Genomic DNA, 223,981 nt, shown 5'->3' on the forward strand with positions numbered 1-223,981 from the left:
GCCACTGAAGCCGGCGAGATCCTGATCCGCCACGCGCGCATCGTGATCGACCAGCTCTCGATCGCGCGCCACGAGATCAAGGGGCAGGAAGCGGAGCCGTCCGGCGAGGTGCGGCTCGGGCTGCCCGGCACGATCAGCCAGATCCTGTCGGTGCCGCTGATCATCGAGGTGCGCAAGCGCTTTCCCAAGATCAAGCTGTGCGTCGCCGAGGCGATGAGCGGCTTCGTCACCGAGTGGATCCGCGAGGGCCGCATCGATCTCGCGGTGCTGTATCAGCCCGTCAGCGACAACGCGCTGAACTCATCGGAGGTGATCAGCGAGGAGCTCTGGCTGCTTGGTCCAACGACGCCCTTGGCCGGCGTCAAGCCGCCCGCATCCGGCGCCGTCGCCTACGCCAATGTCACCCAGCTTCCGCTGATCCTGCCGAGCGCGGATCATGGCCTGCGCTTGCTGCTGGAGCGCGAAGCAGCCGCGCGCGGCCTGTCGCTGGATCCGGTGATCGAGGTCGACTCCTATGCGAACATCAAGGGACTGGTCGAGGAGGGGATCGGCTATTCGATCCTGCCCTATAACGCGATCGCGCGCGACGTGCAGAGCGAGCGCCTGCTGGCATGGCCGATCAAGCAGCCGGAGATCAAGCGTTCGGTGCACCTCGCCCATCCGGTCGACCGGCCGCTCAGCCACGCCGTCTCGAGTGTCCACGCGCTCTGCCGCGCGACGCTGCTCACGCTCGTCGCGACCGGCAAGTGGAACGGCGCGCGTGCCTCGAATGGTGGAGCAGCGGCCGATGAAGCAGCAGGCCGGTCCACGGCCAGGAAGCGATGACCACGCGCTGCAATGATGTCAGCCCGTCGGAATGATCCTCGTCAGCCTTACGATCTGAGCTCGGATGTTGCTCGTCTTCGGCAACGATCGAGAGATGATCCAGGGCAGACGAATGGCGGTTGGTTTCGGAGCGTCTTTTGAGCTTGCGTTGCAGGTCCGTTCCCATTACCTGCCGCTGCGGGACCGACCCCGTCCCGGTCCAGTGCAGCGGAATGGGCGATCTAAGTGTCTGAGAAAACGCTGGAATATGGGAAGCCCGGAGCCGGCCGCTTCTCCGTGGCGCCGATGATGGATTGGACCGACCGGTATTGCCGGGTGTTCCATCGGCTGCTGTCGCGGCGGGCGCTGCTCTATACCGAGATGGTGACGACCGGGGCCGTCATTCACGGCGACCGGCAGCGGCTGCTCGGCTTCGATGCCAGCGAGCATCCCCTGGCGCTGCAGCTCGGCGGCTCGGATCCGGCTGATCTCGCGACCTCGGCAAAGATTGGCGAGGACTTCGGCTACGACGAAATCAACCTGAATGTCGGCTGCCCGTCGGACCGGGTGAAGGATGGCCGCTTCGGCGCGTGCCTGATGGCGGAGCCTGCGCTCGTTGCGGCCTGTGTTGCCGCGATGAAGCGCGCGGTGGGCATTCCCGTCACCGTCAAATGCCGCATCGGCATCGATGACCAGGATCCGGAGATCGCACTCGATGCGCTGGCGGATGCGGTCGTCGACAGTGGCGCCGACGCGCTGATCGTGCATGCGCGCAAGGCTTGGCTGAATGGGCTGTCGCCGAAAGAGAACCGCGATATCCCGCCGCTCGACTACACCAGGGTGTATCGGCTGAAGGCGCGGCTGCCGCAGGTGCCCGTCATCATCAATGGCGGCATCACCAGCATCGAAGCGGCGCAAGGTCATCTCGCTCATGTCGATGGCGTGATGCTCGGACGTGCCGCTTATCAGGAGCCGTGGCGATTGCTCGACGTCGATCCCGTGCTGTTCGGCGAGGCCGCGCCGCATGCGAGCATGAAGGATGCGCTGGCGGCGCTGGAGCCCTATATCGAACGCCAGCTCGGGCAGGGGACGCGGCTGCACGCGATCACGCGGCATCTCGTCGGCGCCTATCATGCGGTACCCGGCGCGCGCGCCTTTCGCCGCCACCTCTCGGAGCGCGGCGTCAAGCCGGACGCTGGGATCGAGGTGTTGCGCGAGGCGGTGGCGATGATCGAGCAAAGTGCGCCGGTGGCAGCGCTCGCCTGAGCTATCCGGTGACCGGCAGCAGCTCGGCGACGGCCTGCCGCGCGATCGCGTTTTCTTCCGGCAGTCCGATCGAGATGCGCAGCCATGTCGCAAAACCCGGCTGCGCGCGGCCGATGATGATGCCGCGGGCGGCGAGCGCCGCGGCCGCTTCCGCATGCGGCCGGCCGCAATCGAAGAATACGAAGTTGGCCTGCGAGGCGCTGAAGCGGCGGCCGCGATCGCGCAGCAGCGCATGCCAAGTCTCGCGCTCGGCCGCGACCTTGATGCGGATATCCTCGACGTAGTTGCGGTCACCAAGGCTCGCCAACGCAGCCACGAGACTGAGCCGGCTCAACCCGAAGAAGGCTCCGATGCCCATCTGCTTCAGCCCTGTGGCCAGCGGCTTCGGCGCCAGGGTGTAGCCGATGGCAAGACTTGCGAGGCCGTAGATCTTGGAGAACGTCCTGAACACCGCGACATTGCAGCCCTCGCGCAGCAGCGGCGTGACGGTACGGGCGGCGAAGTCCGGCAGGAATTCGAGATAGGCCTCGTCGACGATCACGAGCGTGCGTGACGACAAGGCGCGAATGGCGTCGATGAACTTCGTGGCGTCGCTCACCGTGCCGGAGGGATTGTGCGGATTGACCAGATAGACTGCGCGCGTCGTGCCATCCACGGCGGCCGCGATGGCCGGCAGATCGTTCTCCAGCGCCGCATTCAGCGGCACGCCGACGACGCGGCCGCCGGCCGGCGCCACCGCGTCGACGAGAGCCGTGTAGCCCGGCTCGGAGTAGACGAAGGTGCCGCGGGGGCCGCCGTGAGCGGCAAGGTAAAGCCCGAGCACGTTGAGGTTCTCACCGAGTACGATCTGGTCGGCTGCGATATTTTCGCGCGCGGCGATCGCGCCTGTGAGATCATCGACCTCCCGGCCTGTGTAGCGGGGGAGGCCGGCGAGATCGGCTGTGATGGCGTCGAGGGCGGCGGGCGAGGGTCCGAACGGAGTTTCGTTCAGGGCAAGCTTGATCTGCGGGGTATCGGCCATGGCGCGAGCGTAGGCCGGGTTCTGCCGCGCGTGCAAGGCAACGTTCGCCGCGGCCCCGGCTTCAGCTGCGCTCGGGATAGCCGTGCAGCATCAGCCGGTCGGAGCGGACCTCGAAGCGTTCGAGCCGGTCGAGAAAGCTCATGCCGAGCAGGTTGGTCTTCATCTGGCCGTGCGGCACGACCAGCGCGGGGACCGAGCGCTCCACCAGCTTGCCGATCGCCAGTCGATCGAGCGTCAGCCGCGCCGCCTTGGTGTGGCCGCCCGCGGTCTCGACGTCGACGTCATAGTTCAAGAGCTCCAGCGGCAGGCCCGCGGCCTTGGCGGTCTCCCAGGTCAGCACCACCGAGGTGGCGCCGGTGTCGACGACCATCGGCGCGGTGACCCCGTTGATCTTGGCGCGCAGCGCGAACTCGCCGCCCCGCGTGCGCTCGATCTCGACGGCGTTGGTCGGCGGGGTCGCCTTCGCCCTGAACGCCCGGCTGCGGAGCATCTCCGAGACGGTGTCGCTGGCGAGCGCGGCCTGCTCGGGATCCTTGTAGACGATCACGGCGCTCGCGGTGACCACCATGGTGACCAGTACCAGTACAATCTTGTTCATGCCCGGCCTCCGACGAGGGCGGCGCCGCTCAGTCGCGCTTGCGCGCCATCGCGGGCCGGATGGCGGGCAATCCGGCGTCGTGCATGCGCGTGGGCAGCCCGTCCATCACCGACAGCCGCTCGTCGCGCGACATCCGGCCCCAGCGCGCGATCTCCGGCAGCGTGCGGCCGCAGCCGAAGCACAGCTTGGTCTTCGGATCGATCATGCAGACGGCAATGCAGGGGGTATCCTGGCTCATGCTGCGAGTTGAAGAGGTTCTGGTCTGGCTTTGCAAGTGCCATCATCTCACAGTCCCGTTCCGGCATTCATGATCGGTTTGCGCAGCAGGCGCCGCTTCTCCTGAGCGGGTGCTGTGGCAGGATCCGGTTGCAGCGGCGGCGCCTCGTCCGAGAGCGGGGCGAGCGCCGACATCACCCGCTCCGGCGGGAAGGTGACGATCACCTCGGTGCCGATGCGGACCTTCGATTTCAGCGTGAACGTACCGCCATGCATCTCGATCAGGTTCTTGGCGATCGGCAGGCCCAGGCCCGCGCCCTGTTCCGCAGACTTGATCGAGTTCGAGCCCTGGCCGAATGAGGCGAGCACGATCGGAATCTCGTTCTCGGGAATCCCGGAGCCGGTGTCCTTGACGCTGAGATATTGTCCGCCCGATGCCGTCCAGCCCGCCTTCAGCCAGATCTCGCCGCCCTGCGGCGTGAACTTGATGGCGTTGGAGAGCAGGTTGAGCACCACTTGGCGGATCGCACGCTCGTCCGCCCACAGACGCGGCATGTTCTGCTCGAACACCTCGTGAATGGTGATGCCGCGGCTCGAGGCGCGCAGCTTCAACAGGTGGTGGCAGTCGGCGATCACATGGACCAGCGCCACCGCTTCCTCATTGAGCTCGTACCGGCCGGCCTCGATGCGCGAGAGGTCGAGGATCTCGTTGATCAGGTTGAGCAGGTGGACGCCGGAATTGTGGATGTCGGCGGAATATTCCTTGTAGACCGGCACCGCATGCGCACCGAAAATCTCGCTCTTCATCACCTCGGAGAAGCCGAGGATGGCGTTCAGCGGCGTGCGCAGCTCGTGGCTCATCTGCGCCAGGAAGCGCGACTTCGCGACGTTGGCGGCCTCGGCGCGGTAGCGCGCCTCGTCGGAAATCGCCTTGGCCTGCTCGAGCTCGCCGATCAGGGCGTCCTTCTCGGCGCGCGCTTCCAGGGTCGCCAGCGTGGTCGCGTGCAGCTGATGCGCGAGCAGCACGAAATAGCCCTCGGCGGCGATCGCAAATCCCGCGAGCAGATAATTGTCGAAAGTGCCTGACAGCGCCAGGCTCAGCGTGATCGCAACCGTCACCGGCGCGGTGACCGCGACCGCTGCGATCGGCAGGTTCGCCGCCAGCATGCTGGAGACGGCGATCACCAGCAGCATCAGGAACATCATCAGCGTGCCCGACACCTCGGCGAGCGCCGGGTGGATCAGGATCGCCATCCAGCAGACGCCGTAGAGCAGGTCGAGCAGCACGAAGCGCGTGCGCCAGCGCCGCGTGGCCGCCAGCGACGGCTGGTCGTTCAGGAAGTTCGAGCAGTTGCGGACGATGGCGACATGGATGCAAAGCACGCCGAGCGTCCAGGCGCCGGCGGCGATGGCATGCAGCCAGACGCTGAGCATGAGGCCCGTCGCCACGACCAGCAGGATGACGATGTAGGAGGCGGAGATGCGCGTCTGCGCATATTGACGCAGCAGCTCGCGATCGAAGGCGGGCCGCGTTCCCGATGTCGACGTTAACCGGTCGCGCGCCTCGCGCACCCGTTGCTGCGCGGCGCGGCGCTGGCTTGCCGGAGCGAGCGCCGGCGCATCGGCCGGAAGCTCGACGATCTCGGGCTTTTCCGCGGGTTTACTCATCAACAACACAAATCCTGCCCGGGGCCGCGCGGGCTGCTTTCTGCATCCTCTATAACTGGCTCGAAATCCTTAAGACGGATTATAGACAACGAAAAATTTGCGTTAACCGCGCGTTAAAATTAACCATTGCGGCGCGCAGCGGCGCCAAGCACACGCAGCCGTCGCCAGCCGATGACGAGGCCCGTGAGGCTGAAGGCAAAGCCTGCCCCGCACAGGCCTAGGATGAGAGCAGTGCGCAACGTCGCGTGTGCAAGCAGCGTCGGGAAGTCGAGCGTGTGCAGCGCCTGATAGACCCAGCGATAGGCACGCCGCGACGGGTCGAGCTTCTCGAGCACCGCGCCCGAGGCGGAATCGACGTGATACCAGGTGTCTCCGCAGATCACGCGGTGGACCGGCGCCCCCGGCACGTCGGATGAGAACGGATAGTCGTCGCCGGGCTCGACCTCGGCTGATCGCGCACAGCCGGGACGCAGGCCGGCGCTGACGGCATTGATCTCCGCCGGCTGCAGGAAACGGCCGACGATGTGCCAAGCGGAGCCATCGAGCACCGAGATCTGCTGCTGGCTCACCGCGCGGCGCATGCGCTGATGCAGGCGGCCGCCGAAGGCGAACCATTCGATTTCGCGGACCTCGCCGCTGCCCGCTGCCGACGGGGCGGCAGAGAGCTGCATCCAATCGGGCGCGCCGGTGATAATGGCGTTCTCGGACGGCGTGAGATGGCCGGTCGCAAACAGCCGGCCATGGTCCATCGACAGCCAGCCGCTGACGATCCAGGTCAGCAGGAATTGCATGCAGACGAGGCCTGCCCAGTGATGCCACAGGTGCCAGCCGCGATAGCGCGAGCCGAGCCGCGCCTTGCGCAGACGCAGCCTGAGAGGGCCGAGCAGGGCGCCCGTCACGGCAGCGATGACGGCCGCGAACGACAGCCACCATACCGTCACGTTCCAGGCCGACCAGTCCTTGCGCAGCACAGTCGGATAGACCCAGTGGATGACGCTGCCGAGATAATTCCAGCGGCGTTCGAAGCCGGTCGTGTCCAGCACCACGTCGCCAGTCCGGGAGGAGACGTAGAGCTCGGTCTCATCGGTGTCGTTCAGCGCGATCCGGTAGAGCGGGCGATGCACATCGAACCGGTTCGGCACGGTCCATTGGTCGTAGTCGTCGCGCGCGGCGACCGCGATGCCATTGGCTCCGAACCCACGCTGCTGCGCCGTCGCGCGGGCAACGGACAGCGCGAGATCTGGGGCGGTCACATCGGCCGCTGCCAGCTTATCGGCATGAATGGCTACGCTCCGGTCGGCGGCGGAGATGACATAGATGGGGCCATCTGTGCGCTGCCACAGGCGGATGCGGCTGGGGCGATCGATGCCGCTTGCGACGAGGGCCTCCGCAGGGCTGCGCAGACCAGCGGTGAGGTCGAGCGGCAGGAGCCCGGCAAAACGCTCGCTCTCGGTCTGCGCCGGAAACGGCACGAAGTGCATCACGATGCCGGTGGCAAACCACAGCGCGAACAGCGGACCAAGGGGGATGCTGAGCCAGCGATGCGTGAGGATCAGCGCCCGGATCATGGAGCTTAGAACTTGAACGAGGCTTCGACCTCGTAGGTGCGGGGCGCGCCAAGGAAGATCTGGTCGGGATAGAAGGGATCGCTCCAGGCCGCGTAGCGCTTGTCGGTGACGTTGCGGACGCGAAAGGCGAGGCGCGTGCTGGTGGCGGTTGCAAACATCGGCACCTTCGGCAGGTCGATGAAGGCGAACAGGTCGGCGGTGGTGTAGGCCAGCAGCTTCACCGTGTTGGCGTCGGTGCTCCAGCGATCGCCGACATGGCGCACGGAGAAGCCGAGTTCGACCGGCCACCAGCCCGGATTGAGGAAGCGGTAGGAGCCGCCGCCGTTGACGATCACGGCCGGAATGTTGGGCGGCGTGTTGCCGGAGAACGAGCCGCCGCCGGCGAGATCATAGTCGGCGTAGCGGGCGCGGACATAGGCGACATTGCCCCACAGCTTGGTCTCGGGCGTCGGCCGCACCGCGGCGGCGAGCTCGATGCCCTGCGACTTCACCTTGCCGGCAAGGTTGAGCCGCTGGCCAGCCTGGGCGCTGTAGACATTGTTGCGCTCGATGTCGAAGGCCGAGAAGGTCCATTCGGCGCGGCCGTTCCAGGTGAGCTGCTTGACGCCGGCCTCGTAGCTGCGGGAGTCCGACAGCGTGAGATTTTGCGTGGGACTCAGGATGAAGATGCTGTCGGCCGAGATGTCGGTGGCGGTCGCATATTGGCTGTAGAAGGTGGTGCCGGGCAGGGCCCACCAGGTGGTGCCGATGCGGCCGGTGAGCGGCTGCCAGCTCTTCGAATAGGGGAAGCCGCTCCTCACCACGCCGTCCTTGTCGATCGAGTTACGGTCGAGCGTGAACGGATTGTAGCGCAGTCCGCCGACCAGGGCGAACGTGTCGGTCAGCTTCAGCCGGTCCTCCAGGTTGAGAGCGACGCTGTCGATGGTGGCCGTCTGCATCTGTGTTGTCAGACTGCCGAAGACGCCTTGATCGAACCCAACCAGCGGCACCGTGTCGTGGAAGAAGTTCGCCGCACCGGGGCGCGAGAAGTCGGTATGCGAGCTCTCGACCGAGCCGACAAGGCGGTTGGCCAGACCGAAGATGCTTCCGTTCCACGTCACGTCGGTGACGTTGCCGACGATGTTGTGGTTGTGGTGGACGAAGAAGCGCTCGCGATCGATTGGCCTACCGTCTTTCGCATCGGCGTTGAAGGCCGACACCTCGTTATTGTACCAATCGCGGCTGGCGTTGTAGTTGTAGATCTGGCTTCGCAGCGTGACGGCGTTGTTCAGGTCCCATTCGAACCCGCTGCGGACCCAGGATTCCTTGATCGTCTTATGGCCGTCGACGACGTTGTAGTTGGTCGACAGCGTGCAGCGGTCAATGGTCACGGCGCCCAGATTGCTGCCGTTGTAGTCGGAGATCTTGGTACCGGACACGATGCCGCTGGTCGCATTGGCGCCACTGAAGCTGACCGGAACCAGCGGCGTGCCCTCGTACGGCTTGGCGTTGTAATCCTTGAACTCGGCGGCCACGAAGGTCCTGAAGCTGTCCGACGGGCGATAGTTCAGTTGGCCCGAGACATGGACGTTCTTGAACTCCGTCTCGTCGATGAAGCCGACCTCCTTGGTTCGGCTGATGTCGAAACGATAGTCGAGGCCCTTGACGGTCGTGCTGCCGCCGGAGCCGAAGCCGCTGCGGAAGCTGCCGCGCTGGTCGAAGCCGATGAAGGCCTCGTTCTGCACTGGCCCGGTGTACGGCCTCTTCGTGACGAAGTTGATGGTGCCACCGACCGCACCCTGGCCTGAGCTCAGCGAAGAGGGGCCCTTGAGAAACTCGACGCGATCGAGATTGAAGGTCTCCATCGTCAGCGCGGTGAAGCCGGTCGGGCCGATATTGATGCCGTTGTAGAGGACGTTGACCTGGTTGCCCTGGAAGCCGCGCATCGCGTAGCCGACATCGTTCGGCGCATCGCCGGCGCTGACGCCGGTCGCGCCTTTCACCGCGTCGACGGTCGTGTGGTAGCCCTGCTCGCGCAGCGTCTCGGCGCCGATCACTTCGATAGTCGCCGGCACCTCGCGCGCCGTGAGGCCGAGGCGGCTGCCCGTAGCGGGGGTGGCGTTGCCGTTGAGCGGCGTCCCGGCCGAAGCAGAGGAGGGGGCCGTCGGACCCGCTGCCTGGGATGGCGCGGTCTGGGGGCGCGTCGTCCGCGCCGTTGGCCGGACAGCCTGCGTTGACGAGGGCGTCCGGCGGGCGGCTGGCCGCTGACGCGGGGCGTCGACCGTCACGTCCGGCAGTAGCGTGTCGCTCGCTGCCCGCTTGTCCTGCGCGCCGGCGGTGGTCATGGCTGAACAGCCCGCCACCACCAGCCCCGCCAACGATACTGAACCCCAAAAATTCCGCGCGCTCATTTCGATTCCCCCCGCGGAGACCGGCCAGCCGGCCTCCGCGCCCCCTTACGTTCCTGATCACCGGGACGAGAGTTAGCCGATGTGCCAAGGAATGTAATGTTATAACATTACATGAATTGCACTCTGCTGCGGCGTGTCTCGATCCGGCAACACATGCGAACGATTAGCGATTGCAACGGGTATCAGCGAGTCGCAGGGCGCGCAATGGAACGTCCGAGGCTATCCCAACGTCCGGCGCCAATGCTGCGGGAGGGGCGGGCGAGTCTCCTCGTCGGAACCCAACGCAAAACGGCCGCCCCTCGAATCGAGCGGCGGCCGTTTGATGGGGTCGACGTGTCCTGGACTACTTCTCCAGACGGGCCAAGAGGCTCGAGGTATCCCAGCGCTTGCCGCCGAGCTTCTCGACCTCGGAGTAGAATTGGTCGACCAGCGCGGTCACCGGCAGATGGGCGCCATTGCGGCGTGCCTCGGACAGGCAGATCGACAGGTCCTTGCGCATCCATTCCACCGCAAAACCAAAGTCATACTTGCCGTCGTTCATGGTCTTGTAGCGGTTCTCCATCTGCCACGACTGCGCGGCGCCCTTGGAGATCGTCTCGATCACGGCGGGAACGTCGAGGCCCGACTTCTTGGCGAAGTGGATGCCCTCCGAGAGGCCTTGCACGAGGCCGGCGATGCAGATCTGGTTGACCATCTTGGTCAGCTGGCCGGAGCCCGCGGGACCGAGCAGCTTGCACATCCGGGCATAGGCCGCGATGACAGGCTCGGCCCCGGCATAGGCGTCGGCGGTGCCGCCACACATCACCGTCAGCACGCCGTTCTCGGCGCCGGCCTGGCCGCCCGACACCGGCGCGTCGATGAATTTGAAACCGGCCTTGGTGGCTGCGGCGTCGAGCTCACGTGCCACTTCAGCCGACGCCGTGGTGTGGTCGACGAACGTCGCGCCCTTGGTCATGCCGGCGAAGGCGCCGTCTGCGCCGATCGTCACCGAGCGCAGGTCGTTGTCGTTGCCGACACAGCACATCACGAAGTCCTGGCCCTCGGCGGCCTGCTTCGGCGTCGCGGCGGTCTTGCCGCCGAACTTGTCGGCCCATTCCTTCGCCTTGGCCGCGGTGCGGTTGTAGACCGTGACCTCGTGACCACCCTTCTTCACGAGGTGTCCTGCCATGGGGAAACCCATGACGCCGAGACCGATGAAAGCGACTTTAGCCATATGAGTGACCTTGCCCTTGGGTTCTCTGGGGTTCTGCCGACGGCCTTGGGAATGGCCGGGCGGTTCTTGAAGGAAAACATCAGCAGCCGGCCCGTTCCGGCGGTCCGCTGGACGCCGCACCATAACGGCTTGCGACGCCGGGGCAACGCCTTCGTGACGGATGCGAAAGCGCGCCGTCGTGCTAAAGAGGCATCATCAGGACCGCTTGCAAACCGGTCATCCGGCAACGAAATCCGAAGATATCAACGAACCAGCCAGGGAGTGTCTCGCATGGGTGTCAGCGTCGGCGTGCTCGATCATTTCAACATCCGGACTCGCAACCTCGCGGAGACCGTGCGCTTCTATGAGGACGTGCTCGGGCTCGAGAATGGCGACCGGCCGAACTTCGCCTTCCCCGGCGCCTGGATGTACAGCGAGGGCCGACCGGTGGTGCATCTCGTCGACATCTCCCCGACGTCGGAGGCACAAAAGCCCGACTCCGGCGTCGTCCACCACGTCGCCTTCGTCAGCCGCGGCTTCGCCGGCATGAAGGCGCGGCTCACCGAGAAGGGCATGCCGTTCGATGCGCGGCAGGTGCCGGGCGGCGAGCTGTGGCAGATCTTCGTGCGCGATCCCAACGGCGTGATGATCGAGCTCAATTACGAGGCAGCCAAGGAGCAGGCCGGGGATGGACCGGACGAGAACGCCGGCGACATCGGAACCATGGTGGCGTTTTGAGCCGACCGGGCTTATGAAGCAGCGCAACAGAGGGCTCGCGCGATCCTTTCGGCAGTGGCAGAAGATCGCGTCCGGCCAACAGGATAGGGCGCGACGATGTGGCGCGTTCTGAAGCACTTCAGGAGACGCGCGGTGAGCGTGACGCAGCAGCAGGTCATCGAGGCACTCAAGCGGGTCCGCTCGCCACGCGGCGTGGCGCTGCCGGACGCCGGCGTGCTGTCGCCGATCACGGCCAATGATGGCAAGGTGTTTGTCTCGATCAATGTCGAAGCCAGCGAGGCCCGCGCCTGGGAAACCACCCGCGCGGAGGCCGAGGCGGCCGTGCGCGCCATTCCGGGCGTGACCATGGCGATGATCGCGCTGACCGCCGAGCGCAAGGCCGGCGCAGCACCGGCCCCGGCGCCGCGGCAGGGCGGCGTACAGCCGGTCTCGGCGCATCGCCCGCATCAGCACCAGACCCCGGCCGATTCGCCGATGTCCCGGCAGGCGCCGATCCCCGGCATCGCCGCCGTCATCGCGGTCGCGTCGGGCAAGGGCGGCGTCGGCAAGTCGACCACCGCGATCAATCTGGCGCTGGGTTTGCGCGATCTCGGCCTCAAGGTCGGTCTGCTCGATGCCGACATCTACGGCCCCTCGGTGCCGCGCCTGACGGGTCTGCAGGAGAAGCCGCAGCTCACGCCCGAGAAGAAGATGATCCCGCTGTCGCGCTTCGGCCTGTCGATCATGTCGATCGGCTTCTTGGTCGAGGAGGACTCCGCGCTGGTGTGGCGGGGGCCGATGGTGATGTCGGCGATCAACCAGATGCTGCGCGACGTCGCCTGGGGCACGCTCGATGTGCTCGTCGTCGACATGCCGCCCGGCACCGGCGACGCCCAGCTGACGCTGGCGCAGAACGTACCGCTGAAGGGGGCGGTGATCGTCTCGACGCCGCAGGACCTGTCGCTGATCGACGCCCGCCGCGGGCTTGCGATGTTCCGCAAGGTCAACGTGCCCGTGCTCGGCATCATCGAGAACATGAGCTACTTCCAGTGCCCGGAGTGCGGCACGCGCTCCGACATCTTCGGCCATGGCGGTGCCCGTCACGAGGCCGAGCGACTCGGCGTGCCCTTCCTCGGCGAAATCCCGCTGCACATGGATATCCGCTCGACCTCCGACGCCGGCAAGCCGGTGGTCGAGAGCGAGCCCAGCGGACCGCATGCGGCGATCTACCGGACCATTGCCTCCGCCGTCCGCGATCAGCTCAAGGATGCCATCGCCGCGACTTGATGCGGCGCAGCAAAGTCCGTGCGACCATTGGACTGTTTGTCATCCCAACGTCGCGTTTTCGCTTAACCGGTTCCGTGCTAAAGCCCGGCCCGGATCGCCTTCGACCGTACGCGGCCAATCGCGTCGGCGGATAATGTTTTCACGGGAAACGCCCCCAACAAGGAGATGCCTTAATATGAAGCGTCGTGATTTTCTGAAGGTTTCGGCCGCCGGTGCCGCGGCGACGGCTGCGGTGGCGTCGCCGGCGATCGCGCAGTCGATGCCGGAAATCAAGTGGCGGTTGACCTCGAGCTTCCCGAAGTCGCTCGACACGATCTATGGCGGCGCCGAATACATGGCGAAGCAGGTCGCCGAGATGACCGACAACAAGTTCCAGATCCAGGTCTTCCAGGCTGGTGAGCTGGTCCCGGGCTTGCAGGCGCTCGACGCCACCTCGAAGAACACCGTCGAGATGTGCCACACAGTGTCTTACTACTACGTCGGCAAGGATCCGACCTTCGCGATCTTCGCCTCCGTGCCGTTCGGCCTCAATGCCCGGCAGCAGAACTCCTGGCTGTACCAGGGCGGCGGCAACGAGCTGGCCAACGAGTTCTTCAAGAAGTCCAACGTCATCGGCTTCCCCTGCGGCAACACCGGCACCCAGATGGGCGGCTGGTTCCGCAAGGAGATCAAGACCGTCGCCGATCTCTCGGGCCTGAAATTCCGCATCGGCGGCATCGCCGGCCAGGTGTTGCAGAAGCTCGGCGTCGTGCCGCAGCAGCTCGCGGGTGGCGACATCTATCCGTCGCTGGAGAAGGGTACCATCGACGCGGCCGAGTGGGTCGGTCCTTATGACGACGAGAAGCTCGGCTTCCAGAAGGTCGCCAAGTACTACTACTATCCGGGCTTCTGGGAGGGCGGTCCGACCGTCCACGCCTTCGCCAATCTCGACAAGTGGAACGAGCTGCCGAAGAACTATCAGAACATCCTGGCCAACGCGACGGTCAACGCCAACACCTGGATGGCCGCGCGCTACGACCAAGTGAATCCGGCGGCGCTGAAGCGGCTCGTTGCCGGCGGTACGCAACTGCGTCCGTTCACCAACGAAGTGCTCGAGGCCTGCCTCAAGGCGACCAACGAGCTGTGGGGCGAGATCTCGGCCAAGAACGCCGACTTCAAGAAGGTGATCGACGCCATGCAGGCCTACCGCTCGGATGAGTATCTGTGGTGGCAGGTCGCCGAGTACACCTACGACAGCTTCATGATCCGCTCGCGCACCCGCGGCTGATCGCAAACTAACCAAGATCGGCGGATCGACATCAGGCCCGGCCTCGCAAGAGGCCGGGCTTTTTGCGTTGCGTTGCGACAACGTTTCGCAATGGCACTCCGACGCACTTTGATCCACACTGGAACTTGAAGCCTCACAAAGAAGGCTGCCCAGGAAACGAACACGATCACCCGAGGGAGGGGAAGAACCATGAAGCGAAGAGACTTCATCAAGGTCACGGGTCTCGGCGCAGCCGGAGCGGCTGCGATCGCGGCGCCGGCCATCGCGCAATCGATGCCCGAGCTGAAGTGGCGCATGCCGACGAGCTGGCCGAAATCGCTCGACACGCTGTATGGCGGCGCCGAGATGATGGCCAAGATGGTCGCTGAGGCCACCGACAACAAATTCCAGATCCAGCCGTTCGCCGCCGGCGAGATCGTGCCCGGTCTGCAGGTCGTCGATGCCGTGCAGAACGGCACCGTCGAGATCGGCCACACCGCGTCCTACTACTATTTCGGCAAGGACCCGACCTTCACCTTCGGCTCGTCGGTGCCGTTCGGTCCGAACATGCGCATCAACCAGGCCTGGTACATGCTGGGCGGCGGCCGCGAGATCCTCAACGAGTTCTACGCCAAGTACAATGTGGTCTCGCTGCTCGCCGGCAACACCGGCTGTCAGATGGGCGGCTGGTTCCGCAAGGAGCTCACCAGCGTCAACGATCTCAAGGGGCTCAAATTCCGCGTCGGCGGCTTCGCCGGTCGCGTGCTGCAGAAGCTCGGCGCGGTGCCGCAGCAGATCGCCGGCGGCGATATCTACCCGGCGCTGGAGAAGGGCACCATCGATGCGGCCGAGTGGGTCGGCCCCTATGACGACGAGAAGCTCGGCTTCGTCAAGGTCGCGCCGCATTACTACTATCCGGGCTGGTGGGAGGGCGGGCCAATGCTGCTCGCCTTCGTCAACCAGGACCGCTGGAATGCGCTGCCGAAGCACTACCAGAAAATCCTGGAGCAGGCCGGCCACTTCGCCAACAACTGGATGATGGCGAAGTACGACCAGAGCAATCCGGCGGCGCTTCGCCGGCTGCTCGCCGCAGGCGCCAAGCTGCACGGCTTCTCGCCGGAAATCATGCAGGCCTGCATCAAGGCGGCGCGCGAGCTGCACGGCGAGGTCGCGGCCACCAACCCCGACTTCAAGAAGACGCTGGAGTCGCTGACGGCCTTTGCCGGCAACGGCTACTCCTGGTTCCAGGTCGCCGAGATCGGCTACGACGCCTTCATGGCGCGCAATCCGCTGGCCTGAGGCGGGCGCGTTCTTAACGTCGAACAACAAGACAAAACCCCGGCGCATGCGCCGGGGTTTTTCATTGTCCTAACCGACTGAAGCGCCGCGGCTCACTGCTTCGGCGGATCGATCTGCGGCGGGCCGAAGTCGAGCGGCGGGGCATCGATCTGCGGGATGTCGATCTTGATCGAGTTCGGATCGACGGTCGATGCGGTGCCCTTGTAGTGCATGACCATCGACGGGAAGATGATCACCAGCATCACCATGATGAGCTGGATCACCACGAACGGCACCGCGCCCCAGTAGATCTGCCCCGTGGTGACCGGCTCCATCCGCTTGCCGGTGACGCGATCGAGATAGGACTCCTTCGGCGCGACCGAGCGCAGGTAGAACAGCGCGAAGCCGAACGGCGGATGCATGAACGAGGTCTGCATGTTGACGCCGAGGATGACGCCGAACCAGATCAGATCGATGCCGAGCTTTTCGGCCGCAGGTCCGAGCAGCGGGATGATGATGAAGGCCAGCTCGAAGAAGTCGAGGAAGAAGGCCAGCACGAACACGAAGGCGTTGACGAAGATCAGGAAGCCGACCTGGCCACCGGGCAGGGAGGTCAAGAGGTGCTCGACCCAGACGTGGCCGTTGACGCCGTAGAAGGTCAGCGAGAACACGCGCGCGCCGACCAGGATGAAGACCACGAAGGCCGATAGTTTTGCGGTGGACTCGACGGCCTGTCGAACCAGGTCGAAGCTGAGCCGGCGCTTGATCGCGCCGAGGATGATCGCGCCGGCCGCGCCCATCGCGCCGCCTTCGGTCGGGGTCGCCAGGCCGATGAAGATCGTGCCCAGCACGAGGAAGATCAGGAACAGCGGCGGCACCATCACGAAGGTGGTCTGCTGCGCCATGCGCGACAGGAAGCGGTATCCCGTGAGGCGCTCCAGCACCCAGTTCACGACCGCGACGGCGAAGGCGAACACGATGCCGGAGAACATGCAGAGCACGACGAAATCCGCGCCGTGATACTCGGAGCCGCGCATCACGTACCAGCCGAACACGCAGGATGCCAGGAACAGCATGCCCAGCGAAGTCAGGCCGCGGCTGCCGGAATCCTCGCGGAAGCCGATCGCTTCAGGCGGCAGGCCGGGCGCCGCTTTCGGGAAGATCATGCTGACGAGGAAGGCATAGCCGGCGTAGAGCGCCGACAGCACGAGGCCGGGGATGAAGGCGCCTTCGTACATGTCGCCGACCGACTTGCCGAGCTGGTCGGCCATCACGATCAGCACCAGCGACGGCGGGATGATCTGCGCCAGCGTGCCGGAGGCGGCGATCACGCCCGAGGCGAGGCGCCGGTCATAGCCGTAGCGCAGCATGATCGGCAGCGAGATCAGGCCCATCGAGATGACGGAGGCCGCGACGACACCGGTGGTGGCGGCGAGCAGCGCGCCGACGAAGATGACCGCATAGGCCAAGCCGCCGCGGATGGTGCCGAACAGCTGGCCGATGGTGTCGAGCAGATCCTCGGCCATGCCTGATCGTTCGAGCACCAGGCCCATGAAGGTGAAGAACGGAATCGCCAGCAGCGTATCGTTGTTCATCACGCCGTAGACGCGTTCGGGCAGTGCCTGCAGGAAGTCCGGCCGGAATTCACCGAGCTCGATGCCGATGAGGGCATAGAACAGGCCGACGGCGCCAAGCGAGAATGCTGCCGGATAGCCGAGCAGCAACATGACGACCAGCGAGCCGAACATGATCGGCGCCATATTGGCGATCAGAAACGAAGTCATTGAAGAATCCCCCAGCCCGCCGCTTATTTCTTTTCGATCGCTTCGACGAGGTGCTCGACCTCGGCTTCGATCCCGTGGGACTTCGCAGCGTGAGGATCAGGAATGAGCCCGCGCATCACGGCGATGCGCTTGATCAGCTCGGAGATGCCCTGCACCAGCAGGAAAACGAAGCCGATCATGATCAGGGATTTCGCCGGCCATTGCGGCAGGCCGCCAGCATTGCTGGACTGCTCGTTGATCTCGAAGGAGCGCAGGAAGAACGGCACGCTGGTGATGATCATGACGATGCAGAGCGGCATCAGGAACAGCAGGTGACCGACGACATCGATGGTATCACGTAGCCATTTCGGCAACATCGCGTTGATGATGTCGATGCGGATGTGCTCGTTGTCGAGCAGGGTCCAGGGCGAGCACAGCAGGAACACTGCCGCGAACAGCACCCATTGCAGCTCCAGCCAGGAGTTCGACGAGGTATCGAGCGTCTTGCGGATGATGGCGTTGATGGTCGAGATGATGACGGCCAGCAGGATCAGCCACGCCAGCCGCTTGCCGGTCCAGGCGGTAAACCCATCGATCCCACGGCTCAATTTCAGCAACGCTTGCAACGCCGATCCTCCCCCAATGTCCTACGACCGCCAGTGTCGCGCGGTCGCCCATGGCCTGTTCTTGGCTGCGCGGAATGCGGCGCAGCGGCCTATCCGGCCCGGCAGGCTCTCAAAAACCGGGGCACCATTTCAGCGCCCCGTGTTGCCGTCAATCGGAAAAATGGGCGAAAATGAGCGTTGCCGCAACATGTTGCAGTCTTGGCGACACCCCGTCCGGGCTGTCGCATGCCGCAGTTGCGGCCATGCCGTCGCGCGCAGACGGCGCTGCATCAGTGGGCGACGGGAGCCTTCAGGGAGGCGACGAGCGGACGTCGCGCGAAGCTTATGCCCCTGGAGGCTCATGCTCATGTCACGGCGACCCAATCACAGCACAACCACCCCGGAGTGCTTGGCCTTGTTTTCCGGCTCGACGTGGATGGTGATCCAGCTGTGCTCGTCGTCCTCGCGCAGGGCGGCTTCGATGCGGTCGCAGATCTCGTGCGCCGCGTTGACCGACATCTCGCCGGGAACGACCAGGTGAAACTCGATGAAGGTGAGCTTGCCGGCATGGCGGGTGCGGACGTCATGCGCCTCGAGCGCGCCCTCGGCATGCTCGCCGATGATCTGGCGGATGCGCGCGAGCGTGGCGTCGGAGACGGCTTCGTCCATCAGCCCGCCGGTCGATTCCTTCAGCACCTGCCATCCGGACCACAGGATGTTGACGGCGACGAGCAAGGCCAGGGCAGGGTCGAGAATCGGCAGCTTCAGCACCACCGCGAGGCCGAGCCCGATCACGACGCCGCCCGAGGAGATGACGTCGGTCAGGAGATGCCGGCCGTCCGCGACCAGCGCTGGCGAGCGCAGCCGCTTGCCCCGCGTGATCAGCAGCCAGCACCAGGCGGCATTGACGACGCTGGCGAAGCCGTTCACGGCGAGGCCCTCGACCGGGGCCGAGAACGGATGCGGGTCGCGGAAATTGCCGTAGGCCTCGTGAATGATCAGCAGCGCCGCGACGACGATCATGACGCCTTCGATCACTGCGCTGAAGTACTCGACCTTGTGGTGACCGAAAGGGTGGTTCGCGTCAGGCGGCTTGGCGGCAATGCGCACCGCGAGCAGCGCGACCACGGCGGTGACGACGTTGACGATGCTCTCGACGGCGTCGGAGTAGAGCGCAACCGAGCCGGTCAGCCAATAGGCGAGAAATTTCAGCCCGAGCACGACCGTCCCGACCACGAGGCTGCCGATGGCGAGCTTGATTGAATGCGAAAGCATGATGTCCTGATCCGGCCGAGAGTTGCGACGTACTCAAGGCGGCCATGGAACGCAACCTCTGTTGCTGCGACCGGCTTGCAGGAAGGGAGCTCCACGCATGATCCGGGGCAGACCGCGCTAGGCGACGCGTAGCACGGTCCCTACGTGCCCCTCGGAAGCAGAAAGGCCGCGCCCATGGCGATGGGCACGACCTTTCACATCCTCGCGGAATTTCAGGAACGCCGCTGCCGACTACTTCTCCTTGATGATCGTGGTGGTGCTGCTGCTGCTGCCGACGGTGCCTTCGTCTTCGCAGACCTTGGTCTGCTTGATGCGATCCTCGGCCTCCACGCGGCTGGTGAACGCCATCGGCCCGATCTGCGTCACGACCTCGCGGTCGGCGGGGCGGGTGGTGGTGATGGTGCAGCGGTGGCTCGGGCCCTGCACGACGTAATATTCATCAGCGAGTGCCGGGGCCAGGGATCCGATGATCAGTGCGCCAGCGAGAAGAAGGGGTGCTTTCATTGTCGCCTCTCTGTTCGAGTGCTGCCGGATGGAGCGGGAACGGGATGAACAGCGGTGCTGCTCATTCCAATTCGTCTCCGTGGTCCAGCAACTCGCCCGGGCGGCTGCGGTTCCGGCCCTGGCCGCACGGTAGCCGAGAGCAGGACGATAGCCCTCGTAGATGCGCTGGCGTGTCAGGGATCGGCGACAATGGCTGTTGCGGATACATACCGCATGAGCGAACCGATCGTCTGCCAGTGGGGCGCCCGGACCGTAGATATCCGAGCGCCACGTTCACCAGAACAGATGACGACATGGGCTCCCTCGAGCAGGACTCAACAGCGCCGCTCGGGAATAGGACTCTGGAAGGTCAAGCCGTGTGGGCTGGCCTTCTTAGTCCCAGCTGAATCCCTTGTTCTTCATGTAGATGTTCTTGACGCCTTTACACCAGTCGATCTTGAAGTCTTCGGCGCCGTAGTCATCCCAACTCACGCGGAAAGGCACCACGCAATTGCCCTGGTTGCTATTCCAGTCCATGCCGATCGATGCCCCCGGGGGCACCTTGGTGGTGTCGAGCCAGTTCTGGCTCCATTGCCCGTCCTGAAAGGTATAAAAGCCGTTGATGGTATAACCGTCCGCCTTGTTGTGCAGACGAAATGCATAGTCGCTGGCAATCGAGGGGGATACGCTTGTGAGCAAGGCGGCGATCGCAAGCGCAAAGTACTTCTTGGGCATTGATGCTCCATTGTTGCGGCCCATTCCGCAAGCGAAGTTGTTAGAAACTGTCCCGGTCTGCGTCAATCCGATCCGGTGCGCCTGCGCGCGGCGCTGCATCCATTTTTGGGTGCATTTTGCGGGTCGTGAGCACCGCTGAGGATCGCGAGCCGGAGAGGCGGCCGTCGTCGACCTCGCTGTCCAGCCTGCGTCAAGTCGGGCGTGCGGCCGGCCCCGCTTTGCCCGAGACAACGAATGTCTCGATCAAATGCGGTGCCAGCGGAGCCGCTGGGACGAAGCGGGGCTGCTGCGGCTGGCCTTCCCGGTATTGCGAGTTATCCCGCCACTCGTGACGCTCAGGCACGCGATCGAGACCGATGGCGTGGACCTTGACGTCGTCGCCTTCGATGCGCAGCCGGAGGAAGTTGTTGTAGTGGCCGATGCGCAGCGCGCTGAAGGCGTCGTTGCGGTTCATGCGCAGCCACCGGCAGGTGATGAGCATGTTGAGTCCGAAATAGCTGCTGCCGAGCACGAAGCCGACCGGGCCCATTTCAAGTGCGAGCAGGCCGAGCCACGTCCAGACGCTGTACCAGGGATGGCCGGCCGGGAAGGGATCTCCGTTGATCCCGCTGAAGAAGATCGCGGCCGCCAGCGCGGTGACGATGTGGGCGCCTGCGTGGAGCACGCTCGTGCCGATGACGACCAGCGCCTTCTTGAACTGGATCGGCACGTTTTCCCGGTCGATCTCGTCGAACTCCGTCTTGATGTGACGGCGCTTCCATTTGTTGAAGATGTCGGCGAGCGAGACATGCTCCTGCCGCGTGGTGTAGCCGATGATGCCCGCGCCGAACGCCAGCGCCACGAGGACATAGATGTCGATCTCGTTGCGCAGCCCGACCAGGACGCCGACGACGAAATACACCAGGGCCATGAAAATCGAGAAATCCCAGTTCGTCAGCGCGAACCATAAATTGCGCCAGAGCAGCTCACGGCTGGCGTGCATCGACGGGTAGACTGCCGGGTCCTTGCTGTTCTCCTTGTCGGCGAGGGTCAGCGGCACCTTCGTGCCGGTCCAGCGCACGCTGACGTTCTTCTCGAGCTGGTGGGTCGGATGCAGGAAGGCGCCGCCGCCACCCGAGGTCACGAACTGCGTGCCGTCTTCTGCGATGTAGCGGCTGTAGTGATGGGTGTCGCCGGACAGCAGCAGCGGGATCGTCAGCGCCTTGTCCGCCTTCTTGGCGATGCCGAGCACGTAGTCGACGATCTCCCATGATCTCAGATTGGTGTCGGTGTAGAGCCAGCCCGGCTCCGCCGTGCAGAGGATGATCTTCGATCCCGGCTTGAGCTGGTCCGACTGGGCGATCAGCTTGAAGTAGTCCGCCTGCGGCTGGTCCATGTTCTCCGCGAGCTGGATGTCCATTCCCCAAAGCCACCAGCTCTCCGTGAGCTGAATCGCGAAATAGCTGCGCTTCTGCTGCGTCCGCCAGGAGCCGAAGTGCGTCGGGGTCGGCCGGGTGAAATAGGCCAGGAACTGCACCAGCCCGTCATACCAATCATGGTTGCCGGGGATCGCGAACAAGGGAACGCCCTCGTCGTCGGTCTTGTCGTGGTCGGGCGAGGCCCATTGATACGGCTTGCGCAACTGATTGCGGTAGGTCTGGGCATTGGCGAGCGGATAGACCTCGTCGCCGCCCATGATCAGCATCTCGCCGCGCGGCAGAGTTTCGCCGCCAAGCTCCAGTGTCTGGCGGCCGAGCAGGCACGCGACTGCATAGGTGCTGTCGAAGCCGTCGCCGAGATCGGCGACGAAGTCGATCCAGACCGGGCCCTTCGTCGTCGGGCTGAGGCTCCGCGCGAACGCGGTCGCGCGCCTCATGTGTTCGTCGGGCGTCACCGTGTCGAGCGCGGCGACCATCAGGCGGCGGTCGGCGTATTGGCCGAACATTGCTGACGTGACGACGTTGTTGAGCAGCTTGATGAGCAGCAGCGGATTGAACCAGCGCGTCATCCGCGGATAGGACTTGGTGTCCTTCAAAAGATCGACCGTCATGCCAATGAGCCTCGTGGAGAAGGCGAGTCGAAAACAGCTGAAATGAAACGTCGCGAGCTTAACAGGCGACGGTGAGAACTCAACTGCGGCGTGTGGAGGCGCGATTACGCCGGCCGCGTTGCAATCCAGATCACGTGACGGGCGCCGCCGCCACCGCGGCCGGTGGCGCGGATCTTGATCTCCTCGGCGGTGAAGCCGGCCTTGCGCAAGCGCGGGGCGAAGCGGTCGTCGGGATGTGACGACCACACTGCGAGCAAGCCGCCGGGACGCAGGGCCGTGAAGGCCGTGCGGAGCCCTGCGGGATCATACAGCGCGTCGTTGGATTCTCGCGTCAGGCCCTGCGGGCCATTGTCGACGTCGAGTAGGATCGCATCATAGCTGCCGCGCGCGGCCGCGATCAGCTTCACCACATCGCCCTCGCGGATGTCGACGCGCGGATCGGCGAGGCTGTCGCCGGAGAGTTCGGCCATCGGTCCGCGCGCCCAGGCGATCACCGCCGGCACCAGCTCGGCGACGGTGACGCGCGCCTGCGGGCCCAGCACCTTCAGCGCGGCGCGCAGAGTGAAGCCCATGCCGAGGCCGCCGATCAGCAGGTGTGGAGCAGGGCGGTCCTTGAGGCGCGCGCAGCTCAACGTCGCCAGCGCTTCTTCCGAGCCGTAGAGCCGGCTGCTCATCAGCTCGTTCGAGCCGAGCTTGATGGTGAAGTCCCGGCCGCGCTGCATCAGCCGCAGCGGCTCGCCGCCGCCGGGCACGTCAGCGGTGTCGATCAGCTTCCAGGGGAGCATCGATCAGCCGCCGGTCACGCTCATGTGCCGGCTGACGCTCGGGCGGTTGTGGCGGCGGTCGATGATGAAGTCGTGGCCCTTCGGCTTGAGGCCGATGGCGCGGTCGATCGCGTCGCTCAATTGCTCGTCGCTGGCCGAGGCGCGCAGCGGCTTGCGCAGGTCGGAGGCGTCCTCGTGGCCGAGGCAGGTGTGCAGGGTGCCGGTGCATGTGACGCGGACACGGTTGCAGCTCTCGCAGAAATTATGCGTCATCGGCGTGATGAAGCCGATCGTGCCGCCGGTCTCGGCGACGCGGACATAGCGGGCAGGGCCGCCGGTGGTCTCATCGAGATCGGTCATCGTGTATTTCTGGGCGAGGCGGCTGCGCAGCAGCGACAGCGGCAGATACTGGTCGATGCGGCCTTCGCCGATCTCGCCCATCGGCATCACCTCGATGAGCGTGAGCGCCATGCCCTTGCCGTGCGCCCAGTCGATCAGTGAGGGGATCTCGTCCTCGTTCATGTTCTTCAGCGCAACCGCGTTGATCTTCACCGCGATGCCGGCCGTCTGCGCGGCCTCGATGCCGGCGAGCACGCGGTCGAGATCGCCCCAGCGGGTGATGGTGCGGAACTTGTCGGCATCGAGCGTGTCGAGCGAGACGTTGATGCGGCGGACGCCGCAATCGGCGAGCTCAGATGCGTATTTGGCGAGCTGGGTCGCATTGGTGGTCATCGTCAGCTCGTTGAGCGCGCCGCTCTTGAGATGCCGCGACAGCGACCGCACCAGACCCATGACATTGCGCCGGACCAGCGGCTCGCCGCCGGTCAGCCGGAGCTTCTTCACGCCCTTGTGGATGAAGGCCGAGCACAGCCGGTCGAGCTCCTCCAGCGTCAGCAGGTCGGCCTTCGGCAGGAAGGTCATGTCCTCGGACATGCAGTAGAAGCAGCGCAGGTCGCAGCGGTCGGTCACCGAGACGCGCAGATAGCTGATGCGACGGCCGAACGGGTCGGTCATCGGGCGCGTCAGGGCGGTGTCGTCAGACGTCTCAACGGTCATGGAAGGCCTTGCACAAGGATCGGCGGCAAGTGGCGGCGATGCCACGCGGCGACCGCGTGGAGCACGCGGCCGGATCTCAGTTACAAGGCAATCTAATCATGATCCGCGCGGCTCACAATCGCGGAGGCCACGCCGTCGTTGCTGCGCTGCACGCAGGGCAGGGAGATTATTGGCGGGCCGCGCCGGGAATGGGGGCGGGGAACGCAGACCCGGTCGTCGCGGGTGCGGCGGCGGCCGGCGCTGCCGCGGATTTCTGCGGCTTCGGCTTCTTCGGCCGCATGTGCTTGACGGCCTTCGGCGGCGCGCCCGGCGCCGGCTGCAGCTCGGCCACGACCGGGTTTGGATCCATCACCACCGGCGGCGACGAGTTGAAATCGCCGGAGTTGCGGATCACCTGCACCGGGACGGTCGCCGGCAGGTACTTGTCCATCGTGAAGGTGACGCTGAAGCCCGCATCGGGCGCCGGCACCTGGACCGTGCAGGGAGTGCGGCAGGTCTGCCCGAGCGAGGTCTTGGCTTCGGCTCCCGGCGGCACGGATTCGAGCTGCACGGGAACCTCCGGCGCCGCCATCTTGAAGCTGTCCATGGAGAAGGACGAGCAACCGGCCAAGCCGGCTCCCGCAACCGCAATTGCGATGACACGCCGCATCATGATGTCCGCCCCACAACCCTGCGGCCATCGGCCGCAATCCCAAGGCGACCATAGGAGCGTCAGAACAGCGGCGCAACTGCGGTCAACCCTATTCTCAACAGAACGTTGAGATTCCGGGGCGTGTGTCTTTTTGTTGCTGGGACAGGTGGTTAGAGCGGGATGCGGCTGTGGAATCCGAAGCTGTGCGGCGCGGCTCTCGATCGGCGGAGGCCGATCGCGACCTCGCCGTCCCGGCTGCGCTCCGCTCAGCCGATCTTGAGCGATGGTCCGAGAGCCGCGACCGCAGCCGGCAACTCGCGCATGTGATCGATCAGGTGGTCCGGGTTGAGCTCCGCGATCGGCACGTCCGTATAGCCGAAGGTGCAGCCGATCACCGGGACGCCGGCCCGGCGCGCAGCGCCGACATCGGTTCCGGCATCGCCGACCATGATCGCGGCGCCGATCTCGCCGCCGGCTTGCGCGATGGTCTGGCGCAAGATCGTAGGATCCGGCTTGGCGACGCCGAAGGTGTCTGCGCCGCAGATCGCGGCGAAGCGGGAGGTGAGGCCAAGCTGGTCGAGTAACCGCTTGGACAGCCACTCCAGCTTGTTGGTGCAGACCGCGAACTGGCAACCGCGGCCGGCGAGCTCGTCGAGCGCCGCTTCCAGCCCCTCGAACGGACGCGATTCGATCGCGATGTTCTCGGCGTAGAATGCGATGAAATCGGCCGTGAGGCGGTTCATGTCCTCTGTGCTGGCGAAGCGGCCCTCGGCTTCGAGGCCGCGCTCGAGCAGCTTGCGTGCGCCATGCCCGATCATCTTGCGGGCGGAGGCCAGCGGAAGCGGCCGCAGCCCTTCGCGCTGCAGGATATGATTCAACGCGTTGATGAGGTCCGGCGCCGTGTCGACCAGGGTGCCGTCGAGATCGAAGACGATGGTGCTCGCGATGCGCATCGGTATCCGCTACCGGTCGTCCCGCGCCCTTGCAAGGGCTCGAACCAGCTTTTTGTCCGATTTCGTGACCGCCGAGAGCTAGGCCCCGCGGCAAAACATCGCTAGATATGCGCCGGTTTTCGGCCCCCGCCTGGGGGGCCCATCCGAGGGGCGGGTGTTTTGGTCGATATGGACGCATTGAAACGGCAGGCGGCGGCGCGTGCGCTGGAGGAGGTCGAGAGCGGCATGCGGCTCGGCCTCGGCACCGGCTCGACCGCCAAGCATTTCGTCGACCTGCTCGGCGAGAAGGTCCGTGCCGGCCTCAAAGTGGTGGGCGTGCCGACCTCGGAGGCCACGCGGGCGCAGGCCGAGGCCTGTGGCGTGCCGCTGACCACGCTCGACGAGATCGACCGGCTCGACATCACCATCGACGGCGCCGACGAGATCAATCCGGCGCTCGACCTGATCAAGGGCGGCGGCGGCGCGCTGTTGCGCGAGAAGATCGTCGCCAGCGCCTCCGGTCGCATGATCGTGATCGCTGACGAGAGCAAATGGGTGCCCCGGCTCGGCCGTTTCCCGCTGCCGATCGAGGTGATCCCGTTCGGCCTCGCCGCAACGCAGCGCGAGATCAGCGAGGCCTTCGCCAAGGCCGGCGTGTCCGGGCCAATGAGCTTGCGCAAGTCCGCAGATGGCCACGTTTTCGTCACCGATGGCGGCCACTGGATTGTCGACGTTCGCCTGGGGGAGATCGAGGATCCCCCGCGTCTGGCGGGCCTTTTGAGCGCAATTCCGGGCGTGGTGGAGCACGGGCTGTTCATCGGCCTCGGCAGCACGGCGATCCTGGCAGGCGCACAGGGAATTCGCGTTATCCAGCGGCCTTGAGCGCAGCACGACCTGCGCTTTGGGCGGCAATCTCACAGGAGACTTGGAATGAAGAGCGTGTTCAGAATCCTGCCGGCTGCCGGCGTCGTGCTGGCCCTGGCCTCGGCCAGCCCGGCTGCCGCGCAGGCGCAGGCCCAGGCACCGGCGTTGAAGCCGGCCTCGGCCGCCTGCATGGCCGGCGCGCGCGAGATTCTGGCGATGAAGAATGCGGCTGCGATGTATGCCAATGCCGTTCCGGGCATCGTGCAGCAGACCAAGCAGGCGTTGCTGCAGTCCAATCTCAACTACCAGAAGGACCTCGACGAGGTCGCGGTGATGGTCGCGCAGACCTATGCCGGCAAGGAGAAGGAGATCGGCGAGAAGATGGCGCAGATCTACTGCAACGAGTTCACCGATGCCGAGATCGCCAACCTCGTCACCTTCTACAAGTCGCCGATCGGCCAGAAGCTGCTTGCGGCCGAGCCCAAGGCGATCCAGATGAGCATGCAGTCGATGAACCAGTGGGCTGCGGAGTTCTCCGATACGGTGACCGCGCAGTTCCGCGCCGAGATGCGCAAGCGCAACAAGCCGATCTGAGGCTGGTTGCAAGGGACAGGTCGGGGGAGAGATGGCTGAATTCGACGTCGACCTGTTCGTGATCGGTGGTGGCTCGGGGGGCGTGCGCGCCGCCCGCATCGCGGCCGGCTATGGTGCCCGCGTGATGATCGCCGAGGAATACCGCATGGGCGGCACCTGCGTGATCCGCGGCTGCGTGCCCAAGAAGCTGTTCGTGATCGGCTCGCATGTCCGCCAGGAGATCGCCGACGCCGCCGGCTTCGGCTGGACCATCCCATCAGCGACGTTCGACTGGAAGACGCTGATCGCCAACAAGGACAAGGAGATCGCGCGGCTCGAGGCGGCCTACACCGCCAATGTCGAGAAGTCCGGCGCCAAGGTCGTCAAGACCCGAGCGACGATCGAGGATGCGCACACGGTGCGTCTCGGCACCGGCGAGACGGTCACCGCGAAATACATCCTGATCGCGACCGGCGGCGCGCCCAATCACGGCACGCCGATCCCCGGCATCGAGCACGTCATCTCCTCCAACGAGGCGTTTCATTTGGAGGAGCTGCCGCGGCGGATCGTGATCCAGGGCGGCGGCTACATCGCGCTCGAATTCGCCTGCATCTTCGCCAATTTCGGCTCCGACGTCACCGTCGTCTATCGCGGCGACAACATCCTGCGCGGCTTCGACGAGGATGTCCGCAAGCATGTCCGCTCGGAGATGGAGAAGGAAGGCATCACCATCCTGACCGGCTGCACGGTCAAGAGCGTCGATCAGCACGGCAAGGACTACACCACGCATCTGTCGAACGGCTCCAGCATCGCCTCCGACAAGGTGATGTTTGCGATCGGCCGCCATCCGGCGGTGGCCAATCTCGGCCTCGAGAAGGCCGGCGTTGCGATCAATCCCCGCAATGGCGGCATCGCGGTCGACGCGTTCTCGCAGAGCTCGGTGCCGAGCATCTATGCGATCGGCGACGTCACCCATCGCTTCAACCTGACGCCGGTGGCGATCCGCGAGGGTCATGCCTTCGCCGATACGGTGTTCGGCGGCAAGACCGTTCGCGTCGATCACGCGGACATTCCAACGGCTGTTTTCAGCCAGCCTGAGGTCGGCACCGTCGGTCTGACCGAGACCCAGGCGCGCGAGCTCTACGATCGCGTCGATATCTACAAGACGAGCTTTCGCCCGATCAAGGCGACGATGTCCGGCCGCGATACGCGCGTGCTGATGAAGCTCGTCGTCGACGGCGCAACTGACCGCGTGCTCGGCTGCCACATCGTCGGCGACATGGCCGCCGAGATCACGCAAGCCGTCGCCATCGCCATCAAGATGAAGGCGACCAAGGCCGATTTCGACGCCACCGTCGCCCTGCATCCCTCCGCTGCCGAGGAACTCGTCACGATGCGCACGGTGACCGAGCGGCATGTCCGACAGGCGGCCGAGTAGGACACTCGGACTATCATCTGATTAGGAACAGAGGTCCGCCGCGATCAGAGGTTCGTCTCTGTTGCTCTCGTGTGCGGGTCTTGCTCGATCGACTCGGTGGCGGGCGGCTCCGCCTCGCTCAGAAGCAGGCGCGCGACAAGCAAGAAGCTATCCAAGGCACCGTTCGCGCAGGGCGCTTCGATCCCCGAACTTTCAAGCGGTCGCGATGAGTTCTTTGCGGGTTTAGCAGCCCGGCCGTGCCGACTGCATGCATATGAGGACGCGGAACCGCTTTCCCTCTGGCGGCAGCGCCAGTTCCGTGGCGTGCAACGGCGCGGCTAAACGCAACTACTGAGAAAAAGTTCCAAAAATTTCGCAGCCGTGCGGCAGTTCCTTCGGCTTGTTCCCGTGGGCACCCGGCGATAGAGGTTGATTTCGGGGTCAATCGTGCGCGCGGGTCAGAGTTTTTCAAACTGGATTGTTCGACGCAGACCGTGGTCGCCAACCACGTTTCTGCTGACGATTCTTGCCGTCGCTGTGTCCGCCGCCTCCCGCGTCGGCTTGGACATCGCGGGGTCGACCCTGGCCTATGCTCCATTCTTTCCGGCCGTGTTGTTCGCAACCTTGCTCGGCGGGCTGCCGGCGGCCGTTTTTGCCGCCTGGCTGTCGGCCGCCGTCGTGCTGATCGGCTTCACCGATCGACCGGGTCATGAGGAGGTTGTCAACCTCGTCGCGTTCCTCGCGGCGTCCGCGCTCGTGATCTGGCTTGCCAATCTCTGCCGCGCGGCGCTGGTCGAGCTCAAGCGCAACGAGCATGCGCGCGAGCTGTTGCTGGGCGAGCTCAGACACCGCGTCAACAATCAGCTCGCGGTGTTTCAATCGATCGTGCGATCGAGCCTGTCGGGCGAGGATCACCAGAAAGGCGAGGCGATCGCGCTCAGGCTCGACGCCGTCGCACGCGCCAACACGCTCGCCTGGTCCAACCAGCGCGTGATGACATTGCGCATGCTGCTCGAGGCCGAGCTACAGCCCTATCGCGCATCCGGCGCGGTCACGGTGGAAGGGACGGACATCCCGCTGGGTCCGGAGGCCGTGCGGAATCTCGCGCTGGTGTTTCATGAGCTCGCGACCAACGCGGTCAAATATGGCGCGTTGCGCGGTGATGGTGGACGGCTCGAGGTGCAGCTCGCGCAGGACGGCGGCCGCAGCCTCGTGACCTGGCGCGAGCTGTCGGGCCACGCCGTCGCCCAGCCGGTCGGGGAGGGGTTCGGCACCCGCATGATCAGGGCGAGTCTGGCCGCGATCGGTGGCAGCATCGAGCAGGAGTATCGCGACAGCGGCTTGCTCTGCCGGATCAGGTTCGAGACGGACGTGTAAGGCGTAATCCGCGGACGAGCCGATCAGCTCTGCCTGATGTCGCGGATCTTGAATGTGAGCAGCGCGATCACGAGACTAAGCCCGAGCAGATTGGCGACGATCACGACGATGTCGCGCCGTATCAGCCCATAGGCGACCCAGAGCGCGAGGCCCCCGCCGAGCGCAACCAGCGTCTTGACGGAGAGATCGCCGGTCGCGCCTTTCGGATAGGCCTTTCGAACCTGCGGAATGTAGGACAGCGATGTCAGCGCCGCGGCAATCAGGCCGATGCCATAGCCAAGCTGTTCCATGCGCGACGCGGTCGTCCTCTCGGCATCCACTCAGCGGTTTGAACGTGTATTGAGCTGCGCCGTTCCTCAGGATGCTGTCGGTTCCATAGGCGAGACAACGGCGCGTCGCAGGCAGCATGAAACGTGTGGTTCGCCGCGACGTATGTCATCAATGGACCGACGCGACATGATGCTGATGGCTGCCCTGCTGATGATTTCGATCGTCATCACTTTGGTAGGAACGGAGTACGTCCTCGATCATGTCGTGATGCCCCTGATCGACGACGTCGGACTGCCGAGTCCAGACTTGCCTGCCCGCTAGGGGCGCTGCCGCGTCCCCGCCTTTGTCCGCCATGCGGAACGAGGCGCGGCTTGATCATCGCTGCGAAACCCTCCACGATCGGTTGGCATTGCGCGAAGCAAGGGCGCGGGCTTGGGGGCAGGAGACATTCCGATGCGATGCTATGAGCTGCAGGGGCCGGGCGGGATCGATGCGCTGGCGCTGGTCGACAAGCCGGTGCCGCAGCCGGCGCGCGGCGAGGTGCTGGTGCGGATCAATGCGGCGAGCATCAACTATCGCGATCTTCTCACCGTCAGAGGTGGATACGGCTCCAAGCAGAAGTTTCCGCTGGTGCCGTTGTCGGACGGAGCCGGCGTCGTCGCGGCGGTCGGCGACGGTGTGGCTTCGTTCGCGCCGGGCGACCGCGTCATCGGCAGCTTCTTCGAGGGCTGGACCGGCGGCGAGCCGAGCGAAGCCAAGATGCGCGCGGCGCTCGGCGGCGCCGTGGACGGTACGCTGACGGAGTATCGGGTCTTCCCCGCGCAGGCGCTGGTCAGGACGCCAACCTATCTCAGCGACATCGAAGCGGCGGCCCTGCCATGTGCCGGCGTCACCGCCTGGAGCGCTGTCGTCAAGCTCGGCGGCATTCGGCCGGGGCAGACGGTGCTGACGCAGGGCACCGGCGGCGTCTCGATCTTCGCGCTGCAGATCGCGAAGATGGCCGGCGCCCGCGTGATCGCGACGTCGTCGAGCGAAGCGAAGATCGCGCGGCTGAAGGAACTCGGCGCCGACGTGACGCTGAACTACAAGACGACGCCTGACTGGGGTAAGCAGGCGCGCGAGATCACCAGGCACGGCGTCGATCTCGTGGTCGAGGTCGGCGGCGTTGGTACGCTGAACGAGTCGATCCGCGCGACGAGGATCGGCGGCACCATCGCCTTCATCGGCGTGCTCGCCGGCGCGCCGGCGTCCGAGCTGCGGTTGCCCTTGATGGTGATGCAGCAACAGCGTCTGCAGGGCGTCACCGTCGGCTCGGTGGACGATCTCCAGGCTCTGACGAACGCGCTCGCGTTGCATCAGGTGAAGCCGGTGGTCGATCGCGTCTTCCCCTTCACCGAGGCGCGCGAGGCGTTCCACTACATGTCGAGCGGCGCGCATTTCGGCAAGGTGGCGATCGCGCTGGGCTGAGGCTAGCGGCGCGGCTGGACGCGATGCTGCTTCGGCAACTTGAGTTGCCAGCGACCGTTGATGCGTTCGACCGCCGCGGGGAACGGCTTCATGTCCCCGCCGACCTTGAAGGTTGCGACGAGCTTGACGCGGTCGTCGCCGTCCCAGCCGTCGAACTCGTAGAAGGTGTAGTCGTCGTCAGGCGTGAGATAGGACCAGCCGCCCTGCTTGAGGTCGAACGGTGCGGCGACGATGTCCATGCCGTTGCCGCAGCCGGACGGGCCGTCGCTGGAGCAGACGGAAAACAGCCAGCGATGGCTCGGTGAATAATGCGGCGGCGAGTGGATCTTGGTCTCGATGCCGCGATTGAGCCGCAGCAGCATCCATTGCACCCCCTCCCAATAGCCGATTTCGATCAGCAGGAGCTCGTGTTCCGGGAAATAGCCGACGAGCTTGTACTCGACCGAATCGTCCTCATGGCCTGGCAGATCGTCCGGCAGCCGCGTCACGTAACTTCGGGTGAAGCCGTCCTTGAACGTGATCTCCAGCGCCTTTCCGTTGCGCTTGACGACGTCCTTGAGCTGATCGAGGCATGCCTGCTCGTCGCGATCGAGATCGGCCTTGCCGGTATCGCCCTCGCAGCGGCCATCCTGCGACGGGTGCTCGGACATCGCATAGGGGATGTTTGCCGAGGCGGTGAGGCTCCCGGCTGTGAGCAGGAGCCCGAGCGGAAGCGCGAACCGGACCGGCTTCATAGGAGCAATCCAACCTGGCATCCGGCAGACGCCGTTGATGGTGGGGACGCGGCCGCCTTTCGGCTGCCGCGTGCCACCCGACATTTTCATCAGCCGATCAGTTCGCCGGCATGCTCTTTTCGACGAGCTTCACCCAATAGGAGGCGCCGGCGCTGAGGATGTTGTCGTTGAAGCGGTAGGCTGGGTGATGGCACTCGTTGCCGGGACCCATGCCGATGAACACGAACGCGCCGGGGCGCGCTTCCAGCATGAACGCGAAGTCCTCGCCGCCCATCAGCGGGATCGCGCGGTCGTTGACGCGCTCGCTGCCTGCGACGTCGCGGGCGACGTCGGCGGCGAACGCCGCCTGGGCCGGATGGTTCATCGTGACCGGATATTTGCGCTCATAGATCGCCTCCGCCGTGCCGCCATAGGCGCGTGCGGTGGCCTCGGCGACCTCCACGATGCGCTTCTCGACGAGGTCGCGGATCTCCGGATCGAGCGTGCGGACCGTGCCGAGCATCTCGACGGTCTCGGGGATCACGTTGAAGGTGGTGCCGCCATGGATCGAGCAGATCGAGATCACCGCCGACTTCAGCGGATCGACGTTGCGCGCGACGATCGACTGCAGCGCGTTGACGATCTGCGAGGCGATCAGGATGCTGTCGATGGCCCGGTGCGGGCCGGCGCCGCCATGGCCACCCTTGCCGGTGACCTTGATGTGGATCGCATCCGCCGAGGCCAGCATCGCGCCGGGCGAGATCTCGAAATGGCCCTCCGGCACGCCCGGCATGTTGTGCATGCCGTAGACCTCCTGGATGCCCCAGCGCGTCATCAGGCCGTCGTCGACCATCGCCTTGCCGCCAGCGCCGCCTTCTTCCGCGGGCTGGAAGATCACGATCGCGGTGCCATCGAAATTGCGCGTCTCCGCGAGATGCTTCGCTGCGCCGAGCAGCATGGCGGTGTGGCCGTCATGGCCGCAGGCATGCATCAGGCCGGGCGTCTTCGACGCGTAGGGGACGCCCGAGGTTTCCTCGATCGGCAGCGCGTCCATGTCTGCGCGCAGGCCGATGGTCTTGCCGGAGGCTGATTTGCGGCCACGGATCACGCCGACCACGCCGGTGCGGCCGATCCCGGTGACGACCTCGTCGCAGCCGAAGGCGCGCAGCTTGTCGGCGACGATGCCGGCGGTGCGATGCACTTCGTAAAGCAGCTCGGGATTTTCATGGAAGTCGTGGCGCCAGGCCGCCATTTCGTCGGACAAGGCGGCGATGCTGTTGATGATGGGCATGAGGAGGGGATGACTCGCTGAGGTGGATCGGGGACGCTGCAGTGGATGCGGCAGATCGGCCGCCAGCACCGCGCGATGACGGACTATGACCCGGTCAAAAAAGCGAGGCAAGTTGCGGCCCGCGATGGCGCCATGCACGATGCGCGGTCATTCGTCGTGGAGTCTGCGGAACGTTCCGGATTTCGGAACGGGAGAGTCAGACGAGCGGGGCGGGCGCCGGCACGCGGGGGTATTTGTGCTCGGGCGGCACCACCAGACGGAAGGCCCGCAGCTTCGGCTCACTCCATGCGGCCAGCGGCGTCCCGCAGATGCCGCAATCGACCCGACCGGGGGCGCCCACGGCGGAGGTCGATTCCGCGATCTCATAGGCGGCGTGACAATGGGGGCACGTCAGGCTGGATATCTTCATGGCTTCACTCTGACACACATCGCGAAGGCGCGTTTTGAACCAGATCAATGCGACACATCGACGACCGCATCGAACAACGCGTCACACCTCCTCGGGTTGCCAGGGTGTCGGCGTTTTCGTGAATCCACGCCACGCGTCGCGCAGCGGATCTTCGACGCCGGCCATCGCATGCGCATGCCAGCCGGTGATCGCGGCGGCGGCGATCGCCGCGTCCGTCGAGGTCGTGCCGAGCGTGTCGATAACGCCGGCCGTGACGGCCATGTCGTTGTAGTGACCGAGCTGCTCCTGCAGGTCGGCGAGCGACCTCGCATATCTCTTCGTCGGCTTGCTCGGGCCATAGAGCGGCAGCAGGAAATCGATGCTGTAGCGCAGCTTCTTCAGCGCGAGCCGCAGCCTGTGGCGGCGCTCGGCCGGTAACTTCTTGAAACGACGGCCGCGCTTGAGCACTTTCTGATGCCGCTCCGACAGGACGTGGCCGGCGAAATCGACCGCCGGGCCGGCGAGGCGTCCGAGCTCATCCGGCGAGACGTCGTTGCGCCAGCCGCGGGTCGCGATCCACGCGCCCAGTCCGAGTACGAACGAGGTGCAGCGGCGGTCGGCGAGCGCAATGCGCAGCTTGCGATAGGCGAGGTCGCGTTGCCGCTCCGCGAGATCCCGCAACGTATTAAAGCCGGCGACGCCACTGCAAGCGTCGGCGATCTCAGGCAGCGTCTTAGTGAGAAAGACGTCGAGGTCGCGCGCGGCCGAGAGGTTCTGCGCCAGCCAGCGCGCATCCGCCTCGAGGCCATCGAGCACAGCCGAGGTGCCGAGCGGGCGCATGATGTGGAGCGCGGCGCGCAGGCGGCGCAGCGCGACGCGTAATTGATGCACGCCTTCGGGATCGCGGCCGTCCTCGGCGGCGGGCAGGGCCTGCAACAAATGATGCAGGCTGCCGCGCAGGACGATGGCGAAGGCTTCGTCCAGCGACACCGCCGGATCGAAGCCGGGGCGACGCGGCTTATCTGCACCCGGAGCACGGCCGGCGGCGAGATCGAAGCCGCGTGCCGACTTGCTGCGGATCGATGGCCTGACATCGCCGTGCTCGGTCAGCCGGAGCGCGATTTCGTAGATCGCCGCGGGATTGCCGCTCTTCAGTTCCAGCTCGATCTCGCTCACGATCTCGCTGTGTTCGCCGGCCTTGATGACGCCGCTGTCGAAGGCGATCTCGATGACGGCGCCGGGGACATCGAGCAGTCGCGCGTGACGATGCACGTCGGAGGTGAACACCGGCTGCAGCGGTGCATTCGTGAGGGTGTCACGCAGTTCTTCGGGCAACAGCGCTGCGGCGAGAGACACGTCCGGCTCGAGCGAGGCGATGCTGGCCTCCCATTCGCCGCGCTTGAGCGGGTCGTCGCTGTGTTGCGCCTTCACGGTCTGGACGAAGCGCGCGCCGGTCTGGCGGACCCGCAAGGTGAAGCCGTTCTTCCACAGCGCGTGCTTGGGTGTATCGTAGTAGACGGATTTGAGATGCTTGCGCGTGCCCTTGTTGCGCGCATGCGCGGCGACGATCGCCGCGGTATTGAAGCTGGCGAGCTGCGTGGGATCGACGAGCAGCTTGAGCTCGATCTCATGGCCGGTGCCGGCCTCCGGATCGGGAAGGGACGGCGCGGCGGCCTCGCTGTCTGCAGCTCCATCAGCAGGCTTCGGGACGGTCTGCTCACCGGGCTGCGACGCCGCGTCGACGGCATGGCTCTGGTGGCTGCTCGCGGATTCGCCGGCGTCCGGCGCACCGAGTGCACGGTCACTGCCGTGCATCGACGCGGTTGCGTTGGAATCGGGCATTTGTCGATTCTGTAACCGTTTGATGACCGTCATTCTGATATAGCCGCAGCACGCCACGCGGAACAGTGGCAATTCTTGCAGGTCTCCGCCCCGTCAGGCGCGCAAGCATCTCTTTACTCGCATGTTTTATTGCGAGTTCCATGACAAGCGCTGAGCGCCGCGACCGACGGCGCTCACCAAACCATGTCCGCTCCCCGGAACCTCAGATCCATCCGGTCAACATCAGCCGCGTTGCGATGAGGATCGCCGCGGCTGCGGTCGCGAGGCTCGCCGCCGCGACCGGGCCGCGGCTACGGCGGGCGATCGCGCGTGAGCGCTCGCGCGGGTCCAGTGCGAAATCGACAGACGCGCGCCGGCCGCGCCCGTGGCGGATCGTCTGAATCCAGAAGGCGAGAGCAGTGAGGCCGGCTGCGAGCGCAAACACGGTCGACACACCGGCTGCGAAGTCGAGATCGACGCCGACGCTCGCCAGCATCGTCCGCAACTCGACGGCCAGACGCGCCAGCAGCGTGGCGGCATAGTCCGCCGCGGCCGCGCCGGTGTAGAGCAGCACGGCAGTCCAGACCACGGCGGCCGCAGCAATCAGCATCGACAGCAGCACCGCCAGTCCGTCGCCGGCCATGAAGCCGATCGAAGCGGCGATCAGCGCCAGCGCCGGCATGACATTGCCCATCGGAATCGGAAGAATGATCGTGACCGCCATCAGCAGCAGCGGCAGGGCCAGGACCATCCGCGCGGTGCGGCCGGTCAGCCAGACCAGCCGGTCCTCGCGCAGGCCGCGCTCGGCATAGCCGGCCCAGTCGAGGCCGGCGCGGATGATCTTGCGCAGCAGCCGCTGCGGCACCGGACGCTGTCGCAGCGTTTGCGGCAGCCACAGCCGCTCGGCGCCGAACAGGATCTGCAGCGCGACCAACGCGACGAAGGTGCCGAATACCATGCCGAACGGCCCCGGCAGCGGAATCAGCGCCGGGATCGTCAGCAGCAGCAGTGTCAGGCCGAGTCCTTCGGACTCCAGCCGGTCGAACAGCTCGCCAACCGACGGCTCCTCCGACCGCACGGTGCGCGCGATCGCAAGCAGCCGCCGGCTGATCGGGCCGTTGTGACGGCGCGGCAGGGACGCGACCTCATCGTCGGATGCGGCATCGTTCATGGACACGCCGTGACCTCTTGTTGCTCACTTCACCTGCTCGACCGCGGGACGGGTCTTCCACAGCGAGTAGGCGATACCCGCGCCGAGCAGGCCGAAGGTGATGCCGAGCGACAGCGCCGGCGGGAATTTCTCCAGCCCGAGCAGGTCGGCCAGGAAGATCTTCGAGCCGATGAAGATCAGCACCGCGGCCAGCGCCAGCTTGAGGTACTGGAAGCGGTCGACCATGGCGGCCAGCGCGAAGTACAGCGCACGCAGGCCGAGGATCGCGAAGATGTTCGAGGTGTAGACCACGAACGGATCGGTCGAGATCGCGAAGATCGCGGGCACCGAGTCGACGGCGAAGATGACATCGGCGAACTCGATCAGGATCAGCGCCAGGAACAGCGGCGTCATGAACCAGGTCATCTTGCCACTGGCGTTGGGCTGACGCACGAAGAAGCGCTCGTCGTGCAGGCGGTCGGTGACGTCGAAGCGGCGGCGCATCCAGTTCAGCGCCGGGTTGGCGCCGACGTCGTGCGGCTTGTCCTTGAACACCAGCATCTTGATGCCGGTCGCGACCAGGAACAGCGCGAACACGTAGAGCACCCAGCTGGCCTGCGCGACGATCGCAGCGCCCAAGCCGATCATGATGGCGCGCAGCACGATGACGCCGACGATGCCCCAGAACAGCACGCGGTGCTGATAGGCGCGCGGGATCGCGAAATAGCTGAAGATCATGGCGATGACGAAGACGTTGTCCATCGCCAGGGCCTTCTCGATCGTGAATGCGGTGAGATAGGCGGTGCCGGCCTCGGAGCCGAGCTGCCACCACACCCAGGCGCCGAACACCAGCGCGAGCATGATGTAGACGGCGCTCATGACGAGGCTCTCGCGCACCGAGATCTCCCGCGTCTTGCGATGAACGATGCCGAGATCGAAAACGAGAAGGGCGAGCACGATTGCGAGGAAGGCGAGCCACATCCAGACAGGCTTGCCGGCAAACGCGATGAACAGGAAATCCACTTGGGTCCTCTTATCAGGCCGGTGAAATTGATGTCGTCAGGTCCGACATCGTGAGCACCGGCAGCTTCACCAGAGGGGCCCGGACCAGGGGTATGCCCGATGACGTATGTGCCTTCGGGCCGGTTTTCAAGAGCCGGTCGTCTGCATCGGCGTTCAGCAACATGAACGACGCAGCAGTGCAGGCGGAGGTGCGACAGAGTGTCTGCCGGCTTGCAGGCGCAGGCCTGCGAACTAATTCCAGAGGGCCGGAGATCCGGGCCCCTCTGATAGTCGCCAGACTATGATGTCGGACTCTCTATTGTAACAAATACCGCTGGCGGTATTGCGCGCGCCGCGCGTTGCTTGGAGTTTGACGAGATGCGGCCACACGCGTCGCTTGTGACTATCAACCTTTGCGGCCCTTGCCCCACACACCACGAGTCCGACCGGCGCAAAATCGCTCGCTCGGCCATGAACCCTGCGCTCAACGAGTGCGATCGTGATGGAACCGGAATGGCGGCTGATCATTCTGTATGGAACCTGCGCGGCGACGCGCCTTGGCATTTTGTGGACGGGAGACGATCGTGACCACGGGGGCTGACCAGATGTCGATCGCGAAGGCGCCGCCGTCGCGACCGAATGTCGCAACGCGCCGGCTCCTGGTGATCATCAACCGCGGCAGCCGCTCCGGCGGCGAGGCCGCCGGCGTCGCCGTGTCGCGGCTGGGCGCGGCCGGCTATGATCTCGTGATCTCGGCGCCGCACAGCCCGCGCGAGGTATCACCATGGATCGAAGCCCATGCTGACGATGCGGAGGCCGTCATCGTCGCCGGGGGAGACGGCAGCCTGAACGCGGCCGCGCCCGCGCTGGTCAAGACAGGGCTGCCGCTCGGCATCATTCCGGCGGGCACCGCCAACGATCTCGCCCGCACGCTCGGCCTGCCGCCGGACATGGAGGCTGCGGCCGACGTGATTGCAGCCGGCCATCGCCGGCAGATCGATCTGGGCGAGGTCAACGGACATCCATTCTTCAACGTCGCCAGCCTCGGCCTGAGCGCCGAACTGGCGCGGCAGCTCACCAAGGAGACCAAGCGCAGGTTCGGGCGACTGGGCTACGCGATCACCGCGCTGAAGGTGCTCACCAATGCGCGGCCGTTCCGCGCTGTCATCGTGTCGTCCGACGGCGCGGTGCGCGTGAAGACCCTGCAGATCGCCGTCGGCAATGGCCGCTATTACGGCGGCGGCATGGCCGTCGACCACCGCGCGGAGATCGACGATTCCCATCTCGATCTCTATTCGCTCGAGGTCGGCCGCGTCTGGAAGCTGCTGGCGATGGCCTATGACTTTCGCCGGGGCCGGCACGGGCTATGGCAGGAGGTGCGCGCGTCGCGCGACACCTCGTTCGAGATCCGCACCCGCAAGCCGCGCCCGATCAATGCGGATGGTGAGCTCGTCACCTTCACCCCGGCCCGGTTTTCCGTGCTGCCGCGCGCGGTCACCGTGTTCGTGCCGGAGGCGGCGGGGCAGGCGAGGGCCTGACGCCCGTCGCTTGATCCGCAGCGCCCGGCACCACGTTTTCGACCGATCACCCGAATGAGAAACTCATGACCAAGCAGACCCGCTTCAATCTCTGGTACGCTGTTGTCGCGATCTTCGTCGCGATGATGATCCACAATGCGTGGACGAGCTATCGTCAGGTCGCCGTCATCCCCTACAGCCAGTTTCAGGACCTGCTGAACGCCGGCAAGGTCAAGGAAGTCGGCGTCTCCGAGAACTACCTCGAAGGCACGCTGAAGGAGCCGCTGCCGGGCGGTCAGACGCGCTTTGCCACGACGCGCGTCGACCAGGAATTCGCAAAAGAGCTCGCCAAGGCCAACGTGACCTTCACCGGCCGCATCGAGAGCAACATCCTCGGCGACATCCTCTCGCTGGTGATGCCGATCGCGCTGTTCTTCGGCGTCTGGTTCTGGCTGTCGCGGCGGATGATGGGTGGTGCCGGCGGGCTCGGCGGCGGCCTGATGCAGATCGGCAAGAGCAAGGCCAAGGTCTATGTCGAGGCCAATACCGGCGTGCGCTTCGACGATGTCGCCGGCGTCGACGAGGCCAAGGACGAACTGCGCGAGATCGTCGCCTTCCTCAGAGATCCGAAATCCTATGGCCGGCTCGGCGGCCGCATGCCGAAGGGCGTGCTGCTGGTCGGCCCGCCCGGCACCGGCAAGACGCTGCTTGCCAAGGCGGTCGCGGGCGAGGCGGGCGTGCCGTTCTTCTCGATCTCCGGCTCGGAGTTCGTCGAGATGTTCGTCGGCGTCGGCGCGGCGCGTGTGCGCGACCTGTTCGAGCAGGCGCGCGCCAAGGCGCCGGCTATCATTTTCATCGACGAGCTCGATGCGCTCGGACGCGCCCGCGGCATGGGCCCGTTCGCCGGCGGCCATGATGAGAAGGAGCAGACGCTCAACCAGCTCTTGGTCGAGCTCGACGGTTTCGATTCCTCGACCGGCCTCGTGCTGCTGGCGGCGACCAACCGGCCGGAGATCCTCGATCCCGCGCTGCTGCGCGCCGGCCGCTTCGACCGCCAGGTGCTGGTCGATCGTCCGGACAAGCCGGGCCGCATCCAGATCCTGCGGGTGCATCTCAAGAAGTCCAAGCTCGCGGCCGACGTCGACCCGGAGAAGGTGGCGGCGCTGACGCCCGGCTTCACCGGCGCCGATCTCGCCAACCTCGTCAACGAGGCGACCCTGCTCGCGACGCGACGCGGCGCCGACGAGGTCTCGCTCGATGATTTCAACAATGCGATCGAGCGCATCGTCGCCGGCCTGGAGAAGCGCAACCGGCTGCTCAATCCGAAAGAGCGCGAGATCGTCGCCTATCACGAGATGGGCCATGCGATCGTCGCGATGAGCCTGCCGGGCACCGATCCCGTGCACAAGGTCTCGATCATTCCGCGCGGCGTCGGCGCACTCGGCTACACCATCCAGCGCCCGACCGAGGACCGCTTCCTGATGACCCGCGAGGAGCTCGAGAACAAGATGGCGGTGCTGCTCGGCGGCCGCGCCGCGGAGCTCGTGGTCTACGGCCATCTGTCGACCGGAGCGGCCGACGATCTCCGTCGCGTCACCGACATCGCGCGCTCGATGGTGACGCGCTACGGCATGTCGGAGCAATTGGGCTCGGTCGCCTATGAGCGCGACAACCAGTCGTTCCTGGCTCCGGGCGCCGCGCGCAGCGCCGACTACGGCGAGGCGGCAGGTGATGCGATCGACGCGGAGGTTCGTGCCATTGTCACTTCAGCCCTCGACCGCACCCGCAAGCTGCTGCAGGACAAGCGCGACGTGCTGGAGCGCGCCGCGCGCAGGCTGCTGGTGAAGGAGACCCTGGACGAGAGCGAGCTCGCGGCGATCCTCAAGCAGGACCAGCGCGCGGGTGATCTCGTCGCAGCGGCGCAGCCGATGTAGCTCATGACTGCGTAGTGGCGGCGTAGGGTGGGCAAAGGCGCGCCCATCTGCGCCCTTGTTGCGCCGATCCATCCCGCGCCGTGCCCACCGTTGCCACCAGCGACGCGGATGCGCGGTGGGCACGCCGCCGCCTGACGGCGGCTGCTTTGCCCACCCTACGGCTGTCAAACAAGATCACAGCGCGTGTAGCACGTCGCCCGGATGTCGCTTTCGCTCATCCGGGCTACGCGATCAACGCCTTGGCCACATCCGGGCGAGGGTCTCGTCCTTCTTGACGAATTCGTGCCAGAGCGTCGCCGCGATGTGCAGGCCGACGACGAGATAGACCACATAAGCCAGCGTATCATGTGCGATCTCGCCGGCATGGGCGACCGCCTTGTCGCCGGCGAACAAACGCGGCCAGCTGAAGGTCCCGAAGTAGCGCAGCGAGTAGCCGCCGGCTGAGGAGAACATGTAGCCGGTGACCGGCATGACCAGCAGCAGGGCGTAGAGCGCCCAATGATTGAGCTGAGACAGCGCGCGGACGGCTGCGCTGAACGTTGCAGGCGCGGGCGGCGCCATGGTTCGTGCTCGCACGATCACACGGAGCAGCGCCAGCAGAAACAGCGTGATCCCGAGCGATTTGTGAACTTCCAGCAGCTCGCGCCTGGGTGATGTTCCTGCCGGCTGCAGGCCGCAATAGAGCCCGATCAGCATCGCCGCAATGAACAGCACGGCGGTGGCCCAATGAATCCATCGCAGCCAGGGATCGTAGGCGGTCGTCGTCTCGGTCATATCAGGGTCTCGCACGTGCGGAGGGAGCGGCCTGCATAGAACCGCGCTCGCGCGATGTCGAAGGATCAGAGGTCGACGTCGCCGCGTACGACAACTGGATGAGGGTGTCTTTCGATCATTTCTGGGTGATGCGAGCTGCGCGCAGATTGTCGTTGGCACGTCCGCAGAAGTGGTCTGAACAGTCGGGCACGTTTATGAGCGCTCGCGCAAGGATTGCGCCTTGCTTTTCCTGCAATTGCAGCCCAAGCTCCGCGCCGGCATTCTGGTCGGGGGGACCTCATGTCCAACATTGCTCCGAGAAGCGACACCGCTCCGCGAAACATCGTGCTGCTGTCGGATGGGACCGGCAACAGCGCCAAGGCGGTGTTCAAGACCAACGTCTGGCGGCTGTTCCAGCTGCTCGATCTGCGCGATCCGAGCCGGCAGATCGCCTTCTACGATGACGGCGTCGGCACCTCGTCGTTCAAGCTGTTCGCAGCGCTCGGCGGCATCTTCGGCTTCGGGCTGAAGCGCAATGTGATCGCGATCTACAGCTTCTGCTGCCGCAACTACCGCCCGGGCGATCGCATCTACTGCTTCGGCTTCAGCCGCGGCGCCTTCACGATCCGGATCGTGGCGGCCATGATCGCGGGGCAGGGGCTCGTTCCCTACGACAACAACGACGCCGATCTGGCACGGTTCGCTGCCGATGCCTATCGCCGCTACCGGCGGCGCTACAACAGCGGCGTCCTCAGATATCTCGGCAGGATCGGCCTCGATCTCCGCGGCATCCGCGATTGGGGACTCCGCGAGCTACGCAGCTGGCTCCATCTGAAGCCCGAGCCGCCGTCCATTCCGGTGGAGAGCATCCATTTCGTCGGCATCTGGGACACGGTCGACGCCTATGGTGGTCCGATCGAGGAAATGACCCGCGCCATCGATTATTGGATCTGGCCGCTGTCGATGCCGGACCAGTTCATGAGTTCGAAGATCCATCGCGCCTGCCATGCGCTGGCGATCGAGGAGGAGCGCGATGCGTTCCGCCCGGTGATCTGGGACGAGCGCTATGTCTGGGGCCGTGACGAGGCGGTGCCCGGCCGGAGTGACAAGAAGGACTGGCTGTTCGGCATCGATCACGATCCGCGCAGCGAGGCCGCGAAATGCGCCGACCCGCCGCCCCATCTGCGCACCGATCTGCCGGCCGGTGATCGCGAGCGCATCAGCCAGGTGTGGTTCACCGGCGTGCACTCCGACATCGGCGGCGGCTATCCGCAGGACGGCCTGTCCTATGTGACGCTCGACTGGATGCTCGATCGCGCCAAGGCCTATGGGCTGGTCTATCTCGACGAGCGGCGCAGGCTGCTCAGCGATCCCGAGATCGATCCATTCGACAAGCTCAACGACTCCCGCAAGGGGCTTGCCGCCTACTACCGCTACAAGCCGCGCAATCTGCGCGAGATCTACGACGCTCCGCCCTACAGGCTGTCGCTGCGTTACGATGTCAGTCGCATCAAATGGCTGCTGCATTCGCCGTTCAAGTCGCAGACGGAGCTTCTGGCCGGCGATCTGCATCCGAGCCTGCCGCAGCCGCCATTGCCGCCGGTGAAGCCTGTCATCCACCACACCGTGTTCGAACGCATCCAGGCCGGGACCGATCACTATGCACCGGTCGTCGTGCCGGCCAGCTACCGTCTGGCCGACGGCACCGGCGCGCCCGTCGATGCGCTGCATCCGTGCGATCGGGGGCCCGCTCGGACCCATGTCCAGGATGATGTCTGGAGCTGGGTGTGGCTGCGCCGCGTGGTCTATTTCGCGACGATGTTCGCGCTGCTGTTCGTCGCGGCGATCCCTTATGTCGTCATCTACTGGCCGCGTTTCCTCTATGACCCGCTGCATGTGGTGGGCGATCCCCTGGTCAACGCGGCCGCTGCGTTCCTGCCGAAGTTTCTCGATCCCTGGTTTGTCGCGTTCCGGGATTCCCCAGGCTTCCTGCTGATCGGAGCAGCCGTGGCGTTCGGCTTGACGGCGTGGGGCTCCTCCCTGCAGCGAACGATCCGCGACGCCGCACGCATCGCCTGGAATGATCCGTCACGGCACAAGCCGGTGACTGGCTGGCGCGCGACGGTCTATTCGCTGCGCCGCCAAGGCTGGTATGTTGCCGGTTTCTATCTGCTCAAGACGTGGATCTTCCCCACCGGGATCATGTTCTGGCTGTTCTGGTGGCTCGCGTTCGGCACGGCCAATACGGCAGGGCTGTTCTGCAAGGAGTCGCTGCGACCGGTCGAGGTCGACGAGACGGAGATCGGCGCATATCCCGGTGGAAGCATCCGGCCCGTGTTTGAAACACGGCACCATTGCTATCCGACGGCGCTGACCGTGGCGCAGGGCGAGACCTATCAGATCGCGCTCGACGTCGGGGAGGCGTGGAGCGACGGCGGCATCCCCGCAACTCCGGCCGGTTTCGGTTACGGCACCTGGACGCAGCTGCCCGGGATACCCTTCAAGCGGCTGATCTGGTCGAACTGGTTTGCGCCGATCGTGCGGGTGGGCAGCACCGGGCTCGAGGAGCATCTCCCGGTCTTCCAGCAGGAAGCGCCAGGTAGCAGCCGCTGGACAGCCAGGTTCACGGCCCGCAGCGATGGGGAGGTGTTCGTCTACGTCAACGACACGTCCATCCTGCTTCCTTGGCTGTTGTATCAGTTCTACTTCAACAACAAGGGCAACGCGGTCGTCTCGTTGAAGAAGCTGTAGCTGCGCGCGTCAGGTCTGGCATCACTGCGTGGAGCGTGACGACGTCACGCTTCACGCTGGGGATGCTGCGCGGCACGGGCTGGCGTTGGCGTCGGGACTGGGTAGGATGCAGGCATATAGGTCGCCTGCGAGGAGTACCATGACCCGTCGAAGCTGCACCGGATGGATCGCAAGCCTGGCGCTTGCCGCCGTCACGCTTGCTGGCGCCAGCGCCAATGCCGCCGAGCGCACGATGTCCTGGGAGAGCGGCTGCCGTTTCACGGTTCGGTACGATCCCGCCAAGCACGACGAGACGCGGCTGCGCAACACCGTGCGTCTGCTGTTCGGCCCGTCCGATTTCGACTCGCCGGGCACGCCGCCGGCGTTCGATCCGAAGGCGGTCGCAGCGCTCGACCCCGACAAGATCGATCGCACCTGCAAGGCCTCGCTCGATGCGGCCGCGCGGCTGGAGTTCATCGCGCTGCCCGGTGTCGACGACTACCGCCGCGCCAAGATGGCGGAGCTGAAGGACAGTTGCGATTTCGACCTGGCGCATACTCGCGGCTTCAAGACGCCCTCGGCGCTGCGCGACTATCAGCCTGCCGCCGCCTGTGCGAAGTTCGTCGACGCGATCGAGGGCAAGACCGACCTGCAGCAGACGTTTCGCCAAAACGTCGACACGGGCTGCGCCGACAACGCCAGCCCGAAGGCCTGCGTCGCGCGCTACCTCGCCGAAGCGCAGAAGGCGGACGGCCAGGAGCGCATGCGGATCTATCTGGTCAATTTCGGCTGGAGCAATTGCGCGATCAACTACAATCTCCGCAACACCGGCGAGAAGAAGATGGAGGCGATGCGGAGCGCGCTCGAGACCCAGTTCCGCAAGATGTTCAAGGTCAAGCAGGACAAGTGCGAGGAGGCGGACTGACGCGCAGTCCGCCCGCCCGAGGCGTGCTCAGCCTTCGCCGAACACGCGCTTGAAGATCGTGTCGACGTGCTTGAGGTGGTAGCCGAGGTCGAACTGCTCGTCGATCTCGGCATCCGTCAGATACTTCTTCACGTCGGCATCGGCCTTGAGCAAAGTGCGGAAGTCGCCTTCGCCGCGCCACACCGGCATCGCGTTGCGCTGCACGAGCTTGTAGGAATCCTCGCGGCTCGCGCCCTTCTGGGTCAGCGCGATCAGTAGGCGCTGCGAGTGCACAAGGCCGCCGAGCTTGTCGAGGTTCTTCGCCATGTTGGCCGGATAGACCAGGAGCTTCTCGATCAGGCCGGCGAGACGCACCAGCGCGAAGTCGAGCGTGACGGTGGCGTCCGGGCCGATCATGCGCTCGACTGAGGAGTGCGAGATGTCGCGCTCGTGCCAGAGCACGACGTTCTCCATCGCCGGCGTCACATAGGCGCGCACCATGCGGGCGAGACCGGTGAGGTTCTCCGACAGCACCGGATTGCGCTTGTGCGGCATCGCCGACGAGCCCTTCTGGCCTTCCGAGAAGAACTCCTCAGCTTCCAGCACTTCGGTGCGCTGCAGGTGACGGACTTCGGTCGCCAAGCGCTCGACTGAGGAGGCGATCACGCCCAACGTGGCAAAGAACATGGCGTGGCGGTCGCGCGGAATGACCTGGGTCGAGACCGGCTCCGGTGTCAGACCCATCGCCTTGGCGACGTGCTCCTCCACCCGGGGATCGATCTGGGCAAAGGTGCCGACCGCGCCGGAGATGGCGCAGGTCGCCACCTCCTTGCGGGCGGCGACCAGGCGCTCGCGGGCGCGCGTGAATTCCGCATAGGCATAAGCGAGCTTGAGGCCGAAGGTGACCGGCTCGGCATGGATGCCGTGCGAGCGGCCGATGGTCGGCGTCATCTTGTGCTCGAAGGCGCGCGTCTTCAGCGCCGCCAGCACGCGGTCGAGATCGGCGAGCAGCAGATCGGCGGCGCGGGTGAGCTGGACGTTGAGGCAGGTGTCGAGCACGTCGGAGGACGTCATGCCCTGGTGCACGAACCGCGCCTCGGGGCCGACGATCTCGGCGAGATGGGTCAGGAAGGCGATGACGTCGTGCTTGGTCTCGCGCTCGATCTCGTCGATGCGGGCGACGTCGAAGGTCGCATCCTTGGCCTTGGCCCAGATCGTCTTGGCCGCGTCCTTCGGGATGGTGCCGAGTTCCGCCAGCGCGTCCGCCGCATGCGCCTCGATCTCGAACCAGATCTTGAACCGGGTCTGCGGGTCCCAGATCGAGGCCATTTCGGGACGGGAATAGCGGGGGATCATCAGGGCTCTCCAGGCGGGAAGGAAGGTGGGCGGGACCATCGCGTCCGCGCCAGCAGCATTTTACGCCGTGCTCTACCAGAGCCGCCGGGGTGACACAAACGGCGGGTCTCCCCTCCGATATCAGGCGTGAGAACGTATCATAATACCTGAATCAAAAAATCTCGCTGACAGATATTGAAATCTGTCAGCGCGATGGTGTATGTTTCACCCATGATCAACTAGCACTGTCTGACCATGGGTTCAGCGGTTTCAAATGCGAAGGACCGCTTCGATGAAGATTGAAAAGCGATTGCTCCACACACAATTCCAGGACTGGCTGAATCTCCAGATCGCCCGCCATCTGGAAGCGCAGGCTGCGAAGTTCAACGCAGTCTCGGGCGCCGACAGGGGCGAGCCGATCCAGATCAAAGCACATCCCCGTGATGCCGATATGGTGCACGCATGAATGAGGCCGTGGTTCTGACATCCGAGCGCATCCTCGAAGTCACCGAGGACGTGTTGCGCCGTTATGGGCTCGCCAAAGCGACGGTCGTCGACGTCGCGAGAGCGCTCGATGTCAGCCACGGCTCCGTCTACCGTCACTTCCCGAGCAAGGCGTCGCTGCGCGAAGCGGTGGCGAAACGCTGGCTCGAGCGGGTCAGCAAGCCGCTGGCGCAGATCGCCGCCGAGCCGGGCCCGGCGCCGGCCAAGCTGGAGCGTTGGCTGCGCGAGCTGTTCGACGCCAAGCACAAACGCGTCTGCGAAGACCCAGAGATGTTCGCGACCTACCTGACCCTGGCGCGCGAAGCCTGCACGGTGGTCAAGGCGCACAAGCAGGACCTGATCGCGCAGGTCGAAGGCATCATCACCGAAGGCGTCGCCCAGGGCGCGTTCGACGTCACCGACCCGAAGACCGCTGCCGCCGCCATCTTCGATGCGACGCGCAGCTTCCATCACCCCGCCCACGCCGACGAATGGGCCGATTGCACGTGTTCGACACGAGTCGATGCGGTGCTGACGTTGTTGTTGCGCGGGCTGGCGGCGCGCTAGCGCATGTAGTTCGTAGTTCGTAGGGTGGGTAAAGGCGCCTGGCACGATCTCGGTTCGTGCCGAGATGTCGCGCGCCGTGCCCACCGTCGATCAGCACGTTCCTGTCGCAAGACGGTGGGCACGGCGCCACTGCGATCTCCGTTGAGGAAACGGCACGGCAGCGCCTTTGCCCACCCTACAGATCCGTCAGGCCGCTGGTCACCGCCAGCCGCACCAGCTGCGCATCCGTCTGCATCCCCGTCTTCGCTTTCACCAGATAATGATAGTTCTGCACCGTTTTGATGCTGAGATGCAGGTTGGCTGCGATCTGCTCGGTGGTGAGGCCCGACGCGAGCTGGCGCAGGATCTCGATCTCGCGCTCGCCGAGCCGGTCCAGCACCGTGCGTTGCGGATCGAGGCTGTCGGCGGCCAGTACATGGGCGACGTCGTCGCTCAGCGCGCGCTCGCCCCTGACGACCACGCGGATGGCGCGGACCAGGGCCGAGGGCTCGCTGCTCTTGGTGACGAAGCCGCTGGCGCCGGCGGCAAAGGCTGCCTTCACCAAAGGCGCCTCGCCATGCATCGAGAACACGAGGATGCAGGCGCGGTTGTCGCGGGCGCGGATGTTGCGGATCGCCTCGAGCCCGCTCGCGCCCTTCATCGAGATGTCGAGCACGACCACGTCAGGGGCATGCGCCTTGAACGCGGCGTAGGCGGCCGCGGCGCTGTCGGCTTCGGCGATGACGCGAAAGCCGTCCTGGCTCTCCAGCACGCGGCGATAGCCCTGCCGCACGACCGGATGGTCGTCGACCAGCAGGATCGAGATGCCTGTCGGCTCGGCCATGATCTCAGGCGGCCAGCGGGATGGTCGCGGAGACGCTGAGCCCGCGCGCGGCAGGTTCGATCGAAAGTGAGCCGCCGACGGCCGCGATGCGCTCGCGGATGCCGGTCAGGCCGAAGCCGCTCGACTGAGCCATCTGCGCCGCGTCGCCGCCGCCATCATCTTCGACCGAGATCACCAGCGCGCTGTCGGGCCCGGCGCGGCGCTCGACACGCAGCGACACCTCGCTGGCGTCGGTGTGGCGCAATGCATTGGTCAGGCATTCCTGCGCCATCCGATAGGCGGTCACCGCGACCGGACCCTGGATGTCGGCGAGATCGCCGTGCAGGTCGAGCCGGATCGCCGGCCGCGCGGCATGCTGATAGTTCTGCGTCAGCGCCACCAGGCCGGCTTCCAGCCCGAGCTCCTCGGCGAGCGGCCGGCGCAGCCGGCTCAACGTGCCGCGCAGGCACGCCATCAGATGGCTGACCGACTGCGTGATCATGCGCGCATCCTGCGCGACCTGATCGTTGCGGCCCTGGCCGGCGGCCTCAATCGTCGAGGCAAAGGCGAGGATCGCGGTCAGGTTCTGCCCGAACTCGTCGTGCAGCTCGCGGGCGAGCGCCCGCCGCTCCTCGTCGCGAATGTCGAGCAGGCGCTCGGTCAGCGCCGCGCGCTGCTCGTTGGCCTGCGCGAGCCGATCGCCAAGTTCGCTGACGGCGCGGCCGATCATCGCGAGCTCCATCGAGCGGAAGCGCGGCAGCGCCGGGCGGTGCTCGCCCTCAGCCATCCGCTGCAGCGCCTGGACGATGCTGCGCGCGGGCGCCAGCGCATGCGCGATCGCGAGCGAGGCGAGGACGCCAATCGCGATCGCCATCGCGAGTGCCACGCCAAATGAGTCCTGGATGCGCTGCCAGGCGAGCTGGATCGCGGCGTCGGGATCGGCGATCGCAGACACCGTGCCCGCCGTCGTCGTCCGTGCGCTGATCGCCTGCGCCACCGCGGCGTGATCGCCGAGGATCGTTTCGACCAGGCCTGAGAACCAGCGCGGCGGCGCCGTGCCGAGGCCCTTGCTCTGGCCGCACAGTGGCTTCTCGAAGGCGGCCTCCGGCTTGAACTGGACGCAGATGCCCGGCGCGATCAGCTTCATCGTCTCGGTCGTGCGCCAGTCCGGCACCGGCAGCAGGTGGTCGCGCGTCCGGTTGCTGCGCAACAGCAGCTCGCGCCAATACAGCGCCTCCAGCGCCTGCGACACCCGCTCGGCGGACGCGGCCGTGGCGCGGTCGACGCTACGATATGCATCGACGGTGACCCAGACGCCTGCGGCCGCCAGACACAGCAGGACGATCAGCGCAAGGCGCGCAATCAGCTGGAGCACGAGGCGCATGCGATCCCTCCACTGCGTTTGCCGCAGCGTAACAACGGGCCGGTGCGCCGCCAAGCGAATGCACTGCAGCAAGCGGAAGGTTGGGAAATTTTCCCGACAGCGGCGAGGCAGATGTCTTTGGACGCTGTTTCGCAGCTCTGCTTTACTTCGGGATCAAAGCGCCGGACGAGCGCGCACCGGGGAGTCGATGGATGAGCGTGGTCAGCAGTGCCGACAGAGTGGAACCTGCGCGCGACAGCGCCGAGCGCGGCCCGCTGCTGCTCTGGATGATCTTCACCGGGCTGACCGTGTTCGCCGCCGTGGTGCTGGCGCGCTACGGCTACTTCCATCTGATGGTCACCTCCGACCGCACCTACATCTCCAGCGTCGTCGCCGTGCTCTATGTGCTGACGTGCTGCCATTGTTTCTGGCGGACGCGGGCCATCGCGCGCGAGGCCGATGCCGCGAAGCGCTGCCGCGCCGTGCTGATCGGCCCGGATGCGGAGCGCGCGCTCGAACCGGATGCCCAGCTCCTTCCCCAAGGTCTCGTCACCAATCACATCAAGAGCCTCGTTACGAAGGCGCAGGTGCAAGGAGCAGGGCGGCTCGACCAGACGCTGCTGCTACGCACGCTCGCCGACCGGCTGCGCGGTTCCAACGGCTTCGGCGGCTTCGCCTCGGACACCCTGATGAAGCTCGGCCTGCTCGGCACCATCATCGGCTTCATCATCATGCTGGCGCCGATCGCGGGCCTCGATGTCAACGACAAGCTCGCGATGAAATCCTCGATGGGCCTGATGAGCGACGGCATGGCGGTGGCGATGTACACGACGCTCGCCGGCCTCGTCGGCTCGATCCTGGTGCGCATCCAGTACTACATGCTCGATGCCGCCACCGGCCGCGTGTTCTCCGATGCGGTGATGCTCACCGAAACACGGGTGACGCCGCGGCTCGAGCGCGCCATGGAGCGCGCGGAGCAGGGCGCATGATGGACGATTTCGGGCTCTATCCACGCGAGGAGCAGTTCGATCCGTTCAGCGTCATGCTGTTCAAGGCGCTGCAGATCGTCGCGTTCTTCTTCTTCATCGCCGTGCTCGCGATCTCGCCCGATGCCAAGGACGGCAAGGTCGACAGCAAGGCCGAGTTCCTGATCACGATGGACTGGCCGGACAATCATCCCGACGATCTCGACCTGTTCGTGCAGGACCCTGTCGGCAACATCGCCTGGTATCGGCATCGCGAGGCCGGCTTCCTCACGCTCGACCGCGACGATCGCGGCGGCGCCAACGACTTCATCCTGGTCAACGGGCTGAAGATCCCGTCGCCGATCCGCGAGGAGATCGTGACCGTCAGGGGCATCGTCGCCGGCGAATACACGGTCAACATCTCGCATTTCCAGAACGTCAGCGGCGCGCCGGTCGAGGCAAAGGTGAAGGTGCAGAAGCTCAACCCGACGGCGCAGGTGATCTTCGACGACAAGGTTGTGCTCGATCATTCCGGCGACGAGAAGACCGCGTTGCGTTTCAAGCTCGATGCCACGGGCAAGGTGATCGACGTGCAGCGCCGGCCGAAATCGCTGCTCGAGACCTTCCGCAATGTCCGCGCCAACGGCGCCGACCTCGATCCCAAGACCGGCGTCAGGATGATCAGCCGATGACGAGCAGCCTGCAAACCGTCATCGTCACGCTCTCCGTCTGCTACGCGCTGATCGGCGCGCTACTGCTGCTGGTTCTGGTCTATGCGCGGCTGCCGTGGCCGGTGAAGGCGATCGCGGTCGTCATCACCAGTGCGTTCTATGTCGGCAGCTTCGTCGGCGCACGCGGCCTGCTCGGCTGGGCCAGCGTCGACCGGCTGCCGAAGGCCTTCAAGGTGCTGCAGGTCAGGATCGTCGATCCGCACAGTGTCGAAGGCGACCCCGGCGCGGTCTATCTCTGGGTCGAGCGGCTCGACGACGACAACAGGCCGAGCGGCGTGCCACGCGCCTACCGCATCCCCTACAGCGACACGCTGGCCGAGAAGGCGCAGCACGCCGCCGACCAGATCGCGGCCGGCCATCCGCAAGGCGGCCGCGCCGCCGATTTCGGCACCGGCGACGGCGGCGTCATCGACGCGGCGCGCGAATACATCCTGCCCAAGACCATCATCGAGACCGCCGGCGGCGATCCCTCGACCGGCGAGTTCAAGGCCGCGAAGAATGCCGGCGACGGCGTGTCCTTCACACCCTTGCTGCCGCCGCGCATGCCGCCGAAGGATGAGCAGTGACGAGCCAACGGGACGCGTCAGTCTATATCGTCGTAGCGGATGTCTCATCGCCGTCATTGCGAGGAGCGTAAGCGACGAAGCAATCGAGAGTCGCGCGCGAGGTCCTGGATTGCTTCGCTGCGCTCGCAATGATGCGTGGAGAGAGCGTCATCCAGGCTGTACACTCCAAATTTCCTTGGACGCTTCGGCCATCCTTGTCCGCATCGTGATTGCCGTGCTCGTCGCGGTCTGCACACGTGACCGCGTGTGACCAGAGCATGACGGCTGCGCGGCGGCTCCGTTTAGATGCCCGGTGGTGAAATTGCCAACACTCCCGGTTCGCGTTAGACTCCCCATCCGTTGCTGGTCGCGTCAATTCCGGTTTGTGCATTCGATTTGCGGGGGAGCATGGCGATGCGAAGATTGGCGATCGCATGGGCGGCAGTGATGTTGTGGCCGGCCGGACCAGCTCTGGCCTGGTGGGATGAAGGCCATATGCAGATCGCGTATCTGGCCTACAAGAAGCTGTCCCCGGCGGCGCGGGACCGGGCCGATGCGCTGCTCAAGCTCAATCCCGACTACGCCAGCTGGGTCGCCGGTGCGCCTGCGGGACAGGAGAAGCTCTACGCCTTCGTGCACGCGGCGACCTGGCCGGACGACATCAAGATGAAGCCGGACTATTACGACGATCAGGTGACGGATTCGACGGCGAAGCAGCTGGTGCCGTACGGCCACCTCAAGCATCAGTACTGGCACTACAAGGACGCGCTGTTCTCGGCCGACGACACGCCGCTGCCGCGCCCTGATGCTGTGGATGCGGTGTCGCAGCTCAAGCTGATGATCGCCAAGCTGCCGGCGAACACCGACGCCTCGGAGCCGCTTCGCTCCTACAACCTCAGCTGGACCATCCACCTCGTCGGCGATCTGCATCAGCCGCTGCACGCCATCGCCCGCTATTCGGCCGCGCTGCCGGACAAAGGCGGCGACCGCGGCGGCAATGAGGAGCAGGTGATCGCCGCCAACGGCGAGACGCAGAATCTGCACGCCTATTGGGACGGCATTTTCGGCGGCTATTCCACGGTGTTCGGCGCGATCTTCGATGCCGACCAGCGTGGCGGCCTGTCGACCGTGACACCCGATGCCGGCAAGGCGCAGATCATCGACCCCGCGGTGTGGGCGCAGGAGAGCTTCGATCTCGCCAAGTCTGTCGCCTATGCTGCCCCCATTCGCACCGACAAGCAGCCGGTGGAGCTGACGCGCGAGTACGAGACCAACGCCCGTGATCTCGCCCGCAAGCAGGCTGCGCTCGCCGCGGCGCGGCTCGCGAACCTGCTCGAGGTGCTGTTGCGGTAGAGCCGCCCGCGCCTCACGGCGCCCGCGTCGGCCGGACGACGATCTCGTTGACATCGACATCGTCGGGTTGCTCGATGGCATAGCGCACGGCGCGGCCGATCGCGTCCGGCTGCAGGGCAATCGCGCGGTAGCTGCGCATCATCTCGGCTGCGCTCTCGTCGGTGATGGTGCTGGCGAGTTCGCTTTCCACCACGCCCGGATGGATGCAGGTGACGCGCAGCTTGTCGTTTTCCTGCCGGAGCCCGTCCGAGATCGCCCGCACGGCGTGCTTGGTCGCGCAGTAGACGGCGGCGGTCGGCACGACCTGCAGAGCGCCGATCGAGGCGATGTTGATGATGTGTCCGGAGCCGCGCGCGAGCATGCCGGGCAACACCGCCGCGATGCCGTTCAGCACGCCCTTGATGTTGACGTCGACCATGCGATCCCACTCGTCGACCTTCATCGAGGCCATCGGCGAGAGCGGCATGATGCCGGCATTGTTGATCATGACGTCCACGTGCCCCCACAACGCGCGCGCAGCCTCGGCAAAGGCCGCGACGTCGGCGCGGCTGGTCACATCCAGCGCCCGAACCTCGGCGGTTCCGCCGGCCGCGCGCAGCTCGGCGGCGAGCGCCTCCAGCCGATCAAGGCGGCGCGCGCCCAGCAGCAGCCGTGCGCCCGTGACCGCCAGCTCTCGTGCGATCCCAGCGCCAATGCCGCTCGACGCCCCGGTAATCAGGATGACCTTGTCCATGTTCAACTCCCGTCGGTTGGTGACGGGCGGAAGCTAGGTGGCCGGCATTGTCACGACAATTTGCCCAATGCTTGCCTCGGTGGTAAACGTATCTAACCAATGCGCATCGACAAGAACATCATCGAGCTGTTCGTGGCGGTGGCCGATGCCGGGAGCTTCCGCCTTGCCGCGGACCGGCTGGGCGTGACGCGGTCTGCCGTCAGCCAGGCCATGGGCAGGCTGGAGGACCATCTCGGGATTTCCCTGGTCAGCCGGACGACCCGCAGTTTTAGCCTGACCGAGGCGGGACGCCGTTTCTATGCGGATGTCGCGCCGGCGATCGGCGCGCTGAATGCCGCCGCCGAGCAGATCGGCGACAAGGCCGGGCCGCCGTCCGGCCTGCTGCGGCTGGCCGTGTCCTCCATCGCCGAACGCTTCATCTCCGGGCCGTTGCTGGCCTCTTTCATGCAAGCCTTTCCCGCGATCGAGCTGGACATCACCATCACCGACGACACCTTCGACATCGTCGCCGAGCACTACGACGCAGGCGTGCGCCTGGGAGAAGTCATCGCGCAGGACATGATCGCTGTCCCGGTGTCCGGAGATCAGCGGCAGCTGGCCTTTGCCGCACCGAGCTATCTGGAAGCGCACGGCGCGCCGGCGCATCCGCGCGATCTGATCCATCATGCCTGCATCGGCTGGCGGCCCGCGCCACTGGTCGCTCCCTATCGCTGGGAGTTCACCGAAGCGGGCAGGGACTTCAATGTCGAGGTGAAGCCCAGCCTGACGACCAACGACATGTTGTTGATGATCCGCACCGCATGCGCCGGCGGCGGCATCACCTTCGGCATGGAGGAGACGTTCCAGCCCTACGTCGCGCGTGGCGAACTGGTGCCTCTGCTGGAAAGCTTCTCCGCGCCGTTTGCCGGATTCTACCTGTATTTTCCGAGGCGTCGGAACCTGGCACCCAAGCTCCGCGCGCTGATCGACCATGCGAGGCGGGGAGTATGACAGCAGCGAGGTCTTCATCAAAATGTCGATGCAGTCGGATCTTCTCCGGTAAGCGAAGCGGCTCCGCTGCTGCCTAACACGTCCCCCGCGGCGTGCTGGATGCCCCGCCTGCACGGGGCATGACGGCGGAGTTTGGGGCGCCGCTTTTGCCAAGCTAACAGTGTCGTCCCGGCCTTGAGCCGGGACCCATACTTCGCGGCGGTCGTGATCGAGCAAGCTGCCAACTACACACGTGCCTCAAGCCGCTCCCTGTGGGTATGGGTCCCGGCTCAAGGCCGGGACGACAGCGGAGGCTTTGGCGAGAATGTGCGGAGCCCCGCGCGACCTGCCGATCCCCGGCCGCGATCTCTCAGGCGTCCACGACGTGATGGACGTCCTGCCGCAGCAGAACCGCCGCGCCTGCAACGAGCGGGTCAACGCAACCGAGATGCCCGCCGTCGGCAAGCCTGTCGTCGTCATCGGCGGTGGCTCCGGCAGTGACAGTATCGAGCGAAGCGACGTCCGGGTTCACCGACATAGCGCGTGAGACCCCCGGATATCGCTGCGCTCATCGGGGCTACGAAGCAGCGAAGGCCATCTCCCGGCCAGGGATGAGATGCGATCGGGCAAAAATTCGGTTTCCATTTTTCAGAAATCATGCTATATGCCATCATCCTGTCCCGAGCAGAGCAACTGTGCTTTTGAGGTAGGCCGGCGAACGGCCGGCCTCAAGGCTGGCGCGAGACGCGCCCCCGCCTTCGGCGGCTGAAGGCCTTGACCCCGTCCGCTCGCCGTCCTGTTGGCCTGGCATGCGCTCGGTCGTGAACCGAGCGCATGTGGCGCTCGATCAGTTCATCGCAACGCGCGGCTGCGTGGGATTCCATTTTTCGCCGCGGGCGATCATCGTGTTGAGGATGATGATCAGCTTGCGCATACAGGCGATGAGGGCAACTTTCGGCTCTTTGCCCTTGGCGATGAGGTGTTCATAGTAGGTCTTGAGCACCGGATTATGCTGCGTCGCTGCTCCGAGGCAGGGAAGGAACAGGCCGTTTCTCACCCAGCGCCGACCTCCCTTGATGTGGCGCTCGCCTCGGCGCTTGCCGCTGTCGTCGTCGTAAGGGGCAACACCGATCAGGGCAGCGGCGATCCTATCACTCACCTTGCCGAGCTCCGGCGCTCCTGCGATGAGGAGCGCGGAGGTCATGACCGCAAGCCCCGGCACACTTTCAATGATCTCGGCGCGCTCGGCAAATTCCGGCGTCGCCTTGACCCTGGCGAAGATCGCAGCCTCGAGCTTCGCAATCTGAGCCGCGAGCGTCTTCAACACCTGGGAATGGGCTTTCTGCGCCAATCCCGGCACAACATGCTCGGTCTGGTTCTGCAAACGGGTTTTCAGATCCATCAGATTCTTGCGCGCTTTCACCAGCCCCGCCAGTTCCTCGCGTGCAGCATCGTAGATCTGGCTCGGTGCCTCGTCGAACGTCTCGGCGAACCAGGCGATCATCTCTGCGTCTATCGTGTCGTTCTTCGCCAGTCGACCCGCCGACAAGGCGAAGCTGCGAACCCGTTTGGGATCGACGATCCGCACCTCTATCCCGGCCTCGCGCAGCGCCTTGGCCCATTCGCGCTCATAGCCGCCGCTGGCCTCCATGACGGCCTTGGTCACCTTGTGCTTGCGAAGCAAGGCCACCAACTGGCGATGCCCAAGCGAACTGCTCGGGAATGTCTGCCGTACTCCGAGTTTCCGAATGCAGCCGTCCACCTTGTCCTTGGCCACATCGATACCAGCGACACCATTTGCGATCTGTGTCATCATCCACTCCCTTCCTTGCCTTGTATGGGCTCGAAGCCCTTGCAACTGTTCGGGTTGAGGAAGATCACCGGAGCTGTCCCTCGCTCTGATACAGGCTCTGCCGCGTTTGGGGCGTAACGGGCTCAGATCCAGCGACGGGCGGTTTTGCGAGAACCGCCCGTTCGCACATTCTGGCAGATATCGCGTACACAAGGGACGTAGCGCGCGATCGTCACGATACGTGGGGCGGGGAAGCGATGGACGCTGGGCTGGCGTGAGACGAGCGCTTGGCCTTGCGGACGTGAAGTCGTGTGGTCCTGGCACCCCGATGCTGGTGTCCCCCGCGCAACGCGCGCAAGCGCGTTGTCGCGGCACGGTGGCCAAAAAGCCGGTGCACCGAGGAGATCACGATATATGCGTTAAAACCGTCGCGCGGGGAATGCCGGATGTTCGGCTGAACCTGTGGTGACTGCCGCCTGCTTTTTTTCTGCAGGCGCGCCATGGGTGAGGCCTTCACCCGGCATTCCCCGCGCCCTCTCGCTTGTTCGATGGGGCACAGCGATCGCACAGCTCGGGCGAGATCCGCCGCGAGAACGCGACGTCGTGACGCCCGATGGATCGGCCGCGCCGAAAAACTCCTTGCTCCGATCCGCCTGGTTTGATGTTGCTCAAATTCCGTGCGAAGCCCACTTGTACGGTGGAACCGGGAGGACACGGGTGCTGCTGGCGATTTTCACCGACATCCATGCCAATCGGCAGGCCTTTGCGGCCTGCCTGGAGGCGGCGCGCGCCCGCGGCGCCGAGCGCCTGATTTGCCTCGGCGACATCGTCGGCTATGGCGCCGATCCGGAATGGTCGGTTGACGCCGTCATGGAGATCGTCGCCGCGGGCGGCCTCGCGGTGCGCGGCAATCACGACAATGCGGTCTCCACCTCGAGCGAGAGCATGAATGCCGAGGCCCAGGCGGCAATCGAATGGACGCGCGGCCGGCTCAGCGCCGAGCAGCGCCGCTTCCTCGCCGAACTGCCGATGAGCGTCGGTGACGAGGACCGGCTGTTCGTGCATTCGGAAGCATCGAGCCCGCCGCGCTGGCGCTACATCCAGAGTTCGGCCGATGCAGCGCGCAGCATGATCGCGACCGAGGCGCAGGTGACGTTCTGCGGCCATATCCATCGTCCGGCGCTGTACTCGATGTCCGCCACCGCCAAGATGACGAGCTTCACGCCGACGGCAAACATGCCGATCCAGCTGCTGCGCGGCCGGCAATGGCTCGCCGTCGTCGGCTCGGTCGGCCAGCCGCGCGACGGCGATCCCGCCGCGTCCTTCGTGACCTTCGAAACGAAGACCCGCGAGCTGACCTATTGCCGCGTGCCCTATGATGTCGAGGCGGCGGCGCAGCGCATCCGTGACAACGGCCTGCCGCCCTGGCTGGCGCAGCGGCTCTCGATGGGGCGATAGGGCATGGCGAGATCGAAGCTTCAGCCGGGCGCCGTGATCGACGGCTTCACGGTCGGCGAGTGCGTGCATTCCGGCGGCATGGCGACGTTGTGGAGCGTGACGCGCCCCGACATCGACCGGCCCATCCTGATGAAGGTGCCGCGCGTTTCCGAGGGCGAGGACCCCGCGGCGATCGTCAGCTTCGAGATGGAGCAGATGATCCTGCCGAAACTGTCCGGCCCGCATGTGCCGGCGTGCTTCGGGACCGGCGATTTCGCAACGCAAGCCTATGTGGTGATCGAGCTGATCCCCGGTGAGACGCTGTACAAGCGGCTGCCGGAGCTGCCGCTGCCTTACGAGGAGGCGCGGGTGCTGGTGGCGAAGATCGCCACCGCGCTCGCCGATTTGCACCGGCAGCACGTCATTCATCACGACATCAAGCCGTCCAGCATCATGTTCCGGCCGACGGGGGAGGCGGTGCTGATCGATTACGGCCTGTCCTGCCACAAGCATCTGCCGGATCTTCTGCAGGAGGAATTCCGCCTGCCTTACGGCACCGCGCCCTACATGGCGCCGGAGCGCATGATGGGCACGCGCAGCGATCCGCGCAGCGACATCTTTTCGCTCGGCGTGCTGCTGTATTTCTTCACCACAGGCGTGCGGCCGTTCGGCGAGACCGAGACCCTGCGCGGCATGCGCCGGCGTCTCTGGCGCGATCCCTATCCGCCGCGGCAATTGAAGCCGGACTATCCGCCGTGGCTGCAGGAGATCGTGCTGCGCTGCCTGGAGATCGAGCCGGTCTGGCGCTATCCGACCGCGGCTCAGCTCGCCTTCGATCTCGGCAATCCCGACCAGGTTAAGCTGACCGCGCGCGCCGAGAAGGTGAAGCGCGATCCGATCACGACCGTGTGGCGGCGCCGCTTCAATCGCGGGTTGGTGCAGCCGGAGACGAAGCCGTCCGATGTCGCCGTGCAGATCGCCACCAGCCCGATCGTGGCGGTGGCGATCGACACCTCGGAGGGCGGCGAGGAGCTCAACGGTGCGTTGCGCGTCACCGCCGAGCGCATCCTCGCCACCTTGCCGTCGGCGCGGCTCGCCTGCGTCAACGTGCTGAAGCTCGGCCGCCTGACGATCGACCGCACCCTGGACGAGGCCGGCAACAACAAGCACATCGACCGCATGGTGGCACTGAAGCACTGGGCGACGCCGCTCAAGCTCGATGCGAGCCGGCTCACGGTGCACGTGCTCGAAGCCGTCGATCCGGCGGCGTCGATCATCGAGTTCGCCGAGGTCAACCAGGTCGACCACATCATCATCGGCGCCCGCCGCGACTCCGTGCTGCGCTCGCTGCTCGGCAGCGTCTCGGCCAAGGTGGCCGCGGAGGCGGGCTGCACGGTCACGGTGGTGCGCACGCGCGCAGTCGCGCGCGAGGCGGATGAGGACGATGATGTGCCGGCGAAGGTCGCGTCAGGAGAGTGAGATTGGAAGCACAGGCTGCTTCGCTGTTTGTTGAACTATCGATGAGCCGAGCGTGAGTCCAATTGAGAGTAGGACCGAGCCGCCGCCGCAAAGTCGGTGCGCTCCCTCGCCCCGTTCTTACGGGGAGAGGGTGGGGGTGAGGGGCAGCGGCACGGGCGGTCTCAATAGGGGCAAACGCTCGGGGAGTGCTCGCGGTGAGACCTGTACCCCCTCACCCGGATCGCATCTGTCGATGCGATCCGACCTCTCCCCGCAAGCGGGGCGAGGTGTACCGAGCGCTCCGCCATGTCGTGGCAAGCCAACAAGAAGATGTTCGTATTCCGACCGCACCAGATCACCGTGTTCCTTCACCTTTCAACCATGACCGTCGACGCGCCATCCGCCGCCTCAAATTCGGGCGCAGCTGCGATTGCCTTTCAAAAGTTCCGCCGCCAGAGTGACATTGTGACGCGCGTGGGGGCGCACAGTTTTTGTTTGACCAGGGGGACCTTCAATGGCGGCGACGGATGTGAGTATGGCGGGGACGGCATCGCCGAAGGGCAGCCTGTTCGGCTCGTTGTTCTTTCAAGTGGTGGCCGCGCTGCTGCTCGGCATCCTGATCGGCGTGTTTGCACCGGAGACCGCCCAGGGCCTCAAATTCTTCAGCGACGCCTTTCTGCGCCTGATCGCGATGGTTGTGGCGCCGATCGTATTCTGCGTCGTCGTGCACGGCATCGCCAGCGCCGGCGATCTCAAGAAGGTCGGCCGGGTCGGCGTCAAATCGCTGGTTTATTTCGAAGGCATGACCACGATCGCGCTGGCCTTCGGTTTGGTGCTGGCGCTGATCTTCGGACCCGGCCACGGCATGGACATCGACGTCTCCAAGCTCGACGCCAAGCAGCTTTCGAGCTTCGCCGATAATGCCCACAAGCTGCAGGGTGGCGGTTTCGGCGGCTTCATTCTCAACATCATTCCGCCGACCGCGTTCGACGCCTTCGCCCGTAATGACGTGCTGCAGGTGTTATTCTTCGCGGTGATCTTCGGCGTCAGCCTGGCGCTGGTCGGAGAGCCCGGCAAGCCGGTGGTCAACCTGATCGATTCCGTGGCCAAGGTGCTGTTCAAGGCGATGGGCCTGATCGTGCGCGTGGCGCCGCTCGGCGTGCTCGGCGCGATCGGCTTCACCGTCGGCAAATACGGCATCGGCTCGCTCAAGCAGCTGCTGGCGCTGGTCGTCTTGTTCTACGTCTCGGTCGCGCTGTTCGTCGTCATCGCGCTCGGCCTCGTGATGCGTATCGCCGGCCTCAGCCTGTTCAAGTTCCTGCGCTACCTCAAGGAGGAGCTCCTGATCGTGCTGGCGACGGCGTCATCGGACTCCGTGCTGCCGCAGATCATGCGCAAGCTCGAGGCGATGGGTGTCAAGCAGGAGGTCGTGGGCCTCGTCATCCCGACCGGCTACTCGTTCAACCTCGATGCGTTCTCGATCTACCTGACGCTGGCGGTGGTGTTCATCGCCCAGGCCACCAACACGCCGCTGTCGGTCAGCGATCTCCTGCTGGTGCTCGGCGTGTCGCTCGTGACGTCGAAGGGCGCGCATGGCGTGCCCGGCTCGGCGATCGTCATCCTCGCCGCGACGCTCGGCGCCGTGCCGGCGATCCCCGCAATTGGCCTGGTGCTGGTGCTGTCAGTCGACTGGTTCGTCGGCATCGCCCGCGCCGTCGGCAATCTCATCGGCAACTGCGTCGCCACCGTCGTCGTCGCGGCTTGGGAGAACGACCTCGATAAGGCCAAGGCGAAGGCGGTGCTGGATCGCGGCACCGCGGAGGAGGTCGAGTATCAGGGGGCTTAATGTCCACACTCGTCATGGCGAGCGAATCGAAGCCATCCAGAATTCCACCCACAACTCTGGAGTGCTTCGTCGCGAAGCCTGTCATCGGGCCGCGCTGTGCGCGGACCCGTTGGCTCCTCGCATTGACGGAGCGACAAGTCGCTCGGTCACCTCACCGGAACGGCCGCAGCTTCATGTGCCGGTTGGAGTCCTTGTACAGCAGGTAGCGAAAGCGACCGGGGCCGCCGGCGTAGCAGGCTTGCGGGCAGAAGGCGCGCAGCCACATGAAGTCGCCAGCCTCGACCTCGACCCAATCGCGGTTGAGCTTGTAGACCGCCTTGCCCTCGAGCACATAGAGCCCGTGCTCCATCACATGCGTCTCCAGGAACGGGATCACCGCGCCCGGCTCGAAGGTCACGATGTTGACGTGCATGTCGTGGCGGACGTCGAGCGGATCGACGAAGCGCGTGGTGGCCCAGCGGCCGTCGGTGCCGGGCATGCCCACCGGAGCGATCGTCGCCTCATTGGTGACGAAAGCCTCGGGTGCGGCGATGCCGGGGACGGCCTCATAGGCCTTGCGGATCCAGTGGAAGGTTGCGGGCGCCGCGCTGTCGTTTGTCAGCGTCCATTTGCAGCCAGGCGGCAGGAACGCGTAGCCGCCCTTGGCCAAGCGATGCGTGGTGCCGGCGATGGTCAGGGCGATCTCGCCGCCGACGACGAACAGCACGCCCTCGGCCTCGGGATCAGGCTCGGGCTGGGTGCTGCCGCCGCCGGGCGAGACCTCGACGATGTATTGCGAGAATGTCTCCGAGAAGCCCGACAGGGGGCGCGCGATCACCCAGGTCCGCGTCTTGTCCCAGAACGGCAGCGGCGAGGTGACGATGTCGCGCATCACGCCCTTGGGGATGACGGCATAGGCCTCGGTGAATACGGCGCGGCCGGTCAGCAGGTCGGTCTGCGGCGGGTGGCCGCCCTGCGGCACGAAGTAGTTCGGCTTGTCCATCATCGTCTCTCCTGCGCGCCGATCAGAAATCCCACGCGCCATCAGTCAGGGAATGCTCAGGATCAGCGGCTGGTCCAGCCACAGCTCCTCGAGATTGTCGGGGCTCATGCGGTCGACCACCATGAAGCGCGAGGCCGCGTCGAACACCAGCAGCGGATGGTGCCAGACATTGCGGGCGTAGTTCACGCCCTGGCGTCCGCTCGCGGTGAAAGCCCGGTAGCTCGCGGGCTCGCGCGGGTCTTCGCAGACGACCACCAGCCAGGGCCGGTCCTGCAGCGGCATGAACAGTTGGGTGCCGAGCGGATGCCGTTCCATCAGCTTGATTTCGATCGGCAGCGGCCGCGGCTTCGCCTCGAACAGGCTGATATTCACGGGGATGCCGCCCGACGTAACGTCGATCGCGGCGAGCCCGTTGCAACGACGGGCAAAGGCCTGGTTGATCTCGATCGGCTCGGCGCCGTCGGTCTCGACGACATCGCCGAAGGGAGCAAACGCCGCCTTGGTCAGCGGCTGCGGTGTGAGCGTGCGCATTCCCGTCCGCGCGCCTCAGATCGCTTCGCCGCGCGCGGACGCCGCGGCGTCGCGGATCGCAACGATGTTGCTGCGATAGGCCTCCATCGTGCCGCCCTTGAACACGGCGGAGCCGGCGACGAATGCGTTGGCGCCGGCAGCGGCGAGCGCGCCGGCATTGTCGCGGCCTACGCCGCCATCGACCTCGATATCGATCGGACGGCCCGCGGTCATCGCCCGCAGATCCTGCACCTTGCCGATCGCCGACGAAATGAACGCCTGGCCGCCGAAGCCGGGGTTGACCGACATGATCAGGACGAGGTCGACGAGGTCGAGCACATATTCGATGACGTTGAGCGGCGTCGATGGATTGAGCGAGACGCCCGCCTTCTTGCCGAGCGCGCGGATCGCCTGCAGCGAGCGATGCAGATGCGGGCCGGCCTCGGCATGCACCGTGATGTGGTCGCAGCCGGCCTTGGCGAAGGCTTCCAGATACGGATCGCACGGCGTGATCATCAGATGCGCGTCGAAGATCTTGGTGGTGTGGGGACGCAGCGCCTTGATGACATCCGGGCCATACGAGATGTTCGGGACGAAGTGGCCGTCCATCACGTCGAGATGGATCCAGTCGGCACCGGCGGCATCGACCGCGCGAACCTCTTCGCCGAGCTTGGAGAAATCCGACGCCAGGATGGACGGCGCAATGACGAGCGGACGCGGCGTGAAGGACTGGGTCATGGGCATCTGTTCCAGGGCGATCGGGGATGTCGCCGTATCATGCAGGCGCGGGTCCGGCAACGCGAGCGGGAAAAATCTGCCGGGTGCGGCACGATGTGCCGGGTTCAGGCGTCAGTAACATCGCGAAATATCCGGACATATCAGCGGTTTGCCGCTGGCATGGAGATTGCGAAGGTCGTGGGGAGATGTTCTGCCGCCTCGCGGGCGGTCTTGCGGGAGTTTCGCCATGTGGTTTGCACTGGGGGCCGCCTCGTCGGTCCTGGACAGCCTGCAGTCGATCGGCTCGACGAAGTCGGGCTCTGGCAAGTCGGGCGGTGGTCTGTTCAGCCTGGACAACAAGGGAGCGGGCAGCTCCGGCAATTTCAGCCCGTGGTCGAGCTCGGGCGGCAGCAGCTCGGGGCAGATCGCACCGGAGACGATGAACGCGCTGCTGGCGGCGCAGAGCCAGTCGGGCGCATCGGCTGGCGCGAGCGCCTCGGCCAATCCGCTGCAGGATCTGTTCTCGCAGATCGACGGCGATGGCAACGGGCAGATCAGCAAGTCCGAGTTCGAGAATGCGCTCGGCGCTGGCGGCACCAACCTCAAGAACGCGGACAAGGTGTTCGGCAAGCTCGATGCGAACAACGACGGCAATGTCAGCCTCGACGAGCTGTCCTCGGCGCTGCAGGGCGCCAAGGGCCGACGTGGCCATCACCATCATCAGGCGGGTGCGGGCCAGGCCGGCAACTCGGGCAACGCGTCCAGCGCGGGCGCCGATGCGCTGATGCAGGCGCTGTCGGGCGCATCGAGCTCCTCGTCCACCAACAGCGATGGCTCGACCACCACCACCATCACTTATGCCGACGGCTCGAAGATGACGCTGATCACGCCGGCCGCCACCGCGGCCTCCAACGCCGCGACCGCGTCCTACAACATGATCGAGAAGCTGATGCAGCACCAACCCAAGCTGCCGTCAGCCGCCTCCATGACCGCGATGAGCGTGTAAGCCGCTCAGCCGCCGAAGCGGTCCTGCCAGGAGGGCAGGGCGCCGGCGAACGGCAGCCGCTTCGCGTGATAGACGCCGCGCGCGATCGCGCGAGCCAGCACATTGGCCGCGACCATGCCGAGCTCGCTGAGCTCGACCAACGGCTCCACAGGCTTGGCGCAGGTCGCCGCTGCAAACACGATGTCGCCGTCGAGCGGCAGGTGCACCGGATAGATCGCGCGCGCCATGCCGGTCTGCGCCATCATCGCCAACCGCTTCGCCTGCGCCTTGGTCAGGATGGCGTCGGTCACAACCAGTGTGATCGTGGTGTTCTCGGAGGCCGCCGGAGCAGGGCCGCCCTTGAGGCGCATCGCCAGCATGTCCGGCGTGAAGGCGGTGGGCAGGCCGCGGCCACCGAATTCACCGTCAACCTCGTACGGCGCAGCCCAGAACCACGGCCCATCACCGACCGTGACGCTGCCGACGGCATTGACCACCGCGATCGCCGCGACCTTGATGCCATTTGCCGTCGTCGCCGACGCCGAGCCAAGCCCGCCCTGCAGAGTGGCCGTGGTGGCGCCGAGTCCGGCGCCGACGCTGCCGAGCGCGAAGGTCGTGTCGGCTGCCGCCGCCGCTGCGTAGCCGAGCTCGCGATAGGGCGCATAGCGGCCCCACTGCTTGTTGCCGCCGTTGAGCAGGTCGAACATGATCGCGCCGGGCACGATCGGGATCAGCGCGTCGCGCACCGCAAAGCCCCGCCCTTGCTCGGCCAGCCAGGCCTGCATGCCGCTGGCGGCCTCCAGCCCGAACGCCGAGCCGCCGGACAGCGCGATGGCGTCGACACGCTCGACGGTGTTGACCGGGTCGAGCAGCGCGTCCTCGCGCACCCCGGGCCCGCCGCCACGAATGTCTATCGCGGCCACCGCCGGCTGCTCGAACAGGATCGCGGTCACGCCGGAGGCGAGCGCGGCATCATCTGCATGGCCGACGCGCACGCCGGGGATGTCGGTCAGGAGATTCTGCACGGTCGGCCTCGGCTGCAGATGATGATCGCCGAGGGATACCCCAGCCGCTCCACGCACTCAACGATCCAGGGCGATGCGGATCATCCGAGCCAGTTCCGGCTTGCGGTAGGGCTTGGCCAGCAGCAGCACGCCGGCGTCGAGACGGCCGTGATGCACGATCGCATTCTCGGTGTAACCGGAGGTGAACAGCGTCCGCAGCGACGGCCGCCGCACCCGCGCGGCATCGGCGAGCTGTCGGCCGTTCATGGCACCGGGCATGATGACGTCGGTGAACAGCAGGTCGATCTCCGGATGTTGCTCCAGCACGTCGAGCGCCTCGGCGGCGTTCGCTGCGGCAAGGGTCGTGTAGCCGAGGCTCGCCACCTGGGTGATGACATGCTGGCGCACCATCGGGTCGTCCTCGACGATCAGGATCGTCTCGCTGCCGCCACTCGTGTCGGACGCGTGCTGCTCGGCCGTCCCGCGCGGCGCAGAGGCCGAGCGTGGCAGATAGAGCTTGATCGAGGTGCCGTGCCCGACCTCGCTGTAGATCTTGATGTGGCCGCCGGACTGCTTGACGAAGCCGAACACCATGCTGAGGCCAAGCCCCGTGCCCTTGCCGACGCCCTTGGTCGAGAAGAACGGATCGAACACCTTGTCGAGATAAGCGGGAGGAATGCCGCAGCCCGTGTCGCTCACCGCGATCATGACGTAGTCGCCGACCACGACCTCGGTATTGGCTTCTGCATAGTCCTGATCGAGCGCGACGTTCGCCGTCTCCAACGTCAGCTTGCCGCCTTGCGGCATCGCATCGCGCGCATTGAGCGAGAGGTTGACGACCGCGGTAGCGAGCTGGTTCGGATCGGCCAGCGCGGTGCATGGATCGGTGCTGAGGATGCGCTCGATCTCGATGTGCTCGCCGAGCGTCGGTCGCAGCAATGCCGCCGTCTCGTTCATCAGCGCATTGACGTCGAGATCGACCGGCTGCAGCGGCTGCTTGCGGGCAAAGGCGAGCAGCTGCCGCGTGAGATGTGCGCCGCGGTCGGCGGAATCATCGATCAGCTTGGCCACGGATGCGAGTTCCGGCCGCTCCGCGACGGCGTCGGCGAGAATGGAGATGCTGCCCGTGATGACGGTGAGGATGTTGTTGAAGTCGTGGGCGACACCGCCGGTGAGCTGGCCCACGGCCTCCATCTTCTGCGCCTGGCGGAACTGGGCCTCGGCGGCGCGCTTCTCGGTGAGGTCGCGGCCGATGAAGAAATGGCGCTGCACCGGATCCGACCAACTCGCCATCCAGTTCAGAACGACTCCGCGGCCTTCCTTGTGCAGCAGCTGTGCTTCGAAATTATGGACGTCGCGGCCGCGCCGACAGTCGCGCATCTGGCTGCGGACGGCCTCGAGTTCCGGCGGATACACGAAATCGCTGGCGTTGCGTCCGACCATTTCCTCCGGCTGATAGCCCAGAATGGCGCGCGCGCTGGGGCTGACCTGCATCAGATTGCCGCGGGAATCGGCGACCAGGATCAGGTCCTGCGATGTCTCGAAAATGCGCCGCCGCTCCTCGGTTTCCCGGGTCAGCGCGTTGCGGGTGCGCTTGCTCTCGGTGATGTCGCGCGCGACCTTCGAGGCACCTATGACCGCGCCGCGCGCATCGAGGATCGGCGATACGCTGAGCGACACCTCGATCTCATGGCCGTCCTTGTGCCGGCGTATGGTCTCGTGATGCTCGATCTTCTCCCCGCCGCCAATCTCGCCGAGGATGCGGTCGACCTCGCCGCGTCGCTCGGCAGGGACGATCAGCCCGATGTCGCTGCCCAACGCTTCGTCGGCGCGATAGCCGAACAGCTGCTCGGCAGCCCGGTTCCACGACGTGATCTCGCCGTGCAGGGTCAGCGTGATGACGGCGTCGTTGGAGGATTCGACGACCGCACTGAACAGCCGTTCGCGCGCGACGAAGCGCGCCCGCTCGCTTTCGTTCTGTCGGCGCTGCTGTTGCAGCAGACGCGACAGCCGCCATTGCAAACCGACATTGTCGGCGAGCAGCACGCCGAGCACGAAGCTTGCTGCGAGCAGGCCGTAGATGCGGCCGGCGTAGTAGCCGAAATCAAACCTGGCGGCATTCAGCAACGAGGACAGCGAGAGATCGAACAGCCAGGCGCACAGCACCACCATCACCCAGAGATCGAGGATGCTGTGCGGCCGCTGCCATGCCAGCGCGACGAGCGCGACGGCGGTCACGCACCAGATGGAGCCGACGATGACCTTCAACGCCGTGGTTGCCGCGTTATCCCGGAGCAGGGCCGGCAGCAGCTCGTCGTGAGCGACCACGGTCCAGCTCAGCGCCGTCAGCACGATCACGACACCGAGGAGGGCAAGCGACAGCCAGGCTGGAACCGAGCGGCCAGGGACGGGCCGACTGTTCCTGTCCAGCGCATAGCAGAGGACCAGAAGGGGGAACCCGCCATGCCAGATCATGTAGATCCAGACCGCGCTCTGTGAGCCTGCGCCGAGCAGGCCGGTCGGTGCGTAGAGGCCGGGGAATACCAGGGTGTGCAGCAAGGCGGCCGGCGCCGTGAACAGGTAGCCCGAGGCAAGCCAAAGCAGCGCGCGCGAACGCAGCAGCACGAATTGAGAGAACAGCAGGAACGCGGTGATGAGATCGTTCAGCGCCAGTGCAGATTGATAGCTCGCAACGAATGCAGGCGCCGCCGGAAGCTGCACCTTGGCAAAGGGAGCGGCGGCGGCAAAGAGCACGGCTGAGACGGCAACCGCGATCAATGCTGCGAGTTGGTCTCGGCGTGTTGCGGTGGACGTCGACAGAAGAACTTCGCTTGGATCCTCGATGCTTTGCATCTCCAAAGTCCTGCGCATCCGGCATCAACGCGCTGCGCGAAGCATTGATGCCACTGACGCGCGAGAAATATATCTACTCAAATTTTGGTTGTATGGTACCAGTTTGGAACGTTCGGTAGAATGAGTCGTGATTTGCAGTAACTGCACCTTTACCGCAACCGGGATAAATATACCCGTAGTTGTACATGATTTCTTTTTATGTTGTAGGCTGTCCAACAAAAATTTCTGGAGATTTTGATGCCACGGATTCTTGTGGTGGATGATCAGAAGGACGTGCGGGCCATGATCAGCATGGTGCTGCGCGTCAATCAGTTCGACGTGGTCGAAGCGGGAACCGCAGCGGCCGGACTACAATTGTTCCGCGACCAGGCCTTTGACGCCGTGATTGTCGACATCTATCTCGACGATTGCAACGGTCTCGATCTGGTCGGCGAGATGCGTGGGCTGGTTCCCGATATGCCGGTCGTGGCGGTGTCGGGCATGACCGCCTTCGACGGGGCGGCGATGTCGGAACAGCTGACTCGCGTGGTCTACCTGCAGAAGCCGTTCCGCCCTGGTGAATTGCTGCACGCCGTGGAGACGGCCCGTGCAGCCGTCAAGGACGCGCGGCCGCTCTCTGTCTGCGCCGGGTAATCTTTCGGATCGCGCTTCACACCATCCCATCAGCAGAACGCCCCGGTCATCGACCGGGGCGTTTGCATTTTGATGAAGCTGGATCAGCAGCGCTGATCAGGAGCCCTTGCCGCCGAGTTCGGCGTAGCCGCCCTTGGCGTCCCACTTGTAAACGACGTAGTCGATCTGCTTGATGTCGCCCTTGGCGTCGAAGCCGAGCTTGCCGAGCACCGTGTCCCACTCGCCGGCCTTGATGGTGTCCATCACCTTCTTGGCGTCGGTGGTGTTGGCCTTCTTCACGGCCTGCGACCAGACCTGGATCGCGGCGTAGGTGTAGAGCGTGTAGCCTTCGGGGTCGATGTTCTTGGCCTTGAACTTGTCGACGATCGCCTTCGCGGTCGGCTTGTTGCGCGGCTCGGGACCGAAGGTGAAGAGGGTGCCTTCCGCAGCCGGGCCGGTGATCGAGGCGAATTCCTTGTCGTTCATGGCGTCGCCCGCCATCAGGATCGTCTTCAGGCCCTGGTCGCGCATCTGACGCAGGATCAGGCCGGCTTCCTGATGATAGCCGCCGACATAGACGAGGTCGATGTTCTCACGCTTCAGGCGCGACACGATCGCGTTGAAGTCCTTGTCGCCCTTGTTGTAGGACTCGAACATCTTCTCGGTGACGCCGGCCTTGTTGAGCGCCTTCTTGGTCTCGTCGGCGAGACCCTTGCCGTAGGTGGTCTTGTCGTTGAGGATCGCGATGTTCTTGCCCTTGAAGTTCTTCGCGATGTAGTTCGCGGCAACCAGGCCCTGCTGATCGTCACGGCCGCAGACGCGCGCCACGTTCCACAGCTTGCGCTCGGTGAACAGCGGGTTGGTCGAGGCCGGGGTGATCTGCAGCACGTTGCTGTCGGCATAGGCCTCGGAGGCCGGGATCGACGACGACGAGCAGAAGTGACCGGCGACGAACGGAATGCCGGAGCCGGCGAGCTTCTCGGCGACCGAACGGGCCTGCTTGGGATCGCAGGCATCGTCACCCACCTGCAGGGCGAGCTTTTTGCCGAGCACGCCGCCTGCGGCATTGAGGTCGGCAATCGCCATCTCGGCGCCGTTCTGCATCTGGCGGCCGAAGGCCGACTCGCCGCCGGTCATCGGGCCGGCCACGGCGATGGTGATGTCGTCGGCAAAGGCCGCGGTCGAGAGCGCAAGCGTGGCGCCCACGGCCAGACCGATCAGTTTGAGTGGTTTCATGAGAAATCCTCACAGGGGTAGGTCGACATGGAAATGGCCCGAACGGCGGGCCGCAGACCGCGCGCATTGTGGCTGATTTTCCGCCGAAGTCACCGGCAAATTTCGGGGAGACCGACGAAGGACTAAGGCCATTTCGGCCGGGCTTTTCGGCCGGCCGCTTTAGTGACGGCCGCCCTCCAGATAGGCCGCGCGGATCTCAGGCCGTTGCAAGAGCTCAGTCCCGGTGCCTGACAAGGTGATCATGCCGTTCACCAGCACGTAGCCGCGATGGGCGAGCTTGAGCGCATGATTGGCGTTCTGCTCGACGATCAGCACGGTCAAGCCGTCCTGACGGTTGAGTGTCCGGATCGCGTCAAAAATCTGTCGTGCGATCAGCGGCGCAAGGCCGAGCGAGGGCTCGTCGAGCAGCAGCAGCCGGGGTCGGCTCATCAGCGCGCGACCGATCGCCAGCATCTGCTGCTCGCCGCCGGACAACGTGCCGCCGCGCTGGTCGATGCGCTCCTTCAGCCGCGGGAACAGCGCAAACACGCGCTCCAGCGTGTCGGCGCGCTGCGCCTCCGTCGTGTCGCCGGCATCGGCGCCCATCTGCAGGTTTTCCGCGACGCTCATGCGCGGGAAAATGCGGCGGCCTTCGGGCGACTGCGCGATTTTGAGCCGCGCGATGAGGTGGGTCGGCACCTGCGTGATGTCGCTGCCGTCATAGACGATGTTGCCGGAGCTGGCGCGCGGGCGGCCGAAGATCGACATCATCAAGGTCGACTTGCCGGCGCCATTGGCGCCGATCAGCGCGACGATCTCGCCGGCCTTGATGTCGAGATCGACGCCCTTGAGCGCTTCGATCTTGCCATAGGACGCGCGCAACTTCTGGATCTGGAGCAGGGACGCGCTCACGCCTCGGCCTCCATCACGGCTGCGGCCTCTTCCTCATCGGTGCCGAGATAGGCGGCGATCACCTTGGGATCGTCGCGGATCTCGCGCGGCGTGCCCTCGGCGATCTTGACGCCATAGTCCATCACCACGACGTGGTCGGAGATTTCCATCACCACGCTCATGTCGTGCTCGATCAGAAGGATCGAGGTGCCGTGCTCACTGCGGATCGACAGCAGTAGCTCATTCAAGGCGCTGCTTTCGCGCGCGTTGAGGCCAGCGGCCGGCTCGTCGAGGCAAAGCAGGGCAGGCCCGGTGCACATCGCGCGCGCGATCTCGAGCCGACGCTGATCGCCATAGGCGAAATTGCCGGCGGCATCGTCGGCGCGGTCGAGCAGTCCGACGCGCTTCAGCCAGAACACCGCATTGTCGATCGCGCTCTGCTCCGCGGCGCGCCACGAGGGCACGCCGAGCAGTCCGAGAAACGTCAGGCCGGACGCCTTCATCAAGGCATTGTGCTGCGCCACCATCAGGTTCTCCAGCGCCGTCATGCCGGGAAACAGCCGGATGTTCTGGAAGGTGCGCGCCACCTTCGCCTGCTTGGAGATGTTGTAGTCCTTCAGCTTCTGCATCTCGAACTGCGCGCCGTCATCATGCGTCAGCCGGATCACGCCGGAGGTCGGCTTGTAGAAGCCGGTGATGCAGTTGAACACGGTGGTCTTGCCGGCGCCGTTGGGGCCGATGAGGGCCGTGATCTGCTTGCGCTGCGCGGTGAACGAGAGCGCATTGACGGCGACGATGCCGCCGAAGCGCATGGTGAGGTTTTCGAGCGCGAGAATGGGAGCGGAGCTCATCCGTGGCCTTCCTTGACGAGGTCCGAAGAGATGCTCTGGGATTTTTCCAGGAACACGGTGGGTGCGCGATGGCCGACGATGCCGCGCGGCCGCCAGATCATGATCAGCACCATGGCGAGCCCGAACACCAGCATGCGGTAGACCTCGAGGCTGCGGAACAGCTCGAAGCCGCCGATCATGGCGAGCGCCGCCAGCGCCACGCCGAGCTGCGACCCCATGCCGCCGAGCACGACGATGGCGAGCACCAGCGCGGATTCCTGGAAGGTGAAGGATTCCGGGCTGATGAAGCCCTGGCGCGTGGCGAAGAAGGCGCCTGCGAAGCCGCCGAACATCGCGCCGGTCGCGAACGCCGTCAGCTTGGTCGTGGTGATGTTGATGCCGAGCGCGCGGCAGGCGACCTCGTCTTCGCGCAACGCTTCCCAGGCGCGGCCAATCGGGAGCCGCCGCAGCCGGATGGTGACCCAGTTGGTCAGCAGCGCCAGTGCCAGGATCAGATAGAACAGGAAGACGAAGCGATGCGTCGGTGAGAACGGAATGCCGAGCATCGCTGCAAGACCGCCTTCACCGGGGGTCAAAGGAATGCCGAACAGGCTCGGACGCGGAATGCCCGAGATGCCGTTGGGGCCGCCAGTGACCTCCTGCCAGTTGATCAGAACCAGGCGGATGATCTCGCCGAACGCCAAGGTGACGATCGCGAGATAGTCACCACGCAGGCGCAGCACGGGGAAGCCCAGCAACACGCCCCAGAAGGCGGCGAGGATGCCGGCAAGCGGCAGGCAGATCCAGAACGAAAGGCCGAAGGTGGTCGACAGCAATCCGTAGGAATAAGCGCCGACCGCGTAGAACGCGACATAGCCGAGGTCGAGCAGCCCGGCGAGGCCGACCACGACATTGAGGCCCCAGCCCAGCATCACATAGGTCAGCACGAGGATGCCGAGATCGAGAATGTAGCGCTGATTGTAGAAGATCACCGGCACGAGGAAGGTGAAGATCAAGAGCGCCGGCGCGAGATAGCGGCCGGCGACCGACAGGCCGCTCTGCACGGATGCCGGCACGAAGCTGCCGAGGCCGCCGCGCGGCCCGAGCCACAGGCGCAGCAGCTCGACCACGATCGAGCCGACGAACACGGCGCCGACGAGGCTGGCGAGCTCGCCGAACCGGGTCCAATATTCGAGCTGGCCGCTCTGGCCGGCCTCGGTGCGGACGCCGACCATCAGCGAGAACAGGCCAAGGGCGACCAGGGCGCTGAGGACGGCTTTCTTGAGGATGAAGGCGGCTCCGACAGGCTCGGAGCCATTCGACTGGACAGATGGAGGAAGGGACGCGCTCACACGGGCTCCGTCGTCAGACTTTTTCGACTTCGGGACGGCCCAGCAGGCCGGTCGGCATGAAGATCAGCACCACGATCAGGATCGAGAACGCCGCGACGTCCTTGTATTCGACCGAGAAATAGGCCGACCAGAACGTCTCGATCAAGCCGATCGCAAGACCCCCGAGCATCGCTCCCGGCAGCGAGCCGATGCCGCCGAGCACGGCGGCCGTGAACGCCTTGATGCCGGCGACGAAGCCCATGAAGAAATCGACCAGGCCGTAGTAGAGCAGGTACATCATGCCGGCGACGGCAGCGAGGGCTGCGCCGATCACGAAGGTCATCGAGATGGTGCGGTCGACGTCGACGCCGAGCAGCGCGGCCATGGTCTGGTCCTGCTCGCAGGCGCGCATGTCGCGGCCAAGCCGGGTGCGCGACACCAGCCAGGTGAACAGGCCGAGCAGAACGATCGTGGTGATCACGACGACGATCTGGATATTCGAGAGCTGCACGACGAAGCCGCTGCCGCCTTCGTGCAAGGTGTAGCCGCCGGTGATGATCGGCGGCACCGGCTTCACCCGCGCGCCCTGCGACACCTGAGAGAAGTTCGTCAGCACGAACGACATGCCGATCGCAGACAGCATCGGCGCCAGGCGGAAGGAATGGCGCAGCGGCCGATAGGCGATGCGCTCGATGGTCCAGCCGTACAGCGCGGTGATCGCCATCGAGACCAAGAGCACGATCAGCAGAATGACGGGGACGGCGGTCAAGCCGACCGAGACCAGCACCAGGAAGGAGATCAGCGCGATGAAGCCGCCGATCATGAAGACGTCGCCATGGGCGAAATTGATCATGCCGACGATGCCGTAGACCATGGTGTAGCCAATGGCGATCAGGCCGTAGATCGAGCCGAGCACGAGGCCGTTGATGAGCTGCTGCGCGAAATAATCCATGAACTGCCGTTATTGAGACTACGGGGCTGAGACTTCCGAGACCGGTTCGCAACGCGGCGGGGGCCCGCGGAACGGGTGCCCGCACCCGTGGAGCTTGCACCCGCGGCCGAAGGCGACGCGTGGTGAAGTACTAACAGCTAGGAACCGGGTGCCGCAACAGCGTGCAGCGCCACAATTAGGGGCTTATCCCGCCTGCTTTGAGGGCGCGGTTCCCCTGCCGCAATCAGGCCAGACGATGGCCATCCCATGACCGCGAGGGAACAGTGCACCGAGGCAACGCCCAAGGCGCTCGCGCATTGGTTGTTGTGTCATCTCAAAGGGAGCCACGCATGAGCAGCCTCACCGACAAGAACCAGGGCCACCAGAACCCCGGTCAGAACCAGCAGGGGCAGACCCAGGGCAAGCCGATCCGCCAGGACCAAGGGCGGGAGCCCGATCCGCAACGTCAGGACTCGCGCGGGCTGGAGCGCGATGCCTGAAGGGCAGGGCTCCGGGCGATAGGCTCTCCTGATCTCTGCTGCAGCTCGTGACACGCGCTCCCGCGCGTTCGTCTGCGGCCGCGGCGTTAAGGTAAACAAAGGGTTTAAATTGCCCGGTGCATTTGTCGCGCGTTAGCTCGTCTGGAACCTGCCGGACGGGCGGGACTGGGATGCAGAGGCGGCGCAACATGATCAAGAACTGCGTGATCAGGAACTGGCGGCTCAGCTGCGTCAACGGCGTGCTGCTGGCGCTGTATTTTGTCCCGGCCTGGACTGTCGTGGCTTTCCAGATCATGGTGTCGCCGATCCAGGGGCTGTTCGCCCGGCCCAACATCGCTGTCGCGCTGTTCATCAGCGATCATCTGCATCTCTCGAGCATCGACACGGTGCGCGCCGCCTGGCTGTTGGCGCTGGCGCGATTGACGGTCGCAGGCTTCTTCGCGATGTTTCTCGTCCTGATCCTCGTGCCACGGGTGCGAAAGGTGGCGGGCTACGTCGAGGCGCTCTCGATCGGGCTCGGCCTCGGCAGCGTGCTGGCCTTCACGAGCATGATCCTGGCCGCAAAGGTCGGGGAGACCCAGGCGTTGCGTCTGCATGCCACCGAGCTGCTGATGCTGCTCGGAACGGCCATCATCATGCTGGTGGAAAAGCCGTCGTCCCCGGCCGTCGCATCGGCTTCCGCGTCCGTCCCGGACTTGAGCGTCGAGGGCTCGGCGCAGCCCAGCGCTTGACCTGCGTCCCTCAGCGCTGCGTCAGAAAGCCGAGCACCGCGTCGTTGAACGCACCGGCTGCCTCGACATTGGAGATGTGCGCCGCATCGACGATGGTCATGCTGGCGCCTGGGATCCGGCTGCGAATCGCTTCCGCCATCGAGATCGGCGTCGATTTGTCATAGCGGCCGGCGACGACCAGCGTCGGGCTCTTGATGTTGGGCAGATCGTCGCGCAGGTCGAGCGCCCTCAGCGCTTCGCAGCAGGCGAGATAGCCCTCGACCGGCGTCGCCACCAGCATCGCCTTCATCCGATCGGCGATCTCCGGATTGTGATCGCGAAAGTCCTGCGTCAGCCAGCCGGCGATCACCGTGTCCGCGATTCCCGCGAGACCGCCGTCCCGAACCGCCTTGATCCGTGCGTCCCAGATCGCCGGATCGGGGTAATGGCAGGTGGTGTTGGCGAGCACGACCTTGCCGACGCGCTCTGGCGCGTGCGCCGCCAGCCACTGGCCGACCATGCCGCCCATCGAGACGCCGCACCAATGCACTTTATCGATGTTGAGGTCGTCGAGAATAGCCAGCGCGTCACGGCCGAATCGTTCGATGGAGTACGGGCCGGGGGCGACCTGAGACTTGCCGTGGCCGCGCCGATCGTAGCGGATGACGCGAAACACCTGCGTGAAAGCGCGCATCTGCGGCTCCCACATCTGCAAGGTCGAGCCGAGCGAGTTCGACAGCATCAGGGTCGGCCCGCCGTCGCGGCCCTCGACGGTGACGTTCAACAGGCAACCGTCGGCATCGATCATCGGCATGGGCGCAATCCTTGTCGCAGCCGGCGATGATCGCCGGAGGAATCGTGCAGATTTGATGGCGAACTAACCATTGCGGGCGCCGCCTGCCAATCGAAACTCGACGGCCGAGAGGCCCGGAATGCTGCGGTGCTCCCGCGTTTCTGCAACGCTTGACGGCGCTGCTTGCCCTTCCTTTTGGGCGTTCGGTGCTTTACTTGAATGCCTCTAACCGCGCCAATCCGGGGGAAATGCTCATGGCAATGACGATGACGGGCGAGGTCCAGCTGGCGGCTCCGCGTGAGGCCGTCTGGGCCAAGCTGAACGATCCTGAGGTGCTCAAGGCCTGCATCCCCGGCTGCGAGGAGCTGGAGAAGACCGAGGATGGCGGCTTCCGCGCCGTCGCCAAGATGAAGGTCGGACCGGTGTCCGCGCGCTTCAAGGGCAAGGTCACCTTGAGCGATCTCGATCCGCCGAACGGCTACAAGATCTCCGGTGAGGGCGAGGGCGGCGTCGCCGGATTCGCCAAGGGCGGGGCGGTCGTCGGGCTGGCGGAAAAGGATGGCGGCACGCTGCTGAGCTACAATGTCGATGCGCAGATCGGCGGCAAGCTGGCGCAGCTCGGCCAGCGCCTGATCAACGGCGCTGCAAAGAAACTCGCCGACGAATTCTTTGCGAACTTCGCCAAGGCCGTCCAAGGATGACGGTTCAAGGCTGATCGCAACTGACCCATGCGCTGTCCGGGGCGAGGTTGCCCGTCGCGGAGAGCGCCAATATGATGGTTTTCGACCGATTTTTGCTGGGCTGCGCTGCAGTGCAACGCTGTGCGCGGAATATAGAGAGTCCTGAATGGCCAAGATTTCCATGATTGTGAACGGTAACCCCGTCACGGCGAATGTCGACCCGCGGACGCTGCTCGTGCAGTTCCTGCGCGAGAATCTGCGCCTCACCGGCACCCATGTCGGCTGTGACACCTCGCAGTGCGGCGCCTGCGTCGTCCATCTCGACGGCAAGGCGGTGAAGTCTTGCACGACCTTGGCCGTGATGGCCGATGGTCACGAGGTCCGCACCATTGAAGGTCTCGCCGCCGATGGCGCACCGCTGCATCCGATGCAGGAGGCTTTCCGCGAGCACCATGGTCTGCAGTGCGGCTTCTGCACGCCCGGCATGATCATGACCGCCGTCGACCTCGTCCACCGCAAGGGCCATGAGCTCAGCGAGGAGACGATTCGCGAGGAGCTCGAAGGCAATCTCTGCCGCTGCACGGGTTATCAGAACATCGTGCAATCTATTGCCGCCGGCGCCAAGGCGATGGCCAAATCGGACCTCGCCTAGCTGCCCGACCCCGCCTCAGCCGCCCGCCGCGACAGGATATCCCCCCATGTACGAATTCAAATATCACCGGCCGGCCACCGTGCGCCAGGCCGCGAATCTCCTCACCAAGAACGAGGACGCCAAGCTGGTCGCCGGCGGTCATACGCTGGTGCCCGTGATGAAGCAGCGGCTCGCCAGCCCGCCGCATCTGGTGGATCTCTCGCATGTCGAAGGTCTCGACACGATCGAGGTCAAGGGCCGCAACCTCGTCATCGGCGCCATGGCGCGCCATGCTGACGTCGCGAACTCCGCGACCGTCGGCGAAGCCATTCCCGCGCTCGCGCATCTGGCCAGTCTGATCGGCGACCCCGCCGTGCGCCATCGCGGCACGATCGGCGGCTCGATCGCCAACAACGATCCGACGGCGGACTATCCGGCGGCGTGCCTTGCGCTCGGCGCCACCATCGTGACCAACAAGCGCAAGCTGAAGGCCGAGGAGTTCTTCCAGGGCCTGTTCACGACCGCGCTCGAGCCGGACGAGATCATCACCAAGGTGAGCTTCCCGCTGGCGAAGAAGGCCGCTTATGTGAAGTTCCGCAACCAGGCCTCGCGCTACGCGCTGGTCGGCGTGTTCGTCGCGCGCCGTCCGTCGGACGTGCGCGTGGCTGTGACCGGCGCCGGCGGCAACGGCGTGTTCCGCGTCACCGCCTTCGAGGAGGCGTTGCAGAAGCGCTTCTCGCCGAAGGTGCTGGAAGGCATCCCGGTGTCGGCCGAGGGCCTCAACAGCGACATCCACGGCAGCGCCGAATATCGCGCCCATCTGATCGGCGTGCTCGCGCGCCGCGCGGTCGATGCCGCCAATGCAGGAGCCAAGGCCTCGACGGCGGAAACGGCCGAGCCCGAGGCTCCAGCGTCGTGACAGGCGCCTACGGTCAAGGAGGGCGGTCTCGCTCATGAGTGCTGCAGCGCTGCCGGCATCGGTCGATGCTATGGTCGAATTGTTGTCGTCGCGCGGCTATTTGGCCGAGCGCTCGCTGGCGACGGTGACCTATCTGTCGCTGCGCATGGGCCGGCCGCTGTTCCTCGAAGGCGAGGCTGGCGTCGGCAAGACCGAGATCGCCAAGGTCTTATCGGCCGCGCTCGGCCGCAAGCTGATCCGCCTGCAATGCTACGAGGGTCTCGACGTCGCCTCCGCCGTCTATGAGTGGAATTCTGCGGCGCAGATGATCGCGATCCGGCTCGCGGAAGCCGGCGGCGATGTCGATCGCGATCAGCTGTCGTCGGACATCTTCGCCGATCGCTATCTGATCAAGCGCCCGCTGCTGCAGGCGCTTGAGCCGGATGTAGCCGGGGCGCCGGTGCTGCTGATCGACGAGCTCGACCGCGCCGACGAGGCGTTCGAGGCCTATCTGCTCGAGATCCTCTCCGACTTCCAGGTGACGATCCCCGAGTTCGGCACCGTCAAGGCGCCGCATGCGCCGATCGTCATCATCACCTCGAACCGCACCCGCGAGATCCACGACGCGCTGAAGCGGCGCTGTCTGTATCACTGGGTCGACTATCCCTCCGCCGAGCGCGAGCTCGCCATCGTCAAGACCCGGCTGCCCGGCATCTCGCAACGGCTGTCGCAGCAGGTCGTGCGCTTCGTGCAGGCGCTACGCGACCAGGATTTCTACAAGTCGCCTGGTGTCGCCGAGACGCTGGACTGGGCGACGGCGCTGACCGAGCTCGACGCGCGTTCGCTGAACGCGGAAGTCGTCGGCGACACGCTCGGCGCGCTGCTCAAGTATCAGGACGACATCGCCCGCATGCAGGGCGATACGCTGAACAAGGTGATCAAGGACGCGACCAGCGAGACGTGAGCCGAGGTCGCGCAAACAATAAAGCTCGTCATTCCGGGGCGCCCGGAGGGCGAGCTACGATGCGCAATTGCGCATCGGGGAATTCATACTCACGATCGTGGTTATGGATTCCGAGCCCATGCGTCGCATGTCCCGGAATGACGACCTCAGTTTGAGGCGCGTCTGGAATTCGAGGGGATCAAGCCATGCCCACCAGCATCAATCACCTCGCGCCGCCGACTGGCGGCATCGCCGACAACATTGCGGGCTTTGCGCGTGCGCTGCGCGCCGCTGGTCTGCCCGTGGGACCCGGCGCCGTCATCGACGCCATGACCGCGCTGGAAGCCATCGACATCGGCAAGCGTCCCGACGTCTTCACGACGCTCGAGTCCATCTTCGTCAAGCGCCACGAGCATGCGCTGATCTTTGCCCAGGCCTTCGACCTGTTCTTCCGTCCCGCCGAGGAATGGAAGTCGATGCTCGATTCGGTGCCGCTGCCGGACCACGCCAAGAAGAAGCCGCCGCCGGCCTCGCGCCGCGTGCAGGAGGCGATGTCGCAGCCGCAGATGCATGAGGAGCCGAAGGCGCAGGAGCAGGATCTGCGGCTGTCGGTGTCCGACCGCGAGGTGCTGCAGAAGAAGGACTTTGCCCAGATGAGCGCGGCCGAGATCGCCGAGGTCGCGCGCGCCATCGCCAAGATGCGGCTGCCGCAGGCCGAGCTGAAGACCCGCCGCCACACCACAGATCCCCGCGGCCACCGCATCGACATGCGCAAGACCCTGCGCCAGGCGCTGCGCACCGAAGGCGAGATCATCAATTTCCACCGGCTCGGGAGAATCGAGAAGCCGGCGCCGATCGTGGCGCTGCTCGACATCTCCGGCTCGATGAGTGAGTACACCCGCCTGTTCCTGCACTTCCTCCATGCGATCACCGATGCGCGCAAGCGCGTTTCGGTGTTCCTGTTCGGCACGCGCCTCACCAACGTCACGCGCGCGTTGCGGCAGCGCGATCCGGACGAGGCGCTGGCGAGCTGCTCGGCCAATGTCGAGGACTGGGCCGGCGGCACGCGGATCGCGACCTCGCTCGAGACCTTCAACAAGCAATGGGCGCGGCGGGTGCTCGGGCAGGGCGCCATCGTGCTCCTGATCTCCGACGGGCTGGAGCGCGAGGCCGACAGCAAGCTCGCCTTCGAGATGGACCGGCTGCACCGCTCCTGCCGCCGGCTGATCTGGCTCAACCCGCTGCTGCGCTATTCCGGCTTCGAGGCCAAGGCGCAGGGTATCAAAACCATGCTGCCCCACGTTGACGAATTCCGCCCGGTACATAACTTGACGTCGATCGAGACCCTGATCTCGGCGCTGTCCGCACCGCTGCCGCCGCATCAGCGCAGCGCGATCCGGCCCGCCGCCTGATCAGTCCGACAAGGAGATCGCCATGCTCAACCGCGACGAAGACATCCTCAAGGCAGCCGAAGACTGGCACAAGGGCGGACACGGCGTGGCGCTCGCCACCGTTGTCGAGACATGGGGCTCGGCGCCGCGCCCGGTTGGCTCCAACCTCGTGATCAACGACGAGGGCACGTTTTTGGGCTCGGTGTCTGGCGGCTGCGTCGAAGGCGCCGTGGTCACCGAGGCGCTCGATGTGATCTCCAGCGGGCAGCCCAAGATGCTGGAGTTCGGCGTCGCTGACGAGACCGCCTGGAATGTCGGTCTGTCCTGCGGCGGCACCATCCGCGTTTTCGTCGAGAAGGTGGGCTGATCCATGCAATTGTCGACACTGGCCGAGCTCAACGCCGAGCGCGCGGCACGCCGTCCGGCCATTCTCGTCACCGACGTCGCCTCGGGCGAGCAGCGCCTCGTGAAGGCTGCGGCCATCGCCCGCGATCCCCTGAGCGACGAGCTCGCCAAGCATCTGCGCATGGGCAAGAGCGGCATGGTGGAGGTCGCCGGCAAGCGGCTGTTCCTCAACGTCTACGCGCCCACAGCCAAGCTCGTCATCGTCGGGGCCGTCCATATCAGCCAGGCGCTGGCGCCGATCGCCAAGTCGCTCGGCTATGACGTCACCGTCGTCGATCCGCGCACGGCCTTCGCGAGCCCCGAACGCTTCCCGGACGTGCCTCTGATCGCCGAATGGCCCGACGTGGCGCTGCCGCCGCTCAACGTCGATCACTATACGGCTTTCGTCGCGCTGACGCATGATCCGAAGATCGACGATCCGGCGTTGCTGCACGCGTTCTCGCGCGACTGCTTCTATATCGGCGCGCTCGGCTCGCGGAAGACACATGCCAAGCGCGGCGACCGGCTGCGGGCGCAGGGCGCCAGCGATGCCGACATCGCCCGCATCCACGCGCCGATCGGCTTGGCCATCGGCGCGGTGTCGCCATCGGAGATCGCTGTCTCGATCATGGCCGAGATTACCGCGACGCTTCGCTTGCCGGCCAAGGAGAAAGAGCAGGCGGCATGAAGTTCGGTCCCGCCAGTCCGCATGACGCCATCGGCGGGGTGACCGTGCACACCCTGCGCAAGGGATCGTTGGTGCTCAAGAAGGGCACCTTGATCGGTTCCGCCGAGGTCGAGGCGCTGGTCAGGGAAGGCGTGAAGGAGATTGTCGTCGTCCGGCTCGAACCCGGCGATGTCTCGGAAGACGAAGCCGCCGCCGATGTCGCCAAGGTCGTGGCGGGCGAGGGCATTCACGTCGATCGCGCCTTCACTGGGCGCGCCAATCTGTTCGCGGCGCAGCCCGGCGTGCTGGTGATCGACCGTGCCGCGGTGGACCGGATCAACGAGATCGATGAAGCCATCACCTTTGCGACCTTGCCGGCTTTCAAGCCGGTCGTCGAAGGTGAGATGGTCGGCACCGTCAAGCTCATTCCATTCGGTGTGGAGGGCCGCCTGCGCGACGCCGCGGTCGCGGCGGCGGGCCAGGGTGCACTCAGCGTCGCGCCCTACATCATCAAGCGCGTCGGCGTGGTCTCGACGATCCTCCCTGGACTCGCTCCGAAGGTCATCGACAAGACGCTGCGTGTCACCGCTGAGCGCCTGGCGCCGGCGGGAGCCAGCATCATCGCGGAGCGTCGTGTGCCGCATGAGCAGGCCGCGCTGGCCGCCGCGATCCAGGAGCTGCTGGGGCTCGGCGCCGAGCTCGTGATCGTGTTCGGCGCCTCCGCCATTGCCGATCGCCGCGACGTGATCCCGGCCGCGATCACCGGCATCGGCGGCGCCATCACCCATTTCGGCATGCCGGTCGATCCCGGCAATCTGCTCTTGATCGGCAGCGCCGGCGGCGTGCCGGTGCTCGGTGCGCCCGGCTGCGCGCGCTCGCCGGCCGAGAATGGTTTCGACTGGGTGCTGATGCGGCTGCTCGCCGGCATCAAGGTCAGCCGGGCCGAGCTGACGTCCATGGGGGTCGGGGGCCTGCTAATGGAGATCGTGACGCGGCCGCAGCCGCGCGCCAAGCCCGAGGAGACCGAGGGCGAACGCAAGGTCGCCGCCATTGTCCTCGCCGCTGGACGCTCGACCCGCATGGGCGGGCCGAATAAGCTGCTGGCCGAGCTCGGCGGCAAGAAGCTGGTGCGGACCGTGACCGAGCAAGCACTGGCTTCGAAGGCCGCTGAGGTCATCGTCGTCACCGGCCATCAGGCCGACCTGGTCGAGCAGGCGCTGTCCGATCTCAAGGTCCGCTTCGTCCGCAATCCCGATTTCGCCGGCGGCTTGGCCAGCTCCGTGAAAGCAGGCGTCGCCGCGGTGTCGGACGCGGTCGATGGCGCCGTGGTCTGTCTCGGCGACATGCCGATGGTGTCGTCCGATCTTCTCGACCGCCTGATCGGCGCTTTCGCGCCCGATCGCGGCAATTTGATCGTCGTGCCCGTGTCCGAAGGCCGCCGTGGCAATCCCGTGCTGTGGTCGCGCCGCTTCTTCGCCGAGCTGATGACGCTCGACGGCGACGTCGGCGCGCGGCATCTGATCGCCAAGCACACCGAGGCCGTCGCCGAGGTGCCGGTCGATGGCGACAGCGCCTTCCTCGACATCGACACGCCGCAGGCGCTGGAAGCCGCGCGGCGCGGGTGAAAGTAGGGTGAGCAAAGGCGCGCCCGTGCTCTCTCGCCGTGCGAGATTGCATTGGCGCCGTGCCCACCATCTCTCCGAGAATTCGGCGGCCAGCAGTGGCACGGGCCGCCTTGCGGTGTCGCTTTGCCCAACCCGCGCGATCTCATCTCAACCTCTCATTCACCAAGTCTCAACGACCCCCGGCTAGATTTGCCGACATTGGGCCTCGGGGGAGGAGAGATTGATCATTTCGACCGTCGCGCGACGTCTCGCGCTGTTTGCATTTGGACTGACCGTCCTCGTCGGCGCCGCGCGCGTCGCGACCACCGGCGCGATTAGCCCGGCGCACGCCGCCGGCGCCTTCGCCATCGGCCAATGCGCCGCCTATGGCCAGGCCTTCGACTATCCGGCGGAACATCTCGCCAAGGCCGCGGCGCTCAAGCAGTGCAAGGGCGAATGCACCGCCGTGACGATGAAGAAGGCCTGCGCCGCATTCGCCGTGGACCTCACCAATCCATGCGGCCCACATGGCTATGCGGTGCGGCCGAAGATCTCCGCTTCGCTCAATGAAGCGACGCGCGAGTGCTACAAATTCGGCGGCAAGGAATGCGTGATCCGCGCCTGGGTGTGCGACGCCAAGGGCTGATGGCTCTCACGGCTGCATAGCGCGCCCGGTTCCTGCACGCGTCACTATCAATCAAAGCTTCACGCCCGGAATGGCCTTGCTATTCTGGGCGTCCGCATATTTGGAATTGGAAGTGACATGCAATTCGACACCAAGATCGCGCTCATCATCCGCAACGATCTCGAAGCCTGGCAGAAGCTCAACGTAGCGGCGTTCCTTGCCAGCGGCATCGCGGCTGCGTTCCCCGAGTGCATCGGTGCGCCCTATGAGGATGGCTCGGCGACGAGCTATCACGCGCTGATCGGCCAGCCGATCCTGATCTACGGCGCGCCCGACAACGCAGCCTTGGCGCGTGCGCTGGATCGTGCGCTGACACGCAACGTGAAACCGGCGCTCTACACCGAGGATATGTTCAAGACCACGCATGACGAGGCCAACCGCGCAGCGGTGAAAGCGGTGGCGCGCACCGATCTCAATCTGGTGGGTCTGGCGTTCCGTGCCGATCGCAAGGTGATCGACAAGGTCGTGGACGGCCTGAAGTTTCACGCGTGATGGCAATACGCGCGAGCGTCGCGCCGTCATGAAACTGTTACATGCTGCGCATCAAAGCAGCATCGTCCTTTGATACCGATCAAGACCGGACAACTTCGGGCTCGTTAGTTTGCGCCTCAACATCAGGAGCAGACCGATGCAGACCATGAAAGCCGCCGTCGTCAAAGCCTTTGGCAAGCCGCTCGTCATCGAGGACGTGCCCGTGCCGGCGCCCGGGCCGGGCGAATTGCTGGTGAAGGTGAAGGCGTGCGGCGTCTGTCACACCGACCTCCATGCCGCCTCCGGCGACTGGCCGGTGAAGCCGACGCCGCCTTTCATTCCTGGCCACGAAGCGGCTGGCGTGGTCGCTGCGCTTGGTGCTGGGGTCACCGACTTCAAGATCGGCGACGCCGTCGGCGTCGCGTGGCTGCATGATGCCTGCCTGCGCTGCGAATATTGCGAGACCGGCTGGGAAACGCTGTGCGAGCATCAGCACAACACCGGCTATAGCGTGAACGGTGGATTCGCCGAGTACGTCATCGCATCCGCAGCGTTCGCCGCGCGCCTGCCGGCCAACATCAACTTCGCCAAGGTCGCGCCGATCCTGTGCGCTGGAGTCACTACCTACAAGGGCCTGAAGGAAACCGATGCGCGCCCCGGCGAGTGGGTCGTCATCTCAGGCGTCGGCGGCCTCGGTCACGTCGCCATCCAGTATGCGAAGGCGATGGGGCTGAAGGCGATCGGCCTCGACATCGCCGAGGACAAGCTCAAGCTGGCGCTGGAGGCCGGCGCCGAGCACGCGGTCAATGCGCTCGACAAGGATGCCGTGGAGCGTGTCATTGCGATCACCGGAGGAGGGGCACACGGCGTGCTCGTCACGGCCGTGTCGACACCGGCCTTCGCGCAGGCGCTGAAGATGGTCCGCCGCAAGGGGACGGTCAGCCTGGTCGGCCTGCCGCCCGGCGAATTCCCGACGCCGATCTTCGACGTGGTGCTGAAGCGCATCACCGTGCGCGGCTCCATCGTCGGCACCCGCCGCGATCTCGACGAAGCCATCGCCTTCGCCGCCGAAGGCAAGGTCAAGGCCGAGGTGACCACGGCGCCGCTGTCTGAGATCAACACCATCTTCGACCGGATGAAGGCCGGCAAGATCGACGGCCGCGTGGTGCTGGATTTCACCTAGACGAATACTTCCGAAGTTCTGGCAGGAAGTCCTGTCGCATTGATCACGTCGGCCCGGCTGTCATCGTCCGCGAAAGCGGACGATCCAGTACGCCGTGACACCTCGGTGAATCTCTTCTGCCGCAGAGTACTGGATGCCCGCTTTCGCGGAGCATGACAGGGGTGGAGAGGGCGAGAGCTCGACCCGGAGAGAAGATGCGGATTCTGCGGCCGGCGGGGCGGGGGGCCTCCGAAGTACTCTTGACATGACTGACCAGTCAGTCATAAATGATTGATGTCTAGAGCAGCCGAAGAGCGCAAATCGCGTTCGACCTCCGCCGCCTCCCGCGCCGATCGGGCGGCCGAGCGCCGCGCAGCGATCGTGCAAGCCGCGATGGACGAGTTCATCGCGCGCGGCTTTGCAGCGACGCGCCTCGACGACATCGCCAAGCGGGCGGAGGTCGCCAAGGGCACGATCTATCTGCACTTCAAGGACAAGGAATCGATGTTCGAGGAATTGATCCGGACTGCGATCGTGCCCTTCGTCGGCCGTTTGGCCGCGCCGCCGCCGGTGGGCGGCTCGGTGCGCGACATGGTGGAAGCCTTGGCGCGGATGTTCCTCCAGGAGATCGCCGGCACGCGGCGGGCCGATCTCGTCCGCCTCATCATTGCGGAGGGTCCGCGCTTCCCGGCGATCGCCGACTTCTACTATCGCGAGGTCGTCTCGCGCGGTCTCGCCGCCATGCGCACGCTGATCCAGCTCGCGATCACCCGCGGCGAAATCCGCGAGCCCAAGCTCGTGCAGCACCCGCAGCTGATGATCGCGCCGATGATGGTCGCCGTGATCTGGAAAAGCCTGTTCGAAGCGCACGCGCCGCTCGATGCGGAAGCGATGCTGCAGACGCATCTCGATCTGATCTTCGGGCCGAGGAGGCCGGCATGAGCCTGCTGCATTGCCTCGCCGTGCTGGTCACGGCGTTCAGCTTCGACGGCTGCAAGGAGACGCGCGATCCCGGCTACCAGGGCTGGGTCGAGGCCGACATGATCTTCGTCAGCCCGGACGAGGCGGGGCGCGTCACCAAACTCGGCGTCCGCGAAGGCGACGAGGTCAAGGTCGGTGATCCCCTCTATTCGGTCGACGACGATCTGCAGCAGGCCGATCTCAACCAGACCAAGGCGACGCTCGCCAACGCGCAGCAGACCTATGACCGTGCCGCCACGCTGAGCAAGACCGGGGCGGGGACGCAGGCCACGCTCGATTCCGCCGTCTCGGCGCTGCGCATCGCCGAGGCGCATGTCGTCACCTCGCAGACGCGGCTGGCACGGCGCAAGGGCGTAGCGCCGGTCGCCGGCACCATCCAGCAGATCTACTTCCGCGAGGGCGAGATGGTCGCGGCGCAGCGGCCAGTGCTGTCGATCATGCCGCCCGGCAACATGAAGGTGCGCTTCTACGTGCCGGAGACGGACCTGCCGAAATTCGCGGTTGGTGACGAGGTGAAGGTCACCTGCGACAATTGCGCTGCCGATCTCACCGCGCGGGTGTATTTCCTGGCGACGACGGCGGAGTATACGCCGCCGGTCATCTACAGCCTCGAGGAGCGCAACAAGCTCGTCTACCTGATCCAGGCACGCCCCTCGCGGCCGGATGCGTTGCGCGTCGGCCAGCCCGTCAGCATCTATCCGAATCCGAAGACGCCGGTGGCGGACAAGCGATGAGCGCGGCCGGACCCGCCGAGATCGCGATCGACGTCAAGCGGCTGAGCAAGTCCTTCGACGGCCGCGAGGTCGTGCATGATCTGTCGATGCAGGTGAAGCGCGGCTCGATCTACGGCTTCCTCGGTCCGAACGGCTCTGGCAAGACGACGACCATCCGCATGCTCTGCGGCCTCTTGACCCCCGACAGCGGCGAGGGCACCTGCCTCGGCTTCGACATCCGCCGCGACGCCGACAAGATCAAGCGCCGTGTCGGCTACATGACGCAGCGCTTCAGCCTGTATCAGGACCTCTCCGTGCGCGAGAATCTGGAGTTCGTCGCGCGGCTCTACGGCATGCCCGATCCGCGCCGGGCCGCGCGTGACATGGTGCAGCGCCTCGGTCTCTCCGGCCGCGAGCGTCAGCTCGCCGGCGAATTGTCCGGCGGCTGGAAGCAGCGGCTGGCGCTCGGCGCCTGCACCTTGCCCAACCCGCAATTGCTGCTGCTCGATGAGCCCACGGCAGGCGTCGATCCCAAGGCGCGGCGCGACTTCTGGAACGAGATCCATGCGCTCGCCGGCGAGGGGCTGACCGTGCTGGTCTCGACCCACTACATGGACGAGGCCGAGCGCTGTCACGAGATCGCCTACATCGCCTACGGTCATCTGCTGGCGCACGGCACCGTCTCCGAGGTGATCGCGCAATCCGCGCTCACGACATACACCGTCAGCGGCGACGATCTGCGTACGCTCGCGGCTGATCTCGCCGGCAAGCCCGGCGTCGACATGGTCGCGCCGTTCGGCACCAGCCTGCACGTCTCCGGCCGTGACGCCAAAGCCCTGGACGCGACGATTGCGCCCTGGCGTGACAAGCCCGGCCTGCACTGGCAGCACGCCGCGCCGTCGCTCGAGGACGTCTTCATCGACCTGATGAACCGCTCGCGGGACAATTTCCAATGAGCGAGACCGCGCTCCAGCCCACGCCGCCTTCGCGCTTCGGCTTCTGGCGCCGCACTTATGCGATGCTGGTCAAGGAGTTCATCCAGCTGCGCCGCGACCGGGTGTCGTTCGCGATGATCGTGATGCTGCCGGTGATGCAGCTGATGCTGTTTGGCTACGCCATCAACACCACCCCGCACCATCTCCCCGCGGCGGTGCTGCTGCAGGAGGACAGTGATCTCGGCCGCTCGATCCTCAAGGCGATGGAGAACACGGCCTATTTCAGGTTCACGCGCGAGGTCACGAGCGTCGCCGAATTCGACGATCTGCTGCTGTCCGGCAAGGTCCTGTTCGGCGTCGAGATCCCGCGCGGCTTCGAGCGCGCCGTTCGCCGCGGCGACCGTCCGGCGCTGCTGGTCGCCGCCGATGCCACCGATCCGGTCGCAGCGTCCTCGGCGCTGTCCTCGCTCGGCACCATCGTGCAGACCGCGCTGTCGCACGATCTCTACACCGGCGATCCAGGCTCGCCGCCGTTCGAGATCCGGGCGCATGCGCGTTACAATCCGGCGGCCTCGTCGCGGCTCAACATCGTGCCGGGTCTCGTCGGCACCATTCTCACCATGACGATGCTGATCTTCACCGCGCTGTCGGTGACGCGGGAGATCGAGCGGGGCACGATGGAGAGCCTGCTGTCGATGCCGATCACCCCTGTCGAGGTCATGCTCGGCAAGATCATCCCCTACGTGATGGTCGGCTTCCTCCAGGCCACGATCATCATCGGCATCGGCGTGCTGCTGTTCGGCGTGCCGGTGATGGGCAGCCTGCTGCTGCTGGCGCTGCTGTCGACCCTGTTCATCGCGACCAACCTCTCGATCGGCTACACGTTCTCCACGCTGGCGCAGAACCAGTTGCAGGCGATGCAGCTGTCGATGATGTTCTTCCTGCCGAGCATTCTGTTGTCCGGCTTCATGTTCCCGTTTCTCGGCATGCCGCAATGGGCGCAGATCGTCGGCGAATGCCTGCCGCTGACGCACTATCTGCGCATCGTCCGCGCCATCATGCTGAAGGGCTCGACCTTGCCGAACCTGCAGCATGATACGATCGCCTTGTTCGGCCTCATGCTGTTCGCCATGATGGTCGCCGTGTTTCGCTTCCGCCGCACCCTCGATTGAGGCAAAATGGCCGCGGGGTGCAGGGGCGGTTGGGGCAGGATGACGATCTCGAGGGCGGGCAGCGGGAGTGATACGTCGGCGGCGGCTTCGGCGGAGTTCAACCGCGCGCTGATGCGCCAGACTTTGAGCACCGAACTGCTGCGCGCGAAGGCGCTGATCGCCACCGCAGGGCTGTTCCTCGTCGTCTCGATGCTCGTCGAGATCTTCGAACCGCGGATATCCGAGTGGATATGGCCGAGTCGCGTCGGGGTGCTCTACGTCTACGCGATCATCGTCGTCTTCATGGCCTTCGAGATTCTGATCCTGTTCAGGATCAAAGCCAACATTCGTCTGGGACGCGACGCACCCATCATTTTGCGCTATCTTAGCGCTCTGGTGGAGACGTCGATGCCAACGCTCGTGCTCCTGTTGCAGATCGAGGGCATCGGCCGCGACAAGGCGCTCGGCTTCGGCGCGCCTCTGGTCTATTTCATCTTCATCATCCTCTCGACGCTGCGCCTGGACTTTTGGCTGTCGAGCTTCACCGGCCTCGTCGCAGCGGTCGAATTGCTCGCCGTGGCCCTCATCCACCGTCCATCCATCGATGTCAGCCAGAATCCGGAGATCTATTATCACGGCGAGCGCAGCTTCATCGTCCTGCTGTGCGGCCTGCTCGCCGGGGCGGTGAGCGTGCAACTCCGCCGCCAGTTCGCCGCGAGCATCGAGGCCGCATCGGCCCGCGACCGTGTCACCGACCTGTTCGGGCAGCACGTCTCGCCGCAAGTCGTCGAACGTCTGATGAAAGAGGGCACGGCGGAAGCGCGTGACATTCGCGAGGTCGCCGTCATGTTCGTCGACTTTCGCGGCTTCACTGCCGCGGCGCGATCGCGGACGCCGCAGGAGGTCGTCGATCGGCTCGACGGCGCGTTCGCCGTGCTGGTCGAGATCCTCGAGCGCCACGGCGGGATCGTGAACAAGTTTCTTGGCGATGGATTTCTCGCGCTGTTCGGCGCGCCGTTCGAGTCGCGCGAGGCCGCGGTGCAGGCGGTCGCGGCGGCCCGCGAGATGGTGGCCGCGATGGAGCGCGTCAATGCCAGATCGCCCTGGCCGCTGCGGATCGGGATCGGGCTTCATCTCGGCGAGGTGGTGGCCGGCAGCATCGGTTCGCCGCGGCGCAAGGAATATACCGTGATTGGCGATACCGTGAACTTCGCCTCGCGCCTGGAGGGGTTGAACAAGGAGTTCGACTCGCAGTTGCTGATCTCGGCCGAGGTACGCCAGGCGGCTGGTGGCGAGGCGGAGGATGCGGTCTTCCACGGCGAGGTCTCGGTGCGCGGCTACGACCGCTCGTTCGAGGTCTGGCAACTGCATTAGAACCGATCGTTCATGCGGCTGACGGCCGCGCGGCATCGGCGATTTACATCGCGGAGGCTCCGCGTTTAACTGCGCGCCAATGAACAGGGCATCAGGAGGAAATGCATGACCCGAACCGGGACGTCGCTGTTGGCCGGGGTGAGCCTCGCCTGCGTGGCCGCCATGGGATCTGCGCGGGCCGAAGACTCTGGCTGCAGCAAGGTGACGGCTGAGGCACTGAAAGTGCCGGGCCTGACTCTGACCGGATCGAAGCTGCAGGAGGCGGCCGACGGACTGCCGCGTCACTGCATCCTTTCCGGCAAGGTCAACGAACGCACCGGCGTCGACGGCCACGCCTATGCGATCCAGTTCGAGATCCGTCTGCCGGAGACCTGGAACGGCCGTTTCCTGCACCAGGTGAATGGCGGAAATGACGGCGTGGTGGTGCCCGCGCTCGGCGACAAGGCCGATGGTCTCGTCAGCGGCGGCGTGACGCCGCTCGCCCGCGGTTTTGCGGTACTGTCGTCGGATAGTGGTCATTCGGGCAATGACCTCGCCAACAAGCCGCGTGGGCTCGCGGCCGGCTCTGCCTTCGGCCTCGATCCGCAGGCGCGGCGCGACTACGGTTATTCCGCCGACATCACGCTGGCGCCGATCGCCAAGGCGATCATCGCCGAGCACTACGGCAAGAAGCCGGATTATTCCTACATCGCCGGCTGCTCCAATGGCGGCCGCCATACCATGGTCGCGGCCGAGCGCATGCCGGAGCAGTATGACGGCTTCCTGGTCGGCAATCCCGGCTTCAACCTGCCGCGCGCGGCCGTGCAGCACGCCTGGGACGTGCAGGCGCTGACCAAGGCCGATGCCGACATCCGCAAGTCGATCACCCGCGAGGATGCCAAGCTGATCTCGTCCAAGATCATCGAGCTCTGCGACGGGCTGGATGGTGCGAAGGATGGGCTGACGGCCAATCTGAAGGCCTGTCAGAAGGCCTTCAACTTCGACAGCCTGCGCTGCGCGGCAGGCACCACCGAAGCCTGCCTGCCGGCGGCGAAGGTCGACGCGCTGAAGAAGGTGTTCGCCGGGCCGCAGAATTCCAAGGGCGAGCAGCTCTATTCGGACTGGCCGGTCGACGGCGGCGTCGGGACCGGCAATTGGCGGGCCTGGAAGGTCGAGAGTCCCGTGGCGCCGTGGAACAATTTGCCGATCATCGCCACCATGGGCGGCGCCTCGCTGAACTACATCTTCTCGACACCGCCGGTGGAGGTCGACGGCTCGCCCGACAAGCTGGTCGAGAAGCTGCAGGCCTATGACTTCGACAAGGACGCGCCGAAGATCTACGCCAAGGAGGGTCCGTTCACGGAGTCCGCGATGGACTTCATGGCGCCGCCCGCGGTCGACAACCCGACCCTGCCGGCGTTCCAGAACGGCGCGCGCAAGATGCTGATCTATCACGGCCAGGCCGATCCGGTGTTCTCGGTCAACGACACCATCCGCTGGTACGAGAAGCTTAACGCCAACGTTCAGGGCAAGGCCGACGGCTTTGCGCGCCTGTTTGCGTTGCCTGGCGAGACGCATTGCGGCGGTGGCGTCACCTTGGAGAAGTTCGATGCGCTGGGCGCGCTGATGGACTGGGTCGAGAAGGGCAAGGCGCCGGAGGCGATCACGGCTTCGGTCAATGCGGCCAACAAGGAGCTGCCGACGACGTGGAGCCAGCAGCGATCGCGGCCGCTGTGCCCCTGGCCGAAATTCGCGAAGTATGTGAGCGGCGACGTCGAACAGGCGTCCTCCTTCACCTGCGCCGCGGAGTAGCGGCCTACACTTGAGGCGCGACGAGGTTCTCCACCCGGACCTTGTCGCGCTCCTCGATGATCTCGGCGATCCATTGCCGATGGCAATGCGCGTGGTCCCGCTCGTAGCACAGCAGACACACCGGGCCGGCGGTCTTCACCAATGACGCCAGCTCGTCCATCTGCTCCTTGGCCTGCGGCGTCTTCAGATGCGCGCTGTAGATCTTGTGCAGCGTGTCGTAATGGCCGCTGCGCGCGGCCTCGCGGCCTTCCTTCGGAGTGCCCAGCCCACGCAGATGGACATAGGCGATGCCGCGCTCGTCGAGCCCGGCGGCGAGCTGGCTCTTGGAGAAGCCCGGCCGTCGTGATGCCGCGACGGCGCGGACATCGATCAGCAGCTTGACGCCGGCCGACTGCAGCTCGTCGAGCACCGCCTTGGCCGGCGTGTGCTCATAGCCGATCGTGAACAGGGTTTTGCTCTTGGCCATCACGCCCCTCCCGAACTAGCTCACACGCTCGATGAGCTCCATCGCACCGGCCGGCGCGCGCACCTTGCCCTCGTGGATGACGTAGGCGAACACGTCGCGCGGCGTCTTCTTCGCCGGCTTGTCGTCAACCCGCGGCAGATCGTCCGGTTCATCGCCCGCGGCCCACAGCTGCAGCCGCTTCGCCCAGGCATCGAGCTGCTTCGGCGGATAGCAGGTCTTCAGCTCATCATTGCCCTTCTGCAGTCGCGCATAAACGAAGTCGCCGGCAACGTCGGCGATCGCCGGATATTTGCCGTGCTCGGCGAACACCACCGGGGTTGCGAACTCGCGCAGCAGCTTGACGAACTCGGGCACGCAAAAACTGTCATGCCGGACCTCGACGACGTGGCGCAGCTTGCGGCCGTCGAGTTCGCGCGGCAGCAGCTCCAGGAACTTGCCGAAATCAGCCTCGTCGAATTTCTTGGTCGGCGCGAACTGCCACAGCACCGGACCCAGCCGGTCGCCCAGCTCGAGCACGCCGGTGTCGTAGAAGCGCTTCACGGAATCCCCGGCCTCCGCGAGCACCTTGCGGTTGGTTGCGAAGCGCGGCCCCTTCAGCGAGAAGATGAAGCCATCGGGCACCTCGCGCGCCCATTTGCGAAAGCTCTCCGGCTTCTGCGAACCGTAATAGGTGCCGTTGATCTCGATCGAGGTCAGCTTGGAGGCGGCGTATTCCAGCTCCTTCGCTTGCGGCAGCTTGTCCGGATAGAACACGCCGCGCCAGGGCGCGAAGGTCCAGCCGCCGATGCCGATGTAGATGTGGCTCTTGGATTGCGAGGCGCGTGCAGGAGCTTTGCTCACGAACCGGTTCCGTTGCTGATGGCCGAGGGGGTTGCGGGTAGGACAGTAGTCAACCCGGCCGGCTCTGGCCAGTTCGGCGGTGTTGCGCGGGCGCTCTTCCAGCGCTCGGAGCGCTCGTGTATCCAGGAAGCGGGCCGGGAAGGGGAGATGTGGCAATGAGAGCAGAATCGGTCGGCGGCGCGCTGGGCGCGATCGTCGCGGCTGCCGTGCTGGCGGCGGCCTTCTATTACGTGCCCGTCGGGCCGATGGCCCGTCCGGCGCAGCCGGCCAAGGTCGAGGTGCCGCAGACCCCGGTGCAGACGGTTCCCGTGGCGCCGGCCGTGCGCGGGCCAGTCGTGCGCGAGGTTCCGAACTAGGCGGAGTTTCGCGGGCCTTGAATTGCCGAGGAGCCACCCCATCTGGGTAGAGACGGTGACGTCGAGCTGTAACGGCTCCGGCACCAGGACGACCACGGCAGAGCGGCTGCGCCGGATGTACGCGCACCCTTTGTTTGTGGTCGTTGTCGTTTTCAGGGCCTTCGCACCCCGGCGGTGCAAGGCGGCACCACCCGCCGGCCTTTTTGCACCTCTGGCCGGCCGCCGCGCTTGGCAGTGCGGGATGCGGCAGATATACGCATCCGCACCATGAACCAAGCCATCCAGACGGCCTCGCCAGTGCTGCCGCAAACCGCTGATATTCCGATCGTTTCGGTCGTCGTCCCGACCTTCAACGAGCGCGACAATGTCACCACGCTGTACCGGCGGCTGGAGGCGGCGTTCAAGGACGTGCCGTGGGAGGTCGTGTTCGTCGACGACAACTCGCCTGACGGCACCTGGCAGGTGGTGCGCGAATTGTCGCGTGGCGACAACCGCGTCCGCTGCATCCGCCGCATCGGCCGCCGCGGCCTGTCCGGCGCGTGCATCGAGGGCATCCTCGCCGCCAGCGCGCCCTATGCCGCCGTGATCGACGCCGATCTGCAGCATGACGAGACTCAGCTGCCGAAGATGCTGTCGCTGTTGCAGAGCGGCGCGGCCGAGCTCGTGGTCGGCAGCCGCTACATCGAGGGCGGCAGCGCCGCGAGCTTCGACAGCAAGCGGGCAGGGGCCAGCGCCTTCGCCACCGAGATCGCGCGCCGCGCGCTCAAGGTCGAGGTCAACGACCCTATGAGCGGCTTCTTCATGATCCGCCGCGACCGCTTCGAGCAGATCGCGCCAAAACTGTCGACGCAGGGCTTCAAGATCCTGCTCGACATCATCGCCAGCGCTGAAGGTGGTCTCAAGACCGTCGAGGTGCCCTATACGTTCGGCTCGCGCCTGCATGGCGAGAGCAAGCTCGACTCGATGGTCGCACTCGACTTCCTCGGCCTCGTGCTGGCCAAGATGACCAACGACGTGGTGTCGCTGCGCTTCCTCTTGTTCGCCATGGTCGGCGGCACCGGTCTCGTCGTGCATCTGGCGACGCTCTTTCTCGGTCTCAATCTGTTGGATATGCCGTTCGCCGAAGCGCAGGCGCTCGGCGCCTTCGTGGCGATGACCTCGAACTTCATCCTCAACAACTTCCTCACCTATCGCGACCAGCGGCTGAAGGGCTTTGGCATCCTCCGTGGCCTGCTCGCATTCTATCTGGTCTGCTCGGTCGGCCTGCTCGCCAATGTCGGCGTCGCCTTTTCGGTCTATGACCAGGAGCCGATCTGGTGGCTGGCGGGCGCGGCCGGCGCGCTGATGGGCGTGGTGTGGAATTACGCGATCTCCGGATTGTTCGTCTGGCGCAAGCGATGAGCTCTGCGGCAGAGGCCGACGACACGAAGCTGGTCCGCAATGTCTGGCTGACCATCGCGGGCCTCGTCGTGCTCAGGCTGATTGCTGCCGCCGTCACGCCGATCACCTTCGACGAAGCCTATTACTGGATGTGGTCGAAGCATCTCGCCGGCGGCTATTACGACCACCCGCCGATGGTTGCGGTGGTGATCCGCCTGGGCACGCTGATCGGCGGCGACAGCGAGTTCGGCGTGCGCTGCGTGTCGATCCTGCTCGGCCTTCCCATGAGCTACGCGGTGTACCGCACGGCCGAAATCCTGTTCGGCAGCGCGCGGGGCGCCGCGACCGCGGCACTGCTGCTCAACGTCACGCTGATGGCCGCTGTCGGCACCTTGATCGTGACTCCCGATGCGCCGCTGCTGGTGGCCTCGAGCTTCGTGCTGTTCTTCTGCGCCAAAGTGCTGGAGACGGGCAGGGGCGTTTGGTGGCTTGCGGTCGGCGCTGCGGTCGGTGCCGCTTTGCTGTCGAAATACACCGCGCTGTTCTTCGGCGCCGCGATCCTGATCTGGCTCGTCGCCGTGCCGAAGATGCGGCCCTGGCTGGCCTCGCTTTGGCCCTATCTCGGGGGCGTCGTGGCGTTCGCGATCTTCTCGCCGGTCATCCTGTGGAATGCCGAGCATCAATGGGTGTCGCTGATCAAGCAGCTCGGCCGCGCCAGGGTGGAGGAGGTTCGTCCGGTCTACATCGCCGAGATCATTCCGACCCAGTTCGCTTTCGCCACGCCGCTGGTCTTCATCCTCGGCGTGATGGGCCTCTATGGACTGGCGCGCCGCCGGGCAGGGAGTGCTGCGGCGCGCGTGCTGATCGAGGCGATGGTCTGGGTCATCGTTGCCTATTTCGTCTGGCATTCGCTGCATGCCCGCGTTGAGGCCAATTGGTTCGCGCCGGTCTATCCGGCCTTCGTGGTGGCCGCAGCGGCGGCCGCCCGTCTCGTCGCATGGGGACCGCGCGAGCAGCGCACGGCGGCCTTCTGCCTGCGCTGGGCGCTGCCCGCCGGCGTCGTGATGTTCGTCGCCCTGATCGTGCAGGCCAATACGGGACTGCTCTCGGGCTACAAGCGCGACGCCACCGTGCGCAGCGTCGGCGTCGGCTGGCGGCCGCTCGCCGCCGAGATCGAGGCCGCGCGCGTCCGCGCCGGCGCAGCCTGCGTGCTCGCGATGGATTACGGCACCACCGCCTGGCTGTCGTTCTATTTGCCGCCGGGGACCTGCGTGCTGCAGCCGATCCAGCGCATCCGCTGGGTGAACTTCCCGGAGCCTGATCCGGCGAAGCTCGCGGGCACGCAATTGCTGGTCGACGAGGCGCAGATCGCATCGCGGTTCTACGTCACGAGCACGTTCGGCCGCGTCGAGAAGATCGGCGAGGCTCCGCGGATGCGCGGACCGCTGACCATCGAGACGTACGCCTTCACCACGCTCAGCCAGCCCAAAGGTGAGGTGCTCGACCGCACGCCGCCGCCGGAGCTGCAGCGCTGAGGCGCTGCTCAGGCCTGCTGTGGAATGATGTCCGCCAGCGCCTTGTCCCGGCTGTGGATCGCAACCATGTTGATGTCCGCGTCGACGGTCTTGTAGCCGCGGCGGTCGAGCCATTGCCGCAGCTGGTTCGCATCGGTCTTGATCTTCTCGATCATCATGATCGGCGTGCAGCGCTCGATCGTCGCCGCAGCCCCCTCCAGCGCCTCGATCTCCATGCCTTCGACGTCGAGCTTGATCAGGTCGCAGCGCGGCAGGTTGAAATCGTCCAGCGGCAGCTTGCGCACTTCGACGGTGTGGTTCGCATAGTCGATGGCCTGGCCGATGAACTCGGTATTCGGACGCTGGCGCAGTTCGAGGCTGCCGAAGCTCGACGGTGTCAGGTAGTTCGGGCTCGGGATATTCAGCACGCCTCCCTCCGAGGATACCGCGGCATGGATGGCGATCGCATTGAAGCAGTTGTTGATCGCGATGTTGCCGGCGAGCGCGTAGTAGATCCGCTCCTGCGCCTCGATCGACAGCACGGACCCCCAACCGTTCATCGCCTTCGCCCATTCGATGGTGTGGACGCCGATATTGGCGCCGCAGTCGATCGCCACGGCGCCGTCGCCATGATGCTTGCGACGCACGTGGAGCAGGCGAACGGCGAGATTCACCTCGGCCGGATCGAATGCGCCGGTCTGGAGGATCTGGTAGCCGACACCGTAGCCGCGGTTGGCGTCGACCATCCGGTAGTCGAGCCGGTTGACGATCATCGTCCCGTGATTGCTCGCGGCCAGAATGAAGGCCAGCTTCCGGTCGGGGATCTGCATGGAGTCCTCTCGTGTCGTCTGCGGCAGGGAGCGGACGCAATACGATGTGCCGACGGGGTGATGCAGAGAATCGTTCGCTACCATACTGCCGTTCACCGCCGAGCGCCGCACAATCCGGAATGCTACGGATGGGTGCCGGCGCAGCCGGCTGTGTCGCCGAGTCCGGACCGGCCGTGCGTGGACCGAGGTCGGCCACCTCGGCGTGTTTTTACGCGACCAATACTTGGACCGGCACCGCAGAAATCGTTGCGGCCGCGCGCGGGCAGGGCCCGTTGACCAGCGAAAACTGCGCAGGTTTACCCTGCCAATGCTTCGCAACGAGAGATCATCGACCGCACCCCTCCGCTCGAGCCCAATCGTTAACGCGGTCTGCGCTGTTTTACGGATTTGCCGGACGGTCGAATGCTGCCTCCCCGGAATCGCCCGGTGCGGCAATATTGCTGGGGTCTGCATTTTTGCCCTGTTTCCGCCCTCTTTGACGGCGAAACAGACCTTCATGGTTAACCCGCCCTTAATCTGCCAAAACTTAATCAGCATTTAACTAAAAGTCGCCTTAATGAAGCTTGGTGCTTCTGCGAGATGCAAGACGGGTGTCCGTGGCGCATCGCGCGAGAGTTTTCGAGTATTCGTTCGGGCGTGAGTGAATGAGTAAAAGTCGAGCTGCGTTGGCCGCACGAAACCGCAGGAAGTCCTCCCTGGTCGCTTTCTCTCACAAATTGATCGGTGGCGCGGCAGTCGCCTGCCTGATCGGCGGCTGCGCTGTGACGGTCTACACCAAGATCATCGCCGCCGATGCCTATCCGACTTTGGGTAGCATCGAGCAGGACGAGCCTGTCGTGGTGCGCCCGGCGCCGCGGATCGCGACGCGCAGCGCAGCAGATGCCGTCGGCGATGCCTTCTCCGCCTTCCCGGAAATGCCGGCCGCGACCACCACAGTGGCCGCCATCACGCCGCAGATGTTCAACGACCGCTTCGGCGCGGCTGTGCCGCAGGGCGTCGCCTCCAATGCGTCCGCGGGTGCGCCGCCGCTGCCCAGGCTTGCAGACGCCACACCCAAGCTGCCTGAGCTGAAGATGGCCGAAGCCAAGCCCGTCGAGCTCAAGTCGGCCGAGCCCACGAAGGCCGCCGAGACGCCGAAGAAGGACGTCCGACCGCCGATGCAACTGGCGCTCGCTAATACCAATCCGAAGCAGCCGCCGAAGCCGCAGGCTGACGCGCCGGCGCAGGCTGCCGAGGCCAACTCGAAGAGCGGCGGCTTCTCGCTGCGCGCGATGACCGAGCGCGCCAAGGCCGCTGTGATGTCGATCGCCGGCGAGCGCCACTCGATCCAGGAAAAGCTCTGGGGCAAGCCGGAGAACCAGGATGGCGGCCTGCTGGCCTATGCCTCGGCCGACTCCAACATCACGGCGTCGATCACCAAGGATCCGACCCGCGGTGGACGGCCGCCTTACGATTTGAGCACCGCAGTCTACGACATCTCGGCCAAGGCGGTGTACCTGCCTGACGGCACCAAGCTCGAGGCGCATTCCGGCCTCGGCGACAATCTGGACAAGCCGAGCTCGGAGAAGATCAAGATGCGCGGCGTCACCCCGCCGCACATCTATGAACTGAAGCCGCGCGAGGCGCTGTTCCACGGCGTGCCGGCGCTGCGCCTGAACCCGATCGGCGGCGAGGATGCCATCCACGGCCGCAACGGACTCTTGGCGCACACTTTCATGCTTGGCCCGAACGGCGACTCCAACGGCTGCGTCTCGTTCCGCGACTACTACGCCTTCCTCGATGCCTACAAGAACAAGGGCATCCGCAAACTCGCCGTGCTCGCCCGCATCGACTGAGCCGGGCAGGGGGCGACAAGGCGTCGTCGTCCTCACAATCAACTCAGTGTCGTAGGGTGGGCAAAGGCGCGGCTCAACTCGCGCCTCGCGAACACTGTTAGTTGACGCCGTGCCCACCATCTTTTGATAAAGCCTGCTGCTCGACGGTGGCACGCTGCCGCCTTCGGCGGCTGCTTTGCCCACCCTCATATGGGGTCTTGTGAGTCAAGGCTCTATGATAGGTTGGGGGCTGCTTTCGTTCGTATCCTTGAGGCGGACTGGTTGGTGGAGCAAAGCCGACGGCCGCGCGCTCTCCATATAGCGCTGTAGCGGACGGCGGCTTTGCGGTTGGCATGGCGATGCCGGCCTGGGTATCGGCGGTCTACGGTCGAGGACTGGCTTCGAAGATCCTGCAGCTTGTCCGCTGCATCACCTCATATCCGGTCGGATGATGACGGCATCCGAGCCCATGTTCCGCATGCTTGCGGCGAGAAGCCAGGAGGATGAGACCTATCTACAAGACGGCTGGTGGTACAGCCCTAGGGTGGCACGGTCATCATCCATCCTCGCAAGACCGCGGCGAGCCGCGGGCCTGATCGCAAATCCGTCTTTAGGCCTTCATCAGCGCGTCCTCAGGCACCAGGCCGGTCTCGAGATAGCGCCACAGCGCCACGATGAGCTTGCGCGCCAGGGCCACGATTGCGATGCGCCTGGCACGCTTGCCGGCGTTGAGCGTGCGGGCCCTGAACCATCGGCTGAGCGCGCTGTCCGGCTGATGAAGGATCCAGAGCCAGGTCAGCTCGATCGCCTTCTGACGGACGTGCGGATTGCCCGCCTTGCTGATGCCCTGCTCGCGATCGATGCCGCCGCTCTTCCATGGGCTCGGCGTCAGGCCGCAATAGCTCGCGACCTCGCGCCGGTTGCGGAACTCCTTGTAGAACAGCTCGCCGGCCAGGGTGGTGGCAAACGCCGGTCCGACACCCTTGAGCCGCTGCAGCTGCTCCCGCCGCGTGGCCATTCTCGCGGGAACGGCAGAGGCCTGCGTCGTATCCTGGCTCTGCTCCAACGCCGCGAGCTGCTCGCGCACCAGCATCAGACGCGCGTGCTCGCGCTTGACCTCGGCCATGACATGGGGCGGCAGCGGCTGGTCCTGCCAGTCACGCTGTTGCTCCAGCCAGGTGAGCCAGTTGCGGCGGCGCGGGTTGCCGACCTGAAGCCCGGACAGCCGCAGCAGCGCCTTGATCCGGTTGGTATGGGCAGTCTGCTCGGTGACCAATCGGTCGCGCTCGCGGCTGATCCGCCGGGCGTCCTCCTGCTCGACTGTCGGCACCCGGACGATCCGGACTACCCGCGGCTCTCCGCGCAAATGGGCCATCAGCGTCCGCAGCAGCAACTCGCCGTCGATCCGGTCGGTCTTCGCCCGCCGCGCCCGCTGCTCGACCGCGATGCTGGCCGGGTCGAACACCAGATTGTCGATCCCAGCCGCCACCAGCAGCCGGTGCAGCCAGAAGCCGTCATAGCCGGCCTCGTAGCAACTCGCCACGCGCGGCTCCGATCCGAGCTTCTGCGCCGCCCGGACCCGGATCTTGGCGATCAACGCTAGCAGGCCGGCGTGATCGCCGCCCTCCAGCTTGTAGCGCGACATGCGCCCCTGATCGGGACTGTGCACCGTGATCAGCCAGGTCTTCTGACTGAGTTCAATCGCAGCGAAAATTGTGCCAATGTTTGCCGCGGTGGGCGCGCCAAAAGTCAATATCTGCATCTGACTCTCCGAGGGTTCGAGTGTGGAAACCCAAACCTATCGGAAGGGCTCGCTCACCGCTCCCCCATGGAATCTACGAATTTCGTATCCAGTAGTCGCGACATCTCGTTCTCGCGGCGGATGACGCCCGAGTTTTGCTGATCACATCGCCCTCGATTTCGTTGAGAGGGCGCGGGGAATGCCGGGTGAGGGCCTCACCCATGGCCCGCCTGCAACAAGAAAAGCAGGCGGCAGTCACCACAGGTTCAGCCGGACACTCCGGCATTCCCCGCGCGATGGATTGACGGCTTATACGTGGTCTCCCTGGTGCGCCGGCTGTCTGGCCACCATCGGTCGGAGCATGTCGGGCTCTCGACCTTGACACCAGCTTCGGGGTGTCAGGACATCACGACTTCGCCGTGCGCACCGGATCGTTCGTCCGCATGATCAGATCACGCTGCGACCGGCGCGCCCACCGCATCCCGCCCTCCACGTTCGTGACGATCGCGAAGCGTCCCTCTCATGAGGACGGGACGCGACTAGATTGCACGATTTCCGATTTTTGGAAATAGCAATATTTGCGGCGGCCGGTTCGGAGCCGTTGATCCCGTTGAGCGACCTCAACAAATGAGTTCTTTTCCGCACGCGTTTTCGGCTCTCGAGCAGGGCTGCGGGGCTCCTGATCAGGACAACCTCGCAACTGATTTGCCCGACGGGCCGTTTCATTGTTGCAACTTCGTCGCGGTGCGCAGGCGAGCAGCGCTCGCGTCCCATGCTCCGGCCTTGACGGCTTCGGGAAATTCTGCGCATAGCTCTGCCCCATCGAAACGGACCGCCGCTGTCTGGCGCTCCCTTGAGGACCACGACCGTGTTGAGCCTGAGCTCACATCTCGCGAACACCCCCGCCAACGAACGGCCATTCACCTGGTCGCGCGGTTGGTTCGGCATGTCGTTTGGCATGGGCGTCGCCTGTCAGGGTCGTGACCATCTCGCGCTATTCCCGGCCAAACCGGGACTTCGAATTCCAGCAGAAATGTAGTCCGCGGCGGGATCTCACCCTCCGCACATCGAGCGGAGGGTCCGATGACCCGCATGACGAGCCAAGACTCCAAACAAGACTCGACGCAAGATCCCGAGATTTGCGACCACGCGCGAGCGCTGTCCTCACCGGTGGCGCTTGCCTTCGTGCGCATCGCGATGGCCTGCCGCGGCGTCAGCGAGGCCACTGCGCAGCAGATCTATCTCGACTACATCCATGGCTCTGCGAGCGAGCACGCGCCTGACGACGTCCGCTGTCCCGCGGGGCATCAGCATCAATGAGCCGGCCAGTGCCGAGAAAGGAGGTCGATGATGTCAGCAACACACCCTGCGCTCGTGCTCAACGCCGACTTCCAGCCGCTGAGCTACTTCCCGCTGTCGGTGGTCAGCTGGGAGGATGCGATCCGGGCGGTGGTCAGCGGCTCTCACGTGGTGGTCGCGGAATACGACCGGGTTGTCCGCAGCCCGAGCGTCACCATGCGGCTGCCGTCGGTGGTCGCGCTGCGCGACTATGTGAGGCCTGCGATGCGCGTGCCGTTCACGCGCTTCAACGTGTTCCTGCGCGACCGCTTCGAATGCCAGTATTGCGGTGGCCGTTATCTCCACGGTGAGCTGACGTTCGACCACGTCGTGCCACGCGTCGATGGCGGCGAGACGTCGTGGACCAACATCGTCGCGGCCTGCAGTCCCTGCAACGCGCGCAAGGACCGGCGCTACGTCAAGCCGCGACGGTCGCCGTTCGAGCCGACGCGGCACGAGCTGATGGCCGCACAACGCCTGTTCCCGCCGCGTTTCCTGCATGAGACATGGCAGGATTATCTCTACTGGGACGTGGAGTTGGAGCGGTGATGACAAGCAAGCCGGCGTCGTGATCGACGCCGGCTTGCACTTGTGTCTTCCGGGGTACGCGCTGCGTGCGCCAAATAGGGATACGGGCGGCGTCTGCGCTCGTCACGAAGAATACAATCAGAATGTTCGAGGTAGCTACAAACTAACACTTGCTAGATCGTATCAGTTGATCTATGTGCACGGTCCTTCACTTCGGACATGGGTTCGGGCTCGCTGAGATCCCGACTGGTGCGTGCCGGTCTCCGGTGGCGTATTCCGCTGAAAGTGAGGATGCGCGTCGAAGCTCATGGTGAGCATCGGGTGAGAGCCTGACGGCATCGGTTCGATTCCGATCGGCACACAAATGGATAGCTCAGTTGGTTAGAGCAGATGACCATGAATCATCCTGTCGCGGGTTCAACTCCCGCTCCAGCGCTACGGTTTAGCCTGAAAAGCTAATCACCTCTGACGAGGACCGGGCGCGCGCTTCAGTCGCAGTCCGGCCGTTTTGCTCGAAAGAGCAGTTCGACCAGATCAGGACACTGCAGGACCGGCTCTGTGCTGCGGCGGATACCGCGCCGGGTGTTGTCGGGATGGCAGCGTATCGACGTCTTCGCGCGAGCGGGGCGATCGTGCGTGTGCACCCGGCCGCATTCGGCCCTCAAGCCGCGGCCCGCGCGGTTCACGCAGGAAGCGCCGTCCGGTCCTCACGTCCTTTGAGTTTCAAATTTGCTGCGGTCGCTGACCGACAGCCACAAGAGCAGGGGCCCGGCATCAGGCCGGGCCTTGCAGGAAGGAGAATGCCATGAGCTGGCATGTCATGACGAAGACCGTGACGGTTGCGGATGGGGAGCGGGCGCTGGTCTGGCGTGATGGCCAGCTCGTGCGCGCGCTCGGCCCGGGCCGTCATGCGCTGCTCGATCCGTTGCACCGGCTGGCGGTGCAGCTGTTCGACGTGGTCAAGGCCGAATACCCGGCCGACCGCTACGCCGTGCTGAAGGCGGCGCGGCCCGACCTCGCAACTGAGCTGTTCGCGGCGGTGGAGACCGGCGCGAACGAGATCGCGATCGTGAGCCTCGACGGCCGGCCGGCGCACCTGCTGACGCCTTGGCAGACCCGCGTCTACTGGAAGGTGGCGACGCGGATCGAGGTCGAGCGGGTCGACATCACAGACGACGTGCGCGTGAGCGCGCGGCATCTGGCGATGATCGAGCGCAACCGGCCGGGCATTGTGACCGAGTCCGTGGTCGAGAACCACGAGGCCGGTCTGCTGCACGTCGACGGCAAGCTGGCGGAGCGGCTCGTGCCGGGCCGGCACGCCTTCTGGGCGGTCGGTCGCAAGATCGAGGTCAAGCGCCTCGACCTCAGGCCGACCGCGCTCGAGATCACCGCGCAGGAGATGCTGACCAGGGATCGCATCGCGCTGCGGGTGACCTTGACGGCGTTCCGCCGGATCGTTGATCCGGAGGCGGTGGTGGCGACCACGCCGGACGTGGATGCGTGGCTGTACCGCCTGGTCCAGTTCGCCATCCGCGAAGCGGTGGCGTCACGCACGCTCGACGAGGTGCTGGCGGCAAAGGCCTCGCTCGACGCTGAGCTGCGCGACTACGTGCGCGCGCGGCTCGACGGCTCGGGCGTGGAGGTGACGGAGCTCGGCGTGAAGGACGTGATCCTGCCCGGCGAGATTCGCGACCTCGTCAACAAGGTGGTGGAGGCGGAGCGGCTGGCGAAGGCCAATTTGATCCGTCGCCAGGAGGAGACCGCGGCGACGCGCTCGCTCCTGAACACCGCGAAGTTGATGGAGGAGAACCCGCTGCTGCTGCGGCTCAAGGAGCTGGAGTCGCTGGAGCGCCTGGTCGAGAAGGTCGGCCGCATCGACCTGCATGCCGGTGAGGGTGCGGGCTTGGATGCGCTGCTGACAAAGCTGGTGCGGCTGAAGACGCCGGATGCGGCGTGAGCTGCCGCGCAGCCTCGTCGTTGATAGGAAAGGCCGCCCACGGGCGGCCTTTTGCTTGTTAGTATCAAGCCGCATGGACGGTGCGTAGGGTGGGCAAAGCGGCGCCACCGGCGGCGCGTGCCCACCATCGGGCGCAGATTGCGCGGCAAGACGGTGGGCACGGCGCCTTCGCGACCTCGAACGTGGAGACAGCATGGCTGCGCCTTTGCCCACCCTACGGCTCATCAGTATGACGTTCCGAGTGATGAGGAGCCACACGACGATAAATTCGCGCGATCCTCTCGCGCCGTCACTTTACAAATCCAAAAACACCCTGTATCTGCACGCGCCAACTTACATGCGGATGATCCGCAGCGAGAGATCCATGTCGTATCCGACCCCACGCCACATCAAGGACAGCGCGCTGCCGCAATCGCGGCGCCGTGAGCTGGTCCTGCGCGTGCCGGCGGTCTCCGCAGCCAATGCGCTAGCTGCCAATATCAGACTGATAGCCTAACGCGGCAGCGGGATCGTCCCTCTGCCATCCCGGCCAGAGCGACGATCGTCCCGAGACTGGGCTCCCCGAGCGGGGCCCCCTCAACTCAGATCCACCTCCTGGCCTGCATCAACCGCTAGCGCGAGCATACGCGCGAGCGTCGATCGCGGAGGCGCCGTAAGGGTGCTCCGTGTCCTGCATGCGACTAAGGAGAGGAGGATCCGATGCGAGCCGATCCCTACAAAGACCGTGCGCGAGAGCTGGCGATCGAGGCCGGGCTCGATCCGGATGCGCGGATCGAACGGCCGGGGCAGCGCTCGATGCCGTTGTGGTGCACGTTCCGCGACGCCGCGCGCAAGGAGCAGCTCGCGCGCGAGGCCGAGGCGCTGGCCGATACGGTGGCGAGCCGGCCGCAGGCGGCGCAGTACCAGAACAGCCCGCTGAAGGTGTTCGGGACGCATGAGGACGCAACGATTGCGCAGATGCGCAACTGCATGAGCGTGGGAAACGCCGTGGCCGGCGTGATCTGCGCCGACGGCCATCTCGGCTATGCCCAGCCGGTCGGCGGCGTGATCGCCTATGAGAAGCAGATCAGCATCTCCGGCGTCGGCTTCGACATCGGCTGCGGCAACATGGCGGTGCGGCTCGACACGCCGTTCAGCGCAATCGAGGACAAGGTCGGTGCGATCATCAAGGACGTGTCGAAGGTGATCTCGTTCGGTGTCGGCCGCAAGAACGCCGAGCGCGTTGAGCATGAGCTGTTCGACGATGCTGATGCCTGGCGGGAGTCGGACATGGGCGAGTACCGGCAGAAGGCGGTCGGGCAGCTCGGCACGGTCGGGTCGGGCAACCACTATGTCGATTTGATGCGCGACGAGGCCGGCTTCGTCTGGATCGGCGTGCATTTCGGCAGCCGTGGTCTCGGCCACACCTCGGCGACGCGCTACCTCAAGGCGGCCGGCGGCAAGGACGGCATGAACGTGCCGCCCGCCGTCGTCGACGAGGACTCGGAGGTCGGGCAGCGCTACATCGCCGCGATGCAGCTCGCCGGGCGCTATGCCTATGCGGGCCGCGAGTGGGTGGTGGAGCGCGTGCGCCAGATCATCGGCGGCGCGGTCACCGACAGCGTGCACAACCACCACAACTACGCCTGGCGTGAGACCCACGACGGGCGCGATCTGTGGGTGGTGCGCAAGGGCGCCACGCCGGCCTTTCCGGGCCAGCGCGGCTTCGTCGGCGGCTCGATGGGCGACGACGCCGTCATCATCGAGGGCGTCGAGTCGGAGGAGGCCAAGGCCTCTTTGTACTCGACGGTGCACGGCGCCGGGCGAATGTTCGGACGTCGCGAGGCCAAGCGTCGCTTCACGCGCGCCGAGATGGACGCCTGGCTGCAGAGCCGCGGCGTCACCCTGATCGGCGCCGACCTCGACGAGAGCCCGATGGCCTATCGGCGTCTGCCCGAGGTGCTCGCCGAGCACGCCGGCTCGGTGAAGGTCGTGCATACGCTGCGGCCGTTCGCCGTGGTGATGGCCGGCGAGGGCGAGTTCGATCCGTTCAAGGATTGAGCGAACGTAGCCCGCATGAGCGCAAGCGACATGCGGGTTCACATGTGCAGCACGTGAGAGCCCGATGTCACATCCGCTCGCGCCCTGGCGGGCGCGGTCGGATACTCATCCGGGCGACGCGGCTGCGACCGTTTTCAGAGAGGAGGTCATCATGACCGAGCTCACCTGGCACGCCGACAATATCGAGACGATCGCGAACTTCCTCTCGGCTACGGAGTGCGAGGATTATATCCGCCTGGGCGAGCAAGCGGGCTTCGAGGAAGCGACACTATTTGCACCGCGCAGTGTTAAGGACCACCGCAACAACGATCGCGTCATCCTCGATGACGCCGAGCGGGCGCAAAGCCTCTATGCACGTCTCGCCGGTCATCTCGCGCCGTCGTTCCAGCATCGCTGGCAGTCCGTCGGGCTGAACGAGCGACTGCGGCTGTATCGCTACGACGTCGGCCAAAAGTTCGATTGGCATCGCGACGGCCATTTCGCGCGCGACAATGGCGAGCGCAGCCTGTTCACCTTCCTGATCTATCTCAACGATGATTTCGAAGGTGGTGCGACGTCATTTTGCGACGACAGCGGCTTGATGCCCGATGGGCCGCTGCGCATCACGCCTGAAAAGGGCATGGCGCTGCTGTTCCATCACCCGATCATGCATCGGGGCGATCGGGTGACGCGCGGGCGCAAATACGTGCTTCGGGCAGACGTGATGTACCGGCGAACGAGGTGAGAGGCCAACCTCTCTCCTCGTCATTCCGGGGCAGCCGCGCCTGAGCCCGGAATCCATACGTCCGAGCGGGAATGTGGCGAAGACGAGTGCCACTTGCACCTCGCACCACACGGACCTCGTGAGTATGGATTCCGGGCTCTCGCTGCGCGAGGCCCGGAATGACGGCTGAGAGAGCATGAGGCATGAACGCAATTCGTGGCTCCGGCTACAAACGCTCTATCTGAGTACGAGAACCGCCATGATCGACGGAAACACTCTGATCGCCCGGGGCTTCAGTACGATGGCGAAAGAAGCGCTGATCACGGCCCGCAGATGATTGCATGCGGCGCGCGGTTCGGTCATCCTTGCGGCGCGATCGCAAGGGGGACATCGCGACGAGTTTGGATGCGGGAGAGATCAGGCCGAAGCGGGAGCCGTGGTGGGCGATCCTCGGCATCTTCATCGCCGGTTTCGCGGCGCTGTGCCTGCTGATGGCGTCGCCGATGCTGATCCGCAGTTTCCTGTATCAGCCGTTCAATGCGCCGTCCGGCTCGATGATGCCGACCATCCTGGTCGGCGACTACTTCTTCGTGTCGAAATATCCCTATGGCTACAGCCGTTTCACCTGGCCATTGTCGTGGCCGACCGGCCTGCCGCCGTCAGCTCGCATCTTCGGAGCGACACCGGCACGTGGCGACGTGGTCGCGTTCGTTCTGCCCAAGGACAATGCCACCGTCTACATCAAGCGCGTCGTCGGCCTGCCCGGCGATCGCGTCCAGATGAAGGGCGGGGTGCTCTACATCAACGACGCGGCCGTACCGCGCGAGCGGTTGGAGGATCTGATCGGAACGGAGGCCTGTGGCGGTGGTGCCAACGTGCACGTCAAGCGCTGGCGCGAGACGCTGCCGGACGGCGCGAGCTACGAGACGCTGGATTGTGTCGACAACGGCTTCCTCGACAATACCAGCGTCCATGTCGTCCAGGAGGGCAAGCTGTACTTGATCGGCGACAATCGCGACAATTCCACCGACAGCCGTGTGCTCAATGTGATCGGGGATGTGCCGATCGAGAACGTCATCGGGCGCGCAGCGATGATCTATTTCTCGCTCGCCGCCGGCGGCAAGAACCAGTCCGGCGGCTTTCGCTTCGGGCGGATCGGGACCGTGATCCGCTAAAGCGCGATGAGATCAGGATGAATCGTCATCGCGCTTTAGGTTATTGTTTGCGCATGATCTTTTCGGAAAACCGCTGCGCACTTTTCCGGATCATGCTTTAGGCGAGCGCCGCGGCGTCGCGCGCGATGATCGCGAAGCGATCTGACAGCTCAGCCAGCGCGACCTCGTGGATCAAGGCGGCCGGCAAGGTGCCGCCCTTGCCGTCGGGCAGGTCACGCGTCGCGCAGCTCCCGGCATCGATGGTGACGCGCCACCCGAGATCGAGCGCCGCACGTGCGGTCGACGACACGCACATGTGGGTCATGAAGCCCGCGAGCACGAGGTTCTTGCGGCCGGCCGCCGTGAGCTGCGCCTGCAGATCGGTGCCCGCGAAGGCGTTCGGAAGCGTCTTCTCGATCACGGCTTCGCCGGCCAGCGGCTTCACGGCCTCGACGATGGCGCCGCGCGGCGCGGTCCGATCGAACAGGCTGCCGTCCTTGCCGCGATGGGCGACGTGGATGATCACGGCTCCGGCGGCCCGCGCCCGCGTCAGCAGGCGGGCGGCCTGCGCGATCGCCGCTTCCGCGCCGGGCAACGCCAGCGGGCCGTCACGATATTCGTTCTGGATGTCGATCAGCACCAGGCTGCACTCGGCGAGCGCGGGAAGGCTGAGGTCGGCGCCGGAAAGCTCCAGCAAGGTCTTGGGCGTCGGCATGGCGGTCAATGCTCCATCGTGAGATCGCGTCAGACTAGCCGGCCGAATGCCTGCGGCAATGCAGGAGTATGCAGCCACCGGCTGCGGATTTGCAGGCAGGGCGGCTGCCGTGGTACGCCGGAGGATGAACTGGGACGATCTGCGGATCATCGCGGCGGTGCGCGACTCCGGGAGCTATGCCGGAGCGGGCAAGCGGCTGCGCATCGACGAGACGACGGTTGGCCGGCGGCTTGCGCGGATCGAGGCCGCACTCGGCGTAAGGCTGTTCGAGGCGGTCGACGGCGTGCGCCGGCCGACGGCGGCCTGCGAGACGGTGCTGGCGCATGTCGAGGCGATGGCGCAGCACGCCGCCGACATCACCCGCATCGGAGCCGCGCAGGCCGGGGTGAGTGGCCGCTTCCGCATCGCCGCCACGCCTGCGGTCGCCGAGACCATCCTAGCGCCGCGGCTTTCGCCGATTTTGACCGCGCATCCCGGCTTGCGGCTGCAGCTTCTCACCGCGAGCCACAATGTCAGCTTCTCGCGCTGGCAGGCCGATTTCGCGATCCGGCTGCGCAAGCCGGAGAAGGGCGATTTCACCATCACGCGCCTCGGCAGTCTCAGCCTCTATCTGATCGAGCCGGCAGGCGCCGCGCCGAGCTTCGTCTGCGGCTACCCCGATGAGCTCGATTCGATTCCCGAGCAGCAGGCCCTGAAACAGCGTAAGCTCATCGAGGCCGCGCGCTGCGTCACCGACAATGTGCGCGTGATGTCGGAGGTACTGCGCAGCGGACAGGCGGCAGCCGTGCTCCCTGAACATGCGTGCCGCGATCTCTTCGACGATGCGTCGCTGCGCGTGACGCAATTGCCAAGACGCCGCGACGTCTGGCTACTGGTGCAGACGCATCTGAAGCGCGATCCGGCTGCACGCGTGGTGATCGATTGGCTGCGCGATTGCTTTGCCGACCACGGATTTCGGGATCAGTAGGGTGGGCAAAGGCGCTGCCGTGCTGTCTCCACAGACGAGACCGCGGCGGCGCCGTGCCCACCATCGGCAGCGAACTCATCAGCAAGACGGTGGGCACGGCGCGCAACCGCGTGCCACGAACGCAACGCGTGCCAGGCGCCTTTGCCCACCCTACACGCCGAACCGAAACAAAAAGGGCGCAGCCTGCGCTGCGCCCTTCGTGTGTCTTCGCTCAGGAAGCCGGACTTAGAAGTCCATGCCGCCCATGCCGCCGCCCGGGGGCATCGCGGGGCCGCCGGCGTTCTTCTTCGGCAGCTCGGCGACCATCGCCTCGGTGGTGATCAGGAGGCTCGCCACGGAGGCGGCGTTCTGGATCGCGGTGCGCACGACCTTGGTCGGGTCGATGATGCCCTTGGACACCATGTTCACGTAGTCGCCGGACTGCGAGTCGAAGCCGTAGGCATACTGCTCCTTCTCGAGGATCTTGCCGACGATGACCGAGCCGTCCTCGCCCGCGTTGATGGCGATCTGGCGGGCCGGAGCGGAGAGTGCCTTGCGGACGATCTCGACGCCGGTCTTCTGGTCCTCGTTCTTGGTGCGGACGCCCTTGAGCTGCTCGGAGGCACGGAGCAGGGCGACGCCGCCGCCCGGCAGGATGCCTTCCTCGACAGCCGCGCGGGTCGCATGCATCGCGTCGTCCACGCGATCCTTGCGCTCCTTCACCTCGACTTCGGTCGCGCCGCCAACGCGGATCACCGCGACGCCGCCGGCGAGCTTGGCCAGACGCTCCTGCAGCTTCTCACGGTCGTAGTCCGAGGTGGTCTCCTCGATCTGCGCCTTGATCTGCGCCACGCGCGCCTCGATGTCGGCCTTCTTGCCGGCGCCGTTGACGATCGTGGTGTTCTCCTTGTCGATCATCACCTTCTTGGCGCGGCCGAGCATGGAGAGGTTGACGTTCTCGAGCTTGATGCCGAGGTCTTCCGAGATCGCCTGGCCGCCGGTCAGGATCGCGATGTCCTGCAGCATGGCCTTGCGGCGGTCACCGAAGCCCGGCGCCTTGACGGCAGCGACCTTCAGGCCGCCACGCAGACGGTTGACGACCAGCGTGGCCAGAGCCTCGCCCTCGACGTCCTCGGCGACGATGACCAGCGGCTTGCCGGTCTGCACCACGGCCTCGAGCAGCGGCAGCAGTTCGTTCAGCGACGACAGCTTCTTCTCGTTGATGAGGATGTAGGCGTCGTCCATCTCAACGCGCATCTTGTCGGCGTTGGTGACGAAGTAGGGCGAGATGTAGCCGCGATCGAACTGCATGCCCTCGACGACGTCGAGCTCGGTCTCGAGCGACTTGGCTTCCTCGACCGTGATCACGCCCTCGTTGCCGACCTTCTTCATGGCGTCGGCGAGGAACTTGCCGATCTCGGAGTCGCCGTTGGCGGAGATGGTGCCGACCTGGGCGATCTCGTCGTTCGACGTGACCTTCTTGGAGTTCTTGACGAGATCGGCGACGACCGCCTCGACCGCGAGGTCGATGCCGCGCTTCAGATCCATCGGGTTCATGCCGGCGGCAACCGCCTTGGCGCCCTCGCGCACGATGGCCTGGGCCAGCACGGTCGCGGTGGTGGTGCCGTCGCCGGCCGCGTCAGCGGACTTCGAGGCGACTTCGCGCACCATCTGCGCACCCATGTTCTCGAACTTGTCGTCGAGCTCGATCTCCTTGGCGACGGTGACGCCGTCCTTGGTGATGCGCGGCGCGCCGAACGACTTGTCGAGGACGACGTTGCGGCCCTTCGGACCGAGCGTGACCTTCACGGCATTGGCGAGAATGTCCACGCCGCGCAGCATGCGGTCGCGGGCTTCGACGCCGAACTTTACGTCTTTCGCTGACATATTGGGTTTCCCTGAGTTTGATCGAGATCCTCGTCCTGAGGAGCCCGCGCTTCGCGGGCGTCTCGAAGGACGAGATGAGGAGGTGGTCGGGGCCTCATCCTTCGAGACGCCGGCTGCGCCGGCTCCTCAGGATGAGGATCAGCAGCGCTTAAGCGGCCTTCTTCTTGGCGCCGGCGTCGGTGATGACGCCCATGATGTCGCTTTCCTTCATGATCAAGAGCTCCTGGCCGTCGATCTTGACCTCGGTGCCCGACCACTTGCCGAACAGCACGCGATCACCGACCTGGACGTCGAGCGGGACCAGCTTGCCGCTCTCGTCGCGAGCGCCGGGGCCCACCGCGATCACTTCGCCCTGCGAGGGCTTTTCCTTGGCCGAGTCGGGAATGATGATGCCGCCAGCGGTCTTCTCTTCGGCGTCGATGCGCTTGACCACGACGCGGTCGTGAAGCGGACGGAAAGCCATACAGTCCTCCTAAGCAATTGAAGCGATTGTCAGTTTCTGGAGATTTGGCAGTCGGTGCCGGCGAGTGCCAGCACGCGGGCTGGATTTAGGGGAGAGTTTCCAGCCGGGCAAGGCCTTGTAGCAGAAAAATTAGCAGTCAGCTGCGCCCTCTGCCAAAGCGTTCCGATAGCGTTAACACGGCCGGAACGAAACGCGAAACACCGTATTAGCACCCGGGCTAAGTCGCTGCTAATGCAGCATTTTTCAACAACCCGTTAAACATTTAGACTTGAGATGGGTTGAGGACATGCGTCACATTTCTTTTGCAGTGAGCGCATCTTTCCCGGGTGGCTCCATCCCGGTTGGCCACACGGACATGCGCTCCAGAAACGGAGGTTGGCATGGTGTCGAGGGGTGAGGTTTCCGAGGACTTTCGGAAACAGGTGCTGGGCTATGGGCTGACGACCGCGCGCATCCTGTACCGGATGCCGGATCATCCCTCACTGCTGCAGACCTATGTCTGGCAGAACTACGACCTGTTTCCGAAATTTCCCGCGCTGCAGGACTTCCTTGCGTTCTGGCAGGAGAGGCTGGAGGGGCCGCTGTTTGCAGTCACCGTCGCCCACTCCAAGCTGATCAAGCCAGCCGAGCTGCGCGCCGTGGATGGTGTGTTCCGGCTGCACTGACCGGATATCTCTGGCCTCGTCACCTGTCGTCAGGGTAGCCCATCGGCCCGCCGAAGCGAGGCTCGGCGGGTGGCCGTGGCTGGAGTTTTCGCGGCGCACGGCTTATGTTTAAGGCTGCTGTTAGGACGATCGAGATGCGCAAGCGAGCCGTAGATCTGTCATTGGCCGAGCTGGCGGCGATGGGGGCCAATGCCGCCCTGGAGGCCGCCCAGAAGGCCTACAAAGCCGGCCTTACCGTGACTGGCGTCGTCGACGTTCGGGATGGCGACCGTCTGGTGCCCGTGCTGGCCGAACGGCGTCCGTCCGGAGCCGTCTCGGCCGTCGGCGCGGCGACAGTCGAGCGTGAGCCGGAGGCTGACGACTCGATGTCTCGTCATCCGGATCTCGGGAAGTTCGCGGGTTGAGCGAGCCGCCCTTCCTGTTGGTGCTCGCCGGGCCGAACGGATCAGGGAAGAGCACGCTGACCGACTATCTGATCAAGGCAGGTCTCGATTTTGGCTTCTACATCAATCCGGATGTGATCGCTGCAGCGCTCCTGACTCCGGAGCCACGCCGTTCCAAGGAGGCGCAGCAGATCGCTGATCACCATCGCGCGCGCTGCCTCGATGCCCGGCTCGACTTCAGCTTCGAGACTGTGATGTCTCACCCGAGCAAAGTTGAGTTCATGGTCCAGGCCGTGGATGCCGGATATGAGGTTACGCTCTACTTCGTCTGTACCTCCGATCCCGATATCAACGTCCGCCGGGTCGAGAACCGCGTCAGTCTTGGCGGACATGCGGTGCCCCGCGACAGAATTGTCGCGCGCTATTGGCGATCACTGAACCTGTTGTGCCATGCAGCGCTCGTTGCCAATCGCACCGTGCTGTTCGACAACAGCGCCCTGGTGGGCTACCGCGCCAACGTCCTGTTGCCTCAGCCGCTTAACGGCCTGAGGCCCGTCGGCGAGATGACGGGGAATGGCCGGGACTACGCGATCTCGGTCGGCGCAAACCCGCCGGACTGGGTGATCGACTTTCTCTTGAGGCCCATCGAAGAGCTGGCTCGAAGTCCCGACAGCGGGATCACTTTGAAGGTCGAGCGCAAGCACGAACCATTGGCTTAGCATGACGATTCAGCTGCGTGTTCCGGCTGCACCGGGCTGAGATCACCGCATCCGCCCCAACGCCGGTGTCATTCCGGGCTCGTGCTGCTCATGCCCCGGGGGATGACGAGCTGTTGCGGAGGCGCTGCTGGGCTTCTCCAATCTGTGCTACGCTTGCGATGAGGACTCGCAGGGAGAGCGCCATGGCCAGCAAGAGCCGCACGACCACATCAGCATCACGCGCCGCCGCCAAGGCCGCGGCGCTGAAGACCAGTAAGAGCAGCAAGGCGGTTGCGAAGACGTCCGCCAAGACCAGCGGAAAGACTATCGCCAAGACGCCTAGTAAGACGTCTGCCAAGCCGGGCAGGGCGGCCGCGCCATCCGCGCGCAAGGCGCTGGTCAGCAAGGGCCGGCCATCGTCCGCGCCACGCCGGCCGAAGCAGAAGGTCGCGATCAGCCACCTGAACGAGGCGGACTTCAAGCCAGACGGCCTGCGCGCCTATGCGCATTATCGCGATCTCGGCATCGCCGCCGCCACGCATGGCCTCGCCCGCGCGCATGTCATTCGCATGCTGCCGCCGTGCAATCCGCAGGAGGTGTCAAAGCTGCACACCCATGCCGTCGACTTCCAGATGGTCTACGTGCTCAAGGGCTGGGTGAAGAGCTATCTCGAAGGCGTCGGCGAGACCTTGATGAAGGAGGGCAGCTGCTGGACGCAGCCGCCGAAGATCCGGCACATGATCCTCGACTACTCGGATGACGTCGAGCTGCTCGAGGTGATCCTGCCGGCCGACTTCAAAACCGTCGAACTTACGACCTAAAGCCGACAGAAACGGATGGAAACATGTCGCGCGCGATGGACGGCGGCCGTCGCGCGTGTGTGTTGACGTCCAGTCCCGCGTGATCGGGACGGATGGGCCGGCGACGGATGCGCAAGAGCCGCGTTCGGCGCGGGCTTGTGTAAGGCGTATCCGTCCCGTTGCCGTCCTTCGTCGTTCGATACGCCCCCACGGCTAGCCACGCGCCACGCATGCATGCGCCCGCGCAGCCCGGTGCCGGCGCGTCCGTAGCGTCAGCTCCCGCGCATCGCGAGGACATCGACTGGCTGCGCGCGATCGCGGTGCTCGCCGTCATCGGCTTCCATTTCGAGGCGCCGGCCATCTTCGGCGGCTTCGTCGGCGTCGACATCTTCTTCGTCATCTCCGGCTATCTGATCACCGGGATTATCGCCGCCGAGATGGCCAAGGGGCAGTTCTCGTTTGCCGGCTTCTATGAACGGCGCGTGCGGCGGCTGCTGCCGGCGCTCTATGTCATGGTGGCGTTTGCGGCGATCCCGGCATCCTGGGACATGCTGAGCTCCGAGCGCGCCGAGCTGTTCCGCTCGGCCATGGCCGTCGTCACCTTCACCTCGAACATCTTCTTCTGGCAGCAGTCCGGCTATTTCGATCACGCCGCGGTGGAGAAGCCGCTGCTGCACACCTGGTCGCTCGCGGTCGAAGAGCAGCTCTATCTCGTGCTGCCCGTCGTGATCTGGGGTGTGTTGCGGATCGCGCGTGGCCGCCGGCTGGCGCTGCCGGTCACGCTGCTGCTCGCGGCCGGCTCGTTCGCGCTTGGCCTCATGCTGATGCGAGGAGGGGCATCCGCGGGTGCCTTCTTCCTCAGCCCGCCGCGCGCCTGGGAATTCCTGCTCGGCAGCCTCGTCGCCGTCTCGGGCCTGCCGGCTCCGCGGGCTGGCCTGGTCCAGCGCTCGGCGCGCGTGGTGTCGCTGCTGCTGATGGCGATCCCGATCCTGTCGCTGCGTCCGGGGCCGGGCTTTCCCGGCGTGAACGCCCTCGCGCCGTGCGTCGGCGCTGCGTTGTTCCTGTGGAGCGGCGTCGGTGTCGCCAACGTGCCGCGCAGCCTGCTGTCGCCGCTCAGTGTGGCCGCGTTCATCGGCCGGATCTCCTATTCGCTCTATCTGTGGCATTGGCCGCTGTTTGTCTTTGCGCGCTTCGCCAAGCCCGGTCTGGCACTCGATGGCTGGGAGCGGGCGGTCCTGTTCGGACTGACGGTCGCCTTGGCCACGCTGTCCTGGCGCTTCATCGAGCAGCCGTTTCGGAAGCGCCAGCTCGCTACGACGCCGCGCGCGGCGTTCGGCCTCGCCGCACTCGCGAGCATCGTGCTGCTTGCCGGCAGCGCGACGGGCCTGCTGCGCGCCGGCGCCACCTCGGACGCGGACCGCACAGCCCAGCACCTCGATTCCTATAACGGTTACGACATGAAGCCGGTCTATCGTTACGGCAGCTGCTTCACGACGTCGGACGGACGCGTGCCGGAGGATTGCCTGCGGCCTGTGACCGGCAAGACCAATGTCCTGCTGTGGGGCGATAGCTTCGCGGCGCATTACTATCACGGCCTCAGGACTCATCTCGATCCGAACGCCGTCAACATCATGCAGGCGACGCAGCCGACCTGCATGCCGACCTTCAGCGCGGAGACGCAGGGCGTCCCGGCCTGCCGCGCGCTCGCCGCGCAGATGCGCGACTATCTCGCCGCGAACCGGCCCGATCTCGTCGTGATGTCGGCGGACTGGCTCGAGGACGCGCGCCCGCCGCGCTTCGCCGGCATGGTTCGCGATCTCCGCCTGACCTTGGCTCGCCTGAGCGAGGCCGGCATTCCGGTGGTGCTGCTCGGTCCCGCCGTGCAATTCCGGGCCCGGCTGCCCTCCATGCTGGCCCGCGCCACCTTGCGCGGCGTGACGCCGGATCCCGCGGCCTTCGTGCGCTCTGACATCTTCGCGTTGGACCAGGCGATGCAAGCCGCGCTGCCGAGCGCCGAAGGGCTGTCCTACGTCTCGATCCTGTCCGCCGCCTGCTTGCAGCGTAGCTGCCCACTGATGGCGGGCGACGTCCCGTTGTCGTTCGACCATGCGCATCTGACGGCCGAGGGTTCTGTGCATCTGATGAGCAAGGTCGCGCCGCTGATCCTACCGCGCGCGATGCTATCAGGCTCAGTTCAGCAGCCCGACGATCGCGCCCATCAGGCAGGTGGTGAGCGTGCCCGAGACGATTGACTTCAGCCCGAGCGCATTGATCTCGTCGCGCCGGGTCGGCGCCATGGTGCCGAGGCCGCCGATCATGATGCCGAGGCTGGCGAAGTTGGCGAAGCCGCAGAGCGCGTAAAGCATGATCAGCCGCGCGCGCGGGTCGAGCGCCGTGGCGTCGAGCTTGGACAACTCGACATAGGCGATCAGCTCGTTGAGCACCGTCTTAGTGCCCATCAGGCTGCCGGCGGTGACGGCCTCCGGCCAGGGCAGCCCCATCAGCCAGCATACAGGTGCCATGACCAGGCCGAGCAGGCGCTGCAGCGAGATCGCGGCGCCGCCGACCGCCGGCAGCAGTGACAGGATGGCGTTGGCGAGATGCACCAGCGCGACCAGCACCAGCAGCAGCGCGACGATGTTCATCAGGAGCTCGAGCCCGGCGCTGGTGCCCTTGACGATGGCGTCCATCGTCGAGGACGCCTGCATGTCGGGATCACCCAGCGCGCCGCCGGTGAGCTGCTTGGAGGTCTCGGGCACCATGATCAGGCTGATCAGGATCGATGCCGGCGCGCCGAGCACGGAGGCGATGACGAAATGCGCGGCGGCGTCGGGTATGAGCGGCGCAAGCAGCGTGGCGTAGAGCACCAGCACGGTGCCGGCGATGCCGGCCATGCCGCCGGTCATCACCAGGAACAACTCGCTGCGCGTCATCTGCGCGAGGTAGGGGCGAATGAACAGCGGTGCCTCGACCATGCCGAGGAAGACATTGGCGGCGGTGGAGAGGCCGACGGCGCCGCCGACGCCAAGGGTGCGCTCCAGCAGCCAGGCGAGCCCGCGCACCAGCGGCGGGAGCACGCGCCAATAGAACAACAGCGTGGTCAGCACGCTCATCACCAGCACGATCGGCAAGGCCTGGAAGGCCAGCACGAAATCGGCGCCGGGCGCCTTGAGGTCGAAGGGCAGGGTGCCGCCGCCGACATAGCCGAACACGAAGGAGGTGCCGGCACGCGACGCTGAGGCGATCGCGCCGACCGCGTCGTTGATGGCGCCGAAGGCCCGGGCGACCGTGGGCACCTTGAGCAGCACGAGCGCGGTGAGCAGCGTCACCACCAGGCCCAGCCCTGCCTGCTTCAGCGACACCGCGCGCCGGTTCTCGCCGAGCGCCCAGGCGATCGCGAGCAGCGCCACGATCCCGAACGCCGATTGCAGCTGCAGCATCAGATCCCCCGAACCCCCGTGTCATTATGAGCTGACGGAACAGCCCCGCGCAATGCCATGCGGCCATGCCCGGAGCTGCGATTGACAAGCGGATGAGCCTGCGTCACGCAGGGCGCCATCATGTCGACCACCGCCCCGATCGGCGCGCAGGATCTCCTGAAGCAAGCCGCATTCCTGTTCTTCCTGTCGTCACGCAGCCTGTCGCGCTTCGCGAGCCAGATCGCCGCGGTGGCGATCGGCTGGCAGATCTACGATCTCACCGGGCGCGCCTTCGATCTCGGCATGGTCGGGCTGATCCAGTTTCTGCCGACGGCGCTGCTGGTGTTCGTGGCCGGCAGCGCCGCCGACCGCTATCGGCGCAAGCGCGTGGTGCAGCTCTGCCAGCTCGTCGAGGCGATCACGGCGCTGTATCTGTGCTGGGGCGCGTATGCCGGCCAACTCGGCGAATTGCAACTGTTCGCGGCCGTGTTCGTGCTCGGTATTGCCGGCGCGTTCGAGAGTCCGGCGACGGCGGCGCTGCTGCCGCTGATCGCGCCGTCAGGCACGCTGCAGCGGGCCAGCGCGCTCTCGAGCGGCGCCGCGCAGCTTGCGACCATCGCCGGCCCCGCGATCGGCGGCTTCGCCTATGCGGTGGCGCCCGGGCTGCCCTACGGCATCATGATGCTGTTCTGGATCGGCGGCATGGCGCTGACCGGCCTGATGCAGGTGCCGGATGACGTACCGGCCGAGCGGCGCGACGGCAGCAATGCCGATCTGTTCGCCGGCGTCCGCTTCATCCGTGCCAACCCGGCGATCCTCGGCACCATCTCGCTCGACCTGTTCGCGGTGCTGCTCGGCGGCGTCACCGCGCTGCTGCCGATCTATGCGCGCGACATTCTTCAGACCGGACCGTTCGGGCTCGGCGTGCTGCGCGCGGCACCTGCGGTCGGCGCGCTGGCGATGACGGCGGTGCTGGCGCGCTACACCATCCGTCGGCGCGTCGGCCTGCGCATGTTCCAGGCGGTGATCGTGTTCGGTGCGGCAACTGTCGTATTCGCAGTCTCTCAGGTGATGTGGATCTCGGTCGCCGCGCTCGCGATCCTCGGCGCGGCGGACACGATCAGCGTCGTGATCCGCTTCTCGCTGGTGCAACTCGCGACGCCCAATGAGATGCGCGGCCGCGTCGGCGCGGTCAATTTCCTCTTCATCAACGCCTCCAACCAGCTCGGCCAGTTCGAGAGCGGCGTCACCGCCGCGCTGTTCGGTGCGATGCCTTCCGCCATTCTCGGCGGCCTCGGCACCATCGCGATCGCGCTGGCGTGGATGAAGCTGTTTCCCGAACTGCGGAAGGTGGAGCGGCTGGAGTAGGCGCGGGCTCCTCGATCGGGCGTGTTCCCGGATGAGCCTCAGTGGAACAGCCTGAGGTTCGATGACGTAGAGTTTGCAACTGGACGAAGCGAAGCTCCGATGGTAGCTCGATCATCATGGGACAAGCCGATAGGCCTGTCTTATGGGGTGGGGGACGTTTCCATGGGTGGATCTTCGATGCCGTCGGCGGACGTTGCGCCGGCGCGGCAGATGCCGACGCGTGTCGCGCGAGATCGGCTGTTGCAGCTTCCGGGCCTTCTGATGCTGTTGCTGCTCGCGGGATGCGCCAGCGCAGCAGCGCCTTCGCCTCAGGCCGACGCCGGGCAACCGGCTGCGCCGACGAACGACCTGTCCAAGCGGGACTCGCGCGCCGTGGCAGCGTCGACAGCGGCAGATCCCTCATTGCCACGGCGGCGTGAAGCCATTGCGCGGGCTCTGGAGGAGCATCTGGGCTACCGCACCTGGTTGGACGATGGTGCGCCGCGCCTGTCCGAGGCGAAGTTCTCCGGACCATTCGAGTATGGCGGCGGTCCATTCGAGTCCAAGCGCATCACGATCTACTGCGTGTCGGCCAAGCTCGAGCTGCCGCTCATCCCGACGACACGGGTCACCGTGGTGCATTTCGAGCCGGGCGAAGGTGGCCGGGAAAAGATGGAGTTTGTCGTGGCGATGAACCACACTCCAAAAGGGTGCATGCTCGCCAAGTACGAGCCGTTTCCCGAGCTCGAGCGGGCGCGCGAACAGCGGCGGCAGAAGCTGGGGAAGCCCGCTTAGCCTGCCGCGATGCGCGCGTCGAGTTGCACGGTTCGGGCCGGCGCGAACAACTGCCAGCCGAGATAGATCGCAAAGGCCGGGGCAATCAGGCCCGGGCCGGGCACCTGGATGTTGCCGAACAGAAGCTGCAGCGCCGGGAGCCAGAACGCCAGTTGCGCGAACCTGCGGCCCGCATTGTCCAAGGCCCCGGTCGCGATCAGCGCCACGGCCGCGCAGGTCAGCGGCAGCACGTCGTAGATCCCCATGTAGGGCGAGGCGGAGATCGTGCAGGCCAGGAAGAAGGCCCGGAGCACGGCCGGATCGGCATCGCGACGATAGCGGAAGACCGCGAACACGCCCGCCGCAGCACTCAGTGCTGCGATGGTCTGGATCGCCTCCGCCAGGCGATCGCCAAGAAGTCCCCGGAAGTTCATGAACACGGAGGCGTGGAACGGCACGGCAATGCCGCGGGGATCGCGCAGCACCTCCGTCATGGTCGGAAGCCCCTTGGCGATGTAGTCGCTCCAGGCGTGCAGCCCGCCGATGCCGACGCTGCCGGCAAACAGGACGAGCGCAGTGAGCGTCGCATAGCCGATCACGCGCCACTGGCCGGACGCGACGAGCATCACCGGGAATAGCAGGCCGAGCTGCGGCTTCACCGTGAGCAGGCCGATCAGGAGGCCGGTCAGCGCAGGCCGCTGCGCGGGCGAGGCGAGCGCGCCGAACAACAAAGCGGTGGTCAGGAACGAGCTCTGGCCCGACAGCAGGCACATCATGGCGGCCGGCGAGATCGCAACGATCAGCAGCGCCCGCCGGTCGGGAAACGCCCGCCGGCAGCCATAGTAGAAGGCGAGCAGGCCGAGCGCGAGCCAGCAGGCGAGCGCCGGCAGATAGGGCAGCAGCCCGAACGGCGCCATCACCACCAACGCGTTGGGCGGGTTGGGCACGTTCTGGCCGGGATAGTCAGGCCCGAGAAATGCCGACAGCGCATCGTTGTAGACAGCGACATCGTAGAAGCGCGACGGGTCGGGCGTGAACGCCGCCCGCCCATACATCCAGAAATTGAGGAAGTCGCGACCGACGACCAAGGTCGTGGCGTCGCGGGGGAACGGCTGAAACCATTGCGCCGTACAGACATAGGCGAGGAGGGTCAGCGCGAACATGATCGCGCCCGGCCACAACAGGCTTTGCAGCATCGCGCGATCGGCCTCATCCGGGGCCGAGGGAGCGAGGCGGGCGAGCCATTGCCTGATGTCGCTGAGTGAACGAGGGGAGCGCGTCGAATGTCGCATCGCGTATCCGGTTCGTGCCGCTGCGGGTGCAGCCTCCCGGACAGGTAGAAAAATCGGATTAAAATACCATTGAGGTAGGAGAGGAAATTGATCTGCGCGTGCGGATCGCGCAGCCCGGGTCATCGTGCCAGCCCGGGCTGCGAGGGTCCGAGGGGCTAGCCGCGGCCGACGAACGGCATCTTGGTCGCCATCACGGTGATGAACAGGACGTTGGCGCTGAGCGGCAGGCCGGACATGTAGACGACGGCGTCGGCGACGGCCTTCACGTCCATGCGCGGCTCCGGCATCATGCGGCCGTCCGGCTGCAGCACGCCGCCGACCATGCGCTCGGTCATCGGCGTCTCGGCGTTGCCGATGTCGATCTGGCCGACCGCGATGTCATAGGCACGGCCATCGAGGTTCGAGGCCTTTGTCAGGCCGGTGATGGCGTGCTTGGTGGAGGTGTAGGGCGAGGACAACGGCCGCGGTGCATGCGCCGAGATCGAGCCGTTGTTGATGATGCGGCCGCCGCGCGGATTCTGGTCCTTCATGATGCGGAAGGCGTGCTGCGTGCACAGAAACGGGGCGGTGAGGTTGGTGGCCACCACCGACTGCCACTGCTCCATGGTGAGATCTTCGAACGGCACCGGCGGCGCGCCCATGCCGGCATTGTTGAAGAGGACGTCGAGCCGGCCATAGGTTGTCTTCACGGTATCGAACAGCGCCGCGATCGAGGCGGGGTCCATCATGTCGGCCGAGACAGGGAGGCTCATGCCGGCGGGCCCGAGCTTGGCCGTTTCCTCCAGCATCTCCTTGCGGCGGCCGGCGAGAACGACGGTGAAGCCTGCGTTCATCAGCGCCAGCGATGTGGCGCGGCCAACGCCGGTGCCTGCGCCCGTCACCAGCGCGATCTTGTTTGCTTCAGCCATGTTTCCTCACCTTTTCACGTTTTGCAGTTTTGAGCGGTGTGAAGCGTCAGTGCTTCACCTCGCTCTGAGTTTTATAGGGCGGCCGTGGGATGTTGTTATGCGCCGCGCGCAGGGCCGCCGACCAGCGCGAGCGGAGGTCGTGGAAATAGGGCTCGCCGGCCTCGATGCGATGATTGAGGTCGGCCTCGCACGCGTCAGCGCGCACCACGAGCACGTCGATCGGCAGGCCGACGCCGAGATTGGAGCGCATCGTCGAATCCATCGAGATCAGACCCGTCTTGAGCGCCTCGTAGAGCTCGACGTCGTAATGCATCGCGCGGTCGAGCACCGGCTTGCCGTATTTGTGCTCGCCGATCTGCAAATAGGGCGTGTCGGTGGTGCATTCGATGAAGTTGCCGGCGGTGTAGACCATGAACAGCCGCATCCGCGAGCCCCGGATCTGGCCGCCGAACAGGAAGGACACGTCGAACGAGATGTCCTCGGCCTTCAGCGCCGGGCCCTCGGTCGCATGCACCATGCGGATCGCCTTGCCGATGCGCTGCGCCGCCTGGAACATGGTCGGCGCGTTCATCAGCGTCTCAACCTCGCCGGTCTCCGGGTCTTCCATGCCCTCGGTCAGGGTCGACAGCACGGATTGGCTGATGGCGAGATTGCCGGCGCTGGCGACGGCCACGATGCGCTCGCCGGGATTGGAGAAGATGTGCAGCTTGCGGAAGGTCGAGACGTTGTCGAGACCGGCATTGGTCCGGGTGTCCGCGATCATGACGAGCCCGTCACGCACCAGAATTCCGCAGCAATAGGTCATCGTCTTCCCCTCGAGCCAGAGCGCGAATTAGTAGCGAAAATCGGTGGCGCGTCCAACCCTGACGACATGGCTGTGGCCCCGGCGAGCGGCCGCTCCACAAGAGGTCGTCATCCCGGGGCGGCGCACAGCGACGAGTCCGGAATCCATTTTTCCGCGCGTTCTGCCGCGCGAGGGATTCCGGGCTGGCGCTGCGCGCGCCCCGGAATGACACCGTTGCGGAGTTACGGGCGCGTTCCGGACTTCAGGACTGGCGCTGGGACTGTGATTGCGATTGGCCGCCGCGGCCGACCTGCTCGACCTTCACCTTCACGGTGAGCGTTTCGGAGCCGCCGCCATAGCGGGTGCCGCGCACCGGTGCCGCGCCGAGATAATCCAGCCCGATGGCGACCCGGACATGCGCGTCGGTGGAGCAGATGCAGTTGGCGGCGTCGAATCCGACCCAGCCGAGATCAGGCACATACGCTTCGGCCCAGGCATGGCCGGCGTCCTGGTGCACCGCACCATCCGAGCGCAGGAAATGGCCCGAGATGAATCGCGCGGGGATTCCTGCCGCGCGGGCGCAGGCGATGAAGATATGCGCGTAATCCTGGCAGACGCCACGCTTGAGCGCGAAGGCCTCCGCCGCCGAGGTGCCGCTGTGCGTCGGGTTCTCGTCGAAGGTCATGTGCTCGTAGACCTGCATCATCAGGGTGTGCAGGAAGCCGAGCACGTCGCTCTCGGATTCCGCGCGCAGGTCGCGGACGATCGTTGTCATCGCGGCATTGGCGGTCGTGAGCGGGGTGGTGCGCAGGAAGAATCCCGGCGGAAACCGTTCATCGGCGCCCTTCAGCACGCCACCGGTGTCGTGCGTCTCGACCAGCCCTTCGGCGGTGATGGTGAGGTCCTCGAGCGCGCCGTGGGTGATGACGTGCGTGACATTGCCGAACGCGTCCTCGTGCATGTCGAGGCGGGAGTCGGTCGAGACGTCGATCTGCCACTCCGCGACATACTGGCCGTCATGGCTGCCTGGCGTCATGCGCAGGATCTGGATGACGCCGGTGGCCGCCGGCTCGTAGCGGTAGGTGGTGGAATGGGAGATACGCAGGCGCATGGCGGTCGATCGGGCTTGTGAGGTGGCTTACCGCGGTAGCTCGTTTCACCTGCCCAAAAAAGGGCAGGCCAGTCGTTGGCTGGATCGACGAGCGACACGGGTCCCCAGGAGTGGTCTTGCGGCCACAGTTCCCGGCAGCGGCGCCTGTCAGATCAGATATTGCTTGGTGATGATCTCCCCGAGCCGCGAATTGTCGGAGATGAACTCCTGGATGAACTCGTGGACGCCGCGCTGGAAGACGTCGTCCATGTTGGAATGTTCGAGCCGGTTGCGCACACCACGGGCGTGGCGCTGCGACGGGCCCTGGCGGCCATAGGCCACCCCGATCTGGTCGAGATTGCGGACGAGATTGCCGTAGCAGCTGGCGAGCGAGCGCGGCAGCGTATCGTTAAGGATCAAGAGGTCGGCGATCAGCCAGGGTTTCAGCGTCTCGCGATAGACCCAGTGATAGGCGGTCAGCGCCGACACTGAGCGCAGGATCGAGGTCCACTGATAGTAGTCGAGCGGGCCGCCGACATGCTCGTCCTCGGGCAGCAGCACGTGATATTTCACGTCGAGAATGCGCGCGGTGTTGTCGGCGCGCTCCAGATGCAGGCCGAGCCGCGAGAACCAATAGGCGTCGTTGCGCAGCATGGTGCGGTAGGCCGAGCCGTCGAAGCGCAGCGAGGTCTCCTGCACGAAGCGCAGGAAGCGCGCCAGCTCCTCGCGCGTCTTGGTGCCCTTGCTCCAGACCTCCTGCAGCTCGATCCAGGAGCCGTTCAGCGTATCCCACATCTCGGAGGTGAGGGCGGTGCGGACGGAGCGCGCATTCAGGCGGGCGGCTTCGATGCAGTTCTTGATCGAGGACGGGTTCGACTGATTGAACGAGAGATACTCGATGACGTTCTGCTCGTTGGCCTCGGAATAGTGCTCGTAGAAGCTGACATTGACGCCGGCCGTCATCAGCGCCGATTCCCACTCATTGGTCTTGCCGATATAGGCCGCGGGAAGGGCGGTGACGCGCAGAGTGGCGTCAATGGTGCGGGCGAGATACTCGGCGCGCTCGACGTAGCGGGCCAGCCAGTACAGGTTTTCGGCGGTGCGCGACAGCATGGGCAATCTATGAGGTGCGGAGGGAGCCTGTCCCGGCGGGGCAGGCATGCACGTGGACGAAGGTTTCGATCGAGCTCTTGCGGCGGGCACGCTGCGCTCCCTCTCCCCGTCCTTCACGGGGAGAGGGCTGGGGTGAGGGGCAGCCACGAGCACCGGCCGTGCGGAGAGCCCTCCTCACCCGGACCGCATCTGGCGATGCGATCCGACCTCTCCCCGCGCGCGGGGAGAGGTTAGAGCTCGTGCGTTGCGCGTCCTGTGCAAACCAACTCTTACTCATCCAGCACCCATGTGTCCTTCGTGCCGCCGCCCTGGCTGGAATTCACCACCAGCGATCCCTCCTTCAGCGCCACGCGGGTGAGCCCGCCCGGCACGATGGTGGTGCGGTCGCGGCCCGTCAGCACGAACGGCCTAAGATCGACATGCCGCGGCGCCAGCCCCGAGGCGACGCAGGTCGGGCAGGTCGACAGTGCGAGCGTCGGCTGGGCGATGAAGCCCTCCGGCTCGCGCTTGAGCTTGTCGCGGAACGCCTCGATCGTGGCCTTGGTGGCGGCCGGGCCGATCAGCATGCCGTAGCCGCCGGAGCCGTGCACTTCCTTGACGACGAGCTCGCCGAGATGGTCGAGCACGTAGGACAGATCCTGCGGCTCGCGACAGCGCCAGGTCTGCACGTTCTTCAGGATCGGCTCCTCGTCGAGATAGAACTTCACGACGTCTGGCATGTAGGAGTAGATCGCCTTGTCGTCGGCGATGCCGGTGCCGACCGCATTGGCGAGCGTGACGTTGCCGGCGGCATAGGCCGACATCAGGCCGGGCACGCCGAGCGCCGAATCGGGGCGGAAGGTGAGGGGATCGAGGAAGTCGTCGTCGACGCGACGATAGATCACGTCGACCCGCTTCAGGCCCTCCGTGGTCCGCATGAACACCTCCTCGTTCTTGACGATGAGGTCGCGGCCCTCGACCAGCTCGATGCCGAGCTTGTCGGCGAGGAACGAGTGCTCGTAATAGGCGGAATTGTAGATGCCGGGCGTCATCAGCGCCACCGTCGGCTCGGCCGAGGCGCTGAGCGGCGCCACTGACCGCAAGCACGACAGCAGCTCGTCCGGATAGCGTTCGACTGGAGCTACGCGGTGGCGTGCGAACAGGTCCGGAAACAGCCGCATCATGATCTCGCGGTTTTCCAGCATGTAGGACACGCCAGACGGCGTGCGCGCATTGTCCTCGAGCACGATGAAGTCGTTCGCGTCGACGCGGACGATGTCGATGCCGGCGATATGGACATAGACGTCGTGCGGGACGTCCTGGCCGTTCATCTCCGGGCGGAACACCGGGTTCTGGAAGATCAGGTCATCGGGCACGACGTTGGCGCGCAGGATGTCGCGGCCGTGATAGATGTCGCGCAGGAACATGTTCAGCGCCTTGACGCGCTGCTTCAACCCCTTCTCCAGCAGGGTCCATTCCTTGCCCGAAAGGATGCGCGGGATCACGTCGAACGGGATCAGCCGTTCCTGCGCCTCGGCCTCGCCATACACCGCGAAGGTGATGCCGATTCGCCGGAACAGCAATTCCGCCTCATGGCGGCGATATTCCAGCGCTTCCGGCGGCGTTTCCTTCAGCCACCGCGACAGCTCCTGATAAGCCTGACGGACGTCGCCGCCCGGCTCGTTCATTTCGTCGAACGCAACTGCCATAGATGCCGTGTGTCCCCGCCTCGCCATACACTGCATGACTCCCCATGATGGTAGCAAGGGCTGGGCCAGCGCGATATGCATTCTCCTGCGGCATTTCGTGGGGGTTGCGGAAAGCGTGCCCGAAAAACCGGCTGCACGATGCTCAAATCCGCGGCATAGACTGCGACGTTCTGGATGACTTTGGCGCCGGCTCGGGCCAAAAGAGACGGTAGATGCGAGGAGAAACCATGAGCGAGATCGTCACCGCGGGGTTGCTGGTCATCGGCGACGAGATCCTGTCCGGCCGGACCAAGGACAAGAACATCGGCTTCATCGCCGAATACCTGACCAATCTCGGCATCGACCTCAAGGAGGTCCGGGTGGTCTCGGACGATGAGGGCGACATCATCGCGGCGCTGGACGCGCTGCGGCACCGCTACACCTATGTGTTCACGACCGGCGGCATCGGCCCGACCCATGACGACATTACGGCCGACTCGATCGCCAAGGCGTTCGGCGTCGGCATCGACCATCATCCCGAGGTCGTCGCGCGCTTCCGCGAGCGCTGGAGCGAGCAGGAGCTCAACGAGGCCCGGCTGCGCATGGCGCGCATCCCCGATGGCGCCGAGCTGATCCAGAGCGCGACCATCCTGGCGCCGGGCTTCAAGCTCGGCAACGTCATCGTCATGGCCGGCGTGCCCTCGATCATGCAGGCGATGATGGACATCGTCGCGCCGAAGCTGAAATCCGGTGTCCGCATGCTGTCGGAGACCGTGCGCGCCAATGCCCGCGAGGGCGACATCGGCGGTCCCCTGCGCGAGATCGCCAAGGCGCATCCGGACACCATCATCGGCAGCTATCCCTTCATCGACGAGGACCAGAAGCCGAACACGCATCTCGTGGTGCGCTCGCGCGACCAGGAGAAGCTGACGGCGGCGATGGCGGCGGTGAAGGAGATGCTCGCCGGGCTCAATGTGACGCGCTAAAGCAAGACACGGCTTAGAGAACAGATGGACGAGACGAGATGGCTGACAAGGCGTTGAGCGCGGAGGAACGGGCGGGGCGGCCCTTTCCCGTCTCCTGGGACCAATTCCATCGCGACTGCCGGGCGCTCACCTGGCGGCTGAACGAGGTCGGGCCGTTCGCGGCGATCATCGCGATCACACGCGGCGGGCTGGTGCCAGCCGCGATCGTGGCGCGCGAGCTCGGCGTGCGCATCATCGATACGATCTGCATCGCGAGCTACGACCACGACAAGCAGGGCGAACTCACTGTGCTCAAGGGCATCTCCGACGAGGTGCTCAAGCTTGGCGGCGGCACCGGTAAGGGGCTTCTGATCGTCGACGACCTCGTCGATACCGGCAAGACCGGCCGTATGGTGCGCGCGCTGCTGCCCGACGCCCACTTTGCCACCGTCTACGCCAAGCCCAAGGGGCGGCCGCTGGTCGATACGTTCATCACCGAGGTGTCGCAGGATACCTGGATCTTTTTCCCCTGGGACACGGCCCTGTCATTCGCGCCGCCGCTGCGGGATGGCGCGGCGTAACCGGGGCGAGTGGCGAATAGCGAGTAGCGAATAGGGATTCGGGTGGGCGAGCTCTGCGCACTTCGCTAGTCCCGTTCGCAATTCGTCAGTCCCGGGGCTCGCCATGCCGCTGCAGAACCGCGTGACGCCGATGGGCGACATCGTCGCCACACCGCATCGTGGGACGTTCACCGGCAATCGCGGCATCATCCATGATCCCGCGACGAAGACCCTGCTGAATAAGCGCTGGTCGAGTCCGGCCTGGCTGGTCTGCCTGTGCGAGTTCCGCGGCAAGCGCCGTGACGTGATGGCGAGGCAGAGCTGGACCGAACTGTTCTTCCTCGACGAAGCCACCGCGTTCGCCGCCGGCCATCGTCCCTGCTTCTATTGCCGCCGCGACGACGCCAACCGTTTTCGCGCCGCGTGGGAGCAGGGCAACGGCGTCAGCGATGTCCGCGCTGCCGAGATCGACAAGGTGTTGCATCGCGAGCGGCTCGATCGCGGCCGGAAGCGGCTGCATCCGCTGCCGCTGCCGTGGACGAAGCTCCCCGACGGCGCGATGGTGCAGGCGGGGGAGGAGAGCTTCTTGGTCCTGCAGGGCCGGGCATTGCCGTGGTCGTTCACCGGCTACGGCGCGCCGCGTGATGACCTTGAAGCAGCGCTGCTGCTAACGCCGCCCTCGACCCTGCGCGCCCTGCTGAACTATCGTCCCGTGCTCCATCCCAGCACACGATTCTCGTAGCGCATCACCAAGCGTAGCGCACGATGCCCTTGCCGGCGTAGCTGCGGGTGACGTCGGAGAACTCACCCTCGAAGCTTGCCGCGGCCGACCAGCCGTTCTTCCACTTCATTTCAGCGGCGACCGTGGTCAACGCCGAATTCTGTGCCTGGCGCGCGCCGTTGACGACGAAGGATGCGCCCGGGAGGGTTTGGAACGTGGCCCCCGCCGAACGGCTCGGGTTGAAGTCGTATGCCCAGGCGAAGCGGCTGCGCAGCGTGAAAATGCCATCGGTCAGCGCATAGGCCTTGTCGGTGCGAATGCCGAGCTCCGAGCGCGTATCGGTCACACTCTGCGATCCGAACCGGAGCGCGAACGTATTGGCACCGGCGACCGCGCCTTCGGCATAGGCCGGCAGGTTGATGGTCGTGAACTGCGCCGCGGCGTAGGGCGTGATTCCAAAACCCATCCAGGGCGAGATGATGCGATAGCCGCCTTCGAGCCGGCCAGAAAAGGTGTTGGCATCGAAGCTGGCCCTGAGCTGGTCGACGCCGGCCACGGTCACCGTTCGGTTGGTGGTGACGTGCTGCCAGCCATACGCCAGCGCCGCCGTGATGTAGGCGGCGCCCACATTGTGCCTGACGAAGCCGCCGGCCTGGAACAGGTCGGACCGGCCGCTGCCGCCATTGGCGACGCTGAACGTGGTGCCGCCGCCGGCCATCGAGAAACCGGCGATCGTGAAGGGCGAGAAGCGGTAGTCTGCGCCGACCGCCGTGCCGTAGATGTTGCTGGTCGTGTTGTTCGACCCGAGCGCATTATTGCCGTCGGTGGTCTGGGAGCCGCCGAAGCCGGCTGCCCACACGCTCCAGTTCGGCCGGGCCACGGGCGCGGCAGGCGCCTTTGTGTAGATCGCGGCCAAGGCGTCGCTCGGATTGCGCTTGGCCGCATAGGCCTGCGTCTCCTCCGCGTAGCCGATCGCGCCATTGGGCGCCGCGCCCTGGTCGCCGCGCCCCGTGGTGAACGGATCGGTCATGACGCCCATGAACTGCATCATCGCGTTGAACGTCGTCTGCTGCGAGCCGGTCGAGGTCTCGCCCGAGATCTGCGTCAGCCCCGCCGGCGTCAGGCCGGTGAAGACGACGGGAATGCTGCCATTGGTGTTGAAGTAGCGGGTGAGCGCGTTGCCGACGTTCTGCTGGTTGATGCTGCCAGGCGCCGCGCTCATCGTGAGATCGATGAAGGCATTGTTGCTGTCGTAGCTCAGCGTCGAGGAGAAGCCCGCCGGCAGATTGGTGTTGGTCAAGCCGCTGAAGGTGCCGCTGACGCCGCCGGTCGCGGTGAGAATGGTGTACTTCTTGGAGATGTACGTGCCGTTGGCGTAGTTCGCCGTGACCGATGCGCCGGCAAGGTTGGCGCTGCCGGTGACCTGGGCGAGCGAGGCGGTGGCGGGGTTGACCTGCACCAGGTAGATCGCGCCTGACTGGAATGCGAGGTTGCCGGTGATGGCCATGGACGAGGCCGGGGTGCCGTTGCCGGGTGCGAACGAGCCCGAGACCGTCACATTGGCGCCGGTCACGGCGCCATCGCCGCTCAGCGAGCCGAACGTCTTGTTGAAGCCGTTGAGATCCAGCGTGGCGCCGGACAGCACGCTGAAGGTCGTGCTGGCGCCGAAAGCATTGGCCGTGCCGGCGCGCAGCGTTCCACCGATGACGTTGGTGGCGCCCGTGTAGGTGTTCGCGCCCGAGAGCAGCAGGATGCCGCCGCCGTCCTTGACCAAGGTGCCGGCTGACGCGCCGTTGGCGATGATGCCCTGGAGGGTCGTCGTGGTGGCGCTGGCAATGTTCAGCGTCGACAGCCCGGCGATCTTGAAGTCGCGGCCGTTGGCGAGTGTCGTTGTGCTGGTCAGAGCGAGCTTGCCGCCGTCGGAGATGATCACGTCGTTGTTGACGTTGCCGAGATTGGCGGTCGTCGCCACCTGGAGCGTGCCGGCGGCGATGTTGATGTTGCCGGTGAAATCATTGGTGGCGGAGAGCGTCAGCGTGCCCGTGCCGGTCTTGTTGAGCGCAGTCGTGACGCCGCCCGTGGTCAGGCCGGTGCCGCTGATCGTGTTGGCGTAGGTGACCGCGCCGCTGGAGACCCCGACATTGACCATGACGCCGTTGAGGTAGAGCGCCGCGCCCAGCCCCGTGCCGGCAGCGCCCGGTGCGCCGTTGAAGTTGTTCGGGCCCTGTCCCGTACCCGCCGCGCCGCCGGTCCCCCCGGTGACAGTGGCGCCCGAGATCGGCGTATCGAGAATGGTCAGGGTGCCGCCGGTGGCGACGTAGATCGCGCCACCCTGTGCCCCGCCGCCGGCCCCGCCGAAGCCGCCATCGGCGCCGGGCCCCTGGGAGCCGTTGTTGTTGGTGACACCATCGCCGCCAATGCCGCCGGCGCCGGCGCCGGCTCCACCGGCGCCGCCGGCGTTGTTCGGGGTGTAGGTGGTGCTGTTGAGCGTGCCGGAGCCGCCGCCGCCGCCGCCGCCCGCGCCCGCCGTACCTGCTGTTCCCGACGTGCCCTGCGTGCCGGTGTTGCCGCCGCTGCCGCCTGCACCGCCGCCGCCGATGGCACCGCCGTTGTTCATGGCGCCGCCGGCGCCGCCATTACCGCCAGTGCCCGACGACGAGACGTTTTGCGCCACACCGCCGGCGCCACCGGCGCCGCCGGTGGCGCTATTGCCGGTGAACGTGACCGAGGCAAGCGTGACATTGGCGCCGCTGCCGACGAACAAACCGCCGCCGGCACCAAGGCCGCCGCCGCCGCCGCCGCCGGAGCCGTACGACAGACCGGCGCTCAGATAGCCGGGTTGTCCAGCTCCGCCTGCGCCGCCGATGGCCGCGGTGTTGGTGATCGCCAAATGCGAGATGTTGACGGTCGGCGCGTTGGCGCCGCTGACCTGAATGCCCTGAAAGGACGCGGAGCCGTCGATGGTCTGGCCGTTACCGGTGATGTTCACCGTGACGTTGCCGTTCGCGGCCTGCAGTTGCGCCAGCGAACTCGACAGCGTGAAGCCGCTGATGATGTTGATGCTGACGGTGGAGTTGGCGCCGGCGCCTGCAACGGCTGCGACGGCCGTATTCCAGTCGGCCTGGTTGGCGACGTCGATCGCCAGAGCCTGCGTGCTGAGCATGGTGCCGGCCAGGAGGAGCGACATGGCCAGCCAGCGCCGCGGCGTTGCCTTGCGGGCAGCAAAAGGCGTTCTCGCAAAGCAAGCCATTTGATTCCCCAGCAATGAAGACGAAGTCAGATCCGAACTGTTGTCGGCATCAAATAATTCACGCGAAACGTGTAGGCGCCGAGATGAAATGTTGGGAGATGCTTTGTCAAGAACAGCAAAGACACACTGTCCCGCCAATGCTTTTCATCGGTATCGAGCCACCGGATGAGAGCCGATCTGTGGACCTGCAGGTCGTGTTAGCCCGCGTCAGTGGACGTTACGGAGCATAGCGCGTCACCACGGCCATCGGCTCGCTTAGGCGATTCCTCTTGCGGGATCGTCGGATCGGCGATTGGGAATCGCCGATCGCCGTACGAAGTGGATCTATGCGAACCGCTGCCGCGCCAGCTTGGCGCCGGTGCCGAGCGCCATTAGCTTCGCCTCCGCGACCTCGCGCCGCATCGGCGCCATGCCGCAATTGGTGGTGGCGATGATGTTCTCTTTCGGCACCACCTTCATGACGTCCTCTAGCGTCTTGCAGACGTCCTCGGCGGTCTCGATCTCGTCGCTGGCGACGTCGATCACGCCGGCCTGCACGATCTTGTTCTTGAGCAGCCCGAGCAGCTCGATCGGCACTTTCGAATTGCGGCACTCGACAGCAACCTGCTGAATGCTGCTGGCGTCGATGACCGGGAAGGTCTCCTCGTATTGCCGCCACTCGCCGCCCAGCGTTTCCTTCCAGTCGGTGTTGGCCTTGATGCCGTAGCCGTAGCAGATGTGGACGGCGGTCGGGCAGGTCAGGCCCTCGGCGGCGCGCTCCAGCGCCTTGATGCCCCAGTCGCGCACCTCGTCCATGTAGACGTTGAAGGCGGGCTCGTCGAACTGGATCATGTCGATGCCGTCGTCGTGCAGCGCCTTGGCCTCCTGGTTCAACAACTCGGCAAAGGCGAACGCCATCTTGACGCGGTCGCCATAGTAGTTGTCGGCGATGGTGTCGATGATCGTCATCGGCCCGGGCAGGGTGAACTTCACGGCGCGTGTGGTGTGCGTACGCGCGATCCGCGCCTCGTCGCCATGGACGCGGCCCTTCAGCGACAGCGGTGCCACGACCTGCGGCACCATCGCCTTGTAGCGGTCCTTGCGGATGCCCATCTCGACCTTGTGCGCGAAGTCGATGCCCTCGACACGCTCCAGGAAGCCGTGCACGAAATGCTGCCGCGACTGTTCGCCCTCGGTGAGGATGTCGATACCGGAATCCTCTTGCAGCTTCAGCGCCAGGATGGTCGCATCGCGCTTGGCGCGCGCGAGCTCGTCGCCCTTGGACTTCCACGGCGCCCACAGCACGTTCGGCTCGGCCAGCCATTCCGGCTTCGGCAGTGAGCCTGCGATGGTCGATGGAAACAGCATGGTCGTACTCTCCGGCTGAGGGGCGGTCAGGCTTGAGCGCCTGTCTGCCATGGCTTAACTGCCAGGTACAGAAAGAACCAAGGCCGGCGCGCGTTCCGCAGCGCGGCATAATGGTCCGGAACGGTCATTGGGGAAGGACACGGAGAGGCATGATCGACCTCCATTACGCGCCGACGCCGAACGGCTGGAAGATCTCGATCATGCTCGAGGAACTCGGGCTGCCTTATACGGTCATTCCCGTCGACATCCGGGCCGGCGACCAGTTCAAGCCGGAGTTCCTGGCGATCAGCCCGAACAACCGGATCCCTGCGATCGTCGACCATGCGCCGGCCGATGGCGGCGAGCCATTCCCGGTGTTCGAGACCGGTGCCATCCTGATCTATCTCGCCGACAAGACCGGGCGCTTTCTGCCGCAGGAGATGCGGGCGCGCTCGCGCGTCATCCAATGGGTGATGTGGCAGATGGCCGGGCTCGGGCCGATGATGGGGCAGCATGGTCATTTCGCGCTGTATGCGGCGGAGAAAGTCCCGTACGCGATCCAGCGATATCGCGACGAGGTCGCGCGGTTGTTTCACGTGCTCGACGTGCAGCTCGGCAAGACCGGCGCCTTTGTCGCCGGCGACGATTACACCATCGCCGACATCGCCTGTTTCCCCTGGATCATGACGCACAAGGCGCAAGGCTTTACGCTTGAGGACTATCCGAACATCAAGCGCTGGTACGCGACGTTGCGCGCGCGGCCGAAGCTGCAGGCGGGGCTTGCGATCGGCAAGTTCGTCAAGGAGCCGTTCAACGACGAGACCCGCCACGTCATGTTCGGTGCGCGGGCGAAAGAGATGACGGGAAGGTCGTGAGTGAGTTGCGCGGCGTGGGGGCATGACGATCATCCATCGAGACCGTCCGTGTAACCCCTGGATTGCTTCGTCGCTTCGCTCCTCGCAATGACGGAGAGAGTGGGGACCCCAGCTCTCTCCCCGTCATTGCGAGCGAAGCGAAGCAATCCAGGGGCCGCACGAATAGTCTGAATGACGCGACGCTCTCGATGACGAACTCATAGAGAATTTGAGGTAACACACGATGATCGAATTCTTCTTCGACTGCTCCAGCCCCTGGACCTATCTCGCCTTCCACAACATCCAGCCGCTCGCGAAGGAGTTCGGCGTCGACATCGTGTGGCGGCCGATCCTCGTCGGCGGCATCTTCAACACCATCAATCCCAGCGTCTATGCACAGCGCGAGAAGCCGGTGCCGGCCAAGGCGGCCTACATGCTGAAGGACCTCGGCGACTGGTCGCGCTCGGCCGGGCTCAAGATCAAGATGCCGCCTTCGGTGTTTCCGGTGAACAGCGTCAAGGCCATGCGCGGCTGCATCTGGCTTGGGCAGGACATGGTGCCGTTCGCGCGGGCCGTGTTCGAGATCTACTGGGGCGAGGACCAGGACATCTCGCAGGATGCGGTTCTGACGGAGGTCTGCCGCCGCACGGGCATCGATGCCAAGGCGTTCTTCGACGGCATCGCGCAACAGGGCATCAAGGATCAGCTCCGCATCAATACCGAGGAGGTCGTGAAGCGCGGCGGCTTCGGTTCGCCGACGATCTTCGTCGATTTCAACGACATGTATTTCGGCAATGACCGGCTGCCGCTGATCCGCGAGGCGCTGGCGCGCGCGAAGGGGCGCGCCTGATGCCGCGTGCGGTTGTCTGCCGCGAACTCGGTCCGCCGGAAAAATTGCGGCTCGAAGAGCTGCCGCCGCGAGCCCTGGGACAAGGCGAGGTGCGGGTGAAGATCCGCGCCGCCGGCATCAACTTTCCGGATATTCTGATGGCGGCTGGCGAGTATCAACTCAAGCCGGAGCTGCCGTTCACGCCCGGCGTCGAGGCGGCGGGCGCCGTCATGGAGCTCGGGCCCGATGCCACCCGCTTTGCCGTCGGCGACCGCGTGATCGTGCGCATGCGCTTCGGCGCTTACGCCGAGGAGGCGGTGGTCGCGTCGAGTCAGCTCACGCCGTTGCCGACGCCCTTCGACTACGCAGAGGGCGCGACCTATCTGGCCGGGCACGGCACGGCGCATCACGCGCTGGTCGATCGCGGCCAGCTCAAGCCTGGCGAGACGCTGCTCGTGCATGGCGCCGGCGGCGGCGTTGGCCTTGCTGCGGTCGAGCTCGGCAAGCTGCTGGGTGCGACCGTGATCGCTGCTGCGTCCTCGGAGGAGAAGCTCGCGGTGGCCCGCGCGCGCGGCGCCGATCATCTCGTGCTGTACGCCCGCGAGCCGTTCCGCGATGCCGTCAAACGCATCACGAACGGCCGCGGCGTCGATGTCGTGTTCGATCCGGTCGGCGGCGAGGTGTTCGAGAACAGCGTTCGCTGCATCGCCTGGGGCGCGCGGCTCCTGGTGATCGGCTTCACGGGCGGCATTGGACTGGCGCGCACCAATCTGATCCTGATGAAAGGCGCCAGCGTGCTCGGCGTCCGTGCCGGCGAGGCCGTGCGCAAGGATCCCGAACTGGGTGAACGGCGGATGGCCGCGCTGCTGGACCTTGCGGAGCAGGGCAAGCTGCGTCCCAACGTGTCACATCGCGTGCCGTTCGAGGACTATGCCGCAGCGATGCGGCTGCTGATCGACCGCAAAGCCATCGGCCGGGTGGCGTTGGTGATGGAGTGAAGCAAGGCACCGCCACACTCCCCAATGTCGTCCCGGCCTTGAGCCGGGACCCATACCGCGTGATCCATCTTGTGGCACTCTGAACGTCGTTCTTCGCCTAACAAACCCCTGTGGTTATAGGTCCCGGATCGGCGTGCGCGTGACGCGCGCTTGTCCGGGACGACAGAGGAATATGTCGCGCGAGCGCGGCCGGTAACTACTTGTACTCCCGCTCGTCCCACCACGGGAAATAGTCCGGCATGTCGGCCGTCACCGTGTTCTTGAATTGCGCCGGTCGCTTTTCCAGGAATGACACCACGCCTTCCTTGACGTCATCGGAGCGTCCGCGTGCGTAGATGCCGCGGCTGTCGACCTTGTGCGCTTCCATCGGATCGTCGGCGCCCATCATGCGCCACATCATCTGGCGGATCAGCGCGACCGACACCGGCGCGGTCTTGTCGGCGATCTCGCGCGCCAGCGCGCGCGCGGTCGGCAGCAGTTCATCCGGCGGCACCACCTTGCTGACGAGACGTCCGGCGAGCGCCTCCTGCGCCGGGAACACGCGGCCGGTGTAGCACCATTCCAGCGCCTGCGAGATGCCGACGATGCGCGGCAGGAACCAGCTCGACGCCGCCTCCGGCACGATGCCGCGCTGGGAGAACACGAAGCCGAACCGCGCCGCCTCTGACGCGATGCGGATGTCCATTGCGAGTTGCATCGTCACGCCGATGCCGACGGCAGGGCCGTTCACCGCGGCGATGACCGGCTTGAGCGACTTGAAGATGCGCAGCGTCACCTGGCCGCCCCCGTCTCGCACCTGCGGATCGGAGTAATCGACGCGGCCATCGGCATGCCGCTTTACCGGCCCGCGCTTGGCATCGCGGTCGAACGTGTCGGCGCCCGAGGAGAGATCCGCGCCCGCGCAGAACGCGCGGCCCGATCCGGTGACGATGATCGCCCTGACGCCATCATCCTTGTCAGCGCGATCGAAGGCGTCGATCAACTCTTCCATCATCGTGCCGGTGAAGGCGTTGAGCTTCTCCGGCCGGTTCAACGTGATGGTGAGGATCTTGTCGGCGACGTCGTAGAGGATGGTCTGATAGGTCATGAGAGTTTCCTGATGTGTTGTTGTTCTCATTGTTAGAAACGTCATTCCTCGTCGATGCGCAAGCATCGAACCGCGCCATGCAGCAAGGAGAGCGGCGGGTATTCCGTAGGGTGGGCAAAGGCGCCGGGCGCAACGCGCGCGGCGACGTGCCCACCGTCTCCACGGATGGTGCGGCGGTGGGCACGCGCCATCAAGAGCGGTGCGCGTCGATGGCGCGGTGGGCGCGCCTTTGCCCACCCTACAGTCCGGTCACTTGGCCGGCGGCATCGGCCACGGGCGCTGCTCGCCGCGCAGTCCCTCGAACGTCTTCGCCATGCCGAGCACGCCGACATCGTCGAAGCGGCGGCCGACGATTTGGAGGCCGATCGGGAAGCCGTCGGAATCATAGCCGGCGTTGACTGATATCGCCGGGTTCTCCGACATGTTCCACGGCACGGTGTAGGTGATGTGCTCGAACGGCTTCTCGGGATCGTTGACCGGCGAGGCGAACTCTGCCGGGAATTTCACGCCCGGCGAGACCGGCGAGATGATGTAGTCGAATTCGGTGAACAGTTTTGCCGCCGCGGCGCGCAGCGCCATCGTGACATTGAATCCACGAACCACTTCCACGCCCGACAGCGCCGCGCCGCGCTCCGCCCATTGCAGGATGTAGGGCAGGGTTTTCGCGCGCACTTCAGGCGCGAGCCGGACGAGATCGTCCCACAGCCGCGCGCGCCAAAAATTGTCGAGGCCGTCGAGCATCTCGCGGGTGAGAAAGCCTTTCGTCTCGGTCACGACAGCACCGGCCTCCTCGAAAGCCTTGGCGGCTGCCAGCGTCGTCGCGCGCACCGGCTCCTCCAGCGCCTGGCCGACGCCGCCGAGATCGAGCATCAGGCCGATGCGCAGCTTGCGCACCGGTTTCTCCGCGATCTTCCAGTGCAGGTCCGACGGCGGCAGGGCGGTGCCGTCGCGGCGGTCCGGCTTCGACAGCACGCTCATCATCAGCGCGGCATCGTCGACGATGCGCGTCATGGGGCCGGCGACACGGCCGACATAGGGCGGGTCGATCGGCACGCGACCGAAGCTCGGCTTGAGGCCAACCAGGCCGCACCACGACGCTGGCAGCCGGATCGAGCCGCCGATATCGGTGCCGACATGCAGCGGGCCATAGCCGGCAGCCGCCGCGGCGCCCGCACCGGCGCTGGAGCCGCCGGGGTTCATGCGCAGATCCCAGGGATTGCGCGTCAAAGGATGAAAGCTCGACAGGCCCGACGACAGCATGCCGTAGTCCGGCATGGTGGTCTTGGCGAAGATGATCGCGCCGGCCTCGCGCAGCCGCGCCACCGGTGGCGCATCGGCGGCGAGAGGCGCGCGCGTGACGCTGGCCGCGCCGAGCGGCATCGGCTGGCCCTTGGTGGCGATATTGTCCTTCACGGTCGCAGGCACGCCGTCGAGCACGCCGGCCGGCTCGTCATTGGCCCAGCGGTCTGTCGACGCCTTCGCTGCGGCGCGCGCCGCGTCGACGTCGAGCAGATAGAGGGCCTTGATCTCGGGCTCCCACGCCGCGACATGCGCCAGCACATCGTCCATCACCTCGGATGGCGAGAACTGGCGCGCGCGGTAGCCGGCGATCAGGTCGACGGCTGAGAGATCGTGCAGCGAGGTGACGTCGTCCGAAACAGGCTTGTGCATGCTGGTCCTCCGTCACCGAACTTCGTCGTTATTGCTGCCCCGCTCATTGACCCATGTCAGGCGGCGCTAGGCGGCCGCCAGACGCGTCTCGATGATCCGCGCGAACATGCTGGCGCCGATCGGCAGGATCTTGTCGTCGAGCACGTAAGCAGGATTGTGCACCGGCACCGAGCCGTCATGGCCGACCCAGAAATAGGCGCCCGGGATGGTCTGCAGCATGTCCGCAAAGTCCTCGCTGCCCATCTTCGGCGTCGAGCGCGTCAGCACCTTGGACGGCTCGACCACGGTGCGCGCGACCTCCTCGACGACCTTCGACTGCTCCTCCTGGTTGACCAGGACGCTGAACACGTCGCGGATGTCGACGTCGATCTCGCAATTGAACGCCGCCGCCATGCCGGCGCAGATCGCGCGCATGCGCTCGCGCACCAGCGCGCGGACGTTGTCCGAAAACGCACGCACGGTGCCGCACAGCCAGGCGTCGCCCGGAATGACGTTGTAGGCCGATCCGGCATGGATCTGGGTGATCGAGACAACGGCGGCCTGCAGCGGCTCGACGTTGCGGCTGACGATCGTCTGGATCGCCTGCGCGACGCTGGTCGCGATCACCACCGCGTCCTTGGAGCGCTCGGGCATCGCGCCATGGGCGCCATAGCCGGAGATCTTGATGTCGAAGAAGTCGGCGCCGGCCATCGCCGGGCCGGGGAGAATCGCGATCTCGCCATGCGCGAGGTCCGGCGCGTTGTGCAGGCCGTACAGCTCGTCGCAGGGAAATTTCTGGAACAGGCCGTCCTTGATCATCGCCCGCGCGCCGCCGAGGCCTTCCTCGGCCGGCTGGAAGATGAAGTGCACCGTGCCGTCGAAATTGCGGGTCTCGGCGAGATAGCGCGCGGTGCCGAGCAGCATCGTGGTGTGGCCGTCATGGCCGCAGCCGTGAAAGCGGCCGGGAATGGTCGAGCGCCAGGGGAGGTTGGTGTTCTCCTCCATCGGCAGCGCGTCCATGTCGGCGCGCAGGCCGATCTTCTTCGTGCCGGCTCCCTTGCCCTTGAGCACGCCGATCACGCCGGTGCCGCCGAGGCCGCGATGCACCTCGATGCCCCATTGCGCGAGCTTCTCGGCGACGATGCCGGAGGTGCGCGTCTCCTCGAAGCCGATCTCGGGATGCGCGTGCAAATCGCGGCGGATGGCGGTGAGTTCGTCGGCGTAGCCTTGGATGCGGTCGATCGTGGGCATGTGTGGGTTGTCCAATGGGCGAGAGAGCGAGTTAGGAGATGGTGTGAACAGGTTTGTCTGTGACTGAGCTTGCGGCCCATCCTTCGAGACGCCCGCCAAGGGGCGGGCTCCTCAGGATGAGGATGTGAGTGTGGCAAGATATTAAATCCTCATGGTGAGGAGCGCCGTCTTCGGCGCGTCTCGAACCATGAGGCCCCGGCTGGAACGACAATCTAGTCATCCTTGGTTCCAAACGCCGGGCCGTTGGGCTTGAGGCGGATGCCGGGACGCAGCCGCGCCCAGGGCAGGGTGGAGGGATCGGCTGGCATCGCGCCGGGCGCGGCGCAGATCAGCAGCTGCTCGGCGATCGGCTCGAAATCGGCGCGGAAATGCACCGAGCTTTTGTTGACCAGGATCGCCTGCTCGGTCGGCTCGATGCCGACGAAGCGGTACATCTCCTGGTCGGCGAGCTGGGACTTGTGCGAGGCGACGACGACACGGACCTCGCCGATGCGCAGGCAGGCCGAGGGGCCCATCTCCATCTTGCGGCCGCCGTAGAACGGGCCAGGCGCTGTAAAGCGGCCGTCGGAAATCTTCTCGACGATAAAACTCTCCTCGAACGGCGCATCGCCGGGAATGCCGCTCTTGCCGCCGAGCGACAGTGTGACGGTCGCGCCTTCGCCGGCCGCATGCGCGGCCAGCGCGGCCTGCGGATCGTAGATCATGCCGATCGCCGCACGGCTGGCGCGGTTGCGCACCAGCGCGCGCAGCATGCCGGTTGTGTCGGAATCGCCGCCGGCGCCCGGGTTGTCCTGCGTGTCGGCGATCACGATCGGGCGCGTCGCACTCTTCGCCAGCGTCATCGCGTGCTGCACGCCCTCATCCGGCGTGTAGATGCGGCCGTCGAAGTCATCCTCGTGACCGCAGACGATCGCGGCGATGGCATCCGCCGCGGCGTCCGCATCGGCCTGCGTGCGGCCGTAGGCGAACACGCTGGGGCCGCAATGCACGAAGTCGGCGGCCGGGAATCCGGGCGCAAAGGACAGCGTCGGCACGGCCTCGCTCTGCATCGCCGCGAGCTTCTCGTAGATGCCCTTGGTCGGCTGGTCGTTGGTGCACTGCCAGCTGATCGGAATAAGGAACGACAGCTGCCGGAACGCCTTGGCCAGCGGCTGCTTCGTGCTCAGCAGCAGCGCGAGATGCTCGGCGCAGGCGCGGCCGGTGTCGGCCATGTCGGTGTGCGGATATTTGCGATAGGCGATCAGCGCGTCCGCATGCGCGATCATCTCGGGCGTGACGTTGGCGTGCAGATCGAGGCTCGCGACAAGCGGCACGTCAGTGCCGATCGCCTGGCGCACGCGGGCGAGGATCTCGCCTTCGCCATCGTCGAAATGCTCAGGCACCATCGCGCCGTGCAGGTCGAGATACACGCCATCGAGCGGAAGGGCCGCCTTGATGCGGTCGACCATCACGGTGGTGATGCGCTCGAACGCATCCTTGGTGACATGGGCCGAGGGGCTTGCCGCGCAGGCGATGGTCGGCACGATCTCCCAGCCATTGGCTTCGGCAACCGCGATGAAGCCCGACTGGCCGGCATTGATGCCGCGCATCGTCGTCATGACGCTCGCAGCGTCGGCGATGGAGGCGCGGCCGCCACCATGCATGAAGTCGTCGTAATCCGCTTTCGTCGGTGCGAAGGTGTTGGTTTCGTGGAGGAAGCCGCCGATCGCGACGCGCGTCATTACTTCGCCTCAGGTCGTGAGATGGAGTGGCGACGTTAGACTGTGCCCCGCGGCCCGCGCAAGCGACGGAGCGATGCCGTTTTGCATGCCGCTTGAGCGGATCGTGGAGTTCGTAGGGTGGGCAAAGGCGCAGCCGCGCTGGCTCCACACGTACGCTCGTGGGTGCCGCCGTGCCCACCGTCTCGCCGCTGAGTCCGCTGCTCGACGGTGGGCACGCTGCCGCCTTCGGCGGCTGCTTTGCCCACCCTACATGACGGCCTTACGCCACCGCCTCGGACACCGGGCGGAAGTTCGCAAAGTCCCAGTTCCGGCCGGGGGCGGCTTCGAGCAAGGACTTGGTGTAGGCCTCCTTCGGGTGCGTCAGGATCTCGCCGGCCGGGCCCTGCTCGACGATGCGGCCCTTCTGCATCACCACGACCTCGTCGCAGATCTGCGCGGCGACGCGCAGGTCGTGCGTGATGAACAGGATCGCGATGCCGAGGCGGCGCTGGATCTCGTCGAGCAGCTCCAGCACCTGCGCCTGCACGGAGACGTCGAGCGCGGACACCGCTTCGTCGGCCACCAGCACGTCCGGATCGAGCGCGAGGGCGCGCGCGATCGCGATACGCTGGCGCTGGCCGCCGGAGAACTGGTGCGGATAGCGCGAGATCGCATCCGCCGGCAGGCCGACCAGCTCGAGCAGTTCGCGCGCCCGCGCCATGGCCTTGTCGGTAGACGTGCCGTAGTTGACCGGGCCCTCGGCGATGCTCTCGCCGACCGTGAGCCGGGGATTCAGCGAGCGGTAGGGGTCCTGGAACACGATCTGGATGCGCTTGCGGTGCGGCTGCAGCAGCCGGCGCGTCAGGATCGAGATCTCGTGGCCGGCGAGGCGGACGCCGCCGGAGGTCGGATCGATCAGGCGAACGATGCAGCGCGCCACCGTCGACTTGCCCGAGCCGCTCTCGCCGACGATGCCGAGCGTGCGGCCCTTGCGCAAGGTGAGCGTGACGTTCTGGGCGGCGACGACCTCGCGCGGTTTGCCGAGGAAGGAGCGCTCGCGATAGACCTTGCCGAGCTCGTTGGTCTCCAACACCACCGGCTCGGTGCTGTCTGGCCGCGGCGGCCGCGGGATCAGGCTCGGCACCGAGGCGAGCAAATTGCGCGTATAGTCCATCTCCGGCTTGCGCAGGATCTTGTCGAGCGCGCCGGTCTCGACCAGGCGGCCCTGGCGCATCACCGCGACGCGGTCGGCGATCTCGGCGACGACGCCCATGTCGTGGGTGATGAACAGCACCGCGGTGCCGTGATCGCGCTGCAACTCGCGGATCAAGGAGAGAATCTGCTTCTGCGTGGTGACGTCGAGCGCGGTGGTCGGCTCGTCGGCGATCAAGAGCTTGGGCTCGAGCACCAGCGCCATCGCGATCATGATGCGCTGGCGCTGGCCGCCGGACAGGCGGTGCGGGTAGGAGCCGAAGATGCGCTCGACGTCCGGCAGGTGGACCTGCTCCATCATGTCGAGGATGCGCTTGCGCCGCGCGCGACCGTCGAGCGAGGTATGCGCGCGCAAGACTTCGTCGATCTGGCGGCCGACCGGCACGACCGGATTGAGTGCGGTCATCGGCTCCTGGAAGATCATCGCCATCCGCGTGGCGCGCAGCTCGCGCAGGCGGCGATCGCTCGCGGTCAGCAGCTCCTCGCCGACCAGCTTGACGCTGCCGCCGACAGCATGCAGCGCGTTCTTCGGCAACAGGCCCATGGTGGTCAGCGACGTCACGGACTTGCCGGAGCCGCTCTCGCCGACGACGCACAGCGTCTCGCCCTTCTCGACCTTGATCGAGACGCCGTCGATGATGCGCGGGCCGTTCGGGTTCTTGGTCTTGCCGACGGTGACGACGAGATTGTCGATGTCGAGGATGGTGTCAGTCATGGGTTCATTTCTCCACCGTCATGGCGAGGAGCGTCAGCGACGAAGCAATCCAGAGCTCCGGGGTGCGGCCCCTGGATCGCGTCGCTTCGCTCGCGATGACGAAAAACCAATTTCACTTGCCGGCCTCGCGCTGCTTCATGCGCGGGTCGAGCGCGTCACGGGCGGCGTCGCCGATCAGGTTGATCGAGAGGATCGCGATCGACAGCAAGAGGCCCGGCCAGAAGATCAGCGACGGCTTGATTTGGAAGTAAGAGCGGCCCTCGGCCATGATGTTGCCCCAGGTCGGCGTCTCCGGGCTGATGCCGGCGCCGAGGAAGGACAGGATCGCCTCGGTGAGGATGGCGGCAGCACAGATGTAGGTGCCCTGGACGATCAGCGGCGCAATCGTGTTCGGCATCAGATGCCGCCACATGATCTTGGGCATCGAGGTGCCCAGCGAAATCGCGGCTTCGACATAGGGCTCCTCGCGCGCGGTCAGGACGACCGAGCGGACCAGCCGCCCGACGCGCGGAATTTCGACGATGGTGATCGCGATCATCACCGTGATGACGCTGGCGCCGGACAGCGAGACCACGGCGATGGCGAGGAGGATGCTCGGGATCGCCATCAGGCCGTCCATCACGCGCATCATGATGGCGTCGACCCAGCGGAAGAAACCGGAGACCAGGCCGATGACGAGGCCGATCGCGATTGAAATCGCAGCGGCACCGACACCGATGAGGAGCGAAATGCGGCCGCCATAGATGGTGCGCGACAACAGGTCGCGGCCATAGGCGTCGGTGCCGAGCAGGAATTGCGCGCTGGCCGGCTTGAGCCGCTGCGCCGGCGCCAGCAGCACTGGATCATGCGGCGCCAGCAGCGGCGCCAGCACCGACATGATCACGATCAGCGCCAGGCAAACTGTGGCCACGGCGATGATCGGGGTGGACGTGAGAAAGCCGAAGCGGGGCCCCAGTCGCGTGGTGACTGGAATCGACGGCTCAGGAGTGGTGACGATTGCCATCGGAGCTAAGGCCTTTAGTAGCGGATGCGGGGATCGAGGATCGTGTAGGCGAGGTCGATCAGCAGATTGACCGCGAGGTAGATGAACGATGTCAGCAGGATCATGCCCTGGATGACCGGATAGTCGCGCGCCAGCACGGCATCGACCGTGAGCCGCCCGATGCCCGGCAGGTTGAACACGCTCTCGGTGACGACGACGCCGGAGATGAGAAGCGCGAAGCCGGAGCCGATCACGGTGATGACAGGGACTGCCGCATTGCGCAGCGCGTGGCGCAACAGCACCGCGACCTCGCTGACGCCCTTGGCGCGCGCGGTACGTACGAAATCCTCGCCGAGCACGTCGAGCATGGCGGCGCGCGTCATGCGCGCGATCAGCGCGACGTAGATGAAGGACAGCGCGCAGGTCGGCAGGATGATGCGCTCGAAGAACGGCCCGAAACCGACGCTGAGACTCTTGAAGCCCTGCACGGGCACCCAGCGCAGATTGATCGCGAACACCTGGATCAGGATGTAGCCGATCACGAAAACCGGCACCGAGAAGCCGAGCACCGACAGCGCCATCACGAAGCGATCGATCCAGGTACCGTGCTTCCACGCTGCGATCACGCCGAGCGGGACGGCGACGAGAATCGACAGGATGATCGTCGACAGTGCGACCGAGATCGACGGCTCGATGCGCTGGCCGATCATCTGCAGCACCGGCACCTTGGAGATCAGCGATACGCCGAGATCGCCGTGAACGAGCTGATTGATCCAGGTGAAGAATTGGATGTAGAGCGGCTCGTTCAATCCGAGCGTGGTGCGGATGCGCTCGAGCTGCTCGGGCGTGGCATTATCGCCGGCGAGAATCGCCGCGGGGTCGCCGGGTGTCAGCCGCAGCAGCAGGAAGACGAACAACGCCACCACGCCCATCACCGGGATGGATGCGAGGATGCGGCGAAACAGATAACCGATCATCTTGAGAGAACCGTTGTCATAGTGCGGAGCGCGCGCGCCTGATGTCGTGAGTGAGTGTGCATGTCACCGATGGTCATTGCTTGCAAGATTCATCGCTTTCAAGATCTCCGGTGTTCGCTCGTCTGTGCGTGCACGCGGATGACACGGAAGTCGTGATCAGCGATCCATCGCATTTGCAAACAATGTCGCGGCACTTTGCGGCGAACTTTCGCGCGAAACTTTGCAAGCCGCATGCCATCATGCGCGCGCTGCGAGGTGAATGTCCACTTGCTCAGCGTGGTCCCGGAAAATGAAACCGTGCTGCTGCGCAACAGCACGTGACGAGTGGTGCTGTAGGGTGGGCAAAGGCGCGGCCCGTGCTGCCTCACACGAACCAGATCGCGGTTGCGCCGTGCCCACCAGCTTCCAAGCGTCCGAAGGTGGGCACGCTGCCGCCTGCGGCGGCTGCTCTGCCCACCCTACGGTCATGCCGCAAGGGCGCGCCTACGCCAGGGTCGCAAGCAGACCCGCCATCAGCCGGCCTCTCTCTGCGAGGCTGTCGATCTCGATATACTCGTTGAGAGTGTGCATGTCGGCGCCGCGGACGCCGAGGCCGTCGAGAGTGGGAATGCCGAGCGCGCCGGTGAAATTGCCGTCGGAGCCGCCGCCCGCCGAGCCGTGGGGCAGGGACATGCCGAGGTCTGCGGCAATGCGGCGCGCGGTCTCGTACAGCGCCATGGTTCCGGAATCCGGCTCCCACACCGGCCGCGTCACGCCGCGTGTCACGTTGAAGGCGACGTCGTCGGTGGTGCCGGACAGCGCGAGCATGCGTTCGACGCCGCGGTCGAGATCGGCCTGACGCTTGGCCATGCTGAGCGCTTCGCCGGTGCACGTCGTTGCGACGCAATTCACCCATTGGCCGCCATGGACGATGCCAACCGAGAAGGTGCAGTCGTCCGTGGTCATCGCATCGATGGCGAGGATCTGCCGCGCCATTTCCCGGATTGCGGAACGACCTGCCGCGAGCCGTGCGCCGGCATGGCTGGGACGTCCGGTCGCTTCGAGATTGAAGCGCGCGATGGCATAGCGGCCGGTGACGACGCCATTGTCCGGACGGCCCGGCTCGGGCACCAGCACGTATTTGTTGCGCCGCGCTTCGGCCTCGATGATGTCGCGGGTCGAGGGCGTGCCGACCTCTTCGTCGGGCGTGAACAGCACGGTGATCGGCAGCGGCGTCGTGACGCAGGCCTTGATCAGCTGCCGGATCGCTTCCAGCGAGAGATAGTTGCCGCCCTTCATGTCGCAGATGCCGGGGCCGTGACACCGGCCGCCGTCGCGGCGCCACGGCAGCTTGGCCAGCGTTCCGACAGGATGGACCGTGTCCATGTGGCCGGCGATCAGGATGCCGGGCTCGCCCTGGCGCGGATGCGGGAAGCGGGCGCGCACGCAGCCCGCAAAGCCCTGCCGACCGGCGATGCGCTCGATCGTCGCACCCGAGATCGCCATGTCGCGCGCGGCGAGGTCGAGCATGCGCTCCACGGCACCAGCGTCCCAGGTCGGACTCTCGCATTCCACCCAGCCGCGCAGGCCCTGCAGCATGGCTTCGGTATCGAAGGGAAGATCGGCTGGGTTCATGTGTGCTCTCTTCAAGGCCTGATCGTTACTCTCGTGTCACGAGACGATAGTCGCGCGCGGTTTGTAAAGCGAAAGCTGTGCAAGCGTTAACGGCGATCTGAGGCGTAAGCGGCATGCACTGAATGCGGATTGACGCGAAACACGACCTCTGCAACTGTCGAAAGTCCACGACTTACAGCGTGTTAGTTCGCACAAGGATTGATCTGCACGCCCAACGAATGATCTGGATCTGAACAGTTTCAGGTCAAATTCATCCCGCTAGGAGACTTCTGTAATGTTCCACATCCCGCGCTGGAAAGGTCTGACGCTCGCCACGAGCCTCGCCGTTTCCATGCTTTCGCTTTCCACGGCGCTGAGCACCCAGGCCATGGCTGCCGGCAAGAAGACGATCACGGCGGTGATGCATTCGGACCTGCGCGTCATCGATCCAGGCTTCACCACGGCCTACATCACCCGCGACCATGGCTACATGGTTTACGACACCCTGCTGGCGACCGATTCGAGCTTCAAGGTCCAGCCGCAGATGGCGGACTGGAAGGTGTCGGACGACAAGCTGACCTACACCTTCACCTTGCGCGACGGCCTGAAGTGGCACGACGGCACGCCGGTGACCGCCGAGGACTGCGTCGCGTCGCTGAAGCGCTGGGGCCGCAATGACGGCATGGGCCAGAAGCTGATGGACTTCACGGCGAGCCTGGAGGCGCAGGACGCCAAGACGATCGTGCTCAAGTTGAAGGAGCCCTACGGCCTCGTCCTGGAGTCGATCGCCAAGCCGTCCTCGCTGGTGCCGTTCATGATGCCGAAGCGTCTTGCGGAGACGCCGCAGGGCCAGCAGATCCCCGAGCAGATCGGTTCGGGCCCGTTCAAGTTTGTGAAGAGCGAATTCCAGCCGGGCGTGAAGGCGGTGTATGAGAAGAACACCGACTACGTGCCGCGCAAGGAGCCGGCGAGCTGGACCTCGGGTGGCAAGGTCGTGAAGGTCGATCGCGTCGAGTGGATCACCATGCCTGACGCGCAGACCGCAGTGAACGCGCTGCAGTCGGGCGACATCGACTTCATGGAGAACCTTCCCTACGACATGCTGTCGGTGCTGGAGTCGAGCCCCGAGCTCAAGATCGATGTCTTGAACAAGTTCGGCTACCAGACGCTCGGCCGCATGAACTTCCTGAACCCGCCCTTCGATAACGTGAAGGTGCGCCGCGCGGCGTTCCTGGCGCTGAACCAGAAGGACGTGCTCGATGCGCTGGTCGGCAATCCGAAGTACCAGAAGGTCTGCGGCGCGGTGTTCGTGTGCGGCACCCCGCTCGAGACCGACGTCGGCGCCCAGACGCTGATCAAGGGCAACGGCATGGCGGAGGCGAAGAAGGCGCTCGCCGAGTCCGGCTATGACGGCACGCCGATCGCGATCATGGCGCCCGGCGACGTGACCACGTTGAAGGCGCAGCCGGTCGTCTCGGCGCAGCTGCTGCGCGAGGCCGGCTTCAAGGTCGACCTGCAGGCGACCGACTGGCAGACCGTGGTGACCCGCCGCGCCAGCCAGAAGCCGGTGAAGGAGGGCGGCTGGAACATGTTCTTCACCAACTGGGTCGGCGCCGACGTCGCCAATCCCGTCGTGAACGTGTCGGTCGGCGGCCGCGGCACCAAGGGCGGCTGGTTCGGCTGGGCCGAGGACGCCGAGATCGAGAAGCTGCGCGACGCCTATGCCCGCTCGGCCTCTCCGGAGGAGCAGAAGAAGATCGCCACCGAGATCCAGAAGCTGAACTACGAGAAGGTGATCTACATCCCGCTCGGCCAGTACCTGCTGCCGAGCGGCTGGCGCAAGTCGCTGACCGGCGTGCTCGACGGTCCGGCGACGCCGGTGTTCTGGAACATCGACAAGAGCGAATAAGTCACGCCGGGTTCAAGCCGGCAAAGCGATCAGGCGGCGGAGGCAACTCCGCCGCTTTTTTTCATTCGAGGGCGCGCGGTGCGTTGCCGTCGGGTGGCCAAAGCAGCCGCCGCAGCGCGCCCACGGTCGGGCGGCATGCTCGGCGGAGAGATGGTGGGCACGGCGCCTCAACACGTTTGCCCGTACAAATAGCACCACCGCGGCTTTGCCTACCCTACGGGAGCAGCACTGGTAATTAGATGCACGGCGGCCGGCGAAAGGCGACAGCAAAGCCGATTGACGGGCGCTGCAACTGTTGCAAGTCTTTCGCCCGCGGAATGAACGCTGGGCGAAGACCCTGAACGCGATGGTGCTGCTCCCAGCGGTCACCGTGTCTCGATTACGCCCGAGGCCGTCGTTCACCCGTCACGTCAAGAGAGCTCGCATGTCACCTCATCCGCGCCGGGCCCGTTCCGCGCTCGCGTCTTGGCTTGTTGCCTCCGCCGTTCTGCTGTCACCGTGGCTTGCGCCGCAGGCGATTGCGGCCGGCAAGAAAACGATCACCGCAGTGATGCATTCCGACCTGCGCGTCATCGACCCCGGTTTCACGACGGCCTACATCACCCGCGATCACGGCTACATGGTCTATGACACGCTGGTCGCCACGGATGCGAACTTCAAGATTCAGCCGCAGATGGCGGACTGGAAAGTCTCCGACGACAAGCTGACCTACACCTTCACCTTGCGCGACGGCTTGAGGTGGCACGACGGTACAGATGTCACCGCGGAGGACTGCGTCGCTTCGCTCAAGCGCTGGGGCCGCAACGACGGCATGGGCCAGAAGCTGATGGACTTCACCGCGAGCCTTGAGGCTCCGGATGCCAAGACGATCGTGCTCAAGTTGAAGGAGCCCTATGGCCTGGTGCTGGAGTCCATCGGCAAGCCCTCGTCCTACGTGCCGTTCATGATGCCGAAGCGACTTGCCGAGACGCCGCAGGGCCAGCAGATCGCGGAGCAGATCGGTTCGGGCCCGTTCAAATTCGTCAAGGCGGAATTCCAGCCGGGCGTGAAGGCGGTCTACGAGAAGAACACCGACTACGTGCCGCGCAAGGAGCCGGCGAGCTGGACGGCGGGCGGCAAGGTGGTGAAGGTCGATCGCGTCGAGTGGATCACCATGCCGGATGCGCAGACCGCTGCGAACGCGCTGCAGTCGGGCGACATCGACTTCATGGAGGCTCCGCCTTATGAGCTGCTGTCGGTGCTGGAGGCCAACCCCGAGCTCAAGACCGAGGTGCTGAACAAGTTCGGCTACCAGACGCTCGGCCGCATGAACTTCCTCAACCCGCCGTTCGACAATGTGAAGGTGCGCCGCGCGGCCTTCCTCGCGCTGAACCAGAAGGACGTGCTCGACGCGCTGGTCGGCAACCCGAAGTACCAGAAGATCTGCGGCGCGGTGTTCGTGTGCGGCACGCCGCTCGAGACCGATGTCGGCGCCGAGACGCTGATCAAGGGCAACGGCATGGCGGAGGCGAAGAAGGCGCTCGCCGAATCCGGCTATGACGGCACGCCCATCGCGATCATGGCGCCCGGTGACGTGATCGCGCTCAAGGCGCAGCCGATCGTGTCGGCGCAGCTGTTGCGGGAGGCCGGCTTCAAGGTCGACCTGCAGGCGACGGACTGGCAGACCGTGGTGACCCGCCGCGCCAGCCAGAAGCCGGTCAAAGAGGGCGGCTGGAACATGTTCTTCACCAACTGGGTCGGCGCCGACGTCGCCAATCCCGTGGCCAATGTCTCGGTCGGCGGGCGCGGCACCAAGGGCGGCTGGTTCGGCTGGGCCGAGGATGCCGACATCGAGAAGCTGCGCGACGCTTATGCCCGCTCATCCTCTCCGGAGGAGCAGAAGAAGATCGCCACCGAGATCCAGAAGCTGAACTATGAGCGGGTGATCTATGTGCCGCTGGGGCAGTATCTGCAGCCGAGTGTCTGGCGCAAGACGCTGACCGGGGTGCTCGACGGGCCGGCGACACCGATCTTCTGGAACATCGAGAAGAAGGAGTAGTCGGCCGTCATCCGGGACGTCGACCTGGGCGCGGCGAGCGCATCATCGTCGCGCTCTTTCGCTCGCTCGGCCGACTGCCGTCAGCAATGCGTATCGCGGACGGCTTCCAGCCCATCGACCATCAATGGTGGCCTGAGTTGATCCTGCGACAGCTTCTTGCTTGCATGGATCGGCGCGGCGGCTGGGGTCTTGCACTGTGGTTGGGCGGCTGTTTCGGTCGGCATTGGCATGCTCCCTGGTCGCGCTGCTAACGGGCGAGGACGTTGCCAGTTCCAGGAGTCGGCACCGGGGGCGGACTGCGCATGAGGCGACGGTTGCCATGCGTCGGTGCCGATTGACGCGCAGTGGAACTGCTGCAAGTCTGCATTCCGCAAGCTTGTTTGCTCCGCGCATCTGAGGTGCGCGGCATGGCGGCTTGCCGGCCTTGATTGCGATCGGGACCGTCGGATGAAAGCTCACATCAAGAGATATTGCATGTCACATCCTTTGCGGCGGACCTCATCCGCGCTGGTGTCCTGCCTGATTGCTGCGGCGATGGCCATGTCGCTCGGTGCAACACCCAAGGCGTTTGCCGCTGGCAAGAAGACGATCACGGCGGTGATGCATTCCGATCTGCGCGTGATCGATCCGGTGTTCACGCCCGCCTACATCACCCGCGATCATGGTTACATGGTCTATGACACGCTGCTCGGGACCGACGCCAAGTTTCAGGTCCAGCCGCAGATGGCGGAGTGGAAGGTCTCCGACGACAAGCTGAGCTACACCTTCACCCTGCGCGACGGCCTGAAGTGGCACGATGGCTCCCCAGTGACCGCCGAGGACTGCGTCGCCTCGCTGAAGCGCTGGAGCCGCAACGACAGCATGGGCCAGAAGCTCATGGAGGCCACGGCCTCGCTCGAGGCCACCGATGCAAAAACGATCACTCTGAAGCTGAAGGAGCCGTACGGCCTAGTGCTGGAGTCGATCGGCAAGCCGTCCTCCTACGTGCCGTTCATGATGCCGAAGCGTCTCGCCGAGACGCCTGCGAATGCGCAGATCTCGGAGCAGATCGGATCGGGCCCATTCAAATTCGTCAAGGCTGAATTCCAGCCGGGCGTGAAGGCGGTCTACGAGAAGAACACCGACTACGTGCCGCGCAAGGAGCCGCCGAGCTGGACCGCTGGCGGCAAGGTGGTGAAGGTCGATCGTGTCGAGTGGATCTCGATGCCGGACGCGCAGACCGCGGTCAACGCCCTGCAATCCGGCGACATCGACTTCATGGAGTTTCCGCCGCTCGACCTCGAGCCGGTGCTGTCCGCCAGTCCCGACCTGACGATGAACGTGCTGAACAAGTTCGGCTACCAGACCTTGGGCCGGATGAACTTCCTGTTTCCGCCGTTCGACAATGTGAAGATCCGCCGCGCGGCCTTCCTGGCGCTGAACCAGAAGGACGTGCTCGACGCGCTCACGGGCAACCCCAAATACTACACGATCTGCGGCGCCGTGTTCGGCTGCGGCACGCCGCTGGAAAGCGACGTCGGCTCGGAGACGCTGGTGAAGGGCAACGGCATGGAGCAGGCCAAGAAGCTGCTCGCCGAGTCCGGCTATGACGGCACGCCGGTGGTGATCCTGGCGCCGGGCGACGCGATCACGCTGAAGGCGCAGCCGGTCGTCGCCGCGCAGCTGCTGCGCTCCGCCGGCTTCAAGGTCGACCTGCAGACGACGGATTGGCAGACCGTGGTGACGCGGCGCGCCAGCCAGAAGCCGCCGAAGGAGGGCGGCTGGAACATGTTCTTCACCAATTCGGTGATCGCAGACTCGGGCAATCCGATTGGCAGCACCTTCGTCGGCGCGCGTGGTCAGAAGAGCCCGTTCGGCTGGCCCGACGATCCGAAGATGGAGGAGCTGCGCGACGCCTTCGCGAAGGCCGGAACGCCAGAGGATCAGAAGCGCATCGCTGGCGAGATCCAGAAGGAAATCTATGACCAGGTGATCTACGTGCCGCTCGGCCAATGGTTCATGCCGAGCGCCTGGCGCAAGTCCATCACCGGCGTGCTGGAAGGGCAGGCGGTACCGGTGTTCTGGAACGTCGACAAGAGCGAGTAGCTCATGGCCTCGTAGGGGGGGTAAACTGGCCGCCCGTCAGGGCGGCGGCGTGCCCACCGTCTCGCTGCGAGTTCTGAAATGAGTTGGTGGGCACGGCGCCTCTGCGACCTTCTTTGGAGATGCAGCTTGCTGCGCCTTTGCCCACCCTACGATTACGATGGCCGATGTAGCTCGGCCATCACGTCTTGATATCGTCGAGCGCCGCCAGCACCTCGGTCGAGGCCACCTCGACCCGTCCGATTTCGTTGAGCGCTTCGTCGATCCGGCCGGAGCTGAACAGGCGCGCGGCCTCCTTGCCGTGACGATGCACCGCCTCGTGCGGGCGTTCGAGCCGGCGGAACGCCGCGTCGCCGGCGAGGCGCTGGCCGCCTTCGCCGTAGTACCATTTGCCCAGCCGGCAATTGTGATGATCGGTGAGTTCGTCGGCGCGCAGCTGCAGCCGGCCAACCGACATGTCGACCAGCCGCTTCTTCCAGATCACATGGTCGGCTTTGGCGAGGCGCACGACCTGATTGTCGAGCGAGAGCTTGGCGATCTCGCCCAGCATCTTGCCGACCTTTGCGTCGGTCCGGCCCATGGTATCGGCGAGCGACATGACCTCGTTGGCGTTGGCCGTCGCGAGATCGGCGATGATGGTGATGCCTTGCGCCACCTCGTCGGTCGCGGCGGTCTGCTCGGCGAGAATGCCGGAGATCTCGTCCATCTTGGTGCTGACGACAGCGGTGCGGCTGCCGGCCTGGTCGATCGTCTGCGCCAGATCGTTCATCTCGGACATGCCGACCTCGACCGCCTTGGCGCCACCCGCCATTGCCTCGACGATGCCGCTCATCTCGGCCTGCAGCCGCTCGATGCGCCCCTTGATGTCCTCGGTCGCCTTGGTCGTCTGCTGCGACAGGTTCTTCACCTCGGCGGCGACCACCGCAAAGCCCTTGCCGAACTCGCCGGCCCGCGCGGCCTCGATCGTCGCGTTGAGCGCCAGCAGATTTGTCTGGTTGGCGATCGCGTCGATGGTGCCGACGATGGAGCCGATCTCCGCCGAGGCCGCACTGAGGTCGGCGATTTTGGACGAGGTGTCGCGCACCGAGCTCGCGATGCCGTTCATGGTCTGCAACGTCCGGCGGACCGCGGTGACGCTGTTCTCGACCGCTTGGCGCGTCGCCGCCGCCTCGGCAGCCGCTTCGGTCGATGTCGAGCGGATGGTGTGCACCGAGGCCTGCATCTCGACCGAGGCCGAGGCGAGGCTCTGGCAGCGCTCGCACTGATTGTTGGAGGCGCCGATCAGCCGCGCTGCGCTGATGGAGGCCTCGTTGCTGTTGATGCAGAGGTCGACGATGGAGTCGAGGTCCTGGGATGCGCGGCCTGCGAGCGCAATGCCGAGACGATGGATCGCCTCGATCAGTTGCGGCTTGAGTTTCGCGCGCAGCGCGGCGGCATCGAGGCTCGCGACTTCGCGGTTGAGCTTGCCGGCAGCCCAGTCGTCCAGGCATTGCGCCAGCGCGTCCTGAAATGCCTCGTGCGCGGCCGTATCGAAGACGGGCAGGGCATCCTGATGATCAGTGTTGCGGCTGCGGAATCCCAGCATCGTGTCTCTCGGTTCAAATCGAGCGCGGCCGGTCTCGCGCCGGATGTCGGCGCACCGGCGTGGCGGCGGTCAGCGGAACTTTGCGCGCGCTATGGTTAATGGTGCGTTTCCCGCCGCAACCGGCGGTAGGGGCCGCTCGGCCGCTGTGCTTGACGAGATGTAAGCACTGGCTTACGGTAAGCCATGGCTTACGAGACGGCATTGGCGGTCCTGGCAGATCCCACGCGGCGACAGGTGTTCGAGCGCCTGCGCAGCGGACCCAGTCCGGTGCATGCGATCGCCCAGGGCATGCCGGTGTCGCGGCCGGCGGTGTCGCAGCATCTGAAGGTGCTGAAGGATGCCGGCCTGGTCGAGGAGCGCAGCGAGGGGGTTCGGCGCATCTACTCCTTGCGCCGTGAGGGGCTGGCCGAGCTGCGCGACTGGCTCGACAGCTTCTGGGACGACGCGCTGCTGGCCTTCAAGATCGAGGCCGAGCGGACGCACCGGCATGCGAAAGGACAGGGGACGGGGAATGAGTGAGCGCGTCGTCATAGCGCCGGTCGAGAAGCAGGTCCGTGTCCGCGCACCGATCGACCATGCCTTCACCGTGTTCACCAGGGGGCTGACCCGGTGGTGGCCGCATACGCATGGCGTCGGCGGCAAGCCGATCGCGAAGGTCCTGCTCGAGCCCAAGCTCGGCGGCCGCTGGCTGGAGATCGCCGAGGACGGCACGCGGACGGTGGTCGCGACCATCACGCGATGGGAGCCGCCGCAGCGCTTCGTCATGCTGTGGCAGGTCAATGCGCAGTGGAAGCCGGATGCCGCGATGCGCTCGGAAGTCGACGTCCGGTTCTTCGCCGAAGGCAACGACGCAACGCGCGTCGAGCTCGTGCATCATAAGTTCGAGACCATGGGCGAGGAGGGCGGCGCCTCGATGCGCCGGGATGTCGATGGCGGCTGGCCTGGCCTGTTGCAGCGCTTCGTGGCCGAGGCCGAAGGGCCCGCGTCCTCGTAAGCCCACATCAATCATCACAGGGGGAGAAACGTCATGTCCGAGTTCGTCGTCCATTCGGTGCCGGGAAGCCCGTTCGGCCGCAGCGTGCTGGCCACGCTGGAGGAAAAGGGGGCGAGCTATCGGCTTGCGCCGCTGGCGCCCGGAGATTCGAAATCGGCGGCGCATCTCGCGCGGCATCCGTTCGGCCGCGTGCCGGCGCTCGGCCATGACGGCTTCGAGCTGTACGAGACCCAGGCGATCCTGCGCTATCTCGACCGCGTGCTGCCGCAGCCGGCGCTGACGCCGGACGACGCGAAGCAGGCGGCACGCATGGACCAGGTGATGAACATCAGCGACTGGTACCTGTTTCAGGGCGTGTGCAACGTCATCATCTTCCAGCGCATCATCGGCCCGCAATTCTTCGGCACGGCGACGGACGAAGCCGCCATCGCCAGCGCGATGCCGAAGGCGAGGACTGTTATCGCCGAGCTGTCGCGGCTGCTCGGCGAGCAGCCCTTCATGGCCGGCGACCGGTTGTCGCTGGCGGACCTTCAGGCCGGCCCGCAGGCGAGCTTCCTGTCGCTGACGCCGGAATGGGCCGAGCTGACGTCAGCTCATCCCAACCTCGTTGCGTGGGTCGAACGGCTGGAAGCGCGGCCGAGTTTCCAGGCAACGACGATGACGCAACTGATGGCGCGCGCGCAGGCAGCGTAGCGGCTTGGCTCGTGATGGGTCACCTGCAAACAGAAAGAGGCAGAGGGCTGTTCGGATCGATATCGGTCGCCACGCCGCAGGCGATCCACGTTGGTCTGTTGAACCTAACCTTCGTCTGGATCGCTTGAGCCGGGAGCATAAAATGCTACATTGTGCTAGAGAGGTTCCATGGCCAGCGGCTACACCATCGGCAAGCACTACGAGGAGTTCATCAAGGGCCTGGTGGACAGCGGTCGCTATTCGACCGCCAGCGAGGTCATGCGCGAGGGACTGCGGCTGATCGAAGAGAAGGAAGAGCGACGGAAGGCCAAGCTCGAAGCTCTTCGCAGCGCGATCAAGGACGGTCTGGACAGCGGTCCCGCCGAGAGCTGGGACGTCGAAGACCTTATCGCCGAGGGGAAACGTCGGAAGGCGGCGCGTGCAGAGTAGCCGCCTGCTGCGCCCGCAGGCCAGGGAAGACGCGCTGGAGATCTGGCAGTACATCGCCGCCGATAACGAGACGGCGGCAAGCGCGCTCCTCCACCGCTTCGATCGTGCGGTCCAGACGCTTGCGACCAATCCGTTCGCCGGACGAGAGCGTGCCGAGCTCGGCCCCGGCATCCGCAGCTTTCCGGTCGGCAACTACATCCTCTTTTACGTTCCGGCCGCAAACGCCGTTGAAGTCGTCCGAATCCTGCACGCGGCCCGGGACATCACGACTGAAGATCTGGGCTAGCCGACGCCAGCCTATCCGCTGTGCCGGCCCAATCCTCCGGCTGAGGGACATCTTCGGCGACGGCGTGTCCGGGTGCCCGGTGGGCGGCGCGCTTTGAGGATTGCGGACTTTGGTGCGGACGGTGGGACTCGAACCCACACGACGTTGCCATCGAGGGATTTTAAGTCCCTTGCGTCTACCGATTCCGCCACGTCCGCCTTTGTGATCAGAGACCTAGCGCATCATTCGCCAAGACGGAATGAGCTTGCATGCGGCCTCTCGGCTCACCTTGTGCTTAAGCCAGCGCGGCTGCCTTGGTAAAGCCTCAATCCGGCCGTCACCAGCTGCTTTGAAAGCGTGTCTGCCGTGCCGCACTGGACCACGACCAATCGGGTGCGAGACATTGTGCAGGACATGAGCGAGGTTGTCGGTGTAAGCCTCGCCGCCGTCAGCGGAAAACGATTCTGGCGGACCGCGGCGCCAGCTGTCGGCACCGGCTGAGGTCCGCGAAGCGGTTGCGCAAGGTGGCGTCCTACGGCGTGGATCGCCGTTCGAATGGGCGGCATCGTTGACCGGTCCGTCTCCGGTCGTCGATGGCGGGAAGATTAGGACGGGTGGATGATCGAGGCCTCATGACGACCGACTGCCATCGCCTGGGCTATCACCGCCTCGCGCTTGCCGCGGGATTGTTCGCGCTTGCGTCGCTGCTGTCGGGGTGCGCCGGCATGAGCGACACCGTGTCGACCGCGTTCGCCGATCCCGCCAAATACGACCTCTACGACTGCAAGCAGCTCGAGGCGGAGCGCAAGGCGCTCGCGGCGCGGGCCGCCGAGTTACAAGGTTTGATGGCCAAAGCGGAGACCGGGGCTGGCGGCGCTGTCGTCGCCGAGGTCGCCTATCGCAACGATTACGTCGCGATCCGCGGCCAGTCGCAATTCGCCGAAGAGGCTTGGCGCCGCAACAAATGCGTCGAGACGCCGCCGACGCCGGTCGCGGCCAAGGGCAAGCCGGCGAAGCCCGCGCGCACTGCGCGGCCGATGGCGAGCTCCGGCGGATCGTCGACTTTGCCGCGCGACGGCTCGGTTTATTGAGGCTCAGTGCCTTGAGGAGGGGCGGCGCCTACAGCCGCCAATCGTAGATCCAGCTCTGTCGCTCCGAGAGCCGCTGCGGCCCCAGCGCCTGGATGCTGAGGTCGCGGGCGAGCGCCAATGGCCCGGCCATGTGATAGATCCGGCCCTGGCTGCGAGCGGTGCGCTGCACGCGGCCGACCCGGGGGCGGCGGAGCTTGGCATAAAGTTTCAGCGCGCCCTCGACCGCGGCCGGCCCATTTGGGCGCGCCTCGCTCAGCGTCTTGGCGAGCACCGCCGCATCCTCGATCGCCATGCCGGCGCCCTGTGCGGCGAACGGCAGCATCGCGTGGGCGGCATCGCCCAGAAGGCCGATATTGCCCTTGGTCCATTCGATGCCATCGGGCACGCCGAACAGCGCCCATTTGCGCCAGCCGTCGACCGCGTTGAGCAGAAGCCTTGCCGACGCGGGCCAGCGCGGCGGTCCGAATGCTGCCTTCAGCTCGTTCGGATCGCCCTCGGTGCTCCAGCCCGGTCGGTTCCAGGTGCCGGGCACCACGGCCACCACATTGACCTGGCGGCCGGCGGAGATCGGGTAGGCGACGAGATGGGCGTCCGGCCCCATCCACAGCTGGACCCGCGCGCTGGTAAAATCGCGCGGCAATTGCCGGGCGTCGAGCGTGCCGCGCCAGGCGATCAGGCCGGAGAATTCGGCGCGGACCTGCGGAAACAGATGGTGCCGCACCGCCGACCAGACGCCGTCGGCGCCGATCAGCGCCAGCACCACATCCTGTCGCCGCTCGTTGCCCTGGCGATGCACCACGGTCAGCCCCTTGGCGTGAGCGGCGACGTCCTCGAACTGGCAGCCGAGCTTGAGCTCGATGTCCGGATGCGCCATCGCCTCCGCGGCCAAGGCCGCCTGAAGGTCGGCGCGGTGGATCACCCAATAGGGCGCACCGGCGGCCTCGCTGGCGGCCGATCCGAGCGGCAGCCGGGCGATCTCGCCGCCCGCCCGTGCGCTCATGATGCTGACGGCCTCGGGTACAACAGCGCGCGCCGAGAGCCGGGGCCCCAGGCCGAGATCGAGCAGGATGCGGCTGGCATTGGGCGAGAGCTGCAGGCCGGCGCCGACCTCTTCGAGCCGCTCGGCCTTCTCCAGCACGACGACGCGAAAGCCCTTGGTGGCAAGCGCCAGCGCGGCGGTCAGGCCGCCGATCCCGGCCCCCGCGACGGTGACGGTACGCAGTGCCACGACGCGCCGGTCAGGCGACGTCCTTCAGCACGCATTCCGGCGGCCGAGCCTCGCCCGCGGCGAGATCGGGCGCATAGCGGTACAGCGTCGAGCAGTACGGGCAGATGATCTCTTTGTCGTTGCCGAGATCGAGGAAGACGTGCGGATGGTCGAACGGCGGATTGGCGCCCACGCACATGAACTCATGCGAGCCGATTTCGATGACGGGCACACCGGCATCGTTGTGGAAATGCGGGACGATGTTATCGGCCATCGGTTTACCTCGAGTGGCAGGAAGCAGGAAGAGAGAGTGGAATCAGCACGGGGAAGCGGCCGACGGGACAGAACTGGAAGGCGCCGGGCCGTCGTGGGACGGCGGCGCACCATGCTGAGCCATAAGGCCAATTCCTCGGGTTGGGAACCTCGTGGGGCGCGACGCACGCCGATATTTTTGCGCTTGTGGATTCGACACAAACGGGCCCTCGCCGAGAAGCCCTTCTTTCGTCGGGGCCGTTGTCTCCCGGGCCGGATATCCTATGTCTTGGGATGGATCGATGCGCGAAAACGTGAAGGCGGCGTGATCTCGATGCGGTTCAAGTGATGCGAATCAATTGGAGGCTCAGCCTGGCCGTGACCGGCCTTGCCGTCAGCGCCGCGATCGGCGCTGCGCTGTGGCCGCATGCGCAGGCCTCGCTGGCCGTCGTCGCGGCCCAGGAGGATCCGGCACGGCTGTCGGAGCTTCAGGTCGCGTCCATGCTGCGGACCGATCCGGTGCTCATCGCACGCAATATCGACGACGCGCTCGCTGCCGGCGATCCCGACCTCGCCGAGAGCTTCGTCGCGCTCGCGAGGGAGCATCAGGTTACGCTCGATGACGCGCGGGTCCAGCGGGTGAGCGATGCCGTTGCTACGGAGAAGGCGCCGACGAGCGTCGCTAAGCGGTTTGCGACCGGGCTCGTCACCGGCCAAGCCGACGATGTCGCCAGCCTGTCCGGTACGGTGGCCGGCGATCTCTTTGTGTTCGGCGACATCCGCGACGCCATTCGCGAGGGCAAGCATCTGGTGATGGGCGAGGAGACCGACCGCCTCGTGCTCGGCCTGGCCACCGCCGGACTGGCCGTGACCGCAGCGACCTATGTCTCGGCCGGCGGCGCCGCGCCGGTGCGGGCCGGCCTCACGCTGGTCAAGGATGCCCGCAAGGTCGGTCGGCTCGGCGAGGGGCTGGCGGCCTGGGCCGGACGGTCCGCGCGTGAAGTGGTCGATGCGCCGCTGCTGCAGCAGGCGGTCGCCTCCGGCTCGGTGCTGCGTCCCGGCGAGACGGCGACCGCGATCCGCGCCGCGTTCCGGGCCGAGAAGGCCGGGGCACTGGTGCGGCTGGCCAAGGATGTCGGCCGCATCACCGAGAAGGCGGGCACGCGTGGCGCGCTCGATTCCCTCAAGCTCGCCGACGGGCCGAAGGACATCGCCCGCGCCGCCCGCCTCGCAGAGGCCAAGGGCGGCCAGACCCGGGCGATCCTGAAGCTGCTCGGCCGTGGCGCGCTGCTGCTCACGGCCGGCGCGTTCAATCTCGCGCTCTGGCTGTTCGGTGCCCTCATGACGCTGTTCAGCGCCGTCGCTTCGCTGAAGGCGATGACCGAACGCGCGACGCAAAGCGTCATCGATCGCGGCAAGCGGCGGCGGCTGCGCCGGATGCAGGCCGCTGCAGCGAGCGGGCAACTGGTCGCCGCAGCGCCTTGCGGCTAGACTTCACCGCATCATCATCACTCCAGATTTTTCGGGACCAGGTCCGATGCCGAGCTTTTCCAACGGCGCCGTCGAAATCGCCTTCGTCGATGAGGGAGAGGGCGATCCGATCGTGCTCGTGCACGGCTTCGCCTCGACCAAGACCGTCAACTGGATCTATCCGGGATGGGTCACCGAGCTGCGAAAGGCCGGCCGCCGCGTCATCGCGCTCGACAATCGCGGTCATGGCGACTCGGCCAAGCTGTACGATCCCGCGCAATATTCCATTGCCGAGATGGCGAGCGACGTCACCGCGCTGATGGATCATCTCGGGCTCGCGAGCGCCGACGTGATGGGCTACTCGCTCGGCGGCCGCATCGCCGCGCATATCGCGCTGACCACGCCGGAGCGCCTGCGCTCGGCGATCTTCGGCGGCATCGGCATGGCGATGATCGAGGGCGGTGGTCCCGGCGAGAACGTCGCCGCGGCGCTGGAGGCCCCGTCGCTCGACGACGTCACCGATCCCGTCGGCAAGACCTTCCGCGCCTTCGCCGACCAGACCCGCTCCGATCGTCTTGCGCTCGCCGCCTGCATGCGCGGCTCGCGCGGCCTGATCTCGCGCGAGGACGCCGGCCGCATCGGCGTGCCGGTGCTCGTCGCCGTCGGCACGACCGACGAAGTGTCCGGCTCGGGGCCCGCGCTCGGCGCGCTCATCCCGGGCGCCGAGGTGCTCGACATCCCCAACCGCGACCACATGCGCGCCGTCGGCGACAAGGTCTACAAGGCCGGCGTGGTGGATTTCCTGGCGCGGCGTTGAAAACACCCTGCTGTAAGGTGGGCAAAGGCGCAGTCGCGCTCTCTCAACAGACGAGCTTCCGGTGGCGCCGTGCCCACCATCTCACCGCGGAATACGCTGCCCGACGGTGGGCACGCTGCCGCCTGCGGCGGCCGCTTTGCCCACCCTACAGATTACGTCTGTGTCGTCCGCTCGGCTCCGAACCAGCGCGCGACCGCAATCAGCACCGTGAACGTCGCGATCCACACCAGCCGGGCGCCGTAGCGGTCGTGCGGGCCGGAGATGATGCCGCAGATCACGGCGTTGCCGAGCAGCGCGAGCGTCACGGTGGTGGCAAGCAAGGTGATGTCGTCGCGGCGGCGGCGCCAGATCGCGTGGGCCGCGATCGCGGCCGCTGCCAGCATCGAGCCCAGCGCCACCGGCACATGCAGCCAGTTCACGACAGCGAAATTGATCTCCCAATGCTGCTGATGCGCCGCGCGCATCTGCCGGACCTGGGAGGGGATGTAGCGCTCGATGATGCCATAGGTGTGCGGCACCCAGCCGCTGGTGCCTTCGCCGGTCGCCACATGCATCAGCTGCTCGCCGGTGGCGATCGCCGCCGCCTTGGCCTGCCACAGCGGATAGGCGGCGAGCGACTGCTTGACGATGAAGCCCATCTCCTCGTTCATGCCCTCGAAGCGGCCGAGCTTGTTGAACATGGAGTTGCCCCACAGGAAGTCGTCCGCGGTCGGCGGCAGCTCGTTGCGATAGGGGCAGAGCTTGAGCTTCTCGCGCCCGCAATGGTCGTTGAGATATTGCGCGACGATGCCGTCCTGGAGCATGCGGCCGAAGGCAACGCCGGTGCCGCCCGGCGTCCACGCCAACTGGCCCGACAGAGCGAAGTTGGCGGCGAGCAGCATGGCCGCGCCGGCGACGATGGTCAGGCTGGATTGGATCAGCCCGGACAGCGCGATCTGCCGGCGCCGCCACGGATAGGCGATCCAGCCGGCGGAGCACAGTCCGAGCAGCACGCCGAGCGTGGCGCTGTGGGTGGCCGAGGCAAACGCCACGAAGCCGAACAGCGCGGCTTTCTCCAGCACCGAGATCCGGCGCGCCTGCGTCACCAGAAGGAATAGCGCGAGCACCGACAGCCCGGCGAAGATGTCGGTCAGCAGCATGCTGGCGAGCCAGGGCAGGGCGGTGGTCAAGATCAGCAGCAGGCCGATCCAGAGCAAGCGCAGCGGCTGATAGAGTCCGAGGACGCGCAGCGTGAGCTGCAGGATCCACAACGTAGCCAGCGCCTGCAGGCCGAGATTGAGCCAGAAGCTGGAGCCTTCGCCATAGTGCAGATAGAGCCCGAACACGGTCGAGCGGCTCGGCACCAGATAGCCTTCGTACCAGCGCGCGAGATAGCCGCCGGTGTCCCACTGCAGCAGCGGGTAGCCGTTCCACAGCGCGGGCGCGACCAGGAAGAGGGGGATGACGATAACGGGAAGCCAGGCAGAACCGGCCTCACTTGCGCGTTCGTCCAGGATCTGAGTGTTACTGATGCCTGTGTCCCCCGGTTCGGAGCACCGTGGCCAAAACATGGTCAAGGCGGTATTTACCAATAGACGCAGGCTGATGGATGGTAAAGCCAACCCCGTGATCCAGCGGGGGACGAGCCTCTCTCTGAGGCCGAGTGGTTCCTTTTTGCCTCAGGACGGTATCGATTGCTTGCGGTTATCCCGGGGAACCCGGAGGTCTCGTCGCGCGACCGCCTTGATTTCCGGTTCCCGCTGACCACCTTGAGCCGACCGCGGCCTTCCGGCTGGCGGGGTCACCTTGCGCGTAACGGAAATGTCTCAATCCCGTGGTCTCCTGGCAGCGCGGCCGGAGAGAAGGGATCGATGGCCTCGCGCAGCGTGCAGAGGACATCATTCCACGCGCCGTGCTATATTGCCTGCCCACTGAACTCCGCGAGACGCTGCCATGGCTATGCATCAGACCCATCCCCAGAGCGGGAAGCTGGCGACGCTCGATCCGATCTGGGATCGGATCCGCAGCGAGGCCGAAGAGATCGTCCGCCGCGAGCCGGAGCTTGCGACCTTCATCTATTCGACGGTGCTGCATCACAGCCGGCTCGAGGATTCGGTCGTGCATCGCGTGGCGGATCGGCTCGATCATTCGGCGCTCTCGGGCGACCTGATCCGCCAGACCTTCGACGATGCGCTGCGCGACGAGCCGGATCTCGGCCACGCCTTCCGCGCCGATCTCGTCGCGGTCTATGATCGCGATCCCGCGACCTCGCGCTTCATCGACCCCTTGCTCTACTTCAAGGGCTTCCACGCGTTGCAGACGCATCGCCTCGCGCATTGGCTCTATCGCAAGAACCGCAAGGATTTCTCGTTCTACCTGCAGAGCCGCTCCTCGGCGGTGTTCCAGACCGACATCAATCCGGCGGCGCGCATCGGCCGCGGTATCTTCCTCGATCACGCCACCGGCTTCGTCTGCGGTGAGACCGCTATCATCGAGGACAATGTCTCGATCCTGCATGGCGTGACGCTCGGCGGGACCGGCAAGGAGAACGAGGATCGTCATCCGAAGATTCGTCATGGCGTGCTGATCGGTGCCGGCGCCAAGGTGCTCGGCAACATCGAGGTCGGTCATTGCGCGCGCATCGCCGCCGGATCGGTGGTGGTGAAACCCGTGCCTAACAACGTCACGGTGGCCGGCGTGCCGGCCAAGATCGTCGGCGAGGCCGGTTGCGCCGAGCCGTCGCGCACCATGGACCAGATGATCAACGCGATCGGCATCTGAGCCGCGGAGCGCGCTCGCTCAATCTCGGAGTCAAGAGCTTTTCAACCACGGGATTTCGTGCGAACACATCGCTGATCTGTGGATCTGACGATCCGCCATTGCCGCGGCGGACTGAATGTGAGATCCACTCCGTCCCTTTTCAGATGCGTTCGATGACGCTGGTGTCAGTGCCCGGCATCGACCGGCTGAACTAACAAGCTTCGAGGACACGGACGTGCCGCGCTGTCACGTCCTGAACAACAAGCAACCCGCTGCAATTGGAGATCTCCCGTGGACGTTCAGGAAGTCAGGAAGCTCGACGCGTATCTGAAGCGCGTGTTCGGCAATCCCAAGATCCGCGTCGTGCCGCGGCCGAAGAAGGAAGATTCCGCCGAGGTCTATATCGGCGAGGAGTTCATCGGCGTCCTGTTCGTCGACGACGAAGACGACGATCGCTCGTTCCAGTTCCAGATGGCGATTCTGGAAGACGATCTGGTCGAGTAGGGCTTATCTGCGCTTGAGAATGCACGAGCAGGTGCGGTGCAAGTGACTGTGCCCTCTCCCCTTGCGGGAGAGGGCTGCACCGGCCCATCAGCATGCTCGCTTGGGTGAGGGGTATCTCTCCGCGAGCTGCGCACTTCGAGAGATACCCCTCACCCAAGAGCGTTTGCGGATCTGTCCTACATGCCCTCTCCCGCAAGGGGAGAGGGCACATTCATGAGCACCGGGCTCATTGCCGACGTGCGCGTAGCTTGTATAGCTACCAGCGAGATGCGGGGTTACGCGCGCTGCACTTGGAGGCCGGACGTCGCGGCGACCATCCGTGCGCAGTCATTCGTCAGAACGGCTAGCATGAACTACTTCACCGCATGCATCTGCGCGGTCAGCCTATCCATCGCGGTCGCGACGTCCTGCCATTGCGACAGCCAGCTGCGCGGGAAGCGAAACACGAGGTCGGCGCCGTCGATGCGGCGCTCGCTCAGGCACATGCCGGGGGTGGCCGCATCGCGGGTGCAACGCGCCACCAGCGCCGGCTGGTCCGCCATGAACAGGTCCTCGACATCGTAAGGCGTGCCGGCGCGGAAGCCGCGCATCGTCAAGCCATCCTGCACCGAGACGGGTGCGGGATTCAGATAGCGCGGATAGATCGTCTTCAGCCGCGCTTCCGGTGACAGCGCGTCGTGATGCGCCGCGATCGACACGAAGATGCGATCAATCGGATGCGGCGCCTGATCCACCTGGTCGGCAGAGACGTGATGCGGCGCTTCGGGCGGGGTGAGCGCGGGGTAGTCGAAGCCGAGATCGACCCGCTCCTGCGGGCCGGTGTGGCGCTGGATCTTCACCCGGATGGCGGCCGAGGGCACGTTGAAGATGGTGCCGCCGATGCTGACCGGCAGGCGTTCGGGCCCCTTGAAGGCGCCGGCCCGCCATGTCGGCCACAGTAAATAGGCGACTACAGCCACGGCGGACGCCGCCAGCACGCAGCCGATCAGGATCGGCACGGCGTGGCCATGTCCGTTCGAAGGGCGGGCACTGCGGACCGAAAACATCGTCATGTCGGGCAGGGATCTCAGCGGCGAATCAGCGGGACTATGCCACGGCAATGCGATTTTCTGCAGAATCTTACCGGCGCGGATCGCACATTTGCCGCAGGCTGGATTAACCCTTTCTTAAGGATAATGTGGCGGGCGGTGCGGGATTTTGCCAAACCAGCATCGGGCAGTTCTGCAAGTTGAGTGAGTGCGTACGATGTCGGCAGAGGCGTTCAATTCCCTGTTCTCGCTCCTGATCGGTTTTGCCTTGGCCGGTGCCTTGGCCAGCGGCTATCAGGCCTATGCCGAGCGGCCCCCGGGCTTCGAGCTGCTGCAGGAGGGGGTGACGCCACGCCGTTTCGCCGCCGTGCCGTTCCTGGTCTTTGCCGCGCCCTTCATCATCATGCGCAATACGCTGCGCGGCGCCCGCATCGAGCGCCGCCGTTTCGAGTTCGTGATGCTCGCGACCGTGATCGCCGGTTTCTGGAGCATGATGTCCGGCACCTTCATCGTGATGACGCTGCGCGCCGCCGGCGTGCTGGCCTGAGTTCCTCATCGGAACGCGCAAGCGCCGCGATTGCTTGAATTCGCTGTCCTGGCCGTGCCAAGGTCGCCCGCGAACGGGAGACCTCCATGGCCATCTACGAACTTGACGGGCAGGCGCCCGAGCTGCCGGCGGACGGCAACTATTACATCGCCGACAATGCCACCGTGATCGGCCGCGTGAAGCTGGCCCGCGAGGTCACCGTGTGGTTCGGCGCGGTCATCCGCGGCGACAATGACGTGATCGAGATCGGCGAGAGCTCCAACATCCAGGACAATGCCACCTGTCACGTCGATCCCGGCTTTCCGCTGCGCGTCGGCCGCAACGTCACCGTGGGCCATAACGTCATCCTGCACGGCTGCACGGTCGAGGACGACGCGCTGATCGGCATGGGCTCCATCATCATGAACGGTGCGCACATCCGCCGCGGCAGCGTGGTCGGCGCCGGCGCGATCATCACTGAGGGCAAGGACTTTCCGGACTATTCGCTGATCATCGGCGCGCCAGCCCGCGTCGTGCGCACGCTCGAGCCGGCGCAGGTCGAGCGCATGGGCATCGCGGCCAAGGCCTATGTCGCCAAGGGGCCGCGCTACACCAAGGGCCTGAAGAAGATCGGCTGAGTTGATCGACGCGGCGCGCGCGGAGGGTTCGTCACGTCCCCTCGGACTCGCTGGCCTCGCGCGCGCTGGCGATCCGCTCATGGCCGCTCGCCCACAGCGCATGCTGCTCGCTGCCGTCCTGATACGGATTGGCCTCGGCCGGAATATTCTCGCGCGCGGCGCGCTCACCCTGTTCGAACGGATCGGGGTCGGTGCTCATGCTGAGATCTTGCTCCTCTGCTTGCGTTTGGGGTGGGCTCTGGTTTTCGGTTTGGCCTTGTGCGCAGGCGGGGTGTCGTCGTCGGTCGCGTCCTCTGCCGCGCTTCGGCGCAGCGCGTCCTTCAGGTCGGCCGGCACGCCGTGCTTCTCGAGCAGGTCCATGAACGCTTCATCTGCGAGATCCTGCAGGCTGAGCATCTGATCGCGGCCCAATTGCTTGAGCTTGTCGAACGTGTCCTCGTCGAAGGCGATCAGCTTGCGCACCTGTCCTTGCTCTCCTCGCGCCATCAATCCGCTCCCGTCAGCGTTGGTTCCGGAACGCGGTCTGCCCGGTCGGGTTGAAGCGTAAAGGGAGAGCCTCCGATGACCAGACATTCCTTGCGCGCCTTGATTGTGATTGCAGGTCTCACGACGGCGACGGCCGTCTTCGCCCAGAGCGGCGGTGGTGGTGGTGGCGGCGCAGGCGGCGCAGGCGGCGGAGCGAGCGCTGGCGGTGCGGCCAGCGGTGGCGCAGCAGGCGGCGGCGCTGCGAGCAGCGGGGCAGGCGGCACCAGCTCCAGCTCGGTCGGCGCGCCCCATGCCGGCACCGGCACCTCAGGTACCGGGACGAACGGCATCGGCGGCGCTGCCTCCGGAAATGCCGCCGGCCTCGGCAACACGGCAAACAACCCCAACGGCAGCAACAATGGCACGCAGCTGTCGCAACCCGGGGCGGCCGGCGCCAACGGCACCAACAGCCTCGGCACCGCGCAGTCGACCGGCTCGGGCGCCAGCGGATCCGGCTCCGCCTCGGGCAATTCCGGCGTGACGACCGGCGCAGGCCGCGGGGCCGCCGGCGGCACCGGGGCGACGGGACCTAACCGGCCGGGCGATGCCACTGACGATGCCGAGATCCAGCGGGAGAACCAGAAGGTCGATCAGAAAGTGAAGAGCATCTGCCGCGGTTGCTGAGTATTGCCGCGGCTGGTCGATGTGACGTTCAGACATCAGATCGCGCAGATGTGAGCGCTTCTGCCCGCGAGCTGTTCCAAATCAGGCCTTAAGACATCTGCGTTGCAATGACCGCGATCATTGCCGCTTAAGCGGGCTGAATTTGGAGACGGATCGATGCGTAAGACTTGGATAGGATTGCTGGCGGCCGCCGCGATTGCGTTGATCGTGGCGCCTGGCACGGCGTCGGCCCGCGGCGGCTTCCATTACGGTGGCTTCCATCACGGCTTCTATCACCACGGCTTTGGCCCGGGCTTCGGAATCGGCTTTGGCTTCGGCTATCCCTATTATTACGGCGGCTATCCCTACGACTACTACCCCTACACCTATGAAGACCTCGGCGGCTGCTACGTAATCAAGAAGCGCGTGCGGACAGCGCACGGCTGGCGCCTTCGTCCCGTGGAAGTCTGTGAGTGAGCGGTGAACCTGCTGGCGGGGTGACGCGTTGGCCAGTCACTTCGCCTTAACGATATCCCGGTCACCATTTCCTGCCGCTGCGGTGCACGAGGCGGCCATGGAGCAAGAGCTGGCGCAACGCTTGCATGGATTCCAGGCATGATGAACTCACTCACATCCCCTGAACTCACCTTCGTCTTCATGGGCGTCGTCGTCAGTCTCGGCGCCGCTTTGGTCTGGATGGCCTGGGAGCTCGAACAGGGCGCCCGGCAGCCGGCGAGGGTGCGCCGGCGGCGCTAGGCCTGACGCTCAAGCGTCGGGTGGGAAGGCACGCCTGTGCCGTCTCGGCACGCGGCGCCGTGCCAACCATTCTGCTGACGAGTTCGCGAACCTACGGTGGGCACGCTGCCGCCTCACGGCGGCTGCTTTGCCCACCATACTTTCGTGTCAGCTCAGCACGCCATACGTCTTGAACCACGTCTGCATCTGCGACCACGCATCCTCCGCAGCCTCCTTGCGGTAGCTCGGGCGATAGTCGGCGTGGAAGCCGTGCGGAGCGCCGGGATAGAGCTTGAACTCGGCGGTCTTCTTGTTCTCCGCGAGCGCAGCCTTCATCGCCTCGACGCTGGCGACCGGAATGCCGGTGTCGGCCTCGCCGTAGAGACCGAGCACGGGCGCTTTGATCTCGGGCGCGAGCTGTGTCGGGCTCTTCGGCCAGAGCGGGTTCGGCGCATCGGTGAGGGGGCCGTAGAACGCCACTGCGGCCTTCAGGCCGGCATTGTGGGCGGCGTATTCCCACACATTGCGGCCGCCGCGGCAGAAGCCGACGATGCCGAGCCGCGAGGTGTCGCCGCCCTGTGACTTGGCCCAGGCCACCGTGGCGTCGAGATCCGACAGCAGCTCGGCATCAGGCTTTGCATTCACGATCGGCAGCAGGTCCTTGATGTCGCTGATCTTGGTGAGGTCGGTGCCGCTGCGGAAGTAGTAGTCGGGCGCCACCGCGAGCGCGCCGAGCTTGGCGAGGCGGCGCGTTACATCCTTGATGTATTGGTGCAGGCCGAAGATCTCCATCGCGACCAGGATCACGGGCGGATTGCTGGCGCTGGCGGGCCTGGCGAAATACACCGGCATCTCGCCGTCGGCGACCTTCACCTTGGCATCGCCGGCATTGAGGCCGCTGCTGTCGGTGGTGATGGCCTCGGCCCGGACGGGGCCTGCAGCGAGCGTGTAGCCGGCCGTGACGGCTGCGGACGCGGTCATGAAGCCGCGGCGGGAGAACGGGGCGACTTTGGTCAGTCCGATCACGTCGGACGTCAGTATGGGGGCATCGGACATGGTGGCTTCTCTCCACAGGTGAGGCGTGCATTGAGCGGAGAAGCGGCGGTGAAAAGCAAGTCACCAGCAGGAGAGGGCGCTGTGCGCGCGGCGCAGTTCCGAAGTCATCCTGCGCTCGAGGGTACACGACCTCACGCGTACACTACCTCAAGCGTACACTACAAAGAACAAGGTCGTCGGCGCAGTATGGCGCCAACGACCTTGCCAGCCCCGGATCGAAATTGGCCCTGCGCCATCCTGAAATTGGCTCGCCATCCGGTGATCACAAGATGGCCCGAATCTGCGGCGCGCTGTGTGAAGCACTTCACAAGCCACCGGGAATTTTCGGCAGGGATTGTACAGGCTCTACGACGAACGACTAAAGCGCGATGAGATCAGGATGCATCGTCATCGCGCTTTAGGTTATGTTTGCGCATGATCTTTTCGGAAAACCGCTGCGCACTTTTCCGGATCATGCTTTAGCCGCGGCTGCGGCGATGCCGGTGTCCGCTGCGGTTCGCATGGGCGCGCGCGCGAATGCTGCGATTGCGCGGGGACGGTGAGGCCTGCTCGGAGGATTGCGTGCTGGCAAAGGATTGGCGCAGTCCCTCGATCGACTCCTTCAGCGTCGAGACCTGGTCGGACAGACGCTTGTTGTCGGCCTGCTGGACAGCGAGCAGCTGGCGCATGCCCTGCAGTTGCTCCTGCATCATCTGCAGCTGGTCGATCGATTCCTGCTGGGTGGCCTCCAGCCCCTTGGTCTTCTCCACCAATTGCTCGGAGGCCTGCACCGTCCGCGCCTGCAGCTGCCGCGTCACCGCGCCGCGTTCTGGCTCGACCGGTGAACCGCCATAGGCGCGCCACAGCAGGATGCCGCCGATGCCGGCGACCAGCACGAGCAGGGTGGCTGCGGCGAGCGCAATCGGCTGCGCGCTCTTGACGGCGCTGGCGCCGGACTTCTCGAGATAACGTCTGGTGTCGCGCGTCACCGGGTCCATCACGAAACCACCCTAACCAAAAAGCTTCGAAAGGCCGCTCCGAAAATTGGAGCGGCGGAAAAGGCCTGCTCGGCAGGAGCAGCCCATGAGCAGCAAAACGCATGCCGTGGGAGGCCGATCCCGACCACCGGACTTTATTAGCAAATCTGACGAAAGCGAGGCCGGCCAGCCGCAAAAACGCCGCCGGCAAGATCCCGGCCGGTCGCGTCGGCCAGCCGTCGGCCGGTCCCGGACGATGTGCTGAACCCTAGACGGGTCAGAGGGTTACTGGCCCGTGTTGCAGTTCCGGCAGATATTGAGCTTCTGCTTGAGGCGGGCCTCGTCGGCGAGGTCCGCCGCCTGTTCCTCTTCCCAGCTCATCCGGCCGCGAGAGCCCGCGCTCGACTGCGAGGACATCGCGTCGACGCGCGAGTCGCCACGCCGCTTGCCGGTCTTGCGTGGGGCGGCGCCGATGTCGGGCTCCATCACCATGTCGGTATCGACTTCGGAGGAGGCGACCCGGCCGTCCCAGTCCGCCGTCGACTGCGATGCAGCCATTGCGGCGGGTGTGGCCACGGGCGTTGCGGCGGCCATCGCCGGCGTGTTGGCCGAGGCCAGCGGGCCCGAGCAGCCGGTGCCGGACATGCAGCAGTTCGAAAGGGTCAGGGCCGCGGCCACGAGCGCCGCGCTTCGCAGGATCATCATCATGCCGACAACCTAAACCCGACGGTCGAGGGAAAACAAGGTTGGCCGGCCCGCGCCGCGCCCCGCCTGCGAGATATCGTCAAAGCAAGGCCAAAAAAAGTTGCGGCCAGACCTTGGGGAAGGCCTGGCCGCGCTCGACGGCGCTGGCGAGTTTCATTCGCCTGACGCTTTTCGCCTGCGCGGGTCGCAAGTTGCGCACCGATGCCGTGGTCGAGAATCGCAGATCATCAAGGTCGCAGTGGCTGCATTGCACTCGCGGTTTTGGCCGCGCGCACCAACTGAAGGAACTCGGCGCGATAGGCGTAAGGATCGTCTCCGCGTGCTGCGGAGGCGATACGCAGCACGTCGTCGTAGCCGAACTGGCCGGTATGCTTTCCACCACGCAGAATCTCTCCGAACGCGGCGACACCGGTTGCAAAGCGGGCATCGAGTGGCGCCTCCTCGAAGCGAGCGCTTTCGGACCCGCGATCGACGGGTGTGCTGATCACCACGCTTCGATCGGATCGCGGCAGCTTGTAACGGATCTTGACAAAGGCATATTCGGCCGGCGACGGAGCGCCGCTCGCCGCGGCCCGCGCCCCGTATCTGAGATCGTCGACCGTTCGAGGGCCGCCGACAGGCACGATGTCGTAGAGCGCCGTGACGGTTTGCCCCGAGCCGACGTCGCCAGCGTCGACCTTGTCGTTTGTGAAATCGTCACGATTGAGACGTCGCGTCTCGTAGCCGATGAGCCGATATTCGGCGACGGCTGCGGGATTGAACTCGACCTGAATCTTCACATCCTTGCCGATCGGAAACAGCGTCGAACTCGCCTCTTCGACCAGCACCTTGCGCGCCTCGTTGATCGTATCGATGTAGGCGGCGACGCCGTTGCCGTTCTGCGCCAGCGCCTGCGCCAACGCGTCATTATAATTGCCGGCGCCGACGCCAAGCACGGACAGGAAAATGCCCTTTTCGCGCTGACGCTCGACAAAGCCTTTCAGTTCATCCTTGTTGGTGATCCCGACATTGAAATCGCCGTCAGTCGCGAGGATGACGCGGTTGACGCCGTTGGCGTCAAAGTTCTGCTCGGCAAGCGCATAGGCGCGCCTGATGCCTTCGGCGCCCGCCGTGCTGCCGCCCGCCTCAAGCCGGTCGATCGTCGCCAGGATTTTCGCCTTCTCGGACACGGACGTCGGTTCAAGCGCCGTGCCGGCATTCCCTGCATAGGTGACGATTGCGATGCGGTCCTCGGGTTGCAACTGGGTCACGAGCATCGCGAGCGACTGCTTCACCAGCGGCAACCGGTTCAGCGGCTGCATCGATCCCGATGTATCGATCAGGAAAACCAGATTCGCGCGCGGCCGGTTTGTCTGTTGCAGCGCATAGCCCTTGATGCCAATGCGAATGAGCTTGCGGCCTTCCGCCCAAGGGTTCGGAAACACGGCAACATTGGCCCGGAACGGCTCGTCCGGCGATGCCGGCGCTTCATAGTCATAGGGAAAGTAATTGATCAGCTCCTCGGTCCGCACGGACGCTGCCGGCGGCAGGACATTGCGGTTGAGCTGGGCGCGGACAAATGCGTACGACGCCGTATCGACATCGATGGAGAATGTCGAGACCGGTGCATCGCGCGCGATCTGGAAGGCGTTTTCGGGCGCATTCGCGAACTTGTCGCGGCCGGCAGGCTCGGCGAGACCAGGAACGCGCTCGCGCTGTGTGTGGTCGGGCAGGCTTTCGGCCGGCGCCATCTGCTGGGCAAAGGCTGGCGGCGACGCGCGGTTGAATCCGTCATCGGTCCTGTAGTCCCCGCGGCTCCGAGCGGAATAAGGCGACGACGTCCCCGGCATGAAGCCCTGCACCCGGTCGGTCGCGGCAGGCGCCTGCGGAGCCACCCGGCTGAGGATCCGATCTTCCACATGCGGCGTGGCGGGAGGCGGCGCCGCGGCTGCCGAGCGCGCGGCGGCTTCCGGGTTGGGCTTTGCGGCCGGAGTGGCGGTTGGGATTTGTGTTTGCGGCTGGGCCTGGCTTTCGCTTTCCTTCTTTGCTTGCACTGTCGGCTCAACCCGAGCGGCCTCGTTGCTCGCCAGCTTCTGTTCCACGGGCGGAGCGAACTGCGCCACCTGCGGTGACCGCATGAGATGGAGATAGGCGCCTGATCCGGCAACAAGGCAGGCCAGGCTGGCAGCCAGGAGATATCGCGTTCGCTTCATGACAGGCCTCTCGCGTGACGGCCGCAGGGACGCGGCAGTTCGCTCGATGAGACGGATGTCGGTCGAGATTCCTTGGGCGGTTGCTGCGCTTTTTCGATCGAAGCGCAGCAGCGCCTGTTGCACGGCCGCGTCACGCGCGTCCGGCGGGGGCGGCGGGGAGGCGGGCAAACGCGTGATGTCGGGATCAGAACTCATCGCTGATGTCCTTCGCGAGACTCGCTCGTCGCCTCACCTCGTGCATGCGGCCGGAGATCGTCGACTCGGAGACACCGAGGGCCGTCGCCGCCTCCGCGTGGGTCATGCCTTCGCCGACCACAAGCACGACCGTCTCGCGCAGCAGCGGCGAAAGCTGCGCCAGCTCGCTCGCGAGCCAACTGCGACGAAAGAGATCCCTGCCATCGGGCAGCGCCGCCATTCGCGCAAGCACGGCGAGGTGGCCTTTCAGACGCGCCAACGTCGAATGGCGCCGATGGTGATCATGACAGGCGTTGCGGACGATTCCGATCAGCCAGGTCGTGAACTTGGCGTCCCCCCTGAAGGAAGCGATCCGCTCCACGAGCGCGCAGCAGACATCCTGGCAGATGTCCTGCGCGTCCGTCCGGGAGCCGGTCATGCGCCAGGCAACGCGGTGCATGAGGTCGTAGTGACGCCGTAACAAGGCTTCGAACGCGGCCCGGTTGCCCTGTGTGGCCAGCCAGACGAGGTCGTCATCCGTGGCGTCGCTGCCCGACGGCTCAGTCACCTCTGCTGTCACGCGCTGAATGACGCCCCCCATGTCCTTTCCTCAGGGCCGACGAGATTGAGCAAGACAACCGGGACGGTCACCCGGCCCCTCGTCCAGTCCCGTCCAGGACGGCGATCGCATGTGCCCTATCGCTACCATCGTCGTTCCACCCATACACCGGACACTGGGAAAGAGATTTTCCCGGTATTCACCCCTTGAGACGAACGGAACAGCGGAATCCTTGGGCCAGGTCAGGAAGAATTTTGGACCGCGCAAGCCAGAGCCTTACGGCGCTCTGCGGAGGGGGCAACCCAAACAGCGGGACGTTGCGGGCGCATGCGAGCAAAACGATCGCCTGCCGCATAGTTTCGTGGTTTCACCGGGCGGGCAGCCGAGTTGGCCGGGCCATGCGGGATGCGCAAACATCGCGAGCAGCGGGGTGGTTTCCGGTTGTCGCTGGAGCCCGTTGGAATCGCGCCTTTTTTCGGGCCGTCTCGAAAAAGGTGCGGCCAGCTCTTGGGGGAGAGCTGGCCGCGCGCGAACCGGTCTGGGACGGGGAGGGGTGGGGATGTGACCGGGTCGCGTAACTCGAATTCGTGTCTCGCCTCTCTCTCAGCGTTCTCTGGCGCTGGCGGTGGCCACTGCCGGGCGACCGTCGCCGAGCGAGACCCAGACGTTCGGGTCGCTCTGCGACTGCCGCTTGACGAAGCGGTAGCCGGTCTCGGTCCAGGCGACGACGTTCTCGTTCTGATTATCGAGCACGTATTCGCCCTTGTCGGTCTTCACGGTGAGGACGGCATGTCCCTCACCCTTCTTGTCGCGCACCACCGTGATCAGCAGCGCCTCGCGGGGCCAGCCGGCATCGATCAGCAGCTTGCGCTTCAGCAGCACATAATCCTCGCAGTCGCCGTAACCATCGGTCGGCAGCGACCATTTCTCGACCACGCCCCAATGGTCCATGTCGGTGATGGGCTTGACGTTCTCGTTGACCCAGCGATTGACCTTTAGCAGATCGCGCCAGGCCGTCTGGGACAGCACGATGTCGCGGGGCTGCGACGCGCCGCCGCGGCATTCCTCGGGAGTCTCGGTGCAGAACTCGATCCAACCGATCGGCGCTCGCGTCGTGTCGCCAAGGCTCGCATAGAGCACCCGGTCATCACCGGCATGCGCCATCGTCCCCATCGCCATCAGGAAGGCTGCGACCGCCCATCCCTTTGCCTGTCCCGTCCGCTTGACCATTTTGGCCCCCGTTTTCGTTGGGACCATGTGTCTCACAAAGATTTTTCGCTGCCGCTAAATCGCCACGATGGATTTGACGAAAACCCAATTCAAACAAGGCGCTAATTCGAATCCTTGTTGAATCGAATTCGCTTAAAATTTGAATCGATCGGAGTTGATTCAAATGCTGCGCATTAAGTCGGGAACCGCTGCCGTTGCAGGCTCGGCGGCGCTTTTCAGGCGGCACATTAACTGCGCCGGACGCTGCGTGCGGTCGCCGAACGGCACACGGCGCCCGTGGTGGCGGGCGCCGTGTGCTCCGTGGAGTTGCGGGATTTGCGCGAGTTGCGGCTTTACCGCGCGGTAACGCTCTCTTCGAGCGTTTCGGCGAGCTGCGCGTGGATGAACTCGATGGCGAAGCCGCCTTCGAGATTTCGCACCACCCGCGCCTGCACGCGGCCGAGCATGACCTGCGATTTCATCGGCGGCTTGGTCTCTGCCGCGATGGCCGCGCCCGACAGCGACATGTCGATGATGCGGCAGGTCATCTTGGTGCCGTCCTCGAGCGTCAGCACCGCGATCGGGTTGCGCGGGATGATACGGTCGTGGCGGCGATCCTCCGGCAGGTTGAGGATGTCGCGGTTGGCGAGCCAGGTCAGCTGCGCGGCGAGCTTGTCGCGCTTGCGGGCGGTGGCCCCGATCGTCATCGCGAAGCCGTTGTCGATGATGCGGGTGATCTTGCCCTCGACGCGGCCAATATGGTCGAGATAGGCGATCACGCGGTCGCCGACATTGCCGATGCCGGGCGCGAGCAGCGCCAGGCCGCCTGGCGACATGTTGATCACTTGGCAGGGAAACTCACGGCGATCCGGCAGCATGTAGCGGCCGAGCAGGTGGACCTTGACCCGCTGGAAACGGCGGCGCTCCTCGGCGGCCGGAAGAGATTGTTTGATGTTCGGCAACGCCATGTTTCGCCACTCAAAGCCGGCTCTTTACAGGACCGGACGATCCAGCAACGAAACTAAATGCTGCACGGTTAATTCAGCGTTATCGCAGCGCCGCGGGCGTTCATGTTGTTCGCGCTTTGCGGGAGGCGCACGCCGCATGTCGCAGCTCGTCTGCAAGCTGCGACGACAGATCAGCGCAGGCCCTCATACACCATCAGCCCACGCGCCAGCGCCAGCTTGCGCAGCGCGCGCGGCACGATCGGCTGGACGGGCGGATGGATGTAGCGCCACGACACCATCTCCAGCGGCCCGAGCGCGCCCTGCGGCGTCTCGAACGGGGCGAGCAGGCCGGTCAGGCTGATCGGCTCATGCGCGCGCATGGCGAACGGCAGCAGCAACAGCTCGAAATGCGCCGTGGTGCGATCGGGCGCCACAGCCGTCACGCCGGCGATGGCCGGAAGCGTCTCCTCGCAGACCACGGACGCGATCTCTTCGATCTCGTGGCGGCTGGCCGACGAGAACTGTGCGGCGAAGCTCTTGTCCTTCACATCGCCGCCGAGCAGGGCGCACAGCCGCGTGCCGGCCATCCGGAACGGAAAGCCGCTGTCGGGATCGCAGGACAGCACGAAGATGTCGCCGAGCAGCTCGCGCACGGCCTGTGGCTCGAAGTCGCCGCGCTCCGGCGCCTTCGCATGGCCGCGTCTGTCGTTCCAATAGGCGAAGAGCTCGCGATTGGACGGATGTTTCATCGGATAGATCCCTCGCGCCCTCGACGTTGTCAGGACATCGCTGTCCCGCTTTCGTCCAGGCGCCTCCCTGGTTGTTTGTGCAGGAGGGGCTGTGCAGCGTCCATGCCGATGGTGCGATCGTGCCGGCTTTACCCCGACCTTCCGCGCGTTAAGGTTAAATTAACGATGTACTTGGCGGCGGCCACGGGATCGTTAAGAAAGCGTTCATGCCATAGCGGCCGGACGAGATCCGCCGCGATCCGGCGAGGTACACGAAGGCGGCGTCAAACAAGTCCGGTCGTCGCGACGGGGAGGGGTGGGGAACATAACCCTGGGCTCTCCGGACGCGCAAACAAACCGGCGGATCTCATGAGGGAGAGCTTTCTCAGGGCTCTCCCTCTTTTCTTTTCTGGATCGCCGTCGTTTTCGGGCCATCAAGCCGCACATCAACTCTGCATGTGTGCGCTTGCACAGATCCGCCAAAGCCGCCTATCTGACAGGCCTGTTCCTCTCGTCGAAGGCGTGCGGCCCGTTGGATTCCTCGTCAGACGTCACCCAAGATCCGCCGCTGCAGGCCGCGCGCGAGCCGGTCCTCAACCTGCCGGGCGCGCTGACGGCCTATATCGCCCTGATCGCCCTGATCCATCTGCGCGTGCTGCTGCCTGAGGAATGGGACGGCTGGATCCTGGACCTGTTCGCCTTTGTCCCGAAACGATACGACCAGACGCTGCTCGATGGCGCCTTCCCCGGCGGCACGCCGGCCAAGATCTGGACCTTCGTCAGCTACTCGCTGCTGCATGCCAATCTGACGCATATCGGCTTCAACGTGCTGTGGCTGCTGCCGTTCGGCAGCGCGCTGGCGCGGCGCTTCGGTGCCTTGAGGTTCTATCTGTTCATGGCGGTAACGGCGGCGGCGGGCGCGCTCGCCCATCTCGTCACCCATGAGCATGCACTGGCGCCGATGATCGGCGCCTCGGCCTCGGTGTCCGGGGCGATGGCGGCGGCGATGCGCTTCGCCTTCGTGAAAGGCGGCTTCCTGTCGTTCGGCCGCGGCGATGCCGATGCGGCCGCCAAGGTGCCGGCCCTGTCGCTGTCGCGTGCGCTGCGCAATCCGCGGGTGCTCGGTTTTCTCGGCGTGTGGTTCGGCGTCAACATCCTGTTCGGCGCCTTCGGCCTCACGCCCGGCGCCGAGGGGGCCGATGTCGCCTGGCAGGCGCATATCGGCGGCTTCGTCGCCGGGCTGGTGCTGTTTGCGCTGTTCGATCCGATCCCGCATGTGCGTGAAGATGCTGCACCTGCGTTGCCGTCGGAGCCGGTCGACAGTTAGTTGCCGCTCAACTGCGCTTGCGGGCGCGGGTGATTTCATTCATCATTTACATCCCATGCAACCGGAACACGATTCCGGGCAAATAAGGCAGGCTGTTTTTCGTGGCCGTCCGCCGGCCTGCCGAGCGCACTGCAACCAGAACGCGACTGGTGCATTGCCACCTGTTGATTGGCACTCGTGACTATCGAACTCGCTTGAACTGAAGACTTCTGCAGGCATCGGCCGCAACGACGCCTCGCTCAAGAAGGCGCATCGGCCTCTCAAGGAGACGAGCAATGACAGTACGTGCGATCCTCGACATCAAGGGCCATCAGGTCGAGAGCGTCGACCCCCAGACCTCACTCGCCGACGCCGCCAGGCTGCTCGCCGACCGCAAGATCGGCGCGGTGCTGGTGATGTCGGGCACGCGGATGGAGGGCATCCTCTCCGAGCGCGACATCGTGCGCGCGCTGGGCGAGCGCGGCGCTTCTGTCCTCACCGAGCCGGTCTCGGATGTGATGACGCGCCGGGTCGTCAGCTGCAAGCCGGCTGACACGGTCGCCTCGCTCATGGAGACGATGACCAACGGCAAGTTCCGCCATCTGCCGGTGATCGAAGGCGGCCTCGTGGTCGGCCTGATCTCGATCGGCGACGTCGTGAAGTGGCGCGTCCAGGAATACGAGACCGAGCAGGAAGCGCTGCGCCAATACATCAAGACGGCGTAGGCGCTCCGCCGGCGGCCGGCGCCGTTGCGCCGATCGCCTCATGGATCGAATCCAGCGCGCGTTCGGCCGCCTTGGTGCCGAACGCGATGAGATCGGCCGCGCGGTGAAAATCGAACCAGCCGATCTGGCCGACGCGCGGCGAGATCAAGAGGTCCGGCGGATCGCCGGCGAGCCGCGCGCGCGTGATGCGGTCCTGCATGATGTTGAAGGCATCGACCATGACCGAGGAGATCCCCGGCCGGCCGCCTTCGCCGAAGAATTGCCGCTTCACCGCGCGCTCCGGCGAGAACAGCCGGCGGAAGCGCCGCTTCTGCGGCGCGCTTTCCATCACCGTCTCCGGCACCTCGACCGGCTGGCCATGCGAATAGATCGTCGTCGAATGCGTGAACACGTCGCTCGACAGATTCGCGGCAATCACGATCTCGGCGCCGAGCGCGCGCGCTGCCGACACCGGCACGGGATTGACCATCGCGCCGTCAACCAGCCAGCGGTCGCCGATCAGGACCGGCGCGAAAATGCCGGGCAGGGCGTAGGAGGCGCGCATCGCATCCACCAGGCTGCCATGCGTCAGCCAGATCTCGTGCCCGGTGCGGATCTCGGTCGCCACGGTCGCGACCTTCATCGGCAGCTCCTCGATCGTGACGCGGCCGAGCGAAGCTTCCAGTTGCGCGGCCAGTTTCTCGCCGCCGATCAGGCCGGAACCGTTGAGCCGGATGTCGAGATAGCCGAGCACGTTGCGCATCTGCAGGCTGCGCGCCCATTCCTCCAAAGTGTCGAGCTGGCCGGCCGCATAGGCGCCACCGACGACCGCGCCGATCGAGGTTCCGACGACCACGTCGGGCACGATGCCATGCGCCATCAGGGTGCGGATCACACCGATATGGGCAAAGCCGCGCGCCGCGCCGCCGCCCAGCGCCAACCCGATCACCGGCTTGCGGATCGTCCCGAGCCCGACATTCGTGCCGTCTGTTCCGCCCTGACGGCGTCCCATCAACATGTCCAGCACCATCATCTCCACGCATACGCCATTCGGCGACGAAGCGGCTCCACCGTGTTCCGTCGTCGCGATTCCGGACATCAACCTAGCAGAAGCATCCTTCATGCCGGTTGACGGCTCCATGAGATGCCGCCGATGTGATGTTTGCGCGACGTCCACGACGATCATGCTGCGGCATAACGGCTGCGGCCAGGCCGCGCGCCACGCCCCACCATTCCCGGATCGGTTCAGTACAGGCTTGAATTTGCCCCGTTTTCGGTCAAAACCAGCGTGATGACGAGAGGTCGCGGTTTCTTCGGAGTCCGGCATGGCGTGCGGCAATGGCCGGCGCTCGTGCTGTCGTGTCTGGTTGCCGTCTCCGGCGTCTCGGCCGCGCAGGCGCAGCTGTTCAGCGACCGACCGCCGCCGATTCCGCCAGCCTCAGTGCCGGATCCCGGCGCGGCCGTCAGCCTCGCGCCGCCCTCCGGGCCCGGAGCGGGGCCCGCGGTTCCGCCGCCGCCTGCGCCGCAGGCCATCCCGGGCCCGCCGGTGGCCGCGATCCCGCCGGGCGCACCCGCCGCCATTCCGCCGGTCGCTGCTCCCCCCGCGGCACCGAACCAGGGCGTGCTGTCGCTGTCGGCGCGCTACGGCAAGGACCTGCCGAACATCAATGGCGGGCTCGTCTGGCGCGTGTTCGCCGACCGGCCCGACGAGACCGGCGCCTTCAAGATGCTGCGCGAAGATCGCGGCGCCACGCCGAACATCGTGCTGCCGCCTGGCAACTACGTCGTCCACGTCGCGCTCGGCCTCGTCAGCGCCGTCCGGACGGTGAGCCTGAAGACCGACACCGATCGCGAATCCTTCCTGCTGCCGGCCGGTGGCCTGCGGCTCGAGGGCCGGGTCGGCTCCAGCAAGATTCCGCAGAACCAGATCTCGTTCGCGATCTACAAGGGCAGCCAGTTCGACGGCCGCGAGCGCCCGCCGCTGGTGCCGAACGTCGCCGCCGGCGACATGCTGATGCTGCCCGAGGGCACCTATTACATCGTCTCCAACTATGGCGACGCCAACTCGGTGGTGCGCTCCGACATCCGCGTCCAGGCCAGCAAGCTCACCGACGTCACGGTGACGCATCGCGCCGCGGTCATCACCCTGAAGCTCGTCTCCGACAAGGGCGGCGAGGCGCTCGCTAACACCGCCTGGTCGGTCATCAACCCCGGCGGCGACGTCATCAAGGAATCGGTCGGCGCCTTCCCCAAGGTCGTGCTGTCCGAAGGCGACTACCGCGCCATCGCCAAATACGAAGGCAAGGTGTTCGAACGCTCCTTCAACGTCGTCAACGGCGTCGACGGCGAGGTCGAGGTGCTCGCGCGCTGAGCAGGTGCCGTAGGGTGGGCAAAGCAGCCGCCGCGAAAGCGGCGGCAGCGTGCCCACCATGGCTCAGCAAACACATCAGCGCCATGGTGGGCACGGCGCCATTGCGATCACGCGAGGGGAGAGAGCAGGGCCGCGCCTTTGCCCACCCTACGACATCGACTCGTCCCTAGGTATGAGAGCCACTGATCGGGAGAGGCGCATGCACGTGTCCGGAATCATCCGACGCGCAATCGAAATCGGGGAGCGTAAAGGCTGGATCACGTTCGACGAACTCAACGCCATCTGTGCGGGCAGCACCGTCGCGCCCGAGGACATCGAGCGGGTCATGCAGGCACTCAGCGACGCTGAGATTCGCCTGGAGGAAGACTGACACAATGGTGGAGTTTCTGCATGGGCGGGGTCTGATCACCAGTCGTCCCGACGAACGCCGGGACCCATGCCGCGGAATCCATCGAGGAACGTTCTATCAGTGGCCTTCCTTCGTCGCGGCTGGTGCCACGTGCAAGAGCAGGCGACGAGCCTGTCTTGATTGCCTTAAGCTGAGCGCTTTCCCGGTCGCGGTGACGGCGGGCCCGATTTTCCGTCGTCATGTCCTCGGCCATGCAGCAGTCCCGTTCCCGCCAGCGTCAACACCCGGCGGATGATGTCCTCGAGGTCGCCGTCCCGGACGATCTGGCGATCGACGAGCAGCAGCCCCAGGCCGTGCACGAGCGCCCATAGAAACAATCCGGCAATCGGCAGCTCCGACGCCGGCAGGCGCGGTTCGAGACTCGCCTTCATGATCTCGTAGCTGCGCGTCCGCAGCGCGCGGATCGCTGTGCTGTGCTGTGAGACTTCCGGAAAACCTTCACCGAACATCAGCCGGTAGAGCGCCGGATTGGCACGCACGAACGCGACATAGGCCTCGCCATAGGTCAGCAGCGAGCCGCCGGCATTCGGGGGCGCAGCGGCGAGGCATGCGGCAAGCTCCGTGGCGCCTTGCTCGGCAAGGCCGAGCGCGATGGCATCGCGGCTCGGGAAATGATGATAGGCGGATGGCGCTGACACGCCGACCCGGCGCGAGATTTCGCGCAGGCCGAGGAATGATGGGCCGCGCTCTTCCAGCACCTCGCGCGCCGCCGTCAGCAGCGCGTTGCGCAGGTCGCCATGATGATAGCTTTTGCGCGGCTTCCTCGCTGGCCTCGCCATCCGGACCTCGATCAAATCTTTACAGTGTTAGGATTATGCGCTATCTCGCTAGGATGCGCAACCGGAGGCCTCGGTTTCAGAAGGGGACTATTCGTCATGCAGATGGGACAGCCCAGCCGGACCGCGTTGGGGGCGGCGGTTCACCGCGCCACACATCAGACGGTCGACGGCGCCAGCATCTTTGCCGATCCGCTGGCCCGTGTGCTTCTCGGCGACGAGGCCGACGCGCTCATCGCCGCTGCCTCAGCGGACGAGAGCAGGCATCGCCTGCGGTTGTTCATCGCCGCGCGCAGCCGTTTCGCCGAGGATGCCCTGGCCATGGCCGTGTCCCGCGACGTTCGTCAGGTCGCGGTCATTGGCGCCGGCCTCGATACGTTCAGCCTGCGCAATCCGCACGCAGCCGATGGGCTGCGCGTGTTTGAGGTCGACCATCCGGCCACTCAGGCGTGGAAGCGGGAGCGCATCGCTGCCGCCGGCCTCACTTTGCCTGCCTCGCTTGTCTTCGTACCGGTCGATTTCGAGCGGCAAAATCTCGGCGATGCGTTGGCTGACGCCGGCTTCCGAACCAGCGAGCCCGCTTTCTTTCCCTGGCTCGGGGTCGTGCCCTATCTCAGGCGCGAGGCGATCCTGGCGGTGCTGACGTTCATGGCGAGCGTGCCCGGCGCGGAGGTCGTGTTCGACTACACGGAGCCGCTCGACAACTACGCTCCGGCGCGCCGCGCCAATGTCGCCGCGCTCGCCGCGCGCACCGCCGCGATCGGCGAACCCTGGCTGAGCCGGTTCGATCCTTCGGATCTGCGCCGCGACCTGCTGGGCTGTGGCTTCAATGAGATCGAGGACATCGGTCTCGCCGACATCATCGGCCGCTACCTCGGCGCGCCCGTCGGCAGCGCAAGAGAAGCAGGACCGCATGTCGTGCACGCGCGACGAGTCGTGTAGGGCGGAGCCGGAGCGCATCGGTCGAAGCAACAGGCGCGTCACCCGGATGAGCGCCGCGACATCCGGGGTCTCACCCGCAGCCCGTTGAATATGCGCGTCCGCCGAAACGCATCATGATCTAGGGCACGCAGCCCCACAACATCGACGTCTTACCTTTGCCCAGCGCCTTTGCCGCGCCGGCAAGCGAAAAAGTTTCCACCAGACCGTATTTGGGAAATTCGACCGTGAACGATTTTGCACGGCTCGCAGCGAGGGCTGCGACCAGCGCCTGGAAGTCCTGCATGCCGGGACGTGACTCAGCTTTGAATTGCTGCTCATCGAGGTCGAACGCATAGTTGTGACCATCAACGATGATCCGCGCCGCCACACGCTCGCCCGCTGCCGGATGAAGTCCACTCGCGGTGATGAACATGCCTGGTGTGTGGTCCTCCTGCCCGCTTGGGCAGTAGATGTTGAGGTTCGATCCGCGCGCGTTCCTGATGATCGCCTCCACCGTTCCCTGCGCGAAGCCCGCTGTCCAGCGATAGTCCTCGGCCTGCGCGTCGGCTGCACCGAGGCAAATTGCCAACAGAACGATTTTGCTCCTCATATCACTTTCCCCTTAGCGCGCTCGCGATGCTCGTGGCGATGAACCAGATCCTCTGTATCATCGCTCGCGCGCGTGTACAGCCTCGTTTTGCGTTCAGAAGTTGAATTGCAGCATCCGAACCCGGCACAGTCGGAAGACAGGATCTTAGCTTGAGCCGTCAGTGTTGCGTCACGTTGGATGACGTCGCATCTCGCGTGAAGTTCGCCGCAACTCCAATCCCGCAAACGTCAGCATCTGCCCGTCGGGTTACTTTGTCGCACTTATTAGTGCTTGCCTCGACGAGGCTGGGCAAGAATCTCGGGCGTTTTGCGTGGCGGGATGTACGATTCGGCTTATGACGAATCGCCCGTTCAAGAGCGGTGAGAGCCGCGAGCAAGCCAGCCTGTTTCCACCGCGGATCGAGGATTACGTATCTGCGGACAATCCGGTTCGTGCGATCGATGGCTATGTCGATGCGCTCGACCTTGCCAAGCTTGGATTTCGGCACGCCGACCGGCGCGCGGCGGGAGCGGGACAGCCGCCATACGCCCCGTCCGATCTGCTGAAGCTGTACCTGTATGGCTATATCAACCAGATCCGGTCATCACGCCGGCTGGAGCGTGAAGCCTGCCGCAATCTGGAACTGATCTGGCTGCTGAAGTCTCTCAAGCCCGGCTACCGGACGATCGCCAATTTCCGCAAGGAGAACTGGGCGGCCCTGAAGGCCGCGAACCGCAGTTTCGTGCTGCTGCTTCGCGAACTCGATCTGATCGGCGGGACCCTGGTCGCGGTCGACGGGGCGCTATTCCACGGCAATGCCAGCAAGGACAGCATCTTCACGCGCGGGAAGCTCGCCAAACAGATCGCCAAGCTCGATGAGGAGATCGAGGCGTACGGCAAGTCCCTCGACACCAACGATGCAGCAGAAGCCAAGCGGCCCGACAACGGCAAGGATGGCAATGGCGGCGGCGATGTCGGGGACAGGATCAAGGAACTGATGGCGCGGCGTGAGCGCGCTCAGTCCGATCTGGAGAACCTTGACAAAAACGACAAGGGACAGGTGTCGAAGACCGACCCCGATGCGCGGCTGCTGAGCAAGGGCGATCAGACGATTGCAGGCTACAACGTCCAGAGCGTCGTTGACGACAAGAACAAGCTGATCGTCGCCAGCGAGGTCGTCAATCGCAGCGATGTCCGACACCTGCATATGATGGCGATAGCGGCCAAGGAGAACCTGGAGGTCTCGTCGCTGCAGATATTGGCCGATGTCGGCTACTACAACAGCGAGGATATCAAGGCTTGCGAGGATGATGGCATCACCGCCTATGTCCCGCTGCATCACGGCAATGGCAAGAAGCACACGCGCTTCACGCGAGCTGACTTCACCTACGATTCCGCAACCGACACCTACCGGTGTCCCGCAGGCCAGGCGCTGCATCCCACGAAGAAGCTCTGGAAGAATACGAGCGGCAGAATGGAACGCCGTTACCTGGGCTCAGTGCCGACCTGCAGCGTCTGCCCCCTCAAGGCGTCTTGCCTCTCCGCGAAGGCCAAAAGCCGCAACGTCTCTCGGTGGGAGCACGAGGAGGTGCTGGATCGTCACCGCCAGAGAATGGCGAGCGAACAGGCTGGCCAGCTGATGCGTCGCCGCTCAGCCCTCGTCGAACATCCGTTCGGCACACTCAAGTGCCGCGCCGGGTATCAGCATTTCCTCGTCCGCAGCTTCGACAAGGTTCGCGGGGAATGGAGCCTCATGGCGCTCTCTTACAACTTTAGCCGCGTCCTCAACATTCTCGGCCTGAACGACTTCCTCGCCCGCATCACCGCGTGGGCTATTGCAGCTCAACACGCCGCCTCTGCCGAGGCCAACGCCGCACGAGAGGCGATTCCGCTTGCCTTGATACGAAACTGGACGATGATACGGCTATGGCTCGAAGTCGCACCGCGCCGAGCCCTCCTAGCCTCCTAATTTGGATTCTTGCCCAGCCTCGTCGGGCAAATCAGATCGATGCTCTTGCGCATCCCGTCCCGGGATGAGGGGCGTATCGCGGTCGTCACGGCACGCGGGGCGGGGAGCGGTGGGCGTGGTGGATTGCAGCGCGGGGGAGCTCGCGCCGACGAACAATTCGCTGCGCACGGTCAAGTCGCGCGGTCCTGATATCCCGAAGCTGATATCACCCGTGCAAGGCGGGTGAGCGCATTGTCACGGCATGGTGGCCAGAAAGCCCGGCGCACCAGGGAGAACGCGAAGCAGCCGTTAAGGCCATCGCGCAGGGAGGGCCGGGTCTGTCCGGCTGAACCTGTGGTACCTGCCGCCTGCATTTTTTTCCGCAGGCGGGCCACGGGCCTCAGTCGAGGTCCGGTCCTCCTTGCGCCCTCACATCACGTGAGGGTCTCGCCGATGCATCGCTCGGGCGGATCTCCGCCGCGGGATCGCTTCCTCACGTCAGGTTGTCGCAACTCATCGCAACGAGCGCAGGATGTTGCGCATCGGGCGATCGCAGGCGCGACGCGGCTGTCATAGTCTCTAATGCGCGATAACCATGGAACGACTTCGAACTGTCATATTTGCTGCGCGCGGTTGCACGGCAATCTGGATTCACAACCCGTTAAAAACAAATCTGCATGGGATACCACTTCGAGAAGCTGGCGATTGAGTACGATGCGATGAGTGCCGCGAAGAAGAAGACGTCCGCGACGATCAGCAATGATCTGTTCGAGGACATTCCGGTGCTGAAGCGCAAATGGCACGCCGCATTGAAGCCCGGCCAGAGCCTGCCTCGCTACGAAGACGTGATGCTCGGAAGCCTCGGCCGTCTCGCCGACCATGTCGCGCTGCTGCGCGAAGAGGACGACCGGCTGGAAATCACCCGCAGCGGCCGTTACGTCCAGCAATGGCTCCAGAACGACGGCTGGGACATTCCCGTCGAATGTGTCTCGCCGGATTGCGCGACGGTGCTGACCGAAGCCGCGATCTGTGCGGCGTCGAGCTGCAAGCCGCATCTGTCGACCGCGCATTGTGTGCGGGACGGCATGGTGCGTACCTACGATGTGCTGGCGCTACCGACCTGCTCGCGCTGGGGCAGGACCCTCGTCGGCGTGTATATCAACGAGCGCGCCACGCAGTACAATCTGCTCGACTCGATCTTCTCCACCACAGAGGATGGCGTCGTCTCGCTTGCGACCATTCGTGATAGCACAGGCCACCCCTGCGACTTCCAGGTCGTGCATCACAATCAGTCTGCGGCGAACCTCCTCAAGCTGTCAGCGGCCGAGCTGCAATGGCGCCGGCTGCGGCAAGGCGGGACGATGCTCGGCACCGCCGAGGTGCTCGCGCGCCTGTTCGCCGTGGTGACGCAAAGCGGCCGCGATCAGCTCGAGCTCGATTGCGACGATCGCAGCCTGCGGCTCGGCGTGCATGCGTTCGGCGACATCGTCTCGCTGACCGTCTCGGACGTCACCGCGCTGAAGCGCCGCGAGGCGTCGTTCCGGCTGCTGTTCGATGCGAACCCGCTGCCGATGGGCATCTTCGATACGGAGACCGGACGCATCCTGAAGATCAACGCCGCGGCGGAGGAGCATTACGGCTACGACCGGAGCAGCCTGCTGGAGATGACGATCTGGGATCTCTGGCCAGAGAGCAATACGTCGAATCTCGATGAGGCGATGGCTCGCCTGACGGCGCGGGACGATTTTCATCGCGAATGGCAGCACTACAAGGCCGACCGCTCGCTGATTGACGTGCTGGCCTATGGCCGCAGGATTCGCTACGACGGACGCGACGGCTTTCTCGTCGCCATCGTCGACATCACCGAGCGCCGCAAGGTCGAAGCCCGCATTGCGCATATGGCGCATCATGACGGCCTGACCAATCTGCCCAATCGCGAGTTCTATCAGGAGCGCCTGAGGCAGGCGCTGGAGCCGGGGCCGGCCGGCAACAAGCCCGTCGCGGTGCTGTGCATCGATCTCGACCTGTTCAAGAACGTCAACGACTCGTTCGGCCATCCGATGGGCGACCGGCTGCTGCAGGCGGTGGCCGATCGCCTGAGGGAGCGTGTCAGCGGCGGCAATCTGGCGGCCCGGCTCGGCGGCGACGAATTCGCGGTCATCCTCGGTGATGCGCCCTCCGTGAACGAGGCGAGCGATGTCGCGGCCAGGCTGATCCAGGCCTTGAGCGCGCCGTATGAAATCGACGGTCAGGAGCTGGTGATCGGCGCCTCGATCGGCATTGCGCTTTCGCCATCCGACGGCGAGACCAGCGAAGAGCTGATGAAGAATGCCGACATGGCGCTGTACCGCGCCAAGGAGGAGGGCGGCGGGGTTCACCGCTTCTTCGAGAAGGAGATGGACCTGCAGGCGCAGAAGCGCCGCGACATGGAGCACGATTTGCGCCATGCCTTTGCGCAAGGTGAGTTCGAGCTGCACTACCAGCCGCTGGTCGACGTCGCGAGCAACGCGATCTCCGGCTTCGAATGCCTGCTGCGCTGGCGGCATCCGGAGAAGGGCATGATCTCGCCGGCCGACTTCATTCCGGTGGCCGAGGATATCGGCCTGATCGTGCCGCTCGGCGAATGGGTGCTGCGCGAGGCCTGCCGCGAGGCGGCGCGCTGGCCGGACGGCATCACGGTCGCGGTGAACCTGTCGGCGGTGCAATTCCGCAGCCGCAACCTGGTGCAGGTCGTGATGCAGGCGCTGGCGCAATCCGGGCTGGCGCCGGATCGGCTGGAGCTGGAGATCACCGAGTCGATCCTGCTCGCCGAGACCGAGGCCAATCTGGCCATCCTGCATCAGCTGCGCGGGCTCGGCATCCGCATCTCGATGGATGATTTCGGCACCGGCTATTCCAGCCTCAGCTATCTCCGCAGCTTCCCGTTCGACAAGATCAAGATCGACCGCTCCTTCGTGAAGGACCTGGCGCAGCGCTCGGACTGCCTCGCCATCGTCCGCGCCATCTCCGGCCTCGGCAAGAGCCTCAACATCACCACCACGGCGGAGGGCGTCGAGACCTCCGACCAGCTCGACTGGCTGCGCGCCGAAGGCTGCAACCAGGTGCAGGGCTATCTGTTCAGCGCGGCACGGCCCGCCTCGGAGATCGCGGGCCTCCTGGCGCAGTTCGGCGCGAGAGCGTCGAAAGCGGCGTGAGAGAGGGGCCGTAGGGTGGGCAAAGGCGCACACACCACTGCTTCATCCGAGCGAGATCGCTGTGGCGCCGTGCCCACCGTCGGGCCGCGGATGGGTGGCCCGACGGTGGGCACGCGTCGCCTGCGGCGCCGCTTTGCCCATCCTGCGGCAGGGGGCCCGTGGCGTTCAGAATCGCGTCACGATGTCCGCCAGCGCCGGACGCGGGCGATCCTCGCTCGGCTTGGTGGGCTTGCCGATATGAATGAGCCCGGCGAGCTTCTCCTCCGGCCTCAAGCCGAAGCCATCCATCACGTCGCGGTCGAACATGAACCAGCCGGACAGCCAGCAGCCGCCATAGCCGAGCGCGGTCGCAGCCGTCAGGATGTTCATCGCGCTGGCGCCAGCCGAGAGCTCCTGCTCATAGGCGGGCACCTTGGGATGCGGCTTGGTGAAGCTGACAAGCCCGATCACCAGCGGCGCCTCCATGAAGCGGTTCTTCTCCACCTCGAGCTCGGCGGCGCTCGCCTGCGGGTTCTTCCTGGCAAAGGCAGCAGCGATCATCTCGCCGGCGCGGCGGCGGCTATCGCCCTCGAACACGATGAAGCGCCACGGCGCGAGCTTGCCGTGGTCCGGCACGCGGGCGCCGATGGTCAGGATGGTGTCGAGCTCGCTGGGCGAGGGGCCGGGGCCGCTCATCTCGCGCGGCTTCACGGAACGGCGGGTCTTCAGGAGTTCAATCGCGTCGGGCACGTCGGTGGATCTCGTTCGTTGCACGCGGAACAGATAGCACGCGCCTCCACCTGCAACGAGGCCGCGGCACGGCGTTTTGATCGGTTCTACCGGCTTGGTATCAGCGGCTTTCCGACCACGCCGCATCCTGCAGCTTGGGCGGGTTCCGGCGAAGGGCTTCGCGGAATGCGCGGCGGCGGAGCGGCTGCGGCCATCTGTCCAAAACGGCACTATCTCGTGCGAATTGTCGAACCTGAGGGAGACCGGTAAAAACATAGTGTTGAGACCGAGGGCTGCATCACTTGCAAGATCTGACGTGCCGATGACCGCACTGAGACCGTCACCTGATGCCGTCGCACGGCTGCGCGGGATGCCCGGCTTCGACCAGGCGATGCGGGCCTCGACGGCCGCCGCCGTCCGGCTGTACCGCGGCGACCGCATCCTCAATGCGCTGCTGAGCGACCGGGCGCGGGCGCTGTTTCCGCATGTCGCGCTGTATCTGCACTTCGCCGAGCAGCGCGATGGCGAGCTCGGCCTCACCGTCGGCGCGATGAAGGAGATGTGCGCGAGACTCGACCTGTGCAGCGCCGGCCGCTGCGAGGCGATGCTGGCCTTGATGCGCGCGACAGGCTTGGTGGCTGCGGCCGCGAACCTCGACCGCCGCAGGCGGCCGCTGGTGCCGACCGACAAGCTGATCGCGTTGCATCGGGAGCGGTGGGGCGTGCAGTTCGATGCGATGAGCGCGGTGCTGCCGGCTGCCGTGGCCTATCGGGCCGGGTTGAACGACCCGGCCTTCGTGAAGCACTTCGTGCTCGAGCTCGGGCGCCGCTTCATCGCGGGCGCGCGGGTGCTCGACGGCGCGCCGGAGCTCGAGCCGTTTGCCGAGCGCACCGCCGGAATGGTGATCCTGTTCAGCCTGGCCCAGAGCGCCGGGCCGGACGACGCGTTCCCGCCCGACAGTCCCGTGCCGTACTCCATCAACGGTCTGGCGACGCGCTTTTCGGTGTCGCGCAAGCACGTGCTGACCTTGCTGCGCGTGGCCGAAGAGAAGGGCCTGCTCGTCCGCGGCACCGACGCCATGTCCATCCTGCCGCTCGGCCGCGATGCGATCGAGCGGATGCTGGCGACGATGTTTCTCTACATGGCCGAATGCGCCGACGTGGCGCTGCAGGCTGCGGGCAGGGAGGGACATGCGACGGATGCCGTTGCCACTCTGTCCGCGTAGCAGCTCGCGACAGCCGGCGCGTTGGCAAGCGATGTTTCTCGGCGCGTCATTGCGAGCGCAGCGAAGAAGTCCAGGGTCTTTCCGCAGAGGCGGTCTGGATTGCTTCGCTGCGCTCGAAAAGGCGGGAAGAGAGAGCGGCGCGTTTCGAAGTGCAAGCGGCACCCGGGCATGCTGTCCCCGGGTGCCGCTGCGCTCATTCAGCCGGCGAGCTGCGACGTCAGGCCGCGTCGCGCTGCCTGCGTCGCACGTCGGGCGGCATCGCCTCGTCGACCAGGGCGGCGATCGCATCCGCGGTCGGCATCACCGTCTGGCCGTCGCGGCCGAGGCGGCGGACGGAGACCGAATGCGTCTCGGCCTCCTTCTTGCCGACCACGAGCAGCGCCGGGATCTTCTGCAGCGAGTGCTCGCGGACCTTGTAGTTGATCTTCTCGTTGCGAAGATCGATCTCGGCTCGCAAGCCGGCCCGCCGCAGGGCCGCCAGCACCTGCTTGGCGTATTCGTCGCCCTCGGAGGTGATGGTGGTGACGACGACCTGGGTCGGCGCCAGCCACAGCGGGAAGCTGCCGGCATAGTGCTCGATCAGGATGCCGATATAGCGCTCCATCGAGCCGCAGATCGCGCGATGCACCATCACGGGCGCCTTCTTGGCGCCGTCGGCATCGATATAGAACGCGCCGAACCGCTCCGGCAGGTTGAAGTCGACCTGCGTGGTGCCGCACTGCCAGTCGCGGCCGATGGCGTCGCGCAGCACATATTCGAACTTGGGCCCGTAGAACGCGCCTTCGCCCGGATTGATCTCGGTGCGGATGTGGTTGTTCTGCGCCTTGATCTCGTTCAGCACGGTCGCCATCACGCGCTCGGCGTGATCCCACATCTCGTCGGTGCCGACGCGCTTCTCCGGCCGGGTCGACAGCTTCACCGTCAACTCGCCCTCGAACCCGAAATCGGAGTAGGTCGAGAGGATCAGATCGTTGATCTTCAGGCACTCCTCGGCGAGCTGATCCTCGGTGCAGAACACATGCGCGTCGTCCTGGGTGAAGCCACGCACCCGCATGAGGCCGTGCATGGCGCCGGAGGCCTCGTAGCGGTGCACGACGCCGAACTCGGCCAGCCGCATCGGCAGGTCGCGGTAGCTCTTCAGGCCATGCTTGAAGATCTGCACGTGACCCGGGCAGTTCATCGGCTTGAGCGCGAACCAGCGCTTGTCCTCGGCCTCGTCGCCGGCGGACTGCGCCGCGAACATGTTCTCGCGATACCAGTTCCAGTGGCCCGAGGTCTCCCACAGCGACTTGTCGAGGATCTGCGGCGCATTCACCTCGTCATAGTCACCCGCCAGACGCCGGCGCATATAGGCGATCAGCGCCTGGAAGATGCTCCAGCCCTTGGGGTGCCAGAACACGACGCCAGGGCCTTCCTCCTGGAAGTGGAACAGGTCGAGCTCGCGGCCGAGCTTGCGGTGGTCGCGCTTCTCGGCCTCCTCGATCTGCTTCAGATAGGCGTCGAGCTGCTCCTGCTTGGCGAAGGCGGTGCCGTAGATGCGGGTCAGCATCGGGTTGTTGCTATCGCCGCGCCAATACGCGCCCGCCACCTTCATCAGCTTGAAGGCGTTGCCGATCTTCCCCGTCGAGGTCATGTGCGGGCCGCGGCACAGGTCGAACCAGTCGCCCTGGTAGTAGATCTTGATCGGCTCGTTGCCGGGAATGGCGTCGACCAGCTCGACCTTGAACGCCTCGCCCTTGTCGCGGAACACCTGCTTGGTCTTCTCGCGGTCCCACACCTCCTTGGTGAAGGGTTTGTCGCGGCCGATGATCTCGCGCATCTTCTTCTCGATGGCGGCGAAGTCCTCGGGCGTGAACGGCTCGTTGCGGAAGAAGTCGTAGTAGAAGCCGTTCTCGATCACGGGGCCGATCGTGACCTGGGTGCCCGGCCACAAGGCCTGCACGGCTTCGGCGAGCACGTGCGCGCAATCGTGCCGGATCAATTCCAGCGCGCGCGGATCGTCGCGGTCGACGAGCTCGAGCTTGGCATCTTCTTCAATGGGGTCGTTGAGGTCGACGACGTCGCCGTTCAGCGCCATCGCGACGGTGCGCTTGGCGAGCGAGGGCGAGATGCCCTTGGCGATGTCGAAGCCGGTGGTGCCCCTGGGATATTCGCGCTTGGCGCCGTCGGGGAAGCTGATGGTGATCTTCTCGACCGGAGCGGCGGGCTTCAGATTGCTGAGGCTGTACTGGAAGCCGGGCTTGGACTGGTCGGATTTCGAGTCGGGGGATTTCGAGTCAGGCATTGTCTCTCTCCGTTAGCTCACTCCTGCGAACGAGCGCAGGTAAGCGGGAGCCAGGGGTATAGCAGGGGATTTGCAGGCTGCAACCGGGGGAGAGACGGGAAAACCGGCCGATTTGCCTCGCCTGTTGCGATGCGGACATTGCTGCCGGGCGCCGGTATGATACAACTTCAAGTGTTCAGGGCGTGGGGACGCGTGGCGATGGTGTCTTTTGGGGAGGCGCCGCTCTCTCTTGTGGTCAGGCGTTGCGGCATCCAGATCGCAGCGCTGATCGCGCTCGTGCTGATGGACGTGTCTGCCCATGCGGCGGTGCCGCCGGCGGGAAGGCCAGCGACAGCCGCCAGACCTGCGTTTCAACAGAAGCCGTTCTTGCCCCAGAAGCCCGCGGCGCAGGCCAAGCCATCGGCCCCAGTCAAGCCGGTCACGCCGGGGGCAGAGGTCAAGCCCTCGAAGCGTCCCGGCAAGTCGCCGCGGATGGCGGACAATTTTGCGCCGATCTCGTTTGCCCTCATCAAGGGACCGGCCGATGCCTGCGGCCCGGGCTGCGACAGCTGGATCGCCGCCGAAGGCAAGATCGACGGCGGTGCCGCGGCACGGCTGCGCAAGATCTTGAAGCAGGTCGGCGACCGCAAGCTGCCGATCTACTTCAATTCGCCGGGCGGCAATCTCGAGCAGGCACTCGCGATGGGCAACATGCTGCGGGAGAAGAAGGCCGCGGTCCGGGTGGGGCGCACCACCGTGCGCGAATGCGGCTTCGAGTCCCAGGAAGGCGACGTCTGCACCAAGCTCAAGCAGTCCGGCCGCGAGCTGCACGGCGAGGTCTGGACGCGCGGGGCGATGTGCAACTCGGCCTGTCCCTACCTCATCCTTGGCGGCACTGTGCGTGAGATCGCGCCGGATGCGACGCTGGCGGTGCATTCGCCGCGCGTCATCCTGAATTACACCGGCGGCGTGCCGCCGCCCGAGGTACGCGCCAAGGCGTTGCAGGCGGCGATGGCGCGGTCCGACAAGATGGTGCTCGACTACATCACCAAGCTCGGCGCCGACCCAGGCCTCCTCACGGTGGCGCGCTCGGTGCCGTTCGAGGGCATGCGCATTCTCACCCGCGAGGAGATCGTCCGCTTTGCGCTGGACCGCCGCGATCGGGTCGAAAGTCCCTGGATGTTCGAGGCGGCCAGCCGCGGCATTGCGTACAAGACGATTCTGTCGCGTGAGGACGGCAAGGGCACGTTCCGGACCACCCGTCTTCAGCTCGTCTGTTTCGACCAGGACCGCTTCGAGCTCGACGTCGAGCGCAATGCAGCCATCGGAGCTGCCGGCGGAGCGCTGTCGATGAGCAGCGGCGACGTCAGGCTGAATTTCCTGTCGCCGCCGCGCCGGTCCGGCGACCGCGAGACCTGGGGCGTGTTCATGAATGCCGGCCAGATCAGGTCGCTCGCCGCGGCGCCGCGGGCGGAGCTGAGCGATGCGCTGCTCAACGTCGCGCGCCCTGGTGCTTCGACCTTTGCGGTCGGCAGCGAGGGGCTGGAGACGGCGCTGAAGAAGCTGACCGACAGCTGCCCGCCGTCGAAGGCCGTCGTCTATCCGGGCGGCGTGCCGGTTCCCTGGACGCAGGTGTCTTCGCCTCAGGTTTCTTCCCCTCAGGTGTCCTTGCCGCAGGCTTCCGCGCAGCCGGTGCACTGACCACGAGGACAGAAGAGCGAGGGAAACAGAATGTCATGACCGCATGAGACATTTTCATGCAAGTGCATGAAAATCTCTGCTATTGAAGCGCCATGACCGCTCATCAGATGACATCCATTCAGCCCTCATCGCGCTTGGCCCCGACGGCGCTGATGCTCGGCAACATCGTCACCGGCTGCTCGGTGCTCGCTCCCGCCGGCCTGTTGCCGCAGCTCGCGGAAGGGCTGTCGGTCGAGGTTCACACTGCCGGCCTGCTGATCACCTTCGGCGCCGTGGTGCTCTGCATCTGCTCGCCGCTGACGGCCTGGCTGACCAGCCGCTTCGACCGCCGCCTGCTACTGGCGGTCACGCTGCTGGTTCTCTCGCTCGGCAATCTCGCCTCGGCCTTCGCGCCGGATTATGCGAGCCTGCTCGCGATCCGCCTGGTGATGCTCGCCGTCGGTGCGCTGTACACGCCGCAGGCAGCGGGGACGGCTGCGCTGATCAGCCCGGTGGAGAAGCGCGGCAGCACCATTGCCTATGTGTTCCTCGGCTGGTCGCTGGCCGCCGCCGTCGGCCTGCCGCTGATCACTTTCATCGGCAGCCACACGGGCTGGCGGAACGCCTATCTGGCCGTCGCTGCCGCCGGAGCTATCAGCTTCGGACTGCTGACCTGGCGGCTGCCGTCGGGGCTGAAGGGCGCGCCGGTCGAGCTGACGACCTGGATCGCGCTCGGCCGCAATCGCCTCGTCGTGCTGCTGTTGTTGATCACGATGCTGCAGATGTCCGGGCAGTTCGTGATCTTCACCTTCATGGGGCCGTTGCTGACCAAGCTGACCGGCGCCGATCCCAACCAGGTCGGGCTGGTGTTCGCGATCTACGGCGTCTGTGGGTTCCTCGGAGTGGTCATCGCGACCCGCATCGTCGACGGCTGGGGCGCCTATCGGACCTCGCTGCTGTTCTCCTGCCTGCTGTTCACGGGCATCGCCCTGTGGACCATCGGCGCGGGTGCCTATGCGCTGATGGCCGGGGCGGTCGCGGTCTGGGGCCTGGGCTTTGCGTCGACCAACTCGATGCAGCAGGTCCGCCTGGTTGCTGCAGCGCCACCGCTCGCCTCGGCCTCGGTGTCGCTCAACACGTCCGTTCTCTATATCGGCCAGGCCATCGGGTCCGCCGTCGGCGGCAGCCTGTTCGCGCGGGATGCTCTCGGCGCTACCGGTCCGGTCGCGATGGGGTTCGTCGTGCTGGCCTTGCTCGCGATTCTGGCGAGCCGGCCGCGGGTGCCGGTTGCAGCGATGGCCTGAGGTCCACCGCGAACTGCGGCTTGGCGCTTGGCAAAACCTGCCGGACCGGATTAAAGCCGCTGTGGTGGGAGGCCACAGGGCAGGAGATCGCGCCACAAGCGGCGCTGGTCGCGTGCGGCCATGGCCTGGATGAAAAAGAGACATGGCATGAAAAAGATAGTGTTGAGCCTTGCCGCAATGTTGGTTTGCGCGCCAGCCCTGGCCCAGAGCAGCCCCCCGATGGTCGGTGACCGCCCGTTGGTGCAGGTCAAGCCGAAGGGAATGAAGACCGCAGCCGCCGCGCCGGCCAAGCCGCAGCCGACGGCCGTGAAGCTGCAGGCCTGCCTGGAGATCGAGGACGGAACCAAAGAGCGGCTCGACTGCTACGACGCAGTCATCCCGCCGGCCGCCAAGCCGAAGACGATGAAGGCGAAGTCCGTCGCCGACTGCAAGTTCACCAAGGAACAGGACGAGCGGCTGGCCTGCTTCAACGGCTTCGTCGAGAACATGCCGAAGCTGCCGAAGAGCTGAAGCGCTCTGCCGCGTGCCACCAAGGGGGGCTTAGCGGCTGGATGTGCCCTGAGCGCCGGCGGCGATCCGGATCGGCGGCTGCGCGGCCGCCATCTTCGTCAGCACGTCCTGGATCGGGTGCCGGGTCCAGGCCTGGGTGACGTAGTCGCGATGGGTGATCCCGTCCTCGGTCTCGACGAAGACGACGCTGCCGGGACGCAGCGGCCGGTCCATGTCCTCTGACACCTCGATGCCGCGGTTGCGCAGCATCGCCATCAGCTCCTGATCGTGACGGGCGGTGTAGCGCGTGTAGGAGCTGATGAAGAAGCCCGAGCGGTTGCGCTCGATCCAGTTGGCGAACTTGTCGAGCTGGCCATAGACCGCATCGAGCAGCACGACGCCGCGCACGCGCTCGCTGATGCCGCCGACCTCGAGGCTCCAGGCGGTCGGGAGAAACCCGCCGCTGTAGCCGACGATCACGATCGGCATGCTCGCAAACGCCTTGGCGCTGGCGGGATCGCCGGTGAGGCGGGCGAGATTGCCGGCGGCCTCGTCCATGAAGCGCTTGAGGCCGCCCGGCTGCCAGAACTTGCCGGCGGAGGAATCCGCGGCATCGACCGCCATCTGCGGCGCGAGCAGCACGGCATTGACGCCGGAGCCGGTGATCTGTTGCGGCACGAGCTGCCGATCGCGCACGTCGCGCTCCAAGGTGGCGCCGTTGCCGTGGAAGAACACCACGATCACCCCTGGCTTGCGCGCGTCGAACTGCTCAGGGACATGCACGAGCACGCGGCTGTCATTGTAGGTCTGGTCCTGCCAATAGACGCGGCCCGAGAAGCTGCGATGACCCCGCCGCTCGCCACTGGAGACGTTGAGGAACGGCGCGTCGGACGCTGGATTGTTGCCGAAATACGGGAACGCCGACGTCTTCATGCTGACGAGGATGGTGAGATCCTCGCGCTGTGGCCGGGCAGGTGCCAGCGGTTCCAGCGAGGCGACTTGATAAGGCGGCGGCTTCGGCGCGAAGTCGGATGGCGTGTGCAGCGAGAAACTTTCACGAGCCGATGGGAAGCGGTCGCTGAACTCGGGGGCGGGAAACCGCTGATCGAAGGTGAGCTCCTGCGCCGGTGCCGCGTTGGCGGCGAGCGATGCGGGATTCGGCGCCTGGCCGCACTGCGCCAGCGCAAGCGACAGAGCGGCGGCAGCAAGGCCGCAGGCGGCACGCTGCACATCGCATCCAGCCAGGGACGCACGCCCGCCGCCGAAGCGGCGCATGCGCTTGTGTCCCCAATTTGCCAGGCCGGTCCCGATCATACGTCCCCAAGACGATCCCGAGCCGCGCAGCGGCTCCCCACAACCCTCGGTTTCATCAATCTGCGTCGCCGATGTTGAGGTCGCGTTAAGGATGGTGGCCGGTCAACCCCGGCGCTTCAGGCGACACACCACGCGATCATGTCGCGATTGTGGGCCGGGCTGCGGGGCGACGCAACGCGAGAACCGTGTTTCCGCAGAAGAAGGTATTATAAAACCTATTCTGGCGGCCATATTTAGCGCGCGTTAACTATGATTGAATGCTTTGGCCGGAACCTGAGGTGTAAGCAAAGGGAAGGGGCGCCACGCGCGCCCTTCGAAGAGATGGCTGCATCCGAGGCGGACGATGCCACCAGAGCGGGCCGGTCAGGCGGCGCCGCTGTTCCGCCCGTGTCCTGTCCGTCCGTGTCTTGGCCGGTGGCGACCGCGATCGTGATCGCCGACATGATCGGGGTCGGCGTGTTCACCAGCCTCGGCTTCCAGGTGAAGGATCTCCCGTCGGGCTTCGCGATCCTGCTCTTGTGGGCGTTTGGCGGTCTCGTCTCGCTCTGCGGGGCTCTGTCCTATGCCGAACTGGGCACGATGTTTCCGCGCTCGAGCGGGGAGTACAATTTCCTCAATCGCGCATTCCATCCGGCGATCGGCTTCATAGCCGGTTGGGTCTCGGCGACGGTGGGCTTCGCCGCGCCAGTGGCGCTTGCGGCGATGGCGTTCGGGGAATATGGCCGGGCCGTTCTGCCTGAGGTGCCGCCGATGCTGCTGGCCATCGGCGCGGTCTGGATCGTGACCCTGGTGCAGCTCGGGGGCATCCGCCAGTCGAGCCGCTTTCAGCTGCTGTCGACCGTGGTGAAGCTCGGACTGATCGTCGCCTTTCTCGTCGCCGGCTGGGCCATCTCTGCACCGCAGCCGGTGAGGTTCCTGCCGGCTGCGTCCGACATCGGCTATGTCGGCAGCGCCGCATTCGCGACCAGCCTCGTCTTCGTGATGTACGCGTTCTCCGGCTGGAATGCGGCGACTTACATCATCGGCGAGCTGCACGCGCCGGAGCGCACGCTCCCGCGCGCGCTGCTCTTGGGCACGCTGATCGTGCTCGTGCTCTACATGGCACTCAATGCGGTCTTCCTGCGGGCCGCGCCGGTGAGCGAGCTTGCGGGCCAGCTGCAGGTCGCGAGCATCGCCGGCGCACGCATCTTCGGCGAGGCCGGCGGACGCTTCGTCGCGGCGATGATCTGCGTCGGACTCGTGCCGTCGATCGCCGCGATGATGTGGATCGGACCGCGGGTGTTGATGACGATGGGCGAAGACATCCCGGCGCTGGCGCTGTTCGCCCGCCGATCGCGCAATGGCGCGCCGGCCTGGGCAATCCTGTTCCAGCTCACGGTGGCGACGTTGATGCTGTTCACCGAGAGCTTCGAGGCCGTGCTCGATCTCGTGCAGTTCGCGCTGTTGTCGTGCTCGTTCCTCACCGTGCTCGGACTGATCAGGTTGCGCATCACGCAGCCGGAGCTGAAGCGGCCGTACCGGGCGTGGGGCTATCCGGTCACGCCCTTGATCTTCCTCAGCGTGACCGGGTTCATGATGTACTACCTGATCACTGCGCGTCCGTGGCAGGCCGGGCTCGGCGCTTTGGCGATGTTGTCCGGGCTGTTGATCTATTGGTTCGCTCACGCGCGGTTTCGTCGGACCGCCGCAACCGCCATGTCGGGTTCGGAATGAAGATGCTGCTGGTGTCGAGACTGTGGTTTGCCGTCGCCTGCCTGCTTGTGGTGACCGGCGGCGCTGTGGAGGCTCAGACCGTCACGCCCGACGATACGGCGCGGGTGCTGGCGGGCATGGCGCCGTCGGCGGGTTCGCCGCTCGCCGAGCTGACGCAGGATCCGGCTTGGCGGCGGCACGCGGCGTTCCTCGACAACGCGTTCAATCAGCTCGAACAGCGCCAATTGTCCAAGATCCGCGCCTGGACGGAGGCCAATATCGCCGCGCCGCGGCCGACGATGTTCTATTTCTTCTCGGGGCCCGACTTTCTCTACGCCGACGCCTTCGCCCCGAAGGCCACGACCTACGTGATGGCCGCGCTCGAGCCGACCGGTCCCATCCCGGACCTCACCACGTTGCCCCGCGGCAGCGTCGGTCCCGCGCTGTCCTATGTCGAGCGCTCGCTGCAGTCGATCCTGAGCTTCTCGTTCTTCATCACCAAGAACATGAAGGTGGATCTGCGCGACGGCGAGATGGAGGGGACGCTGCCGATCCTCTACGTGTTTCTCGCGCGAACCGGCAAGACGATCCGCAGTGTCAGCCTGGTCTGGCTGGACGAGACCGGCGCGCTGCGGGCGGCGAACGAGCCGCAGACCCGGAATGCGACCAAGGGCGCACGGATCGTGTTTGCTGGAGCAGACGGCGTCGAGAAGACGCTCTATTACTTCTCGACGGATTTGTCCGATTCCGGGGTGAGGGCCAGCGGCTTTCTGAAATTCTGCGATCCGCTCGCTCCAGGCAACAGCCTGCTCAAGAGTGCGTCCTACCTGCTGCACGAGAACAGCTTCTCCCGCGTGCGCAGCTGGTTGCTTCAGAACAGCGCCACGATCGTGCAGGACGATTCCGGCATTCCGCTGGCGAGCTACGATACGCAAGCGTGGCGGTTCTTCCCGTTCGGGCGCTATGCCGGTCCGATCGACAAGTTTCCCGGCATGTACCAGAACAGCTATGCCCGCCTGTTCGAGCGCGCGCAGCCGCTCGACTTTGGCATCGGCTATCGCTGGCGGACGCGGGAGTCCAACGTTCTGCTCTCGGTGAGATCGCCTTCCGGCGACACGACGGTGTCAGCCGAGGCCACGGGACCGGCTGAAACCAGTCCGCCGCCGCGCGTGCGTCGTGCACCGCGTGGGCCGGAGCTTGTTCCGGCCTATCCGCCGCCACCGCGGCGCGATGAGTTCTTCTTCTGGCCGCGCTGGTAGGGACAGCGCCGCGGCGTGATCCGCCTGCATGACCGCCGCCGCTTAGCTTGGCTACGCCATCTCGCAGGGCTCTCCTAACGACAAGACGCTAGTTGCGCTGCTCTGCTACCAATGCACGCTCTGGCTCGGCACGATGTAGGATGTCGTGGTCGGGGGCAGGGTGGTGCTGTCGGCGAGATAGCGCCATGCGCCGACGATGACGATCAGCAGTGCGATGATGCAGAGCAGGTCGACTTGTCTTGCGTCGTGGCCGACTTGATCCTGGCCGTGCGGATGATCGGGGTCGACACCGGTGCGGGATCGGCGCGATCTCGGGTTGATCGTCCAGCGCATGGTTGGTCCTCCCGAAACGGAAGTTTCAACATCAATGCAACAGCTGGAGGCGACGTTCCTTTGCAGCAAGCTCGCCTCATCGCATCAAACTAATCCTGCTATGAAATCTTGCCAGTCCGATTTGCTTCAAATCAAATGATGCGCTGCAACTAAGTTGGCCCGTTGACCCCGCGCCAGCGCGCGTAGAGCCAGGGCAGATACCAGCGCGCGCCGGCGGGGGCTTCGCCAGGTACATTGTCGATGCCCGAAGTGCCGAACGGCTGGCAGCGCAACAGCCTTGCGAGCGTCATCCAGCCGCCGGCCCACAGCCCGTAACGCTCGATGGCTTCATCGGCATAGACCGAGCATGTCGGCATGTGCCGGCAATTGTAGCCGACGAGGGGCGACAGTGTGTGCCGATAGAGCCAAATCAGCGCATGGGCTGCGCGGCGGGGGATTCGCGACAACGTCCCCGACCATATGTGCGCAGAATGGCAGGTAGGATCAGAGCATGAGTGCTTCATGGGCGGGATGCCGGACGGATGTGCGGGCTTTGACCGGTTCCTCGGCAAGGAACCTGCGCTCTCGCGGTCGTGTGGTGATGTGATGCAACAATGACAGGTTTTCAGCTGCGCCGCAGTGCGCCGCACCTGGACGCTCAGGGATTGCCCGGATACGTTTCCTGGCAACGATGTGACAGACTAATAACGGATTTGAGGCCAGCTTGTCAGGTCTTGAGACGAGGAAGACGAGGCACTGCGTACCGAGCTTTACGAGGGGGACGGATTGGGCGTGAGATTGCTGCGGTCGCGTAAGTTGCGCTGGATGCTTCTCGGTGTTGCAGCGCTGGGTGCCGTGCTCGGATGCACGGTCACCATCAACTCGAACACCGCGCGCGCCGGCGGCGCGCTCGAAGAGCGCAAACTCCCGATGCGGTTCAGCTGGGTGGCGTGCGAGCCGAATTGCGGCTGGATCAGCGCCGTCGGCATCGTCACCAGCGACAGCCCGAAGGATTTCGAGGATTTCGCCCGGGACCGCGATTTGACCGGCTCGACCCTGGTGCTCGATTCCAGCGGCGGCTCCGTTAATGACGCCATCACCCTGGGCCGCCGGTTCCGCGCCTTGAAGATGCGGACCACGGTCGGCATGACGCAGCGCCCGAGCCGGGCGAACGAGCGGCCGAAGGTCGTGCCCGAGGCCTATTGCGAGTCGATGTGCGTGTTCCTGCTGCTCGCCGGAACCACTCGCTATGTTCCTGACAGCGCTCATGTTCGCGTTCACCAGATCTGGATGGGGGACCGCGCCGACGACGCCAAGGCGGCGAGCTATTCGGCGCAGGACCTGATGATCGTCGAGCGCGACATCGGCCGCCTCGCCAAATACACCTTCGACATGGGCGGCGCCGGCGACCTCTTGCTGCTCGCCCTCAACGTGCCGCCGTGGGAGGACCTGCACGAACTCTCCCGGACCGAGCTGCGCAGCACCAATGTCATGACCACCGAACTGCTCGCCGACGTGATGCCGTCCAGGGGCACGACGCCGGTAGCCGAGCTTACGGCCAAGCCGGGTCGTGACAAGCAGCAGGACCGTTTCCCGGTGGCGCTCGACAAGCCGCTGTCCCGTACGGCTGAAGCGCTTCCGCAGGCAACGGTCGCGGCGACGCCGCAGCAATAATTCAGAGCTGATGGGCGAGGTAGCTATGCCTCGCCCAAGGGGAATGGTTGCGGTCTTGAAGTCCGGATGAGCGATGCCCGATCGGACGCCTGTGGGGCGACGGGGCAGTTTCAGCCCTGCGCCGCGGCCGGCTCGTCCTTCGCCTTTGCCTCGATCTGGCCGATCGCGTCCACCACAGCATCGAAGGTCAGTAGCGTCGAGGCATGGCGGGCCTTGTAATCCCGCACCGGCTCGAGCAGGGCGATGTCGGCCCACTTGCCCTCCGGCGGGGCGCCGTTCTCCTTCAGCATCCGGCGGACCGTGTCGCGCAGTTCGCGAAGCTCAGCCGCATTGGAACCGACGACATGGCGGGCCATGATCGAGGAGGAGGCCTGGCCAAGGGCACAGGCCTTCACGTCATGGGCGAAATCCGTCACCACCGGGCCGTCCATCTTGAGATCGACCTTCACCGTCGAGCCGCACAGCTTGGAATGCGCCGTGGCGGTCGCATCCGGGTTCTCCAGCCGTCCGAGTCGCGGAATGTTGCCGGCGAGCTCGATGATCCGCTTGTTGTAGATGTCGTTCAGCATGGGCCTGACGTCCAGAACTCCCGCCGGAATTACCGGCGGCTCGGCCTTGGCGGCCGGGTTTCATCGCCTTATATTGCGAGTATATGGAAATGATTGGCAGGAATTCCAGCCGCATCCATAGGCGTCCGGCGCAGAGGCGCCAAGCCTGCGCGTGGCACCTCTGCAGGTGACGCCGTCCAAGGTGACGCTCTGCCGGTGACACTCCGGTCGGATTGCCGACCGGTCGAACGGAGTTGAGATGGACACTTTGATCAAGACGCTGCGCGCGAACAAGCCTGAGGGCAAGCCGTCCGAGACCAAGCTGACCGGCGAGCGCCCCGCGGAGCTCGACCCGGCCGAGTTTCTCGCCGCCGCCGTGCGGCCCGACCGTCCGCGCCCCTCCCGCGCCGAGGCGGAGGCCGCGGTCTATACGCTGCTGAATTACATCGGCGAGGATCCGACCCGCGAGGGCCTGATCGACACGCCGCGCCGGGTCGTCGAGGCCTATGACGAGCTGTTCCAGGGCTATCACCAGTGCCCGGCCGAGGTGCTCGACCGTACCTTCGGCGAAACCGCCGGCTATGACGACTTCGTGCTGATTCGCGACATCGAGTTCACGTCGCAATGCGAGCATCACATGATGCCCTTCTATGGCCGCGCGCATATCGCCTACACGCCGGTCGAGCGCGTCGTCGGCCTGTCCAAGCTCGCGCGCCTGACTGACATCTTCGCGCGCCGGCTGCAGACCCAGGAGCATCTGACTGCGCAGATCGCAGCTGCGATCGACGAGGTGCTGAAGCCACGCGGCGTCGCCGTGATGATCGAGGCGGAGCACACCTGCATGTCGGTGCGCGGCGTCGCCAAGCATGGCGCCGTCACCTTCACCAGCCGCTTCACCGGCATGTTCCGCGACAATCCGGCCGAGCAGTCGCGATTCCTGTCCATGGTGCGCTCGCCGCAAAGGTGAGCCCGCCCAAGCTCTTGAGCAGAGATTTTCGTGTCTTCATCCTCAGTTGAACGCGAGGAGGGCGCTGCCTTCCTGCCGAAATTCGACGCGGCCGGTCTCGTCACCTGCGTGACCACGGACGCCGTGAGCGGCGACGTGCTGATGGTCGCGCACATGAACGAGGAGGCGCTGCGCAAGACGGTCGCGACCGGCGAGGCCTGGTATTTCAGCCGCTCGCGCAACGCGTTGTGGCGCAAGGGCGAGAGCTCGGGCCAGACCCAGCGCGTCGTCGAGATGCGCACCGATTGCGACCAGGACGCGGTGTGGCTGCGCGTCGAGCAGACGGGAGCGGCCTGCCACACCGGCCGGCACTCCTGCTTCTATCGCAAGGTCGAGCGCGCGGATGACCAGGGCGGCGCGCGGCTCGTGTTCGTCGATGCCGAGCGCCTGTTCGATCCGAGTGCGGTCTATCGCAAGTAGGTCAGAGGCCTGCATCCGCAAACCTCCGGGTCGTTCATTGGCCGGCTCGATCAGGCGGAATTAACCGGCCATTAACCATACCGATCGCATTTTCCCGACGTTCCCCGGCGCGTTTGTCTGCCAGCGAATCTGCAAACAGCGGGTCTTCTCATGTCGGTCGACGCTTCCAACTCCTCGCCCACCGGGCTTCTCGACGGCGTTCGGGCCAAGGTCGCCGGCGCGATCAAGCAGGCGGCGGATACAGTCGGGACCAGCTTCGAATATCTGCTGTCGACGGCGAAGATGGAGTCGGACTTCAATCCGAGCGCCGGCGCGTCGACGTCCTCGGCGCGTGGCCTCTATCAGTTCATCGACCAGACCTGGCTCGGCACGGTGAAGCAGGCCGGCGCCGATCTCGGCTACGGCCAATATGCCGATGCGATCACCCGGACCTCGTCGGGCGAGTACACCGTCAATGATCCCGGCATGCGGCAGGCGATCATGAAGCTGCGCGACGATCCCCAGGCATCCTCCGCCATGGCCGCGGCGCTGACCCAGTCCAACAGCTTCCAGCTCACCGGCATGATCGGGCGGCGGCCGAGCGATGCCGAACTCTATATGGCGCATTTCATGGGTGCGGGCGGCGCGGCGAAGCTGATCACCAGCGCCCAGACCACGCCGAATGCGTCCGCCGCAGCGATCTTCCCGAGCGCCGCTGCCGCCAACCGTCCGATCTTCTACGATCGCGACGGCCAGGCCCGCAGCGTGTCGCAGGTCTATTCGGTGCTGACGAGCCGCTATTCCGGCGCGGCCAACTCCTCGACCACCCGCGGTGCGCTCGCCCTTTATGGCGCAGGGAGCAACGTCGCGGCCAATGCGGCCGGCGGGAGTGCGCTGCCGACCACGGACACCGCCACCTTCCTGTCGATGTTCCCGGATGCGCGGGGAGGGCAGGCCGCCTCGGCCAGGACGGACGACGCCTCAGGCGCGAGCCGGCCGGCGGATCCGATGTTCCGCTCGCTCTTCCAGGTCGACGGCCAGTCGGGCCAAGCGGTGTCGTCGGATGTCCGCGACTTGTGGGGCCGCTCGCCGGTGGCCAGCGCCACCTCCAGCGATGGCGGCGAGGGCAACACGGGCAACGGGACGGGGCAGCGCAGGCTCGACTTGTTCAGCGATCGCAACGGGACGTTCTCAGGCTGACATCTCGCCGCCAGCCGGCGAGCTTCCGACCTTCATCTGACAAGAGGATAAACTTTTTTGCCACGCCGCCGCTGTTCCCGCGGAAGGCGAAGGCTGCATTTTGCCCGTCGGATTACGGCAAAATCGGGCAGTTTGAGGTATCATAGTATAGTTTCAGGCCGCCGGCTTAATAAAACATCAACAAAACCAGCCACTTATGGTGAACGCTTTGTTAAGCGTCGTGGTTTATTTTCGGTGGTGTTGAGGCCCTCGTGGCCTTGTTTGCAAGTTGCGTAAGCCGGAAAGACCATGATCGTTCGGCAGTTTCTCAGTTGGGTTAGAACCGCGCCCGCCGGTGAGCGGGCAGAGGCCACCAGGGCTCTCGCGCGGGCGTGGTTGTTGTCGGATCTCTCGGATGAGGATCGCGGCGCCGCCGAGGGCGCGCTCCTCATGCTGTTGGATGATCCGTCGCCGCTGGTGCGGCAGGCGATGGCGGAGGTGTTCGCGCGCAGCGAGGATGCTCCGGCCGCCATCGTCCAGGCGCTGGCCACCGACCAGCCTTCGGTCGCCGCCATCATCCTCGAACACTCGCCGCTGCTGATCGATGCCGACCTCGTCGACATCGCCGCCACCGGCAATTCAGAAACACAATGTGCGATCGCACGGCGCATCGGCCTTCCGGCGCCGGTCTGTGCCGCCATCGCGGAAGTCGGCAGCGCGGCGGCCGCGCTCGAGTTGATCGAGAACGCCTATGCCGAGCTCGCCCCATTCTCCTGGGATCGCATCGTCGAACGCCACGGTCATCTCGCCGCCATTCGTGAAGCCATGCTGGTGCTCGACGATCTTCCGGCCGCAACGCGTGCGGCGCTGGTCGACAAGCTCTCCGAGACGCTGGCGCAATTCGTCGTCGCTCGAAATTGGCTCAGTGCCGATCGGGCCGGGCGCATCACCAGCGAGGCGCGCGACCGCTCGACCATCACCATCGCGTCGCGTTCGCGCGGCGAGGAGCTGCGCGGCCTGGTCCAGCATCTCCGTGCGACCTCCCAGCTGACTGCCGGGCTCATCCTGCGCGCGCTGCTCTCGGGCAATATCGAACTGTTCGAGATCGCGCTGTCCGAGCTCGCCGACATGCCGCGTGGGCGCGTCGCCGCGCTGCTCAACGAGCGTGGCCGTGCCAGCCTGCAGGGATTGCTGCGCAAGGCCGGAATCCCCGACACCACCTTCGAGGCCTTCGCCATTGCGCTCGAGGTCTGTCGCGAAAACGGCTTTGCCGACACGCTGAGCGGCGCGGCGATCCTGCGCCGCAAGATGGTCGAGCGCGTGCTGACCCATTGCGCGACCGATCGCGACGCTGCCGAGCCGCTGCTGATCCTGCTCCGCAGGTTCGCCACCGAATCGGCCCGCGACGAAGCCCGCGAGTTCTGCGACGAGGTGATGGCGGAGGATTTCGTGGCCGGGCTGGAGTTCGGGCTGATCGCAGCGTGATGGCGCTGCTGTCGGTGGGCAAAGGCGGAGGGCCGGTCTCGCAGCGTGCGAGTTCGTAGTGACGCCGTGCCCACCGTCGTGCCGCAGAGTGTGTTGATGGATGGTGGGCACGCGACCGCCGCTGCGCGGCGGCTGCTTTGCCCACCCTACGAGATCACCACTACGGCTGATCGCTCGGCACGAGGCTCGGCGCCAGGATTGCTTCCAGATGCTCCGGCCGGTTGCGATTGACCTGGATGAGGTAATCGTCCGCAACGCGGCGCAGGCGGCGGCTCAGCTCGGCGGCAACGGTCGGGCTGTGATACTTGGTGTGATCATGCACGATCGCCAGGATGGCGTTGACGTGATGTTCGAACAGCTCGTCGGGGACCTTCTCCAGGTCGGGTGCGTGCTCGATGATCCGGCACAGGCTGTCGGCGACCTCGGCGGCTGCGGGATACCCGAACGTGGCCGCATCGCCCTTGATGTCGTGGGCGGCGCGGAACATTTCCTCGCAGGCGTCATCATCGAAGCGGGTCTTGCGCACGGCGGCATAGGCCTTCGACAGGCGATCGGCCTCGGTGTCCATCCACGACTTGAACTCACCCGAGAGACCGGCGAGGGCGGCTTCCGCGCGCGCGATCGGATCGTCGAGATCCTCCTCGTCAGTTCGCCGCAGCACCTTCTTCAGCGGATTGGGCTGGGTGATGACATGGTGCGAGGCGTAGGTCTTGACCTGAATTGCCGGGGCCTTGTCTTTCGCCATCTCGATATCCTCAGGTGATGCCGACCAACGCAATCTGATTCATAGCCGAGGACCCGGATGGGCTGTGCAGCGAATCCGGGACGGCGTTAACAGGTGCTCACTGCTGCGCCGCTAAACTGCGGAGCGGGCTTTATCCAGAAGTGACGGCTGCTGGAAGATTTCCGCCTCGCCGCCGACCCGGCGCTCGGGCCCGATATAGGCGGTGTTGGTGTTGCGTCGCCGATCCGGGCCGAAATAGGTCTTGGTCTTGATGAAGGGGCGGGGATTGGCGACCACGTTGAGGATGCGCTGATACAGGCCCTTCGCCGAGATCGGCTTGGCGAGAAACTCGGTGACCCCCGCATCGCGCGCGACGGTGACGCGGCGCTTCTCCGAATGACCTGTCAGCATGATGATCGGCGCGTAGGGATTGCCCTTCGCTTCCGGCTGGCGGATCATCTGCGCGAGTTCGAGTCCGTCGAAGATCGGCATCGCCCAGTCGGTGATGACGATGTCGGGCGAGAAATGCGTGTACATTTCGAGCGCGGTCGCGCCGTCCTCGGCTTCGTTGACCTCGCGGGCGCCGAACGAATGCAGCAGCGTCCGCAGGATGCGGCGCATGTGCGGGTTGTCGTCGCAGACGAGGAAACGCAGCTTGTTGAAGTCGATGCGGTACATTTGGGCCGGCCTGAAGGCATCACCAATGAAGGTGGTCAACGCGCATTAACCATAGGGAGCACCGGGTTAACAAAGCGTTGCGGGGCGGCCGTGCGCCCGCGAAAACCGCTGCAATCAGTAGCCGAACTGCTCGCTCAGAATGCGCTCTTCCAGGCTGTGGCCGGCGTCGAACAGCATCCGCATCGAGATCGTCTTGTCGGAGAGCACCTCGACGCGCTGGACGTTGCGGACCTCGTCATGATCGGCGACCGCCGCGACCGGCCGCTTGTCGCCTTCGAGCACCTCGATGATGACATAGGCCGTGTTGGGGAGCAGGGCACCGCGCCAGCGCCGCGGGCGGAACGCGCTGATCGGCGTCAGCGCCAAGAGCGCTGCGTTGATCGGCAGGATCGGGCCCTGCACCGAGAGATTATAGGCGGTCGATCCCGCTGGAGTCGCGACCAGCACACCGTCGGCGATCAACTCCGGCATGCGCTCGCGCTCGTCGATCAGGATGCGCAGCCGCGCGGTCTGCGCGGTCTGGCGGAACAGATAGACCTCGTTGATGGCATGATGGATGTGCACCACGCCGTGGGTATCGGTCGCACGCATCAGCAGCGGATGGATCACCGATTCCTGCGCCGCCTCGAGCCGGCCATGCAGGTCGATGGTCGAGAACTCGTTCATCAGGAAGCCGACCGTGCCGCGATGCATGCCGTAGATCGGCTTGCCCGAGCGCATGTGGTCGTGCAGCGTCTGCAGCATCAGACCGTCGCCGCCGAGCGCAACAACGACATCGGCCAGATCGGGATCGGAATTGCCATAGAGCGCGGAGAGCTGCGCCAACGCGGCCTGTGCCTCGGCACTTGGACTCGCGACGACGGAGATCCGCTCATATCGCTTGGACGTGGTCATGCGTCGATCGGGCTCGCTGGTCGTTGGCCGGTTGAGGGCGCCGTGTCGTCTAGCCGACCTTGGCCGTGCTTGTCCATCGCGGCCGGTATGCGGGGCCAATGGGGCCGGTATGAGGGCCGATCCCGCCCGGAAAGGGGCGTCCGACGCAGCCTTGGCGAGGGATCATTGCCGCTGTCGCGGACGCTGGCAGTGTCATCGCCGCGTCATTTTTCCTGCAACGTGCGTACCGGATCCCAGGCCGTGGCATCGTTCGGCGTGGTTGCCGTGACGCGCGCGGCGAACAGGGCGCTCGGGCGGTCGTCATGGGCGCCGGCCGCAAAGCACTCCGCCGCCTGCGGCAGCTCGCCGGCGCGCCAGTGCGCAAGACCCGCGGCGTAGCCGGAGAGCAGGGCTTGTTCCTGCGGTGATAGCTCGCCGGCGCAACCATGCAGCTCGTAGATGGTCAGCGATTGCTCGCGGCCCTTGACGCGGATGGTGTCGAGCTCGCGCCAGGCGAACGCGTCGCCGGCGAGCGACCGGGTGCTCTCGGACGCGATGATCGTGGTGCCGTAGAACTTGTTGGCGCCTTCGAGTCGCGAGGCCACATTCACGGCATCGCTCATGACAGAGTAGTTGAAGCGCCGCTGCGAGCCGAAATTGCCGACCAGCGCGGCGCCGCTGTTGATGCCGACGCGCTGCGCCACCTTGATGCCCTGGAATGCGGTCGAGGTGCGATTGAGCTCGTCGAGCTTCGCCTTGCAGTCAAGCGCCGCGCGGGCGGCGCTCTTGGCATGATCGGGATCGTCGAGCGGGGCGCCGAACACGGCGACGACGGAATCGCCGATATATTTGTCGACATAGCCATCATGGGCCTCGATGACATCAGTCATCGCCGACAGATATTCGTTGGTGAGCGCCATCAATTGCTCCGGCGACATCTGCTCGGCGATGCGCGAAAAACCTTCGATGTCGGAGAAGAACACCGTGACCTCGCGGGTCTCGCCGCCGAGCTGCGGCAGCCGGCGCGAGGCCAGCATGCGGTCGATCTCGCGCGGCGCCAAATAGTAGGCAAAGCTCTTCTGCAGCAGCCTGCGGTCCTTGTCGGTGACCATGAAGCGATAGCCGGTGGTTGCCACGAGCGCGAGCACGCCGGCGGCCAGCGGCTCGCCGAGGGGCAACGCAAGGGCGCGGTTGAAGAGGGTGGTGGCCAGTCCAACGTAGAGAGCCGCGAGTAGCGCCAGGATGGCGCCGGCCACGATCGGTCTTAGCAGCCGGGCGAAAAGGGCGGCCAGCAGTGCCATGCCGGCCGCGATGGCAAAGATCGCGGGCCGGCTCAATTCCACGGCGGCCTCCTGCCTCACCAGATTGTTCACCGCCGTGGCATGGATGTAGACGCCGGCAATGGTGCTGCGGGCGAAGGTCTCGGCGACCCTGCGCTCGCCGAGCACGCAGCGCGGCCGCCGCGCGCCCTCGGCGCGGGTCGCGAAGCGCTTCGACGTCACCCGCCGATCCTCGATCCCGACGGTGCCGATCAGGACGACCTTGCCGGTGAACTCGCGGCGGAAATAGTCCTTGTCGCCTTTGAGCGCGCAGGCGCGCAAATCGGCGAAGGAATAGGTGGGAATGTCATCGGCTCCGCCGGCGAAATTCAAGGTCATCGTGCCCGGCACGCGCCCGGGAATGGCGTAGTCGCCGAGGGTGACGCGATCAGCAGCGATGATCGGCGCCGCGCCGGTCGCGCGCGCGGCCAGCTCCAGCGCCATGCTCGGAATGATCTTGCCGTCGGCGCTGAGCGACAGCGGATGACGGCGGACGACATCGTCGCTGTCGGTGTAGGTGTTGAGCGGCCTCAGATTCTGCTGCTGGCGCACGGCAATGCGCTGGCCCGGCGCCGGCAGGATCGGCGGCTCGCCGAAGATCTCACCCAGCACCACCTTGCCGCCTGTGGCAGCGGAAGCGAGCGCCCGCAGGAAGTCGCGATCGAAACCACGCGTCTTCTCGCCCAGCGTGGAATCGCCGAGCGGAATCTCGGACTGCTCGATCGAGGTCTGAAACACCATGTCGAAGCCGACCACCTTGGCGCCGCCGTCGAGCACGGCTGTCAGCACGCGGCCGATTTCGCCGGTCCAGGTCAGGAGCGGGGCGCCCTTGAAGGGCGGCGCCTGATAGCTCTCTTCATCGATCGCGATCACCACCGCAGGACTCGTCGCAGCGTCATGGCGATTGCCGAACGCCTCGAAGCGCAGCCATGTCAATGCGTCCAGCGACAGCCCACGACCGCGCTCGAAGGCGGGCGAGAGCAACAGGCCCGCGCACGCCAATGCGATGGCGATGACGGCAAGCGCATCGCGCGTCCGGCGTCCGATCGCCACCGATGACCGCTTTCAGCTTCAGTTGAGCCGGATCAGCCGCCCGACCGCGGGGCCAGGACCCGCTTTGGCCTGCGCGTCGACCTTGAAGACGATACGAGCGGGGCCGAAGCTCGCGACATAGGTGCCGCCCGGCGTCAGCGGATGGCTGGTCCCGGCGAAATCGTAGAAGCGTCCCTTGTACTGCCGGCCGGAGAGCTCGACCTCCTGGCGATCACCCGGCTGGTCGAGCCGCTCGACGACCAGGGTGCCACGCCCCTTTGCTTCGAAGATCGGCGAGGCGCCATAGATCACCGCCTGCGCGATCGGTGCGCTGTCCGGCCCGACGCTGCGCACGATGGTCGCCGCGACCTCGCTGGTCTCGCGCGTCGTCGCCTGCGCGTGGCTGGCGTCGCAATTGACGATGTCGCTCTTGAGAGCGGCGCCCTCGACCTTGCTTTCGGACGGGCCCACGGTGACGCTGCCGGTCCCGTTGACCGTCTCGCGACGGCAGGATTTAAGGTAGCTCATGACCACGGCGCCGTCGGGACCGAGCTTGATCACCTGGCCGGGCGCGACATAGTCCATCAGCTCGGCGCCGGACACCTCGCCCTGCACGTCCTCCACCAGCGCGGCCGGCGGTCCGGCAAAGGCCGGTGCGGCGAGCCCGGTCAGGGCTGCGACGATGAACGTCGGGTATTTCATGATGAACTCCGTGATCGCAACCGGCGGCGCGCCTTTGTCCCATGGGTGGGACGCTGGACGGGATCGAGAGGTTCGAGCCCATAACACAAGTCGGCCGAACAGGCACCGGGTGCGGTGTGACCTGGATCACGGAAGAGTTGGTTGAGGTTGGTCCCCAGGCGCGGTTCATGCGTTTGAAGACGGCGGGTGTACCGGTACGGGTCGAGGGAGTGAGTTGATGGCAGGTTTCACGTCGTCCATCGGACGGTCCGGTCTGGTGGCCTCGGTCTTGGCCCTGACGGCGCTGATCGCCGGACCGGCGCTGCACGCCCAGGACGCCCCGCCCGCGGCGCAGGAGCATGCCGCACCGAGCGGAGCCCGCACCGGCTCAGCGGGCAACCGCGCCGCGACCCCGCCGGGCTCGGCCTCGGCGGCCGACCAGCACAAGCTGCCGGCCGACTCCACCACCACGCAGACGCTCAAATTGCCTGGGCGGACGCTGTCGTTCACGGCGACTGCCGGCTCGATCCGCCTGTTCGATGACAAGGGCGAGCCGCAGGCCGATATCGCCTATACGTCTTATCAGCTCGACGGCACCGATCGCGCCAGCCGCCCCGTGACGTTCTTCTTCAACGGCGGCCCCGGTGCCTCCTCCGCCTATCTGCAGCTCGGCAATGCCGGGCCGTGGCGGATTGGAATCGACGCAGCCAGCGTCACGCCGTCGTCCAAGCCGGACCTGCTGCCGAATGCCGACACCTGGCTCGACTTCACCGATCTCGTCTTCATCGATCCCGTCGGCACCGGCTACAGCCGTTTTGTTGCCACGGGCGAAGACGTCCGCAAGCGGTTCTTCTCGGTCGACGGCGACGTGCGCTCGCTGTCGCTCGTGGTTCGCCGCTGGCTGGAGAAGAACGACCGGCTGGCCTCGCCGAAATTCGTCACCGCCGAAAGCTATGGCGGCATCCGCGGTCCGAAGATCGTGCAAAACCTGCAGCAGGACCAGGGTGTCGGCGTCAGCGGACTGATCCTGGTCTCGCCGCTGATGGACTTCCGCGACTATTCAGGCTCCAGCCTGTTGCAATATGTCGCGAGCCTGCCAAGCTTTGCGGCCGTGGCCAAGCAGATGAAGGGCCCGGTGACGCGCGCCGATCTCGCTGATGTCGAGCGTTATGCGAGCGGGGACTTCCTGCTCGATCTCGTCAAGGGCGAGGCGGACCTCGAGGCGACGAACCGGCTCGCCGACAAGGTCGCGAGCCTGACCGGGATCGACGAGACGGTCAGCCGCAGGCTCGCGGGCCGTTTCGACGTCTCGGAGTTTCGCCGCGAGTTCGACCGCAAGAACGGCCGCGTCACCGGCCGCTATGACGGCTCGGTGCTGGGCATCGACCCGTATCCGGATTCGAGCCACTCGCGCAGCTCCGATCCCTCCGGTGACGTGCTCACGGCGCCCCTGACCAGCGCGGCGGTCGAGCTGACGACGCGCAAGCTGAACTGGCGTCCCGACGGCTCCTACGAGCTGCTCAGCGGCGCGGTCAACCGCTCCTGGGATTTCGGCCGCGGCATCAGCCCGCCGGAGTCCACCGGCGAGCTGCGGCAGATTCTCGCGCTCGATCCCAAGCTCAAGCTCCTGGTCGGCCATGGCCTGTTCGATCTCGCCACGCCGTATTACGGCTCGAAGATCCTGCTCGACCAGCTGCCGGCCTTCGCGCGCCCGCCGCGGGTCAAGCTCGTGGTCTATCCCGGCGGCCACATGTTCTATTCGCGCGACGATGCGCGGAAGGCGTTCCGGGGTGAGCTTGAAGCATTGATGAAGTAGGGCGAGCGAGACTCTGTTCATGTGAGCCCCAGTGCTCACCACGTCATTGCGAGCGAAGCGAAGCAATCCAGAGTCCTCGCGCCGCCCTGGATTGCTTCGCTACGCTCGCAATGACGGTGCTGGTGGCGCGATCTCGGACTAACTCTCCTTCTTCCGCCGGCCCTTCGGATATCTCCGCTCCATTTCCGCCTTCAACACGCGTTCCGGCCGCAGGCGCGCGCCGCCGAGCCAGACTTCGCTGACGCCGGACTTCGAGCGCACGCGCCGGACGGGCTCGCCATGGCTGGAATAACCGGCGGCGTGTGCGATCCGGCCTTCATCGCGCCCCGTCACCTCGATGCGTGGCGCATCGAGGAACGGGTTGAGGAAGGACGGATTGGCCACCATCACCTGCTCGCCGAAGGGGACGAGGTCGAAGGCGCTCCACAGCGTCCACCAGCGCCCGCTCCAGTCGCGTGTCTTGCGCGACGGCGCGCCATGGGTGGCGAAGGCTTGCAGGATGAACTTGACGCCGTTGGCCCAACCCGGGGCCCAGCCGTCGATGGCGTTGGTCAGCACGGTGATCGCGATCTCACGCGACGGGATGACCGAGGTGCGCGAGATGTAGCCCTGGAAGCCGCCGCCATGGCCGAACCAGTCGAAGCCTGCGGTGGTGCCGCTCATCAACGCCAAGCCGTAATAGGCTTCCTCGACGTCCTGCGGCACGCGCCATTGCCGCCGGACCATCTCGCGGCGGCTCGCGACTGAGAGCAGGCTCTTTTTCGCGTTGGGTGCGAGCTGGGCGAAGAAGCGCGCGGTATCCGCCGCGGTCGCAACGACGCCTGCGGCGGCCATGATGGCCTGGGTCGGATTGTCGCCGGGAATCACCGCGCGGCGTCCCAGTGGCACGATGCGGGAATGGCCGCGCGCGAACGGCACGGTCTTGGCCAGCAGCGTCATGTCGGGCGCACTCTCGCGCAGGCCCAGCGGGGTCATGATCTCGCGCTGAAGCCAGCTGGGGTAGGGCTCGCCGGTGATCTGTTCGATGACGAGGCCGAGCAGGCCGTAGCCGTGGTTGGAGTATTTGAAGCGGCTGTTCGGCTCGATCGCCGGCGGCAGCTTCAGCTCGGCCAGCAGCTCGTTCCAGTCGAGGTAGGGGCGGCCGTCGGTGAACTGGCCGGAATCCTTGCCGTCGCGGACGAGGCCTGCGGTATGAGAGAGCAATTGGCCGAGCGTGGCGGTGGCGACCTCCGGATGCAGGTCCTTGACGTAGTCGCCGACGGGGTCATCGAGCTTCAGCCGCTTCTGCTCGCGCAGCCGCATGATTCCGGCGGCCGTGAACGCCTTGGTGTGAGAGGCGATGCGGAAGCGATGCCTTGGCGTCAGCTTCTCGCCGCTGTCGAGATTGGCATGCCCGAACGCGGCTTCGAGCACGGCCTCGCCGCGATGGGCGATCGCGATGATGCAGCCGGGCTGTCCGGAGACCTCGACCTGATACGCCAGCCAATCCTTGATGTAACCGAGTGCCGCGCCAAGCCAGGGCTCCACGAGCAATCTCCTGTTTCAAATCGCGCAATAAAAATGCTGCCGGCCATCCTTAGCGGACAAACCGCGACCGACAAACAGAAATGGCGCAGCCCTTTCGGGCTGCGCCATCGATCTCAAGATCGGACGTGTCCGATCGCGCCTCAGTAGACGAGGCCGGTGCCCGGCTGCTTCTCGAGCGCGTCGGCCAGCGAGCGATATTCGGCGCTGTTGGTGCCGGCGAGCTGCGCCACCTTGTCGAGGTGGTACTTGGCCTGCTCGCGGTTGCCCTGTTCGAGCTGCCACAGGCCGTAATACTGCCAGGTGCGGACGTGGTTCGGATCATCCGCCAGGGCCTGCTCGTAGTACTGCTTGGAGGCTTGGTAGTTGCCGAGCTTGCGGTAGGAGTAGCCGATCAGGTTGGCGACGTCGGCGACGTCCTCACGGTTCAGCGCCTTGAGCTGCTGGATCGCGGTGGTGTAGTCGCCGCGATCGTAGATCGAGGTGTAGGCCGTGCGATAGGCAGCGAGGAACTTCGGATCGTCGATGCTCGAGCTCTTGTCCTTCTTCTTCTTGTCCGGCGGCGGCGAGGACGGAGTCTCGCTGCCCGCGGCATAAGCCTTCGACAGAAGCAGCGGCCCGGAGGCCACGGCCATCGCGCACAATGCCAGCGTGGCAATCCTGATCGCAGACTTTTTCATTCGTATCTCCCGAGTTGTCGATCCAACAGGTGGTGACTGCATGCGGAGAAGAACTTCCGCAGCTGCGAAATATTCCCGGTCGTTTGCGCGGATTTTGCGCCGCGATCGGTGCATTATACTGGCCAGATGATGACAGGCTAGTCATCTCGATGACTATCCCTTCATGTCCATGAACTGAAAGCCGTGCTTTACTTCAGGGTGGGTTCAGTGCCCGTTCCCTATTGTCGTTTCCATGATCACGAGCCCATCCGCATTGGATGGTGCCTTGCAGATCTTCACATCACGGAGACGACCATGCTGAAGACCATGTCCGTTGCACTGCTCGCCGCGTCGATCCTGGCTGCGCCCGCCTTCGCTGCAGGCCCTGCAAAAACCGATGCTTCCGCGAAGTCGACCCAGACCACCGGCACGTCGACCGGTAAGACCGAGATCAACAAGACCGACGCGAGCAAGACCGACGCGAAGGCCGGCACCGCGCAGACCGGTGACAAGACCAACGAGATGAAGTCGACGGTCGGCAAGGCCAAGGGCAAGCCGCACGCCTCGCTGCTTCGGCACACCCATCGGCATACCGCGCATCTCCGCCATCACGACAAGGTGAAGGTCCAGCATGCGTCCGCCGCCGCCCACAAGAAGGTGAGCCTTAAGCGCGTGACGCCGGCGACCCGCCGCGGCTGATCGGCTGAGGGCCATCATCCGACCGACGCTCGTATTGCCGCCGGCACGCTTCCCGCGTGACCGGCGGCAGCGGTTTGACGACGCTGTGAGGCCGAGTGGATTTCCTGTTCGCGGGCTTTCGGCTAGAAGCTGACGAGGAGAGGTCTTGCAGAGTTGCGCGCGGTGGGGATGGGGAGAACGAGCTGGTGGCCGTCGGCCGCGCTGGCATTGCTGCTGGCGGGCTGCGCGAGCGGCGATCCCGCCGCGTTCATGAGCGAGGACAATCGCGCCATATCCTATACCGGCGACCGTGGTGTCTCCGGCCAGCCGTTTCCGGCAAACTATCGCGCCGAGCTCCTGGCCTATCTCAGGACCTATCTGAACAATCCGGTCGGAGTGCGCGAGGGCGTGCTGGCCGAGCCGGTGCAGCGGACGGTCGGCGGTCGCCTGCGCTATGTCAGCTGCCTCCGCTATGCGGCGCGCGAGTCCGACGGCAGCTACCGCCCGGCCAAGGAGCGCGCGGCGATCTTTGTCGATGGGCGGTTTGACCGGCTGCTCGAGGAGGCCGGCGAGCTCTGTGCCGGATCGACCTATGCGGCCTTCCCCGAGCTGGCGGCCCTGACGCGCTAGCAAGGGCGTCAGCGGCAGATCTGCCACGTCGTCGCAGCGGCTTGCGGGCAGGGCGGCGCAATCACAATTTAAGGATAGGTTCAAACGCTTTGCCGCCTCGGTGCGACCAAATGTCGGGCGAGGCGTCAGCTTCACGAAATCTTCGGGAAGCCTATGGAACAAAAGGCCTTTGTTGCCCCCTGGTGACACGCGCTGGACAATCACAGCTGCGTCACCGCCACCGGGCAACCCAAATGCGGCCACGATGTTCGATAGATGTCGCAAATGAATAACGGGGATGTCCCATGAAACGCGTTTTTCTGAGTGCAGTGGCTCTGACCGCCTTGGCTTCGACGGTTGCCGCCGTGCCGGCGTTGGCTGCCGACATGCCCGCGCGCACCTACACCAAGGCGCCGCCTTTGACCCCGCCGCAGGCGATCTACGACTGGACCGGGTTCTATATCGGCGGCCATCTCGGCGGGGCGTTCGCCGCGAATAACAGCCTCGACGGCAACAACGGGCGCTTCCTCGGCGGCGTCCAGGGCGGCTTCGACTACCAGTTCGCGCCGAACTGGGTGCTGGGTATCGAGGCCCAGTACAGCTGGATGGACCGCAACACGACCAATTTCGGCTTCCCTGGCGCGACGGTCGTGAGCTCGACCGGCGCCAACCAGCTCGGCTCGGTGACCGGTCGGCTCGGCTACACCTGGGGGCCGGCCATGGTCTATGCCAAGGGCGGTTACGCCTGGCGTGACGGCAATGGCCTGGGCGTGAACGTCGCCGGCGTGCCGGCGGGCTTCACCACTTCCGGCAACAGCAAGGACGGCTACACGGTCGGCGCCGGCCTCGAATACATGTTCGCCCCGAACTGGTCGGCCAAGGCCGAGTACCAGTACTACAATTTCGGCAATACGACTTTCACGGGTGGACCGGCTCCGATCGTGGGCAGCCGCTTCAACAACGAGGACCATACGGTGAAGGTCGGCGTGAACTACCGCTTCGGTTGGGGCGGTCCGGTCGCCAGCAAGTATTGACCGTCGGGCCGGCGCTCCCGCGTCACCACGGCGACGTCAATTTGTCTCACGCCCGCGCCTTGGCGCGGGCGTTTTGCTGCGGGGAGTGTGGCCGGCGAGGTGTCGGTGGCTCTCACGCAGTGCAAAAAAATTTTCAAACCTTCGTGAAACTTTCGCCACCACTTGTTATTATGAGTCCGCCGGTTTGATGGATCATCCCACATGCGTATCTTGTTGTCCGTGCTGTTGTTGTCGGCGGCTGTTTTGCCGTGCTCCGCCCAGACCGTCCTGAAGTCCGAACCTCTGATGCTGGCGCCCTATGAAGTGGCGCTGGTGCAAGCCGCGTCCTGCCCGTTGGGTAAGGTGCTGAAGGTGACCGGTGCGATCCGCGGTCTCAGCCGCAAGCGTGCCTGTGTCGCACTTCCCTCCGAAACCGCCTCGCTGGCCACGGCCACGCCGTAAGGTCCGGATGTCATCACGACGCTTCCGGCGGACAGCCTAGCTGCCCGCCGATTGCGGTGTCGTCAGTCGCAAAAGCCTGCTGAAAATCGTCAGAGGTGCGTCGGCGCGGTCCCTCCCATGGAGGATCGCGGTTGAATCGTCCGCTTATCTGATCAGGGCGAAAATCGAGGGCGTCGCCAGGGGCAGGCGCCCCTGGCGTGATGTCCCTCGCTCAGGAGGCGTAGGGGATGTTGAACTCCTGGTCGGCCTCGACGCGGTTCTGCCAGGGATCCTCTTCCGGCTCGGCCGCACACGGCCTGATCTCGTAGTCGTTGTCGAGCTGCAGATGCCCGGCCTCGCGCCGCGCGTTGATCATCACATCCACCACCAGTCCGCTTTGCCGTGCCAGCCGCCAGACGTCAGCCTCGGTCGGATAGGCCTTGCTCAACTTGGCCTCGTTGCAAAACAGGGCATAGGGCATTCCAAACGGCTCCAAAGAAGCGAAGGATGAACCAACGATGAACAGGGGTTGTAGCGAGACACGGGCGTGTTCGCGGCCGGAAAGTGGCCTTTTCGGCCGCGCGAGTCGTAAACGAGTCCTAAATTTTTGGAAAAAGAATCCGTGGGACTCCGGGGCTAGAATCGCCAGATGGTTAAGTCCATGGGAACCGATCTCCACATCTTCTGCGGGCGGATCCAGCTGACGCTCGCTTTTGGATTGTTGCTGGCTTTTGTCGCCAATGTGGCGACGTTGTGCGCCTGGCTGTGAGCCGGCGCGCCTCTCTCATGGGCTTGAGCCGACGAGAACGGCGAGCTCACTCTTCGGGGAGTACCGTCCCCTC

At 65.6% G+C, this 223,981-nt stretch carries 213 protein-coding genes, 2 tRNA genes and 1 pseudogene (2 of these 216 running past the window's edge); 116 read left to right on the top strand and 100 right to left on the bottom strand.

The features are described from left to right. Positions 1 to 825 carry the 3' portion of a LysR substrate-binding domain-containing protein gene (locus BRAD285_RS10995; RefSeq protein ID WP_006609957.1) on the top strand. Its footprint begins 168 nt before the window's first position, so 825 of the gene's 993 nt are visible here — the last part of the coding sequence; the start codon falls outside the window, past its left edge; its stop codon occupies positions 823 to 825. A gap of 288 nt (positions 826 to 1,113) precedes the next feature. Next, a complete protein-coding gene (gene dusA / locus BRAD285_RS11000) occupies positions 1,114 to 2,070 on the top strand; it encodes a tRNA dihydrouridine(20/20a) synthase DusA (RefSeq protein WP_006609958.1) in 957 nt (318 codons plus the stop codon). 1 nt (position 2,071) lies between these two features. On the opposite strand, the gene BRAD285_RS11005 is transcribed toward dusA, so the two are convergent. The 7 genes from BRAD285_RS11005 to BRAD285_RS11035 form a co-directional block, all read right to left on the bottom strand. Continuing rightward, positions 2,072 to 3,091 carry a histidinol-phosphate transaminase gene (locus BRAD285_RS11005; protein WP_035644794.1) on the bottom strand — a complete coding sequence of 340 codons (1,020 nt, stop codon included), beginning with the start codon at positions 3,089 to 3,091 and terminating at the stop codon, positions 2,072 to 2,074. A 61-nt stretch (positions 3,092 to 3,152) separates the two neighbouring features. Next, a complete protein-coding gene (locus BRAD285_RS11010) occupies positions 3,153 to 3,689 on the bottom strand; it encodes a TIGR02281 family clan AA aspartic protease (RefSeq protein WP_006609960.1) in 537 nt (178 codons plus the stop codon). Positions 3,690 to 3,717: 28 nt separating this feature from the next. After that, entirely contained in the window at positions 3,718 to 3,927 is a 210-nt protein-coding gene (locus BRAD285_RS11015) for a DUF1289 domain-containing protein (protein WP_006609961.1), read from the bottom strand. A 47-nt stretch (positions 3,928 to 3,974) separates the two neighbouring features. After that, positions 3,975 to 5,573, bottom strand: a complete 1,599-nt coding sequence (locus BRAD285_RS11020) for a HAMP domain-containing sensor histidine kinase (RefSeq protein WP_006609962.1) — start codon at positions 5,571 to 5,573, stop codon at positions 3,975 to 3,977. A gap of 119 nt (positions 5,574 to 5,692) precedes the next feature. Further along, positions 5,693 to 7,141: a PepSY domain-containing protein gene (locus tag BRAD285_RS11025; RefSeq protein WP_006609963.1), complete on the bottom strand. Its 1,449-nt coding sequence runs from the start codon at positions 7,139 to 7,141 to the stop codon at positions 5,693 to 5,695. A 5-nt stretch (positions 7,142 to 7,146) separates the two neighbouring features. Further along, positions 7,147 to 9,531 (bottom strand): TonB-dependent receptor, encoded by a 2,385-nt coding sequence (locus BRAD285_RS11030; protein WP_006609964.1) that lies wholly within the window; start codon positions 9,529 to 9,531, stop codon positions 7,147 to 7,149. A 343-nt stretch (positions 9,532 to 9,874) separates the two neighbouring features. After that, entirely contained in the window at positions 9,875 to 10,744 is an 870-nt protein-coding gene (locus BRAD285_RS11035; protein WP_006609965.1) for an NAD(P)-dependent oxidoreductase, read from the bottom strand. 270 nt (positions 10,745 to 11,014) lie between these two features. Between BRAD285_RS11035 and BRAD285_RS11040 the strand changes: the two genes are divergently transcribed. From BRAD285_RS11040 to BRAD285_RS11055, 4 genes are all read left to right on the top strand, one after another. Beyond that, positions 11,015 to 11,461, top strand: a complete 447-nt coding sequence (locus tag BRAD285_RS11040; protein WP_006609966.1) for a VOC family protein — start codon at positions 11,015 to 11,017, stop codon at positions 11,459 to 11,461. Between the two features lie 132 nt (positions 11,462 to 11,593). Further along, positions 11,594 to 12,727 carry an Mrp/NBP35 family ATP-binding protein gene (locus BRAD285_RS11045; RefSeq protein ID WP_035644821.1) on the top strand — a complete coding sequence of 378 codons (1,134 nt, stop codon included), beginning with the start codon at positions 11,594 to 11,596 and terminating at the stop codon, positions 12,725 to 12,727. A gap of 175 nt (positions 12,728 to 12,902) precedes the next feature. Then, entirely contained in the window at positions 12,903 to 13,994 is a 1,092-nt protein-coding gene (locus tag BRAD285_RS11050) for a TRAP transporter substrate-binding protein (RefSeq protein ID WP_006609968.1), read from the top strand. Positions 13,995 to 14,183: 189 nt separating this feature from the next. After that, positions 14,184 to 15,272 (top strand): TRAP transporter substrate-binding protein, encoded by a 1,089-nt coding sequence (locus tag BRAD285_RS11055; protein ID WP_006609969.1) that lies wholly within the window; start codon positions 14,184 to 14,186, stop codon positions 15,270 to 15,272. A 92-nt stretch (positions 15,273 to 15,364) separates the two neighbouring features. Here BRAD285_RS11055 and BRAD285_RS11060 read toward each other — a convergent pair whose 3' ends face one another. From BRAD285_RS11060 to BRAD285_RS11105, 10 genes are all read right to left on the bottom strand, one after another. Then, positions 15,365 to 17,035, bottom strand: a complete 1,671-nt coding sequence (locus tag BRAD285_RS11060) for a TRAP transporter large permease subunit (RefSeq protein WP_006609970.1) — start codon at positions 17,033 to 17,035, stop codon at positions 15,365 to 15,367. Between the two features lie 23 nt (positions 17,036 to 17,058). After that, on the bottom strand, positions 17,059 to 17,640 hold the full coding sequence (locus BRAD285_RS11065; protein ID WP_006609971.1) for a TRAP transporter small permease subunit: 582 nt from the start codon (positions 17,638 to 17,640) through the stop codon (positions 17,059 to 17,061). A 363-nt stretch (positions 17,641 to 18,003) separates the two neighbouring features. Further along, a complete protein-coding gene (locus BRAD285_RS11070) occupies positions 18,004 to 18,894 on the bottom strand; it encodes a cation diffusion facilitator family transporter (RefSeq protein WP_006609972.1) in 891 nt (296 codons plus the stop codon). A 231-nt stretch (positions 18,895 to 19,125) separates the two neighbouring features. Then, positions 19,126 to 19,398, bottom strand: coding sequence for a hypothetical protein (locus BRAD285_RS11075; RefSeq protein ID WP_006609973.1), 273 nt, complete (start codon positions 19,396 to 19,398; stop codon positions 19,126 to 19,128). 372 nt (positions 19,399 to 19,770) lie between these two features. Next, positions 19,771 to 20,112 (bottom strand): hypothetical protein, encoded by a 342-nt coding sequence (locus tag BRAD285_RS11080; protein ID WP_006609974.1) that lies wholly within the window; start codon positions 20,110 to 20,112, stop codon positions 19,771 to 19,773. Positions 20,113 to 20,302: 190 nt separating this feature from the next. Continuing rightward, positions 20,303 to 22,141 (bottom strand): metallophosphoesterase, encoded by a 1,839-nt coding sequence (locus BRAD285_RS11085; RefSeq protein WP_006609975.1) that lies wholly within the window; start codon positions 22,139 to 22,141, stop codon positions 20,303 to 20,305. A gap of 104 nt (positions 22,142 to 22,245) precedes the next feature. Then, complete coding sequence (locus BRAD285_RS11090) at positions 22,246 to 22,926, bottom strand: spermidine synthase (protein WP_006609976.1); 681 nt, start codon at positions 22,924 to 22,926, stop codon at positions 22,246 to 22,248. Positions 22,927 to 22,929: 3 nt separating this feature from the next. Then, a complete protein-coding gene (gene moaA / locus BRAD285_RS11095) occupies positions 22,930 to 23,961 on the bottom strand; it encodes a GTP 3',8-cyclase MoaA (protein ID WP_006609977.1) in 1,032 nt (343 codons plus the stop codon). Positions 23,962 to 24,127: 166 nt separating this feature from the next. Then, entirely contained in the window at positions 24,128 to 24,610 is a 483-nt protein-coding gene (locus BRAD285_RS11100; RefSeq protein ID WP_244422067.1) for a hypothetical protein, read from the bottom strand. A gap of 248 nt (positions 24,611 to 24,858) precedes the next feature. Continuing rightward, positions 24,859 to 25,545 carry an HAD-IA family hydrolase gene (locus BRAD285_RS11105; RefSeq protein WP_006609979.1) on the bottom strand — a complete coding sequence of 229 codons (687 nt, stop codon included), beginning with the start codon at positions 25,543 to 25,545 and terminating at the stop codon, positions 24,859 to 24,861. A gap of 168 nt (positions 25,546 to 25,713) precedes the next feature. Between BRAD285_RS11105 and rpiA the strand changes: the two genes are divergently transcribed. The 4 genes from rpiA to BRAD285_RS11125 all read left to right on the top strand — a co-directional run bounded on the left by rpiA (position 25,714) and on the right by BRAD285_RS11125 (position 29,755). Then, positions 25,714 to 26,406 carry a ribose-5-phosphate isomerase RpiA gene (gene rpiA / locus BRAD285_RS11110; protein ID WP_006609980.1) on the top strand — a complete coding sequence of 231 codons (693 nt, stop codon included), beginning with the start codon at positions 25,714 to 25,716 and terminating at the stop codon, positions 26,404 to 26,406. A gap of 48 nt (positions 26,407 to 26,454) precedes the next feature. Continuing rightward, positions 26,455 to 26,982, top strand: a complete 528-nt coding sequence (locus BRAD285_RS11115) for a DUF2059 domain-containing protein (RefSeq protein ID WP_006609981.1) — start codon at positions 26,455 to 26,457, stop codon at positions 26,980 to 26,982. A 31-nt stretch (positions 26,983 to 27,013) separates the two neighbouring features. Continuing rightward, positions 27,014 to 28,399 carry a glutathione-disulfide reductase gene (gene gor / locus BRAD285_RS11120; RefSeq protein WP_006609982.1) on the top strand — a complete coding sequence of 462 codons (1,386 nt, stop codon included), beginning with the start codon at positions 27,014 to 27,016 and terminating at the stop codon, positions 28,397 to 28,399. Between the two features lie 408 nt (positions 28,400 to 28,807). After that, complete coding sequence (locus BRAD285_RS11125) at positions 28,808 to 29,755, top strand: HWE histidine kinase domain-containing protein (RefSeq protein WP_006609983.1); 948 nt, start codon at positions 28,808 to 28,810, stop codon at positions 29,753 to 29,755. A 23-nt stretch (positions 29,756 to 29,778) separates the two neighbouring features. On the opposite strand, the gene BRAD285_RS11130 is transcribed toward BRAD285_RS11125, so the two are convergent. Next, entirely contained in the window at positions 29,779 to 30,045 is a 267-nt protein-coding gene (locus BRAD285_RS11130) for a SemiSWEET family sugar transporter (protein WP_006609984.1), read from the bottom strand. Here BRAD285_RS11130 and BRAD285_RS35355 point away from each other — a divergent pair. Then, positions 30,044 to 30,346, top strand: coding sequence for a hypothetical protein (locus BRAD285_RS35355; protein WP_139020556.1), 303 nt, complete (start codon positions 30,044 to 30,046; stop codon positions 30,344 to 30,346). The two genes, BRAD285_RS11130 and BRAD285_RS35355, sit on opposite strands and share 2 nt — an antisense overlap. Positions 30,347 to 30,478: 132 nt before the next feature. Further along, complete coding sequence (locus tag BRAD285_RS11135; protein ID WP_006609985.1) at positions 30,479 to 31,492, top strand: NAD(P)-dependent alcohol dehydrogenase; 1,014 nt, start codon at positions 30,479 to 30,481, stop codon at positions 31,490 to 31,492. 2 nt (positions 31,493 to 31,494) lie between these two features. Here BRAD285_RS11135 and BRAD285_RS11140 read toward each other — a convergent pair whose 3' ends face one another. The 6 genes from BRAD285_RS11140 to BRAD285_RS11165 all read right to left on the bottom strand — a co-directional run bounded on the left by BRAD285_RS11140 (position 31,495) and on the right by BRAD285_RS11165 (position 37,878). Next, a complete protein-coding gene (locus BRAD285_RS11140; protein ID WP_035644799.1) occupies positions 31,495 to 32,226 on the bottom strand; it encodes a hypothetical protein in 732 nt (243 codons plus the stop codon). Between the two features lie 97 nt (positions 32,227 to 32,323). Next, a complete protein-coding gene (locus tag BRAD285_RS11145; RefSeq protein WP_006609987.1) occupies positions 32,324 to 33,496 on the bottom strand; it encodes a M20 aminoacylase family protein in 1,173 nt (390 codons plus the stop codon). Between the two features lie 196 nt (positions 33,497 to 33,692). Beyond that, complete coding sequence (locus BRAD285_RS11150) at positions 33,693 to 33,905, bottom strand: MJ0042-type zinc finger domain-containing protein (RefSeq protein ID WP_006609988.1); 213 nt, start codon at positions 33,903 to 33,905, stop codon at positions 33,693 to 33,695. An 81-nt stretch (positions 33,906 to 33,986) separates the two neighbouring features. Continuing rightward, positions 33,987 to 35,726: a CYTH and CHAD domain-containing protein gene (locus BRAD285_RS11155; RefSeq protein ID WP_006609989.1), complete on the bottom strand. Its 1,740-nt coding sequence runs from the start codon at positions 35,724 to 35,726 to the stop codon at positions 33,987 to 33,989. Positions 35,727 to 35,928: 202 nt separating this feature from the next. Then, positions 35,929 to 36,882: an exopolysaccharide biosynthesis protein gene (locus tag BRAD285_RS11160; protein WP_006609990.1), complete on the bottom strand. Its 954-nt coding sequence runs from the start codon at positions 36,880 to 36,882 to the stop codon at positions 35,929 to 35,931. A gap of 18 nt (positions 36,883 to 36,900) precedes the next feature. Continuing rightward, positions 36,901 to 37,878 (bottom strand): TerC family protein, encoded by a 978-nt coding sequence (locus BRAD285_RS11165; RefSeq protein WP_006609991.1) that lies wholly within the window; start codon positions 37,876 to 37,878, stop codon positions 36,901 to 36,903. A 563-nt stretch (positions 37,879 to 38,441) separates the two neighbouring features. Between BRAD285_RS11165 and BRAD285_RS11170 the strand changes: the two genes are divergently transcribed. Together BRAD285_RS11170 and ftsH are read left to right on the top strand one after the other, a co-directional pair. After that, entirely contained in the window at positions 38,442 to 39,395 is a 954-nt protein-coding gene (locus BRAD285_RS11170; protein ID WP_006609992.1) for a lipid kinase, read from the top strand. 65 nt (positions 39,396 to 39,460) lie between these two features. After that, positions 39,461 to 41,308 (top strand): ATP-dependent zinc metalloprotease FtsH, encoded by a 1,848-nt coding sequence (ftsH, locus tag BRAD285_RS11175; protein WP_006609993.1) that lies wholly within the window; start codon positions 39,461 to 39,463, stop codon positions 41,306 to 41,308. A 231-nt stretch (positions 41,309 to 41,539) separates the two neighbouring features. On the opposite strand, the gene BRAD285_RS11180 is transcribed toward ftsH, so the two are convergent. Beyond that, a complete protein-coding gene (locus tag BRAD285_RS11180; protein ID WP_006609994.1) occupies positions 41,540 to 42,082 on the bottom strand; it encodes a cytochrome b in 543 nt (180 codons plus the stop codon). A gap of 279 nt (positions 42,083 to 42,361) precedes the next feature. On the opposite strand from BRAD285_RS11180, the gene BRAD285_RS11185 reads away from it, so the two are divergent. Next, positions 42,362 to 44,812: a DUF2235 domain-containing protein gene (locus BRAD285_RS11185; protein ID WP_087877641.1), complete on the top strand. Its 2,451-nt coding sequence runs from the start codon at positions 42,362 to 42,364 to the stop codon at positions 44,810 to 44,812. A gap of 139 nt (positions 44,813 to 44,951) precedes the next feature. Beyond that, positions 44,952 to 45,716, top strand: coding sequence for a hypothetical protein (locus tag BRAD285_RS11190; protein WP_006609996.1), 765 nt, complete (start codon positions 44,952 to 44,954; stop codon positions 45,714 to 45,716). Positions 45,717 to 45,743: 27 nt separating this feature from the next. Here the strand turns inward: BRAD285_RS11190 and purB are convergent, their stop codons facing one another. Beyond that, complete coding sequence (gene purB, locus BRAD285_RS11195) at positions 45,744 to 47,051, bottom strand: adenylosuccinate lyase (protein WP_006609997.1); 1,308 nt, start codon at positions 47,049 to 47,051, stop codon at positions 45,744 to 45,746. A 271-nt stretch (positions 47,052 to 47,322) separates the two neighbouring features. Here purB and BRAD285_RS35735 point away from each other — a divergent pair, with 271 nt between their 5' ends. Together BRAD285_RS35735 and BRAD285_RS11200 are read left to right on the top strand one after the other, a co-directional pair. After that, positions 47,323 to 47,496 (top strand): hypothetical protein, encoded by a 174-nt coding sequence (locus tag BRAD285_RS35735; protein WP_006609999.1) that lies wholly within the window; start codon positions 47,323 to 47,325, stop codon positions 47,494 to 47,496. Next, a complete protein-coding gene (locus BRAD285_RS11200) occupies positions 47,493 to 48,080 on the top strand; it encodes a TetR family transcriptional regulator (RefSeq protein ID WP_006610000.1) in 588 nt (195 codons plus the stop codon). Before BRAD285_RS35735 ends, BRAD285_RS11200 begins: the two co-directional genes overlap by 4 nt. A 175-nt stretch (positions 48,081 to 48,255) precedes the next feature. Here BRAD285_RS11200 and BRAD285_RS11205 read toward each other — a convergent pair whose 3' ends face one another. Together BRAD285_RS11205 and BRAD285_RS11210 are read right to left on the bottom strand one after the other, a co-directional pair. Beyond that, positions 48,256 to 48,903 carry a response regulator transcription factor gene (locus tag BRAD285_RS11205; RefSeq protein ID WP_006610001.1) on the bottom strand — a complete coding sequence of 216 codons (648 nt, stop codon included), beginning with the start codon at positions 48,901 to 48,903 and terminating at the stop codon, positions 48,256 to 48,258. Positions 48,904 to 48,907: 4 nt separating this feature from the next. Then, entirely contained in the window at positions 48,908 to 50,266 is a 1,359-nt protein-coding gene (locus BRAD285_RS11210; RefSeq protein ID WP_006610002.1) for a histidine kinase, read from the bottom strand. 191 nt (positions 50,267 to 50,457) lie between these two features. Between BRAD285_RS11210 and BRAD285_RS11215 the strand changes: the two genes are divergently transcribed. From BRAD285_RS11215 to BRAD285_RS11230, 4 genes are all read left to right on the top strand, one after another. Further along, positions 50,458 to 51,234 (top strand): MotA/TolQ/ExbB proton channel family protein, encoded by a 777-nt coding sequence (locus BRAD285_RS11215; RefSeq protein ID WP_006610003.1) that lies wholly within the window; start codon positions 50,458 to 50,460, stop codon positions 51,232 to 51,234. After that, entirely contained in the window at positions 51,231 to 51,902 is a 672-nt protein-coding gene (locus tag BRAD285_RS11220) for a hypothetical protein (RefSeq protein WP_006610004.1), read from the top strand. Before BRAD285_RS11215 ends, BRAD285_RS11220 begins: the two co-directional genes overlap by 4 nt. Then, a complete protein-coding gene (locus BRAD285_RS11225) occupies positions 51,899 to 52,507 on the top strand; it encodes a hypothetical protein (RefSeq protein WP_006610005.1) in 609 nt (202 codons plus the stop codon). Before BRAD285_RS11220 ends, BRAD285_RS11225 begins: the two co-directional genes overlap by 4 nt. A 393-nt stretch (positions 52,508 to 52,900) precedes the next feature. Further along, positions 52,901 to 53,839: a S1/P1 nuclease gene (locus BRAD285_RS11230; protein ID WP_006610006.1), complete on the top strand. Its 939-nt coding sequence runs from the start codon at positions 52,901 to 52,903 to the stop codon at positions 53,837 to 53,839. A gap of 13 nt (positions 53,840 to 53,852) precedes the next feature. On the opposite strand, the gene BRAD285_RS11235 is transcribed toward BRAD285_RS11230, so the two are convergent. Next, positions 53,853 to 54,572, bottom strand: a complete 720-nt coding sequence (locus BRAD285_RS11235) for an SDR family oxidoreductase (RefSeq protein ID WP_006610007.1) — start codon at positions 54,570 to 54,572, stop codon at positions 53,853 to 53,855. 99 nt (positions 54,573 to 54,671) lie between these two features. Between BRAD285_RS11235 and BRAD285_RS11240 the strand changes: the two genes are divergently transcribed. After that, positions 54,672 to 55,562: a LysR family transcriptional regulator gene (locus BRAD285_RS11240; protein ID WP_006610008.1), complete on the top strand. Its 891-nt coding sequence runs from the start codon at positions 54,672 to 54,674 to the stop codon at positions 55,560 to 55,562. A gap of 286 nt (positions 55,563 to 55,848) precedes the next feature. Then, positions 55,849 to 56,058 (top strand): annotated as a pseudogene (gene gltD / locus BRAD285_RS11245) (glutamate synthase); the annotation flags it as partial. 330 nt (positions 56,059 to 56,388) lie between these two features. Here the strand turns inward: gltD and BRAD285_RS11250 are convergent. Further along, positions 56,389 to 57,354: an IS110 family transposase gene (locus BRAD285_RS11250; protein WP_087877731.1), complete on the bottom strand. Its 966-nt coding sequence runs from the start codon at positions 57,352 to 57,354 to the stop codon at positions 56,389 to 56,391. Between the two features lie 696 nt (positions 57,355 to 58,050). Between BRAD285_RS11250 and BRAD285_RS11260 the strand changes: the two genes are divergently transcribed. The 3 genes from BRAD285_RS11260 to BRAD285_RS11270 all read left to right on the top strand — a co-directional run bounded on the left by BRAD285_RS11260 (position 58,051) and on the right by BRAD285_RS11270 (position 62,074). Continuing rightward, complete coding sequence (locus BRAD285_RS11260) at positions 58,051 to 58,791, top strand: metallophosphoesterase (RefSeq protein ID WP_006612376.1); 741 nt, start codon at positions 58,051 to 58,053, stop codon at positions 58,789 to 58,791. 3 nt (positions 58,792 to 58,794) lie between these two features. Continuing rightward, on the top strand, positions 58,795 to 60,249 hold the full coding sequence (locus BRAD285_RS11265; protein ID WP_006612375.1) for a bifunctional serine/threonine-protein kinase/universal stress protein: 1,455 nt from the start codon (positions 58,795 to 58,797) through the stop codon (positions 60,247 to 60,249). Positions 60,250 to 60,742: 493 nt separating this feature from the next. Beyond that, positions 60,743 to 62,074 (top strand): dicarboxylate/amino acid:cation symporter, encoded by a 1,332-nt coding sequence (locus tag BRAD285_RS11270; protein WP_006612374.1) that lies wholly within the window; start codon positions 60,743 to 60,745, stop codon positions 62,072 to 62,074. A 151-nt stretch (positions 62,075 to 62,225) separates the two neighbouring features. On the opposite strand, the gene BRAD285_RS11275 is transcribed toward BRAD285_RS11270, so the two are convergent. From BRAD285_RS11275 to rpe, 3 genes are read right to left on the bottom strand one after another with little or no spacing between them, the layout of a single operon-like run. After that, the gene (locus BRAD285_RS11275) at positions 62,226 to 63,056 is read right to left on the bottom strand and encodes a bifunctional allantoicase/(S)-ureidoglycine aminohydrolase (protein WP_006612373.1); all 831 of its coding nucleotides are present in this window, start codon (positions 63,054 to 63,056) and stop codon (positions 62,226 to 62,228) included. A 45-nt stretch (positions 63,057 to 63,101) separates the two neighbouring features. Beyond that, positions 63,102 to 63,587, bottom strand: a complete 486-nt coding sequence (locus BRAD285_RS11280) for an ureidoglycolate lyase (protein ID WP_006612372.1) — start codon at positions 63,585 to 63,587, stop codon at positions 63,102 to 63,104. Positions 63,588 to 63,602: 15 nt separating this feature from the next. Next, complete coding sequence (rpe, locus tag BRAD285_RS11285; protein WP_006612371.1) at positions 63,603 to 64,304, bottom strand: ribulose-phosphate 3-epimerase; 702 nt, start codon at positions 64,302 to 64,304, stop codon at positions 63,603 to 63,605. Positions 64,305 to 64,530: 226 nt separating this feature from the next. Here rpe and BRAD285_RS11290 point away from each other — a divergent pair, with 226 nt between their 5' ends. Continuing rightward, complete coding sequence (locus tag BRAD285_RS11290; protein WP_006612370.1) at positions 64,531 to 65,289, top strand: EF-hand domain-containing protein; 759 nt, start codon at positions 64,531 to 64,533, stop codon at positions 65,287 to 65,289. A 5-nt stretch (positions 65,290 to 65,294) separates the two neighbouring features. Here BRAD285_RS11290 and BRAD285_RS11295 read toward each other — a convergent pair whose 3' ends face one another. Next, positions 65,295 to 66,293 (bottom strand): P1 family peptidase, encoded by a 999-nt coding sequence (locus BRAD285_RS11295; protein WP_006612369.1) that lies wholly within the window; start codon positions 66,291 to 66,293, stop codon positions 65,295 to 65,297. Between the two features lie 57 nt (positions 66,294 to 66,350). Next, a complete protein-coding gene (locus BRAD285_RS11300) occupies positions 66,351 to 69,125 on the bottom strand; it encodes a PAS domain S-box protein (protein WP_006612368.1) in 2,775 nt (924 codons plus the stop codon). Between the two features lie 237 nt (positions 69,126 to 69,362). Between BRAD285_RS11300 and BRAD285_RS11305 the strand changes: the two genes are divergently transcribed. Further along, on the top strand, positions 69,363 to 69,758 hold the full coding sequence (locus tag BRAD285_RS11305) for a response regulator (protein ID WP_006612367.1): 396 nt from the start codon (positions 69,363 to 69,365) through the stop codon (positions 69,756 to 69,758). Positions 69,759 to 69,854: 96 nt separating this feature from the next. Here the strand turns inward: BRAD285_RS11305 and BRAD285_RS11310 are convergent, their stop codons facing one another. The 5 genes from BRAD285_RS11310 to BRAD285_RS11330 all read right to left on the bottom strand — a co-directional run bounded on the left by BRAD285_RS11310 (position 69,855) and on the right by BRAD285_RS11330 (position 74,956). Beyond that, complete coding sequence (locus BRAD285_RS11310; RefSeq protein ID WP_006612366.1) at positions 69,855 to 70,973, bottom strand: branched-chain amino acid ABC transporter substrate-binding protein; 1,119 nt, start codon at positions 70,971 to 70,973, stop codon at positions 69,855 to 69,857. 159 nt (positions 70,974 to 71,132) lie between these two features. After that, a complete protein-coding gene (locus BRAD285_RS11315; protein ID WP_006612365.1) occupies positions 71,133 to 71,864 on the bottom strand; it encodes an ABC transporter ATP-binding protein in 732 nt (243 codons plus the stop codon). After that, on the bottom strand, positions 71,861 to 72,694 hold the full coding sequence (locus BRAD285_RS11320; protein ID WP_006612364.1) for an ABC transporter ATP-binding protein: 834 nt from the start codon (positions 72,692 to 72,694) through the stop codon (positions 71,861 to 71,863). Before BRAD285_RS11320 ends, BRAD285_RS11315 begins: the two co-directional genes overlap by 4 nt. Continuing rightward, positions 72,691 to 74,025 (bottom strand): high-affinity branched-chain amino acid ABC transporter permease LivM, encoded by a 1,335-nt coding sequence (gene livM, locus BRAD285_RS11325; protein ID WP_006612363.1) that lies wholly within the window; start codon positions 74,023 to 74,025, stop codon positions 72,691 to 72,693. The genes BRAD285_RS11320 and livM overlap by 4 nt, the downstream gene beginning before the upstream one ends. 13 nt (positions 74,026 to 74,038) lie before the next feature. Then, a complete protein-coding gene (locus BRAD285_RS11330; RefSeq protein WP_006612362.1) occupies positions 74,039 to 74,956 on the bottom strand; it encodes a branched-chain amino acid ABC transporter permease in 918 nt (305 codons plus the stop codon). 329 nt (positions 74,957 to 75,285) lie between these two features. Between BRAD285_RS11330 and BRAD285_RS35740 the strand changes: the two genes are divergently transcribed. Together BRAD285_RS35740 and BRAD285_RS11335 are read left to right on the top strand one after the other, a co-directional pair. After that, positions 75,286 to 75,435, top strand: coding sequence for a hypothetical protein (locus BRAD285_RS35740; protein WP_172889759.1), 150 nt, complete (start codon positions 75,286 to 75,288; stop codon positions 75,433 to 75,435). Between the two features lie 188 nt (positions 75,436 to 75,623). Next, on the top strand, positions 75,624 to 76,166 hold the full coding sequence (locus BRAD285_RS11335) for a hypothetical protein (protein WP_006612360.1): 543 nt from the start codon (positions 75,624 to 75,626) through the stop codon (positions 76,164 to 76,166). Between the two features lie 10 nt (positions 76,167 to 76,176). On the opposite strand, the gene pcaD is transcribed toward BRAD285_RS11335, so the two are convergent. Beyond that, positions 76,177 to 76,959: a 3-oxoadipate enol-lactonase gene (gene pcaD, locus BRAD285_RS11340; protein WP_006612359.1), complete on the bottom strand. Its 783-nt coding sequence runs from the start codon at positions 76,957 to 76,959 to the stop codon at positions 76,177 to 76,179. A 233-nt stretch (positions 76,960 to 77,192) separates the two neighbouring features. Between pcaD and BRAD285_RS11345 the strand changes: the two genes are divergently transcribed. From BRAD285_RS11345 to BRAD285_RS11425, 17 genes are all read left to right on the top strand, one after another. Further along, a complete protein-coding gene (locus tag BRAD285_RS11345) occupies positions 77,193 to 77,639 on the top strand; it encodes a carbon monoxide dehydrogenase subunit G (protein WP_006612358.1) in 447 nt (148 codons plus the stop codon). A gap of 145 nt (positions 77,640 to 77,784) precedes the next feature. Beyond that, positions 77,785 to 78,270 (top strand): (2Fe-2S)-binding protein, encoded by a 486-nt coding sequence (locus tag BRAD285_RS11350; protein ID WP_006612357.1) that lies wholly within the window; start codon positions 77,785 to 77,787, stop codon positions 78,268 to 78,270. A gap of 46 nt (positions 78,271 to 78,316) precedes the next feature. After that, positions 78,317 to 79,168 (top strand): xanthine dehydrogenase family protein subunit M, encoded by an 852-nt coding sequence (locus BRAD285_RS11355; protein ID WP_006612356.1) that lies wholly within the window; start codon positions 78,317 to 78,319, stop codon positions 79,166 to 79,168. Between the two features lie 34 nt (positions 79,169 to 79,202). After that, positions 79,203 to 80,111, top strand: a complete 909-nt coding sequence (locus BRAD285_RS11360; RefSeq protein WP_006612355.1) for a MoxR family ATPase — start codon at positions 79,203 to 79,205, stop codon at positions 80,109 to 80,111. Positions 80,112 to 80,296: 185 nt separating this feature from the next. Beyond that, entirely contained in the window at positions 80,297 to 81,502 is a 1,206-nt protein-coding gene (locus BRAD285_RS11365; protein WP_006612354.1) for a VWA domain-containing protein, read from the top strand. Positions 81,503 to 81,524: 22 nt separating this feature from the next. Then, the gene (locus BRAD285_RS11370) at positions 81,525 to 81,848 is read left to right on the top strand and encodes an XdhC family protein (RefSeq protein ID WP_006612353.1); all 324 of its coding nucleotides are present in this window, start codon (positions 81,525 to 81,527) and stop codon (positions 81,846 to 81,848) included. Positions 81,849 to 81,851: 3 nt separating this feature from the next. After that, positions 81,852 to 82,553 (top strand): XdhC family protein, encoded by a 702-nt coding sequence (locus BRAD285_RS11375; RefSeq protein WP_006612352.1) that lies wholly within the window; start codon positions 81,852 to 81,854, stop codon positions 82,551 to 82,553. Next, the gene (locus BRAD285_RS11380) at positions 82,550 to 84,157 is read left to right on the top strand and encodes an NTP transferase domain-containing protein (protein ID WP_006612351.1); all 1,608 of its coding nucleotides are present in this window, start codon (positions 82,550 to 82,552) and stop codon (positions 84,155 to 84,157) included. The genes BRAD285_RS11375 and BRAD285_RS11380 overlap by 4 nt, the downstream gene beginning before the upstream one ends. Before the next feature lie 220 nt (positions 84,158 to 84,377). Then, positions 84,378 to 84,782, top strand: a complete 405-nt coding sequence (locus BRAD285_RS11385; protein ID WP_006612350.1) for a DUF4189 domain-containing protein — start codon at positions 84,378 to 84,380, stop codon at positions 84,780 to 84,782. Between the two features lie 117 nt (positions 84,783 to 84,899). Next, complete coding sequence (locus BRAD285_RS11390; RefSeq protein ID WP_006612349.1) at positions 84,900 to 85,313, top strand: DUF2000 family protein; 414 nt, start codon at positions 84,900 to 84,902, stop codon at positions 85,311 to 85,313. A gap of 136 nt (positions 85,314 to 85,449) precedes the next feature. Then, positions 85,450 to 86,475 (top strand): alcohol dehydrogenase AdhP, encoded by a 1,026-nt coding sequence (gene adhP / locus BRAD285_RS11395; protein WP_006612348.1) that lies wholly within the window; start codon positions 85,450 to 85,452, stop codon positions 86,473 to 86,475. Between the two features lie 273 nt (positions 86,476 to 86,748). After that, complete coding sequence (locus BRAD285_RS11400) at positions 86,749 to 87,396, top strand: TetR/AcrR family transcriptional regulator (protein WP_035646661.1); 648 nt, start codon at positions 86,749 to 86,751, stop codon at positions 87,394 to 87,396. After that, a complete protein-coding gene (locus BRAD285_RS11405; protein WP_006612346.1) occupies positions 87,393 to 88,169 on the top strand; it encodes an HlyD family secretion protein in 777 nt (258 codons plus the stop codon). The genes BRAD285_RS11400 and BRAD285_RS11405 overlap by 4 nt, the downstream gene beginning before the upstream one ends. Beyond that, positions 88,166 to 89,104, top strand: a complete 939-nt coding sequence (locus BRAD285_RS11410) for an ABC transporter ATP-binding protein (RefSeq protein WP_006612345.1) — start codon at positions 88,166 to 88,168, stop codon at positions 89,102 to 89,104. Before BRAD285_RS11405 ends, BRAD285_RS11410 begins: the two co-directional genes overlap by 4 nt. After that, the gene (locus BRAD285_RS11415; RefSeq protein WP_006612344.1) at positions 89,101 to 90,255 is read left to right on the top strand and encodes an ABC transporter permease; all 1,155 of its coding nucleotides are present in this window, start codon (positions 89,101 to 89,103) and stop codon (positions 90,253 to 90,255) included. The genes BRAD285_RS11410 and BRAD285_RS11415 overlap by 4 nt, the downstream gene beginning before the upstream one ends. Positions 90,256 to 90,294: 39 nt before the next feature. Then, entirely contained in the window at positions 90,295 to 91,608 is a 1,314-nt protein-coding gene (locus BRAD285_RS11420; RefSeq protein WP_006612343.1) for an adenylate/guanylate cyclase domain-containing protein, read from the top strand. Positions 91,609 to 91,713: 105 nt separating this feature from the next. Next, entirely contained in the window at positions 91,714 to 93,399 is a 1,686-nt protein-coding gene (locus tag BRAD285_RS11425; protein ID WP_006612342.1) for a tannase/feruloyl esterase family alpha/beta hydrolase, read from the top strand. Positions 93,400 to 93,403: 4 nt separating this feature from the next. On the opposite strand, the gene BRAD285_RS11430 is transcribed toward BRAD285_RS11425, so the two are convergent. Together BRAD285_RS11430 and BRAD285_RS11435 are read right to left on the bottom strand one after the other, a co-directional pair. Then, a complete protein-coding gene (locus BRAD285_RS11430) occupies positions 93,404 to 93,865 on the bottom strand; it encodes a DUF488 family protein (protein ID WP_006612341.1) in 462 nt (153 codons plus the stop codon). A 15-nt stretch (positions 93,866 to 93,880) separates the two neighbouring features. After that, positions 93,881 to 94,705, bottom strand: a complete 825-nt coding sequence (locus tag BRAD285_RS11435) for a DUF72 domain-containing protein (RefSeq protein WP_006612340.1) — start codon at positions 94,703 to 94,705, stop codon at positions 93,881 to 93,883. Positions 94,706 to 94,860: 155 nt separating this feature from the next. Between BRAD285_RS11435 and BRAD285_RS11440 the strand changes: the two genes are divergently transcribed. The 3 genes from BRAD285_RS11440 to BRAD285_RS11450 all read left to right on the top strand — a co-directional run bounded on the left by BRAD285_RS11440 (position 94,861) and on the right by BRAD285_RS11450 (position 97,976). Then, positions 94,861 to 95,061, top strand: coding sequence for a hypothetical protein (locus BRAD285_RS11440; RefSeq protein ID WP_006612339.1), 201 nt, complete (start codon positions 94,861 to 94,863; stop codon positions 95,059 to 95,061). Between the two features lie 267 nt (positions 95,062 to 95,328). Further along, positions 95,329 to 96,462, top strand: a complete 1,134-nt coding sequence (locus BRAD285_RS11445) for a glycosyltransferase family 2 protein (RefSeq protein WP_006612338.1) — start codon at positions 95,329 to 95,331, stop codon at positions 96,460 to 96,462. Next, a complete protein-coding gene (locus BRAD285_RS11450) occupies positions 96,459 to 97,976 on the top strand; it encodes a glycosyltransferase family 39 protein (RefSeq protein WP_006612337.1) in 1,518 nt (505 codons plus the stop codon). The genes BRAD285_RS11445 and BRAD285_RS11450 overlap by 4 nt, the downstream gene beginning before the upstream one ends. An 8-nt stretch (positions 97,977 to 97,984) precedes the next feature. Here the strand turns inward: BRAD285_RS11450 and BRAD285_RS11455 are convergent, their stop codons facing one another. Then, positions 97,985 to 98,785, bottom strand: coding sequence for an FkbM family methyltransferase (locus BRAD285_RS11455; RefSeq protein WP_006612336.1), 801 nt, complete (start codon positions 98,783 to 98,785; stop codon positions 97,985 to 97,987). A 644-nt stretch (positions 98,786 to 99,429) separates the two neighbouring features. On the opposite strand from BRAD285_RS11455, the gene BRAD285_RS11460 reads away from it, so the two are divergent. Beyond that, positions 99,430 to 100,620, top strand: coding sequence for a DUF2778 domain-containing protein (locus BRAD285_RS11460; protein WP_006612335.1), 1,191 nt, complete (start codon positions 99,430 to 99,432; stop codon positions 100,618 to 100,620). Between the two features lie 589 nt (positions 100,621 to 101,209). Here the strand turns inward: BRAD285_RS11460 and BRAD285_RS11465 are convergent. Next, positions 101,210 to 102,361: an IS110 family transposase gene (locus BRAD285_RS11465; protein ID WP_006613004.1), complete on the bottom strand. Its 1,152-nt coding sequence runs from the start codon at positions 102,359 to 102,361 to the stop codon at positions 101,210 to 101,212. A gap of 1,062 nt (positions 102,362 to 103,423) precedes the next feature. Here BRAD285_RS11465 and BRAD285_RS11470 point away from each other — a divergent pair. The 8 genes from BRAD285_RS11470 (at position 103,424) to lepB (ending at position 110,081) form a co-directional block, all read left to right on the top strand. Then, on the top strand, positions 103,424 to 103,660 hold the full coding sequence (locus tag BRAD285_RS11470; RefSeq protein WP_006612122.1) for a hypothetical protein: 237 nt from the start codon (positions 103,424 to 103,426) through the stop codon (positions 103,658 to 103,660). Between the two features lie 30 nt (positions 103,661 to 103,690). Further along, the gene (locus BRAD285_RS11475; RefSeq protein WP_006612121.1) at positions 103,691 to 104,227 is read left to right on the top strand and encodes an HNH endonuclease; all 537 of its coding nucleotides are present in this window, start codon (positions 103,691 to 103,693) and stop codon (positions 104,225 to 104,227) included. A 341-nt stretch (positions 104,228 to 104,568) separates the two neighbouring features. Continuing rightward, positions 104,569 to 104,639: transfer RNA gene (locus tag BRAD285_RS11480), tRNA-His, on the top strand. A 372-nt stretch (positions 104,640 to 105,011) separates the two neighbouring features. Next, positions 105,012 to 106,163 (top strand): slipin family protein, encoded by a 1,152-nt coding sequence (locus tag BRAD285_RS11485; RefSeq protein ID WP_006612120.1) that lies wholly within the window; start codon positions 105,012 to 105,014, stop codon positions 106,161 to 106,163. Positions 106,164 to 106,527: 364 nt separating this feature from the next. Continuing rightward, positions 106,528 to 106,659, top strand: a complete 132-nt coding sequence (locus BRAD285_RS36505) for a hypothetical protein (RefSeq protein WP_256387678.1) — start codon at positions 106,528 to 106,530, stop codon at positions 106,657 to 106,659. A 203-nt stretch (positions 106,660 to 106,862) separates the two neighbouring features. Next, positions 106,863 to 108,203: an RtcB family protein gene (locus tag BRAD285_RS11490; RefSeq protein ID WP_006612119.1), complete on the top strand. Its 1,341-nt coding sequence runs from the start codon at positions 106,863 to 106,865 to the stop codon at positions 108,201 to 108,203. A gap of 151 nt (positions 108,204 to 108,354) precedes the next feature. Then, entirely contained in the window at positions 108,355 to 108,927 is a 573-nt protein-coding gene (locus BRAD285_RS11495; protein WP_006612118.1) for a 2OG-Fe(II) oxygenase, read from the top strand. Positions 108,928 to 109,247: 320 nt separating this feature from the next. Then, entirely contained in the window at positions 109,248 to 110,081 is an 834-nt protein-coding gene (gene lepB / locus BRAD285_RS11500) for a signal peptidase I (protein ID WP_006612117.1), read from the top strand. Between the two features lie 97 nt (positions 110,082 to 110,178). On the opposite strand, the gene BRAD285_RS11505 is transcribed toward lepB, so the two are convergent. Beyond that, positions 110,179 to 110,775 carry a cysteine hydrolase family protein gene (locus BRAD285_RS11505; RefSeq protein ID WP_006612116.1) on the bottom strand — a complete coding sequence of 199 codons (597 nt, stop codon included), beginning with the start codon at positions 110,773 to 110,775 and terminating at the stop codon, positions 110,179 to 110,181. A gap of 124 nt (positions 110,776 to 110,899) precedes the next feature. On the opposite strand from BRAD285_RS11505, the gene BRAD285_RS11510 reads away from it, so the two are divergent. Next, positions 110,900 to 111,742 carry a LysR family transcriptional regulator gene (locus BRAD285_RS11510; RefSeq protein ID WP_006612115.1) on the top strand — a complete coding sequence of 281 codons (843 nt, stop codon included), beginning with the start codon at positions 110,900 to 110,902 and terminating at the stop codon, positions 111,740 to 111,742. Positions 111,743 to 111,967: 225 nt separating this feature from the next. Here BRAD285_RS11510 and groL read toward each other — a convergent pair whose 3' ends face one another. Together groL and groES are read right to left on the bottom strand one after the other, a co-directional pair. Continuing rightward, entirely contained in the window at positions 111,968 to 113,608 is a 1,641-nt protein-coding gene (gene groL / locus BRAD285_RS11515) for a chaperonin GroEL (RefSeq protein ID WP_006612114.1), read from the bottom strand. A gap of 148 nt (positions 113,609 to 113,756) precedes the next feature. Next, on the bottom strand, positions 113,757 to 114,071 hold the full coding sequence (gene groES / locus BRAD285_RS11520; RefSeq protein ID WP_006612113.1) for a co-chaperone GroES: 315 nt from the start codon (positions 114,069 to 114,071) through the stop codon (positions 113,757 to 113,759). A 380-nt stretch (positions 114,072 to 114,451) separates the two neighbouring features. Between groES and BRAD285_RS11525 the strand changes: the two genes are divergently transcribed. The 5 genes from BRAD285_RS11525 to BRAD285_RS11545 all read left to right on the top strand — a co-directional run bounded on the left by BRAD285_RS11525 (position 114,452) and on the right by BRAD285_RS11545 (position 118,869). After that, positions 114,452 to 114,736, top strand: a complete 285-nt coding sequence (locus tag BRAD285_RS11525) for an usg protein (protein ID WP_006612112.1) — start codon at positions 114,452 to 114,454, stop codon at positions 114,734 to 114,736. A 134-nt stretch (positions 114,737 to 114,870) separates the two neighbouring features. Continuing rightward, positions 114,871 to 115,140: a hypothetical protein gene (locus BRAD285_RS11530; protein ID WP_006612111.1), complete on the top strand. Its 270-nt coding sequence runs from the start codon at positions 114,871 to 114,873 to the stop codon at positions 115,138 to 115,140. Then, complete coding sequence (locus tag BRAD285_RS11535) at positions 115,137 to 115,838, top strand: zeta toxin family protein (protein WP_006612110.1); 702 nt, start codon at positions 115,137 to 115,139, stop codon at positions 115,836 to 115,838. Before BRAD285_RS11530 ends, BRAD285_RS11535 begins: the two co-directional genes overlap by 4 nt. Before the next feature lie 182 nt (positions 115,839 to 116,020). Beyond that, positions 116,021 to 116,638, top strand: coding sequence for a cupin domain-containing protein (locus tag BRAD285_RS11540; RefSeq protein ID WP_006612109.1), 618 nt, complete (start codon positions 116,021 to 116,023; stop codon positions 116,636 to 116,638). A gap of 209 nt (positions 116,639 to 116,847) precedes the next feature. Then, positions 116,848 to 118,869, top strand: coding sequence for an acyltransferase family protein (locus tag BRAD285_RS11545; RefSeq protein WP_083846387.1), 2,022 nt, complete (start codon positions 116,848 to 116,850; stop codon positions 118,867 to 118,869). Here BRAD285_RS11545 and BRAD285_RS11550 read toward each other — a convergent pair. After that, positions 118,807 to 120,057, bottom strand: coding sequence for a NupC/NupG family nucleoside CNT transporter (locus BRAD285_RS11550; protein ID WP_006612107.1), 1,251 nt, complete (start codon positions 120,055 to 120,057; stop codon positions 118,807 to 118,809). The two genes, BRAD285_RS11545 and BRAD285_RS11550, sit on opposite strands and share 63 nt — an antisense overlap. A gap of 120 nt (positions 120,058 to 120,177) precedes the next feature. On the opposite strand from BRAD285_RS11550, the gene BRAD285_RS11555 reads away from it, so the two are divergent. Beyond that, complete coding sequence (locus BRAD285_RS11555) at positions 120,178 to 121,404, top strand: MFS transporter (RefSeq protein ID WP_006612106.1); 1,227 nt, start codon at positions 120,178 to 120,180, stop codon at positions 121,402 to 121,404. Between the two features lie 177 nt (positions 121,405 to 121,581). Then, complete coding sequence (locus BRAD285_RS11560) at positions 121,582 to 122,178, top strand: hypothetical protein (protein ID WP_035646496.1); 597 nt, start codon at positions 121,582 to 121,584, stop codon at positions 122,176 to 122,178. Here the strand turns inward: BRAD285_RS11560 and BRAD285_RS11565 are convergent. From BRAD285_RS11565 to BRAD285_RS11590, 6 genes are all read right to left on the bottom strand, one after another. After that, positions 122,175 to 123,449 carry a glycosyltransferase family 87 protein gene (locus BRAD285_RS11565; RefSeq protein WP_139020630.1) on the bottom strand — a complete coding sequence of 425 codons (1,275 nt, stop codon included), beginning with the start codon at positions 123,447 to 123,449 and terminating at the stop codon, positions 122,175 to 122,177. The genes BRAD285_RS11560 and BRAD285_RS11565 overlap by 4 nt on opposite strands. A 155-nt stretch (positions 123,450 to 123,604) precedes the next feature. Beyond that, the gene (locus tag BRAD285_RS11570) at positions 123,605 to 124,357 is read right to left on the bottom strand and encodes an SDR family oxidoreductase (protein WP_006612103.1); all 753 of its coding nucleotides are present in this window, start codon (positions 124,355 to 124,357) and stop codon (positions 123,605 to 123,607) included. Positions 124,358 to 124,403: 46 nt separating this feature from the next. Continuing rightward, positions 124,404 to 125,162, bottom strand: coding sequence for a peptidase (locus BRAD285_RS11575; RefSeq protein WP_006612102.1), 759 nt, complete (start codon positions 125,160 to 125,162; stop codon positions 124,404 to 124,406). Positions 125,163 to 125,403: 241 nt separating this feature from the next. Beyond that, positions 125,404 to 126,252 carry a transglutaminase family protein gene (locus tag BRAD285_RS11580; RefSeq protein ID WP_006612101.1) on the bottom strand — a complete coding sequence of 283 codons (849 nt, stop codon included), beginning with the start codon at positions 126,250 to 126,252 and terminating at the stop codon, positions 125,404 to 125,406. A 147-nt stretch (positions 126,253 to 126,399) separates the two neighbouring features. Next, complete coding sequence (locus BRAD285_RS11585) at positions 126,400 to 127,344, bottom strand: alpha-E domain-containing protein (RefSeq protein WP_006612100.1); 945 nt, start codon at positions 127,342 to 127,344, stop codon at positions 126,400 to 126,402. A gap of 269 nt (positions 127,345 to 127,613) precedes the next feature. After that, on the bottom strand, positions 127,614 to 129,032 hold the full coding sequence (locus tag BRAD285_RS11590) for a circularly permuted type 2 ATP-grasp protein (RefSeq protein ID WP_006611153.1): 1,419 nt from the start codon (positions 129,030 to 129,032) through the stop codon (positions 127,614 to 127,616). A gap of 227 nt (positions 129,033 to 129,259) precedes the next feature. Here BRAD285_RS11590 and BRAD285_RS11595 point away from each other — a divergent pair, with 227 nt between their 5' ends. From BRAD285_RS11595 to BRAD285_RS11605, 3 genes are all read left to right on the top strand, one after another. Continuing rightward, entirely contained in the window at positions 129,260 to 129,997 is a 738-nt protein-coding gene (locus tag BRAD285_RS11595; RefSeq protein WP_006611154.1) for a molybdopterin-binding protein, read from the top strand. 38 nt (positions 129,998 to 130,035) lie between these two features. After that, entirely contained in the window at positions 130,036 to 130,557 is a 522-nt protein-coding gene (gene gpt / locus BRAD285_RS11600) for a xanthine phosphoribosyltransferase (protein WP_006611155.1), read from the top strand. Between the two features lie 103 nt (positions 130,558 to 130,660). Next, the gene (locus BRAD285_RS11605) at positions 130,661 to 131,278 is read left to right on the top strand and encodes a hypothetical protein (protein WP_006611156.1); all 618 of its coding nucleotides are present in this window, start codon (positions 130,661 to 130,663) and stop codon (positions 131,276 to 131,278) included. Positions 131,279 to 131,282: 4 nt separating this feature from the next. Here BRAD285_RS11605 and BRAD285_RS11610 read toward each other — a convergent pair whose 3' ends face one another. Together BRAD285_RS11610 and BRAD285_RS11615 are read right to left on the bottom strand one after the other, a co-directional pair. Next, entirely contained in the window at positions 131,283 to 134,444 is a 3,162-nt protein-coding gene (locus BRAD285_RS11610) for an autotransporter domain-containing protein (RefSeq protein ID WP_244422155.1), read from the bottom strand. A 387-nt stretch (positions 134,445 to 134,831) separates the two neighbouring features. Beyond that, positions 134,832 to 135,854: a methionine synthase gene (locus BRAD285_RS11615; RefSeq protein WP_006611158.1), complete on the bottom strand. Its 1,023-nt coding sequence runs from the start codon at positions 135,852 to 135,854 to the stop codon at positions 134,832 to 134,834. Between the two features lie 149 nt (positions 135,855 to 136,003). On the opposite strand from BRAD285_RS11615, the gene BRAD285_RS11620 reads away from it, so the two are divergent. The 3 genes from BRAD285_RS11620 (at position 136,004) to BRAD285_RS11630 (ending at position 138,514) form a co-directional block, all read left to right on the top strand. Next, positions 136,004 to 136,708 (top strand): glutathione binding-like protein, encoded by a 705-nt coding sequence (locus BRAD285_RS11620; RefSeq protein WP_006611159.1) that lies wholly within the window; start codon positions 136,004 to 136,006, stop codon positions 136,706 to 136,708. A gap of 223 nt (positions 136,709 to 136,931) precedes the next feature. Further along, positions 136,932 to 137,537 (top strand): 2-hydroxychromene-2-carboxylate isomerase, encoded by a 606-nt coding sequence (locus tag BRAD285_RS11625; protein WP_006611160.1) that lies wholly within the window; start codon positions 136,932 to 136,934, stop codon positions 137,535 to 137,537. Continuing rightward, positions 137,537 to 138,514, top strand: a complete 978-nt coding sequence (locus tag BRAD285_RS11630; protein ID WP_006611161.1) for an NADPH:quinone oxidoreductase family protein — start codon at positions 137,537 to 137,539, stop codon at positions 138,512 to 138,514. Before BRAD285_RS11625 ends, BRAD285_RS11630 begins: the two co-directional genes overlap by 1 nt. A 196-nt stretch (positions 138,515 to 138,710) precedes the next feature. On the opposite strand, the gene BRAD285_RS11635 is transcribed toward BRAD285_RS11630, so the two are convergent. The 8 genes from BRAD285_RS11635 to BRAD285_RS11670 all read right to left on the bottom strand — a co-directional run bounded on the left by BRAD285_RS11635 (position 138,711) and on the right by BRAD285_RS11670 (position 149,702). Next, positions 138,711 to 139,601 (bottom strand): crotonase/enoyl-CoA hydratase family protein, encoded by an 891-nt coding sequence (locus BRAD285_RS11635; protein WP_006611162.1) that lies wholly within the window; start codon positions 139,599 to 139,601, stop codon positions 138,711 to 138,713. A gap of 249 nt (positions 139,602 to 139,850) precedes the next feature. Further along, positions 139,851 to 141,272: an amidase gene (locus BRAD285_RS11640; protein ID WP_006611163.1), complete on the bottom strand. Its 1,422-nt coding sequence runs from the start codon at positions 141,270 to 141,272 to the stop codon at positions 139,851 to 139,853. 66 nt (positions 141,273 to 141,338) lie between these two features. Beyond that, positions 141,339 to 142,502 (bottom strand): M20 aminoacylase family protein, encoded by a 1,164-nt coding sequence (locus BRAD285_RS11645; protein ID WP_006611164.1) that lies wholly within the window; start codon positions 142,500 to 142,502, stop codon positions 141,339 to 141,341. Between the two features lie 212 nt (positions 142,503 to 142,714). After that, positions 142,715 to 144,223: a M81 family metallopeptidase gene (locus tag BRAD285_RS11650; protein WP_006611165.1), complete on the bottom strand. Its 1,509-nt coding sequence runs from the start codon at positions 144,221 to 144,223 to the stop codon at positions 142,715 to 142,717. Between the two features lie 259 nt (positions 144,224 to 144,482). Further along, positions 144,483 to 146,129, bottom strand: a complete 1,647-nt coding sequence (locus BRAD285_RS11655) for an ABC transporter ATP-binding protein (RefSeq protein ID WP_006611166.1) — start codon at positions 146,127 to 146,129, stop codon at positions 144,483 to 144,485. Between the two features lie 112 nt (positions 146,130 to 146,241). Then, a complete protein-coding gene (locus BRAD285_RS11660; protein ID WP_006611167.1) occupies positions 146,242 to 147,132 on the bottom strand; it encodes an ABC transporter permease in 891 nt (296 codons plus the stop codon). Positions 147,133 to 147,146: 14 nt separating this feature from the next. Then, on the bottom strand, positions 147,147 to 148,088 hold the full coding sequence (locus BRAD285_RS11665) for an ABC transporter permease (RefSeq protein ID WP_006611168.1): 942 nt from the start codon (positions 148,086 to 148,088) through the stop codon (positions 147,147 to 147,149). 483 nt (positions 148,089 to 148,571) lie between these two features. Further along, positions 148,572 to 149,702: a M20/M25/M40 family metallo-hydrolase gene (locus BRAD285_RS11670; protein WP_006611169.1), complete on the bottom strand. Its 1,131-nt coding sequence runs from the start codon at positions 149,700 to 149,702 to the stop codon at positions 148,572 to 148,574. A 274-nt stretch (positions 149,703 to 149,976) separates the two neighbouring features. Between BRAD285_RS11670 and BRAD285_RS11675 the strand changes: the two genes are divergently transcribed. Then, positions 149,977 to 151,590, top strand: coding sequence for an ABC transporter substrate-binding protein (locus tag BRAD285_RS11675; RefSeq protein ID WP_006611170.1), 1,614 nt, complete (start codon positions 149,977 to 149,979; stop codon positions 151,588 to 151,590). Between the two features lie 424 nt (positions 151,591 to 152,014). Beyond that, complete coding sequence (locus tag BRAD285_RS11680; RefSeq protein ID WP_006611171.1) at positions 152,015 to 153,628, top strand: ABC transporter substrate-binding protein; 1,614 nt, start codon at positions 152,015 to 152,017, stop codon at positions 153,626 to 153,628. 80 nt (positions 153,629 to 153,708) lie between these two features. On the opposite strand, the gene BRAD285_RS35360 is transcribed toward BRAD285_RS11680, so the two are convergent. Further along, positions 153,709 to 153,852, bottom strand: coding sequence for a hypothetical protein (locus BRAD285_RS35360; protein ID WP_157681678.1), 144 nt, complete (start codon positions 153,850 to 153,852; stop codon positions 153,709 to 153,711). A gap of 250 nt (positions 153,853 to 154,102) precedes the next feature. Here BRAD285_RS35360 and BRAD285_RS11685 point away from each other — a divergent pair, with 250 nt between their 5' ends. After that, positions 154,103 to 155,713, top strand: a complete 1,611-nt coding sequence (locus BRAD285_RS11685; RefSeq protein WP_035645794.1) for an ABC transporter substrate-binding protein — start codon at positions 154,103 to 154,105, stop codon at positions 155,711 to 155,713. A 178-nt stretch (positions 155,714 to 155,891) separates the two neighbouring features. Here the strand turns inward: BRAD285_RS11685 and BRAD285_RS11690 are convergent, their stop codons facing one another. Next, entirely contained in the window at positions 155,892 to 157,295 is a 1,404-nt protein-coding gene (locus tag BRAD285_RS11690) for a methyl-accepting chemotaxis protein (RefSeq protein WP_006611173.1), read from the bottom strand. A gap of 183 nt (positions 157,296 to 157,478) precedes the next feature. Between BRAD285_RS11690 and BRAD285_RS11695 the strand changes: the two genes are divergently transcribed. The 5 genes from BRAD285_RS11695 to BRAD285_RS11715 all read left to right on the top strand — a co-directional run bounded on the left by BRAD285_RS11695 (position 157,479) and on the right by BRAD285_RS11715 (position 159,697). Further along, positions 157,479 to 157,814 (top strand): helix-turn-helix transcriptional regulator, encoded by a 336-nt coding sequence (locus BRAD285_RS11695; RefSeq protein WP_006611174.1) that lies wholly within the window; start codon positions 157,479 to 157,481, stop codon positions 157,812 to 157,814. Continuing rightward, positions 157,807 to 158,289, top strand: coding sequence for an SRPBCC family protein (locus BRAD285_RS11700; protein ID WP_006611175.1), 483 nt, complete (start codon positions 157,807 to 157,809; stop codon positions 158,287 to 158,289). Before BRAD285_RS11695 ends, BRAD285_RS11700 begins: the two co-directional genes overlap by 8 nt. 33 nt (positions 158,290 to 158,322) lie before the next feature. Further along, on the top strand, positions 158,323 to 158,982 hold the full coding sequence (locus tag BRAD285_RS11705; protein WP_244422156.1) for a glutathione S-transferase family protein: 660 nt from the start codon (positions 158,323 to 158,325) through the stop codon (positions 158,980 to 158,982). Positions 158,983 to 159,150: 168 nt separating this feature from the next. Next, on the top strand, positions 159,151 to 159,411 hold the full coding sequence (locus tag BRAD285_RS11710; protein ID WP_006611177.1) for a type II toxin-antitoxin system ParD family antitoxin: 261 nt from the start codon (positions 159,151 to 159,153) through the stop codon (positions 159,409 to 159,411). Next, positions 159,401 to 159,697, top strand: a complete 297-nt coding sequence (locus BRAD285_RS11715; RefSeq protein ID WP_006611178.1) for a type II toxin-antitoxin system RelE/ParE family toxin — start codon at positions 159,401 to 159,403, stop codon at positions 159,695 to 159,697. The genes BRAD285_RS11710 and BRAD285_RS11715 overlap by 11 nt, the downstream gene beginning before the upstream one ends. A 110-nt stretch (positions 159,698 to 159,807) precedes the next feature. On the opposite strand, the gene BRAD285_RS11720 is transcribed toward BRAD285_RS11715, so the two are convergent. Next, positions 159,808 to 159,894 (bottom strand) — tRNA-Leu (locus BRAD285_RS11720). A 414-nt stretch (positions 159,895 to 160,308) separates the two neighbouring features. Between BRAD285_RS11720 and BRAD285_RS11725 the strand changes: the two genes are divergently transcribed. Next, positions 160,309 to 160,767, top strand: a complete 459-nt coding sequence (locus tag BRAD285_RS11725; RefSeq protein ID WP_006611179.1) for a hypothetical protein — start codon at positions 160,309 to 160,311, stop codon at positions 160,765 to 160,767. A 28-nt stretch (positions 160,768 to 160,795) separates the two neighbouring features. On the opposite strand, the gene BRAD285_RS11730 is transcribed toward BRAD285_RS11725, so the two are convergent. Then, positions 160,796 to 161,995, bottom strand: coding sequence for an FAD-dependent monooxygenase (locus tag BRAD285_RS11730; RefSeq protein ID WP_006611180.1), 1,200 nt, complete (start codon positions 161,993 to 161,995; stop codon positions 160,796 to 160,798). Positions 161,996 to 162,005: 10 nt separating this feature from the next. After that, positions 162,006 to 162,248 (bottom strand): zinc-finger domain-containing protein, encoded by a 243-nt coding sequence (locus tag BRAD285_RS11735; protein ID WP_006611181.1) that lies wholly within the window; start codon positions 162,246 to 162,248, stop codon positions 162,006 to 162,008. 326 nt (positions 162,249 to 162,574) lie between these two features. Here BRAD285_RS11735 and BRAD285_RS11740 point away from each other — a divergent pair, with 326 nt between their 5' ends. Continuing rightward, the gene (locus BRAD285_RS11740) at positions 162,575 to 163,717 is read left to right on the top strand and encodes a hypothetical protein (protein WP_006611182.1); all 1,143 of its coding nucleotides are present in this window, start codon (positions 162,575 to 162,577) and stop codon (positions 163,715 to 163,717) included. A gap of 46 nt (positions 163,718 to 163,763) precedes the next feature. Further along, positions 163,764 to 164,513 (top strand): alpha/beta fold hydrolase, encoded by a 750-nt coding sequence (locus BRAD285_RS11745; protein ID WP_006611183.1) that lies wholly within the window; start codon positions 163,764 to 163,766, stop codon positions 164,511 to 164,513. Between the two features lie 152 nt (positions 164,514 to 164,665). Here the strand turns inward: BRAD285_RS11745 and BRAD285_RS11750 are convergent, their stop codons facing one another. Then, a complete protein-coding gene (locus BRAD285_RS11750) occupies positions 164,666 to 166,063 on the bottom strand; it encodes a hypothetical protein (RefSeq protein ID WP_006611184.1) in 1,398 nt (465 codons plus the stop codon). 382 nt (positions 166,064 to 166,445) lie between these two features. Here BRAD285_RS11750 and cysE point away from each other — a divergent pair, with 382 nt between their 5' ends. Both cysE and BRAD285_RS11760 read left to right on the top strand, forming a co-directional pair. Next, a complete protein-coding gene (gene cysE, locus BRAD285_RS11755; protein ID WP_006611185.1) occupies positions 166,446 to 167,273 on the top strand; it encodes a serine O-acetyltransferase in 828 nt (275 codons plus the stop codon). 270 nt (positions 167,274 to 167,543) lie between these two features. After that, positions 167,544 to 167,756 (top strand): DUF3126 family protein, encoded by a 213-nt coding sequence (locus tag BRAD285_RS11760; protein ID WP_006611186.1) that lies wholly within the window; start codon positions 167,544 to 167,546, stop codon positions 167,754 to 167,756. A 353-nt stretch (positions 167,757 to 168,109) separates the two neighbouring features. On the opposite strand, the gene BRAD285_RS11765 is transcribed toward BRAD285_RS11760, so the two are convergent. Next, positions 168,110 to 168,808, bottom strand: a complete 699-nt coding sequence (locus tag BRAD285_RS11765) for a hypothetical protein (RefSeq protein WP_006611187.1) — start codon at positions 168,806 to 168,808, stop codon at positions 168,110 to 168,112. A 193-nt stretch (positions 168,809 to 169,001) separates the two neighbouring features. Here BRAD285_RS11765 and BRAD285_RS11770 point away from each other — a divergent pair, with 193 nt between their 5' ends. Both BRAD285_RS11770 and BRAD285_RS11775 read left to right on the top strand, forming a co-directional pair. Then, positions 169,002 to 169,331, top strand: a complete 330-nt coding sequence (locus BRAD285_RS11770) for a hypothetical protein (protein WP_006611188.1) — start codon at positions 169,002 to 169,004, stop codon at positions 169,329 to 169,331. An 86-nt stretch (positions 169,332 to 169,417) separates the two neighbouring features. After that, the gene (locus BRAD285_RS11775; protein ID WP_006611189.1) at positions 169,418 to 169,948 is read left to right on the top strand and encodes a gamma carbonic anhydrase family protein; all 531 of its coding nucleotides are present in this window, start codon (positions 169,418 to 169,420) and stop codon (positions 169,946 to 169,948) included. A 31-nt stretch (positions 169,949 to 169,979) separates the two neighbouring features. Here BRAD285_RS11775 and BRAD285_RS35745 read toward each other — a convergent pair whose 3' ends face one another. After that, positions 169,980 to 170,147, bottom strand: coding sequence for a hypothetical protein (locus BRAD285_RS35745; RefSeq protein WP_006611190.1), 168 nt, complete (start codon positions 170,145 to 170,147; stop codon positions 169,980 to 169,982). Next, a complete protein-coding gene (locus BRAD285_RS11780) occupies positions 170,144 to 170,434 on the bottom strand; it encodes a hypothetical protein (RefSeq protein WP_006611191.1) in 291 nt (96 codons plus the stop codon). Before BRAD285_RS11780 ends, BRAD285_RS35745 begins: the two co-directional genes overlap by 4 nt. Before the next feature lie 75 nt (positions 170,435 to 170,509). Here BRAD285_RS11780 and BRAD285_RS11785 point away from each other — a divergent pair, with 75 nt between their 5' ends. The 3 genes from BRAD285_RS11785 (at position 170,510) to BRAD285_RS35365 (ending at position 171,832) form a co-directional block, all read left to right on the top strand. After that, complete coding sequence (locus tag BRAD285_RS11785; protein ID WP_006611192.1) at positions 170,510 to 171,097, top strand: hypothetical protein; 588 nt, start codon at positions 170,510 to 170,512, stop codon at positions 171,095 to 171,097. Positions 171,098 to 171,253: 156 nt separating this feature from the next. Beyond that, positions 171,254 to 171,553 carry a hypothetical protein gene (locus tag BRAD285_RS11790; protein ID WP_006611193.1) on the top strand — a complete coding sequence of 100 codons (300 nt, stop codon included), beginning with the start codon at positions 171,254 to 171,256 and terminating at the stop codon, positions 171,551 to 171,553. A 138-nt stretch (positions 171,554 to 171,691) separates the two neighbouring features. Further along, entirely contained in the window at positions 171,692 to 171,832 is a 141-nt protein-coding gene (locus tag BRAD285_RS35365; RefSeq protein WP_006611194.1) for a hypothetical protein, read from the top strand. A gap of 147 nt (positions 171,833 to 171,979) precedes the next feature. On the opposite strand, the gene BRAD285_RS11795 is transcribed toward BRAD285_RS35365, so the two are convergent. The 8 genes from BRAD285_RS11795 to BRAD285_RS11830 all read right to left on the bottom strand — a co-directional run bounded on the left by BRAD285_RS11795 (position 171,980) and on the right by BRAD285_RS11830 (position 180,358). Beyond that, positions 171,980 to 172,792: a dienelactone hydrolase family protein gene (locus BRAD285_RS11795; protein WP_006611195.1), complete on the bottom strand. Its 813-nt coding sequence runs from the start codon at positions 172,790 to 172,792 to the stop codon at positions 171,980 to 171,982. A gap of 533 nt (positions 172,793 to 173,325) precedes the next feature. Next, positions 173,326 to 173,844 (bottom strand): hypothetical protein, encoded by a 519-nt coding sequence (locus tag BRAD285_RS11800; RefSeq protein WP_006611196.1) that lies wholly within the window; start codon positions 173,842 to 173,844, stop codon positions 173,326 to 173,328. A 264-nt stretch (positions 173,845 to 174,108) separates the two neighbouring features. Beyond that, on the bottom strand, positions 174,109 to 174,531 hold the full coding sequence (locus tag BRAD285_RS36280) for a hypothetical protein (protein ID WP_006611197.1): 423 nt from the start codon (positions 174,529 to 174,531) through the stop codon (positions 174,109 to 174,111). A gap of 224 nt (positions 174,532 to 174,755) precedes the next feature. After that, positions 174,756 to 176,915: a VWA domain-containing protein gene (locus tag BRAD285_RS11810; RefSeq protein ID WP_006611198.1), complete on the bottom strand. Its 2,160-nt coding sequence runs from the start codon at positions 176,913 to 176,915 to the stop codon at positions 174,756 to 174,758. Then, positions 176,905 to 177,495, bottom strand: coding sequence for an RNA polymerase sigma factor (locus tag BRAD285_RS11815; RefSeq protein ID WP_006611199.1), 591 nt, complete (start codon positions 177,493 to 177,495; stop codon positions 176,905 to 176,907). Before BRAD285_RS11815 ends, BRAD285_RS11810 begins: the two co-directional genes overlap by 11 nt. Before the next feature lie 561 nt (positions 177,496 to 178,056). Continuing rightward, positions 178,057 to 178,683 carry a transglutaminase-like cysteine peptidase gene (locus BRAD285_RS11820; RefSeq protein ID WP_006611200.1) on the bottom strand — a complete coding sequence of 209 codons (627 nt, stop codon included), beginning with the start codon at positions 178,681 to 178,683 and terminating at the stop codon, positions 178,057 to 178,059. 332 nt (positions 178,684 to 179,015) lie between these two features. Next, positions 179,016 to 179,630: a PilZ domain-containing protein gene (locus BRAD285_RS11825; RefSeq protein WP_006611201.1), complete on the bottom strand. Its 615-nt coding sequence runs from the start codon at positions 179,628 to 179,630 to the stop codon at positions 179,016 to 179,018. Between the two features lie 170 nt (positions 179,631 to 179,800). Then, complete coding sequence (locus BRAD285_RS11830; protein ID WP_006611202.1) at positions 179,801 to 180,358, bottom strand: PAS domain-containing protein; 558 nt, start codon at positions 180,356 to 180,358, stop codon at positions 179,801 to 179,803. Positions 180,359 to 180,869: 511 nt separating this feature from the next. Here BRAD285_RS11830 and BRAD285_RS11835 point away from each other — a divergent pair. Together BRAD285_RS11835 and BRAD285_RS11840 are read left to right on the top strand one after the other, a co-directional pair. Beyond that, complete coding sequence (locus BRAD285_RS11835) at positions 180,870 to 181,664, top strand: rhomboid family intramembrane serine protease (RefSeq protein WP_006611203.1); 795 nt, start codon at positions 180,870 to 180,872, stop codon at positions 181,662 to 181,664. 275 nt (positions 181,665 to 181,939) lie between these two features. After that, positions 181,940 to 182,368 carry a CBS domain-containing protein gene (locus tag BRAD285_RS11840; RefSeq protein ID WP_006611204.1) on the top strand — a complete coding sequence of 143 codons (429 nt, stop codon included), beginning with the start codon at positions 181,940 to 181,942 and terminating at the stop codon, positions 182,366 to 182,368. Here the strand turns inward: BRAD285_RS11840 and BRAD285_RS11845 are convergent. Beyond that, entirely contained in the window at positions 182,355 to 183,374 is a 1,020-nt protein-coding gene (locus BRAD285_RS11845; protein ID WP_006611205.1) for a patatin-like phospholipase family protein, read from the bottom strand. The genes BRAD285_RS11840 and BRAD285_RS11845 overlap by 14 nt on opposite strands. 264 nt (positions 183,375 to 183,638) lie before the next feature. Between BRAD285_RS11845 and BRAD285_RS11850 the strand changes: the two genes are divergently transcribed. After that, positions 183,639 to 184,718, top strand: a complete 1,080-nt coding sequence (locus BRAD285_RS11850; protein ID WP_087877643.1) for a hypothetical protein — start codon at positions 183,639 to 183,641, stop codon at positions 184,716 to 184,718. 199 nt (positions 184,719 to 184,917) lie between these two features. Next, positions 184,918 to 185,088 (top strand): RNA polymerase sigma factor region1.1 domain-containing protein, encoded by a 171-nt coding sequence (locus BRAD285_RS11855; protein ID WP_035645852.1) that lies wholly within the window; start codon positions 184,918 to 184,920, stop codon positions 185,086 to 185,088. 164 nt (positions 185,089 to 185,252) lie between these two features. Here BRAD285_RS11855 and BRAD285_RS11860 read toward each other — a convergent pair whose 3' ends face one another. Beyond that, on the bottom strand, positions 185,253 to 185,906 hold the full coding sequence (locus tag BRAD285_RS11860) for a TetR/AcrR family transcriptional regulator (RefSeq protein WP_006611287.1): 654 nt from the start codon (positions 185,904 to 185,906) through the stop codon (positions 185,253 to 185,255). A 96-nt stretch (positions 185,907 to 186,002) separates the two neighbouring features. Between BRAD285_RS11860 and BRAD285_RS11865 the strand changes: the two genes are divergently transcribed. Then, positions 186,003 to 186,845, top strand: a complete 843-nt coding sequence (locus BRAD285_RS11865; protein ID WP_006611288.1) for an SAM-dependent methyltransferase — start codon at positions 186,003 to 186,005, stop codon at positions 186,843 to 186,845. Positions 186,846 to 186,963: 118 nt separating this feature from the next. On the opposite strand, the gene BRAD285_RS11870 is transcribed toward BRAD285_RS11865, so the two are convergent. Beyond that, positions 186,964 to 187,434 (bottom strand): hypothetical protein, encoded by a 471-nt coding sequence (locus BRAD285_RS11870; RefSeq protein WP_006611289.1) that lies wholly within the window; start codon positions 187,432 to 187,434, stop codon positions 186,964 to 186,966. A 334-nt stretch (positions 187,435 to 187,768) separates the two neighbouring features. Between BRAD285_RS11870 and BRAD285_RS11875 the strand changes: the two genes are divergently transcribed. Then, positions 187,769 to 189,382, top strand: coding sequence for an IS1182 family transposase (locus BRAD285_RS11875; protein ID WP_087877574.1), 1,614 nt, complete (start codon positions 187,769 to 187,771; stop codon positions 189,380 to 189,382). 656 nt (positions 189,383 to 190,038) lie between these two features. Then, on the top strand, positions 190,039 to 192,555 hold the full coding sequence (locus BRAD285_RS11885; RefSeq protein WP_006612940.1) for a bifunctional diguanylate cyclase/phosphodiesterase: 2,517 nt from the start codon (positions 190,039 to 190,041) through the stop codon (positions 192,553 to 192,555). A gap of 165 nt (positions 192,556 to 192,720) precedes the next feature. Here BRAD285_RS11885 and BRAD285_RS11890 read toward each other — a convergent pair whose 3' ends face one another. Then, a complete protein-coding gene (locus tag BRAD285_RS11890; RefSeq protein WP_006612939.1) occupies positions 192,721 to 193,284 on the bottom strand; it encodes a nitroreductase in 564 nt (187 codons plus the stop codon). A gap of 301 nt (positions 193,285 to 193,585) precedes the next feature. Between BRAD285_RS11890 and BRAD285_RS11895 the strand changes: the two genes are divergently transcribed. Continuing rightward, the gene (locus BRAD285_RS11895) at positions 193,586 to 194,488 is read left to right on the top strand and encodes a hypothetical protein (protein WP_371507568.1); all 903 of its coding nucleotides are present in this window, start codon (positions 193,586 to 193,588) and stop codon (positions 194,486 to 194,488) included. A gap of 217 nt (positions 194,489 to 194,705) precedes the next feature. Here the strand turns inward: BRAD285_RS11895 and thrS are convergent, their stop codons facing one another. Continuing rightward, a complete protein-coding gene (gene thrS, locus BRAD285_RS11900; protein WP_006612937.1) occupies positions 194,706 to 196,772 on the bottom strand; it encodes a threonine--tRNA ligase in 2,067 nt (688 codons plus the stop codon). Positions 196,773 to 196,970: 198 nt separating this feature from the next. Here thrS and BRAD285_RS11905 point away from each other — a divergent pair, with 198 nt between their 5' ends. From BRAD285_RS11905 to BRAD285_RS11915, 3 genes are all read left to right on the top strand, one after another. Further along, a complete protein-coding gene (locus BRAD285_RS11905) occupies positions 196,971 to 198,452 on the top strand; it encodes a hypothetical protein (RefSeq protein WP_244422268.1) in 1,482 nt (493 codons plus the stop codon). Between the two features lie 92 nt (positions 198,453 to 198,544). Beyond that, positions 198,545 to 199,735, top strand: coding sequence for an MFS transporter (locus tag BRAD285_RS11910; RefSeq protein WP_006612935.1), 1,191 nt, complete (start codon positions 198,545 to 198,547; stop codon positions 199,733 to 199,735). Between the two features lie 147 nt (positions 199,736 to 199,882). Further along, positions 199,883 to 200,245, top strand: coding sequence for a hypothetical protein (locus tag BRAD285_RS11915; protein ID WP_006612934.1), 363 nt, complete (start codon positions 199,883 to 199,885; stop codon positions 200,243 to 200,245). A gap of 30 nt (positions 200,246 to 200,275) precedes the next feature. Here BRAD285_RS11915 and BRAD285_RS11920 read toward each other — a convergent pair whose 3' ends face one another. Beyond that, positions 200,276 to 201,406, bottom strand: a complete 1,131-nt coding sequence (locus tag BRAD285_RS11920; RefSeq protein ID WP_035647072.1) for an alpha/beta hydrolase — start codon at positions 201,404 to 201,406, stop codon at positions 200,276 to 200,278. 453 nt (positions 201,407 to 201,859) lie between these two features. Between BRAD285_RS11920 and BRAD285_RS11925 the strand changes: the two genes are divergently transcribed. After that, positions 201,860 to 203,251 (top strand): APC family permease, encoded by a 1,392-nt coding sequence (locus BRAD285_RS11925; protein ID WP_006612932.1) that lies wholly within the window; start codon positions 201,860 to 201,862, stop codon positions 203,249 to 203,251. A 2-nt stretch (positions 203,252 to 203,253) separates the two neighbouring features. Continuing rightward, positions 203,254 to 204,489 carry a hypothetical protein gene (locus BRAD285_RS11930; protein WP_087877732.1) on the top strand — a complete coding sequence of 412 codons (1,236 nt, stop codon included), beginning with the start codon at positions 203,254 to 203,256 and terminating at the stop codon, positions 204,487 to 204,489. Positions 204,490 to 204,594: 105 nt separating this feature from the next. Here BRAD285_RS11930 and BRAD285_RS11935 read toward each other — a convergent pair whose 3' ends face one another. Together BRAD285_RS11935 and yidD are read right to left on the bottom strand one after the other, a co-directional pair. Further along, positions 204,595 to 204,822, bottom strand: coding sequence for a hypothetical protein (locus BRAD285_RS11935; RefSeq protein ID WP_006612930.1), 228 nt, complete (start codon positions 204,820 to 204,822; stop codon positions 204,595 to 204,597). Positions 204,823 to 204,971: 149 nt separating this feature from the next. Continuing rightward, the gene (gene yidD, locus BRAD285_RS11940; RefSeq protein ID WP_035647068.1) at positions 204,972 to 205,325 is read right to left on the bottom strand and encodes a membrane protein insertion efficiency factor YidD; all 354 of its coding nucleotides are present in this window, start codon (positions 205,323 to 205,325) and stop codon (positions 204,972 to 204,974) included. Between the two features lie 262 nt (positions 205,326 to 205,587). On the opposite strand from yidD, the gene BRAD285_RS11945 reads away from it, so the two are divergent. After that, a complete protein-coding gene (locus BRAD285_RS11945) occupies positions 205,588 to 206,475 on the top strand; it encodes a hypothetical protein (protein WP_006612928.1) in 888 nt (295 codons plus the stop codon). A gap of 110 nt (positions 206,476 to 206,585) precedes the next feature. Here BRAD285_RS11945 and BRAD285_RS11950 read toward each other — a convergent pair whose 3' ends face one another. After that, entirely contained in the window at positions 206,586 to 207,044 is a 459-nt protein-coding gene (locus BRAD285_RS11950; RefSeq protein ID WP_006612927.1) for an iron-sulfur cluster assembly scaffold protein, read from the bottom strand. Positions 207,045 to 207,282: 238 nt separating this feature from the next. On the opposite strand from BRAD285_RS11950, the gene folE reads away from it, so the two are divergent. From folE to BRAD285_RS11970, 4 genes are all read left to right on the top strand, one after another. Next, complete coding sequence (folE, locus tag BRAD285_RS11955; protein WP_006612926.1) at positions 207,283 to 207,990, top strand: GTP cyclohydrolase I FolE; 708 nt, start codon at positions 207,283 to 207,285, stop codon at positions 207,988 to 207,990. A gap of 30 nt (positions 207,991 to 208,020) precedes the next feature. Next, a complete protein-coding gene (gene hisI / locus BRAD285_RS11960; RefSeq protein ID WP_006612925.1) occupies positions 208,021 to 208,449 on the top strand; it encodes a phosphoribosyl-AMP cyclohydrolase in 429 nt (142 codons plus the stop codon). 150 nt (positions 208,450 to 208,599) lie between these two features. Further along, positions 208,600 to 209,628 (top strand): transglycosylase SLT domain-containing protein, encoded by a 1,029-nt coding sequence (locus BRAD285_RS11965; protein WP_006612924.1) that lies wholly within the window; start codon positions 208,600 to 208,602, stop codon positions 209,626 to 209,628. A 288-nt stretch (positions 209,629 to 209,916) separates the two neighbouring features. Further along, the gene (locus BRAD285_RS11970) at positions 209,917 to 211,092 is read left to right on the top strand and encodes a DUF2336 domain-containing protein (protein WP_006612923.1); all 1,176 of its coding nucleotides are present in this window, start codon (positions 209,917 to 209,919) and stop codon (positions 211,090 to 211,092) included. Between the two features lie 160 nt (positions 211,093 to 211,252). On the opposite strand, the gene BRAD285_RS11975 is transcribed toward BRAD285_RS11970, so the two are convergent. The 5 genes from BRAD285_RS11975 to BRAD285_RS11995 form a co-directional block, all read right to left on the bottom strand. Then, positions 211,253 to 211,837: an Hpt domain-containing protein gene (locus BRAD285_RS11975; protein WP_006612922.1), complete on the bottom strand. Its 585-nt coding sequence runs from the start codon at positions 211,835 to 211,837 to the stop codon at positions 211,253 to 211,255. 111 nt (positions 211,838 to 211,948) lie between these two features. Continuing rightward, entirely contained in the window at positions 211,949 to 212,494 is a 546-nt protein-coding gene (locus BRAD285_RS11980) for a response regulator (RefSeq protein ID WP_006612921.1), read from the bottom strand. 114 nt (positions 212,495 to 212,608) lie between these two features. Beyond that, positions 212,609 to 213,388 (bottom strand): NAD kinase, encoded by a 780-nt coding sequence (locus BRAD285_RS11985; RefSeq protein ID WP_006612920.1) that lies wholly within the window; start codon positions 213,386 to 213,388, stop codon positions 212,609 to 212,611. Positions 213,389 to 213,591: 203 nt separating this feature from the next. Next, a complete protein-coding gene (locus BRAD285_RS11990) occupies positions 213,592 to 215,739 on the bottom strand; it encodes an adenylate/guanylate cyclase domain-containing protein (protein WP_006612919.1) in 2,148 nt (715 codons plus the stop codon). A gap of 18 nt (positions 215,740 to 215,757) precedes the next feature. Further along, complete coding sequence (locus BRAD285_RS11995) at positions 215,758 to 216,420, bottom strand: hypothetical protein (RefSeq protein ID WP_006612918.1); 663 nt, start codon at positions 216,418 to 216,420, stop codon at positions 215,758 to 215,760. Between the two features lie 217 nt (positions 216,421 to 216,637). Here BRAD285_RS11995 and BRAD285_RS12000 point away from each other — a divergent pair, with 217 nt between their 5' ends. Further along, entirely contained in the window at positions 216,638 to 218,215 is a 1,578-nt protein-coding gene (locus BRAD285_RS12000; RefSeq protein WP_006612917.1) for a S10 family peptidase, read from the top strand. A gap of 138 nt (positions 218,216 to 218,353) precedes the next feature. Here the strand turns inward: BRAD285_RS12000 and BRAD285_RS12005 are convergent, their stop codons facing one another. Continuing rightward, positions 218,354 to 219,742 (bottom strand): serine hydrolase, encoded by a 1,389-nt coding sequence (locus BRAD285_RS12005; RefSeq protein ID WP_006612916.1) that lies wholly within the window; start codon positions 219,740 to 219,742, stop codon positions 218,354 to 218,356. A 140-nt stretch (positions 219,743 to 219,882) separates the two neighbouring features. Next, entirely contained in the window at positions 219,883 to 220,419 is a 537-nt protein-coding gene (locus BRAD285_RS12010) for a tetratricopeptide repeat protein (RefSeq protein WP_006612915.1), read from the bottom strand. Positions 220,420 to 220,713: 294 nt separating this feature from the next. On the opposite strand from BRAD285_RS12010, the gene BRAD285_RS12015 reads away from it, so the two are divergent. The 4 genes from BRAD285_RS12015 (at position 220,714) to BRAD285_RS12030 (ending at position 223,160) form a co-directional block, all read left to right on the top strand. Beyond that, positions 220,714 to 221,097, top strand: coding sequence for a hypothetical protein (locus tag BRAD285_RS12015; RefSeq protein ID WP_006612914.1), 384 nt, complete (start codon positions 220,714 to 220,716; stop codon positions 221,095 to 221,097). Between the two features lie 162 nt (positions 221,098 to 221,259). Beyond that, a complete protein-coding gene (locus tag BRAD285_RS12020) occupies positions 221,260 to 221,706 on the top strand; it encodes a hypothetical protein (RefSeq protein ID WP_006612913.1) in 447 nt (148 codons plus the stop codon). Between the two features lie 284 nt (positions 221,707 to 221,990). Then, the gene (locus BRAD285_RS12025; protein WP_006612912.1) at positions 221,991 to 222,719 is read left to right on the top strand and encodes an outer membrane protein; all 729 of its coding nucleotides are present in this window, start codon (positions 221,991 to 221,993) and stop codon (positions 222,717 to 222,719) included. A gap of 201 nt (positions 222,720 to 222,920) precedes the next feature. Further along, on the top strand, positions 222,921 to 223,160 hold the full coding sequence (locus BRAD285_RS12030; protein WP_035647062.1) for a hypothetical protein: 240 nt from the start codon (positions 222,921 to 222,923) through the stop codon (positions 223,158 to 223,160). A gap of 211 nt (positions 223,161 to 223,371) precedes the next feature. Here the strand turns inward: BRAD285_RS12030 and BRAD285_RS12035 are convergent, their stop codons facing one another. Continuing rightward, on the bottom strand, positions 223,372 to 223,620 hold the full coding sequence (locus BRAD285_RS12035) for a hypothetical protein (protein ID WP_006612910.1): 249 nt from the start codon (positions 223,618 to 223,620) through the stop codon (positions 223,372 to 223,374). Between the two features lie 180 nt (positions 223,621 to 223,800). On the opposite strand from BRAD285_RS12035, the gene BRAD285_RS12040 reads away from it, so the two are divergent. Beyond that, positions 223,801 to 223,908, top strand: coding sequence for a hypothetical protein (locus BRAD285_RS12040; RefSeq protein ID WP_035647070.1), 108 nt, complete (start codon positions 223,801 to 223,803; stop codon positions 223,906 to 223,908). A 46-nt stretch (positions 223,909 to 223,954) separates the two neighbouring features. Here the strand turns inward: BRAD285_RS12040 and BRAD285_RS12045 are convergent, their stop codons facing one another. Next, a protein-coding gene (locus tag BRAD285_RS12045) for a hypothetical protein (protein WP_006612909.1) crosses the window boundary here: on the bottom strand, positions 223,955 to 223,981 show its 3' end. 489 nt of this gene lie beyond the right edge of the window; 27 of the gene's 516 nt are visible here — the last part of the coding sequence; the start codon falls outside the window, past its right edge; its stop codon occupies positions 223,955 to 223,957.

The organism is Bradyrhizobium sp. ORS 285 (assembly GCF_900176205.1).
Taxonomy (GTDB): Bacteria; Pseudomonadota; Alphaproteobacteria; order Rhizobiales; family Xanthobacteraceae; genus Bradyrhizobium.

Excerpts from the sequence above, each read along its gene's own strand:
- dusA (WP_006609958.1), top strand. The coding sequence starts at position 1,114 with ATGGATTGGACCGACCGGTATTGCCGGGTGTTCCATCGGCTGCTGTCG.
- BRAD285_RS11005 (WP_035644794.1), bottom strand. The coding sequence starts at position 3,091 with ATGGCCGATACCCCGCAGATCAAGCTTGCCCTGAACGAAACTCCGTTC.
- BRAD285_RS11010 (WP_006609960.1), bottom strand. The coding sequence starts at position 3,689 with ATGAACAAGATTGTACTGGTACTGGTCACCATGGTGGTCACCGCGAGC.
- BRAD285_RS11015 (WP_006609961.1), bottom strand. The coding sequence starts at position 3,927 with ATGAGCCAGGATACCCCCTGCATTGCCGTCTGCATGATCGATCCGAAG.
- BRAD285_RS11020 (WP_006609962.1), bottom strand. The coding sequence starts at position 5,573 with ATGAGTAAACCCGCGGAAAAGCCCGAGATCGTCGAGCTTCCGGCCGAT.
- BRAD285_RS11025 (WP_006609963.1), bottom strand. The coding sequence starts at position 7,141 with ATGATCCGGGCGCTGATCCTCACGCATCGCTGGCTCAGCATCCCCCTT.
- BRAD285_RS11030 (WP_006609964.1), bottom strand. The coding sequence starts at position 9,531 with ATGAGCGCGCGGAATTTTTGGGGTTCAGTATCGTTGGCGGGGCTGGTG.
- BRAD285_RS11035 (WP_006609965.1), bottom strand. The coding sequence starts at position 10,744 with ATGGCTAAAGTCGCTTTCATCGGTCTCGGCGTCATGGGTTTCCCCATG.
- BRAD285_RS11040 (WP_006609966.1), top strand. The coding sequence starts at position 11,015 with ATGGGTGTCAGCGTCGGCGTGCTCGATCATTTCAACATCCGGACTCGC.
- BRAD285_RS11050 (WP_006609968.1), top strand. The coding sequence starts at position 12,903 with ATGAAGCGTCGTGATTTTCTGAAGGTTTCGGCCGCCGGTGCCGCGGCG.
- BRAD285_RS11055 (WP_006609969.1), top strand. The coding sequence starts at position 14,184 with ATGAAGCGAAGAGACTTCATCAAGGTCACGGGTCTCGGCGCAGCCGGA.
- BRAD285_RS11060 (WP_006609970.1), bottom strand. The coding sequence starts at position 17,035 with ATGACTTCGTTTCTGATCGCCAATATGGCGCCGATCATGTTCGGCTCG.
- BRAD285_RS11070 (WP_006609972.1), bottom strand. The coding sequence starts at position 18,894 with ATGCTTTCGCATTCAATCAAGCTCGCCATCGGCAGCCTCGTGGTCGGG.
- BRAD285_RS11075 (WP_006609973.1), bottom strand. The coding sequence starts at position 19,398 with ATGAAAGCACCCCTTCTTCTCGCTGGCGCACTGATCATCGGATCCCTG.
- BRAD285_RS11080 (WP_006609974.1), bottom strand. The coding sequence starts at position 20,112 with ATGCCCAAGAAGTACTTTGCGCTTGCGATCGCCGCCTTGCTCACAAGC.
- BRAD285_RS11085 (WP_006609975.1), bottom strand. The coding sequence starts at position 22,141 with ATGACGGTCGATCTTTTGAAGGACACCAAGTCCTATCCGCGGATGACG.
- BRAD285_RS11090 (WP_006609976.1), bottom strand. The coding sequence starts at position 22,926 with ATGCTCCCCTGGAAGCTGATCGACACCGCTGACGTGCCCGGCGGCGGC.
- moaA (WP_006609977.1), bottom strand. The coding sequence starts at position 23,961 with ATGACCGTTGAGACGTCTGACGACACCGCCCTGACGCGCCCGATGACC.
- BRAD285_RS11100 (WP_244422067.1), bottom strand. The coding sequence starts at position 24,610 with ATGCGGCGTGTCATCGCAATTGCGGTTGCGGGAGCCGGCTTGGCCGGT.
- BRAD285_RS11105 (WP_006609979.1), bottom strand. The coding sequence starts at position 25,545 with ATGCGCATCGCGAGCACCATCGTCTTCGATCTCGACGGCACCCTGGTC.
- rpiA (WP_006609980.1), top strand. The coding sequence starts at position 25,714 with ATGGACGCATTGAAACGGCAGGCGGCGGCGCGTGCGCTGGAGGAGGTC.
- BRAD285_RS11115 (WP_006609981.1), top strand. The coding sequence starts at position 26,455 with ATGAAGAGCGTGTTCAGAATCCTGCCGGCTGCCGGCGTCGTGCTGGCC.
- gor (WP_006609982.1), top strand. The coding sequence starts at position 27,014 with ATGGCTGAATTCGACGTCGACCTGTTCGTGATCGGTGGTGGCTCGGGG.
- BRAD285_RS35355 (WP_139020556.1), top strand. The coding sequence starts at position 30,044 with ATGCGCGACGCGGTCGTCCTCTCGGCATCCACTCAGCGGTTTGAACGT.
- BRAD285_RS11130 (WP_006609984.1), bottom strand. The coding sequence starts at position 30,045 with ATGGAACAGCTTGGCTATGGCATCGGCCTGATTGCCGCGGCGCTGACA.
- BRAD285_RS11135 (WP_006609985.1), top strand. The coding sequence starts at position 30,479 with ATGCGATGCTATGAGCTGCAGGGGCCGGGCGGGATCGATGCGCTGGCG.
- BRAD285_RS11140 (WP_035644799.1), bottom strand. The coding sequence starts at position 32,226 with ATGAAGCCGGTCCGGTTCGCGCTTCCGCTCGGGCTCCTGCTCACAGCC.
- BRAD285_RS11145 (WP_006609987.1), bottom strand. The coding sequence starts at position 33,496 with ATGCCCATCATCAACAGCATCGCCGCCTTGTCCGACGAAATGGCGGCC.
- BRAD285_RS11150 (WP_006609988.1), bottom strand. The coding sequence starts at position 33,905 with ATGAAGATATCCAGCCTGACGTGCCCCCATTGTCACGCCGCCTATGAG.
- BRAD285_RS11155 (WP_006609989.1), bottom strand. The coding sequence starts at position 35,726 with ATGCCCGATTCCAACGCAACCGCGTCGATGCACGGCAGTGACCGTGCA.
- ftsH (WP_006609993.1), top strand. The coding sequence starts at position 39,461 with ATGACCAAGCAGACCCGCTTCAATCTCTGGTACGCTGTTGTCGCGATC.
- BRAD285_RS11180 (WP_006609994.1), bottom strand. The coding sequence starts at position 42,082 with ATGACCGAGACGACGACCGCCTACGATCCCTGGCTGCGATGGATTCAT.
- BRAD285_RS11185 (WP_087877641.1), top strand. The coding sequence starts at position 42,362 with ATGTCCAACATTGCTCCGAGAAGCGACACCGCTCCGCGAAACATCGTG.
- BRAD285_RS11190 (WP_006609996.1), top strand. The coding sequence starts at position 44,952 with ATGACCCGTCGAAGCTGCACCGGATGGATCGCAAGCCTGGCGCTTGCC.
- purB (WP_006609997.1), bottom strand. The coding sequence starts at position 47,051 with ATGATCCCCCGCTATTCCCGTCCCGAAATGGCCTCGATCTGGGACCCG.
- BRAD285_RS35735 (WP_006609999.1), top strand. The coding sequence starts at position 47,323 with ATGAAGATTGAAAAGCGATTGCTCCACACACAATTCCAGGACTGGCTG.
- BRAD285_RS11200 (WP_006610000.1), top strand. The coding sequence starts at position 47,493 with ATGAATGAGGCCGTGGTTCTGACATCCGAGCGCATCCTCGAAGTCACC.
- BRAD285_RS11205 (WP_006610001.1), bottom strand. The coding sequence starts at position 48,903 with ATGGCCGAGCCGACAGGCATCTCGATCCTGCTGGTCGACGACCATCCG.
- BRAD285_RS11210 (WP_006610002.1), bottom strand. The coding sequence starts at position 50,266 with ATGCGCCTCGTGCTCCAGCTGATTGCGCGCCTTGCGCTGATCGTCCTG.
- BRAD285_RS11215 (WP_006610003.1), top strand. The coding sequence starts at position 50,458 with ATGAGCGTGGTCAGCAGTGCCGACAGAGTGGAACCTGCGCGCGACAGC.
- BRAD285_RS11220 (WP_006610004.1), top strand. The coding sequence starts at position 51,231 with ATGATGGACGATTTCGGGCTCTATCCACGCGAGGAGCAGTTCGATCCG.
- BRAD285_RS11225 (WP_006610005.1), top strand. The coding sequence starts at position 51,899 with ATGACGAGCAGCCTGCAAACCGTCATCGTCACGCTCTCCGTCTGCTAC.
- BRAD285_RS11230 (WP_006610006.1), top strand. The coding sequence starts at position 52,901 with ATGCGAAGATTGGCGATCGCATGGGCGGCAGTGATGTTGTGGCCGGCC.
- BRAD285_RS11235 (WP_006610007.1), bottom strand. The coding sequence starts at position 54,572 with ATGGACAAGGTCATCCTGATTACCGGGGCGTCGAGCGGCATTGGCGCT.
- BRAD285_RS11240 (WP_006610008.1), top strand. The coding sequence starts at position 54,672 with ATGCGCATCGACAAGAACATCATCGAGCTGTTCGTGGCGGTGGCCGAT.
- BRAD285_RS11250 (WP_087877731.1), bottom strand. The coding sequence starts at position 57,354 with ATGACACAGATCGCAAATGGTGTCGCTGGTATCGATGTGGCCAAGGAC.
- BRAD285_RS11265 (WP_006612375.1), top strand. The coding sequence starts at position 58,795 with ATGGCGAGATCGAAGCTTCAGCCGGGCGCCGTGATCGACGGCTTCACG.
- BRAD285_RS11270 (WP_006612374.1), top strand. The coding sequence starts at position 60,743 with ATGGCGGCGACGGATGTGAGTATGGCGGGGACGGCATCGCCGAAGGGC.
- BRAD285_RS11275 (WP_006612373.1), bottom strand. The coding sequence starts at position 63,056 with ATGGACAAGCCGAACTACTTCGTGCCGCAGGGCGGCCACCCGCCGCAG.
- BRAD285_RS11280 (WP_006612372.1), bottom strand. The coding sequence starts at position 63,587 with ATGCGCACGCTCACACCGCAGCCGCTGACCAAGGCGGCGTTTGCTCCC.
- rpe (WP_006612371.1), bottom strand. The coding sequence starts at position 64,304 with ATGACCCAGTCCTTCACGCCGCGTCCGCTCGTCATTGCGCCGTCCATC.
- BRAD285_RS11290 (WP_006612370.1), top strand. The coding sequence starts at position 64,531 with ATGTGGTTTGCACTGGGGGCCGCCTCGTCGGTCCTGGACAGCCTGCAG.
- BRAD285_RS11300 (WP_006612368.1), bottom strand. The coding sequence starts at position 69,125 with ATGCAAAGCATCGAGGATCCAAGCGAAGTTCTTCTGTCGACGTCCACC.
- BRAD285_RS11305 (WP_006612367.1), top strand. The coding sequence starts at position 69,363 with ATGCCACGGATTCTTGTGGTGGATGATCAGAAGGACGTGCGGGCCATG.
- BRAD285_RS11310 (WP_006612366.1), bottom strand. The coding sequence starts at position 70,973 with ATGAAACCACTCAAACTGATCGGTCTGGCCGTGGGCGCCACGCTTGCG.
- BRAD285_RS11320 (WP_006612364.1), bottom strand. The coding sequence starts at position 72,694 with ATGAGCTCCGCTCCCATTCTCGCGCTCGAAAACCTCACCATGCGCTTC.
- BRAD285_RS11330 (WP_006612362.1), bottom strand. The coding sequence starts at position 74,956 with ATGGATTATTTCGCGCAGCAGCTCATCAACGGCCTCGTGCTCGGCTCG.
- BRAD285_RS35740 (WP_172889759.1), top strand. The coding sequence starts at position 75,286 with ATGAGCAGCCTCACCGACAAGAACCAGGGCCACCAGAACCCCGGTCAG.
- BRAD285_RS11335 (WP_006612360.1), top strand. The coding sequence starts at position 75,624 with ATGATCAAGAACTGCGTGATCAGGAACTGGCGGCTCAGCTGCGTCAAC.
- pcaD (WP_006612359.1), bottom strand. The coding sequence starts at position 76,959 with ATGCCGATGATCGATGCCGACGGTTGCCTGTTGAACGTCACCGTCGAG.
- BRAD285_RS11345 (WP_006612358.1), top strand. The coding sequence starts at position 77,193 with ATGGCAATGACGATGACGGGCGAGGTCCAGCTGGCGGCTCCGCGTGAG.
- BRAD285_RS11350 (WP_006612357.1), top strand. The coding sequence starts at position 77,785 with ATGGCCAAGATTTCCATGATTGTGAACGGTAACCCCGTCACGGCGAAT.
- BRAD285_RS11355 (WP_006612356.1), top strand. The coding sequence starts at position 78,317 with ATGTACGAATTCAAATATCACCGGCCGGCCACCGTGCGCCAGGCCGCG.
- BRAD285_RS11360 (WP_006612355.1), top strand. The coding sequence starts at position 79,203 with ATGAGTGCTGCAGCGCTGCCGGCATCGGTCGATGCTATGGTCGAATTG.
- BRAD285_RS11365 (WP_006612354.1), top strand. The coding sequence starts at position 80,297 with ATGCCCACCAGCATCAATCACCTCGCGCCGCCGACTGGCGGCATCGCC.
- BRAD285_RS11370 (WP_006612353.1), top strand. The coding sequence starts at position 81,525 with ATGCTCAACCGCGACGAAGACATCCTCAAGGCAGCCGAAGACTGGCAC.
- BRAD285_RS11375 (WP_006612352.1), top strand. The coding sequence starts at position 81,852 with ATGCAATTGTCGACACTGGCCGAGCTCAACGCCGAGCGCGCGGCACGC.
- BRAD285_RS11380 (WP_006612351.1), top strand. The coding sequence starts at position 82,550 with ATGAAGTTCGGTCCCGCCAGTCCGCATGACGCCATCGGCGGGGTGACC.
- BRAD285_RS11390 (WP_006612349.1), top strand. The coding sequence starts at position 84,900 with ATGCAATTCGACACCAAGATCGCGCTCATCATCCGCAACGATCTCGAA.
- adhP (WP_006612348.1), top strand. The coding sequence starts at position 85,450 with ATGCAGACCATGAAAGCCGCCGTCGTCAAAGCCTTTGGCAAGCCGCTC.
- BRAD285_RS11400 (WP_035646661.1), top strand. The coding sequence starts at position 86,749 with ATGTCTAGAGCAGCCGAAGAGCGCAAATCGCGTTCGACCTCCGCCGCC.
- BRAD285_RS11405 (WP_006612346.1), top strand. The coding sequence starts at position 87,393 with ATGAGCCTGCTGCATTGCCTCGCCGTGCTGGTCACGGCGTTCAGCTTC.
- BRAD285_RS11410 (WP_006612345.1), top strand. The coding sequence starts at position 88,166 with ATGAGCGCGGCCGGACCCGCCGAGATCGCGATCGACGTCAAGCGGCTG.
- BRAD285_RS11415 (WP_006612344.1), top strand. The coding sequence starts at position 89,101 with ATGAGCGAGACCGCGCTCCAGCCCACGCCGCCTTCGCGCTTCGGCTTC.
- BRAD285_RS11420 (WP_006612343.1), top strand. The coding sequence starts at position 90,295 with ATGACGATCTCGAGGGCGGGCAGCGGGAGTGATACGTCGGCGGCGGCT.
- BRAD285_RS11425 (WP_006612342.1), top strand. The coding sequence starts at position 91,714 with ATGACCCGAACCGGGACGTCGCTGTTGGCCGGGGTGAGCCTCGCCTGC.
- BRAD285_RS11430 (WP_006612341.1), bottom strand. The coding sequence starts at position 93,865 with ATGGCCAAGAGCAAAACCCTGTTCACGATCGGCTATGAGCACACGCCG.
- BRAD285_RS11440 (WP_006612339.1), top strand. The coding sequence starts at position 94,861 with ATGAGAGCAGAATCGGTCGGCGGCGCGCTGGGCGCGATCGTCGCGGCT.
- BRAD285_RS11445 (WP_006612338.1), top strand. The coding sequence starts at position 95,329 with ATGAACCAAGCCATCCAGACGGCCTCGCCAGTGCTGCCGCAAACCGCT.
- BRAD285_RS11450 (WP_006612337.1), top strand. The coding sequence starts at position 96,459 with ATGAGCTCTGCGGCAGAGGCCGACGACACGAAGCTGGTCCGCAATGTC.
- BRAD285_RS11455 (WP_006612336.1), bottom strand. The coding sequence starts at position 98,785 with ATGCAGATCCCCGACCGGAAGCTGGCCTTCATTCTGGCCGCGAGCAAT.
- BRAD285_RS11460 (WP_006612335.1), top strand. The coding sequence starts at position 99,430 with ATGAGTAAAAGTCGAGCTGCGTTGGCCGCACGAAACCGCAGGAAGTCC.
- BRAD285_RS11465 (WP_006613004.1), bottom strand. The coding sequence starts at position 102,361 with ATGCAGATATTGACTTTTGGCGCGCCCACCGCGGCAAACATTGGCACA.
- BRAD285_RS11470 (WP_006612122.1), top strand. The coding sequence starts at position 103,424 with ATGACCCGCATGACGAGCCAAGACTCCAAACAAGACTCGACGCAAGAT.
- BRAD285_RS11475 (WP_006612121.1), top strand. The coding sequence starts at position 103,691 with ATGTCAGCAACACACCCTGCGCTCGTGCTCAACGCCGACTTCCAGCCG.
- BRAD285_RS11485 (WP_006612120.1), top strand. The coding sequence starts at position 105,012 with ATGAGCTGGCATGTCATGACGAAGACCGTGACGGTTGCGGATGGGGAG.
- BRAD285_RS36505 (WP_256387678.1), top strand. The coding sequence starts at position 106,528 with ATGTCGTATCCGACCCCACGCCACATCAAGGACAGCGCGCTGCCGCAA.
- BRAD285_RS11490 (WP_006612119.1), top strand. The coding sequence starts at position 106,863 with ATGCGAGCCGATCCCTACAAAGACCGTGCGCGAGAGCTGGCGATCGAG.
- BRAD285_RS11495 (WP_006612118.1), top strand. The coding sequence starts at position 108,355 with ATGACCGAGCTCACCTGGCACGCCGACAATATCGAGACGATCGCGAAC.
- lepB (WP_006612117.1), top strand. The coding sequence starts at position 109,248 with ATGCGGCGCGCGGTTCGGTCATCCTTGCGGCGCGATCGCAAGGGGGAC.
- BRAD285_RS11505 (WP_006612116.1), bottom strand. The coding sequence starts at position 110,775 with ATGCCGACGCCCAAGACCTTGCTGGAGCTTTCCGGCGCCGACCTCAGC.
- BRAD285_RS11510 (WP_006612115.1), top strand. The coding sequence starts at position 110,900 with ATGAACTGGGACGATCTGCGGATCATCGCGGCGGTGCGCGACTCCGGG.
- groL (WP_006612114.1), bottom strand. The coding sequence starts at position 113,608 with ATGTCAGCGAAAGACGTAAAGTTCGGCGTCGAAGCCCGCGACCGCATG.
- groES (WP_006612113.1), bottom strand. The coding sequence starts at position 114,071 with ATGGCTTTCCGTCCGCTTCACGACCGCGTCGTGGTCAAGCGCATCGAC.
- BRAD285_RS11525 (WP_006612112.1), top strand. The coding sequence starts at position 114,452 with ATGGTGTCGAGGGGTGAGGTTTCCGAGGACTTTCGGAAACAGGTGCTG.
- BRAD285_RS11530 (WP_006612111.1), top strand. The coding sequence starts at position 114,871 with ATGCGCAAGCGAGCCGTAGATCTGTCATTGGCCGAGCTGGCGGCGATG.
- BRAD285_RS11540 (WP_006612109.1), top strand. The coding sequence starts at position 116,021 with ATGGCCAGCAAGAGCCGCACGACCACATCAGCATCACGCGCCGCCGCC.
- BRAD285_RS11545 (WP_083846387.1), top strand. The coding sequence starts at position 116,848 with ATGCATGCGCCCGCGCAGCCCGGTGCCGGCGCGTCCGTAGCGTCAGCT.
- BRAD285_RS11550 (WP_006612107.1), bottom strand. The coding sequence starts at position 120,057 with ATGCTGCAGCTGCAATCGGCGTTCGGGATCGTGGCGCTGCTCGCGATC.
- BRAD285_RS11555 (WP_006612106.1), top strand. The coding sequence starts at position 120,178 with ATGTCGACCACCGCCCCGATCGGCGCGCAGGATCTCCTGAAGCAAGCC.
- BRAD285_RS11560 (WP_035646496.1), top strand. The coding sequence starts at position 121,582 with ATGCCGTCGGCGGACGTTGCGCCGGCGCGGCAGATGCCGACGCGTGTC.
- BRAD285_RS11565 (WP_139020630.1), bottom strand. The coding sequence starts at position 123,449 with ATGCGACATTCGACGCGCTCCCCTCGTTCACTCAGCGACATCAGGCAA.
- BRAD285_RS11570 (WP_006612103.1), bottom strand. The coding sequence starts at position 124,357 with ATGGCTGAAGCAAACAAGATCGCGCTGGTGACGGGCGCAGGCACCGGC.
- BRAD285_RS11575 (WP_006612102.1), bottom strand. The coding sequence starts at position 125,162 with ATGACCTATTGCTGCGGAATTCTGGTGCGTGACGGGCTCGTCATGATC.
- BRAD285_RS11580 (WP_006612101.1), bottom strand. The coding sequence starts at position 126,252 with ATGCGCCTGCGTATCTCCCATTCCACCACCTACCGCTACGAGCCGGCG.
- BRAD285_RS11585 (WP_006612100.1), bottom strand. The coding sequence starts at position 127,344 with ATGCTGTCGCGCACCGCCGAAAACCTGTACTGGCTGGCCCGCTACGTC.
- BRAD285_RS11590 (WP_006611153.1), bottom strand. The coding sequence starts at position 129,032 with ATGGCAGTTGCGTTCGACGAAATGAACGAGCCGGGCGGCGACGTCCGT.
- BRAD285_RS11595 (WP_006611154.1), top strand. The coding sequence starts at position 129,260 with ATGAGCGAGATCGTCACCGCGGGGTTGCTGGTCATCGGCGACGAGATC.
- gpt (WP_006611155.1), top strand. The coding sequence starts at position 130,036 with ATGGCTGACAAGGCGTTGAGCGCGGAGGAACGGGCGGGGCGGCCCTTT.
- BRAD285_RS11605 (WP_006611156.1), top strand. The coding sequence starts at position 130,661 with ATGCCGCTGCAGAACCGCGTGACGCCGATGGGCGACATCGTCGCCACA.
- BRAD285_RS11610 (WP_244422155.1), bottom strand. The coding sequence starts at position 134,444 with ATGTCGCTCCTCCTGGCCGGCACCATGCTCAGCACGCAGGCTCTGGCG.
- BRAD285_RS11615 (WP_006611158.1), bottom strand. The coding sequence starts at position 135,854 with ATGCTGTTTCCATCGACCATCGCAGGCTCACTGCCGAAGCCGGAATGG.
- BRAD285_RS11620 (WP_006611159.1), top strand. The coding sequence starts at position 136,004 with ATGATCGACCTCCATTACGCGCCGACGCCGAACGGCTGGAAGATCTCG.
- BRAD285_RS11625 (WP_006611160.1), top strand. The coding sequence starts at position 136,932 with ATGATCGAATTCTTCTTCGACTGCTCCAGCCCCTGGACCTATCTCGCC.
- BRAD285_RS11630 (WP_006611161.1), top strand. The coding sequence starts at position 137,537 with ATGCCGCGTGCGGTTGTCTGCCGCGAACTCGGTCCGCCGGAAAAATTG.
- BRAD285_RS11635 (WP_006611162.1), bottom strand. The coding sequence starts at position 139,601 with ATGACCTATCAGACCATCCTCTACGACGTCGCCGACAAGATCCTCACC.
- BRAD285_RS11640 (WP_006611163.1), bottom strand. The coding sequence starts at position 141,272 with ATGCACAAGCCTGTTTCGGACGACGTCACCTCGCTGCACGATCTCTCA.
- BRAD285_RS11645 (WP_006611164.1), bottom strand. The coding sequence starts at position 142,502 with ATGCCCACGATCGACCGCATCCAAGGCTACGCCGACGAACTCACCGCC.
- BRAD285_RS11650 (WP_006611165.1), bottom strand. The coding sequence starts at position 144,223 with ATGACGCGCGTCGCGATCGGCGGCTTCCTCCACGAAACCAACACCTTC.
- BRAD285_RS11655 (WP_006611166.1), bottom strand. The coding sequence starts at position 146,129 with ATGACTGACACCATCCTCGACATCGACAATCTCGTCGTCACCGTCGGC.
- BRAD285_RS11660 (WP_006611167.1), bottom strand. The coding sequence starts at position 147,132 with ATGGCAATCGTCACCACTCCTGAGCCGTCGATTCCAGTCACCACGCGA.
- BRAD285_RS11665 (WP_006611168.1), bottom strand. The coding sequence starts at position 148,088 with ATGATCGGTTATCTGTTTCGCCGCATCCTCGCATCCATCCCGGTGATG.
- BRAD285_RS11670 (WP_006611169.1), bottom strand. The coding sequence starts at position 149,702 with ATGAACCCAGCCGATCTTCCCTTCGATACCGAAGCCATGCTGCAGGGC.
- BRAD285_RS11675 (WP_006611170.1), top strand. The coding sequence starts at position 149,977 with ATGTTCCACATCCCGCGCTGGAAAGGTCTGACGCTCGCCACGAGCCTC.
- BRAD285_RS11680 (WP_006611171.1), top strand. The coding sequence starts at position 152,015 with ATGTCACCTCATCCGCGCCGGGCCCGTTCCGCGCTCGCGTCTTGGCTT.
- BRAD285_RS35360 (WP_157681678.1), bottom strand. The coding sequence starts at position 153,852 with ATGCCGACCGAAACAGCCGCCCAACCACAGTGCAAGACCCCAGCCGCC.
- BRAD285_RS11685 (WP_035645794.1), top strand. The coding sequence starts at position 154,103 with ATGTCACATCCTTTGCGGCGGACCTCATCCGCGCTGGTGTCCTGCCTG.
- BRAD285_RS11690 (WP_006611173.1), bottom strand. The coding sequence starts at position 157,295 with ATGCTGGGATTCCGCAGCCGCAACACTGATCATCAGGATGCCCTGCCC.
- BRAD285_RS11695 (WP_006611174.1), top strand. The coding sequence starts at position 157,479 with ATGGCTTACGAGACGGCATTGGCGGTCCTGGCAGATCCCACGCGGCGA.
- BRAD285_RS11700 (WP_006611175.1), top strand. The coding sequence starts at position 157,807 with ATGAGTGAGCGCGTCGTCATAGCGCCGGTCGAGAAGCAGGTCCGTGTC.
- BRAD285_RS11705 (WP_244422156.1), top strand. The coding sequence starts at position 158,323 with ATGTCCGAGTTCGTCGTCCATTCGGTGCCGGGAAGCCCGTTCGGCCGC.
- BRAD285_RS11710 (WP_006611177.1), top strand. The coding sequence starts at position 159,151 with ATGGCCAGCGGCTACACCATCGGCAAGCACTACGAGGAGTTCATCAAG.
- BRAD285_RS11725 (WP_006611179.1), top strand. The coding sequence starts at position 160,309 with ATGACGACCGACTGCCATCGCCTGGGCTATCACCGCCTCGCGCTTGCC.
- BRAD285_RS11735 (WP_006611181.1), bottom strand. The coding sequence starts at position 162,248 with ATGGCCGATAACATCGTCCCGCATTTCCACAACGATGCCGGTGTGCCC.
- BRAD285_RS11740 (WP_006611182.1), top strand. The coding sequence starts at position 162,575 with ATGCGAATCAATTGGAGGCTCAGCCTGGCCGTGACCGGCCTTGCCGTC.
- BRAD285_RS11745 (WP_006611183.1), top strand. The coding sequence starts at position 163,764 with ATGCCGAGCTTTTCCAACGGCGCCGTCGAAATCGCCTTCGTCGATGAG.
- BRAD285_RS11750 (WP_006611184.1), bottom strand. The coding sequence starts at position 166,063 with ATGTTTTGGCCACGGTGCTCCGAACCGGGGGACACAGGCATCAGTAAC.
- cysE (WP_006611185.1), top strand. The coding sequence starts at position 166,446 with ATGGCTATGCATCAGACCCATCCCCAGAGCGGGAAGCTGGCGACGCTC.
- BRAD285_RS11765 (WP_006611187.1), bottom strand. The coding sequence starts at position 168,808 with ATGACGATGTTTTCGGTCCGCAGTGCCCGCCCTTCGAACGGACATGGC.
- BRAD285_RS11770 (WP_006611188.1), top strand. The coding sequence starts at position 169,002 with ATGTCGGCAGAGGCGTTCAATTCCCTGTTCTCGCTCCTGATCGGTTTT.
- BRAD285_RS11775 (WP_006611189.1), top strand. The coding sequence starts at position 169,418 with ATGGCCATCTACGAACTTGACGGGCAGGCGCCCGAGCTGCCGGCGGAC.
- BRAD285_RS35745 (WP_006611190.1), bottom strand. The coding sequence starts at position 170,147 with ATGAGCACCGACCCCGATCCGTTCGAACAGGGTGAGCGCGCCGCGCGC.
- BRAD285_RS11780 (WP_006611191.1), bottom strand. The coding sequence starts at position 170,434 with ATGGCGCGAGGAGAGCAAGGACAGGTGCGCAAGCTGATCGCCTTCGAC.
- BRAD285_RS11785 (WP_006611192.1), top strand. The coding sequence starts at position 170,510 with ATGACCAGACATTCCTTGCGCGCCTTGATTGTGATTGCAGGTCTCACG.
- BRAD285_RS11790 (WP_006611193.1), top strand. The coding sequence starts at position 171,254 with ATGCGTAAGACTTGGATAGGATTGCTGGCGGCCGCCGCGATTGCGTTG.
- BRAD285_RS35365 (WP_006611194.1), top strand. The coding sequence starts at position 171,692 with ATGATGAACTCACTCACATCCCCTGAACTCACCTTCGTCTTCATGGGC.
- BRAD285_RS11795 (WP_006611195.1), bottom strand. The coding sequence starts at position 172,792 with ATGACCGCGTCCGCAGCCGTCACGGCCGGCTACACGCTCGCTGCAGGC.
- BRAD285_RS11800 (WP_006611196.1), bottom strand. The coding sequence starts at position 173,844 with ATGGACCCGGTGACGCGCGACACCAGACGTTATCTCGAGAAGTCCGGC.
- BRAD285_RS36280 (WP_006611197.1), bottom strand. The coding sequence starts at position 174,531 with ATGATGATGATCCTGCGAAGCGCGGCGCTCGTGGCCGCGGCCCTGACC.
- BRAD285_RS11810 (WP_006611198.1), bottom strand. The coding sequence starts at position 176,915 with ATGAGTTCTGATCCCGACATCACGCGTTTGCCCGCCTCCCCGCCGCCC.
- BRAD285_RS11815 (WP_006611199.1), bottom strand. The coding sequence starts at position 177,495 with ATGGGGGGCGTCATTCAGCGCGTGACAGCAGAGGTGACTGAGCCGTCG.
- BRAD285_RS11820 (WP_006611200.1), bottom strand. The coding sequence starts at position 178,683 with ATGGTCAAGCGGACGGGACAGGCAAAGGGATGGGCGGTCGCAGCCTTC.
- BRAD285_RS11825 (WP_006611201.1), bottom strand. The coding sequence starts at position 179,630 with ATGGCGTTGCCGAACATCAAACAATCTCTTCCGGCCGCCGAGGAGCGC.
- BRAD285_RS11830 (WP_006611202.1), bottom strand. The coding sequence starts at position 180,358 with ATGAAACATCCGTCCAATCGCGAGCTCTTCGCCTATTGGAACGACAGA.
- BRAD285_RS11840 (WP_006611204.1), top strand. The coding sequence starts at position 181,940 with ATGACAGTACGTGCGATCCTCGACATCAAGGGCCATCAGGTCGAGAGC.
- BRAD285_RS11850 (WP_087877643.1), top strand. The coding sequence starts at position 183,639 with ATGACGAGAGGTCGCGGTTTCTTCGGAGTCCGGCATGGCGTGCGGCAA.
- BRAD285_RS11855 (WP_035645852.1), top strand. The coding sequence starts at position 184,918 with ATGCACGTGTCCGGAATCATCCGACGCGCAATCGAAATCGGGGAGCGT.
- BRAD285_RS11860 (WP_006611287.1), bottom strand. The coding sequence starts at position 185,906 with ATGGCGAGGCCAGCGAGGAAGCCGCGCAAAAGCTATCATCATGGCGAC.
- BRAD285_RS11865 (WP_006611288.1), top strand. The coding sequence starts at position 186,003 with ATGCAGATGGGACAGCCCAGCCGGACCGCGTTGGGGGCGGCGGTTCAC.
- BRAD285_RS11870 (WP_006611289.1), bottom strand. The coding sequence starts at position 187,434 with ATGAGGAGCAAAATCGTTCTGTTGGCAATTTGCCTCGGTGCAGCCGAC.
- BRAD285_RS11875 (WP_087877574.1), top strand. The coding sequence starts at position 187,769 with ATGACGAATCGCCCGTTCAAGAGCGGTGAGAGCCGCGAGCAAGCCAGC.
- BRAD285_RS11885 (WP_006612940.1), top strand. The coding sequence starts at position 190,039 with ATGGGATACCACTTCGAGAAGCTGGCGATTGAGTACGATGCGATGAGT.
- BRAD285_RS11895 (WP_371507568.1), top strand. The coding sequence starts at position 193,586 with ATGACCGCACTGAGACCGTCACCTGATGCCGTCGCACGGCTGCGCGGG.
- thrS (WP_006612937.1), bottom strand. The coding sequence starts at position 196,772 with ATGCCTGACTCGAAATCCCCCGACTCGAAATCCGACCAGTCCAAGCCC.
- BRAD285_RS11905 (WP_244422268.1), top strand. The coding sequence starts at position 196,971 with ATGGTGTCTTTTGGGGAGGCGCCGCTCTCTCTTGTGGTCAGGCGTTGC.
- BRAD285_RS11910 (WP_006612935.1), top strand. The coding sequence starts at position 198,545 with ATGACCGCTCATCAGATGACATCCATTCAGCCCTCATCGCGCTTGGCC.
- BRAD285_RS11915 (WP_006612934.1), top strand. The coding sequence starts at position 199,883 with ATGAAAAAGATAGTGTTGAGCCTTGCCGCAATGTTGGTTTGCGCGCCA.
- BRAD285_RS11925 (WP_006612932.1), top strand. The coding sequence starts at position 201,860 with ATGGCTGCATCCGAGGCGGACGATGCCACCAGAGCGGGCCGGTCAGGC.
- BRAD285_RS11930 (WP_087877732.1), top strand. The coding sequence starts at position 203,254 with ATGCTGCTGGTGTCGAGACTGTGGTTTGCCGTCGCCTGCCTGCTTGTG.
- BRAD285_RS11935 (WP_006612930.1), bottom strand. The coding sequence starts at position 204,822 with ATGCGCTGGACGATCAACCCGAGATCGCGCCGATCCCGCACCGGTGTC.
- yidD (WP_035647068.1), bottom strand. The coding sequence starts at position 205,325 with ATGAAGCACTCATGCTCTGATCCTACCTGCCATTCTGCGCACATATGG.
- BRAD285_RS11950 (WP_006612927.1), bottom strand. The coding sequence starts at position 207,044 with ATGCTGAACGACATCTACAACAAGCGGATCATCGAGCTCGCCGGCAAC.
- folE (WP_006612926.1), top strand. The coding sequence starts at position 207,283 with ATGGACACTTTGATCAAGACGCTGCGCGCGAACAAGCCTGAGGGCAAG.
- BRAD285_RS11965 (WP_006612924.1), top strand. The coding sequence starts at position 208,600 with ATGTCGGTCGACGCTTCCAACTCCTCGCCCACCGGGCTTCTCGACGGC.
- BRAD285_RS11970 (WP_006612923.1), top strand. The coding sequence starts at position 209,917 with ATGATCGTTCGGCAGTTTCTCAGTTGGGTTAGAACCGCGCCCGCCGGT.
- BRAD285_RS11975 (WP_006612922.1), bottom strand. The coding sequence starts at position 211,837 with ATGGCGAAAGACAAGGCCCCGGCAATTCAGGTCAAGACCTACGCCTCG.
- BRAD285_RS11980 (WP_006612921.1), bottom strand. The coding sequence starts at position 212,494 with ATGTACCGCATCGACTTCAACAAGCTGCGTTTCCTCGTCTGCGACGAC.
- BRAD285_RS11985 (WP_006612920.1), bottom strand. The coding sequence starts at position 213,388 with ATGACCACGTCCAAGCGATATGAGCGGATCTCCGTCGTCGCGAGTCCA.
- BRAD285_RS11995 (WP_006612918.1), bottom strand. The coding sequence starts at position 216,420 with ATGAAATACCCGACGTTCATCGTCGCAGCCCTGACCGGGCTCGCCGCA.
- BRAD285_RS12000 (WP_006612917.1), top strand. The coding sequence starts at position 216,638 with ATGGCAGGTTTCACGTCGTCCATCGGACGGTCCGGTCTGGTGGCCTCG.
- BRAD285_RS12010 (WP_006612915.1), bottom strand. The coding sequence starts at position 220,419 with ATGAAAAAGTCTGCGATCAGGATTGCCACGCTGGCATTGTGCGCGATG.
- BRAD285_RS12015 (WP_006612914.1), top strand. The coding sequence starts at position 220,714 with ATGCTGAAGACCATGTCCGTTGCACTGCTCGCCGCGTCGATCCTGGCT.
- BRAD285_RS12025 (WP_006612912.1), top strand. The coding sequence starts at position 221,991 with ATGAAACGCGTTTTTCTGAGTGCAGTGGCTCTGACCGCCTTGGCTTCG.
- BRAD285_RS12030 (WP_035647062.1), top strand. The coding sequence starts at position 222,921 with ATGCGTATCTTGTTGTCCGTGCTGTTGTTGTCGGCGGCTGTTTTGCCG.
- BRAD285_RS12035 (WP_006612910.1), bottom strand. The coding sequence starts at position 223,620 with ATGCCCTATGCCCTGTTTTGCAACGAGGCCAAGTTGAGCAAGGCCTAT.
- BRAD285_RS12040 (WP_035647070.1), top strand. The coding sequence starts at position 223,801 with ATGGGAACCGATCTCCACATCTTCTGCGGGCGGATCCAGCTGACGCTC.